Source organism: Mycobacterium canetti CIPT 140010059, from assembly GCF_000253375.1.
GTDB lineage: Bacteria > Actinomycetota > Actinomycetes > Mycobacteriales > Mycobacteriaceae > Mycobacterium > Mycobacterium tuberculosis.
Window position 1 is genome coordinate 3,741,067 of record NC_015848.1, and the last position, 230,686, is coordinate 3,971,752.

Below are 230,686 nucleotides of genomic sequence, written 5' to 3' on the forward strand. Positions count from 1 at the left end.
GCTCGCTGGCCGCACTGAGGGCGCAGGCAGAGCCGGTCAGCACCGCCGCCTACGGGCGCTTCCTGCCGGCCTGGCAGCACGTTTCCGCGGGCAACTCGGGCATCGACGGGCTGGCCGCGGTCATCGATCAGCTCGCCGGCGTCCGGATACCGGCCTCGGCGATCGAACCGCTGGTGCTTGCCCCACGGATCCGCGATTACTCGCCGGCGATGCTCGACGAGCTGCTCGCGAGCGGGGACGTCACCTGGTCGGGCGCCGGGTCGATCTCAGGCAGTGACGGCTGGATCGCCCTGCACCCCGCCGACTCGGCGCCCATGACGCTGGCGGAGCCGGCCGAGATCGACTTCACCGACGCCCACCGGGCGATCTTAGCCAGCCTGGGCACTGGCGGCGCGTACTTCTTCCGCCAGTTGACCCACGACGGCCTGACCGAGGCGGAACTCAAAGCCGCTCTGTGGGAATTGATTTGGGCCGGACGAGTGACCGGCGACACGTTCGCACCGGTACGCGCGGTACTCGGCGGGGCGGGCACCCGGAAGCGTGCTGCTCCCGCACACGGCGGGCATCGACCGCCGCGCCTGAGCCGATACCGCCTCACGCACGCCCAGGCCCGCAACGCTGACCCGACCGTCGCCGGGCGGTGGTCCGCGCTGCCGCTTCCCGAACCGGACTCCACGCTGCGCGCCCATTACCAAGCCGAGCTGCTGTTGAACCGCCACGGCGTGTTGACCAAAGACGCAGTTGCTGCCGAGGGTGTGGCGGGCGGGTTCGCGACGCTCTACAAGGTGCTCAGTGCGTTCGAGGATGCCGGCAGGTGCCAGCGTGGCTACTTCATCGAGTCGTTGGGGGGCGCTCAGTTCGCCGTCGCCTCGACCGTAGACCGGCTGCGTAGCTACCTCGACGGTGTCGACCCCGAACAGCCGGACTACCACGCGGTGGTGCTGGCCGCTGCCGACCCGGCCAACCCGTATGGGGCGGCGTTGCCCTGGCCAGCGTCGAGCGCTGACGGTACCGCCCGGCCGGGCCGCAAAGCCGGAGCACTGGTCGTTCTGGTGGACGGCGAGTTGGCCTGGTTCCTCGAGCGCGGCGGGCGGTCGTTGCTGACGTTCACCGATGATCCCGAGGCCAACCACGCGGCGGCCATCGGGCTGGCCGACCTGGTCACCGCCGGGCGCGTCGCGTCGATTCTGGTCGAGCGGGCCGACGGCATGCCGGTGCTGCAGCCCGGCGGGCGGGCGTCGGCGGCACTGACGGCGCTGCTGGCAGCCGGCTTCGTCCGCACACCTCGCGGTCTGCGGCGGCGGTAAGCCATGCCCGAGGGCGACACCGTCTGGCACACCGCGGCCACATTGCGGCGGCATCTGGCCGGTCGCACGTTGACACGTTGCGACATCCGAGTGCCACGGTTTGCCGCCGTCGACCTCACCGGCGAGGTAGTGGACGAGGTGATCAGTCGGGGCAAGCACCTGTTCATCCGAACCGGGACAGCCAGCATTCATTCGCATCTGCAGATGAACGGCAGCTGGCGGGTCGGCAACCGGCCGGTGCGGGTGGATCATCGGGCGCGAATCATTTTGGAAGCCAACCAGCAAGAACAGGCCATCCGGGTGGTCGGCGTCGACCTAGGCCTGTTGGAGGTCATCGACCGGCACAACGACGGCGCCGTCGTCGCACACCTAGGACCTGATCTGCTGGCCGACGATTGGGACCCGCAGCGTGCAGCCGCCAACCTGATCGTTGCCCCGGACCGGCCCATCGCCGAGGCACTGCTCGACCAGCGGGTGCTCGCCGGGATCGGCAACGTGTATTGCAACGAACTGTGCTTCGTCAGCGGAGTATTGCCGACGGCCCCGGTGAGCGCGGTCGCCGACCCGCGCCGCCTGGTCACCCGCGCCCGAGACATGCTGTGGGTCAACCGCTTCCGCTGGAATCGGTGCACCACTGGCGATACCCGGGCCGGCCGGCGACTGTGGGTCTACGGGCGGGCCGGGCAGGGTTGCCGCCGCTGCGGCACGCTCATCGCCTACGACACCACCGACGAGCGGGTGCGGTATTGGTGCCCGGCCTGCCAGCGCTGAACCGGGCGATCAAAGCCAGCACCTAGTCGCGGCCGTGGGTAGCGAAGAACTGGGCAATGACTTGCGACCCGTCGAACGCGCGCGTGGTCGCCCCGATGACCGCCTTGGGCAGATATTGCCTGCCACCCGGCCAGGTATGTCCGCCATTGTCGATCTGGTAGGAGATCACCTCGGTGCCGGCCGCACATGAGCTGGAATCGAAAAGGTGCACCATTGTTCCGTCCCCGACGTCAGGCAGCTCCGCCGCCGACGGATCGCCCTGACACCCATCGACCGCCCGCCAGCGATCCACCAAGCTCGCAACCGAGATGGAATGGCTGAGCCCGCCGCGACCACGCACCGCCCCGCCGTTGAACGGCACCAGCGGGTCGGCGGTGCCGTGTGCTTCGAGCACCGACACCGGCCGTGACGGATTACATGTCACACCCACACCCAGCGTGCCCGCCACCGGCGCGACCGCGGCGAAGATATCGGCACGGTCACACGCCAGCCGGTTGGACATGAAGCCACCGTTGGACATGCCGGTGGCGAAGACGTGCCCGGGAGCGATGTCGAAGTCGTGCACCAGCTTTGCGGCCAGCGCGACCAAGAACCCAACGTCGTCGAGATGACGGCGATCCGCCGGCGACGCCCCCCTCCCGTCGGCCCAGCTTTTGTCGTAGCCGTCAGGATAGACAACCAACAAGTCGGCGGCGTCGGCAACAGCGTCGAAATCGGTGAGAGCCTCCTGTCCGGCTCCGGTGCCGCCACCACCGTGCAGGCTGATCACCAACCCGGAGGGCTCAGCGGGCGGCACGTGCAAGCGATAACTGCGGGTCAAGCCCCCGAACTGGAACGTCGCTACCGAACTGGCATGCCTGGCCAGTAGCTGATCACCGCCGCACCCGGCCAGGCAAACCATGAGAACGATAAGCGACAGCATTCGCGCCCACGGCATCTCGTCAAGGTACCGATCGCGAGCGCTCAGCCCGCGGCGCCCTGTCCCACCGCTTGGACCGATGCGTGCTCGTGCAACGCCCTGGCGGCTTCGGGATGTACGGGCTTGAGGTCGAAGATGACCTCGGTGACGGTCCCGGTGAACGCATAGGGCGCCTTGTCCTCATAGCCGCGGTCAACGACCAGGCCGTTGTCGCGGCCGATGTCCATGCCGGCATAGGAGGTAAAGGCCAGCGGCACCGTCTGGGGCAGCTCACCCTCTCCGATCAACCGATCGTCGGCCCAGAGCGTCACCCGACCACCGGAGGCGGCGACGGGTTGATGGGAATCGAACAGCATCCGCACCGTGACATCCCCGGTGGGGAGCGGCTCGCTGGACACCTGCCGGTAGGTTTCGACGCCCAGGAAGGAGTAGGTGTGGTGCAGGTGCCGCTGTTCGTCGACCCATAGCGCGAACCCGCCCATGAAGTCGGCGTTGGCGACGATCACACCCTGCGCGCCGCCGTCGGGGATGTGCAGCCGTGCCTCGATCGCGTAAGAACGACCGGAGATACGGGGGACCATGCCGCGCTGAATGTTCTGCACGTCACCTTTGAAACTGAACCGTGCGGTGGTGGGCAGGGGCGGCAGGTCGCCGAACATTACCGCGAGCCCGCCCAGCAGCGGCAGCACCCGGTTTCGTTCGGCCTCCTGCCACCACAGCTGGGTGAGCTCGGCGACCTTGTCGGGATGCTCGGCTGCCAGGTTTTTCGCCTGGGAGAAGTCATCTGGTAGGTAGTACAGCTCCCAGACGTCCTGGTCCGGGTCGTAGGTCCCCGGCGCGAACCGTCGCATCGTCTCCGGTGACAGATCCCAGGGCGCCTTGTCCAAGCGAGCGCACGCCCACCAGCCGTCTTTGTAGATGGCACGGCTGCCGAAGTTTTCGAAGTACTGCACGGTGTGGCGGTCTTCGGCTTCAGCGTCGTCGAAGGTCCGCACGAAACTGGTTCCGTCCATCGGTTCCTGCTCGAAGCCGTCGACATGGGTCGGCTCCGGTAAACCGATGGCCGCCAACACGGTCGGCGCGATGTCGATGCAGTGGGTGAACTGGCTACGAACACGGCCGTCTGGCCGGATCCGGGCCGGCCAGGCGACCACCAATGGATCGCGCGTGCCGCCCAGGTGGCTGGCCATCTGCTTGCCCCACTGCAACGGGGTGTTGCTCGCATGCGCCCACGCGCTGGCGAAATGCGGTGCGGTGAACTCGTCGCCGAGTGCGGCGATGCCGCCGTATTGTTCGATCAGCTCCAATTGCCGCTCGGCATCCAGATCCAGGCCGTTGAGGAACGTCATCTCATTGAACGAACCGGTGTTGGTGCCCTCCATGCTGGCGCCATTGTCGCCCCAGATGTAGAACACCAACGTGTTGTCGGACTCGCCGAGATCCTCGATCGCGTCCAGCAGCCGGCCAACATTCCAGTCCGCATTTTCCGAGAACCCGGCGAACACCTCCATCTGGCGGGCAAAGAGCCGTTTTCGCGCCTCCGACATACTGTCCCACGCGGGGAATAGGTCGGGCCGCTCGGTGAGTTCGGCGTCGGGTGGAATGATCCCGAGTCGCTTTTGCCGTTCGAATGTCTTCTGCCGGTACACATCCCAGCCATCATCGAACTCACCTCGGTACTTGTCGGCCCATTCCTTGAATACGTGGTGTGGCGCGTGGGTGGCGCCGGTCGCGTAGTACAGCATCCACGGCTTGGTGGCATTCTGGGCCCGCACGGTGTGCAGCCACTCGATAGCCTTGTCGGTGAGGTCGTCGGGGAAATAGTAGGGACGGCCGTCTTCCCCAGAACCCTCGGGTATGCCTATGACGGAGTTGTCCTGACTGATGATCGGGTCGTACTGACCCGCGGCGCCGCTCGGGAAGCCCCAGAAATGGTCGAATCCCCAACCCAGCGGCCAGTTGTCGAACGGCCCCGCGGCTCCCTGGACATTGTCCGGGGTCAGATGCCATTTGCCGAAAGCGCCAGTCACATAACCGTTGTCGCGCAGAATACGCGGCAGCGCTGCGCAACTGCGTGGCCTGACCGCCGAATACCCCGGGTACGGGCCGGGGAACTCGCAGACCGACCCGAAGCCCACCCGGTGATGGTTACGCCCGGTCAACAGCGCCGCACGGGTCGGCGAGCACACCGCGGTCACATGAAAACGGTTGTAGATCAACCCATTCTGGGCTAGCCGGGACAGCGTCGGGGTTCGGATCGCGCCGCCGAATGTATCCGGTCCGCCGAACCCAGCGTCATCGATCAACACGATCAGCACATTCGGTGCGTCGTCGGGCGGAAAGGGACCGGGGACAATCGACCAGTCGCCGACCGACTCTGCCATGGTGCGGCCAACCACGCCACCAAAGCGGCGCTGCGGTAGCGGCAGCCGGGTGCGGTCTGGGTTGAACTTGCCCATCGCCTCTCGCAACGCCGCGCCCAGGCTTCGCAACGTCGAACGACTCAGCTCCGCAACCGATTTCATTGGAGAGCTAGCCAACGCCTGCCCCGCTTCCAGTCGGCCTTGTGCCTCCGTCACGGCGATGACCACTGCTCGGCCCGCCGCCAGCGCTTGGCCGATCTTGTCGGCCAGCCCGGTCTTGATCCGATGGTGGGCGAAGGTGCCGGCCAATGCTCCGGTCGCGGCGCCGAGCGCCGCCGAGGCCAACAGTGCCGGCGAGAACAGGCCGATCGCCAGGCCCACCCCGGCGCCCCACGCGGCGCCGCGCCGGCCGAGCCGATTTCCGGTATCGACCAAAACCGGATTGCCCTCGGCGTCCTTGCCGATCAGCACCGCACCCTGCAGCGGAATGCTTTTGTCCTTGGCGGCATCGACGAGGGTTTGAAAATCGTGACGAGCCGAATCGAGGTCCTGATAGCCGGCGACGAGCACCAGCGCGTTGTCTTCACTCATCACGAAACTCCCGATATGTGTGTCACGGCCGGCAATCGGCCGCGGCTGACCATGTTGGCAACGTAGCACCGGTCAACGTGCGCGTGCTGGCGAACTCGCGGTGCGACCCGGTCAGCGGATCGTCGAACTCGATGCGCTGCGCGAGCAACTGCAGCGGTGTGCTGAAGTCGTGGGCGGCCACGGATATCACGTTGGGGTACAACGGGTCACCTATGATCGGTATCCCCAGCGCCGCCATGTGCACTCGCAGCTGGTGGGTGCGCCCGGTGGTCGGTGTCAGCCGATACAGACCGTCGCGCGCTATCCGCTCCACCAACGTCTCGGCGTTGGGAACGCCGGGCTCACAGACCGCCTGCAGATGGCCCCGGCGCTTGACGATGCGACTGCGGACCAGGCGCGGCAGGGCCAGACCCGGGGCAACGGGTGCGCGAGCCAGATAGGTCTTGCGCACCAAACCGCGGGCGAACATCGTCTGGTAGCTGCCGCGCACCTCGCGTCGGGTGGTGAACAACAACACCCCGGCGGTCAGCCGGTCCAGCCGGTGGGCCGGGCTCAGCTCGGGCAATCCCAGTTCGCGACGCAGCCGCACCAGCGCGGTCTGCGCGACGTGTCGCCCCCGAGGCATGGTCGCCAAGAAATGTGGCTTGTCGACGACGACGATGTCGGCGTCTTGATGCAGCACTGGGACATCGAAGGGCACCGGCACCTCGTCGGGCAGGTCGCGATACAGGTGCACAACCGAACCGGGCGGCAGCACCGTGCCACTGTCGACCACCGCACCGTCGTCGTCGACCACCTCCCCGGCCAGCACCTTCGCACGGGCCGCCACGCCAAACCGTGCGGTCAGCTCGGCTAACACCGACCCGCCAAGCAGTCGCACCCGCACCGGCCCCAGCACGTCGTGCACGCTAAGCAAACGATCCTCTGGCCGCAACGCCACACGAGACCCTCTCAGTAAGTGGAAATCTCGTCCTCGGTCGGTAGCACCCCGGTGACCATGAAGATGACGCGGCGGCCCACTTCCACAGCGTGGTCGGCGAAGCGCTCAAAGAAACGACCCAGCAACGCCGTTTCCACACCGACGCGAACGCCGTGCCGCCATTCTCGATCTATCAGCACGCTCAGCAAATGCCTATGCAGGTCATCCATCGCGTCGTCACGATCGTGCAGTTGCGCGGCTTCCTGCGGGTCACGGTTCACCAGCACTTGTCTTGCACTGTCACCCAACGCGATTGCCACCTTCGCCATGTCGGCGAAGCAGTTGCGAACTTCCTCAGGAAGCACCTGGTTCGGATACTCGCGTCGGGTGATCTTGGCAATATGCACAGCCAACGCACCCATGCGCTCGGTGTCGGCGATGATCTGCACCGCACTGAAGATTTCCCGCAGCTCGCCGGCCACCGGATGTTGCAACGCCAGCAGCGCGAACGCTTCCTTTTCGACTTGGGCTCGCATCGCCACGATCCGCTCATGGTCACGGATTACTTGTTCAGCGGCGCCAATGTCGGCCTCGAGCAGAGCCTGCGTTGCGCGTTTCATCGCTATCCCGGCCAGGCTGCACATCTCTCCCAATCGTCCGGCCAACTCGGTTAGCCGCTGGTGATAGACCGTCCGCATGGTGTCACGCCTCTCTGACCCTGAGTCGTCGTGTGGTGCTGCCGCGGATCCACACCGCCATCATCGACCATGGCGGCACCGCGCGACATACCCGCTTGGCGCAGCCTTCAATCCAAAGGCACCGGCTCGAGGATCTCGGCACGCGCCTCGGGTGCGCTGGCCCGCAACATGTCCGCCGAAACGTCGTCGGGCTGGGCCTGGGAGAGCACCTCGGCCTCCACGCGCGCCATATAGTTCGCGACCTCGCGGTCGATGTCTGCGGCGGTCCACCCGAGCACGGGCGCGACCACCTCGGCCACCTCCCGGGCGCAGTCGACGCCCCGGTGCGGGTATTCGATGGAAATCCGCATCCGACGGGCCAGGATGTCCTCGAGATGAAGGGCGCCCTCGGCGGCGGCGGCGTAAGCGGCTTCCACCTTCAAATAGCCCGGTGCCTCCGTTATCGGGCTCAACAGGCTGGGATCGGAGGCCGCCATCGCTAGAACGTCGCTGATCAGCGAACCATAGCGGTCCAGCAGATGGCGCACCCGGTACGGGTGCAGGCCCTGCAGCGCGCCGACGTGTTCGGCCTGATTGACCAGTGCAAAGTAACCGTCGGCGCCCAGCAGGCTGACCTTCTCGGTGATCGACGGCGCAACGCGGGCGGGGATGAACTGCACAGCAGCGTCGATCGCGTCGGCCGCCATTACTCGGTAGGTGGTGTACTTGCCACCGGCGATGGCCACCAGGCCCGCCGCCGGCACAGCCACGGCGTGTTCCCGGGACAGCTTGGAGGTGTCGTCGCTTTCCCCGGCAAGCAGCGGCCGCAGCCCGGCGTACACTCCGTCAATGTCGGCGTGCGTCAACGGGGTCGCCAACACGGCGTTGACAGTGCCCAGGATGTAGTCGATGTCGGCCTTGGTGGCCGCGGGGTGCGCCAGGTCGAGGTTCCAGTCGGTATCGGTGGTTCCGATGATCCAGTGACTTCCCCACGGAATGACAAACATCACCGACTTCTCCGTGCGCAGGATCATCGCGACGTCACTGACAATCCGGTCCCGCGGCACCACCACATGCACGCCCTTGGATGCGCGCACCTGGAAGCGCCCGCGCTGTTTGGACAACGCTTGAATCTCATCGGTCCAGACCCCGGTCGCGTTGACCACGACGTGGCCGCGAACCTCGGCAACCGCGCCGTTCTCGGAGTCGCGGACGCCCACGCCGATCACCCGGTCACCCTCTCGCAACAAGGCCACTACCTGGGTGGAGCAGCGGACAACCGCGCCGTAATGCGCCGCGGTGCGCGCGACCGTCATGGTGTGCCGGGCGTCGTCGACGACGGTGTCGTAGTAACGGATACCACCGATCAGCGAGCTGCGCTTCAAGCCGGGGCTCAGTCGCAGCGCACCGGCGCGAGTAAAATGCCGTTGCGCCGGAACCGATTTCGCGCCACCCAGCCGGTCGTAAAGAAAGATACCCGCGGCGATGTAGGGACGCTCCCACCAGCGTTTGGTCAGCGGGAACAAAAACGGCAGCGGCTTGACCAAATGCGGTGCCAGCGTGGTCAGCGACAGTTCACGTTCATAGAGCGCCTCACGCACCAGCCCGAACTCCAGTTGCTCGAGGTAGCGCAGCCCGCCGTGGAACATCTTCGAGGAGCGGCTCGACGTGCCGGAGGCCAAGTCCCGCGCCTCGACCAACGCCACCTTGAGCCCACGGGTGGCAGCATCCAAAGCGCATCCGGAGCCCACTACTCCGCCGCCGATCACCACGACGTCGAATTGCTCGGTTCCGAGTCGCTTCCAGGCGACCGCGCGCTGTGCAGGTCCCAGCGACGCGGCGGGCCACCCCTGCCCGCCGTCCGGTGCCTGGATTGGGTTGCTCACGAAACCGGCTCCTGTCAGTTACTCGTCGGTAGGTGGTGTGGCACCAAGGCTAGTTGTTCAGCCGCGTCTTGAGCTGCCGTTCAGTCCAGATCGTCGTGCGCCATCAGCCGGCGGGCCGCCTCGGTTATCGAACCCGACAACGATGGGTAAACGGCCAGTGTCTGGGCCAGCTCGTTGACGGTGATGCGGTTCTGAACGGCTACGGCGATGGGCAGGATCAGCTCCGATGCGATCGGCGCCACCACCACGCCGCCGATCACAACGCCGGTGGACCGCCGGCAGAAGATCTTGACGAACCCGTGACGCATCTCCGACATCTTGGCGCGCGCGTTGGTTCGTAACGGCAGCATGATGGTCCGGGCGGCCACCGAACCGGCGTCGATGACCGATTGCGGCACCCCGACCGCGGCGATCTCGGGCCTGGTGAAAACCGTCGCGGCCACCGTGCGTAACCGGATCGGGCTGACGCCCTCCCCCAGCGCGTGGTACATCGCGATGCGGCCCTGCATTGCGGCGACCGACGCCAGGGGCAGCAAACCCGTGCAGTCGCCCGCGGCGTAGATGCCGGTCGCCGACGTCCGCGACACCCGGTCCACGGTCAGGTAATTGCCCCGGTCAAGCTGGATGCCGACCCGTTCCAGGCCCAGGCCGCTGGTGTTGGGCACCGACCCGATGGTCATCAGGGCGTGGCTGCCCTCGACGGTGCGACCGTCGGTCATCGTGACGAGCACCCCGGCCCCGGTGCGGGTGACCGATGCTGCCCGGGCATTTTTGAACAGCCGGACTCCCCGTTCGGCGAACGACTCTTCCAGGACCAGCGCAGCGTCAGCGTCCTCATACGGCAGCACGTGGTCCTGGCTGGCCACCACCGTGACCGGCACCCCCAATTCGGTATAGGCGTCCACGAACTCAGCACCGGTAACCCCGGAGCCCACCACGATGAGGTGGTCGGGCAACGCGTCCAAGTCGTAGAGCTGCCGCCAGGTCAGAATGCGCTCACCGTCCGGCTGGGCCGACGGCAGGATCCGCGGGCTGGCGCCGGTGGCGACCAGCACGACGTCGGCCTCATGCTCACTGGTGGAGCCGTCGGCGGCGGTCGCCTTAATGCGATGGCGCGCCAGACCCGGTGTGGAGTCGATCAACTCGCCCCGGCCGGCGATCACCTGAACCCCCATGCTGAGCAGCTGGGCGGTGATGTCGGCCGACTGTGCGGCGGCCAGCGTCTTGACCCGGGCATGGATTTGCGGCAACGAGATCTTGGCGTCGTCGAAGTCGATATGAAAGCCCAGGTGCGGCGCTCGGCGCAGTTCGGTACGCAGCCCGGTGGAGGCGATGAACGTCTTCGACGGCACACAGTCGTCCAGTACGGCAGCCCCGCCGATGCCGTCGCAGTCAATCACGGTAACTTGGGTTGTTTCCGGGTGTGAGGTGGCGGCCACCAGTGCGGCCTCGTAACCGGCCGGGCCGCCACCGAGGATCACGATGCGGGTCACCACAGCCCATAACCTAGCTCGGAGACGATGCACGCCGCGCAGCGGCGTGAGGAGGAGCCGAGCAGTCCAACACAGCTCGGAGACGATGCACGCCGCGCAGCGGCGTGAGGAGGAGCCGAGCAGTCCAACACAGCTCGGCGACGATGCACGCCGCGCAGCGGCGTGAGGAGGAGCCGAGCAGTCCAACACAGCTCGGCGACGATGCACGCCGCGCAGCGGCGTGAGGAGGAGCCGAGCAGTCAAGCACAGCTTGACGATGACCCGCACCGCAGCGCGGCGTGATGGGTACCACCCGAGCCCCCGCCGTCTAAGCTTTCCCCCGTGCCGCTCTACGCCGCCTACGGGTCGAACATGCATCCCGAGCAGATGCTCGAGCGCGCACCCCACTCGCCGATGGCCGGAACCGGCTGGTTACCCGGGTGGCGGCTGACGTTCGGCGGCGAGGACATCGGCTGGGAAGGGGCGCTTGCCACCGTCGTCGAAGACCCAGATTCGAAGGTGTTCGTCGTGCTCTACGACATGACCCCGGCGGACGAGAAGAACCTTGACCGGTGGGAAGGCTCCGAGTTCGGCATCCACCAGAAGATCCGATGCCGCGTGGAGCGCATTTCCTCGGACACCACAACGGATCCCGTCCTCGCGTGGTTGTACGTTTTGGACGCCTGGGAGGGTGGCCTGCCGTCGGCCCGCTATCTGGGTGTGATGGCCGATGCCGCTGAGATCGCGGGCGCGCCAAGTGATTACGTACATGACTTGCGTACTCGCCCGGCCCGCAACATCGGCCCGGGAACTATTGCCTAATTATCGCGAGCGCCCAGGCTAATGCGCGGCGGCCTGCTCGATGATGTTGACCATCACCCGCAGCCCGATCGCCAGGGCTCGCTCGTCGATGTCGAACGTCGGCTGATGCAGGTCCAACTGCAGTCCGTCACCGGACCACACGCCCAGTCGAGCCATCGCGCCGGGAACCTCCTCCAAATACCAGGAGAAGTCCTCACCACCGCCGGACTGCCGGGTATCGGCCAGCACACCTGGGCCAATAGCCTCAATAGCGTGGGCGAGAATGCGTGTCGAGATTTCCTCGTTGACCACCGGCGGCACCCCCCGACGGTATTGCAGCGTGTGCTCGATCGCCAACGGTAATAGCAACGCCGAAATGGCTTGGCGGACAAGCTCCTCAAGGTCAACCCAGGTCTGCCGGCTGGCCGTGCGAACAGTGCCGGACAGAACTCCGGTTTGCGGAATGGCGTTGGCGGCCATACCCGCGTTGACCGCGCCCCACACCAGCACGGTGCTGTTACGTGGGTCGATGCGACGCGACAGCACCCCGGGCAGCCCGGTGACCAGCGTGCCGAGCCCGTAGACGAGGTCGGCGGTCAAGTGTGGACGCGACGTGTGCCCGCCCGGCGAATACAGCGTGATTTCTATCGAGTCGGCCGCCGACGTGATGGGGCCTTGCCGAACGGCGACCTTGCCGACTTCAAGCCGGGGATCGCAGTGCAGGGCGAAGATCCGCGACACCCCGGCCAACGCGCCGGCCGCGATCGCGTCGATGGCACCACCGGGCATCAGTTCCTCGGCCGCCTGGAAGATCAACCGCACCCCCACCGGCAGCTCCGGTACCGAAGCCAATGCCGATGCGGCACCCAGCAGGATCGCGGTGTGCGCATCATGGCCACAAGCATGCGCGACGTTGGGCATGGTCGAGGCGTAGGGCGCGCCGGTCCGCTCGGCCATCGGCAGCGCATCCATATCGGCGCGCAGCGCGATCCGCGGCTGATGCTCAGGACCGAAGTCGCAGGTGAGTCCCGTTCCACCGGGCAGCACCTTGGGGTTCAGCCCCGCGTCGGCTAACCGCTCGGCGACGAACTGGGTAGTGGCGTATTCCTGACGGCCCAACTCCGGATAGCGGTGGATGTGCCGGCGCCAGCCGACCAGGTCGTCGTGGTGGGCGGCTAGCCATGATTCGGCGGCGTCGGCGAGGCTCATCGCGCCGCCCTGCGCTGCTGCGCGGCCAGCACCCGGTCACGCTCATCAGGAGTCTGCGCGAGACGGACAACCGTGCGTGCCAACATGATCGCGCCGTCAACCACCGCGCGGTCGGCGCTGGCACCAGCGGAAGCGACGGTGAAGGCCCGTTGGTGCACCGTCGCCGCGCCGGCGTCTAGGCCGATCACCGGATGGATCCCGGGCAGCACCTGCGTCACGTTGCCCATGTCGGTGCTACCCAGCGGCAGCTCTGCCTCCAAGGCTGGCAGCAACGGCTCGCGCCCCAGCCGCTGCATCTCCTCCCGGCACACGTCAGCCAGCCACGGGTCGGGTTTGAGCTCCGCGTATGCCGGTGCAGCCTCGTCGATTTCGTATTCGCACCCGGCGGCCAGCGCGCCGGCCGCAAAGCAGGCGAACATTCTGGTCTGCAGCTCGCGCAGCGAATCCGATTCGACCGCACGCATCGCATACTGCAGCCTCGCCTGCCCGGGGATGACATTGACCGCCTGCCCGCCGTCGGTCACAATGCCGTGCACCATTTGCCCGGGCGCCAATTGCTGTCGAAGTACCCCAATAGCGACCTGCGCCACGGTCACGGCGTCGGCGGCGTTAACCCCTAGGTGCGGCGCGACGGCCGCGTGCGATTCCTTACCCCGATAGCGCACGGTGACCTCGGACAGGGCCAGTGATCGTGCGCCGGCGATATCGGTCGGCCCGGGATGGACCATCACGGCCACCGCAACGTCATCGAACGTCCCGGCCTGCAGCATCAGCGCCTTACCGCCGCCGGACTCCTCGGCAGGGGTCCCCAGCAGAGCCACGGTCAAGCCCAGGTCGTCCGCCACCTCAGCCAGTGCCAGCGCGGTGCCCACCGCGGAGGCCGCAATAATGTTGTGCCCGCAGGCGTGTCCGATCCCGGGAAGCGCGTCGTACTCGGCGCACACTCCGACAACCAACGGTCCGCTGCCGTAGTCGGCGCGAAACGCCGTGTCCAACCCACCGGCGGCCGTGGTGATCTCGAAACCGCGTTCGGCGACCAGCGCCTGAGCCTTGGCGCAGCTGCGATGCTCGGCGAACGCCAGCTCGGGCTCGGCGTGGATGGCATGGGACAGCTCGACCAGCTCGCCACCACGGCGCCGCACCAATTCCTCGACGCGGTCGGATGCGCTGGCTGCTGGCATGCTCGCAGTATCTCATCGACGAGCACCCGCTCCCCGGCGAGCGGCTCAGTTAAGCTCGCCCAGTGTGGCTGACCCGCGCCCCGATCCCGACGAACTGGCCCGGCGGGCGGCGCAGGTCATCGCTGACCGCACCGGGATCGGCGAACATGACGTCGCGGTCGTGCTCGGGTCGGGATGGTTACCGGCCGTTGCGGCGTTGGGCTCCCCGACCACCGTGCTGCCGCAGGCCGAACTGCCCGGGTTTGTGCCGCCAACCGCAGCCGGGCATGCGGGCGAGCTACTGTCCGTGCCCATCGGTGCGCACCGGGTGCTGGTGCTGGCCGGTCGCATCCACGCCTACGAGGGACACGACCTGCGCTACGTCGTGCATCCGGTTCGGGCGGCCCGTGCGGCAGGGGCGCAGATTATGGTGCTCACCAACGCCGCCGGTGGGCTGCGGGCGGACCTTCAGGTCGGCCAGCCGGTGCTGATCAGCGATCACCTGAACCTGACCGCACGTTCGCCACTGGTTGGCGGGGAGTTCGTCGACCTGACCGACGCCTACTCACCGCGACTGCGGGAACTCGCCCGCCAATCCGACCCGCAGCTGGCCGAAGGCGTCTACGCCGGCCTGCCGGGGCCGCACTACGAGACACCGGCGGAGATCCGGATGTTGCAGACACTGGGCGCCGACCTGGTCGGCATGTCCACGGTGCACGAGACCATCGCGGCCCGGGCGGCGGGCGCTGAGGTACTGGGCGTATCCCTGGTGACAAATCTGGCGGCCGGGATCACCGGCGAGCCGCTGAGCCACGCCGAGGTGCTCGCCGCCGGAGCCGCATCGGCGACCCGGATGGGCGCGCTGCTAGCCGACGTGATCGCCCGGTTCTAAGCCGTGACGCCAGAGAATTGGATCGCCCACGACCCGGACCCGCAGACGGCCGCCGAGCTCGCCGCCTGCGGCCCCGACGAGCTGAAAGCGCGGTTCAGCCGCCCACTGGCGTTCGGCACCGCGGGGTTGCGCGGGCACCTGCGGGGCGGGCCGGACGCGATGAACCTGGCGGTGGTGTTGCGCGCCACCTGGGCGGTGGCACGGGTGCTCACGGATCGAGGTCTGGCTGGTTCGCCGGTGATCGTGGGGCGCGACGCTCGGCACGGCTCACCGGCGTTTGCCGCTGCGGCCGCCGAAGTGCTTGCCGCCGCAGGTTTTTCCGTGCTGCTTCTGCCCGATCCCGCACCCACCCCGGTGGTGGCGTTCGCGGTGCGGCACACCGGCGCCGCCGCTGGGATACAGATCACGGCGTCACACAACCCGGCGACCGACAACGGCTACAAGGTCTATGTCGACGGCGGCCTTCAGCTCCTCGCCCCTACCGACCGGCAGATCGAAGCCGCGATGGCCACCGCGCCCCCGGCCGATCAGATCGCCAGGAAGACCGTCAACCCCAGTGAAAACCGCGCCTCCGATCTGATCGACCGTTATATCCAGCGTGCGGCCGGGGTCCGAAGGTGCGCCGGTTCGGTCCGGGTGGCCCTGACGCCGCTGCACGGGGTTGGCGGGGCGATGGCCGTCGAGACCCTTCGGCGAGCCGGTTTCACCGAGGTGCATACCGTGGCGACGCAATTCGCGCCGAATCCCGACTTCCCCACCGTGACATTGCCGAACCCCGAGGAGCCCGGAGCCACCGACGCACTGCTCACCCTGGCTACCGACGTGGACGCCGACGTCGCGATCGCGCTGGATCCCGATGCGGATCGCTGCGCGGTCGGGATACCCACGGTGTCGGGATGGCGGATGCTGTCCGGTGACGAAACCGGTTGGCTACTAGGTGATTACATCTTGTCGCAAACCGACGACCGGGCGTCGCCGCCGGAAACCAGGGTGGTGGCCAGCACCGTGGTGTCGTCGCGGATGCTGGCGGCGATCGCCGCGCATCACGCTGCCGTGCACGTGGAGACCCTCACCGGCTTTAAGTGGCTGGCGCGCGCCGATGCGAACCTGCCCGGCACCCTGGTGTACGCCTACGAGGAAGCGATCGGGCACTGCGTCGACCCCACCGCGGTGCGTGACAAAGACGGCATCAGCGCCGCGGTGTTGGTGTGCGATCTGGTGGCCGCGCTCAAAGGCCAGGGTCGTTCGGTGACCGACGCGCTCGACGAGCTCGCCCGATGCTACGGCGTGCATGAGGTTGCCGCCCTGTCACGCCCCGTGGGCGGCGCCGTCGAGACCACCGACCTGATGCGACGGCTCCGCGAGGACCCGCCGCGTCGGCTGGCCGGTTTCCCCGCCACGGTCACCGATATCGGCGACACGCTGATCCTCACCGGCGGCGACGACAACATGTTGGTCAGGGTGGCGGTGCGGCCTTCTGGAACAGAACCGAAGCTGAAGTGCTACTTGGAGATTCGCTGCGCGGTGACCGGTGACCTACCAGCTGCCCGACAGCTGGTGCGGGCGAGGATCGATGAGCTGTCGGCTAGCGTGCGGCGGTGGTGGTGACTCAGCGCGGGCCGAACTGGCGATCGCCGGCATCGCCGAGACCGGGCACAATGTAGGCGACCTCGTTGAGCCCTTCGTCGATGGCCGCAGTGAACAACCGCACGTTTGGCGCAGCCTTCTGCAGCGCCGCGATTCCTTCTGGCGCCGCAACCACACACAGCACCGTGATATCCGCTGCACCGCGCGAGATCAGCAGACCGAGGGTGTGCGTCATCGACCCGCCGGTGGCCACCATCGGGTCAAGCACCATGACCGGTACATCCGTCAGGTCGTCGGGCAGCGAGTCCAGATACGGCACCGGCTGGTGGGTTTGCTCGTCGCGGGCGACACCGACAAAGCCAACGTGCGCCTCCGGCAAGGCGGCATGCGCCTCGTCGACCATCCCCAACCCCGCCCGCAACACAGGAACCAGCAGGGGTGGCTTGGTTAGCCGCGACCCGACCGTCTCGGCCAGCGGCGTACGGATCGGGACTGGCTCGCAGGGCGCATCGCGGGTGGCCTCATAGATCAACAGCAGCGTGAGCTCGCGCAGCGCTGCCCGGAAGCCGGCGTTGTCGGTGCGTTCGTCACGCAGCGTGGTCAGTCGGGCCGCGGCCAGTGGGTGGTCAACGACATGGACCTGCACGGCGTTTGACCCTATATAACAATCGTGGCTCGGTCCCCTAAAAGGGGGCTGATACGGGTGCGTCCATCCGCGCGACCGGTCAACCCCGTCCATATACTCCCGGCATGCTCCGCGGAATCCAGGCTCTCAGCCGGCCCCTGACCAGGGTATACCGTGCCTTGGCGGTGATCGGTGTCCTGGCAGCATCGTTGCTGGCCTCATGGGTCGGCGCTGTCCCACAAGTGGGTCTGGCAGCAAGTGCCCTGCCGACCTTCGCGCACGTGGTCATCGTGGTGGAGGAGAACCGCTCGCAGGCCGCCATCATCGGTAACAAGTCGGCTCCCTTCATCAATTCGCTGGCCGCCAACGGCGCGATGATGGCCCAGGCGTTCGCCGAAACACACCCGAGCGAACCGAACTACCTGGCACTGTTCGCTGGCAACACATTCGGGTTGACGAAGAACACCTGCCCGGTCAACGGCGGCGCGCTGCCCAACCTGGGTTCTGAGTTGCTCAGCGCCGGTTACACATTCATGGGGTTCGCCGAAGACTTGCCTGCGGTCGGCTCCACGGTGTGCAGTGCGGGCAAATACGCACGCAAACACGTGCCGTGGGTCAACTTCAGTAACGTGCCGGCGACACTGTCGGTGCCGTTTTCGGCATTTCCGCAGCCGCAGAATTACCCCGGCCTGCCGACGGTGTCGTTTGTCATCCCTAACGCCGACAACGACATGCACGACGGCTCGATCGCCCAAGGCGACGCCTGGCTGAACCGCCACCTGTCGGCATATGCCAACTGGGCCAAGACAAACAACAGCCTGCTCGTTGTGACCTGGGACGAAGACGACGGCAGCAGCCGCAATCAGATCCCGACGGTGTTCTACGGCGCGCACGTGCGGCCCGGAACTTACAACGAGACCATCAGCCACTACAACGTGCTGTCCACATTGGAGCAGATCTACGGAGTGCCCAAGACGGGTTATGCGACCAATGCTCCGCCAATAACCGATATTTGGGGCGACTAGCCGCCGTCGCTATTCTGTGCCGCATGGTTGCTGACCTCGTACCCATCCGCTTGAGCCTGTCCGCTGGTGACCGCTACACGCTGTGGGCTCCTCGCTGGCGGGATGCCGGCGACGAGTGGGAGGCGTTCCTGGGCAAAGACGACGACCTGTATGGCTTCGAGAGCGTCTCTGACCTGGTCGCGTTCGTGCGCACCGACACCGAGAACGACCTGGTCGACCACCCGGCATGGCAAGACCTGACCGGAGCCCACGCGCACAACCTCAATCCGGCCGAAGACAATCAGTTCGACCTGGTCGTCGTCGAGGAACTGCTGGCTGAGAAGCCGACGGCGGAGTCAGTGGCCGCGCTGGCCGCCTCATTGGCGATCGTATCCGCCATCGGATCGGTGTGCGAACTGGCGGCAGTGTCGAAGTTCTTCAACGGCAATCCCATCCTGGGCACGGTTTCCGGCGGGCTCGAACACTTCACCGGAAAAGCCGGCCATAAACGCTGGAATTCGATTGCCGAGGTCATCGGACGCAGCTGGGACGACGTGCTCGCGGCCATCGACGAGATCATCAGCACCCCCGAGGTCGACGCTGAGCTGTCGGAAAAGGTCGCCGAGGAGTTGGCGGAGGAGCCCGAGGGCGCCGAGGAAGTGGCGGCGGAGGTGGAGGCCACGCAGGACACGCAGGAGGCGGCCGAGTCCGACGACGAGGAAGCCGACGCACCCGGTGACAGTGTCGTACTGGGCGGCGATCGGGACTTCTGGTTGCAGGTGGGCATCGACCCGATCCAGATCATGACGGGCACCGCCACCTTCTACACGCTTCGCTGTTACCTGGATGATCGACCGATCTTCCTGGGCCGCAATGGTCGGATCAGTGTGTTTGGCTCCGAGCGGGCATTGGCCCGCTATCTTGCCGATGAGCACGACCACGACTTGTCGGACCTGAGCACCTACGACGACATCCGCACGGCCGCCACCGACGGCTCGCTGGCGGTTGCCGTTACCGACGACAACGTCTACGTGCTCAGTGGGCTGGCCGACGATTTTGCCGACGGGCCGGACGCGGTGGACCGTGAGCAGCTCGACCTGGCCGTCGAGCTGCTCCGCGATATCGGCGACTACTCCGAGGACAGCGCAGTCGACAAGGCACTCGAGACAACCCGCCCGCTGGGCCAGCTGGTGGCCTATGTGTTGGACCCCGACTCGGTCGGCAAACCCACGACCCCGTATGCGGCGGCTGTCCGTGAATGGGAGAAATTGGAAAGGTTCGTGGAGTCGCGGCTCAGGCGCGAATAGGCACCGTCAGCCGGCGAAGGCTAGCCGCCGCGGCGCTTGCCGATGTCCAGGGCACACGCGGCGAGGATCGCATCCCAGTCTTCGATGTTGAAATGGCCCTTGCCGTGCGCCCAGTGCAAATCAACGTGCGGAATCGCGCGCTGCAGGTACTCGCCCATGGCGCGTGGCACGAAGGAGTCACGATCACCCAGCCAGATATGGGTAGGCACGGCCACCTCGGCGAGGTCGAAACCCCACGGCCGAAATTGCAGAAATGATTCATAGGCTGCGCCGCGGCTGCCCTGTCGGAACGCTTCGAGCTGGATGGCGCGCAGGTGGCGGCCGAAGCGTTCGTCGCTCAGCAGGTGCTTGTCGGCCGCGGGGACCGCAGCCGCCAACAACGTAGAAAACAGCCCGGGCGTGTATTTCCCGCACCAGCCGAGCGGGGCAAACAACGCACCGAATAGCCGCGGCCCGCTTCGCGCCAACCGCGCGTAGCACCGATCGGCCGCGTTGAGGCTGCGCATGATATCCGGCGTCGCCAGTGGACCCCATGGTCCGAGCGCGCCGACGAACGCTAGTCGGGTCCGCGGGATGACGGCACCGCAGGCGAATAGGTGCGGTCCCGCGCCCGAGTGCCCGACCACCCCGAACTCCTCCAGCTCGAACGCGTCAGCCAGGGCACACACGTCCGCGGGTGTCGGCGGCCACGTCAGACTGCCCAGTGATGGCCATATAAGTGCCCGCTGGCGGTCATGAAAACTGCCCGCTGGCGGTCACGAGATCTGCCCAGTTGATTTGTTCGTCCCGCGTGCCTGCGAGGTGCGGGGGCCCCTCCTCGGGTGCGCTGAACGGTGCCAACCGTTGTTCAGCTCCCGAGGAGGGGTGAAGTGAAGTCTGCCGAGGAGATCATGGAAATTCTGGAAGCCTACGATTTGACCGGTTCGTTGCGTGATGCGGCGGAACTGGCGGGGTGCTCGCATCACACGGTCGCCGAGTATGTGGCCGCGCGGGAGCGGGGCGAGTTGACGCCCGGGCGCGCGGCGCGGCGGGAGATGCTGGTGGATCCGTATCTGGACAAGCTCGAGGAGTGGGTCGACCGCTCGCGGGGCAAGGTCCGCGGCGATGTCGCCCACGAGAAGCTGGTCGCGTTGGGGTATGCGGGTTCGCAGCGTACGACACGGCGGGCGGTCGCCGAGGTCAAGGCAGCGTATCGGGCGGGGCGACGGCGGGTGCACCGTCCGTGGATCACCGAGCCGGGGATGTGGTTTCAGTACGACTTCGGGGATGGCCCGCGCGTGAGAGGTGTTGGCACGCAATTGTTTTGCGCGTGGCTGGCGTGGTGCCGGTTTAGGGTGGTGCTGGCGCTTTTGGATAAGACACTGCCATCGGTGATGGCCGCGATCGATACAACGCTACGCGTCTTCGGTGGGGTGCCCACCTACGCGTTGACCGATAACGAGAAGACCGTGACCAGCGAGCATGTCGCGGGGATACCGGTGCGCAACGCCAAGATGCTGGACTTCGCCCGCCATTACGGGCTCACGATCGCCACCTGCGTGCCGGCCGATCCGGCCAGCAAGGGCGGCTCGGAAAACGCGGTCAAGATCGCCAAGGCCGATCTGGTGCCCTGTGAGGCCAACCTGCTACCGGAATACCACAGTTTCGCCGAGCTGCAAGCGGCGTGCGCGACGTTTTGCCAGCAGGTCAACAATCGCCCGCATCGGGTCACGCGGCGCATCCCGGCGGAGATGCTGGCCGAGGAACGCGCCCGGTTACACCCGTTACCCGCCCATCCCTACACCGCGGCGTTCGGGGTGACCCGCACGGTGCCGCCCAACACCGCGATGATCACCTTTGAGCACGGGTCGTATTCGGTGCCGCACACCTTGTGCGGGCAGACGGTGTGGGTGCGGGCCCACGACCAGCAGGTAGTGGTCGTGCACCTCGGCCATGCCGGCCCAGTCGAAGTCGCCCGCCACCAGCGCACCACGCCGGGTAACCCGCGGGTGGATGACGCGCATTTCCCACCCCGGCCCAAGGGGCCGCTGGGCCGAACACCACGCGCGAAAACTGTTGCTGAGGCGCAGTTTTTGGCTCTCGGTGACGGGGCAGCATTGTGGTTGACCGAGGCCGCCGCCGCGGGATGCTCGCGGATTCGGGCCAAGATGGCCGGGGCGGTCGATTTGGCCGCACTGCACGATCGGGGCAGCGTGGACCGCGCCTTGGGCCAAGCCGCGACCGCGGGCCGGTTCGGCCACGGCGATCTGGCCGCCATCGTGGCCCATCAGGCCGGCGACCCCGACCACCACAGCGCCTCGCAGCCCGCCCACGCGGGCGAGTACAACAGCCTGGCCCAAGGCACCGGTGGCTGGGCGAAGCTCGGTGAGCAGGAGGCCAACTAACGATGGCCTACCTCGACATCTCCTTTAAGACCACATCGATCCTGCTCAACACCTGCGGCGCCGACGATCCCGACCAACTGGTCGGCGTGGCCGCCGCAGAACTGTTCCAGTGGGCGTGGCTGATCGGCGAGCTCGCCAGCTGGCTCGCCGACGCTGACGAGCACACCCACGCCGACTTCGACCGGTTCTTCAGCAGCTACCGCGGCGTCGACAAGACCGCAGGGTTGGCCACCCACATCGCGCAGCGCATCGCCGCGCTGCTCGACGGGGACCGGAGCCAGCCATGAGCACAACAACACCGCCACCACCACCGCTAGACGACGAGCTGATGCGGCTGCTCAAGCGGATGCGGCTGCCTTACATCCGCAACGCCGCACCCGAGCTGCTGGCCACCGCCAAGGCGCAACGCTGGGACCCTGCCGAGGTGCTCAAAGCGCTTCTGACCGAAGAGGTCAACGGGCGAGACCGCTCCGCGCTGGCCATCCGCCGCACGCGGGCCGGTTTTCCCACCGGTAAGACCTTCGCCGCGTGGGACCCCGCACTGTCGTCCATCCCCGCACCCACCCAGGCCGCGTTGCGCACCCTGGAATGGATCCACCGACGCGAAAACCTGGTGGTCTGCGGGCCGTCGGGCACCGGCAAGACGTTCCTGCTCGAAGCCCTCGGCCAACAAGCCGTCGAAACCGGGCTCCACGTCGCGTGGTTTAGCCTCGAACAACTCGGCGCCCTGGTGCGCCGGCACCGCGCCGACGACACCGTCACCAAAGCCATCAGCCGTATCCTGCGTGCCGATCTGGTCGCGGTTGATGACATCGGCCTGCTGCCGGTCGGCACCGACGCCGCCGAAGGGCTCTACCGGCTTGTCGACGCCGCTTACGAGAAACGCTCCATCGCACTATCAAGCAATCTTCACCCGGCAGGATTCGACGAGTTGATGCCCAAGACACTGGCCACCGCCACCGTCGACCGGCTCCTGCACCACGCCCACGTCTGCCAGACCAGTGGCGACAGCATCCGACTTACCCAAGCCATGGCCGGCAAGGGGGTGAACGCCTTGACCTAACCCCCAGCCACGTCTGGTGGCCGCCAGCAGGCAGATCTCGTGGCCGCCAGCGGGCAGTTCTCATGACCGCCACTGGGCAGTTCCCCATGTCCCTTGACACGCGGGCCAATCGCGAAAATTGCGTCCCGCTTGAAAGGTGGAGCGCCCGTACCCGGGCCGATCAATCGCTATCAGTCGGAAGCCGGTGCGCCGCGCGGCACCATCGGCGAAGGCCCCCTCGAGCCGCGAACTTGGCGTGCCGTGGAAGTAGAACGCTGGGTAGCCGGTGCTATCACCCCATTCCAGGTAGGCAAGCGCCCGCCTGTCGGGCAGCATGAGCACATCCGCCTCGTCGGTGCGAATGCGCTCGGGCAGCGATGGCGGTGGCCCGGTCAAGAGCACACCAGCGATGGTATGCCGATCAGAGTCGATTCAGTGCGCGTGCCATGCACGAGTCCTCGAGGAACCGATAGCGCCTAGGCTGGGACTGCCGCAACCACAGCCGATCCAGCGCTGAACGCACGATCCGGCGAACGGGTGTGCGGGTAACAGCCTTGTCGATGTCGATGGTGGAGGCGCTGTCGCCGTTCATGACAGGTTCCCTTCAAGCGTCCTGCAAGCGGTTGCCAAAGCCGTCGCCTATTTTCTGTCATCGGACGGCGCGATCCATCGGCACGGGAGCGTAAATCTGCCCCGCCGGGGGTCGTAGCTTGCCGGGGGCACGCCCGGGTTTATACGCGTATTCGCTGATGCGGCCCGGTCAACGAGCGCTATGCGCCGCCACCGGCAGCCGGGGGCGGCGGCGCAGCACCGGGATCGTCAAGCACGGGACCTTCGAGGATGGGTCCGGGGTAGTCGCGGCTGTGGTCGGGGCCGTCGCTGTCGCGGTGGAAGTCGTCATGGCAGGTGTAGGGATCCCAGTTGGGCCCCCATGCGGGGTCGAAAGGCTGCCCCGGGCACCAGTAGTAGTCGGGCACCGGCGCGGTTTGGGCTGCGGACTGCGCGCCGACCCCGAGACCCGCCACACCCGTGGCCAGGATGCACGCCGCCAGCATGAGCGTGCGGCACGCGAACCGGTACATGCGATGACGGTACGAAAGCGATCTGGCAAGCAACTGGACGCTAGGTGCGATATACCAGAGAACTTGCTGATTACTCGCTGTGACCCATGAGCGCCGCGAACCGCGGCTTGATCACTTCGTCGATTATCGCCAGCCGCTGGTCGAACGGAATGAACGCGGATTTCATCGCATTGACGGTGAAGCGCGCCAGGTCGCTCCAGCCATAACCGAAAGCCTCTACCAAACGATGCATTTCGAGGCTCATCGAGGTGTCGCTCATCAGCCGGTTGTCGGTATTGACGGTCACCCGGAACCGGGCCCGAGCCAGTAGGTCGAACGGATGCTCGGCGATGCTTGAGACCGCGCCGGTCTGCACGTTGGAGCTGGGGCACAGCTCCAGCGGAATTCGCTTGTCCCGCAGGATAGCTGCCAGCCGACCCAACTGGAAACCGCCGTCGGCATCCACGTCGATGTCGTCGACGATCCGCACCCCGTGACCCAGCCGGTCGGCACCGCAGAAGGCGATCGCCTCGTGGATGGACGGCAACCCGAACGCCTCACCGGCATGAATCGTGAAGCGCGCGTTGTGATCACGCATGTACTCGAATGCATCCAAGTGCCGGGTTGGCGGGTGGCCGGCCTCCGCGCCGGCGATGTCGAATCCGACAACTCCCTTGTCCCGGAACCGGATCGCCAACTCTGCGATCTCCCGGGACATTGCGGCGTGCCGCATCGCGGTGACCAGACAGCGGACGGTGATGGGTTGACCATCGGCGGCACACGCCTTCTCGCCGGCGGCGAAGCCCGTCAGAACGGTGTCGACGACGTCGTCGAACGACAGCCCGCAGCTGATGTGCAGCTCCGGCGCGAACCGCACCTCGGCATAGACCACCGAATCGGCGGCCAGGTCTTGCGCGCATTCGAAGGCGACCCGATACAAGGCCTCGGGAGTCTGCATCACCGCCACCGTGTGCGAAAACGGTTCCAGGTAGCGCTCCAGCGAGCCGCTGTGCGACTGGGTGCGAAACCAACTTGCCAGCGCGTCGACGTCAGTTGCCGGCAGGTCGTCGTATCCGACCTGCCCGGCAATGTCCAGCACGGTGGCCGGCCGCAGCCCGCCGTCGAGGTGATCGTGCAGCAACGCCTTGGGGGCTAGCCTGATCGTCTGCAGGGTCGGCGCAGCGGTCATCAGACGATCCGATCGACGATTAGCGGCCGCACGCGCGGCGGACTGTCCCGGATACTCCAACCGCCGGCCAGCTCGGCTCGCGCCGCACCAAAGCGCTCGGGAGCATTCGTGTAGAGGGTGAACAACGGCTCACCGACCACAACCGGCTCCCCCGGGCGGCGATGAATCCGCACCCCCGCACCGTGCTGTACGCGTGCGCCCGGGCGGGACCTGCCCGCACCGAGTCGCCATGCCGCTAACCCCACTGCCATCGCATCGATGTCGCCCATTGTGCCGCTCGCGCCCGCCGTGACGGTTTCCGAATGCGAACCGATCGGCAACGGTTTCGACAAGTCACCTCCCTGCGCGGCAACCAACCGGCGAAACCGGTCCATTGCGGTGCCGTCCCGCAGCGTCTGGGCCGGGTCCCGGCCGTGGATCCCGGCAAGCTCGAGCATCTCGCCGGCCAGCCGCAACGTCAGCTCCACCACGTCGGGCGGTCCGCCGCCGGCCAGCACCTCCAGCGCCTCGGCCACCTCGAGCGCATTGCCGACGGTTCGACCCAGCGGGCAGTTCATCTCCGTCAGCAGGGCACGGGTGGGCACGCCATGCGCCGCGCCCAGTTCGACCATGGTGTGCGCAAGTTCGCGCGCCTGCACTGGCGACCTCATGAAGGCCCCGGAACCAACCTTGACGTCGAGCACCAGTGCACCCGCACCCTCAGCCAGCTTCTTGCTCATAATCGAACTGGCGATCAACGGCAGCGATTCGACGGTGCCGGTAATGTCGCGCAGCGCATACAGCTTGGCATCGGCTGGCGCCAGCTGGCCGGCGGCGAAGATCGCGGCGCCGACGTCGCAAAGCTGCTCGCGCACCCGCTGGTTGGACAGATTCGCGGTGAACCCGGTGATGGATTCCAGCTTGTCCAGGGTGCCGCCGGTGTGGCCGAGTCCGCGGCCCGACGCCTGGGGCACTGCGCCACCGCAGGCGGCGACGACGGGCACCAATGGCAGCGTGATTTTGTCACCTACCCCGCCGGTGGAATGCTTGTCCACGGTCGCTAGTGGCAGATCGGTGAAATCCAGCCGGGCACCCGAGGCCAGCATGGCCGCCGTCCATCTGGCGATCTCGCCGCGGTCCATGCCCCGCCAAACGATCGCCATCAGCAGCGCCGACATCTGTTCGTCGGCGACCCGGCCGTCGGTATAGGCCTTGACGACCCAGTCGATGGCGGCGTCGGACAACCGGCCGCCGTCACGTTTGGTGCGGATGACGGTCGGGGCGTCGAATGCGAAGTCGGTCACCGGCGTTCCCGGGGGAGGTCGTCGAGGCCGAAGGCGTCGGGCAGCAGGTCGCCGAGCCGGCGGGGTCGCACCGGATGGTCGATCAGTAGCTCGGAACCCCCGTGTTCGAGCAGCACCTGACGGCATCGCCCGCACGGCATCAGCACGGATCCATGGCCGTCGACGCAGGCCAGCGCGAGCAGCCGGCCGCCGCCGGTCGAATGCAGGGCGCACACCACCGCACATTCGGCGCACAAAGTCAAGCCATACGAGACGTTTTCCACGTTGCATCCGGTCACCACGCGACCATCGTCGACCAGTGCGGCCGCACCCACCGCAAACCGCGAATACGGCACATAGGCTCCGGCTGCTGCCTGGGTTGCATTGCCCCGCAGCATATTCCAATCGACATCAGGCATTCGGCAACCCCGCTCGTCGATGGGCCGACTAAGAAAAGCCAGCCTAACCCCGGATCCACACACGATCCCGATCGGACTGTTCGACACCGCGGGCAACCTGGCCAAGTTAAGCTCGATTGCCCGGCTCTAGCTGTTCGATAGTGCTTTTAAGGGGTTTGCCAGCGGTGAATACAACGGCGACAACCGTCTCGCGCGGGCGGCGGCCACCTCGGACCCTGTATCGGGGAGATCCCGGTATGTGGTCGTGGGTATGCCATCGCATCAGCGGCGCGACGATTTTCTTCTTCCTGTTTGTCCATGTCCTGGACGCCGCCATGCTGCGGGTGAGCCCGCAGACCTACAACGCGGTGCTGGCGACCTACAAGACCCCGATCGTCGGCCTGATGGAGTACGGCCTAGTCGCCGCGGTCCTTTTTCACGCACTGAACGGGATTCGGGTCATCTTGATCGATTTCTGGTCGGAAGGCCCGCGCTATCAGCGGCTGATGTTGTGGATCATCGGCAGCGTCTTCCTCTTGCTGATGGTTCCGGCAGGCGTGGTGGTGGGCATCCACATGTGGGAGCACTTCCGATGAGCGCCCCGGTCAGACAGCGCAGCCATGACCGTCCAGCCAGCCTGGACAACCCACGATCACCACGGCGGCGTGCCGGCATGCCCAACTTCGAGAAATTCGCCTGGCTGTTCATGCGGTTTTCCGGTGTTGTGTTGGTGTTCCTGGCGATCGGGCACCTGTTCATCATGCTGATGTGGGACAACGGCGTGTATCGCCTGGACTTCAACTTCGTTGCCCAACGCTGGGCGTCGCCGTTCTGGCAGACCTGGGATCTGCTGTTGTTGTGGCTGGCGCAGCTGCACGGCGGCAACGGTCTGCGCACCATCATTGACGACTACAGCCGCAAAGGCACCACCCGATTCTGGCTGAACTCGTTGCTGGTGTTGTCCATGCTGTTCACCCTGATGCTGGGAACCTACGTGATAGTGACATTCGACCCGAACATCTCCTGAAAGGCCCGGAAGGAGCACATGATCACGCCACCTCTCCCCCGCAAGCGGGCGGTACCCCCACCTCATCGCTGCGGCCCCCTCGTCGCTTCGCGGCTGGGGGTGCCCCCACTGCATCGTCGGCGGCGGCGTTGATCTGCCAACACCGATACGACGTGGTGATCGTCGGCGCGGGCGGTGCCGGGATGCGCGCCGCGGTCGAGGCGGGTCCGCGGGTGCGTACCGTGGTGCTGACCAAGCTGTATCCCACCCGCAGCCACACCGGCGCGGCCCAGGGCGGCATGTGCGCCGCGCTGGCCAACGTCGAGGACGACAACTGGGAGTGGCACACGTTCGACACCGTCAAGGGCGGCGACTATCTCGCCGACCAGGACGCCGTGGAGATCATGTGCAAGGAAGCCATCGACGCGGTGCTCGACCTGGAGAAGATGGGGATGCCGTTCAACCGCACCCCCGAGGGCCGCATCGACCAGCGCCGCTTCGGCGGGCACACCCGCGACCACGGCAAGGCCCCGGTGCGCCGGGCCTGCTACGCGGCCGATCGCACCGGCCACATGATTCTGCAGACGCTGTATCAGAACTGCGTCAAGCACGACGTCGAGTTCTTCAACGAGTTTTACGCGCTGGATTTGGCTTTGACTCAAACGCCGTCGGGCCCGGTGGCCACCGGGGTGATCGCCTACGAGCTAGCGACCGGTGACATCCATGTCTTTCACGCCAAGGCCGTCGTGATCGCGACCGGCGGCTCGGGCCGCATGTATAAGACCACGTCCAACGCACACACCCTGACCGGCGACGGCATCGGCATCGTGTTCCGCAAGGGACTTCCCTTGGAGGACATGGAGTTTCACCAGTTTCACCCTACCGGCCTGGCCGGTCTGGGCATCTTAATCTCCGAAGCGGTGCGCGGCGAAGGCGGCCGGCTGCTCAACGGGGAAGGTGAGCGTTTCATGGAGCGCTACGCCCCGACGATCGTCGACCTAGCGCCCCGCGACATCGTCGCCCGTTCGATGGTGCTGGAAGTGCTGGAGGGACGCGGCGCCGGACCGCTAAAGGACTACGTCTACATCGACGTCCGCCACCTGGGCGAGGAAGTGCTCGAGGCCAAGCTGCCCGACATCACCGAGTTCGCCCGCACCTACCTGGGCGTGGATCCGGTCACCGAGCTGGTGCCGGTCTACCCGACGTGCCACTACCTGATGGGCGGCATCCCGACCACAGTCACCGGGCAGGTGCTGCGGGACAACACCAGCGTTGTCCCGGGCCTGTATGCGGCCGGCGAGTGCGCGTGCGTGTCGGTGCATGGCGCCAACCGGCTGGGCACCAACTCGCTGTTGGATATCAACGTCTTCGGTCGTCGGGCCGGCATCGCCGCCGCCAGTTATGCGCAGGGTCACGACTTTGTCGACATGCCGCCCAACCCGGAGGCCATGGTGGTGGGCTGGGTCAGCGACATCCTGTCCGAACACGGAAACGAGCGGGTCGCCGACATTCGCGGGGCGCTGCAGCAGTCGATGGACAACAACGCCGCGGTGTTCCGCACCGAGGAGACCCTGAAGCAGGCGCTCACCGACATCCACGCGCTCAAGGACCGCTACTCCCGAATCACGGTGCACGACAAGGGGAAACGCTTCAACACCGACCTGCTGGAAGCCATCGAGCTGGGATTTTTACTGGAGCTGGCCGAGGTCACGGTGGTCGGCGCTTTGAATCGCAAGGAGTCCCGCGGCGGTCACGCCCGCGAGGACTATCCCAACCGCGACGACGTCAACTACATGCGACACACCATGGCCTACAAGGAAATTGGGGCCGATAAGGAGGGCCCCGAGCTGCGCAGCGATGTCCGCCTTGATTTCAAACCCGTCGTGCAGACCCGTTACGAACCCAAGGAACGGAAGTACTAATGAGCGTCGAGCCGGACGTCGAAACTTTGGATCCGCCCCTACCGCCGGTACCGGACGGCGCGGTGATGGTGACCGTCAAGATCGCCCGGTTCAACCCCGACGACCCCGACGCGTTCGCGGCCACCGGCGGCTGGCAGAGCTTCCGGGTGCCCTGTTTGCCCAGCGATCGGCTGCTCAACCTGCTCATCTACATCAAGGGCTACCTCGACGGCACGCTCACCTTCCGGCGATCCTGCGCCCATGGGGTGTGCGGCTCTGATGCCATGCGCATCAACGGGGTGAACCGGCTGGCCTGCAAGGTGCTGATGCGTGACCTGCTGCCGAAGAAGAAGGGCAAATCGTTGACCGTCACGGTCGAGCCGATCCGCGGGCTACCGGTGGAAAAGGACCTGGTGGTCGACATGGAGCCGTTCTTCGACGCCTACCGGGCGATCAAACCGTACCTGATCACCAGCGGCAACCCGCCCACCCGCGAACGGATCCAGAGCCCGACCGACCGCGCCCGCTACGACGACACCACCAAGTGCATCCTGTGCGCGTGCTGCACCACCAGCTGCCCGGTGTTCTGGCACGAGGGCAGCTACTTCGGCCCGGCGGCGATCGTCAACGCGCACCGCTTCATCTTCGACAGCCGCGACGAGGCCGCCGCCGAGCGCCTCGACATCCTCAACGAGGTCGACGGGGTGTGGCGCTGCCGCACCACGTTCAACTGCACCGAATCCTGCCCACGGGGCATTGAGGTGACCAAGGCGATCCAGGAGGTCAAGCGCGCGCTGATGTTCACCCGCTGAGGGCTTGCGCGAGCAGACGCAAAATCGCCCGAAAACCAGTGGTTTTGGGCGATTTTGCGTCTGCTCGCGCAGCCGGGTCTACAGCGTTGCCAGGTGCTGTTTGGTTGCGCCAGGAACCGCAGTCAACGCAATAGCCTGATCGAAGGTGACAAACCGGCCATCATGAGCGACCGCGAGGGCCAGCAAGTACGCGTCGGTGACCTGTTTGGGGCTGTGCAGGCGGGAACGATCGATGACCTTCGAGTCGAGAATGCTGACGGTGCAGGACCAGAACTCGTGATAGCGCGTGTGCGTCGCACGAGCCAACAAGTCGATGGCATGGGCTACCGAGATCGGGCTGGGATAGCGCGGTTGGCTGATGACGCGGACGAACCCGTTTTGGGTGATCGCACAGGAAGCCCATCCCCGCTCGATCTGCCCGGTGATCCACGCTCGGGCGCGCTCGTGGTCGACGTGATCGCGGTCCAGCAGCGCCAGTAGCACGTTGACGTCCAACAGCGCTCGCATCGATCACACGGCCTCCTCGTCACGAAGCCGATCGATCAGCGCGTTCGATACCGCTCCACCGCGATGAGGCAGGGGTTCGAAGCCATGAAAGGCGTCCTCCTGGCTCGCCGCAGGCTGGGGATTCTGGTTGGTTAACGCTTGCCGGGCCAGATCCGACAGGATTTCACCCGCGGTGCGCTTCTCCCTGCGTGCCCGTTCCTTCACGGCCAGCAATACATCGTCGTCGATGGATAACGTGGTGCGCATGCATCAGATGCTACCGCACCAATCTGGGCGCAACGCGTCTACAGGATGGCCAGCGCTTGCGGCATTGAGAATCTCCTTCGTGGGGTGCACTCCCGCGCGAGGTAGGGGCCGACGACCACCGTCTATGCCCCTGGCAACGGTGAGCGCCGCGCGATCATGATCCGCGACGGCGCCGAGTCGCAGCTACCCTGCCCCTCGTGTACAACGGTGAAATCGGCAGGAAGCAGACACGCCGGCTCTCCCGGCTTGACACGTCGCTTCGCGCTGGCTGTGCCCGCCTCGGCGCCACTGAGAGCCAGCGACTCCCATGCCAATACGCCGCCTGGCATCACCGCCTCACAGGCGCGGTGAAATATCGCCGCATCCCAAAAGAGCCTGCTGAGCACCAGCGCGAAACGCGTCTCGCCGGGTTCCCAGCAGCCCAGGTCGGCCTGCACGAGGTTGAGCCGATCGGCCACGCCTCGACGCACGGCCTCGCTTTCCAGCTGCAGCAGCGCGACATCGGACACATCGATTGCGGTGACCTGGCGGCCGTGGGCGGCCAACGCCAGTGCGGTACCCGATCGACCGCTGGCTAACTCCAGAACGGGACCGTCCGGAACGCCTGCTCTGAGGACATCGGCGAGCCAAGGCACCGGGGCAAACGGCGCGTGCGCCGAACCCGCGCGTTCGTATCGCGCGTTCCAGTCGACGCGGTTCGGGTGCTCCCGCAGCGCCGGATCCGTCTGCACGCTCATGGCCGATTGGCCACCCACTCAACACCGTCGAGTGCGAACTCCTTCTTCCATATCGGCACATCCTGTTTGAGCCGCTCGATGCACATGCGAGCGGCGTCGAACGCGGCCGCGCGGTGAGGAGCCGAAGCACCGATGACAACCGCCGCATCACCGATGCGCAATTCACCGGTCCGGTGTGCCACGGCAACTCGCACACCGTCGGCCTGTCGTTCACACTCTTCGATGATGTCCATCAGCGTGCGGTGCACCATGGCCGGATAGGCCTCGTAGTACAACTTGGTCACTTCGTGGCCGTTGTTGTTGTTACGCACGGTTCCCACGAAGATGACGGCGCCGCCCTGGGAAGGTCCAGATATCGCGTTGAGCACTTCATCGACGCTCAGCGGCTCATCGGTGAGCCGGCAGTAGACATCGGAGCCCCCGGCAACCTGCGGTATGAACGCCACCGTGTCGCCATCGTCGAGAATCGTTGATGTCGGCGCTATGGATTCGTTAACGGCCATCCGCACTCGCTTGCGAAAATCAGCAAGGGGCGGATAGTCGATTTGCAATTGGTCGACTAAGCCGTCGACTGTGGTGCCGCTTTCGAGTGAGATCTTCTCGTGAGCGACCTTGCACGCTTCGCGAACCGCGCCAAAGTAGAGCACATTGACAGTAATCATTCAACATCCATCCTCGGTGGAGCCACCATCGCTGGGTTTGACGTCCGCGTCGTGCCGCCGGTAATGACCCGATCGGCCACCGCTTTTTTCGTCCAATCTGATATCCGTGATCGTCATGGCACGGTCGACTGCTTTGCACATGTCGTAAACCGTGAGCGCTGTCACCGTAACGGCGGTCAACGCCTCCATCTCCACACCCGTACGTGCCACCGTGGTCACCGTCGCCGCAATCGAGAGCCGGTCCGCACCCTGCGGCTCGAGCGTGACGGTGACCGCCTCGATCCCCAGCGGGTGACACAGCGGGATAAGCTCACCGGTCCGTTTGGCCGCCATAATGCCGGCTATCCGTGCGGTCGCTATGACATCGCCCTTTGCCGCGGTGCCGTGACAGATCATGTCCAGGGTCGACGGTTTCATCAGGACGGCCCCGGATGCCCGCGCTCGCCGCAAGGTCACCGCCTTCGCCGACACATCGACCATTCGGGCGGCGCCTTGTTCATCAAGGTGGGTAAGCACCCCATCGTGGTCGTTCACCGTGCCACCTGCTGGCTGCATTGCTCATCGTGCACTGCGCTGAAAGCCTCGGCGAGGTCGAAGTCGACGCGAGTCAAACAGTGCATCTGGCGCGTCCAACAAGTCAACCGCACCGACCGCTTGTTATGGACACAGATATCGGGGTGATGATTGAATTTGTCGGCGATGGCGGCGATCTTCGCCACAAATTTCATGGATTGATCGAAGCTCCCAAACCCAAATGTGTGGCGGAGCTTTCCATCGACGAGCTCCCACCCGGGCAGTGCCGTCAACCTCTCGGACAGCTCCCTGTCGGTGAGAGCCGACAGCCTGCCGCAGCACACGTCGTGAAGGCTTGACTCCTCACATCGACTGACGTTGCCGTGTGCCATGGTTCCCTCCTGGACTTGGTTGGGTTGATGGTGGATGTCGCACCTGGTCGCCCAGCGAGTGCGCGCATGCGGGCATGGGCACCAGACCGGCCGGAATTATCCGCCTCTGGTGTGCATCTCCAGATGTGGGTCGCGTTTCAAGCGGGACACCGGAAGAAAGACCTGTCGCGTTCGTTGGGCCAAGCGTTGTTCTGCCCCACGGTTCGCGCGGTCCCGCCAGCCACGCTGCAGAATCTGCACAACGTCATTGGCGGACGCTCCCGCACGCACGGATTCCCGCAAATTGATGCCGGACAGGGCGTAAAGGCAATGTAGCCAGATGCCATCGGCGGTCAGTCGCGACCTGTCACAGGTTGCACAGAATGGCTCGGTGGTCGAAGCAATGATGCCGAATGTTGTTCCGTCCGGCAATCTGTAGCGGTTCGCGGGCGCGGAATCGTACTTCGGCAAGGCCGCGATGGGACCGTATTTCTTCTCGAGAGTTGACAGCATCTGCGCTTTCGTGAAGACCTTGTCCATCGACCATTGCGTCGCACCGCCGACGTCCATGTATTCAATGAATCTCACCTCGGCATTGACGTTGCGAGCGAATTCGATCAGATCGGACAACTCATCATCGTTGAAGCCACGTATCACCACGGAATCAAGCTTCGTATCGGTGAAGCCCGCCGCCGCAACCGCCTCAATGCCTTCGATAACTTTATAGTGGGTCCCGCGCTGGCTGATTGCTTTGAACCGGTCCGGCCGCAACGTATCAAGACTAATGGTGATGCGCCGCATGCCCGCCGATTTTAACTTTCTGGCCTGGTCCGCGAGCAGCACGCCATTAGTTGTGATCGCCAAATCCTGTAAACCGCTGCCATCGCCAACTTTCGCGCTTATAACCTCAATGATTGCCGCCAGATCCGAGCGGATCAGCGGTTCTCCACCGGTGAGCCGAATTTTATCGACACCGACAGCGATAAATGCATCGACGATCAGGCTGATTTCGTCCACAGACAGCAGATCCGCCCGCGGCAACCAGGCGTACTCGGCCTCGGGCATGCAGTAGCGGCAGCGGAGGTTGCACTGATCGATCACAGAAAGCCGCAGATCACCCATGGTGCGACCACAGCGGTCCCTGATGGGGGATTCATTGATGCACAAGCCGGACCGGCTCACCGAGGCGACATCCGTGATCTGATAGCGCGACTGTTCCGGTCCGGACAATGCTGGATGAAAAACCCGAGTCATTGGATAGCTCCGCCGACAAGGCCACCGACGGCGATGGGCGACGCCAGGCATCCCCGCAGGGATCTAGGACATCGGGCGTTATCGGGGGCTGGCCGCGGCGATGGCGCCCGCGAAGACCATCGCAACACGTTTCGCGTGCACACTGGCACCACATGCCTCCTTCTCATTCGGGCGCTTTCCGGGGTTCACGTTCATTACTGTTCAACACCGGCCTCAATGGAATCTCAATGCGCACGGCGCACGACCGGATTCGGCGGCGCATGTGGGTCCGGCAAGGCAACGGCCACCCGTTGGCCGTTCATCCACGACGGTGACCCGAATTCCCGACAGTGATGTCGAGAAGCCAGGTAGCTCCGGTTCGGTGTCGAGCACCGGGCCGGAGGTCGCCGCACGGCGTCATGGTAGGCGTTGCGGGTGCGACCGCAATCGGTCACCGCCACGTTCCAAATCGGTCACACTTGACACCCGTCATGTCGGCGGAGCCGGTATTCTTCGAATTCGAGCTTTCCCCATCAGGCCCTGGCGCCCGGTGAATCGCTCATCAAACGGACCCGCGACCGACGAGGATTGTGATGGCCCGAAACGAACTCCGGTTCGGTATTCTCGGACCGCTAGAGATAAGCGCAGGTTTCCGCAGTCTACCGTTGGGCACACCGAAGCAACGTGCGGTCTTGGCGACGCTGATCATTCATCGTAATCGCCCGGTTGGGATCGACTCGTTGATCGACGCGGCTTGGGAGCAGGACCGGCCGGAGGGATCACGAGCGACCGTGTATACGTATGTCTCGAATTTGCGTCGGTTGGTAAGCACCACGGGGGCGGATTCGCACAGCATCTTGGCTAGCGCACCGCCAGGGTATCGACTCGCCGTTGCCGATAACCAATATGATGTGGCACGTTTTATCAGCCAAAGGTCGGCCGGGCTGCGCGCCGCCGCTGCCGGTTCTTTCGAACAGGCCAGTGACCATTTGTCGGCCGCGCTGGCCGAGTGGCGCGGCCCGGTCCTGGACGATCTGCGTGAATTCAGCTTTGTCACCCGCTTGGCCAACTCATTGGTTGAAGACAAAATCATCGCCCACACAGCTCTCGCGGAGGCTGAAATCGCCTGCGGGCGTGCCGATTCAGTGATCAGCGAGCTCGAGGAGCTGATCCTGGAGCATCCTTATCACGAGGCCCTGTGGCGGCAACTCATCGCCGCATACTATGTCTCGGAACGTCAATCCGATGCCCTGGACGCCTACCGGCGATTAAAGACCAGCCTGGCCGAAGACCTCGGCGTCGACCCGGGACCCAAGGTACGCACGCTATACGAGCAAGTGCTGCGCCAACAAGCACTGGACACGCGAGTCGTCGTCCAGGCTGCCGCAGGAGATATCATCAGGGCCCTCGAACACTCTCCCGGCATGACCGACCGTTCGCCGCGCGCCGCAATACGCGACGCCGCGGGGCACCGGTCTCCACTTGGCCGGTTGCCCCTTCGTATCGGGCGTAGCAAAAGTAACGACATGGTGCTGCCGGACGGCAAAGTCAGTCCCTACCATGCCGTTATCGTCAACACCGGTGAAAGCTTCATGATCACCGACCTGCGATCGGTCAACGGCGTCTACGTGCGTGGGCGGCGCATCGCGACCACAGCCACCCTCAACGACGGCGACCACATTCGCATCGGCGACCATGAACTCACGTTCGAGGTCATACCGCACGAATCGGGCCGTTAGCCGGCGGGTTTGCCCATCCCCGGTTCTGCGCCCACCCGCGCCTACCCTTCGGTGGGCAGGCCGGCTCGCCGACCCGCCGCGGACACCAGGATGCCTACCGTGCTGGCACCAGCACATTCTCGTCGTATTGCCTCACCAGGTCTTCGACCACGGTCTGCCACGAGGCATCGTCCACGCAGAGGCGGCTGGCGGTAAGTACTAGCCGGTCGGGACTTCCGGGGAGCAGAGAAACCGCGAACAACCTGCCGGTGTACATATCGAAGCTCGCGCTGTGCCGTGCGATCACCTCCGCGACGGCGGCTCCCGGGGGTTCCACTCCCCAGCCCCACCCGCCGCCGCCCGGGCGAGAAGTCAAGGTGTCAACGCGCGGCTCGAATACGGTGCCAAGGGCCGGATGGGCGTCGAAGACCGCCTCCACCGCTGTGCGGATACGCCCCTGGTCCACCCGTGAGTTCGCAATCAGAACGTCGGTGTGCGCGCCAGGCTCGATGTCCTCGAGCCTGGGAAGCTCAACGAAATACGAATACGACATGACCACAGACTCCGGCACACCCCTCAGCGAATTCTTGGCAACTTCTTGGACCGGGGCCGAGCAGACGCAAAAGCACCCCATTTCGGCACGAAATGGGGGCCCTTTGCGTCTGGACCGCCAGGGCTTGCCGGGTTTGATCAGCTCGGTCTTGTATAGGCCGTTGATCGTCTCGGCTAGTGCATTGTCATAGGAGCTTCCGACCGCTCCGACCGACGGTTGGATGCCTGCCTCGGCGAGCCGCTCGCTGAACCGGATCGATGTGTACTGAGATCCCCTATCCGTATGGTGGATAACGTCTTTCAGGTCGAGTACGCCTTCTTGTTGGCGGGTCCAGATGGCTTGCTCGATCGCGTCGAGGACCATGGAGGTGGCCATCGTGGAAGCGACCCGCCAGCCCAGGATCCTGCGAGCGTAGGCGTCGGTGACAAAGGCCACGTAGGCGAACCCTGCCCAGGTCGACACATAGGTGAGGTCTGCTACCCACAGCCGGTTAGGTGCTGGTGGTCCGAAGCGGCGCTGGACGAGATCGGCGGGACGGGCTGTGGCCGGATCAGCGATCGTGGTCCTGCGGGCTTTGCCGCGGGTGGTCCCGGACAGGCCGAGTTTGGTCATCAGCCGTTCGACGGTGCATCTGGCCACCTCGATGCCCTCACGGTTCAGGGTTAGCCACACTTTGCGGGCACCGTAAACACCGTAGTTGGCGGCGTGGACGCGGCTGATGTGCTCCTTGAGTTCGCCATCGCGCAGCTCGCGGCGGCTGGGCTCCCGGTTGATGTGGTCGTAGTAGGTCGATGGGGCGATCGGCACACCCAGCTCGGTCAGCTGTGTGCAGATCGACTCGACACCCCACCGCAAACCATCGGGGCCCTCGCGGTGGCCCTGATGATCGGCGATGAACCGGGTAATTAGCGTGCTGGCCGGTCGAGCTCGGCCGCGAAGAAAGCCGACGCGGTCTTTAAAATCGCGTTCGCCCTTCGCAATTCGGCGTTGTCCCGCCGCAAGCGCTTCAGCTCAGCGGATTCTTCGGTCGTGGTCCCGGGCCGTGCGCCGGCATCGACCTGCGCCTGGCGCACCCACTTACGCACCGTCTCCGCGCAGCCAACACCAAGTAGACGGGCGACCTCACTGATCGCTGCCCACTCCGAATCGTGCTGACCGCGGATCTCTGCGACCATCCGCACCGCCCGCTCACGCAGCTCCGGCGGGTACCTCCTCGATGAACCACCTGACATGACCCCATCCTTTCCAAGAACTGGAGTCTCCGGACATGCCGGGGCGGTTCAAGAGGCAACCACCATGGTTGTTGTTGGAACCGATGCGCACAAGTACAGCCACACCTTTGTGGCCACCGACGAAGTGGGTCGCCAACTCGGTGAGAAGACCGTCAAGGCCACCACGGCCGGGCACGCCACAGCCATCATGTGGGCCCGTGAACAGTTCGGCCTCGAGCTGATCTGGGGCATCGAGGACTGCCGCAACATGTCGGCGCGTCTGGAGCGTGACCTACTGGCGGCCGGCCAGCAGGTGGTGCGGGTACCCACCAAGCTGATGGCCCAGACCCGCAAGTCGGCGCGCAGTCGGGGCAAGTCGGATCCGATCGATGCGCTGGCGGTGGCGCGGGCGGTGATGCGTGAAACCGACCTACCCCTGGCCACCCACGACGAGACGTCGCGGGAGTTGAAGTTGTTGACTGACCGTCGAGATGTCCTTGTGGCCCAACGCACGTCGGCGATCAACCGGTTGCGCTGGCTCGTCCATGAACTCGATCCCGAGCGGGCACCGGCAGCACGCTCGCTCGATGCCGCCAAGCACCAGCAGGCCCTGCGGACCTGGCTGGACACCCAGCCAGGATTGGTCGCCGAACTCGCGCGCGCCGAGCTGACCGACATCATCCGGCTCACCGGCGAGATCAACACCCTGGCCCAGCGCATCAGCGCCCGAGTCCACCAGGTCGCCCCCGCACTGCTGGAAATCCCTGGCTGCGCGGAGCTGACTGCAACCAAAATCGTCGGCGAAGCCGCCGGAGTGACCCGGTTCAAAAGCGAAGCCGCCTTCGCCTGCCATGCCGCAGTGGCTCCCATCCCGGTGTGGTCGGGCAACACCGCCGGCCAGATGCGGCTCAGCCGCTCGGGCAACCGCCAGCTCAACGCCGCCCTACACCGCATCGCACTGACCCAAATCCGGATGACCGACAGCCGGGGCCAGGCCTACTACCAAAGGCTGCAAGACGCCGGGAAAACCAAACGCGCAGCACTACGCTGCCTCAAACGCCGCCTAGCCCGCACCGTCTTCCAGGCCCTGCGCACCGTCCACCAGCCCAGCTCCGAACACACCCAACCCGCGGCCGCTTGACATAGGAGCTATTGCTCGTCACACCTCGGCGAGCCACCTCGTCTAACGGATATGACACAGAAAACCCGCATCCAGCCCCTACCTCCCAAGCGAGCCGGCCTGTTGATCCGCGCAATGTATCGGATCGCCAAGCGGCGCTTCGGCGAAGTTCCCGAGCCGTTCACGGTCACCGCACATCATCGGCGGCTGCTGATCGCCAATGTGGTGCACGAAGCCCTGCTGCAGCGAGCGTCGCGGAAGCTACCGCCCAGCGTCCGTGAGCTGGCGGTGTTTTGGACCGCCCGCAGCATCGGCTGCTCGTGGTGCGTGGACTTCGGAGCCATGCTGCAGCGCCTGGACGGGCTGGACGTGGACAGGCTCACGGACATCGACAATTACGCCACCTCATCGAAATTCAGCGACGACGAACGCGCCGCCATCGCCTACGCCGAGGCGATGACCGCAGACCCGCATTCGGTGACCGACGAGCAGGTGGCCGACCTGCGGGCCCGCTTCGGCGAGGCCGGCGTGATCGAGCTGACTTACCAGATCGGCGTGGAGAACATGCGAGCCCGGATGAATTCGGCGCTGGGCATCACCGAGCAAGGCTTCAATTCCGGTGATGCCTGCCGCGTCCCGTGGGCTGCGCCCGACGTTCCTTCAGCGGAGAGCCGGTGAACTTGTCGGGATTGGCGATATCCCACAGCGCGCACACCTTTCCGTCGCGCACGGTTATCGCGGTGATCCGCGGCGCCATCGCCCGATACCCGTCGACCCCGGGTAAGCCCGCCGTGTAGGCGCCGAGCTCTCCGTTGACCAGCGCCAGCTGATTCGCGCCGAAGAGCCCCGGGCCGTAACGCTGGACCAGCCCGAGTATGAACCGGACCACCTTGTCGGATCCGCGGACGGCCCGTACCGCGGTGGGCGCCTTGCCATTCGAATCGCCGGTAAACGTCACGTCGGGATGCAGCAGCGACACCACCGTGTCCAGGTCACCAGCGGCCATGGCGGCCATCAGCCGGCCGACCACCTCGTTGTGGGCCGGATCCGGATCCCCCGATATCAGGGCGGGCTGCGCCGTGACGGCCTTGCGGGCCCGCGACGCCAGCTGGCGCGCGGCGGCCTCGCTGGTTCCCAGCACCTCGGCCACTTCGGCAAACGGCACGGCGAACCCGTCGTGCAGCACGAACGCGACCCGCTGATCAGGGCGCAGCCGCTCCAGCACCACCATGGCCGCGAACCTGGCGTCCTCGGCGGCCACCACGGCGGCCAACGGATCGGTCGCGTCCAAGCCGGTGACCACCGGTTCGGGCAGCCAGGTGCCGGTGTAGGTCTCCCGCCGGTGCGCCGCCGACCGCAACTTGTCCAGACCCAGCCGGCTCACCACGGTGGTCAGCCAGGCCCGCGGGTCGGCGATCACGGTGTCCTGTGAGTCCCAGCGCAGCCAGGCCTCCTGCACGATGTCCTCAGCATCGGCGACCGTGCCGGTCAGCCTGTAGGCGACCGACATGAGATGCTGTCGCAGTGCCTCGAATTCGGAAACCTCCATCGAGGTCATTGCCCGAGCCTAGCGCTGCGCTCGCCAACACGACGACACGAAACCTTTGGTTGCACTTCGCCCGGCACGGTGCCGGCATCCAACACCCGGTCATCGTCCGCGGCGACGGCGTCACCATCTTCGACGACCGCGGCAAGAGCTATCTGGACGCCTTGTCCGGGCTGTTCGTGGTGCAGGTCGGTCACGGCCGGGCCGAACTCGCCGAGGCGGCCGCGCGGCAAGCCGGCACGCTGGGGTATTTCCCGCTCTGGGGGTATGCCACCCCGCCGGCGATCGAGCTCGCCGAGCGCCTGGCCCGCTACGCGCCCGGGGACCTAAACCGGGTGTTTTTCACCAGCGGCGGCACCGAGGCCGTCGAAACCGCCTGGAAGGTAGCCAAGCAGTACTTCAAGCTCACCGGCAAACCGGGCAAACACAAGGTCATTTCACGCTCGATCGCCTACCACGGCACCACCCAGGGCGCGCTGGCGATCACCGGCCTGCCATTGTTCAAGGCGCCATTCGAACCGCTGACGCCGGGCGGCTTCCGGGTGCCCAACACCAATTTCTACCGAGCACCGTTGCACACCGACCTCAAAGAGTTCGGGCGATGGGCTGCTGACCGGATCGCCGAGGCCATCGAGTTCGAAGGCCCCGACACCGTGGCCGCGGTGTTTTTGGAGCCGGTGCAGAACGCGGGCGGCTGCATCCCGGCGCCGCCGGGTTATTTCGAACGGGTCCGCGAGATCTGTGACCGCTACGACGTGCTGCTGGTCTCCGACGAGGTGATCTGTGCGTTCGGCCGGATCGGGTCGATGTTCGCCTGTGAAGACCTCGGCTACGTGCCCGACATGATCACCTGCGCCAAGGGCCTGACGTCGGGCTACTCGCCGCTGGGCGCGATGATCGCCAGCGACCGGTTGTTCGAACCGTTCAACGACGGCGAGACGATGTTCGCACACGGCTACACGTTTGGCGGTCATCCGGTGTCGGCGGCCGTCGGCCTGGCCAACCTCGACATCTTCGAGCGCGAGGGTCTCAGCGATCACGTCAAGCGGAATTCCCCCGCGCTGCGGGCCACCCTGGAGAAACTGTACGACCTGCCCATCGTCGGCGACATCCGCGGCGACGGGTATTTCTTCGGCATCGAACTGGTCAAAGACCAGGCGACCAAGCAAACCTTCACCGATGACGAACGCGCACGACTGCTAGGCCAGGTATCCGCGGCGCTCTTTGAGGCCGGGCTGTACTGCCGCACCGACGACCGCGGGGACCCCGTCGTCCAGGTGGCTCCCCCGCTGATTAGCGGACAGCCCGAGTTCGACACCATCGAAACCATCCTGCGCAGCGTGCTCACCGACACCGGACGCAAATATCTTCATCTGTAACTTTCGTCCCGCCAGTCACAGCGCGGCTCCTCGCGGTCGGGCCGCCGATCACCTACTCTGCACAGACGATGGCCTTCTTACGTTCGGTATCGTGCCTGGCAGCAGCCGTGTTTGCGGTAGGCACCGGAATTGGTCTACCTACCGCGGCCGGCGAACCCAATGCCGCACCGGCGGCGTGCCCGTACAAGGTGTCCACCCCACCCGCCGTGGACTCGTCGGAGGTTCCCGCGGCCGGTGAACCCCCACTGCCGCTGGTGGTACCCCCCACCCCGGTCGGCGGGAACGCGCTGGGCGGCTGCGGCATCATCACCGCCCCTGGCAGCGCGCCAGCGCCCGGCGACGTCTCGGCCGAGGCCTGGCTGGTGGCGGACCTGGACAGCGGCGCGGTGATCGCCGCCCGGGATCCGCACGGCCGGCACCGCCCGGCCAGCGTCATCAAGGTGCTGGTGGCGATGGCGTCCATCAACACGCTCACCCTCAACAAGTCGGTCGCCGGAACCGCCGACGACGCGGCGGTCGAGGGCACCAAAGTCGGGGTGAACACCGGTGGCACCTACACCGTCAACCAGCTGCTGCACGGGCTGCTGATGCACTCCGGCAACGACGCCGCGTACGCGCTGGCCAGGCAGCTCGGCGGCATGCCGGCCGCGCTGGAGAAAATCAATCTGCTGGCCGCCAAGCTGGGCGGCCGGGACACCCGAGTGGCCACGCCGTCCGGACTGGACGGGCCCGGCATGAGCACGTCGGCCTATGACATCGGCCTGTTCTACCGGTACGCGTGGCAGAACCCGGTCTTCGCCGACATCGTCGCGACCCGCACCTTCGACTTCCCGGGGCACGGCGACCATCCAGGCTACGAGTTGGAGAACGACAACCAGCTGCTCTACAACTATCCGGGCGCGCTCGGCGGCAAGACCGGCTATACCGACGACGCGGGGCAGACCTTCGTGGGCGCGGCCAACCGCGACGGCCGGCGGCTGATGGCGGTGCTGCTGCACGGGACCCGGCAGCCGATCCCGCCGTGGGAGCAGGCGGCGCACCTGCTCGACTACGGGTTCAACACCCCGGCAGGCACCCAGATCGGGACACTGATCGAACCCGACCCGTCGCTGATGTCCACCGACCGCAATCCCGCCGACCGGCAACGAGTCGACCCCCAGGCCGCGGCGCGGATATCGGCCGCCGACGCCCTTCCGGTGCGGGTTGGCGTGGCCGTCATCGGCACCCTGATCGTGTTCGGGTTGATCATGGTCGCGCGGGCGATGAACCGCCGGCCGCAGCACTAGCTGCTTACCCCGATACCTTCGGCGTCGTTTGCGGGCGGGGATCCTAGCCGGCCTTGGTCGGCACCGAAATCGGGGCTTGACCAGCGGTTGACCGCGTGACGACGCTGTGGCAGCCTCATCGAAATGACTACAGCCCTATACCAGGACGCGGGGTTCACGCCCGCCGGGGCGCCCGACGACCCCGACCGCGTGGTGGACGTGCTGAGCGCCCCGGTACCGGTCAACTGACCAGATCGGGGCGCCGGGCGCTCCTGGTCGGGCTCACCGCCGCCAGCGTCGGCGTCCTCTACGGGTACGACCTTTCCGCCATCGCGGGTGCGTTGCTGTCTCTCAGCGAGGAATTCGAACTCACCACTCGAGAACAGGAGTTGCTGACCACCACGGCGGTGCTCGGCCAGATCGCCGGGGCGCTTGGCGGCGGCATCCTCGCCAACGCGATCGGACGCAAGAAATCGGTGGTGCTCATCGTCGCCGGCTACGCAGTGTTCGCCCTGCTCGGCGCGACCTCGGTGTCCGTGCCGATGCTGGTGGTGGCGCGTCTGCTGCTGGGTGTGACAATCGGCCTGTCGGTGGTGGTGGTGCCGGTGTATGTGGCCGAGTCGGCGCCGGCGGCGGTGCGTGGGTCGTTGGTGACCGCGTATCAGCTGGCGACGCTTAGCGGCATCGTCGTCGGTTACCTGGTCGGCTACCTGTTGGCCGGATCGCACGGCTGGCGCGCGATGTTCGGGCTGGCCGCCGCGCCGGCCACGCTGCTGTTGCCGTTGTTGTGGCGCATGCCCGATACCGCCCGCTGGTATCTGCTCAAGGGCCGGATCGCCGACGCGCGTAGCGCGCTGCGGCGGATCCAGCCGGAGGCCGACATCGATGCCGAGCTGGCCGATATGGCGGCCGCGGTCGACGAACGCGGCGGCGGTATCGGCGAAATGGTGCGGCGGCCGTATCTGCGGGCCACGCTGTTCGTCATCGCGCTCGGCTTCCTCGTCCAGATCACCGGGATCAACGCGATCATCTACTACAGTCCGCGACTTTTCGCCGCCATGGGCTTCGCGGGCTATTTCGCGATGCTTGCCCTGCCCGCGATGGTGCAAGTCGCCGGCTTGGCGGCGGTGTGTGCCTCGCTGTTTCTGGTCGATCGGCTGGGCCGTCGCCCGATCCTGTTGTCCGGCATCGCGACGATGATCACCGCAGATGCCGTGCTGATCACCGTATTCGCCAACGACTCCGATGGTGGCACGGGGCTGGTGTTGGGGTTCGCCGGCGTGCTGCTGTTCATCATCGGGTTCAACTTCGGATTCGGCTCGCTGGTCTGGGTGTACGCCGCGGAGAGCTTCCCGTCCCGGCTGCGGTCGATGGGATCGAGCCTGATGCTCACCTCGACACTGACGGCCAACGCGATCGTTGCCGCCTTCTCGCTCACCATGCTGCGTGTGCTCGGCGGCGCAGGCGTTTTCGCGGTCTTCGGCACGTTCGCCGTCGTCGCGTTCGTGGTCGTGTACCGCTTTGCGCCGGAGACCAAGGGCCGCAAACTCGAGGAGATCCGGCACTTCTGGGAGAACGGCGGCCGCTGGCCCGCCGAGCGGTCACCGGCGGCGGACGAACCGTGACCGTGCTCGGCGCCGACGCCGTCGTCATCGACGGCCGGATATGCCGGCCAGGGTGGGTGCACACCGCCGATGGTCGGATTCTCTCCGGTGGCGCTGGGGCACCGCCCATGCCGGCCGACGCGGAATTCCCCGATGCGATCGTGGTGCCCGGCTTTGTCGATATGCATGTGCACGGCGGGGGCGGCGCGTCGTTCGCCGACGGCAACGCCGCAGACATCGCCCGTGCGGCCGAGTTTCACCTGCGGCACGGCACCACTACCACGCTGGCCAGTCTGGTCACCGCGGGCCCCGCCGAGTTGCTCTCCGCCGTGGGCGCTTTGGCCGAGGCAACTCGGGACGGCGTCGTCGCGGGCATCCATCTGGAGGGGCCGTGGCTGAGCCCAGCGCGGTGCGGAGCGCACGACCACACCCGGATGCGTGCCCCGGATCCCGCCGAGATCGAGTCGGTGCTCGCCGCCGCCGACGGCGCCGTCCGGATGGTCACGTTGGCACCCGAGTTGCCCGGAAGCGATGCGGCGATCCGGCGCTTCCGTGACGCCGAAGTGGTTGTCGCCGTGGGGCATACGGATGCGACCTACACACAGACCCGACACGCCATTGACCTGGGCGCGACAGTCGGCACCCACCTGTTCAACGCGATGCCGCCGCTGGACCATCGGGCGCCCGGACCCGTGCTGGCGTTGCTGTGCGACCCGCGGGTGACCGTCGAAATCATCGCCGACGGCGTGCACGTGCACCCCGCGGTGGTGCACGCGGTGATCGAAGCCGTCGGTCCCGATCGGGTCGCCGTGGTCACCGACGCGATCGCCGCGGCCGGATGCGGCGATGGCGCGTTCCGGCTCGGCACAATGCCGATCGAGGTCGAGTCGAGCGTGGCACGGGTGGCTGGTGCGTCGACGCTGGCGGGCAGCACCACCACCATGGATCAGCTCTTCCGGACGGTGGCTGGGCTCGGCTCGAAGTCGGACTCAGCCGGCGATGTGGCGCTGGCCGCCGCGGTGCAGGTGACCTCGGCGACGCCGGCCCGCGCTCTCGGGCTCACCGGGGTGGGCCGGCTGGCGGCGGGCTATGCCGCCAATCTTGTTGTGCTGGACCGTGATCTGCGGGTGACGGCCGTCATGGTCAACGATGACTGGCGGGTGGGCTGAGCGTCCGTGGAGGCCCGTCACAATGCCCAGGCTCGCACCGTGAGTACTCGGTCAACGTTGACGGTTGCCCCGGCGACCCGGTCACTCTGGCGAGGGCTACCGGCGCCGCGCGGCTTGTACCGCAATCATCCGATCGCCGCGAAGCGCTCGGCAGCCGGCTTGGGCGGTAGCCGACGACACGGGTACGGTCTCACGGCGCGAGCCTGATAAAGCCCGGCGGCATGGGTCGTGCAGGCGACGGCTCTACCGGTCCGTCACCACCGCCGCCACCACCGCTGCCGGCGCCGCCACTGCCGGCAGCGCCCCCGGACTGCGGAACACCAGCAGGCGGCTCAACCTCTGGCGGCGGAGGCGGCGGCTGTTGCGGCGGCGCTGGTCGCGGTGGCGGCGGTGCCACGATCGGCGGGGGTGGAATCAGGGTCTGCGCCGCCGGCGGCGGTACCGGAATCGGCGGCGGATTCGGTATCAGGGGATCCCCCGCGCGAACCGCTCCGAGCACCGAGGCAAGCATCGCACCCGTCGGTTCCCGCCATCCCGGCGACATGGTGGTCATGTCCGACACCGACGCCCGCAGGTCGCTTCCCGAGTTGACCGCGCTGCGCGTGGACGCCGCAACGCGATGCGTCGGTTCATTCGATCCCGGCTCGAAATTGGCCATGGCGAACGCCATCTTGCTGTGATGGTTCGGGCAGTAGATCTCCACTGCCGCACTGATAAATCGGGTCATGGTCGTCGTGAGGCGGACAGGGTAGAGGCGCATGACCGGGTCTATGTTGTAGGCATCGTTGCGTAACCCGTCCACAATGTCGTTCACCGGCATGCCGCCATCGAGTTTGCGACACACTTTGTGGGCCGCGTCGATGACGCGAGGCACATTCGCGACGGCGGGGATTTCCTTTTTCTCGAGCAGCGCCAGAAACCGATCGTCTTGGTTTGGGTCGGCCGCTGCTGGGCCGTCGTGCAGAATTGCGGCGCCGATCAGCACCACTAAGGCGGCACCCAGGGCGCCGGCATGGCTAGCGATGCCGGTGAACATGATGGGGTTTCCGTTCTGCTAAAAGCCGTTACCTGGCGGGCTTTGGATCGCGATCCACGCCATAGGTGTGGCTGTCTGGTCAGGTTTGACCGGCGCCATGATGTCGTTTCACAGCGCCGATGCAGTCTGGGAGGGGACCAGGGCATGGGTGCATTGAGGAGCCAGATCCAGAGAACCACACCGGAGCCGCTGGCCGAGGCTCATCCACAAGCCTTCGATCCCGCTCCCGTTGTCGGCATGGGCGCCTGCCGACGGAATCAGCGGATGGTCATAGTGGCGTCGGGCGCCAGGCCTGCGCGGGCACACGCGGTGCGGTGTCGATGGTTGTTCTCATCTGGTAACCCCTTTCCGCAGGCCGCAATTCAGCGGTATGGGCTCACCTAGATCAGGCTCGTCACGATCGCCCGCACTGCTGGCGGCTCACATGTACCCAGTGTTAACCTTCTAGTGCACTAGAAGGTCAAGGGGAGTCGCATGAAGATCAGCGAGGTAGCCGCGCTCACCAACACCAGCACCAAGACCCTCCGCTTCTACGAGAACTCGGGGCTGCTGCCGCCGCCTGCACGCACAGCATCGGGGTATCGCAACTATGGACCCGAGATCGTGGATCGGCTGCGGTTTATCCATCGGGGCCAAGCGGCCGGGCTGACATTACAGGAAGTACGCCAAATCCTGGCCATCCACGACCGCGGCGAGGCGCCGTGCGCACACGTCCGCCAACTACTGAGCACCCGCATCGACGAAGTCCGCGCGCAGATCGCCGAACTGATTGCCCTCGAAGGCCACTTGCAGACCCTGCTTGACCACGCGTCATATGGCCCGCCCACCGAACACGACCACTCCACGGTGTGTTGGATCCTGGAAAGCGACCTCGATGAGCCCACCGCCATCGAGGTCAGCGACATTCACGCCTAGAGGTCGCTGGGTACGCGGGCTGGCCCACGGGTTTTACGCCGAAGCCGTCGCCGCCCACGCGGTGGCGAACAGGATCAGCCACGCGGTGACGAACGCGAACACCATCAACCCCAGCACCGGCCCGAACACCGCGCCCGCCGGGCTGCGCAACACTATCTGCAGGTAGATCGCCCCCACCTGCTTGAACAGCTCGAAGCCGACCGCCGCCATCAGCCCGGCCCGCGCCGCGGTGACCAAACCGACCGGCTCCCGCGGCAGCCGGCCAATCATCCAGGTGAACAGCAGCCACGACACCAGCACCGATACCAGCACCGAGATGCCCCGAAAGATCTCGTCGAACACTGAAAACTGGGGTATTTCAAGCCATCTCAGTACCGCAGCCATCGGCCTGGCATGGCCGAGCACGGTGAGCGCGATGGTGGCCACGATCACCACGAACGTCCCCACCATGGCCGCTAGATCCGACAGTTTGGTGCGCAGGTAGCCCGCCGGAGCGACTGGATGTGCCCACATCTGGCTCAACGCTTCCCGCAGGTGCCACATCCAGCCCAGGCCCACCCAGGCCGCGGTCGCCAGACCGATCACCCCGACCGACGCGCGTGCATCGATCGCCGAATTCATCAGGTCGACCAGCTGCTGTCCCACGTCACCGGAGACCGAGGTGCGGATGCGCTCCTCGAGCGTGGTCAGCAGCTCCGGACGACGCGACAACGCGAATCCACCCACCCCGAAACCGACCATCAGCAAAGGAAATATCGCAAAGATCGTGTAGTAGGTGAGTCCGGCCGCAAAAAGACTGCCGTTGCGATCGTTGAAGCGCGTGAACGCGCGCATGACATGGTCCAACCACCCGAACCGGGCCCGCAGCCGGTCAAGCACCCCTGGCTCGGCGAGCTCGCCCATGATCGACTGCCCTACCCCCGTTATGGAAGGAACCCGAGCCGATCGTAGACCCGCTGAACCGTTTTGCTGGCCACATCGTGGGCGCGCTGCGCTCCGGCGGCGAGCACGGCCTCCAGCTCCGCGGGATCTGCGGTCAATTCGTCAACTCTGGCTTGGATCGGGTTGACGAATTCGACGACGGCCTCGGCGGTGTCTTTCTTCAAATCGCCGTAGCCGTGTCCGGCATAGCCGTCGACGAGAACGTCGATGTCGGTCCCGGTGACCGCCGACTGGATGTTCAACAGGTTCGACACCCCTGGCTTGACGTCCGGGTCATAGCGGATGTCACGTTCGCTGTCGGTCACGGCGGAGCGAATCTTTTTGGCGGACAACGCCGGATCGTCGAGCAGGTTGATCAAACCGGCATCGGTGCCCGCCGATTTGCTCATTTTCGATGTCGGGTCTTGCAGGTCGTAGATCTTGGCAGTCATCTTGGGGATGAGCACGTCGGGAACCACCAGGGTGCCGGGGAATCGGCTGTTGAACCGTTGCGCGACGTCGCGGGCCAGCTCGAGGTGCTGCCGCTGGTCCTCCCCGACGGGCACCAGCTCGGTGTCGTAGGCCAACACGTCTGCGGCCTGCAGTACCGGATAGGTGAACAGGCCGACGGTGGTGGCCTCGCTGCCCTGACGCGCAGACTTGTCTTTGAACTGGGTCATCCGCGACGCTTGGCCAAAGCCGGTGAAACAACCCAGCACCCACGCCAGCTGGGTGTGAGCCGGCACCTGGCTTTGCACGAAGATGGTGGCGCGGCCGGGATCGATTCCCAACGCCAGGTATTGCGCGGCGGTAATCAGGGTCCGGCGCCGCAGTGCCTCGGGATCCTGAGGGATGGTGATCGCATGCAGGTCGACCACGCAGAAGAACGCATCGTGGTCATCCTGCAAGCCAACCCATTGGGCGACGGCGCCCAAGGCATTACCGAGGTGAAGCGAGTCAGACGTGGGCTGCACGCCGGAGAAGATCCGGCGGGACCCGGTAGGGGTGCTCATGATGCCCCGATCCTTTCACGCGGGGTGCACTCCCCGTCGACCACCGGTCACCACGCTGCTTGCGGTACCGGCGGTACCGGCTTTAGTGTCGGCTCTATGCGCAGTCCGATACGCCTGGGTTCGGGAGAGCCGGTCCTACTGCTACACCCGTTCCTGATGTCCCAGACGGTGTGGGAGAAGGTCGCCCAGCAGCTGGCCGACACCGGCCGCTTCGAGGTATTTGCCCCCACGATGGCCGGCCACAACGGCGGACCGGCCTCGGGCACCCGGTTTTTGTCCTCGGCGGTGCTGGCCGACCACGTCGAACGCCAGCTCGACGAACTGGGCTGGGAAACCAGCCATATCGTCGGCAACTCGTTGGGCGGCTGGGTCGCGTTCGAACTCGAACGACGTGGCCGGGCACGCAGCGTGACCGGTATCGCCCCGGCGGGCGGTTGGACCCGCTGGAGTCCAGTCAAGTTCGAAGTGATCGCTAAGTTCATCGCAGGGGCGCCGATCTTGGCCGTCGCCCACATTCTTGGCCAACGGGCGCTTCGGCTGCCGTTCAGCCGCCTGCTGGCCACCCTGCCGATCAGCGCCACACCGGACGGCGTGAGCGAGCGCGAGCTGTCCGGCATCATCGACGACGCCGCGCACTGCCCGGCCTATTTTCAGCTGCTGGTCAAGGCGCTGGTGCTGCCCGGGCTGCAGGAGTTGGAACATACCGCCGTGCCCTCCCACGTGGTGCTGTGCGAGCAGGACCGGGTGGTCCCTCCCAGCAGGTTCAGCCGTCATTTCACCGACTCGCTACCGGCGGGCCACCGGCTCACCGTGCTCGACGGCGTCGGTCACGTTCCGATGTTCGAGGCTCCGGGGCGCATCACTGAGCTGATCACCAGCTTCATCGAAGAGTGCTGCCCGCATGTCCGGGCCAGTTAGCGGGCGCGAGCAGACGCAAAATCGCCCATTTCGGCACGAAATTGGGCGATTTTGCGTCTGCTCGCCCTAATTGGCCAGCTCCTTTTCCAGGTTGTCGGCGATCGCATCGAGGAATTCCTCGCTGTTCAGCCAGTCCTGCTCCGGACCGATGAGGATCGCGAGGTCCTTGGTCATCTTCCCGCTCTCCACCGTGGCGATGACGACGGACTCCAGCTTGTGGGCGAAGTCGATGACTTCGGGAGTGCCATCCAGCTTGCCGCGATGCTGTAATCCGCGGGTCCAGGCAAAGATCGACGCGATCGGGTTTGTTGAGGTCGGTTTACCGGCCTGATACTGCCGGTAATGCCGGGTGACGGTGCCGTGGGCGGCTTCGGCCTCGACTGTCTTGCCGTCGGCCGTCATCAGCACCGACGTCATCAGGCCCAGCGAGCCGTAGCCCTGTGCGACGGTATCGGACTGCACGTCGCCGTCGTAGTTCTTGCACGCCCACACGTAACCGCCTTCCCATTTCAGGCAGGCAGCGACCATGTCGTCGATCAGCCGATGCTCGTAGGTCAGCCCCGCCGCTTCGAACTGCGCCTTGAATTCGGTTTCGTAGACGCGCTCGAACTCGTCTTTAAACATGCCGTCGTAGGCCTTGAGGATGGTGTTCTTGGTGGACAGATATACCGGCCATTTCGCGTTGAGGCCGTAGGAGAACGACGCGCGCGCGAAATCCCGGATGGATTCCTTGAAGTTGTACATCCCCAGCACGACGCCGCCGTCCTCGGGGATGGACACCATTTCGTGCACGATCGGCGCGCTGCCGTCGGCGGGCGTGAAAGTCAGTGTGACGGTGCCCGGTTGGTCGACCTTGAAGTTCGTCGCCCGATATTGGTCACCAAAAGCGTGCCGGCCGATGACGATCGGCTTGGTCCACCCCGGAACCAGTCGCGGCACATTAGAAATCACGATAGGTTCGCGAAAGATTGTGCCGCCCAAGATGTTCCGGATTGTCCCATTGGGCGACAGCCACATCTTCTTCAGGTTGAATTCCTCGACACGGGCCTCGTCGGGGGTGATCGTCGCGCACTTTACGCCCACACCGTGTTTCTTGATCGCATACGCCGCGTCGATCGTCACCTGGTCGTCGGTGGCGTCGCGGTGCTCGATGCCCAAGTCGTAATAGTCCAAGCGGATGTCGAGATAGGGAAGGATAAGCATGTCCTTGATGAGCTTCCAGATGACACGGGTCATCTCGTCACCGTCGAGCTCTACGACCGGACCGCTGACTTTTATCTTGGGTGCGTTGGACATGGGAGTCCACATCAGATTACTAGCAGCCCGCGCGGGCCCCTAGCAGCCGGTAAAGGGCCAGTTGAGACCGCCGGAGTTGTGCTTTGAGTTGGCACTGAGTAGCTGCCATGCGCTAGGCTTCGAGTCGGTCATGAGCGCCAGCGTCAAGCCCCGGCTTGCTGGCCGGCAACCCTCCAACCGCGGTGGGGTGCCCCGGGTGATGACCAGGTTGAGTAGCCATCGCCGGCTGCGCGGCAAGCGCGGGTCCGCCATGACGGGCCCCTGACCAGACGGGGAAAGCTCATGAGCGCCGACAGCAATAGCACCGACGCCGATCCGACCGCGCATTGGTCGTTCGAAACCAAACAGATACACGCTGGTCAGCACCCTGATCCGACCACCAACGCCCGGGCTCTGCCGATCTATGCGACCACGTCGTACACCTTCGACGACACCGCGCACGCCGCCGCCCTGTTCGGACTGGAAATTCCGGGCAATATCTACACCCGGATCGGCAACCCCACCACCGACGTCGTCGAGCAGCGCATCGCCGCGCTCGAGGGCGGTGTGGCCGCGCTGTTCCTGTCGTCGGGGCAGGCCGCGGAGACGTTCGCCATCTTGAACCTGGCCGGCGCGGGCGATCACATCGTGTCCAGCCCGCGCCTGTACGGCGGCACCTACAACCTGTTCCACTATTCGCTGGCCAAGCTCGGCATCGAGGTCAGCTTCGTCGACGATCCGGACGATCTGGACACCTGGCAGGCGGCGGTACGGCCCAACACCAAGGCGTTCTTCGCCGAGACCATCTCCAACCCGCAGATCGACCTGCTGGACACCCCGGCGGTTTCCGAGGTCGCCCATCGCAACGGGGTGCCGTTGATCGTCGACAACACCATCGCCACGCCATACCTGATCCAACCGTTGGCCCAGGGCGCCGACATCGTCGTGCATTCGGCCACCAAGTACCTGGGCGGGCACGGTGCCGCCATCGCGGGTGTGATCGTCGACGGCGGCAACTTCGATTGGACCCAGGGCCGCTTCCCCGGCTTCACCACCCCCGACCCCAGCTACCACGGCGTGGTGTTCGCCGAGCTGGGTCCACCGGCGTTTGCGCTCAAAGCTCGAGTGCAGCTGCTCCGTGACTACGGCTCGGCGGCTTCGCCGTTCAACGCGTTCTTGGTGGCGCAGGGTCTGGAAACGCTGAGCCTGCGGATCGAGCGGCACGTCGCCAACGCGCAGCGCGTCGCCGAGTTCCTGGCCGCCCGCGACGACGTGCTTTCGGTCAACTATGCGGGGCTGCCCTCCTCGCCCTGGCATGAGCGGGCCAAGAGGCTGGCGCCCAAGGGAACCGGGGCCGTGCTGTCCTTCGAGTTGGCCGGCGGCATCGAGGCCGGCAAGGCATTCGTGAACGCGTTGAAGCTGCACAGCCACGTCGCCAACATCGGTGACGTGCGCTCGCTGGTGATCCACCCGGCATCGACCACTCATGCCCAGCTGAGCCCGGCCGAGCAGCTGGCGACCGGGGTCAGCCCGGGCCTGGTGCGTTTGGCTGTGGGCATCGAAGGTATCGACGATATCCTGGCCGACCTGGAGCTTGGCTTTGCCGCGGCCCGCAGATTCAGCGCCGACCCGCAGTCCGTGGCGGCGTTCTGAGGAATTCTGACATGACGATCTCCGATGTACCCACCCAGACGCTGCCCGCCGAAGGCGAAATCGGCCTGATAGACGTCGGCTCGCTGCAACTGGAAAGCGGGGCGGTGATCGACGATGTCTGTATCGCCGTGCAACGCTGGGGCAAATTGTCGCCCGCACGGGACAACGTGGTGGTGGTCTTGCACGCGCTCACCGGCGACTCGCACATCACTGGGCCCGCCGGACCCGGCCACCCCACCCCCGGCTGGTGGGACGGGGTGGCCGGGCCGGGTGCCCCGATTGACACCACCCGCTGGTGCGCGGTAGCTACCAATGTGCTCGGCGGCTGCCGCGGCTCCACCGGGCCCAGCTCGCTTGCCCGCGACGGAAAACCTTGGGGCTCAAGATTTCCGCTGATCTCGATACGTGACCAGGTGCAGGCGGACGTCGCGGCGCTGGCCGCGCTGGGCATCACCGAGGTCGCCGCCGTCGTCGGCGGCTCCATGGGCGGCGCCCGGGCCCTGGAATGGGTGGTCGGCTACCCGGATCGGGTCCGAGCCGGATTGCTGCTGGCGGTCGGTGCGCGCGCCACCGCAGATCAGATCGGCACGCAGACAACGCAAATCGCGGCCATCAAGGCCGACCCGGACTGGCAGGGCGGCGACTACCACGAGACGGGGAGGGCACCAGACGCCGGGCTGCGACTCGCCCGCCGCTTCGCGCACCTCACCTACCGCGGCGAGATCGAGCTCGACACCCGGTTCGCCAACCACAACCAGGGCAACGAGGACCCGGCGATCGGCGGGCGCTACGCGGTGCAAAGTTATCTGGAACACCAAGGAGACAAGCTGTTATCCCGGTTCGACGCCGGCAGCTACGTGATTCTCACCGAGGCGCTCAACAGCCACGATGTTGGCCGCGGCCGCGGCGGTGTCGCCGCGGCGCTGCGCGGCTGCCCGGTGCCGGTGGTGGTGGGCGGCATCACCTCCGACCGGCTCTACCCGCTGCGCCTGCAGCAGGAGCTGGCCGAGCTGCTGCCGGGCTGCGCCGGGCTGCGAGTCGTCGAGTCGGTCTACGGACACGACGGCTTCCTGGTGGAAACCGAGGCCGTGGGCGAATTGATCCGCCAGACACTGGGATTGGCTGATCGCGAAGGCGCGTGTCGGCGGTGACGTGCTCCCGACGCGACATGTCCCTGTCGTTTGGCTCCGCGGTCGGCGCCTACGAGCGGGGGCGTCCGTCGTATCCACCGGAAGCGATCGACTGGCTGCTGCCGGCCGCGGCGCGCCGCGTGCTCGACCTGGGAGCGGGCACCGGCAAGCTGACCACCCGGCTGGTCGAACGCGGCCTGGACGTGGTTGCGGTCGATCCGATCCCGGAAATGCTGGACGTGCTGCGTGCTGCGCTGCCGCAGACCGTCGCGCTGCTGGGCACCGCCGAAGAGATTCCGTTGGACGACAACAGCGTTGACGCGGTGTTGGTGGCTCAGGCGTGGCACTGGGTGGATCCCGCCCGGGCGATTCCGGAGGTCGCCCGGGTGTTGCGTCCGGGTGGGCGGCTCGGCCTGGTGTGGAACACCCGCGACGAACGGCTGGGCTGGGTGCGCGAGCTGGGTGAGATCATCGGTCGCGACGGCGATCCGGTGCGCGACAGGGTGACGCTGCCCGAGCCGTTCACTGCGGTGCAACGCCATCAGGTCGAGTGGACGAATTACCTGACGCCACAAGCCCTTATCGACCTGGTGGCTTCGCGCAGCTATTGCATCACCTCACCGGCGCAGGTCCGCACCAAAACGCTCGACCGGGTGCGGCAGTTGCTGGCCACCCATCCGGCGCTGGCGAATAGCAACGGCCTTGCGCTGCCCTACGTCACGGTGTGCGTGCGGGCGACTCTGGCCTGACGCCGCCTTTAGGGCCCGGTGCCGGTGTAAATCAGGCCCGCCAGTTGCTGGCCGACGTTGCCGAACCCGGAGACCAGGGCCGAGGTGATCAGGCCCAGCGCGCCGGTGTTGTACACACCCGAAATGTCCGCACCGCGGTTGAGGATGCCGGAGAGCTGGGTGCCGAAGTTGGCGAAGCCCGACGCCGATCCGAGCAGCGGATCCGAGATCGCGTTGAGCACGCCCGACATGCCGGTGCCGAGGTTCAAAATGCCCGACAACCCGCCACCACTGCCAATGTTGAAGAACCCCGATGACGGGACCGCGGTGGTGTTGCCGAATCCCGGGACCGGCGGGATGACCAACCCAGCGTTGATGGGGCCAAGCAGCGCATTGACGTCGAGAACCACCGGGATTCGATCGATGGTGATCTCCGGCGGGAAGGCGAAGGCGGGGGTGGCGCCGGACAACGCGAGGCCCAGCGGGAGTTGGGGAACCGTGATTTCCGGGCTCACGAAGGGCCCGATGGTGACGGACAGGGGCAGCTCGACATGGATTGGATCGACGGGTATGTGGAATCCCGGGATGGTGATTTCCGGTGTTAGATGGGTCACGCCCAGCGAACTCAACAGCACGGTGAACGGCAGAATCTCGCTGGGCGCCGTTTGGATGGCGGGGACATTAACGTTGATGAACCCCAGCAGCGTAAGGCTGAATGGATCAATGATGGAGCCTGAGCTGAATATCGGGCCCACGGTGACACCGGTTGCGGGGTCGAGGCCCAGGGCGGGAATCGTGATGTCCTGGACGGTGATGGGGCCGAGGTCGAACACTGGGTCGATGCGAACCGTGATCGGGGAGATGGACACCGGCGGGATGGTGAAGCCGCCGATGTGGCCGGTTGCGCTGAGGTCCAAGGGAATTGCCGGAAATTGGATCGACGGAACGATGATGGGTCCGGCGCCACCGGACGCGTGGATGTTCGCGACAGTGAATTCGGGAATGATGGTGCCGGTGTAGGAGAAGCCGAGCAGGCCCTGGTAGTCGCCCCGCCACAAGGCGCCGTTGCTGTAGTTACCGGAGATGAAGGCACCGGTGTTGACATCGCCGGAGTTGGCCACACCGGTGTTGGTGTCACCGGTGTTCAACCAACCCGTGTTGACACTGCCCGGGTTGAAACCGCCGGTATTGGCCTGCCCCGCGTTGAAACTGCCGGTGTTGTAGCTACCCGCATTGACCACACCCGTGTTGAACCCACCCGCGTTGAACAACCCCGTGCTGGCAATCCCCGAATTACCGATCCCGGTGTTATAACTCCCCGAATTGAACACCCCCCAGTTCCCGGTGCCGGAGTTAAAGAACCCCACATTACCCGTCCCCGAATTAAACAACCCCACATTCCCGCTACCGGTATTGAAACCACCGAACCCGGTCAGATTATCACCGGTCAACCCGATACCGATATTCCCACTGCCGGTGTTGGCGAACCCGATATTGCCCACACCCATATTCGCCAAACCGACATTGTAGCTCCCGGCATTACCAAACCCGATATTACCCAAACCCATCAGACCCGGCGTTAACCCCGAATTCGCCAACCCGACATTGCCAAACCCGACATTGCCCAACCCGACATTGTTGCCGCCGATATTGCCGCCACCCACATTGAAGTCGCCGACGTTGCCCGCACCCAGGTTAAAGTCCCCGACATTGCCCAACCCGACATTGCCCAACCCCACATCGGCCAACCCGAAATTGAGGACCAGACCCTGATGCAGCGCCGTCCCGCTCGCCAACAATCCCGATAACTGCTGACCGACACTACCCAAACCCGACACCAACGCCGGCGCACCCAACCCCAACACGCTGGTGTTGAACAGCCCCGACATGCCCGAGCCGAAATTCAGCACACCCGAATGCAGCGTGCCGGCGTTGAAAACACCCGAACCCCCACCCAGCAACGCCGACGGAGCCTGATTCCAGCCACCCGACACCATCGCGCCGACATTCCCAAACCCCGACACCCCACCCGCACCGGAGTTAAAGAAACCCGACGACGGAGCACCGGTCGTATTCCCGAACCCCGGCACGGCGGGATTGTGGATGGGATTGAGGTTGATGGGGCCGAGGGTGAGGTCGAGGTTGAGCTGCAGCGGGATTGGGTCGATCGTGTAGCCGTTCGGGAAGATGGTGAAGTCCGGGATGCCGGCGAAGGCATCGACATGCACCGGGATTTTCGGGAAGGTGAGGCCGTCCGGGAAGAGGGTGAAACCCGGGATGCCGCCGTCCACGTCGATGCGCAGGGGCACCGATGGAATGGTCAGCCCCGGAATGTGGATGGGCGGGATGCTCAGGTTGAGCACCGAAAATGATGGGCCAGAGGCGCCCAGCTGGATGGTGGTCGGGGCGAGCGCGCCCGAAAATGGGCCGATTACGTTGTTACCGGTCGCGAAGTCGACGGTGGAGATAAACACATTGGACGTTGCCGGAATGACGAAGGGCGGTGGTGCGGGGCCGCCGGGGGCTGTGGAGAACGACTCGATGACCGTGGCGGGAATGTTCATGGGCGGGAAGATGACGAGGGGGCCCAGGTCGAAGGTTTCGTGGTAATCCAAGGCGATCGGCGCAACGGTAATCGGTGCCACGGTAAATGAGCCCAGGTCGATGGTTTGGTCAATGTCCAGCAGCGGGGGGATGTGAACGTGGATCGGATCGATGTGGATGGGGCCCAGGTTCACGGTTTCGCGGAGATGCACGAGGTGGGTTTGCGGAATCAGCGGGCCGACCGGGAAGCTGAAGTCGAGCAGGCCCTGGTAGTCGCCCGTCCAGAAGGCGCCGTTGCTGTAGTTACCGGAGATGAAGGCACCGGTGTTGACATCGCCGGAGTTGGCCACCCCGGTGTTGGTGTCACCGGTGTTCAACCAACCCGTGTTGACACTGCCCGGGTTAAAACCGCCGGTATTGGCCTGCCCCGCGTTGAAACTGCCGGTGTTGTAGCTACCCGCATTGACCACACCCGTGTTGAACCCACCCGCGTTGAACAACCCCGTGCTGGCAATCCCCGAATTACCGATACCACTGTTATAGCTCCCCGAATTGAACACCCCCCAGTTCCCGGTGCCGGAGTTAAAGAACCCCACATTACCCGTCCCCGAATTAAACAACCCCACATTCCCGCTACCGGTATTGAAACCACCGAACCCGGTCAGATTGTCACCGGTCAACCCGATACCGATATTCCCACTGCCGGTGTTGGCGAACCCGATATTGCCCACACCCATATTCGCCAAACCGACATTGTAGCTGCCGACATTACCAAACCCGATATTACCCAAACCCATCAGACCCGGCGTTAACCCCGAATTCGCCAACCCGACATTGCCAAACCCGACATTGCCCAACCCGACATTGTTGCCGCCGATATTGCCGCCACCCACATTGAAGCCACCCACGTTGCCCGCACCCAGGTTAAAGTCCCCGACATTGCCCAACCCGACATTGCCGCCACCGAGGTTGCTCAACCCCACGTTCGGGCCGACAATCCCGACCGCGGAATTGAAGCCCGAGATCAGGTTGTTGGCGATGCTCCCGTCGAACAGGCCCAACAGTCCCACACCCAGGCCCGGGACAGCCAAACCGCTGAAGGGATCCGACGTGGTGGTGGTGGAGTTCCCTGAGCCCGGCTCGGTGATGATCGGGATGTTGATGGGGCCCACCGGGATTGTGACGTCCACGTTCAGCGGAATTGCGGGCAGCACGGTGGCCGGGATGAAGACGGCGTCCTCGAGGTTGATGGACACGTCGATAGGCAGGATTTCGTGCAGAATCATTGACTTTACGGTGGATGCCGGGGAACCGAAAGAGAAGTTGAGCGGTATGGATTCACTGACAGTGGGCAACGGGATACTGAGTCCCGCCATGGTGATGGGAATAGAACTTCCCGGAATTACAATCGGATTCAGTTCGATGCCGTCTCTGAAGTCAAACAAGAAAAGAGTCTGACCGACCGACATGAACAGCTGGCCGGGCTGGGTCTGTATATTCGTGATTTGGATTCCGGCGATATCGATGCTTCCCGTGATGCCCAGGCCGGACAGCAGGGTAGTGGCCGGGGCGTTAAAACTCACATTGACGTTTCCGTCGAGGCCAAAATTGATGGCGGGGATGGGGATCTCCGGGACGGTAAAGGGGCCGACCTCGAGGTTTCCCGTGACGGTCAGGAGGGGATTTAGCGCATCCACAACGGTGGTGGTCGGGATGCTGATGGCGCCGATGCCGCCGTTGAGGGTGAAGTGAAATGGAAACAGCCCGCTGGTGAGGCCAAAGCCGCCTGGGACCGCCGGAATGGGGCCGTTGGCCGGGGTTGGCGGGATGTAGTCCCACCGGAACGGGAAGGGGCCAATAGAAAGGGTGGTGTGCAGGTCCACCGGGATGCGGTCAACCGTGAAGCCCTGCGGGAACACGGTGAATCCACCGGTGCCGACGGAGAAGTTGGTGAGGCTGACCACGGGGTTTTCCGGGAACGCCAGGCCGCCCGGGAATAGCGTGATGCTGTCCAGGCCGCCGGTCAGGTTGACGGTCACCGGTGTTTGGTCGGGAACGGTGAGGCCGGCCGGGAACAAGGCCAAGGACGATGTGGACAGATTGAAAGTCGCGCCGAACGGGCCGGGGATCGTGCCCGGGCCGCCGTAGCTGCCGATGATGGGGCCATTGATTATGAGGTCGCTGATGCTGAGGTAGAACGCCCCGGAGGGGAATTTCGCGCCGGGTGGGCCTAACGGCGGGCCGTAGTGATCGATCGTGATGAACGGGTCCGGCAAGACGACCGGATTCGCGGTGATTTCTGCCATGGCGGTTTGCCCGAAAAGAACAAACGCGGGATTCACGTGGAAACCCTCGAGGCCGACGGTTCCGGTCACGTGGATCGGGATCGCGGGAATGGTGATCTCCGGGAGGGTGAATTCGCGGATCCCGATGAATCCCCCGGTGATTTGTAGGTCGAATGCCGGAATATCGATGGGCTGGACGTGGATGGGACCGATCCCGCCAATCACCTGAAGGTCAATGGGGATTTCGGAAATGGTGAAAAGGGTGCCGGGGGTGAAGGGGGCAAGGACGTTGATGTTGTTGCCCGTTAAGAAGAAACCGGTGTCGTGACTTCCCGAATTGAATACGCCCAAATTCCCGGTGCCGGAGTTGAAGAACCCGACATTGCCGGTACCCGAATTGAACAATCCCACATTCTCGCTGCCCGAATTGAAACCACCGAACCCAGTCAGATTGTCCCCGCTGAGCCCGATACCGATATTCCCGTTGCCGGTATTGGCGAACCCGATGTTGCCGATGCCCATGTTCGCCAGGCCGAAATTGCTGCTGCCGGCATTGCCGAACCCGACGTTGTCGAACCCGATATTGCCCAATCCGAAGTTGTTGCCGCCCAGCGCGCCGCCCGACAACATCCCCGACAACTGAGTACCTACATTGCCGATACCCGACATCAACGTGCCGGCGTTGAAATAGCCCGAAACCGTTCCCGGCAACGCCTGCATGGCCTGGGTGGACTGGTTAAACCAGCCCGAGGTGTGCGCGCCGACGTTCCCGAATCCCGACACCCCACCGGCGCCGGTGTTAAAGAAGCCCGAGGACGGGGCGGTGGTCGAATTCCCGAACCCCGGCGACGCCGGAACGTTGCCGCCCACGATGTCGACGGGCCCGACGCCGCCGATGGCGTGCAGGTTCAGGGGGATGTTGTCGATGGTGATTGCCGGGGTGCTCAGGGCGTTGATGTGGCCAATCACGTTGATCGCCAGCGGAAGTGGTTGCTCGGGAATCGAGAATCCCGGAATGGTGAAGGCCTCGGTGCCGGCCGTTACGCCAAGAGTCAGGGTGAGCGGCCCCCCGGTGGGAATGCTGAGGCCAACCGGGAAAAGGGTGAGGGCTGGGGTGGAATAGCTGAAGGTTACTGGGATGGAAAACCCGGTATTGATATGTATTGGGCCGATCAAGGTTGTGGGAATGGGGGAAGGGCTGAGGGCGACCTGTTGGATTTGGGGAATTGTTATGGACGAGACGGGCCAGGCCAGCGTGATGGTTTGGTTGAAGTTTTGTGCCGGCCACAGGGTGATGGGATTGATTTTGATGGGGCCGATCGAAATATTGGGTATGCCGACGCCGAGCGAGATTGCCGGGACGTTGATGGGCGGGACGACCAAGGGTCCGAGGTAGAGGGTTTCGTTGATGTTGATCGGGATGTCGGGAAGTATGTGGATGGGCTCGATAGTGATGGCGCCGACACCACCGTTTATGTCCAGGCTGAGGGGAATTATAGGAAGAACGTTCACTCCGGAGGAGAAGCCGAGCAGGCCCTGGTAGTCGCCCCGCCACAAGACGCCGTTGCTGTAGTTACCGGAGATGAAGGCGCCGGTGTTGACGTCGCCGGAGTTGGCCACCCCGGTGTTGGTGTCACCGGTGTTCAACCAACCCGTGTTGACACTGCCCGGGTTGAAACCACCGGTATTGGCCTGCCCCGCGTTGAAACTGCCGGTGTTGTAGCTACCCGCATTGACCAGCCCAGTGTTGAAATCACCGGCGTTGAATAACCCCGTGCTGGCAATCCCCGAATTACCGATACCACTGTTATGGCTCCCCGAGTTGAACACGCCCCAGTTCCCGGTGCCGGAGTTAAAGAACCCCACATTACCGGTCCCCGAATTAAACAACCCCACATTCCCGCTGCCGGTATTGAAACCACCGAACCCGGTCAGATTATCACCGCTGAGCCCGATACCGATATTCCCACTGCCGGTGTTAGCGAACCCGATATTGCCCACACCCATATTCGCCAAACCGACATTGTAGCTACCGGCATTACCAAACCCGATATTACCCAAACCCATCAGACCAGCCGCCACACCCGAGTTCGCCAACCCGACATTGCCAAACCCGACATTGCCCAACCCGACGTTATTGCCACCGATATTGCCGCCACCCGCGTTGTAGCTGCCGACGTTGCCGGCCCCCACGTTGTAGCTGCCGATGTTGCCGTTGCCCGCGTTGAAGAGGCCGACGTTGGCCATACCCAGATTGACGGCGAGCGACTTGGCCGGCTCGGCGGCGGCCGCAAGGCTTCCCAGCGGCGAGGCAAACGGCGCCAACGCCGCGGCCGCCGCCGAGGCGCCGGTGTGATACCCGAGCATCGCGGCCACGTCCTGGGCCCACATCAGCTCGTAGTCGAACTCCGCGGCCGCGATCGCCGGCGTGTTCTGCCCGAACAGATTCGATAACGCCAGCGACACTAACCTCGACCGATTGGCCGCGATGACGAAAGGGTCCACCGTCGCGGCCAACGCCGCCTCGAACACACCCACCACCGCCCGGGCCTGCCCGGCCGCCGACTCGGCGGAGGCCGCCGCCGCGCTCAACCACCCCGCATACGGGGCGGCCGCCGCCGCCATCGCGACCGAGGACGGTCCCTGCCAGATACCACCGACCAGCCCCGAGGTCACCGACCCGAAAGCCGCCGCCGCCGAGCCCAGCTCGGCGGCCAGCTCATCCCAGGCCGCGGCCGCCACCAACAAGGGGCCCGGACCCGCCCCGCCATATATCAGCAGGGAGTTGATCTCTGGCGGCATTACGACAAAACTCATGCCGCCAGCCCTTTCCCGTGCGTTCCCAACATCGCTGTCAACCGGTGATCAGGGTGTTGCGCCGGCGCCGCCGAGGCCGCCGTCGCCGCCGAACCCTGGCTCCGTGCCTGAGTTGGGCTGGCCGGCCTGCCCTTTGCCGCCGGCGCCGCCGGCCTTGGCGCCGCTGTTGCCGCCGTTGCCGCCGTCACCGCCGTCACCGCCGTCACCGCCGAGGCCGGTAGCGCTCTGGGTGCCGCCGCCAATGCCGCCCTGGCCACCCTTACCGCCGTTGCCACCGAAGCCGCCGTCCGGGGCGTTGCCTCCGCCACCGCCCGCGCCGCCACGGCCGCCGTTGCCGCCGGTGGAGCCGCCGCCATTGCCGCCCTGGCCACCAAGGCCGCCCTGACCGCCGGCACCGGCAAAGACGCCGTCGCCGCCCCGGCCGCCGACACCGCCGTTGCCGCCGCCACCGGCCACGGTGCCGACGGTGCCGCCGCCGTTGGGGCCGCCCTGACCGCCGTCGCCGCCGAAGCCGCCCTTGCCGCCGAAAAAGCCGCTGCCGCCGGCGCCGCCGGCGCCGCCGCCACCGCCGCTGCCGCCTTGGGTGACGGAGCTGTTGCCGCCGACGCCGGCGCCGCCGTGGCCGCCGTCGCCGCCCTTGCCGCCCTCGCCGGAGCTAAGGCTGCCGTTACCGCCGGCGCCGCCAGCGCCACCGGCCCCACCTGAACCGCCGACGATGCCGCTGTTGGCGCCGATCGAGCCCCCGTTGCCGCCGGCACCTCCGTTGCCGCCCTTGCCGCCGTCGCCACCTGAGCCGTTGGGGTTGCTGCCGCCGGCGCCGCCCTTGCCGCCGTTGCCGCCGGGGGCGCCCGTGACCCCGATGGAGGCGGGGCCGCTGGTAGCGCCGAAGCTCCCATCACCGCCATTGCCACCGGCGCCGCCCTTGCCGCCTGAGCCGGTGGCGTTACCCCCGGCGCCACCGTTGCCGCCGGAGCCGCCGGCGCCGCCGCGGCTGCCGCTGCCCGGGTTGGTGGCAGCCCCACCGTGGTCACCGTTGCCCCCGTCGCCGCCCTTGCCGCCAAGCACGACGCCGGTGCCGCCGGCGCCGCCGTTGCCGCCGTTGCCGCCGGCGCCGCCGCCAATGCCGCTGCCGCTGCCCCCGGTGCCACCGAACCCACCCTGGCCACCTGCGCCGCCGGCGCCGCCCGTGTCGCCGCTGCCGCCGGCGCCGCCGTGGCCGCCGTTACCGGCGTTGCCACCGCGAGCGTTGCCGTTGCTGGAACCGCCGTTGGCGCCAGCGCCGCCCTTGCCGCCCGCGCCGCCGGTGGAGCCAGGGCCGACACCGTCGCCGCCCTTGCCGCCATTGCCGCCTGAGCCGGCGTTGCCGGCATCGCCACCGCCACCGTTGCCGCCGGCACCGCCGTTGCCACCGGCACCACCGGCGCCGCCGTTGCCGGCCGAGCCAGCGCCGCCGTTGCCACCGGCACCACCGCTGCCGCCGTGGCCGCCGGACTGGCCTGTGCTCAGGCTGCCCCCGCCAGCACCGGCGCCGCCGTTGCCGCCGGCCGCGCCGGCGCCGCCCGTGGTGCCGCTGCCACCGCTGCCGCCGCTGCCGCCGTTGCCGCCGCTGCCGCCGTGGCCGGCGGCGCTGGAAGTGCCGCCGCCGTTGCCGCCGGCGCCGGCGGCACCACCGGCCAAGCCCGCGACGCCGGTGCTGTTGCCGGAGTTGCCGCCGTTGCCGCCGTTGCCGCCGGCGCCGCCGGTGGCACCGCCGCCGTGGCCGCCGTTGCCGGCGCTGCCGCCGGCACCGCCCTGGCCGCCGGCGCCCGCGGAGCCGTTGCCGCCGTTGCCGCCGTGGCCGCCGTTGCCGCCGTGGCCGGCGGTGACGTTGACGACGCCTGAGCCGCTGCCGGCACCGCTGCTGCCGTTGCCGCCCTTGCCGCCGGCGCCGCCCGTCGTGCCGTCGCCGCCGTGGCCGCCGTTGCCGCCGTTGCCGCCGTCGCCGCCCACGGCGTTGCCGAAGGACACGCCGGCGACACCCGCGTTGCCGCCGGCCCCGCCGGCACCGCCCGCGCCGTTGAGGCCAGTGCCCCCGTTACCGCCGGCACCACCGGAGCCGGCGTTACCGGTGGTCGTGCTTTTGCTGCTACCGCCGTTACCGCCGGCGCCACCGGCCCCTCCGGCACCGCCCGCGTCGGTGCCGATACCGCCATTGCCGCCCGCGCCGCCGGAGCCGGCGTCACCGCCCAAACCGACGTTCCCGCCGTCGCCGCCGTTGCCGCCCTTGCCGCCGGCGCCGCCGCCACCGCCCGTGGTGCTGACGCCGCCGTCGCCGCCGGAGCCGCCGTTGCCGCCGTTGCCGCCATTGCCTTCGGGGCCTCCCGGACCGCCGTAGCCGCCGTTGCCGCCGGCGCCGCCGAACCCAACCTCGGAGACGCCGCCGTTGCCGCCGAGGCCGCCGTTGCCGCCGGGGCCGCCGAATTTGCCGGCGCCGCCGAAGCCGCCGCCGCCGCCCTGGCCGCCTAAGGAAATGCCGCCACCGCCGTCGCCGCCGCTACCGCCGTTGCCGCCTGTGCGCCCTTCCCCGCCGATGCCTCCCTGGCCGCCGAAGCCACCGACCCCGCCGGCCCCGCCGTCCCCGCCGGCGCCGCCGACACCGCCGACACCGCTAGCAAAGTCGCCCGCGCCGCCGGGACCGCCGGCGCCGCCTGGGCCACCCAACCCGGTGCTGGCGAAGCCGCCGGCACCGCCATTGCCGCCAGCGCCGCCGGTTGTCGCGGCGACGTCAACGGCGCCGCCACCGCCGGCTCCGCCGAAACCGCCGAGGCCGCCGTTGATCATGCCGGTGCCGCCGTTGCCGCCGTTACCGCCCTTGCCGCCCGTGCCGAAGAAGCCGGCCTGGTTCAGCGCCCCACCGCCGTTGCCGCCGTTGCCGGCGTCACCGCCGTTGAGGCCGGAGCCGCCGTTGCCGCCGTTGCCGCCGGCCGCGCCGCTCCCGTTGCCGGCGGTGCCGCCCTTGCCGCCGGCGCCGCCGTTGCCGCCCGTGCCGCCGTTGGGGGTGATGCCGTCGGTGCCGTCCAAGCCCGTCAAGGAGCCGGTGCCGGCCTTGCCTCCGGTGCCGCCGACGCCGGCGTTGCCGCCGTTGCCGCCGTGGCCGCCGGTACCGGGGTTTCCTACGGTGCCGCCGCCCGGCAGCATGACCCCACTGTTTAGGCCGTTTTCGCCGGCGCCGCCGTCACCGGCTTTGCCGCCATCGCCGCCGTTGCCGCCGTTGCCGCCGGTGCCCGTGGCGCCGTCGGTGTACCCGGCCGCCTGCGCCTTGCCGCCCGCGCCGCCATTGCCGCCGGCGCCGCCGTCGCCACCGTTACCACCGCTACCGCCGTTCTCGCCGTTTGCGCCGTTGGCATTGGGGCCGGCGCCGTCGGCGCCTCTCTCGCCGGCGCCGCCGATGCCGCCCTGGCCGCCGTTACCACCCTTACCGCCGTTGCCGCCGTGGCCGGCCAATGTTCCCCCGGCACCGCCGGCCCCGCCGTTGCCGCCAGCCCCACCGTCGGTGCCCGAGGTGCCGGAATCACCGCTGGTAGGGCCCGGCGTACCGGCTTGGCCGGCTGCGCCGTTGCCGCCGGCACCGCCTTTGCCGCCATTGCCGACATTCCCGCCGTTGCCGCCCTTGCCGCCGGCACCGCCATTGCCGCCCGCGACGGTGGGGCTGGCGCCGTTGCCGCCGTTGCCGCCGTCACCGCCGCTGGTGGGTGCGGTGCCATCGGCCCCGTCCGCACCCTTCATGGCCGGAATGGCGCCCTTGCCGCCGGCCCCACCCTGGCCGGCAACGCCCACATTGCCGCCGTTGCCGCCGGCACCGCCGGCGCCCTGGTTGATGGCCAAGGTCACGTCACCGGCGGCGCCGCCGCCGCCATTACCGGCGGCGCCGGCGTTGCCGCCGGCACCGCCGTTGCCGGCCTTAGCGAGCGTGGCGAAGGCGTCACCACCCTTACCGCCGATGCCGCCGTTGCCGCCGTTGCCGCCCTGTCCGCCATTCGCGCCATTGGCGGACGCGGAGAAATCTTGGCCGTTGGCTCCGGCGCCCCCGTTGCCGCCCTTGCCGCCGTCCCCGCCCGTGCCGGCCGCCGATCCGCCGTTGCCGCCGATGCCGCCGTTGCCGCCGTTGCCGCCGTTGACGGCAAGGCCGGTGCCGGCGACGCCATTTCCGCCGGCACCACCCGCACCGCCGTTACCGACCGACCCGCCATGGCCGCCGTTACCGCCGGCGCCGCCGCTTTCTCCCGCGACGGTGGGGGTGGCGCCGGCACCTCCGTTGCCACCGTTGCCGCCGCTGGTGGGCGCGGTGCCGTTCGCCCCGGCCGAACCGTTCAGGGCCGGGTTCGCGCTAACACCGCCGGCCCCACCCTTGCCGCCAACGCCCACTTCACCGCCGTTGCCGCCGTCACCGCCGGCACCCTGGTTGACGGCCAAGGTCACATCACCGGCGGCACCGGCTCCGCCATCACCGGCCTTGCCGCCGGCACCGCCGGCGCCGCCGTCCCCGGCCTTGCCGTCAGTGCCGGCGACCGCGGTGCCGCCGGCGCCGCCACTACCACCGTCACCGCCCTTGCCGCCGTTACCGCCCATTCCGCCATCAGCACCGGGCGAACCCAAGGTGGCGGCGTCGAATCCGTTTCCGCCGGCGCCGCCGCTGCCGCCGCCTCCGCCCTTGCCGCCGGCGCCGCCGTCGCCGTGCTGGGCGCCGCCATTTCCGCCATTACCGCCGTTGCCCCCGGCGGCGCCATTGGTGCCGTTACCGCCCGTCGGTTGTAAGGCGGTACCGGTAGCGCCGGTGGAACCCGCATGACCGGCGCCGCCGGCACCGCCGGCCCCGCCGTTGCCGACCAACCCGCCATGACCGCCATGACCGCCGGCACCGCCGACTTGTAGGGGTGAGTTGGCGGTGGCTCCGATGCCGCCATCGCCGCCGTTGCCACCGCTGGTGGGGGTGGCGCCGGCGGCACCGTGCGCACCCGCCAATATGCCGCCGGCCCCACCGACCCCGCCCACGCCGGGGTTGCCGCCGTTACCGCCGTTACCGCCGGCACCATTGTTGAAGGCGAAACTCGGATCGCCAGCGCCGCCCTTGCCGCCGTCGCCGCCAACGCCGCCGGCCCCGCCGGCCCCGCCGTCGCCGACCAATAACCCGCCGCGCCCGCCGTTGCCGCCGGTTCCGCCGTTGCCGCCGTCGCCGCCGTCGAGTCCGTTGAGGCCGGCGGCACCCGGCAGGCCGGCAGCCCCGGCTCCGCCGGCGCCGCCGTTCCCGAACAGCCCGGCGTCGCCACCGTTGCCGCCTATACCTCCGATGCCGCCGACCCCGCCGGCGCCGCCGTTGCCGTAGACAAATCCGCCGGACCCGCCGACGCCACCATTTGTGCCGGCGCCGCCGGCACCGCCGGCTCCGAACAACCACGCGTTGCCGCCAGCACCACCGTTAGCACCGGTCCCGCCGAGCCCGCCGGCCCCGCCGTTGCCGTTCAGCCACCCGCCGGATCCGCCGACACCACCGGCTGCGCCGGCGCCGCCGGCCCCGCCGGCCCCGCCGTTGCCGAACAACCCGGCCGCACCGCCGGGCCCACCAACTTGACCGGCCGCCCCCGAGCCGCCGTTACCGCCATTACCCCACAACAGCCCCCCGGCCCCACCGGGCTGCCCGGTCCCCGGCGCCCCGTGAACGCCATCACCGATCAGCGGGCGCCCCAACCACAGCTGTGTGGGCGCGTTGATCGCGCCCAACACTTGCTGCTCCAGCGCCTGCAGCGGCGACGCATTCGCCGCCTCGGCAGTCGCATACGCGCTGCCAGCCGCGGTCAGCGAGCGCACAAACTGCTCATGAAACGTCGCCACCCGAGCGCTCAACGCCTGGTACTCCTGCGCGTGGGTACCAAACAACGCCGCGATTGCCGCCGACACCTCATCACCGGCGGCCGCCAACACCTGCGTCGTCGGGCCCGCTGCCGCCGCATTCGCCGCGCTGATGGCCTGCCCAATCCCGGTCAAGTCCGCCGCGGCCGCCGCCACCAGCTCCGGCGCCACCATCAGCGACATGACCATTCCTCCAACACCAACGGCGCGTACAGCCGGCTCGCGCGAGCCTTGACCGCCGGCGGCAACCCGAGCGATCCCATGGCCCTAGGCGGTTCTCGGGCGAACGCCACGTTTAGCGGATCGATTCCACCCGGTCGTTGCGTTGCGGCGCAGCAATAGACATCTCGAAGCACTCCGGCTGCCAATCTCGTCGCGTTTATTCTGCTCGTGACCAGCGCAGGAAAGGGCGGGATTACGAAAGTCTTCGGGATCTCAGTGCACAGTGCACACATGTTTAACCAATCACCATGGCATAACGCACACCAAAGGCCGGGAGCGCCGAAAACGGAGCAAAACAATTGGATCGGGTGCTAGCTTTGCCGCACCGTGGTCAGCCGCGCCAGGATCGGTCGGCAATGGCACCACCGGAGCAGGCGAAAGGTACCCGGTTCTAGCCCGTCCCCAACGGGTCAATGGTGGATGCTATATAGACCATGGCCGCCGCGACCGTCACGGTCGTCACGAAATCGATCCCCTTGCTGCGCACCACCAACAGGCCGGCCCGTTCCTCGGACAACACCAACCGCAGCACCGCCGCCACCCCAACGCCGATACCGATCAGCAGCGCACCACGGCGCCAGAAGTTGACCCCCGCCAGGATCGGCCACTGGGCGCCAACAGTGCGCCGCAAAACGGCCCTCACGGTCATCGCCGCTCAGCCAGCTCCACGACACTTGTCAGCAAGGACGCCCGGGGCGAAGGGCGTTCGCCAAGTCTGTAGATGAGCTGCGGTAGATGGCCGGCGGCGAGGGTTGAGAAGCGTCAACTTCGATTGTGACGCCTGGGAGGACTTCTTATTTCATACGCGATCGGTGATGCCGCCCTGAAGCCGAGATCGACGGCGCGGAGACGTTCGAGAAGACGTCGCGGTGAGGTCAATCCCGGTGTGACCAACGGCCGGTTACGGCCCGGTGCCCGCGAACAGCAGGCCCGACAGCTGCTGGCCGACGTTCATAAAGCCCGAGACGAAGGCCGATGTGACCAGGCCAAGCGTGCCCGTGTTGTACACGCCCGAGATGCCCGCGCCACGGTTGAGGATGCCGGAGAGCTGGGTGCCGAAATTGGCGAAGCCCGACGCCGACCCGAGCAGCGGATCCGAGATCGCGTTGAGCACCCCCGACATGCCCGACCCGGAGTTGGAGAAGCCGGACCCGCCACCACCGCCGGTGTTGAAGAAGCCCGACGACGGCGCGGTGGTGTCGTTGCCAAAGCCCGGTGCTCCGCCGAACCCGAAAATCGGGAGGCTGACGGGGCCGATGGTGGTGCTGGCGTGTAACTCCACCGGGATCCGGTCGATAACGACCGTCGGGAGATCAAAGGGTGGGGTGCCGCCGGACAAACCGAGGCCCAGCGGGAGTTGGGGAATCAGGGTGCCGCCCGGGATGGTGAAGCCCGGAATGGTCAGCGACAGCGGCAGGCCGATGTGGATGGGTCCGGTGGGAATGGTGAATCCGGGGAAGTGCAGTGTCGTCGGGTTCAAGTTGATGGGTGCCACGGTGAATGGTTGAAGTATGGAGACCTCGCCCCCGGGCGTGCCGTCGGGTCCGACCGCGGCCGGTGAAAAGCTGGGTCTGACCTTGAACCCCGAGCTGCTTCCAGCCGTCATCCTGATCTCCGAGATGGCAGCATCCACCGAAAAGCCAGGGATGGTGAGCGTGATGGGGTCCACGGTGATCGGGCCGACGTCGAAGGTGGGGGCGATGCCCAGGTGGATTGAGGGGATGGGGATGTCGGGGATGGTGATCGGCCCGATGTCGCCGATCGCGGCGAAGCCCAACGGGATGGACGGGATGTGGATGGGCGGAACGATGGTGGCGGGGCCGATGCCGCCGGTGACGTCGGCGCCCACCGCGGGGAACAGCGGAATGGCGTACCCGACGGAGAAGCCGGCCAGGCCCTCGTAATTGCCCCGCCACAAGATGCCGTTGCTGAAGTTGCCGGCGATGAGGGCGCCGGTGTTCACATTGCCCGCGTTCGCCACGCCGGTGTTGGCGTTGCCGGTGTTGAACCAGCCGGTGTTGATGCTGCCCGGGTTGCCGTCACCGGTGTTGGTGTTGCCCGCGTTGAAGCTGCCGGTGTTGTGATGGCCGGCATTCGCGATGCCGGTGTTGAAGCCGCCGGCGTTGACTAACCCGGTGCTGGCCACCCCGGAGTTGCCGATACCGGTGTTGTAGCTGCCCGAGTTGAACAACCCGAAGTTGCCGGTCCCGGTGTTGAAGAACCCGACGTTGCCGGTGCCGGAGTTGAACAACCCGACATTGCCGGTGCCGGAGTTCAACCCGCCGATCCCGGTCTGGTTGTCGCCGGTCAGCCCGATCCCGAGGTTGTTGGTGCCGGTGTTGGCCAAACCGACATTGCCGATACCCATGTTGGCCAAACCGAAATTGTTGCTGCCGGCGTTGGCGAACCCGATGTTGCCCAGGCCCGCCAGGCCGGCCGCCAGACCCGAATTCCCGAACCCGAAGTTGGCATTGCCGATATTGCCGAACCCGAGGTTGCCGCCGCCGATGTTGCCGAAGCCCAGGTTGAGTTCGCCAATGTTGGCCGCGCCCAGGTTGAACTCCCCGACGTTGCCGAAGCCGGCGTTGTGGTTGCCGACGTTGGCCAACCCGATGTTGACGATGCTGCTGCCCTGGTTCAGCACAGTGCCTGCCGAGAATAAGCCCGACAGTTGCTGGCCGACGTTGCCCACACCCGACACCAACGCCGGCGTCCCAAGCGGCAGCGTGCTGGTGTTGTAGATCCCCGACAGCCCCGAGCCGAGGTTGAGCACGCCGGAGCTCAGCGTGCCGGCGTTGGCAATACCCGAACCCGCCCCCGCCAACGCGGTGTGCGCCTGGTTCCACCAGCCCGACATGTTCGCGCCGAAGTTGCCGAAGCCCGATCCCCCGCCCGCGCCGGTGTTGAAGAAGCCCGACGACGGGGTGGTGGTGGTGTTTCCAAAACCCGGGGTGGGCGGGATGTTGATCAGCGGGATGTTGCTGGCGATGACGTAGAGTTCGCCGTCGGCGTTCGCCGGGATCTCCGGGAACGTGATCGCCGGAATGGTCGCGCCCGGGGTGCCGACGAACACATCGAGGTTCAGCAGCGAGTTCGCCGGGAACGTCAACCCACCGGGGAAGAGGGTGATCGCGTCGATGCTGCCCGGCACCTGGAAACCCACCGGGATCTGGTGAAGAGTGAGCGCCGGGGTGTTGAACGCCTGGGTGGCCGCATTGAAGACGGCGTGCACCGGGCCGGTCGTGCTGAGCGTCGGGATTCCCGAGGTGATATTTCCGCTGGGGAAGAGGTCGCCGAAGCTGTAGCTTCTGCCGACCGCGTACCACGTTGGGCCGATCAGACCGGATGAAGTCCACACTATGAAGGGTTCTGTCTCGCTGCTCGCCCCGACCGACGCGGCCATATCAAGGACCGCCCGTGCGGCGTTCAGGGCGGGAATGGCGACGGAGGGAACCGCGATGGGGCCGAAGCCGACGCTTCCGGTGACGTTCGGCTGGAGTGCGGGAATGTCGATTTGCGGGATGGTGAAGGCGCCCATCGCGACGTTGCCGGTCAGGTGCGCGTTGATCGCCGGGACCGGGATGGGCGGGACGATTACCGGGCCGAAGGCCCCGGTGAAATGCGCGTCCAGAATGGTGATCCGGGGAACGTCGAGGCCGTAGGTGTAGCTGACCAGGCCTTCGTAGTTGCCCCGCCACAGGATGCCGTTGCTGAAGTTGCCCGACATGAGCGCGCCGGTGTCGACGTTGCCCGCGTTCGCGATGCCGGTATTGGAGTTACCGGTGTTGAACCAGCCGGTATTGATGCTGCCCGGGTTGAAGTCGCCGGTATTGGTGTCACCGGCGTTGAAGCTGCCCGTGTTGTAACTGCCGGCATTCGCCAGACCCGTGTTGAAACCACCGGCATTGAAAAGCCCAGTGCTGCCCGTTCCGCTATTGCCGACGCCGGTGTTGAAGCTACCGGAGTTGAACAACCCCCAGTTGCCGGTCCCGGAGTTGAAGAACCCGACGTTGCCGGTGCCGGAGTTGAACAACCCCAAGTTGCCCGCACCGGAGTTCAGGCCACCGAACCCGGTCTGGTTGTCCCCGGTCAGCCCGATCCCGAGGTTGTTGGTGCCGGTGTTGCCGAACCCGATGTTGCCCACACCCATGTTGGCCAGGCCGACGTTGTTGCTGCCCGCGTTGCCCAACCCGATATTGCCGATCCCCGGCAGCGCCCCCAGGCCCGAGTTGGCGAACCCGACGTTCCCGTGGCCGATATTGCCGAACCCGACGTTGCCGTTCCCGACATTGCCTAACCCCAGGTTGAGGTCGCCGATGTTGGCCGCGCCCAGGTTGAGGTCCCCGACGTTGCCCAACCCGAGGTTGTAGTTGCCGACATCGGCCAACCCGACATTGAGGATGAGGCTCTGATTCAGCACCGTCCCGCTCGCCAACACCCCCGACAGCTGCTGGCCGACGTTGCCCAGGCCCGACACCAACGCCGGCGTGCCCAAGCCCACGATGCTGGTGTTGTACAGCCCCGATATGCCCGAGCCGACGTTCAGCACACCCGAGTGCAGCGTGCCGGCGTTGAGGACGCCCGAGCCTGCCCCCAGCACCGCGCTGTGCGCCTGGTTCCACCAGCCTGAGCTGCCCGCACCGAAGTTGCCGAAACCCGACACCCCGCCCGCGCCGGAGTTGAAGAAACCCGACGACGGGGTGGCGGTCGCGTTCCCGAAGCCGGGCGTCGGCGGAACGATGATGATCGGAACGCTGCTGTCGGGCACGCTGATGTTGAGGGCCAGGCTCAGTGGCAGCGGATCGATCGTGAAACCACCCGGGAATATCGTGATCGGATCCAGCACACCGGACGCATCGATGGTCAACGGAATCGCATTTTGCGGGATGTTGAGGCCGCCGGGGAACAGGGTGAAGGCCGGAAGACCGCCCGACACATCGATCTTGAGCGGGATAGGCGAAGTCATGATCGTTGGGATGGTGACGGCCGCGAAAGTTATTGCGAGGCTACCGGTGCTTCCGCTGCTGGGACCGGTATGGATCAAGATGCCCTGAGTGGGTGCGGTGACAAAGCCACCACTCATTCCGGTTGAGTTGGACGCCCCAATTATCCAGTTGTCGCCGAGCGCATTCACGAAGAGCAACGGAAGTCTGAAGGGCGGCGGGGCGGGGGCCGGGGGCGTGTTGAGCGGAATCGTGTAGGTCTGGCCGCCGATCGTCATGCCCGGCAGGAAGACGATGGGCGGGATGACCGTCGATTCGTGGATGTCCAGCGGTATTGCGGGAACGTCGATTTGCGGGATGGTGAAGGGGCCGATGTTGACGAGTTCGTGGATGTCGAACAGCGACATGCCGGGGATATCGATCTGATCGATGTGGATGGGACCGAGGTTGACGGTTTCGTTGATGTCCACCAGGGTGCTGCCGGTGATTTCGATGCTGTAGGAGAAGCCGAACAGCCCGTGGTGATCACCGGTCCACAGCGCGCCGTTGTTGAAGCTGCCGGAATTGAACGCGCCGGTGTTGACATTGCCCGTGTTGAACAGGCCGGTGTTGGTGTGGCCGGCGTTGAACCAGCCGGTGTTGACATTGCCCGGGTTGAAGCCGCCGGTGTTGGTGTTGCCCGCGTTGACGCTGCCGGTGTTGTAGCTTCCGGCATTGGCCAGACCCGTGTTGAAACTCCCGGCATTGAAAAGCCCGGTACTGCCCGTTCCGCTGTTACCGATGCCGGTGTTGTAGCTGCCCGAGTTGAACAACCCCCAGTTTCCGGTCCCGGTGTTGAAGAACCCGATGTTGCCGGTGCCGGAGTTGAACAACCCCAGGTTGCCGGCACCGGAGTTCAGGCCGCCGAACCCGGTCTGGTTGTCGCCGGTCAGCCCGATCCCGAGGTTGTTGGTGCCGGTATTGCCGAACCCGATGTTGCCCAGGCCCATGTTGCCGAAGCCGACGTTGTTGCTGCCGGCGTTGCCCAACCCGATGTTCCCGATCCCCGGCAGCGCCCCCAGGCCCGAGTTGCCGAACCCGACATTGCCGTGGCCGAGGTTGCCGAACCCGACGTTGCCGTCCCCGAGGTTGCCCAACCCCAGGTTCTGCCCGCCGAGGTTGCCACCGCCGAGGTTGAGGTTGCCGACGTTGCCCGCGCCCAGGTTGACGTCGCCGACGTTGGCGAAGCCGAGGTTGTAGCTGCCGACGTTGCCCAGGTTGACGATGTTCAGCGGATTCAGGTGCCGCAGCTCGGCGATCGCCGCGTCGATGATGCTCGGCTGCCCGGAGCCGCCCGACCCGCCGCTGGTCAGCATCGCCAGCAGGCCATCGATGGACACCCCCGACACGTGGTTGCCCAGGTTGCCGAAACCCGAGATCACCGCCGGCGCGGAGCCCAGCGTGCTCACGTTGAACATGCCCGAGATGTCGACGCCGGAGTTCAGCACACCGGATGCCAGGCTGCCGGCATTGCCCAGGCCGGAGAGCGTCCCCACCATCGGACTCGAGGCCTGGTTCAGCAAGCCGGACACCCCCGCGCCGAAGTTGGCGATGCCCGAGCCGCCACCGCCGCCGGTGTTGAAGAAGCCCGACGACGGCAGCTCGGTCGAGTTGCCAAAGCCCGGCAGCGCCGGAATGTCGATGATCGAGATGTTGATGGGTCCGGCGCTGCTGAGAACGTCGAAGTTCAGCGGAATCGGGTCGATCCTGGTGCCGGTGATGGTGACCGCCGGAATGTCGACGGACACATCGATCGGCACGACCTCCGACATCGAAATTCCGTTGATAGTGGAGGCCGGGATGTCGATCGGCGGAATGTCGATGGGTATGGATTGGCTGAACGCGATTCCCGGCAATTCGATGGCGTCGATGGTCTGCTGCAGCGGCAGGGCCAATCCGCCCAGCGTTGCCGAAGTAAGGGGTATGGCGACCTGTATCTGAACCGAGATTGTGGGATCGGGAAATTCATTTGGGAACGCGTCGTGGAGGAACTGAAGCTTGAGGTTGACGTTGAACGGATTGAGCTGGACGTTGGAGACGGTGATCGGGCCGAACCTGAATTGTCCGGTAATGCCCAGCGCGGAAAGCAGGGTGGTGGCCGGGGCGGTGAAGCCGACGTCAGCGGCACCGTCGAAGTCGATGTGGATTGCCGGAATGGGGATGTCCGGCACGGCGAAGCCGTAGTTCGCTTGTCCCGTGATGCCCAGGTGGATGGGGGGAAGGATCGTGGTGTCCGGGATGATAATGGGGCCGATGCCGCCGGTTGAAGTCCAGTGGATCGGGAATTCGGGAATCGTGATGCCGACGTTCAGGCCGAACAGGCCCTCGAAGTTGCCTCGCCACAAGATGCCGTTGCTGTCGTTGCCGGCGATGAAGGCGCCGGTGTTGACGGTGCCCGAATTGGCGATGCCGGTGTTGGCGTTGCCGGTGTTGAACCAGCCGGTGTTGATGCTGCCCGGGTTGAAACCACCGGTGTTGGTGTCACCCACATTGAAGCTGCCCGTGTTGTACGACCCAGGGTTGGCCACACCGGTATTGAAATTACCGGCATTGAAAAGCCCAGTACTGCCCGTTCCGCCATTGCCGATCCCGGTGTTGTAGCCGCCCGAGTTGAACAACCCGAAGTTCCCGGTCCCGGAGTTGAACAACCCGACGTTGCCGGTGCCGGAGTTGAACAACCCGATGTTGCCGGCACCGGAGTTCAAGCCGCCGATCCCAGTCTGGTTGTCCCCGGTCAGCCCGAAGCCGAGGTTGTTGGTGCCGGTGTTACCGAACCCGATGTTGCCCACACCCATGTTGCCGAAGCCGACGTTGCCGCTGCCGGCATTGCCCAACCCGATGTTGCCCACCCCGGCCAGGCCCGCCGCCAGACCCGCATTGCCCAACCCGAAGTTGGCATCGCCGATATTGCCGAACCCGACGTTGCCGCCGCCGATATTGCCCAACCCCAGGTTCTGCCCGCCGACGTTGGCCGCGCCCAGGTTGAAGTCCCCGACGTTGCCGAAACCGACGTTTACGCTGCCCACATCGGCCAACCCGAGATTGATGATGAGGCTCTGGTTGAGTGCCGTCCCCGCCGAGAACAACCCCGACAGCTGCTCACCAACATTGCCGATGCCCGAGACCACCGCCGGGGTCCCCGGCGGCAACCCGCCGGTGTTGTACAGCCCCGACACACCCGAGCCGAAGTTCAGCACACCCGATCCCAGCGAACCGAAATTGGCGAAACCCGAACCCGCCCCAGCCACCTCGGTCTGCGCCTGGTTCCACCAACCCGAGCTGCCCGCACCGAAATTCCCGAAGCCCGACACCCCACCGTCGCCGGAGTTGAAGAAACCCGACGACGGAGCGGTGGTCGTGTTGCCAAAGCCCGGGGTCGCCGGGACGTTGATGATCGGGATTTGGATGGATCCGAACAGGACGGTGCCATCCCAGAGCACCGGGACCGTGGTGATCTGGAAACCGTTGGGCAGCAGGGTGAACGGGTCGGTGCCGCCGGACAGGTTGATCACGCCCGCGGAAGCCTTAGGAAATGTGAGGCCACCCGGGAAGAAGGTGAAGGGGTCGTTGCCGCCGGACAAGCCGAGGGTCACCGGAGTTTGGGCGGGAATGGTCCAGCCATTCGGGAAGAGGGTCCAGGTGGTGGTGCCCAGCGCAAGGCTCAGGGGAATTGGGGACCCAATACTGAGGCCGCTGATCTGGGGGCCGGTGATTGACAGGTTCGATATAAAGAAGCCTATAGCGGGAGGGTTGGGATTGCCGAAATTAGCGATGCTGATAAACGGGTCGTTGAATTTGAAGGATCCGATGCTGAGCCCTATGCCACCGTTGAGGGCGTTAAGAGCGGTGACATCCGAGATGGTGGTTTGTCCTAAGCCCACGGATCCCAGGACGTCGATGGGGATCTTGGGAATATGGATTTCTGGAATAGTGAAGGGACCCAGGCCGATGCTTGCATTGGTGATGTTGAAATGGGCGGCGGAAATTGGGACGGGCGCCACGTGCAAGGGACCGATTCCACCGACCGCATGATAGGTGAGGGGGAATTGCTCAATAGTGAATCCGAGGTAGGCGCTGAACAGGCCCTCGAAGTTGCCTCGCCACAAGATGCCGTTGCTGTCGTTGCCGGTGATGAAGGCGCCGGTGTTGACGGTGCCCGAATTGGCGACGCCGGTGTTGGCGTTGCCGGTGTTGAACCAGCCGGTGTTGATGCTGCCCGGGTTGAAACCACCGGTGTTGGTGTCACCCACATTGAAGCTGCCCGTGTTGTACGACCCAGGGTTGGCCACACCGGTATTGAAATTACCGGCATTGAAAAGCCCAGTACTGCCCGTTCCGCCATTGCCGATCCCGGTGTTGTAGCCGCCCGAGTTGAACAACCCGAAGTTCCCGGTCCCGGAGTTGAACAACCCGACGTTGCCGGTGCCGGAGTTGAACAACCCGATATTGCCGGCACCGGAGTTCAAGCCGCCAATCCCAGTCTGGTTGTCCCCGGTCAGCCCGAAGCCGAGGTTGTTGGTGCCGGTGTTACCGAACCCGATATTGCCCACACCCATGTTGCCGAAGCCGACGTTGCCGCTGCCGGCATTGCCCAACCCGATGTTGCCCACCCCGGCCAGGCCCGCCGCCAGACCCGCATTGCCCAACCCGAAGTTGGCATCGCCGATATTGCCGAACCCGACGTTGCCGCTGCCGACATTGCCCAAACCCACGTTCAAGTCGCCGATATTGGCCGCACCCAGGTTGACGTTCCCCACGTTGCCGAAACCGACGTTTACGCTGCCCACATCGGCCAGCCCGAGGTTGATGATGAGGCTCTGGTTGAGTGCCGTCCCCGCCGAGGACAACCCCGACAGCTGCTCACCAACATTGCCGATGCCCGAGACCACCGCCGGGGTCCCCGGCGGCAACCCGCCGGTGTTGTACAGCCCCGACACACCCGAGCCGAAGTTCAGCACACCCGATCCCAGCGAACCGAAATTGGCGAAACCCGAACCCGCCCCAGCCACCTCGGTCTGCGCCTGGTTCCACCAACCCGAGCTGCCCGCACCGAAATTCCCGAAGCCCGACACCCCACCGTCGCCGGAGTTGAAGAAACCCGACGACGGAGCGGTGGTCGTGTTGCCAAAGCCCGGGGTCGCCGGGATATTAACGCCGTTGATCAGGATAGGGCCGACAGTGACGCTGGCGCCGAGGTTCAGCGGGATGCGGTCGATCGTGATCGGCGGGGTGCTGAAGCCGTCAATCTGGCCGTCTATGTCGATCGTCAGCGGCAGCGGCGCAGCGGGAATGGTGAAGCCCGGGATCGTGAATCCCGGCGTGCCGATCGACGCGCTGGCCAGCAGCGCCAGTGGATTGTTGGGAATACTGATGCCATTCGGGAAGATCGTTACTGCCGGGGTATTCCAGTTGACGGTTACCGGGAATTGCTGGTTAATTCTGGTGTCGATAGTAAGGTTACCTAATTGGAGGGTGACGTTGCCGGCAAGATCTTTGATTTCGATTCCTGAAATGTTGACGACCCCCAAGCCAAAGAAGGGGCCGACGTTGAAGGTCGTGTTGAAGTTCTGGGCCGGGAACAGGGTGATGGGCGAGACGGTGATGGGGCCGACGCTGATGGGTATGGCCGTACCGCCACCAAAAGCGGGGATCACGATGTCCGGAACGACCAGCGGGCCCAAGTTGACGGTTTGGTGAATGTTGAGCGGGATGGTGGGCAAAATCTGGATCGGCAACACGGTGATGGGGCCGACGCCGCCGTTGAGCTCGAGACCAATGGGGATCGCCGGAATGGTCGATCCACCGGAGAGCCCCCACAGGCCCTCGTAGTCACCCCGCCACAGCACACCGTTGCTGAAGTTGCCCGAGATGAACGCGCCGGTGTTGACGTTGCCCGAGTTGGCGACGCCGGTGTTGGTGTTGCCGGTGTTCAGCCAGCCGGTGTTGACGTTGCCCGGGTTGAAGTCACCCGTATTGGTGTTGCCCGCGTTGAAGCTGCCCGTGTTATAGCTACCCACGTTGGCCACACCCGTGTTGAACCCACCAACGTTGAACAACCCGGTACTGGCCGTCCCCGCATTACCGACACCGGTGTTGTAGCTGCCCGAGTTGAATACCCCGAAGTTGCCGGTCCCCGAATTGAAGAACCCCACATTCCCGGTGCCGGAGTTGAACAACCCCAGATTACCGGTTCCTGAATTCAGGCCCCCAATGCCAGTCAGGTTGTCCCCGGTCAACCCGATCCCGATGTTGTTGCTACCCGTGTTGGCAAAACCGATGTTGCCCACACCCAGGTTTGCGAGGCCGTAGTTGCTGCTGCCCGCATTGCCCAACCCAATATTTCCCATGCCCGGCGGCAACCCAAGACCCGAGTTGGCGAACCCGAAGTTGGCGTTGCCGATATTGCCGAAGCCGAAATTCCCGCTACCGGCGTTGGCAGCACCCAAATTCTGCGCACCGACATTGGCCGCGCCCAGGTTGAATATCCCGACATTGCCCAACCCGACGTTGTAATTACCGACATTGCCCAAACCCGCGTTAAGGCTCAGCATCTTCGCGGGTCCGGCGAATAGAGCATTGAGGAACGCGCCGACACCACCCCCCAACGCCTGCGCCGGTGGGCTGAACGCCGGCAACGCCGCGGCAGCAGCCGACGCGCCGGAATGGTAGCCGGCCATCGCCGCCACATCGGCGGCCCACATCAACTCGTACTCGGCCTCGACGGCCGCGATCGCTGCGGCGTTCTGCCCCAGCAGGTTCGACATCGCCAACGCCCGCATCGCCATCCGGTTGACCGCCACCGCCGCCGGATCCACCGTCGCCGCCAACGCCGCCTCAAACGCCGCCACCGCGGCCCGCGCCTGCCCGGCCACCGCCACGGCCTGCGCCGCCACCGAACCCAACCACCCCGCATACGGGGCCGCCGCGGCCGCCATCGCCGCCGCCGCCGCACCCTGCCACACCCCCGCCGTCAGGCCCGACGTCACCTGCCCAAACGACACCGCCGCCGACCCCAACTCCTCAGCCAGCCCATCCCACGCCGCGGCCGCCGCCAGCAACGGGCTCGACCCCGCACCCGAATACATCAGCACGGAGTTGATTTCCGGGGGCAGAACTGGAAAATTCAACCGCCCCTACCTCTGCCGCTCACGATGCGTTCACACCTCATCGTCTCACCACGACGTGGTGAGCGCGGGCACTTCGACAAACTAATCTGCAATATCCCGATCGCGTACAAACGTGCCGACATTTGCGGCGCATTAATGCCCATATCGGCTTGTATCTCTTGTAGTGCCGCTTTGACGGGGTGGTGGTCAGGTACGGTGGCCTCGGGAGAGGTTGGAGGGCTCGACGTTTGGGCTGAGTGTCTGGGCTCGTGAAAGAGATCGTCTGCTCCAGCTTTGTCTCCTGAACTGACCCGGTTTAGGGAATTGGTGGCCAGGTTGCGGAAGTGCGCAGCATCGACGTGTACCTGGGTGAGGCATCGAATCATCGACAAGCACCGGAGCCGCGCGTGAACTCCCGCCGCGTTGTGGTCGGGGATGATGTGGGAGACCGGCCGGCAGTGCTGTGTACGAAGGTTCTCCCACCGCAACGAGTTCACGCACGACGGTCGGCTGGGTGGGCCCTGGAATACGTGAACTCTTCATCAACACAACATGATTGACGATGAAGGGGAGAACCTCCATGCACATCAACGCTAACCCGTGACTGCCGAGAATCCAGGACGGAGCAGGCGGACGCTGGTCGGAATCGACGCGGCGATCACGGCCTGTCACCACATCGCGATCCGCGATGATGTCGGTGCGAGGTCGACTCGATTCAGTGTCGAACCCACGCTGGCCGGACTGCGCACCCTCACCGACAAGCTCAGCGGTTACGACGATATCGACGCCACCGTGGAACCGACCTCGATGACGTGGCTGCCGCTCACGATCGCTGTCGAGAATGCCGGTGACACCATGCACATGGCCGGCGCGCGGCATTGCGCCCGGCTGCGGGGTGCGATCGTGGGCAAGAGCAAGTCCGACGTCATCGACGCCGAGGTTCTCACCCGCGCCAGCGAGGTGTTCGACCTGACGCCGCTGACACTGCCGACGCCCGCGCAGTTGGCGTTACGTCGATCGATGATCCGACGTGCCGGCGCAGTGATTGACGCGAACCGGTCCTGGCGTCGGTTGATGTCGTTGGCGCGGTAGGCGTTCCCCGATGTGTGGACCGCGTTCGCCGGGTCGTTACCGACCGCGACAGCGGTGCTGGGGCGTTGGCCCGACATCCGCTTGCTGGCCGGCGCCCGACGCGCCACGTTGACCGCCATCATCGCCGCGCACACCCGCGGTGTCGCCGACACCCCGGCCCGGCCGAGGCCATCAAGACCGCCGCAACCGGCTGGGCCGCGTTCTGGGACGGGCACCTCGACCTGGACGCACTGGCCGTCGATGTCACCGAGCATCTCAGCGACCTCACCGACGACCGATGCGCACGTTGGTGATGCCGGTGACCAAGAAGGTGTTGATCTCGGGTGACTAGTCAATGGTGGTGGCCAGGGTGAGCAGTTCGGGGATCTGCGAGTCGATGCGCCAGGCAGGAAGCGGTGTAGGTGATGGCGCGCCAGGTGGGGGTCCCCGCCGGTGCGCGCGGTCGACAGCAGGGTGCGCAGCTCCTCTTTGGCGATCCAGGCCGAGAGAATCTGCGCGCGGGGGTCGACGGCGTTGATCCGATTCCGCATTTTGGCGAAGCTTTTGTCCGACAAGCGTTCCCGGGCGGTCAGCAAGCGACGTCGGTTGGCCCACTGCGGGTCGATCTTGCGGCCGCGCCGGTCGTGGAGCTCCCAGGTCACCCGGCGGCGCACCGCGGTCAGCGCGTCGTTGGCCAGCATGGTCACATGGAAGTGGTCGACGACGAGCTTGGCGTTGGGCAGCAGCCCGGGCGTGCGGATCGCCGAGGCGTAGGCAGCGGCGGGGTCGATGGCCACCGTACTGGATGCTCTCCCGGAACTGCGGTGTGCGCGCTTGGAGCCATGCCAGCACCGCCGCGCCGCCGCGGCCTTCATGCTGCCCCATAAACCCCTGATCACCGGCCAGGTCGACGAACCCGGTATCCCACGGGTCGACCCGTACCCACCGGCCAGTCTTGGCGCAGCGCTCCCATCTGGGTTTTCCTCGCCGTGTCTGGTCAACGCCCAGCACCGGGGTGGGCAACGGCTCGGTCAATACCCGTCTCGGCGTAGGCAACAAACGCCCGATGTGCCGTCGGCCACGACACGGCGTCAGCCTGGGCGACCTCGGCCCACCGAGCGGGCCGCATCCCCGATCGCCTTGGCCATCTGCCGACGCAGCCGCAGCGTGCTGCGGACGCGGGCAGGTACCTGGGTGATGGCCTCGGTGAACGGCCCCAGCTTGCAGTAGTCTTCTCGGCATCGCCAGCGAATTTTGTTCCAGCGCACCATGATGCGGTCTTCGCCATAAGGTAGATCTTTCGGTGAGGTAACCGCGTATTCCTTCACTGATATCGAGACCACCCCCGCACGACGGGCACGCCGCCGCCGTCGGCTCATCGGTGATCACATCGACCACCCGGGTCCCGTCACTGCGGCGCTCGACACGCTCAACCCGTGCTCCTGGCAGCCCGAACAACACTGTCGTAGCGTCAGACACAGCCCTTGGCTCCTTCCTCGGCCTGAATGCTTCGCAACACTTAGACTTCAGAAGGCCAAGGGCCCTCAGCCGCTAAACACGCCGACCAAGATCAACGAGCTACCTGCCCGGTCAAGGTTGAAGAGCCCCCATATCAGCAAGGGCCCGGTGTCGGCGCAAAATTTAGCGTCGTTGCGCCCACACCAGAGTTACCGCCGCACACACGGCGTGACCACCGGCGTGCATTTAAGAATCCGTTAGGGCCCGACGCCGGTGAAGAGCAAGCCCGACAGTTGCTGGCCGACGTTGCCGAAACCCGAGACGACGGCCGCGGTGACAACACCCAGCGCGCCGGTGTTGTACACGCCCGAGATGCCGGCGCCGCGGTTGAGGATGCCGGAGAGCTGGGTGCCGAAGTTGGCGAAGCCCGACGCCGACCCGAGCAGCGGATCCGACATCGCGTTGAGCAATCCCGACATGCCCGCGCCGGTGTTGCTAAAGCCCGAACCGCCGCCAGCTCCGGTGTTGAAGAAGCCCGACGACGGCAGCGTGGTCGAGTTCCCGAAACCCGGCGCCCCGCCGAACCCGGCGATCGGGACGTTGATCGGGCCGATAGTGGTGTCGGCGTGCAGGTCCAGCAAGATCCGGTCGAGAACGATGGCCGGGATGTCGACGGGCGGGATGCCATTGGACAACGCGAGGCCCAGCGGAAGGGTGGGGATCAGGGTGCCGCCCGGGATGGTGAACCCCGGGATGGTCAGCGACACCGGCAGGCCGATGTCGATCGGGTCGAGGGGGATGGTGAATCCCGGGAAGTTCAACGTCGCGGCGGGAATGTCGATGGGCCCCACCACGAATCCCAGCTGCGTGGAAGTTCCTCCCCCGTTGCTCTCGGGGGAGATCTGGATGTTCGGTATAAGGGTGGAGCTGAGCCAGATTGCTGAGCTTGGTCCCGACGTGCTGATGACGTCAGATTGGCTGATCCTGACCTGGACGGCCGGGGTGGTGACGGTGATCGGGTCCACGGTGATGGTGCCCACGTTGACGGTGGGGGCGATGCCCAGGTGGATGGCCGGAACGGTGATGTCCGGGATGGTGATCGGCCCGATGCCGCCGGTCGCGGCGAAGCCCACCGGAATGGACGGGATGTGGATGGGCGGCAGCACGGTAATCGGGCCGATCCCGCCGCTGACGTCGGCGCCCACCGCGGGGAACGGCGGGAGGGTGTAGCCCACGGCGAAGCCGGCCAGGCCCTGGTAGTCGCCGCGCCACAGGATGCCGTTGCTGAAGTTGCCGGTGACGAAGGCGCCGGTGTTGACATTGCCCGCGTTGGCCACCCCGGTGTTGGCGTGCCCGGTGTTGAGCCAGCCGGTGTTGATGCTGCCCGGGTTGAAGCCCCCGGTGTTGGTGTCGCCGGCGTTGAAGCTGCCCGTGTTGTAGCTGCCGGCGTTGGCCAGGCCGGTGTTGAAACTGCCGGCATTGAAGAGCCCAGTGCTGCCCGTTCCGCCATTGCCGATCCCGGTGTTGTAACTCCCCGAGTTGAACAACCCGAAGTTGCCGGTCCCGGTGTTGAAGAACCCGACGTTGCCGGTGCCGGAGTTGAACAGGCCGATGTTGCCCGCACCGGAATTTAGGCCGCCGATGCCGGTCTGGTGGTCGCCGGTCAGCCCGATCCCAATGTTGCCGGTGCCGGTGTTGGCCAACCCGATGTTGCCCACGCCCACGTTGGCCAAACCCCAGTTGTTGCCGCCGGCATTGCCCAACCCCACATTGCCCAGGCCCGGCACGCCCGCGGTCAGACCCGAGTTGCCGAATCCGACGTTGCCGTGGCCGATGTTGCCGAACCCCAGGTTGCCGGCGCCGATGTTGCCCAACCCGAGGTTGTTCCCACCGAGGTTGCCCGCCCCCAGGTTGACCTCCCCGACATTGCCGAACCCGAGATTGTGGGTGCCCACGTTGGCCAACCCGATGTTGAGGGTGCTGATGGGGTTGACCGCGGACCCGCCGGAAAGCAGCCCCGACAGTTGCTGGCCGACGTTGCCCAGGCCTGAGACCAGCGCCGGGGTCCCCACCCCCAGCGTGCTGGTGTTGTAGATGCCCGAGACACCCGAGCCCAGGTTGAGCACACCGGAATGCAGCGTGCCAACGTTGGCAAGACCCGAGCCCGCCCCGGCCAGCGCGGTGTGCGCCTGGTTCCACCAGCCCGAGGTGCCCGCGCCGAAGTTGCCGAAACCCGATCCCCCACCCGCGCCGGCGTTGAAGAAGCCCGACGACGGGGTGGTGGTGCTGTTCCCGATGCCCGGGGTGGGCGGGATGTTGATCAGCGGAATCTGGCTGGCGAGGACATACACCGAGCCGTCGGCGCTCGCCGCGATCTCGGGCCAGGTGATGGCCGGGATGTCCACGCCGCCGCCGCCGGCGGTCACGTCCAGGTTCAGCAGCGAGTTCGCCGGGACCGTCAGACCACCGGGGAAGAGGGTGATCGCGTCGACGCTGCCAGGCACCTGGAAACCGAGCGGGATCTGATGAATGTTCAATGCCGGGGTGTTAAACGCCAGGCTGGAGACAAGAATAGCGAGAGAACTTCCGGTGTTCGAGCCGGCGCCGAAAACGATTTGGCCGGTTGCCGGAACGGTGTCCATCGACCCGAATGCAAACCAATTTACCCCAAAATCAGGATCGTCAGTCCATATTATGAGAGGGTCTATCCTCATTTCCGCCCCGACCGCGGCGTCGAGTATTTGGTCTATTGAGATGAAAGGCACGCCGGGCACGGTCACGGATTGCACCCTGATGGGGCCGACGGTGACACTTCCGGTGACGTTTGGGGTGAGCGCGGGAATATCGATCTGCGGAATGGTGAAGGAGCCCATAGCGACGTTTCCGGTCAGCTGCGCATTGATGGCCGGCACCGGGATGGGCGGGATGACCACGGGTCCGAAGCCGCCGTCGAAGTGGGCGTCCACGATGGTGATTCTCGGAACTTCGAGGTTGTAGGACAGGCCGAACAGGCCCTGGTAGTCGCCCCGCCACAGGATGCCGTTAGCGGAGTTGCCCGACATGAACGCGCCGGTGCCGACGGTGCCGGAGTTGGCGATGCCTGTGTTGGTGTGCCCGGTGTTGAACCAGCCGGTGTTGACGTTGCCCGGGTTGAACCCCCCGGTGTTGGTGTCGCCGGCGTTGAAGCTGCCCGTGTTGTAGCTGCCGGGGTTGGCCACACCGGTGTTGAAACTGCCGGCATTGAACAGCCCAGTACTGCCCGTTCCGCTATTACCGATACCGGTGTTGTAGCTGCCCGAGTTACCGATGCCGAAGTTGCCGGTGCCGGAGTTGAAGAAGCCGATGTTGGCGGTGCCGGAGTTGAACAAGCCGATATTGCCGGCACCGGAGTTCAGGCCCCCGATACCGGTTAAGTTGTCCCCCACCAAGCCGATCCCGATATTGCCGCTGCCGGTGTTGGCCACACCGATATTCCGCACACCCACGTTGGCGAAACCATAGTTGGCGCTGCCGGCATTGCCGAACCCCATGTTGCCGATCCCGGCCGCGCCCGCGGTCAGACCCGAATTGCCGAACCCGATGTTGCCGTGGCCGATATTGGCGAAGCCGAGGTTGCCGGCGCCGATGTTGCCCAACCCCAGGTTGACGTCGCCGATATTGGCCGCACCCCAGTTGCCGTCGCCGACGTTGCCCAATCCCAGGTTGAAGTTGCCCGCATCGGCCGGCCCCAGGTTGATGATCGGGCTTTGGCTGAGCGCGGTCCCGGCCGCCGACAACCCCGACAGCTGCTGGCCAACATTGCCCAGGCCCGACAGCAACGCCGGCGCGCCGAGCGGCAACACGCTGGTGTTGTAGATCCCCGACACCCCCGAGCCGACATTGAGCACGCCCGATGACAGCGTGCCGACATTGAGCACGCCCGATCCCGACCCCGCCGCCGCGGCGTGCGCCTGGTTCCACCAGCCCGACAGGTTCGACCCGACGTTTCCGAACCCCGACACCCCGCCGGCGCCGGAGTTGAAGAAACCCGACGACGGGGTCGCCGTGGTGTTCCCGAACCCTGGGGTCGGCGGGACGTCGATGATCGGGATGCTGCTGTCGGGCACGGTGAGATTCAACGCGATGTTCAGCGGCAGCGGGTCGATGGTGTACCCGCCGGGGAAAATCGTGATCGGATCCAGCGCGCCGGACGCGTCGATCGTTAACGGGATCGCGTCCGTGGGGATCGTCAGGCCACCCGGGAATAGGGTGAAGGCCGGCAGACCACCACTGATGTCCACATTCACCAGGAACCGCGTGGTAGCGATCAACGGGATATCGATGCCTGGGATGCTGATCTGTAATCTGCCGGTGCTTGCCGGGCTTGGGCCGGTGTGAATGGTGATGCCGGTGGTGGGCGCCGGGATGGGGTCGAAGGGGTTCTGGGGCTTCGGCGGGGTCGACCCGACGGTCCAAATCTCCCTGAAGCCGTCGACTCTCAGCTCGAAGAGCGGCAGCGTCGTGGTTGACCCGGATCCGCCGGGGATGTCGAGCGGGATGGTGATGGTCTGGGCGGGAATGGTAGTGGCGGGCAGCAAGACGATGGGCGGGATCTGCATCGCTTCGTGGATGTCCAGCGGTATCGCGGGAACGTCGACCTGCGGGATGGTGAAGGGTCCGATGTTGACGATTTCGTGGACGTCGAACAGCGACATGCCCGGGATGTCGATCTGCTCGATGGTGACCGGTCCCAGGTTGAGGGTTTCGTTGAGGTCCAGCAGGGTGCTGCCGGTGATGTCGATGCTGAAGGAGAAGCCGACCAGCCCGTGGCGATCACCGGTCCATAGCGCCCCGTTGTTGAAGCTGCCGGAGTTGAACGCGCCGGTGTTGACGTTGCCGGTGTTGAACAGGCCGGTGTTGGTGTGGCCGGTGTTGAACCAGCCGGTGTTGATGGTGCCCGGGTTGACGCCGCCGGTGTTGAAGCTGCCCACGTTGAGGCTGCCGGTGTTGTAGGAGCCGGCATTGGCCAGGCCGGTGTTGAAGTTCCCCGCGTTGAACAACCCGGTGCTGGCCGTGCCCGCATTCCCGACACCGGTGCTGTAGCTGCCGGAGTTGAACAACCCGAAGTTCCCGGTCCCGGTGTTGAAGAACCCGATGTTGCCGGTGCCCGAGTTGAACAACCCGAGGTTCCCGGTGCCCGAGTTCAGGCCGCCGATCCCGGTCCGGTAGTCCCCGGTCAGCCCGATCCCGATGTTGCCGGTGCCGGTGTTGGCCAACCCGATATTGCCCACACCCACGTTGGCCAACCCCCAGTTGCCGCTGCCGGCGTTGGCCAACCCCACATTGCCCAGGCCCGCCGCGCCGGTGGTCAGGCCCGCGTTGCCGAATCCGAGATTGCCGGCGCCGATATTGCCGAACCCGAGGTTGCCGGTCCCGACGTTGCCGAGGCCCAGGTTGCTGCCGCCGAGGTTGCCGGCGCCGACGTTGATGTTGCCGACGTTGCCCGCACCCAGGTTGAACTCGCCGACGTTGGCAAAACCGAGGTTGACCCCGCCGACGTTGCCCAGGGCCAACGCGTTGCCGATGTCGAGGTGCTGCAGCTCGGCGATGGCCGCGTCGATGATCTGATCGAATACGGATTCCGGAGGTGGGAAGGTGAGGATCGCGATCAGGCCATCGATGGACACCCCCGACACCTGGTTGCCGAGGTTGCTGAACCCCGAGATCACCGCCGGGGTGGTGGCGTCCAGCGTGCTCACGTTGAACAGCCCGGAGATGGCGGTGCCGGAGTTCAGCACACCCGAGGTCAGGGTGCCGGCATTGCCCAGCCCCGAGAGTGTCCCCACCACTGACCCCGCGGCGGCCTGGTTGAGCAGGCCCGACACGCCCGCACCCAAGTTGCCGATGCCCGATCCGCCGCCGGCGCCGGTGTTGAAGAACCCCGACGACGGCATCTGGGTCGAGTTCCCGAAGCCCGGCGCCGCCGGGATGTCGATGATCGGGACGTTGAGGGGTCCGGCACTGGTGCGAATGTCGAAGCCCAGCGGGATCGCGGAAATGGTGGTGCCCGTGATCGTGACCGCCGGGATGTCCACGGACACATCGATCGGCAACACCTCCGACATCGCAATCCCGTCGATGACCGAGGCCGGAATATCAACGGGTATGCGGATAGGAATCGACTCACTCAACGAAATCGCATCCAGTGGGATGGGCTCGATTTCCGGGAGCGGCGAACTAATCCCGAACACGATTGGAGCGAAATTAATCGGGCCGATTGTGCCCGACTCCAATAATGGAATGGGGGTCTGGAAAGCTATCGGCGGAATATTGATATTCGAGATGGTGATGTCGGGGCCAATCTCGAAAGTTCCCGTATTGCGCAGCGCGGACAGCAGGGTGGTGGCCGGGGCGGTGAAGCCGATGGTGGCGACGCCGTTGATGCCGATGTGGATGGCGGGGAGGGGGATGTCGGGCACGGTGAAGCCGTAGTCCGCGTCGCCGGTGATCTCCAGGTGCAGCGGCGGAAGGATCGTGGTGTCCGGGATGACGATGGGGCCGATTCCGCCGGTCGTGGTGATGCGGATCGGGAATTGCGGGATCGTGATGCCATAGGACAGGCCGAACAGGCCCTCGTGGTCGCCGCGCCACAGCACGCCGTTGCTGTGGGTCCCCGACATGAGGACGCCGGTGTTGAGGGTGCCCGTATTCATAACCCCGGTGTTGGCGTGGCCGGTGTTGAACCAGCCGGTGTTGATGTTGCCCGGGTTGAAACCACCGGTGTTGGTGTCACCCACATTGAAGCTGCCCGTGTTGTACGACCCGGGGTTGGCGATACCGGTGTTGAAGTTGCCGGCATTGAAGAGCCCAGTACTGCTGGTTCCGCTATTACCGATGCCGGTGTTGAAACTACCGGAGTTGAACAATCCGAAGTTTCCGGTGCCGGTGTTGAAGAACCCGACATTGCCGGTGCCGGAATTGAACAATCCGATATTGCCACTGCCCGAGTTCAGGCCCCCGATGCCGGTCTGGTGGTCGCCGACCAGCCCGATCCCGATGTTGCCGGTGCCGGTGTTGGCCAACCCGATGTTGCCCACACCCAGGTTGGCCAGCCCCCAGTTGTTGCTGCCGGCATTGCCCAACCCCACGTTGCCCAGGCCGGCCAGGCCCACCGCCGGACCCGAGTTGGCGAACCCGACGTTGCCGGCGCCGATGTTGCCGAACCCGACGTTGCCGCTGCCGAGATTGCCCAGGCCCAGGTTTTGCGCGCCGATGTTGGCCGCACCCCAGTTGAGGTCCCCCACATTGCCCAACCCGATGTTGAACGCGCCCACATCGGCCCACCCGATATTGACAATGGGGCTCCGGTTGAGCACGGTCCCGTTTGCCAAGAACCCCGACAGCTGCTGGCCGAGGTTGCCGATACCCGAGACCACCGCCGGGTTGCCCGCTCCCAGGGTGCTGGTGTTGTACCACCCGGAGATCCCCGAGCCGACGTTCAGCACACCCGAGCTCAGCGTGCCGGCGTTGGCAATGCCCGAGCCCGCCCCCGCCAACACGTCGTGCGCCTGGTTCCACCAGCCCGACGTGCCCGCGCCGACGTTGGCGAACCCCGATCCACCGCCGCCGCCGGTGTTGAAGAACCCCGACGATGGGGCCGTGGTGGTGTTGCCGAACCCCGGCACCGCCGGCACATCGATGATCGGGATCGGGATATCGCCGATAAGGATGGTGCCGTCGAAGGTCGCCGGCACGGTGTCGAGGGTAAACCCGTCGGGCAACAGCGTGAACGCGTCCAGCCCCACGGACAGTCCGGTGACCCCGGCCGACGCCCGCGGAAAGGTCAGCCCACCCGGGAAGAAGGTGAACCCGTCGTTGGCGACCTCCATACCCACGGTCACCGGGGTTTGCGCGGGAATGGTGAAACCATTCGGGAAAAGAATCCAGGGGTCGTTGGTATCGAAGTCCAGGGTAACCGGAATTGGCCGATTGGTGAGCAAGATCGAGACCTCGAGGCCGGGGACCGTAATGTTCCTTAGTGCCAGGAAGCCTAGTTGGACTTTTTCAATGACGATTAGCGGGTCGCTGAGGCGGAACCGATCGAGCTGGAGTTCTATCCTGCCGGCGAGCGGGTCAAGAGCGCGAATCGGCAAGATGGTGTTTGCGGCCAGGTCCACGCTTCCGGTGATGCTGGCGATGGGAAGTGAGGGAATGCTGATCGGTGGGACGGTGAACGGACCCAGGCCGACGGTGGCGTCGGTGATCTCGACGTGCACGGCGGGTACCGGGACGGGCGCCACATGCAGCGGGCCCACCCCGCCGATCGCGTGCACGGTGACCGGGAATTGGGAGATCGTGGGCCCGACGCGGACGCCGACCAGGCCCTCGTAGCCGCCCCGCCACAACAGGCCGTTGCTGTAGTCGCCCGTCATGAAGGCGCCGGTGCCGAAGGTGCCCGCGTTGGCCAACCCGGTGTTGGCATGCCCGGTGTTGAACCAGCCGGTGTTGATGCCGCCGGGGTTGAAGCCACCGGTGTTGGTGTCGCCGGCGTTGAAGCTGCCCGTGTTGTAGTCACCGGTGTTGGCGATGCCGGTGCTGAAGCTGCCGGCGTTGAACACCCCGGTGCTGGCCACCCCGGAGTTACCGATCCCCGTGTTGAAGCTGCCGGAGTTCCCGATGCCGAAGTTGCCGGTCCCGGAATTGAAGAACCCGACGTTGCCGGTGCCGGAGTTGAACAACCCGATATTGCCGATGCCGGAGTTCAAGCCCCCGATCCCGGTCCGATGGTCCCCGACCAGCCCGATCCCGATGTTGCCCGTGCCGGTGTTGGCAAACCCAATATTGCCCACACCCATGTTCGCCAAGCCATAGTTGTTGATGCCGGCATTGCCGAAACCAACATTGCCCACCCCCGCCGCGCCGGCGGTCAGGCCCAAGTTGGCAAACCCCAGGTTGCCATGGCCGATGTTGCCCAACCCCAGGTTGCCGTCCCCCACATTGCCCAGGCCCAGGTTGTGCCCACCGATGTTGGCCGCACCCAGGTTGACGTCCCCGACATTTCCGAACCCGGTGTTGAAGTTGCCCACATTGGCCAACCCGAGGTTGCCGGCGAGCATCGAGCGCAGCGTGGTTCCCGCCGCCGACACCCCCGACAGCTGCTGGCCCAGGTTGCCGATGCCCGACACCGCCGCCGGTGTCCCGAAAGGTAACACGCTGGTGTTGTAGAACCCCGAGATCCCTGAGCCCAGGTTGAGCACACCCGAGCCCAGGGTGCCCACGTTGCCAACACCCGAACCGGCCCCCAACAGCGCGCTCGGCGCCTGGTTCCACCAGCCCGAGCTGCCCGCACCGACGTTGCCGAAACCCGACACCCCACCCGCACCGGAGTTGAAGAATCCCGACGACGGGGCCGTGGTGGTGTTCCCCACTCCCGGCGCCGCCGGGATATGAAGGCCCTGGATCGTGATGGGGCCGATCGTGACCCCGCCCCCCACGGTCAGGGGGATGCGATCGATCGTGATCGGCGGGGTGCTGAACCCGTCGATCTGGCCCTCGATATCGATCGTCAACGGCAACGGCTGCGCCGGAACACTGAACCCGGGAATGGTAAAGCCCGGGTTACTGATCGACACGGTCGCCAGCAACCCCAAGGGATTATCGGGAACACTGATGCCATTCGGGAACAGCGTGACCTTGGGGGTATCCCAGATGACCCTTAAGTTAAGTTGGGGAGTGTTGGCGGCGGGAATGGTGGTGTCGATAACGATGGGGCCGATCAAGCTCGCGGTGTTGCCGCCAGAATCAACGGATTTGATTTCAGGAATGGTGATTTTCCCTAAGCTGAGGCGGGGGAAGGGCAGTCTGATGTCGAAATCTTGGGCGGCAAACAGGGTGATGGGTGTGATGGTCAGCGGGCTGATGTTGATGGGTATGCCGATACCGCCGCCGAAGGCGGGGATCACGATGTCGGGAACCACCAGCGGGCCCAAGTTGACGGTTTGGTGAATGCTGAGCGGGATGGTGGGCAGGATCGGGATCGGCTGGATGGTGATCGGGCCGATGTCGCCGTTGAGCACCAGGCCGATCGGGATTGCGGGGATCGCGGGCCCTCCGGCGAAGCCGAACAGGCCCTGGTAGTCACCCACCAAGAACATGCCGTTGCTGAAGTTGCCCGAGATGAACGCGCCGGTGTTGACGTTGCCCGAGTTGGCGATGCCGGTGTTGGTGTTGCCGGTGTTCAGCCAGCCGGTGTTCACACCGCCGGGGTTGAAGCCACCGGTGTTGGTGTCACCGGCGTTGAAACTACCGGTGTTGTAACTGCCCACGTTCGCCACGCCGGTGTTGAAATTGCCGGCATTGAACAACCCCGTGCTGGCCGTCCCCGCATTACCGACACCCGTGTTGTAATTACCCGAGTTGAACACCCCGAAATTCCCGGTCCCCGAATTGAAGAACCCCACATTCCCGGTGCCGGAGTTGAACAACCCGATATTCCCGGTGCCCGAATTCAGGCCCCCGATACCCGTCAGGTGGTTGCCGGTGAGCCCGACGCCGACGTTGTTGGTGCCGGTGTTGCCGAAACCGATGTTGCCCACACCCAGGTTTGCGAAACCATAGTTGCTGCTGCCCGCATTGCCCAACCCGATATTGCCCAAGCCGGCCAGGCCCGCCCCCAGACCGGAGTTGCCGAACCCGACATTCCCGTTACCGAGGTTGCCGAACCCGACATTGGTGCCACCGGCATTCCCGAAACCCAGATTCTGCCCACCCACATTGCCCGCGCCCAGGTTGAACACCCCGACATTGCCCAACCCGACGTTGTAATTGCCGACATTGCCCAAACCCGCATTCAGGCTCAGCGCCTTCGCAGGGCTGGCGAACAGGGCGGTAAGGAACGCGCCGACACCTCCCCCCAGCGCCTGCGCCGGTGGGCTGAACGCCGGCAACGCCGCGGCAGCAGCCGACGCGCCGGAATGGTAGCCGGCCATCGCCGCCACATCGGCGGCCCACATCAGCTCGTACTCGGCCTCGGCGGCCGCGATCGCCGGCGTGTTCTGCCCCAACAGATTCGACACCGCCAACGCCACCAGCCGCGCCCGGTTGGCCGCCACCAGCGCCGGATCCACCGTCGCCGCCAACGCCGCCTCAAAGACCCCCACCACCACCCGCGCCTGCCCGGCCACCGCCTCGGCCGCGGCCGCCACCGAACCCAACCACCCCGCATACGGCGCCGCGGCGGCCGCCATCGCCGCCGCCGCCGCGCCCTGCCACCCCCCCGCGGCCAACCCCGACGTCACCGACTCAAACGACGCCGCCGCCGACCCCAACTCCTCAGCCAGCCCATCCCACGCCGCGGCCGCCGCCAGCAACGGGCTCGACCCCACACCCGAATACATCAGCACGGAGTTGATTTCCGGGGGCAACACCGGAAACTCCATCACCCATTCCCCTTCCCAGCCCGACACCAATCCCCACCGACACCCCCCACATGACGTGTCGACGCCCCGATAATTTTGCTCGCATTGCCAACGGCCCAAGAACGATTCCCCGATAATCGCGGGTACTGGGTGCACTTTGCACAGACGCCGCAGCAAAATGCACATATGCCCTGTCCAGACCGGCGAGCGGCAGGGCGTCATCTGCCCTGACACTTCGACTGCTGGCGGAGTCCGCGAGCATGCTCACCGCCGCGGCGTGCGCCGAACCGGCAGCGCCGGCAAATCCATGACCCCAGCCTGTTCTTGGGTCACTGCGACGTTCACTTTTAAGCGCGACCACGTAAGGTTGGGCAAAGTTCCCAAGCGTTTCACAGTGTCAGTGCACAGTGCGCACCTGATTACCAAAACCCCGAACCTCACTCGGAAGCCGAGAGCGGGTAAAAGTCGCTCAGCGACCTGTCTGGTAGAGAAATCCAGACCCGAGTACATGATCCGGTCGGGATCGTACTTGCGCCGCACTGTGGTCAGCCGCGACAAGTTCGCGCCGAAGTATTGTGACGCCGCGGCGTTGGCCTCCAGGTAGTTGACATAGCCGCCGACCGAAAAGTGTTGCACCGCGTGGTGTGCGTCGCTCAGCCATTTGTTGGCCGTTGCCACCTGGCCGTCGCTGGGGGTGTTGACATACCACTGCACCACAGCGGACTGGCGGCACCAGGGAAATGCCGAGCCCTCCGGGTCCATGTCGCCCACCGCGCCGCCCAGCGAATCGATCAGAGCCGACGCGCGGCCCGCAGCGGGTGGCCATGTTCCGATGGCGGCGACGATGGCTTGGGCCGCGGCCGGATTCGTCGTCCCGATGACATCGGATCCAGCCACGAAGCCCTCCGGCGGATAGGTCGTATGGCCGCCGGCCAGATACCTCACCAGGTCCATACGGCGCAGCGTCTTGTGCTCAACTCCACTGGGTTGCACTCCAACCGCGGCCTTGATCGCATCCGCGACAGCCGCGCCGGACCGCGCCGGGCAGCTCGCCAGCACATGACAATTGCCTCCGGATGAGCTGACCGCGGGGTCAACCAGACCCCACGTGGTGCGGTCGGCCCCGGCCAGCCACGTCTGTCAGCCGACCAGCACCTGCGCGGCCGCAGACGGCGCGAAATCGACACGGACGACATCGCAGTCCGCGGTGGGGAACCTCGCGAACGTCATCGATGTCGTCACCCCGAAGCTGCCGCCCCCGCCGCCACGAAGCGCCCAGAACAGCTCCGCGTCGTCGGCAGACGCGCTCACCGCATCACCGCCGGGCAACACCACCGTCGCCGACTTGAGCGCATCGCAGGTCAACCCCGCATGGCGAGAATCGGCGCCTAACCCGCCGCCCAGGGTCAAACCCGCCACACCCACGGTCGGGCAGCTGCCGGTCGGAATCGCCCGGCTCTCACCGGCCAACGCTTGATGGACCGCATAGAGATCGGTCGCGGCCGACACCGTACGTTTCTCGTGGCGCTGTCGAAATGCACCGGTAGGCCCAGCAGATCGAGCACCATGGCGCCATTGGCCGACGAGGCGCCGATGCAGGAATGTCCGCCGCCGCGCACAGCGATCTTAAGCTTGCTGGCCGCCGCTACGAAACCGCCTTCTGGACGTCTGCCTGCGAGGCGACCGTCACCACCGCGGCCGGATTCAAGCCGCTGTAGTTCGAATTGAAGATCTGCTTTCCGCTCGTGAACGCCCTGCCGTTGGCCGGCAGCAGCACCTGCCCGCCTATCGATGAGGCCAGACTGGCCCACCCATCACCCGGTGTTGCGCGCGCCAATATCGTCGGGAAGACCGCCGACGTCGCCGGCGCTCCGACGGCGCCGCGAAGAAACGTCTGGCGAGACATCACGACCGCGATCGTGTCGTATCGAGAACCCCGGCCGGTATCAGAACGCGCCAGAGCGCAAACCTTTATAACTTCGTGTCCCAAATGTGACGACCATGGACCAAGGTTCCTGAGATGAACCTACGGCGCCATCAGACCCTGACGCTGCGACTGCTGGCGGCATCCGCGGGCATTCTCACCGCCGCGGCCTTCGCCGCGCCAGCACAGGCAAACCCCGTCGACGACGCGTTCATCGCCGCGCTGAACAATGCCGGCGTCAACTACGGCGATCCGGTCGACGCCAAAGCGCTGGGTCAGTCCGTCTGCCCGATCCTGGCCGAGCCCGGCGGGTCGTTTAACACCGCGGTAGCCAGCGTTGTGGCGCGCGCCCAAGGCATGTCCCAGGACATGGCGCAAACCTTCACCAGTATCGCGATTTCGATGTACTGCCCCTCGGTGATGGCAGACGTCGCCAGCGGCAACCTGCCGGCCCTGCCAGACATGCCGGGGCTGCCCGGGTCCTAGGCGTGCGCGGCTCCTAGCCGGTCCCTAACGGATCGATCGTGGATGCGATGTAGACCATGGCCGCCGCGACCGTCACGGTCGTCACGAAATCGATCCCCTTGCTGCGCACCACCAACAGGCCGGCCCGTTCCTCGGACAACACCAACCGCAGCACCGCCGCCACCCCAACGCCGATACCGATCAGCAGCGCACCACGGCGCCAGAAGTTAGCCCCCGCCAGCACGAACCCCACCGCGAAGATCGACCCAACCAGCAGGATCGGCCACTGGGCGCCAACAGTGCGCCGGAAAACGGCCCTCACGGTCATCGCCGCTCAGCCAGCTCCACGACATTGGTCAACAAGAACGCCCGGGTCAACGGGCCCACGCCGCCCGGATTGGGTGACACGTGGCCGGCGAGCTCCCACACATCGGGATGCACGTCGCCGACCAGTCCGTCATCAGTGCGGCTGACGCCGACGTCGATTACCGCGGCACCCGGGCGCACCATGTCAGCCGTCAACAGGTGCGCCACCCCGACCGCGGCCACGACGATGTCGGCCTGCCGGGTCAACGCGGGCAGGTCGCGGGTACCGGTGTGGCACAACGTCACGGTGGCATTCTCCGAGCGCCGGGTCAGCAACAGCCCCAGCGGCCGGCCCACCGTCACACCACGACCGATAACGACCACATGCGCGCCGGCGATCGAGATGTCGTAGCGCCGCAGCAGGTGCACAATGCCGCGCGGAGTACACGGCAGCGGCGCCGGGGTGCCCAGCACCAGCCGGCCCAGGTTGGTCGGGTGCAACCCATCGGCGTCCTTGGCCGGGTCGACGCGCTCCAACGCCGCGTTCTCGTCGAGATGCTTGGGCAACGGCAACTGCACGATGTAGCCGGTGCAGTCGGGGTTGGCGTTCAGTTCGTCGATGGTCTCATTCAGCGTGGCGGTGCTGATGTCGGCGGGCAGGTCGCGGCGAATCGACGTGATGCCCACCTTGGCGCAATCAGCGTGCTTACCGCGCACGTAGGCCTGCGACCCCGGATCGTCACCGACCAGGATGGTGCCCAAGCCGGGCGTGCGGCCCGCCGCGTCCAATGCGGCCACCCGCTGCTTGAGGTCACCGAAGATCTCGTCGCGGGTAGCCTTGCCGTCCAGCATGATCGCGCCCACGCCAGCCAGTCTGGCATGCGTGTCCGCGGTGCCGATGGCGACGACCCGCTCACGCGCTCACCGTACGGACAACTTGTACCATTGTGGTACAGATTATCCGTACATCTTTCTAAGAGAGGACGCATGAGCATCAGTGCGAGCGAGGCGAGGCAGCGCCTGTTTCCACTCATCGAACAGGTCAATACCGATCACCAGCCGGTGCGGATCACCTCCCGGGCCGGCGATGCGGTGCTGATGTCCGCCGACGACTACGACGCGTGGCAGGAAACGGTCTATCTGCTGCGCTCACCGGAGAACGCCAGGCGGTTGATGGAAGCGGTTGCCCGGGATAAGGCTGGGCACTCGGCTTTCACCAAGTCTGTAGATGAGCTGCGGGAGATGGCCGGCGGCGAGGAGTGAGAAGCGTCAACTTCGATCCCGATGCCTGGGAGGACTTCTTGTTCTGGCTGGCCGCTGATCGCAAAACGGCCCGTCGGATCACCCGGTTGATCGGAGAAATTCAGCGTGATCCGTTCAGCGGGATCGGCAAACCCGAGCCGCTCCAAGGTGAGTTGTCGGGATACTGGTCGCGCCGGATCGACGACGAACACCGGCTGGTGTATCGAGCGGGCGACGACGAAGTCACGATGCTGAAGGCCCGATACCACTACTGATTTGGGGGCTGGTGGTATTCCGGCGGGCTTAAGCTCCCCATGTGGCTCCCGGCAGCTGCGAAGCCCCGGACGTGTTCAACCCGGCCAAACTCGGTCCGCTCACGCTGCGTAACCGGGTCATCAAGGCCGCCACCTTCGAGGCCCGCACACCTGACGCGTTGGTGACCGATGACCTGATCGAGTACCACCGGCTGCCGGCCGCGGGCGGGGTCGCCATGACCACCGTCGCCTATTGCGCGGTCTCCCCCGGCGGACGCACCGGCGGCAACCAGATCTGGATGCGCCCGCATGCGGTGCCGGGACTGCGCCGGCTCACCGAGGCGATCCACGCCGAGGGGGCGGCGATCAGCGCCCAGATCGGCCACGCCGGCCCGGTGGCCGACGCCCGCTCCAACCAGGCGACCGCGCTGGCTCCGGTGCGGTTCTTCAATCCGATCGCTATGCGGTTCGCCCAGAAGGCGACCCGCGAGGACATCGACGATGTGCTGGCCGCGCACGCCCATGCCGCCCGGCTGGCCGTCGACGCCGGCTTCGACGCCGTCGAAATCCATTTGGGGCATAACTATCTGGCGAGCGCGTTTCTGTCTCCGCTGCTCAACCGGCGTGATGACGAGTTCGGCGGTTCGTTGCAGAACCGGGCGAAGGTAGCTCGCGGATTGGTGATGGCCGTGCGCCGCGCCGTCCGGCAGCAGGTCGCGGTGACCGCCAAGCTCAACATGACCGATGGCATCCGCGGCGGCATCACAGTCGACGAGGCACTGACCACCGCCAGGTGGCTGCAGGACGACGGCGGGCTAGACGCGATCGAGCTCACCGCGGGCAGCTCGCTGGTCAACCCGATGTATTTGTTCCGCGGCGACGCGCCGGTTAAGGAGTTCGCCGCCGCGTTCAAACCACCGCTGCGCTGGGGCATCCGGATGACCGGCCATAGGTTTTTCCGCGAATACCCCTACCGCGATGCCTATCTGTTACGCGAGGCTCGGTTGTTTCGCGCCGAGCTGACAATCCCGCTGATTCTGCTGGGCGGCATCACCAACCGAACGACCATGGACCTGGCGATGGCCGAAGGGTTCGAGTTCGTCGCGATGGCTCGGGCGCTGCTCGCCGAGCCCGACCTGGTCAATCGGATCGCGGCCGAAGGCAGCCAGGTGCGGTCGGCGTGCACACACTGTAATCAGTGCATGGCCACGATTTATCGCCGCACTCACTGTGTGGTCACCGGGGCTCCATAGCGTCCAGATTGACGCCACCGTGAAGAAGTGCAACCCATTGTGCCGGAAATCCGGTTGACTTCCCCGCGCGAATCCGGCTCAAGCACTATTGACCGCGCGCAGCATAATTTGAACCGATGAGTCGACCCCATCCACCGGTGCTGACAGTTCGGTCCGATCGGTCGCAGCAATGCTTCGCCGCGGGCCGCGACGTGGTTGTCGGGAGTGATCTTCGTGCCGACATGCGCGTGGCGCACCCGCTGATCGCCCGTGCACACCTGTTGCTGCGCTTCGATCGGGGCAATTGGATCGCGATCGACAACGATTCGCAGAGCGGGATGTTCGTCGACGGCCAGCGGGTGTCGGAAGTCGACATTTATGACGGCCTGACTATCAACATCGGGAAGCCCACCGGGCCGTGGATCACCTTCGAGGTCGGCCATCACCAGGGCATCATCGGACGGCTGTCACGCACCCCGTCGTCGCGTCCCGGCTCACCGATCTAGCCCCCTGCCAAGCACAGCCCGTGCGCCGCCGCAAAGGCCACGGCTTGGTCGACGTCGACACGCGCACCCACCAACGACGCGGTCCGCCACAATACCGGGTCCACGGTCGCGCCCCGCAAGTCGGCGTCATCCAGCCGGGCGCCCGTGGTACGGGCACCACTGAGGTCGGCGCCGCGCAGCACGCACTTGCGCAAGTCGGTATCCACCAGGCTGGTCTCTCGCAACCGGCAGCCGGTCAAGTTGAGACCACGCAGATCATTTCCGCCGAGCACGGCGAGCGTGAAATCCACGTCGTCCAACGTCAGCGGCCGCAGCCGGCAAGCCACGAAGACCGAGCCCAACATGCTGCACTGGGCAAATGTGCTGTGCCACAGTGTCGTCCGTTCGAAGGTGCAATTACGAAACGCCGACCCTCGGTGTTGTGACTCGGCCAGATTCACGCCGCTGAAATCGCATTCGCTGAACATCGCCCGTTCGGTGTGCAGGCGGCTAAGGTCCTCGTCGCGGAAGTCTCGACCGGTGAATTCGCAATCAACCCACTGCTGCAACGCTTTTCAACCGCCCGCAGGAGACAGGGTGGCCAGCGCGTATTCGCTCACCGCGATCAGTGCATCGGTCGCCGACCTGCGATTGCGGGCGTCAACATTGATCACCGGAATGTGTGCGGGCAGCGTCAACGCGTCGCGCACCGCGCTAACCGGATACCTTGGCGCGCTGTCGAACTCGTTGATGGCGATCAAGAACGGCAGGTTGCGGTGTTCGAAGAAGTCGACCGCCGCAAAGCTGTCCTGCAGACGCCGGCAGTCGACCAAGACGATCGCCCCGATGGCACCACGCACCAGGTCGTCCCACATGAACCAGAACCGGCGCTGGCCCGGGGTACCGAATAGATAAAGCACCAGATCCTCGCCCAAGGTGATGCGGCCGAAGTCCATCGCCACCGTGGTGCTCCGCTTGTCGGGAGTGGCCTCCAGCATGTCGACGCCGGCGGAGGCATCGGTGACCATCGCTTCGGTGCGCAACGGCATGATCTCCGAAACAGCGCCGACGAATGTGGTCTTGCCGGACCCGAATCCGCCCGCGATGACGATCTTCGTCGACGCGGTGCCGGATGCCTCAGAGTGCTTTAAGGCCACGCAGGGTCCTTCCTATGAGTTCGTGGCGTTCGTCGCGGGTCGATCGGTCGGTCAAGGTCGCGTGCACCCGAAGGTAACCGGACGTGACCAGATCACCGACCAGCACACGCGCCACACCCACCGGCAAATCCAGCCGAGCCGAGATTTCCGCGACCGACGGACTGCCAATGCACAATTGCAAGATCCTGCGTCGCATGTCGTAGGCCGGCCAGCGGCCAGCCGGTCCCGCCGGCAGGGTCTGCACCGGCGCCTGAAGCGGAAGGTCGACGTCGGTACCGGTACGTCCGGCGGTCAGCGTGTAGGGGCGGACCAGGCCCGCCTTCGGTCTATCGCCGGCAGGATTGAACAACGCCGCCCACCCGCTCGACAAGGATGGCCATCTCATAACCGATCTGGCCGATATCGCATCCGGTCGCGGCCAGCGCCGCCAGCGCCGACCCGTCTCCCACCTGCATCAACAGCAGGTAGCCGTTCTGCATCTCAACCACCGACTGCAGCACCTGCCCGCCGTCGAACAGTTGCGCGGCGCCGCCGGCCAGGCTGGCCAGCCCGGACGTCACCGCGGCCAACTGATCGGCGCGTTCGCGTGGTAGATGTTCGCTGGCCGCCACGGGAAGCCCGTCGACCGACACCAGCAATGCATGGGCCACCCCGGGAACCTCGCGGGCGAACTTCGACACCAGCCAGTCAAGCGGGCTGTCCGGCAAGCGGGCTTTCATTGCTGATTGGGTCCCTGACTGCTCTCGCGGGCATGCGACCGCCCGGTGCGCACGCCGCCGAAATGGCTGCTGATGGAGGCACGAACCGCGTCGGGGTCGCGTACCGCAGCCGCGTGCCGCGGCGCTCGGCCGGGATGAAGTCCGCCGTTGGATGCTAGCGCTGCACCCGGATGCTCCCGATCGGGTCCCTCAGGCACCGCCGCCCCCGGCACTAACCGGGCCCCGGGTTCGCGCACCGGCAGGCCGTAGTCCGTGCGGGACTGCACGGGCTTGTCCGCGGCCTCGGCGGCCGCCGACCAGCCGTGGTCCCACACCGACTTCCAGTCCAGATCGGGGCTGTGGGCCAGCTCGTGCGGGTCACCCACCATCTCGGAGAGCATCCGCCGGTAGATGACGTCGTCATCAACCGGGCCCGCCGGTGGCGCGGGTTTGGCGGGCGGCGGCGCCGGTCGCGGTTCTGGTGCGGGCGGTTGTTTGGGCTCCTGTTGAAACCTATCCTCCCACCAGGGTGTTTTCAGCTCGCGCCGCCGCTGCTGCATCGGCTGGGCCGGGACGTCGGCGATGCCACTGGACCCCGGGGTACGGCGCGGGAGCAACGTGACCGGTGGTAGCGGCCCGATGGCGGCGGGAACGTCCGTCGGATCGGCCGCCGCGGGTTCAGGACACGGCGGCTTGATCGCAAATACCCGCGGCTTTGGCGGCTGCGCTGGGGCCGTCCCCTCGAGCACGGCTAGCGGCAGGTAGACCTCGGCGGTGGTGCCGGTGCCCTGTTCACCGGTCACCGGACCGCGCAGCCCGACTCGGATGCCGTGCCGACCGGCCAGCCGGCCGACTACGAACAGACCCATGTGCCGGGCACTATCCGGGGTGACCTCACCGCCGGCCCGCAGCCGCATATTGGCCATCCGCCGATCGGCATCGGTCATGCCCAGGCCGGAATCCGAGATTCGCAGCAGAACACTGCCTTCGCTGCCGATTGCGGCGGCAACCCGAACGGGTGTGGTCGGTGACGAGTAGCGCAACGCGTTGTCGATCAGCTCGGCAAGCAGATGAATGACGCCACCAGCCGCTGCGCCGACTACCGCACAGTCGGGTACCCTCGCGATGTCGACGCGGCGATAGTCCTCGACCTCTGACACGGCGGCGCTGATCACGGTTGACAGCGGCACCGGCTCGCGGTGGTCACGGGTAATCTGCGCACCGGCCAGCACCAGCAGGTTGGCGCTGTTGCGGCGCAGCCGGGCGGCCAGGTGATCGAGCCGGAAAAGGCTGTCGAGTCGGGCGGGATCCTCCTCGTTGCGCTCCAGTTGGTCGATGACCGACAGCTGCTGGTCGACCAGGGAACGGCTACGCCGCGACATGGTCTCAAACATCTCGTTGACCAGCAGTCGCAACCGCGTTTCCTCGCCGGCCAGCAACAGGGCCCGGGTGTGCAGCTCGTCGACCGCATGCGCGACCTGACCGATTTCCTCGGTGGTGTACACCGCCAGTGGCTCGGGGATCGGCTCGTCGCCGGCGCGGACCGCCGCGATCTCGCCGTCGAGATCGGTATGAGCAACCTTGAGCGCCCCATCACGCAGTACCCGCATCGGCCCGACCAGCGTGCGCGCCACCACCAACACGACGACGATCGCGGTCGCGATGGCGGCCAACACCAGCACGGCGTCGCGAATCGCGGCATCCCGCCGGTCGGTGGCCTGGCTTTGCACCGACTTCGTCACCGCCTCGGTGGTGTCGGTGATCACCTGCTCGGCAATGTCGCGGGTGATCTGTATCGAGTGCAGCAGCTCTGGGTTGTTGACCAGTGCAACGGCCGGATCGGACATGATCGCCATCCTGGTCACCATTTGCTGCTGCAGATTCTTGGTGTCCGGCGAGCCTGCACCGAGCGCCGCGCTCATCCCGAACAGCGTCGAGGGTTCGGTGCCGGCCAGGGTAACCATCGCGCTGCGCAGTTGCGGCTCGGCAAGGTCGGCGCCGCGAGTCACCAGGATCTCCTGCATCGTCATCTGCCCGCGGGCGCCAACGGCTCGGCTCAAACCCTGCACCTGGGTTCGGATTTGCTCGCTGTCAACCCGCACCGACGCGTCAATCACGTTCTGGGCCGTCAACAGCAGCGGCGCGTAGGCGGTGACCCGATCCCGCAAGCCGATGCTGTCGGCCAGCACCTTATCCAGCAGCGCCTGACCGCCGTTGAGCAGCGTGTTCACTCCCGACCGCACGTCTGCGATGACGTCGGTGTCGGCCAGTCGCGTCTGCAGCTCGTACTTGCGGGCGGTGAAGTTTTTCTGCGCCCCCTCCACATCGTGTCCGGTCGAGCTGGCCAGCACGGCGACGTCCAGCGCCGACATGTATTTCGTGATCGCGGGTATCATTTCGGCGCGCGCGGCGACCAGCCGCAGGCCGCTGGTGCTGGCCATCGCAGCCTCGACCCGCAATCCTGCTAACACCATCGCCACTACCAGCGGCAGAAGCGCGATCGTGAACACTTTCCATCGGACCGGCCAGTTGCGCGGCGACCAGGACGGCGGGCGTTGCTGAGGTTTGCCGCGGGCCGGTTGAGCCGGGGCGGAAATATCAGAAGCGGCCGCCGCGACCGGGATGGTCGGGCGGGCGAACATGGTCACGTGGCCGCGGCCGTGCCACCGGCCGCACCCTTATGCAGCGCTCGAAAAACGGAGAGACTCATAGACTTCCTGCTCATGCCTTGATGCCGTCCGCCCCAGCCGGCCGGGCGCGGACGTAAACAACTGGCAATCCGACGAGTATGACAGCCCACGGCCGAGGTCTCCACCGCTGTCACCGAGCATGTCACCGGACAGGCCGGCAAACGGGCACCGGGCGCTTTGCCATGATCGGCGGATGTTCCGGCTGCTGTTCGTATCTCCGCGTATCGCCCCCAACACCGGCAACGCCATCCGGACGTGCGCCGCAACCGGCTGTGAACTGCATCTGGTCGAGCCGCTCGGCTTCGACCTGTCCGAACCCAAGCTGCGACGGGCCGGGCTGGACTACCACGACCTGGCCTCGGTCACCGTTCATGCCTCGCTCGCGCACGCCTGGGAGGCGCTGTCGCCAGCGCGGGTGTTCGCCTTCACGGCGCAGGCGACGACGTTGTTCACCAACGTCGGCTACCGGGCCGGTGACGTGTTGATGTTCGGGCCCGAACCCACCGGCCTGGACGAGGCCACCCTGGCTGATACGCACATCACCGGGCAGGTGCGCATTCCGATGCTGGCGGGCCGGCGCTCGTTGAACCTGTCCAACGCCGCAGCCGTCGCGGTCTACGAGGCCTGGCGTCAGCACGGCTTTGCCGGGGCGGTCTAGTCGCGACCAAGGTGACACCGAACCAGCCGGTATGCGCACAACGAAGCTCATCGGCGTCGGGCGCCGGACAGGAGCACCCAACCGGTGACAGCACACCGAACGCAACCCGGTCGATCACATCGGACCACGACATCCCGGGAAAATCGATGCCGGTGAGCTTGCGCGTCCAGCTACCACCACCGTCAGCGGTGACACCTTCACCGGCAACAACGGCAGCGCAGGCGCAGCTGTCAGCGGCGGCGCGCAGCGAAGGCGTTGCGGTCAATGAATCTGCCGCAAACCCCACGCCCGTTGGCCCATATTGCGCTAGCATCCGGGTGTTGTGATCTCGCAGGTTGCGTGTTGGCAGCCTGGGGGTGGGTTGTGATGTCGTTTGTCGTAGCAGTCCCGGAGGCATTGGCGGCGGCCGCGTCGGATGTGGCGAACATCGGTTCTGCGCTAAGTGCCGCGAATGCAGCGGCAGCCGCCGGCACAACGGGGCTACTGGCAGCCGGTGCCGACGAGGTCTCGGCCGCCCTGGCGTCGCTGTTTTCCGGGCACGCTGTGAGCTACCAACAGGTCGCGGCCCAGGCGACGGCGTTACACGATCAGTTTGTCCAGGCCTTGACCGGTGCCGGCGGATCGTACGCCCTCACCGAGGCCGCCAACGTCCAGCAGAATCTGCTGAACGCAATTAACGCGCCCACTCAGGCGCTGTTGGGGCGCCCGTTAATTGGCGACGGGGCTGTCGGCACCGCCAGCAGCCCCGACGGGCAAGATGGCGGTCTGCTGTTCGGCAACGGGGGCGCCGGCTACAACAGCGCCGCCACGCCCGGAATGGCCGGCGGCAACGGCGGCAACGCCGGATTGATCGGCAACGGCGGTACTGGCGGGTCGGGCGGTGCCGGCGCGGCCGGTGGCGCCGGCGGCAGCGGCGGCTGGTTGTACGGCAACGGCGGAAACGGCGGCATCGGCGGGAATGCGATCGTCGCGGGCGGTGCCGGCGGCAATGGGGGCGCTGGCGGCGCCGCCGGATTGTGGGGCAGTGGCGGCAGCGGCGGCCAAGGCGGCAACGGTCTGACCGGCAACGACGGCGTGAATCCGGCCCCCGTCACAAACCCCGCGCTAAATGGCGCCGCCGGCGACAGCAATATCGAGCCGCAAACCAGCGTCCTGATCGGCACCCAAGGCGGTGACGGCACGCCCGGGGGTGCTGGCGTCAACGGCGGCAACGGTGGCGCGGGCGGAGACGCCAATGGCAACCCCGCAAACACCTCGATCGCCAACGCAGGCGCCGGCGGGAACGGCGCCGCCGGCGGTGACGGCGGTGCCAATGGCGGTGCGGGCGGCGCCGGCGGGCAGGCCGCGTCCGCCGGTAGTTCCGTCGGCGGTGACGGCGGCAACGGCGGTGCCGGCGGTACGGGCACGAACGGGCACGCCGGCGGTGCGGGCGGCGCCGGCGGTGCCGGTGGTCGCGGCGGGTGGCTGGTCGGCAACGGTGGCAACGGTGGCAACGGTGGCAACGGTGCCGCCGGCGGCAACGGCGCCATCGGCGGTACCGGTGGTGCCGGCGGCGTCCCCGCCAACCAGGGCGGTAACAGCGCCCTAGGCACCCAGCCGGTCGGCGGCGACGGCGGCGACGGCGGCGACGGCGGCAACGGGGGCACCGGAGGCACCGGCGGGCGTGGCGGCGACGGCGGATCCGGCGGCGCGGGCGGCGCGAGCGGTTGGTTGATGGGCAACGGCGGCAACGGCGGCAACGGCGGCACCGGCGGCTCAGGCGGTGTCGGCGGCAATGGCGGCATCGGCGGTGACGGCGCCGGCGGCGGAAACGCCACGAGCACGTCGAGCATCCCCTTCGACGCCCACGGGGGTAACGGCGGCGCTGGTGGCGACGCTGGTCACGGCGGAACGGGCGGCGACGGCGGTGACGGGGGGCATGCCGGCACCGGTGGACGTGGCGGGTTACTGGCCGGCCAGCACGCCAACTCCGGCAATGGCGGTGGCGGCGGTACCGGCGGTGCCGGGGGCACCCATGGCACCCCCGGCAGCGGCAACGCAGGCGGCACCGGCACCGGTAACGCTGACAGCACAAACGGCGGGCCAGGCAGCGACGGCCTCGGCGGGGACGCGTTTAACGGCAGTCGCGGCACCGACGGCAACCCCGGCTAATTACCAGCCGTTCCAGTGCGTCACGCTCTCGGCCGGCAGCCGCTTGGCCGGCCGGAAGTCGATGCCTTGTGTGTAGGCGATCGGAAGCAGCCCGCCTTGGCTGTATTCGTCGTAGGGAATGCCGAGCACGTCGGCCACCTTGTGCTCGCCGTTGTCGAGCAGGTGCAGCGTCGTCCAGCACGAACCCAGCCCGCGGGAGCGCAGCGCCAGGCAGAAGCTCCACACCGCCGGGAACAGTGAGGCCCAAAACGACACTCCACCCACCGCCGACCCGTCTTCCCGGCCCTTCAGACAGGGGATCAGCAGCACCGGCGCCTGGTGCATATGCTCGGCGAGATAGGTCGCCGAATCGCGGACCCGCCCCATCCGCTCGCCGCGGGTGTCGCCGTCGGGGTACTCGGGCGCCGGCCCGCTGAGGTAGCCCCGGGCGTTGGCCAGGTAGACGTCGGCGATCGCCTTCTTCTTGGCGGCGTCCTCGACGAACACCCACTGCCAGCCCTGGGAATTGGAACCGGTGGGCGCCTGCAGCGCCAGCTCGAGGCATTCCATCAGCACGTCGCGTGGCACCGGCTTGTCGAAATCGAGACGCTTGCGCACCGAGCGGGTAGTGGTCAGGACCTCGTCGACGGACAGGTTGAGGGTCATGTGGGCAGGCTACCGTTGGGCCATGAGCGTCGAACTGACACAAGAGGTTTCTGCCAGGCTCACGTCCGACCTTTACGGGTGGTTGACCACCGTCGCCCGATCGGGGCAGCCGGTTCCGCGGCTGGTGTGGTTCTACTTCGACGGGACCGACCTGACGGTGTACTCCATGCCTCAGGCGGCCAAGGTCGCCCACATCACCGCCCATCCGCAGGTCAGCCTGAACCTGGACTCCGACGGCAACGGCGCCGGGATCATCGTGGTGGGCGGGACGGCGGCGGTGGTGGCCACCGATGTCGACTGCCGCGACGACGCGCCGTATTGGGCCAAGTACCGCGAGGATGCCGCGAAGTTCGGGCTGACCGAGGCGATCGCCGCCTACAGCACCCGGCTGAAGATCACCCCGACCCGGGTGTGGACGACGCCCACGGGCTGAGCGGGCTGGCCCCCGCTCGCCGCCAGAGTGAAATCCACGACGCGTTTGCGGCGTGTCGCGTCGCCCGTTTCACTGTCGGCGCAGAGGTTCACCGGAAGTCGCGCGAGCGCGCGCCGACCGCCAGGGTGAGGCGGCCCATCCGTTCGGCGACGACGGTGATTGCGCCGCTGGCGTTTTGGACCTGGCCGCGGATCAGCAGCGCCGGCGCCGTGTGCGCGAGCTTGCGGTGTCGCGCCCACACCCCGGGCGTGCAGAGCACGTTGACCATCCCGGTCTCGTCTTCGAGGTTGATGAACGTCACCCCCTGGGCCGTGGCGGGTCGCTGCCGATGAGTCACCGCGCCGGCGATCAGCACGCGGTCGCCGTCGGACACCGATCCCAGCCTCTCGGCGGGCAGCACCCCCATCGCGTCCAGGTCCGCCCGCAGGAACTGGGTCGGATAGCTGTCCGGGGAGACGCCGGTGGCCCACACGTCGGCGGCGGCCAGCTCCAGCTCGCTCATCCCCGGCAGCGCCGGGATGTGCGACGACGAGCCCACCCCGGGTAACCGGTCCGGCCGGCCCGTGGCCGCGGCCCCGGCCGCCCACAGCGCCTCCCGCCGAGACATGCCGAAGCAGCCCAGCGCCCCGGCCGTCGCCAGCGCTTCGACCTGCGGCACGGAAAGCTGCACCCGCGACGTCAAGTCCGGCAGGGAGGTGAACGGGCCGTTGGCTGTTCGCTCCGCGACCAGCTTCTCGGCCAGCTCGGCGCCGAGGTAGCGGACGGCGCCCAAGCCCAAACGCACCTCCGTTCCGGCGTTCTCACACGTGGCGTGCGCCAGGCTGGCATTGACACACGGGCCGTGCACCGCCACGCCGTGCCGGCGGGCGTCGGCCACCAGCGACTGCGGCGAATAGAAACCCATCGGCTGGGCGCGCAGCAGCGCCGCACAGAACGCCGCCGGGTGGTGCAGCTTGAACCACGCCGAGTAGAACACCAGCGACGCGAAACTCAGTGCGTGGCTCTCGGGGAAGCCGAAATTGGCAAACGCCTCCAGCTTTTCGTAGATCCGGTCGATCACCTCGTCGGGGGCGCCGTGCAGCGCGCGCATGCCGTCGTAGAACCGGCCGCGCAGCCGGCGCATGCGTTCGGTGGAGCGTTTGGACCCCATGGCGCGGCGCAGCTGGTCGGCCTCGGCGGCGGAAAAGCCGGCGCAGTCGACCGCCAACTGCATCAGCTGCTCCTGAAACAGCGGCACTCCCAGCGTCTTTCGCAATGCCGGCGCCATCGACGGGTGCTCGTAGATGACCGGGTCGACGCCGTTGCGCCGCCGGATGTAGGGGTGCACCGATCCGCCCTGGATGGGCCCGGGGCGGATCAGCGCCACCTCCACCACCAGGTCGTAGAACACTCGCGGCTTAAGGCGCGGCAGGGTGGCCATCTGCGCACGTGACTCCACCTGGAACACGCCGACGGAATCGGCGCGGGCCAGCATCTCATACACCGCCGGCTCGGAGAGGTCGAGGCGGGCCAGGTCCACCTCGATGCCCTTGTGCTCGGCCACCAGGTCTTTCGCATAGTGCAGCGCCGAGAGCATGCCCAGCCCGAGTAGGTCGAATTTCACCAAGCCGATTGCCGCGCAGTCGTCTTTGTCCCATTGCAGGACGCTGCGGTTGGCCATGCGCGCCCATTCCACCGGGCACACGTCGGCGATCGGGCGGTCGCAGATGACCATGCCGCCGGAGTGGATGCCTAGGTGCCGCGGCAGGTTGCGGATCTGGGTGGCCAGGTCGATCACCTGCTCGGGGATGCCGTCAACGTCGTCGGCCTGCCCGGTCCAGTGACCGATCTGCTTGCTCCACGCGTCCTGCTGGCCCGGCGAGAAGCCCAGGGCGCGGGCCATGTCACGCACCGCGCTGCGCCCCCGGTAGGTGATGACGTTGGCGACCTGGGCGGCGTAGTCGCGGCCGTATTTGTGGTAGACGTACTGGATGACCTTTTCGCGCTGATCCGACTCGATGTCGATGTCGATGTCGGGTGGCCCGTCGCGGGCGGGCGATAAGAAGCGCTCGAACAACAGCTCGTTGGCCACCGGGTCGACGGCGGTGACGCCCAGGGCATAGCAGACCGCGGAGTTGGCCGCCGATCCCCTGCCCTGACACAGGATGTCGTTGTCCCGGCAAAACCGGGTGATGTCGTGCACCACCAGGAAGTAGCCCGGAAATCTCAGTTGGGCAATGACTTTCAGCTCATGCTCGATCTGGGAGTACGCCCGGGGCGTGCTCTTGGGCGGCCCGTAACGCTCGCGGGCGCCCGCCAGGACCAACGACCGCAGCCAGCTGTCCTCGGTGTGCCCGTCGGGAACATCGAACGGCGGCAGCCGCGGCGCGATGAGCTGTAGGCCAAAGGCGCACCGCTCGCCGAGCTCGGCGGCCGCGGTCACCGCCTCGGGGCACCACGCGAACAGCCGGGCCATCTCCTCGCCGGACCGCAGGTGCGCCCCACCCAGCGGAGCCAGCCACCCGGCCGCGGAGTCCAGCGACCGCCGGGCCCGGATGGCCGCCATCGCCATCGCCAGCCGCCCACGTGACGGATCCGCGAAGTGCGCCCCGGTGGTGGCGACGATGCCGACACCGAAGCGCGGCGCCAGTCCGGCCAGCGCGGCGTTGCGTTCGTCGTCGAGCGGGTGACCATGATGGGTCAGCTCGATGCTGACCCGGCTGGGGGTGAACCGGTCCACCAGATCGGCCAGCGCCCGCTGCGCCGCGGCCGGGCCACCCTGGGAAAGCGCTTGGCGCACATGGCCTTTGCGGCAGCCAGTCAGGATGTGCCAGTGCCCGCCGGCGGCCTCGGTTAGCGCGTCGAAGTCGTAGCGCGGCTTACCCTTTTCGCCGCCGGCCAGATGCGCCGCCGCCAGTTGCTGCGACAACCGCCGGTAGCCTTCCGGGCCGCGGGCCAACACCAGCAGGTGCGGGCCGAGCGGATCCGGCCGCTCGGTGCGAGCCGTGGCCCCAGTGACAGCTCGGCGCCGAAGACCGTGCGCACGTCGAGTTCCGCGGCCGCTTCGGCGAACCGCACCGCCCCGTACAGGCCGTCGTGGTCGGTCAGCGCCAGGGCACACAGATCCAGCCGGGCGGCCTCCTCGACCAACTCCTCGGGCGTGCTGGCCCCGTCGAGGAAGCTGTACGCCGAATGCGCATGCAGCTCGGCATACGCGACGGACGATCCGACCCGTTCCCGGCCCGGCGGCTGGTACGCCCCGCGCTTGCGGGACCGTGGGACGTCCCCATCCGCGTCGAACGCCGGCACCCCGGCATGGCGCGGCTTGCCGTCTAGCACCCGTTCCATTTCCGCCCAGCTCGGCGGCCCGTTGCTCCACCCCACATTCCACAGTGTATCGAACAATTGTTCGATACAGCGCAGTTGTTCAGCACATCTTCACCTGCGAAACATGTTCTTAACCGTTTGGGCCTTCTGCTTCCGGTGCGGTCCGGCGGACACTTATACCTGGGGTCGCAAAACGACGGTGGGGACTTGTCATGGCACAACTGACGGCACTGGATGCGGGTTTTCTCAAGTCCCGCGATCCGGAGCGGCACCCGGGCCTGGCGATCGGCGCAGTTGCCGTCGTCAACGGTGCCGCCCCCAGCTACGACCAGCTCAAAACGGTTCTCACAGAACGGATTAAGTCGATACCTCGATGTACCCAGGTGTTGGCGACCGAGTGGATCGACTATCCGGGATTCGACCTCACCCAGCACGTGCGACGGGTGGCGCTTCCCCGGCCCGGCGACGAAGCCGAGCTGTTCCGGGCCATCGCGCTGGCACTGGAGCGTCCCCTCGACCCGGACCGCCCGCTGTGGGAATGCTGGATCATCGAAGGCCTCAACGGCAACCGCTGGGCGATCTTGATAAAAATCCACCATTGCATGGCCGGCGCCATGTCGGCGGCCCACCTGCTGGCCAGGCTCTGCGACGATGCCGACGGCAGTGCCTTCGCTAACAATGTTGATATCAAACAGATTCCGCCGTATGGCGATGCGCGGAGCTGGGCCGAAACGCTGTGGCGAATGTCCGTCAGCATCGCTGGCGCCGTCTGCACGGCCGCGGCACGCGCCGTCAGCTGGCCGGCAGTGACGTCACCGGCCGGCCCGGTTACCACCAGGCGGCGGTACCAAGCGGTGCGCGTTCCCCGCGACGCCGTCGACGCCGTGTGCCACAAGTTCGGGGTGACCGCCAACGACGTCGCGCTCGCGGCCATCACCGAGGGCTTCCGAACGGTTCTGCTGCACCGCGGCCAGCAACCGCGCGCCGACTCACTGCGTACCCTGGAGAAAACCGATGGCAGCTCGGCCATGCTGCCCTATCTCCCCGTCGAGTACGACGACCCGGTGCGGCGATTGCGCACCGTGCACAACCGGTCACAGCAGAGCGGCCGTCGTCAACCCGACAGTCTGTCGGACTATACGCCTCTCATGTTGTGCGCCAAGATGATTCACGCGCTAGCTCGGTTACCGCAACAAGGCATCGTCACCCTGGCGACCAGTGCACCCGGGCCACGCCACCAGTTACGGCTGATGGGCCAGAAGATGGACCAGGTGCTGCCCATCCCGCCCACCGCACTGCAGCTGAGCACCGGGGTCGCGGTCCTCAGCTACGGCGATGAGCTGGTGTTCGGCATCACCGCTGACTATGACGCCGCGTCCGAAATGCAGCAGCTGGTCAACGGTATCGAACTGGGTGTGGCGCGTCTGGTGGCGCTCAGCGACGATTCCGTGCTGCTGTTTACCAAGGATCGGCGTAAGCGTTCATCCCGCGCACTCCCCAGCGCCGCGCGGCGGGGGCGGCCCTCTGTGCCGACCGCCCGAGCGCGTCACTGACGCCATCTCCGTCGGCGTTGACCCCCGTGAGAGGGTGGGTCGTGCGCAAGTTGGGCCCGGTCACCATCGATCCGCGCCGCCATGACGCGGTGCTGTTCGACACCACGTTGGACGCCACCCAGGAACTGGTCCGGCAACTCCAGGAAGTCGGTGTGGGCACCGGCGTCTTCGGTAGTGGCCTAGACGTTCCGATCGTAGCGGCCGGCCGTCTGGCGGTGCGGCCGGGCCGGTGCGTGGTCGTCTCGGCCCACTCGGCGGGCGTCACGGCCGCACGCGAAAGCGGATTTGCGCTGATCATCGGTGTCGACCGCACCGGGTGTCGGGACGCATTGCGTCGCGACGGCGCCGACACGGTGGTCACCGACCTAAGCGAGGTCAGCGTGCGCACCGGGGACCGACGCATGTCGCAGCTGCCCGACGCGTTACAGGCACTCGGCCTGGCCGACGGCCTGGTCGCCCGGCAGCCCGCGGTGTTCTTCGACTTCGACGGCACGCTGTCCGACATTGTCGAGGATCCCGACGCGGCCTGGCTCGCCCCCGGTGCCTTGGAGGCACTGCAGGAGTTGGCCGCGCGCTGTCCGATCGCGGTGCTCAGTGGCCGCGACCTGGCCGACGTGACACAGCGGGTGGGTCTGCCCGGCATCTGGTATGCCGGCAGCCATGGTTTCGAATTGACCGCACCCGACGGAACGCACCACCAGAACGACGCCGCGGCGGCAGCCATACCGGTGCTGAAACAGGCGGCTGCCGAGCTGCGCCAGCAACTTGGACCCTTCCCGGGTGTTGTGGTGGAGCACAAGCGGTTTGGCGTCGCCGTGCACTACCGCAACGCGGCCCGGGACCGGGTCGGCGAAGTCGCCGCGGCGGTGCGCACGGCCGGGCAGCGTCATGCGCTGCGGGTGACGACGGGCCGCGAAGTCATCGAATTGCGTCCCGATGTTGACTGGGACAAGGGGAAAACGCTGCTGTGGGTTCTTGACCATCTGCCGCATTCGGGCTCGGCTCCCCTGGTGCCGATCTACCTCGGCGACGACATCACCGACGAGGACGCTTTCGATGTGGTCGGCCCCCATGGTGTTCCAATTGTGGTGCGCCACACCGACGACGGTGACCGCGCCACCGCCGCACTGTTTGCGCTGGACAGTCCCGCACGGGTCGCGGAGTTCACCGATCGGCTGGCGCGTCAGCTCCGTGAGGCTCCCCTGCGGGCAACGTGAGACGCGGTGCCGCCGCGGGCGATACGCTCCGACCGTCAACGAGGAGGACGGCCATGTGGTTTGCATTGGTGAACCCGGAGATGCTGGCCGCGGCGGCGACAGACTTGGGCGGCATCAGGTCAGGGATCAGCGCCGCCTATGCGCGTCCTCTGCGGTGACCTGGCTGGTAGCTTAGGCACGTCTTTATCGACACCGGGTGCTGCCAGAGAACTCGAGACGCGGCACAGGTCGGCACCATGAGGCGGCGTGCAATGACGAAGATGGACGAGGCTAGCAATCCGTGCGGCGGGGACATCGAAGCTGAGATGTGCCAGTTGATGCGCGAGCAACCACCCGCCGAAGGCGTCGTCGATCGTGTCGCGCTGCAACGCCATCGAAACGTTGCGTTGATCACGCTGAGCCATCCGCAGGCGCAGAACGCACTCAACCTGGCGAGCTGGCGTCGGCTGAAGCGGCTGCTGGACGATCTCGCCGGCGAATCGGGGCTGCGGGCGGTGGTGCTGCGGGGCGCCGGTGACAAGGCGTTCGCCGCGGGTGCCGACATCAAGGAGTTTCCGAACACCCGCATGAGCGCCGCGGACGCCGCGGAGTACAACGAGAGCCTGGCCGTCTGCCTGAGGGCGTTGACCACGATGCCGATCCCAGTCATCGCGGCGGTCCGGGGGCTCGCCGTCGGTGGCGGCTGTGAGCTGGCGACGGCCTGCGATGTGTGCATCGCGGCCGACGACGCGCGCTTCGGCATCCCGCTGGGCAAGCTCGGCGTCACGACGGGCTTCACCGAGGCGGACACCGTCGCGCGCCTCATCGGTCCGGCGGCGCTGAAGTATCTGTTGTTCAGCGGAGAACTGATCGGCATTGAGGAAGCCGCCCGCTGGGGATTGGTGCAAAAGGTCGTCGCACCACAGGATTTGGCGGCCGCGACGGCTACACTGGTCGGCCAGATCTGTCGGCAGTCCGCGGTGACCATGCGTGCGGCGAAGGTGGTCGCCAACATGCACGGCCGAGCGCTGACCGGCGCCGACACCGATGCGCTGATCCGGTTCGGTGTCGAAGCCTACGAGGGGGCGGACCTACGCGAAGGGGTGGCGGCCTTCAGCCAGGGACGCCCACCCAAATTTGATGATTAGCGCCATGACCGATGCTGACAGTGCGGTCCCTCCCCGACTCGACGAGGCCGCGATCTCGAAACTCGAGCTGACCGAGGTCGCCAACCTAATCCGCACCCGGCAGCTGACGTCGGCAGAAGTGACCGAGTCGACGCTGCGGCGTATCGAAAGGCTTGACCCACAGCTGAAGAGCTATGCCTTCGTCATGCCGGAAACTGCGCTAGCGGCGGCACGCGCCGCCGACGCCGACATCGCGCGCGGCCACTACAAGGGTGTCCTGCACGGTGTACCGATCGGCGTGAAGGATCTCTGCTACACGGTCGACGCCCCGACCGCGGCCGGCACCACCATCTTTCGTGACTTTCGCCCGCCATACGACGCGACGGTTGTCGCGAGGTTGCGCGCTGCCGGCGCGGTGATCATCGGCAAGCTGACCATGACGGAAGGGGCTTATCTTGGCTATCACCCCAGTCTGCCGACCCCGGTCAATCCCTGGGACCCGACAGCGTGGGCGGGAGTGTCCTCGAGTGGCTGCGGCGTGGCCACCGCGGCGGGATTGTGCTTCGGCTCGATCGGGTCGGACACCGGGGGGTCGATTCGCTTTCCGACGAGCATGTGCGGCGTCACCGGGATCAAACCGACGTGGGGCCGGGTCAGCCGTCACGGCGTCGTCGAACTCGCGGCAAGTTACGACCACGTCGGGCCGATCACCCGTAGCGCTCACGATGCGGCGGTATTGCTCGGTGCTATAGCGGGATCCGATATCCACGATCCCTCGTGCTCGGCGGAGCCCGTCCCGGACTATGCCGCCGACCTCGCTTTGACACGGGTTCCGCGTGTCGGGGTGGACTGGTCGCAGACGACGTCGTTTGACGAGGACACCACGGCGATGCTGGCCGATGTCGTCACAACGCTCGACGACATCGGATGGCCCGTCATCGACGTCAAGCTGCCCGCGCTTGCGCCGATGGTGGCAGCGTTCGGAAAAATGCGCGCGGTCGAAACGGCGATCGCGCATGCCGACACCTACCCGGCGCGCGCCGACGAGTACGGGCCGATCATGCGCGCAATGATCGATGCCGGACACAGGCTGGGTGCGGTGGAATATCAGACGCTGACCCAGCGGCGTCTGGAATTCACGCGATCGCTGCGTCGCGTGTTCCACGACGTGGACATCCTGCTGATGCCCAGCGCCGGAATTGCCTCGCCCACACTGGAAACCATGCGCGGGCTCGGACAAGATCCGGAGCTGACCGCCAGACTGGCGATGCCGACAGCACCGTTCAACGTCAGCGGTAATCCGGCGATATGCCTACCGGCGGGAACGACGGTGCGCGGAACGCCGCTCGGCGTCCAGTTCATCGGCCGTGAATTCGACGAGCACTTGCTCGTCCGAGCCGGCCACGCATTTCAGCAAGTCACCGGGTTTCATCGCCGACGCCCGCCGGTGTGAAAAACCCTCGGCCGCAAAAGGCTTGCGAATGTCGCACGGAAGGCCGCGGCGAATCGCTTTGCTGGTATGTTTACGAACACAATCTGTGGCCATCAAGGGAGGACGCGTTGAGCATTAGCGCGGTTGTTTTCGACCGTGACGGTGTGCTCACCAGCTTTGACTGGACACGTGCCGAGGAGGATGTGCGGCGAATCACGGGCCTACCATTGGAGGAGATCGAACGCCGCTGGGGTGGGTGGCTCAACGGATTGACTATCGACGACGCGTTCGTTGAAACCCAGCCAATTAGCGAGTTTCTCTCGAGCCTGGCGCGCGAGCTCGAGCTCGGTTCGAAGGCAAGGGACGAGCTAGTGCGCCTCGATTACATGGCATTCGCCCAGGGATATCCAGACGCGCGTCCAGCCCTTGAAGAAGCCCGGCGCCGTGGCCTCAAGGTCGGTGTTCTCACAAACAACAGCCTGTTGGTCAGCGCCCGCAGCCTCCTTCAGTGCGCCGCTCTGCACGACCTCGTCGACGTCGTGCTGAGTTCGCAGATGATCGGAGCTGCCAAGCCTGACCCGCGGGCCTATCGAGCGATTGCGGAAGCCCTCGGCGTCTCGACAACGTCATGCCTGTTCTTCGACGACATCGCCGACTGGGTTGAGGGCGCACGGTGCGCGGGCATGCGTGCGTACCTCGTGGACCGTTCCGGACAAACTCGGGACGGCGTCGTTCGCGATTTGTCCAGCCTTGGAGCGATCCTGGACGGCGCGGGACCATGACTGAACGTGACCGAGCTGGATATCGCCGACAGGGACGCCTCATTGGTTACTCTCTTCGACCAGCCGCAGTGCACTTAGGATGGCAGCCTTAACTACCGTCGCCGAGCAGTAAAGTGTCTTGGCAATCCACAACGGCGCGTATGGCGGTTCGCAGTGTTGCGATAGCCACCCACCCGCGCGACTGATCTGCGCCGACAAGGATGTGCCGCTGTGCCTCTGCCAATGTGCCAGAGCTTGAATGCAATATGCTGTCTCTTCCGCAGTCGCTTGGCCGTCGAAAAATCCCCACGAGCCATCGGGCCTCTGCGTATTAAGAATCCACCCAATCGCATCTGAGCATAGGGCGTCATCATAGTTACTGGCAGCACATATCAGATGCGCAGTCGTATAATATGCCGATCGGTGCCACTTATCCCGCCAGCAGAACCGTCCAGGCTCCTTGCTTGATCGGATGAATTCCAGAATCTTTCGTACTTGTGGATGACATTTGTCGTAGCCCGCCTGCTTCAACGCGCCGAGCACGTGGATGTTTGTCGATATCGAGGGGCCGACTTCGTGAAAGTAGGTACGGAACCAATCGGCGTCTTCGAATTGTAATACGGCTCCGATATCCGGTGACCGTCCAAACTTCGACAAAACATCGTAGGCCACACTTGTGGTGTCACAATCTTCCAAGGTGGAATTTCCTGTCCACCCCACACCTCGACCACGGACCCAATGTTGTTCGACATGGTCAAGATAGGGTAGGTAGGTACGAACGATCTCAGGATCGGACAAATCAATATCCGCACGCGAGAGATTCCATAGAGACCAAACAATTTCAAAAATCTCGGCTTGATAGAAGGCCGGCGCACCGCCATCGCCGGCTTGAATTATCGATGAGATGTACGCCAAGGCCCGCTTGTCTCCTGGTTTAACATGTAACGCGAAGTAGGCTGACGCTGATGGCGAATACTTGACCGATCCATTTGTCTCCTGCAAGTTATCGACATCCAACATACCGACACCGTCTTGGCCGGCCAGTTCTACGGAGAAAGCTGCGGTGATATGTTTATTGATTTTGCTTCCGCCGAGTTTTCTCAACTTCTGCTCACGCACTCCGACAAGCTCGCCGAGGATGGATTCCTCGTGGCAAATGGCAAGGCCAAGTCGCGCCGCCTCAGCCATCAGCGTAGGTGCGATTAACTCAAACCCGACGGTTGCGTCTTTTATATCAAGTTGAGGGCCTTCGAAAGCACCCGAGGTAAGGTTCTTCAGGGCTAGCAAGCCTTTTTCAACTTGCGCTGCGCGCCTCCGACGATGCTTATTCGACGTGAGGCTGATCATGGCCGCCAAAGTGGAGAGCAGTCGATCTTCGTAGCAGAAAGGGAACTCGGCTCCCCATGAGCCGTCAGGAAGCTGGCGCTCGCAAAGCCAGTTGAGGGCGAGGTCGCTTAGCTCATCATCGAGCTGGCCCAGCTTCGCGACCCACGCGGTGTCATAGGCTGTGCTCGAGATGCCGTTGCCTAGTGCCGCTTTCGCTAGCAGAGTCCTGAAAGTCTCCATACCATCAGCCCTCCGCGAACCAGATTCCATCATGAACACAACCCACACCGAAAACTCTGTCAGGCTGGGCTCGATATCTGTTGCGCAGTACATTGAGCTGATCGGCCGACATCGCTGAATAGTCAGGTTTGGGCCGGAAATGACGGAGATAGATATGATCGTACAAGATCCTCCGGAGCGTTGTTTCGGTCATATAGTATGAGGGAGCAACGGTGAAGTATAGACTCGTTTTTCCTGAGCTGAGCAGCGGAAAATCGAAAGTGCTGAAACGCCCAAATCCGATGAACATGTCAGCCTTGTCAACATACTCGCCGTAATAACCTTCGATAATCTCTCTCCGCGTGGGAGGTTTACCATGCGTTTCGTTCCACGAGATAGAAAACTGCGCAACAGACTCAGCCGCATCGTTGCCAAAAACACCGAAGCATAGTCTGTGTTCAGTGTTGGATGACGTAGAGATTGTTAGGTCATCGAATGACTTGACAACGGCTGCCCCTTGCGCGGTCGAAGGCAATCTTTTCTTATAATCACCATAAAAAAGAACGTGGACCTCGTGTTCTTTATAGAACGACAGAATTTCCTCGTCGTTGGCAAGCAAGGCCATCCCTTCGAGCGCCTGTACGATATATCGATCACCACGATCCAGAAGATCGTCGCTAAAGATTGGCGAGATTACTGTTTCGATGCCGTGATCGAAGAGCATCTTCAGAATACGAATTGATTGACGCAAGGCGGCCTGCTGATAATCGTCGTACTGCGGATTACATTCGAGGTGAAACCAGCGGCGTGTGCCATCGAAGGGAAAGACGGATACCTTCGGTCCACGGCAACGTACAATCTCTGCTACGGATACTAGAGGAAGATCCAAGAATTCTTTTTCGCTAACCAAGTTCATGCTTCCTCTTAATAACTATCGCCGGAATCAGGATGGTCTTCGGGTCCAGGGACTTCATGTAGTGCGTTAAGTAGTGATTTGCATCTTATGCGGATTGCGGGGCCGGTGAGTCCGTGGCTGGAAAGGATGTGGTCGCGGCTGGCGTGGGGAATGTAGGCCGGTGGCAGTCCCAGTGTGTAGGTGCGCGTCCGCGGGTGTGTCCGCCCGATGTGGTGGCTAAGGTGCGCGCCGATTCCCACGTCGGCAATCGCATCTTCGACACACACGGTGATCCGATGGCGGCCAGCCAGCTCGGTCAGTGCCGGGCTGATTGGCCAGACCCATTGTGGATCAACGACTGTCACCCCGATCTGCTCCTCGCTGAGGCACCGGGCGGCGTCCATGCATGGTCGACTCATGGCACCCACTGCGACCAAGAGCACGTCGGGTCGCCAATGCGGTGGTGGTGTATGCAAGACGTCGAGGCCACCGATGGTGTGTTCGGCCGTGATCGGTTCGCCCGGCGCCCCTTTGGGGAAACGCACGGCGGTGGGAGCCGCGGTCGCGATCGCGGTACGCAACTGTTGTCGTAGCCGAGGCGCGTCGCGCGGACAGGCGATCTGAAACCCGGGCACGCAGGCCAGCAGCGCCAGATCCCACAAACCGTGATGGCTGGGTCCGTCGGGCCCAGTTACCCCAGCCCGGTCCAGCACCAGCGTCACGGGTAACCGGTGCAGCCCGATGTCGAACAGAAGTTGGTCAAAGGCGCGGTGCAGAAACGTCGAGTACACCGCGACAACGGGATGGGTTCCCGCGGCAGCTAGCCCGGCCGCGCTGGCCAACAGGTGTTGTTCGGCGATGCCCGAATCGAACACCCGATGCGGGTATCGCCTCGACAGCGCGCCTAGACCAGTGGGCAGACGCATCGCCGCGGTCAGCCCGACGACGTCGGATCGGTCGTCAGCAATGCGCGCGATTTCGTCCTCGAACACGTCGGTCCAGCTCCGCTGACTGGGTGTGCTAGCGAGGCCGGTGGCAATGTCGACCACCCCGCAGGCGTGCATATGGTCCCTCTCGTCAGCTTCGGCTGGAGGATAACCCCGGCCCTTACTAGTCACTGCGTGAACAACAACGGGCCTAGCTGCCGCGGCCGCTTTTCGTAGAACCGCGCACGTGTCGGGGATGTTGTGCCCATCGACCGGACCGATGTAGGTAAATCCCATGTTCTCAAAGAGGTTCGGCCCTCGGGGTGTGCCGACGCGAAGTTCTTCTAGGTGTGCCGCAAGAGCCCCAGCGGTGGGGTCGTAGGAGCGGCCATTGTCATTGAGCACGACGATCACGGGCCGGGTAGCGGCACCGAGGTTGTTCAGGCCCTCCCATGCCACGCCCCCGGTGAGGGCGCCATCACCGATCACCGCGATGACACGTCGGTCGCATTGCCCCTGCAGGGCCAATGCTTTGGCGATGCCGTCCACCCAGGCGAGGCTGACCGAGGCATGGGAGTTCTCGACCCAGTCATGTGGCGATTCATGGCGGTTGGGATACCCCGATATACCATCGGCCTGGCGCAGCGTGGCGAAGTCTTTACCGCGGCCGGTGAGCAGCTTGTGCGGATAGGTTTGGTGCCCGGTGTCGAACACCACGATGTCGTGTGGCGAGGTGAACACCCGATGCAATGCGATGGTCAGCTCTACCATGCCAAGTCCCGCGCCGAGATGGCCACCGGTAGCCGTCACTGTTTCTATGAGCCGCCGACGCATCTGCACGGCCAGCTCTGGCAGCTGGCTTTCGGGCAATGCCTGCACATCGCAAGGTCCGCCGATCGCGGTAATCAAGTCCCCGCGTCCGTTGCGAATCGTGGTTGTCATTGCGCGCGAACCTGTTTGGGAAGGCCGAATCGCACCGTCTCGGTCGCTATCGAGCGTTCCACCACGGTGATCGAGGCGTATCCGCGAAGTGCATCAATCACCTGCCCCACCAGTCGTGGCGGCGCGGAGGCTCCCGCGGTGACACCGATCGTCGAGACCGACGACAGCCATTCGGGCTCAATGTCATCAGGCCCATCAATCAAGTAGGCCGGCGTCCCACTTCGCTGCGCCAACTCGACCAGACGCCGCGAATTCGACGAATTGCACGAGCCAATCACCAACACAACGTCGCATTCACCGACCATCGATTGCAGCGCACGCTGTCTGTTCGTGGTGGCATAGCAGATGTCTTCAGAGGGTGGTTGGCCCAACGTCGGAAACCTCGCGCGCAGCGCATCAATGACATCGGCAGTTTCATCAAGTGCCAGGGTTGTCTGGGTCAGATACGATAGCTGGGTACCCTCAGGCAGGTTCAACGCTGCCACATCAGCGGGTGTCTGCACCAATAATGTTGACCGCGGAGCGACGCCAAGCGTGCCTTCGGTCTCCTCATGTCCGGCGTGCCCGATGAAGACCACCGTGTCACCGCGCGCGGCAAACCGTGCGGCTTCAGCGTGGACTTTCGCCACCAGTGGGCAGGTCGCGTCGACGACCTGCAGTCCCCGCTCATCAGCGCCCGCGCGCACCGCCGGGGAAACCCCATGCGCGGAGAACACCACGACCGCCCCCGGCGGCGGCGGATCGGGAATCTCGTCGAGATCCTCGACGAACACTGCTCCCCGGTCCCGCAACTCGGCAACCACAACAGTGTTGTGCACGATTTGCTTGCGCACATACACCGGGCCTTCGGCCACGTCAAGCACTCGCTTGACCGTCTCGATAGCACGCTCTACACCGGCGCAAAACGACCTCGGCGACGCCAACAGCACCGTGACTTCACCCGAAGCGCATCCCTGCGCGACCGATCCCACGAACACCTCAGCCATCAGCACTCCCGGCGACATATCAGTTGCGACAACGCGATCAGGTCTGGGGATCGCACCGCATCGGGCAGTGCCGCAATAGCAGCCTGGATGCGTTCATCGGCGCATCGCTGCGCCACATGCCCACCCCCGGCCACCGTGACAAGCGCGGTAGCCCGCTCGACATCGCTTGCTGTCATTGCGGCAGGTGCTTGATAGAGGGCCGCCAATTCGGTCGCCGCTTCGGATCGCGAGTTCAGGGCGGCAACAACTGGCAGTGTCGCCTTACGTCGGGCAAGGTCGTTGCCGACCGGCTTTCCCGTCACACCAGGGTCACCCCAGATGCCGATCAGATCGTCGACGCATTGAAACGCAAGACCCAACTCATGGCCAAAACGCTCCAACGCAGCAATCGTCGCGTCGTCTGCATTGGCCACTAAAGCTCCCAGAGCGCAACAACAACCGGTCAGGGCGGCCGTCTTGCCCGCGGCCATCCGCAGATAGTCATCGACTGTAACTTCGGGGTGTCCCTCCAATAAACAATCCTCAAACTGGCCGATACACAAGTCCAGGCACGACATCTGCAATCGCCTTATCGCCCTGACCGCCACACACTCGTCGGTCAGGCCGGTCAGTATCCGAACGGCCGTGGCGTGCAACGCATCTCCCAACAGGATCGCGCCGCCCACACCCCACACACTCCATACCGTCGGCCGTCCCCTGCGAGTCGCATCCCCATCCATCACATCGTCATGCAACAACGTGAAGTTGTGCACCAACTCCACAGCCGCCGACACCGGAGTAGCATCACCGACATCACCACCGCAAGCCGCGGCCGCCGCGTAGACAAGGGCGGCGCGAAAATACTTGCCCGACGATCCTGCCGCTGTGGATCGATCGGCGTTCCACCAGCCAAGGTGATATCCCGCCATCGTCGCCAACGGCTCGCGCATCGACTCAATGGCCCGATGCAGCACAGGGCCACAATCCGCTCGAGCCCGTTCTAACAATGCTTTCCCAAGGTCAGCAGGGACACTCCCCAGAAAAGCCGCATCCAGAGTCAATACGCCTCCCATTCTTAACCTCACCGGAGCAACAGTGAGTCGCTATTCTCAGCGAACGAGCAATCGGCGATATTGCTTCACTTCGGAGATACCCAAATATTTCAAATATCAACGCAACATGTACCTATGCCTGTCGACCAACACGACCATCAGGGTTGTTAGCAATGATCTCGGAATTCGAGTTGTCCAGACGCCCCGGGTCATCCACTACAGAAAGACACGCATACCCTGCGGCGACCTATGCTTCCCATCACGGCGGGTAGGTTGCCTTCGACAATACTGCAACATTCAATTGCCTGGCCTTTCTCGGAGTATCTTGCGGACTTGAAGCTCACATATCGGCCGGCGTCGAACGCCTCACGCTGCAGAGCAGTTTAGTGGATTTCATCAGCATCGGATATGCATAATTGAAACCACAGCAGTAAGCGTCCCGCAGCGTGGTGGGTTTAGGGGTTGTTGCGGAGTGGCTCCGATGAGGTAGGGGCCGTCGGCGAGATCGTCGGTGTGTACCGCCAAGCACGCACCGAAGGAGATCCCGCCGATGGCCTTGCCACAGTCTGCCCTGTCCGAGTTGCTCGACGCGTTCCGCACTGGTGATGGCGTCGACTTGATCCGTGATGCCGTCCGTCTGGTGTTGCAGGAACTCATCGAGCTCGAAGCCACTGAACGGATCGGCGCTGCCCGTTATGAACGCAGCGACACTCGGGTGACCGATCGCAACGGTGCCCGATCGCGGGTGCTGTCCACGCAGGCCGGTGACGTGGAACTGCGAATCCCTAAGCTGCGCAAGGGCTCTTTCTTCCCGGCGATCCTCGAGCCGCGCCGGCGGATCGATCAGGCCTTGTACGCGGTGGTGATGGAGGCCTACGTGCACGGTATCTCTACCCGTGCGGTCGACGACCTGGTCGAGGCGATGGGTGTGGAGACCGGCATCTCCAAATCCGAGGTGTCGCGGATCTGTGCCGGACTCGACGAGATCGTCGGCGCGTTCCGCACCCGCACGCTCGGGCACATCGAGTTCCCCTACGTCTACCTCGACGCCACCTATCTCAACGTGCGCAACGGTACTGGCCAGGTGGTGTCGATGGCCGTCATCGTTGCCAGCGGCATCGCCGCCGACGGGTCACGCGAGATCCTCGGCCTCGACGTCGGCGACAGCGAGGATGAGACCTTCTGGCGCGGGTTCCTGACCTCGCTCAAGGGGCGCGGCCTCGGTGGTGTCCGGCTGGTGATCAGTGACCAGCACGCCGGGCTGGTGAAGGCGTTGAAGCGCTGTTTCCAGGGCGCTGGGCATCAGCGCTGTCGGGTGCACTTCGCGCGCAATCTGCTCGCCCACGTGCCCAAGGACAAGGCCGACATGGTCGCCAGCATGTTTCGAATGATTTTCTCGGCACCCGACGCCGAGGCGGTGCACGCGACCTGGGAGGAGGTCCGTGATCGCCTCGCCGCGTCGTTTCCCAAGATCGGCCCGCTGATGGACGACGCCAGGGCAGAAGTATTGGCGTTCACCGCATTTCCCAAGGCGCACTGGCAAAAGATCTGGTCGACCAATCCATTGGAGCGCATCAATAAGGAGATCAAGCGACGCTCCCGCGTCGTGGGGATCTTCCCGAATCCTGCAGCCGTGATCCGCCTTGTGGGCGCCGTCCTGGCCGACATGCACGACGAATGGCAGGCCAGCGAGCGCCGCTACCTCTCCGAGGCCTCTATGGCGCTGCTCTACCCCGATAGCGATAATGCTGTGGTCGCCGCAATCAGCGGCGGCCAGTAGGCACCGACGAACTCAACGTCGAAGCCCACCACTCCGCGGGACTCTGCCCCACAGCACTTTCATAAACAGTGTCCAGATAATTTACACCTAATTTGGGCGGCGAATGCTACGCAATGGTGGTGCGCTTCCCAAGGGAGCACAACGCGAAGCTAAAGCAGTTGCACGCCGAGACCGATCCGAAAGGACGCCCTGCGGGGAAGGCGGCCACGGGAGAATTGTGAGCTCGGCGGTCGACCACGACGTACCCGCCACGCCGTAGTAATGGGCATTTGTACATGTACATTCGCACACAAGGAGAGGTCTTGACGTATCTATTCCCTCTCTGCGCGATCGCGGCGGAGGCGGCGGCAACCAGCCTGTTCAAGGGCAGTTTCGGGGACTTTTGCGTCTGCTCGCCGGGTTACGACGGGGCGATCACGGCCATGCCGAGCGCGTCTGCGGCGTCGCGCATACGGTCGTCGTAGGTGCACAACCGGCCCAGATCGACGCCGAGCCGCTGAGCCGTCGCCAGGTGGATGGCGTCGAGCGTGCGCAACTCGAATGGCAGCAGTGCGCCGGCGAGATCGAGGACGCGGGTGTCGATGCGAAGCAGATCCAGACTGGCCAGCACCCGGCGGCCGGCCTTCCGCGCTGACTCACCCTGCCGCAGCAAAGCCCGCATGACCTCCGCGCGCGCCAGCGCACTCGACACCCGCGGACGGCGGGTGCGAAGGTAACGGCGCAGCGCGTCCGACTCTGGCTCGCGAACCGCCAGCTTGACGATCGCGGACGAGTCAAGGTACATGGCCGCCGTCAACGCTCGTGCTCGCGCAGGCGCGCAAGCGTCACCGACGGCAGCTCGACGCCCGCCTCGACTTCGATCGGTTCGGGTAGATCATCGAAGCCCACGGTCGCACGCTCGATCTCACCACTCGCCAACATCCGCCGGTAGGGACCGCCCTCCGGCATCGGCGAAAGCAGTGCCACGGGCCGACCACGATCGGTGATCTCGATCGTCTCGCCGGCCTCGACGCGGCGGAGAAGTTCGCTGGCCCGCTGCCGCAGCGCACGCACCCCCACCGACGACGCCATGTGCTAACTGTAGCACATGGCGTGTGGCCCGCGAGCAGACGCAAAATCGCCCAATTTCGGGCTCTTCTGACACTTCCGTGGGTGAGTTTGTGTCCTGAGTAGGCGCACGTCGTTGTGGCTTAAGGTTTCTGGCTTGTCAAGGATCAGAAACACAAGGAGCCGACAACGACGTGCGCAATGTGAGGCTATTTCGTGCGCTGCTGGGTGTCGACAAGCGCACCGTGATTGAGGACATCGAATTCGAGGAGGATGACGCCGGAGACGGTGCGCGGGTGATCGCCCGGGTGCGGCCACGAAGTGCAGTGTTGCGCCGCTGTGGTCGCTGCGGTCGCAAGGCGTCCTGGTATGACCGCGGTGCGGGCCTGCGCCAATGGCGCAGTCTGGATTGGGGCACCGTCGAGGTGTTCTTGGAGGCCGAGGCGCCGCGGGTGAACTGCCCCACCCATGGGCCGACGGTGGTGGCGGTGCCGTGGGCGCGTCATCATGCCGGGCACACGTATGCTTTCGATGACACGGTGGCCTGGCTGGCGGTGGCGTGTTCGAAGACCGCGGTGTGCGAGTTGATGCGGATCGCCTGGCGCACCGTCGGGGCGATCGTGGCCCGGGTCTGGGCCGACACCGAAAAGCGCATTGACCGGTTCGCGAACTTGCGCCGCATCGGTATCGATGAGATCTCCTACAAGCGCCACCACCGGTACCTGACGGTGGTCGTCGATCACGACAGCGGCCGGTTGGTGTGGGCCGCCCCGGGCCACGACAAGGCCACCCTGGGCTTGTTCTTCGATGCCCTGGGCGCTGAGCGGGCCGCCCAGATTACTCACGTTTCGGCCGATGCCGCGGACTGGATCGCTGACGTGGTCACCGAGCGCTGCCCGGATGCGATTCAATGCGCCGATCCGTTTCATGTGGTGGCCTGGGCCACCGAGGCGCTCGACGTCGAGCGGCGCCGAGCCTGGAACGACGCACGGGCGATCGCGCGCACCGAACCCAAGTGGGGCCGGGGCCGGCCCGGTAAGAACGCCGCACCACGTCCGGGCCGCGAGCGGGCACGGCGGCTCAAGGGCGCCCGCTACGCGCTGTGGAAGAACCCCGAGGACCTCACCGAACGCCAAAGCGCCAAACTGGCCTGGATCGCCAAGACCGATCCCCGTCTGTATCGCGCCTACCTGCTCAAAGAGGGCCTGCGGCATGTGTTTTCGGTCAAGGGCGAGGAAGGTAAACAGGCCCTGGACCGGTGGATCTCCTGGGCCCAGCGTTGTCGCATCCCGGTATTCGTCGAGCTTGCCGCCCGCATCAAACGCCACCGGGTGGCCATCGACGCCGCCCTCGACCACGGCCTATCCCAAGGCCTGATCGAATCCACCAACACCAAGATCCGCCTACTGACCCGGATCGCGTTCGGATTCCGCTCACCACAAGCCCTCATCGCCCTAGCCATGCTCGCCCTCGCCGGCCACCGCCCCACCCTGCCAGGCCGACACAACCACCCACAGATCAGTCAGTAGAGCCCAATTATTTCGTGCCGAATTGGGCGATTTTGCGTCTGCTCGGCGCAGCTAACCCGCCACGTACTCCACCGCGCCGTCGTCAAGCACCACGCGGGCGTCGGCGCCGTCGGAGCCGGCCACCTCGGTGCGGAACACCGCCCGACCCGGCTCGGTTCGCCAAATCACCGTCGACAACGTCTCCCCGGGAAACACCGGCTTGGTGAACCGCGCGGCGATCGAGGTGATGTTGGCCGCCACACCACCGCCAAGCTCGGCCACCAGCGCCCGGCCCGCCACCCCGTAGGTGCACAACCCGTGCAGGATCGGCTTGGGAAACCCGGCCAGCTGCGTGGCGAACCAGGGATCGCTGTGCAGCGGGTTGCGGTCACCGGAGAGCCGGTAGATCAGCGCCTGGTCCTCACGGGTCGGCAGATCGATTCGGGCGTCGGGGTGGCGGTCCGGAAATTCCGGCGCGGCCGGCCGCTCACCCCGCGCTCCTCCGAAACCCCCCTGACCCCGAAGCACCAACGTGGTAAGCGTTTCGGCAACCAACGAACCCGATTCCGGGTCGGAACCGCGGCCGCGCAGCACAACGATGGCGTTCTTGCCCTCCCCCTTGTCCTGGATGTCGGCGACCTCGGTGACCACCGACAGTTTTCCGGCCGCCGGCAGCGGCGCATGCAGCCGGATGCCCTGGGAGCCGTGTAGCAGCGTCGCCGGGTTGAATGTTCCCACCTTTGCGGCCGCACCAAACGCCGGACAGCAAATCACCGCATACGTCGGCAACACTTGCTGGTCGATGCCGTGGCTGTTCTCCGTGGTGAACGCCGGATCTCCGGTCCCGGCGCCCACCCCGATCGCGTAAAGCAGCGTGTCCCGGTCGGTCCACTCGAACAACATCGGCTCGGTCACTGCACCTATGGAGTTCGGATCAATCGCCATGCAGGTCTCCTCCCGATTGGAAAATCATCGCAAGCCCTTCCCCCGGACGGTATCGACAGGGCAGGCTATCGCCATGGCGAAGCGCACCCCGGTCTGGAAGGCCTGCACAGTTCTAGCCGTGCTCGCCGCGACGCTACTCCTCGGCGCCTGCGGCGGTCCCACGCAGCCACGCAGCATCACCTTGACCTTTATCCGCAACGCGCAATCCCAGGCCAACGCCGACGGGATCATCGACACCGACATGCCCGGTTCCGGCCTCAGCGCCGACGGCAAAGCAGAGGCGCAGCAGGTCGCGCACCAGGTTTCCCGCAGAGATGTCGACAGCATCTATTCCTCCCCCATGGCGGCCGACCAGCAGACCGCCGGGCCGTTGGCCGGCGAACTTGGCAAGCAAGTCGAGATTCTTCCGGGCCTGCAAGCGATCAACGCCGGCTGGTTCAACGGCAAACCCGAATCAATGGCCAACTCGACATATATGCTGGCACCGGCAGACTGGCTGGCCGGCGATGTTCACAACACCATTCCGGGGTCGATCAGCGGTACCGAATTCAATTCCCAGTTCAGCGCCGCCGTCCGCAAGATCTACGACAGCGGCCACAATACGCCGGTCGTGTTCTCGCAGGGGGTAGCGATCATGATCTGGACGCTGATGAACGCACGAAACTCCAGGGACAGCCTGCTGACCACCCATCCACTGCCCAACATCGGCCGCGTGGTGATCACCGGCAACCCAGTGACCGGCTGGAGGCTGGTGGAATGGGACGGCATCCGTAACTTCACCTGACCGCGCGGTTGACGCTTACCGCCGCTGACCGCCACGATTGACCGCATGCGGTACGTCGTTACCGGCGGTACCGGGTTTATCGGGCGCCGCGTGGTATCCCGTCTCCTGGACGGCCGACCCGAGGCACGGCTATGGGTGCTGGTTCGCCGCCAGTCGTTGAGCCGCTTCGAGCGCCTCGCCGGCCAGTGGGGTGACCGGGTAAGACCGCTGGTCGGTGATCTCACGGAGCTCGAACTGTCCGAGCGGACCATCGCCGAGCTGGGTCATGTCGACCATGTGGTGCACTGCGCGGCGGTCCACGACACCACCTGGGCCGACGCCACCCGCGCCGTCATCGAGCTGGCGGCACGCCTTGACGCCACGTTTCATCACGTGTCGTCGATCGCGGTGGCCGGCGACTTCGCCGGCCACTACACCGAGGCCGACTTCAACGTCGGCCAGCGGCTACCGACCCCGTATCATCGGATGACATTCGAGGCCGAACGGCTGGTGCGCTCGACGCCCGGCCTGCGCTATCGCATCTACCGCCCGGCGGTGGTGGTGGGTGATTCGCGCACCGGCGAGATGGACACGATCGACGGACCCTACTACTTGTTCGAGGTGCTGGCCAAGCTGGCGGTGTTGCCGTCGTTCACCCCGATGCTGCTGCCCGACATTGGGCGCACCAACATCGTCCCGGTCGACTATGTGGCCGACGCGCTGGTGGCGCTCATGCACGTCGACGGCCGGGATGGGCAGACGTTTCATTTGACCGCGCCGACAGCAATCGGACTGCGCGGCATTTACCGCGGGATCGCCGGCGCGGCCGGACTGCCCCCGCTACTCGGGACGCTGCCCGGCTTTGTGGCCACACCGGTGCTCACCGCGCGCGGGCGCGCCAGGGTGCTGCGCAACATGGCGGCCACCCAACTGGGAATTCCCGCCGAGATTTTCGACGTCGTCGGCTGCGCGCCCACGTTCACGTCCGACACAACCCGGGAAGCGTTGAGCGGCACCGGCATTCACGTCCCCGAATTCGCCACCTACGCGCCGAAGCTGTGGCGGTATTGGGCCGAGCACCTCGACCCCGACCGTGCGCGTCGCAACGATCCGCTGCTGGGCCGCCACGTCATCATCACCGGCGCGTCCAGCGGCATCGGGAGGGCATCGGCGATCGCCGTGGCCAAACGGGGCGCGACGGTGTTCGCGCTGGCCCGCAACGGCGACGCGCTAGATGAGCTGGTCACCGAGATCCGGACCCATGGCGGTCAGGCGCACGCATTCACCTGCGACGTCACCGACTCCGCGTCGGTGGAGCACACCGTCAAGGACATCCTGGGCCGGTTCGACCATGTCGACTACCTGGTGAACAACGCCGGCCGGTCGATACGCCGCTCGGTGGTCAACGCCACCGACCGGCTGCACGACTACGAGCGGGTGATGGCGGTCAACTACTTCGGCGCGGTGCGCATGGTGCTGGCGCTGCTGCCGCATTGGCGTGAGCGCAGGTTCGGCCACGTCGTCAACGTCTCCAGCGCCGGGGTGCAGGCCCGCAATCCCAAGTACAGCTCGTATCTGCCCACCAAGGCCGCGCTGGACGCGTTCGCCGACGTGGTCGCCTCCGAGACGCTGTCCGACCACATCACGTTCACCAACATCCATATGCCGCTGGTGGCCACCCCGATGATCGCGCCGTCACGGCGGCTCAACCCGGTGCGCGCGATCAGCGCCGAACGCGCGGCGGCGATGGTGATCCGCGGACTCGTGGAAAAGCCGGCGCGCATCGACACTCCGTTGGGTACGCTCGCCGAAGCCGGCAACTACGTCGCGCCACGGCTGTCGCGCCGAATCCTGCACCAGCTCTATCTGGGCTATCCCGATTCGGCTGCAGCGCAGGGGATTTCGCGTCCAGACGCGGACCGCCCACCGGCGCCGTGGCGTCCCCGGCGATCCGCCCGCGTCGGAGTCCCGAGGCCGCTCAGGCGCTTGGGGCGACTGGTGCCCGGCGTGCATTGGTAGTCACTTCTGGCAGGTGAACTGGTTGACGTCGATGTATCCGATGCGAAACATCTCGGCGCAGCCGGTGAGGTACTTCATATACCGCTCGTAGACTTCCTCGGATTGCAGCGCGATGGCCTGACCCTTGTTGGCCTGCAACGCCGCGGACCAGAGGTCGAGGGTTTTCGCATAGTGCGGCTGCAACGATTGAACTCTGGTGACGGTGAAGCCGTTTGCGCTGGCACACTCCTGCACCATCGGTATCGAGGGCAGCCGCCCGCCCGGAAAGATCTCGGTCACAATGAATTTCAGGAAACGAGCGAAGGTGAACGACATGGGCAGGCCGCGTTCGTGGATCTCTTTCGGATGCAACCCGGTGATGGTGTGCAGCAGCATGACCCCGTCAGCGGGCAGCAGGCGATGCGCCAGGGTGAAGAACGCGTCGTAGCGCTCGTGACCGAAATGTTCGAAGGCGCCGATGCTGACGATGCGGTCGACGGGCTCGTCAAACTGTTCCCAGCCGGCCAGCAGAACGCGTTTGGAGCGTGGACTTTCGGAGTTGGCGATCAGCTGCTGAACGTGGTTGGCTTGGTTTTTGCTCAGGGTCAGACCGACGACGTTGACGTCGTATTTTTCCACCGCGCGCATCATGGTGGCGCCCCAGCCGCAGCCGACGTCCAGCAGTGTCATGCCCGGCTGCAATCCGAGTTTGCCCAGCGCGAGATCGATCTTGGCGATCTGCGCCTCTAGCAGCGTCATGTCGTCGCGCTCGAAGTAGGCGCAGCTGTAGGTCTGAGTGGGATCAAGGAACAGCCGGAAGAAGTCGTCGGACAGGTCGTAGTGCGCCTGCACGTCGGCGAAGTGCGGCTTCAGGTCGTCGGGCATTGGGATAGCGTATCGTCGTCGCGGTGAGCGTCGTATTCGCCGACGTCGACACCGGCATCGACGACGCGCTGGCCGTGATCTATCTGCTGGCCAGTCCCGACGCCGATCTGGTCGGCATCGCCTCGACCGGCGGAAACATCGCGGTAGGTCAAGTGTGCGCGAATAACCTGAGCTTGCTCGAATTGTGCGGCGCCGCAGACATCCCCGTGTCCAAAGGCGCCGATGAGCCGCTCAGCGGCCGGTGGCCTGATCACCTAAAGTTTCACGGCCCCAAGGGGATAGGCTATGCCGAGCTGCCGGCCAGCAATCGCCGGCTCACCGATTATGACGCCACGACGGCCTGGATCGCGGCGGCGCACTCCCACGCCGGCGACCTGATCGGTCTGGCCACCGGCCCGCTGACCAACCTGGCGCTGGCGCTGCGCGCCGAACCCGCGCTGCCGAGGCTGCTGCGCCGGCTGGTGATCATGGGCGGCGTGTTCGACGGCCAGCCGATCACCGAATGGAACATCCGGGTGGATCCCGAGGCGGCCAGCGAGGTGTTCACCGCGTGGACCGGGCAACGACAACTGCCGATCGTGTGCGGCTTGGATCTCACCCACCAGGTCGCGATGACACCGGACATCCTCGCCCGGCTGGCGTCCGTCTGCGGCCCGTCTCCGGTATTGCGGGTGATCGAGGACGCGCTGCGGTTCTACTTCGAGTCCCACGAGGCGCGCGGACATGGGTACCTGGCATATATGCACGACCCGCTGGCCGCCGCGGTCGCAGTGGACCCGAAACTCCTAACGACCCGGGCCGCGACGGTGGATGTCGGGCCGGCGGGGGCGGCGGTCGCCGACTGGTCGGGGCTCCGAAAGCCCAACGCGCAGATCGGCATGAGCGTCGACCCGGCGGTGTTCTTCGACCGGTTCGTCGAACGGATCGGACACTTTGCGCGCCGAACGTGAACTGACGGCGTGATTTTCCCGAAATTCTCGCCCTGACGTCACGTTCGGCGCAAGTCATTCGTAGCTTCCCTCCAGATACCACCGCCGCTGCCGGTAGCACAGCAGCAACGCGCGCTCGCTCTCCAGCAATACCTGCACCCGAGCGGTGCGGCCCCCTGCCCGATCAGGGTCCCACCACCGCTCGTCGACCGGCCACGGTCCGGCCCACCAGCGCAGCCGATCGTCTCGGCCGCGAACGGTCAACCGCGCCGGATCCGCGGTGAACATCCCTCGGCTGGTCACTCGTATCGGATTTCCCTGGGCATCAAGCAATTCCACCGGTTCGTCGAGCAGCACCGCCGGCGACGGATCGGGCAGTTGGCCGGGCCACGGCTGACCGGGGTCGGCTTGCGGTACCGGCTCGTCTCCCAGCGGGGTCAACGTGATGCGTTCGGCCGGCCCGCGACCGCCGGATAGCACCGGCACCCGCACCGCCTCCGGTCCGAGCAAGCCCTGGACTCGCACCAGCGCCCGACGGGCCCGAAGCCTGTCCTGTTCACCCAGGCCGCCCCACAACGGCAACTGCAAGCCTTCTGATGCGGACACCGTCTCCACCGCCTGCAGCCGCAGCAGAGTCACCGCCGCGGTGGGCCGGTCACGAGCATTCCGGTTGTTCAACCACCCGTCCAGTTGCCAGCGCACCCGGTCGGCGGTGGCGTCCTCGGTCAGCGGCTCGGCGCACCGCCACACCCGGCTGCGCTCTTCGCCGTTGGCGGTGACGGCGTGAATGGCCAGCCGGGTGCAGCCCACTCCGGCGGCCATCAGCGCCTGATGCAGCTCGGCGGCCAGCGAGCGCCCGGCGAACGCCGCGGCATCGACCCGGTCGACCGGCGGATCGCATGCCAGCTCGGCGGCCAGATCCGGCGGCGGCTCCCGCCCGCAGGGCGCCCGTTCCGGTTCGCCGCGGGCGAACCGGTGCGCGGCCACCGCGTCGGCACCGAACCTGGACGCCACGTCGGTACGAGACAGCGCGGCGAACTGTCCGATGGTGCGAATCCCCATCCTCCACAACAGATCCGTCAGGTCGTCCCGGCCCGGCCCGGACAGGCTCGGCTCGGTGGCAAGTTGGCGGATCGACAGCAGCGACAGAAACCGCGCATCGCCTCCCGGCTCCACGATGCGGCCAGCACGCGCGGCGAAAACCGCGGTAGACAACCGGTCGGCGATTCCGACCTGACACTCCGCGCCGGCCGCGGCCACCGCGTCGATCAGCCGCTCGGCCGCCATCTGCTCGGACCCGAAAAAACGGGCCGGCCCGCGCACCGGCAACACCAGGAGCCCGGGCCGCAGCAGCTCGGCGCGGGGCACCAGATCGTCTACCGCCGCGATCACCCCTTCGAAGAGCCGGGCGTCGCGGTCGGCGTCGGCGGTCGCTATAAACAGTTGCGGACACCGCGCCGCCGCCTCCCGACGCCGCAACCCTCGGCGCACCCCGGCCGCCCGCGCGGTCGCCGAGCAGGCGATCACCCGGTTTGCCAACGTGACCGCGACCGGGGCCGTCGCGGATAGGCCCGCGGCCGCGGCCGCCGCGACCGCGGGCCAGTCCATACACCAGATCGCCAGCACGCGAGCGGAGGCCATCACCGTCCACGCCCGTTGATCTGCAGCCGCACCCCACTGATCCGCCCCAACCCCGGGGTGGGCACGCCCCTGAGGGCCGGGGTGATCTCATAGCCGCAGACCCGGGCCGCAAGCCGCGTCGACACGCCTTGCCAGTCGCCGTCGGTGACCAGCAGGGTGCAGCCTTTTTGACGGGCACGGGCCACCACTGCCCGCGCCCGCGCCCGCGTCACCCGGCGCCCCCCCAGACCGAGCACCACCAGATCCATGCCGTCGATCAGCACAGCGGCCACCTCAACCGGATCGGTCCCGGGATCTGGTATCACCGCGAGCCGGCTCAGATCCGCCCCCATCTCCACCGCGGCCAGCAACCCGATATCCGGCTGGCCAACGATGGCCGCGTTTCCCCCGGCCGCCGTCACCGATGCCACCATGCTCAGCAGCAGTGACCGCGCACCCGACAGCACTCCCACCGTCCCCGGGGGCAACGACACCGGTCCCGCCGGCACCAGGTCGCCCGAACGGCTGGGCCCCCCGGACACCTTCTCGGACAGCAAAGCCATCTGCCGTCGTAGTGATTCGAGCTGCTCAGCACCATTTTCAAGGCGTTGGTCGGAGGCGAAGGCCACAGTCATGACCAGCCTCCTGTTCGAAAATATGTTCGAAGCCAGTAAACACCCGTCCTTGGAGTCCGTCAAGGTCATGAGAGGCTGCCTTGTGCAATCGCGTAAAACCACCTCGGTACTGGCGGCTGCCCTGCTGTTTTGCGGCCTGTTAGGCCCAGGGACGGCCCCACCGGCCACCGGTGGCGGGCCTGCCTGCCGGCCGGCAGAGCTCTTCGCCACCGACAACACCACCGATGGGTTCGAGCTACCGGCCGTTGCGACTATCGCACTAACCGGCACGGTGGTGACCGGATCGACCCTGGTCGACGGCGTGTTCTGGTCGAATGAGCGCCAGCAGATCGGCTACGAGCGCTCCCGTGAATTTCATCTGTGCGTTGTCGACGCGCCCACATTGCACAACGCCGCCGAGGCACTGCACCGCCAGTTCAACCAAGAAGCGGTGCTGACCTTCGACTACTTGCCGCAGAATGCACCCGAGGCGGACGCGATCCTCATCACCGTGCCCGACATCGGCATCGCCCGCTTCCGCGATGCCTTCGCATCTGATTTGGCTGCACACCACCGATTACGGGGCGGATCTGTCACCACAGCCGACCACACCTTAATCCTGGTCGCCGGCAACGGCGATCTCGATGTCGCCCGCCGACTCGTCGAGGAGGCTGGCGGGGACTGGAACGCAACCACCATTGCCCATGGCAGGCGTGAATTCGTGAACTAGCTGATCAAGGGCGCTCCGCTGGCCACCCGAGCCGGGTTGGTCACATTAGTTAGTCACAGCAATCTCTGGGCCGGCGGGCACAACGCGTATTCATCCCGACAGATACCAATGTGTCGCCTGTGACAAAAGCCGGGCCTGGCTAATGCTGGCCGCCGCTACTCCCACTCGATGGTGGCGGGCGGCTTGCTGGTGATGTCCAGCACCACGCGGTTGACCTCGGCGACCTCGTTGGTGATCCGGGTCGAGATGCGCTCGAGCACCTCGTAGGGCACCCGGGTCCAGTCGGCGGTCATCGCGTCTTCACTCGACACCGGACGCAGCACAATCGGGTGGCCATAAGTGCGACCGTCACCCTGCACACCCACCGAGCGGACATCGGCCAACAGCACCACCGGACACTGCCAGATCTGGTTGTCCAGGCCCGCCGCAGTCAGCTCCTCACGCACGATCGAATCGGCGTGCCGCAGCGTATCCAACCGCTTGGCGGTGACCTCCCCGACGATCCGAATACCCAACCCCGGTCCCGGAAACGGCTGGCGCGCCACGATCTCCTCCGGCAGACCCAACTCCCGCCCGACCGCGCGCACCTCGTCTTTGAACAGCAGCCGCAGCGGCTCAACGAGGGTGAACTTCAGGTCGTCGGGCAGGCCGCCGACATTGTGGTGGCTCTTGATGTTCGCGGTGCCGCTGCCCCCGCCGGACTCCACCACATCCGGATACAGCGTGCCCTGCACCAGGAACTCAGCAGTCTTACCGTCCAGCACATCCCGCACCGCGCCCTCGAACGCGCGGATGAACTGACGGCCGATGATCTTGCGCTTGCCCTCGGGGGCGCTCACGCCCGACAGCGCCTCGAGGAAGGTCTCGGCCGCGTCGACGGTGACCAGGTTGGCGCCCGTGGCGGCCACGAAATCGCGTTGCACCTGCGCCCGCTCACCGGCGCGCAACAGCCCGTGGTCGACGAAGACACAGGTCAACCGGTCGCCGATGGCCCGCTGCACCAGGGCCGCGGCCACCGCGGAATCCACGCCGCCGGATAGCCCGCAGATGGCGTGGCCGTCGCCGATCTGGGTGCGCACCTGCTCGATCAGCGCGTTGGCGATGTTGGCGGGCGTCCACTGGGCGCCGAGCCCGGCGAAGTCGTGCAAAAACCGGCTGAGCACCTGTTGCCCGTGTGGGGTGTGCATCACCTCCGGGTGATACTGCACCCCGGCCAGGCGCCGGTCGAAGGCCTCGAAGGCGGCCACCGGGGCACCGGCGCTGCTAGCCACCACGTCGAATCCGTCCGGCGCGGCCGTGACCGCGTCACCGTGACTCATCCATACCGGCTGAACCTCGGGAAGATCCGAATGCAGTTTGCCACCAAGGACTTTCAGTTCAGTCCGACCGTATTCGCGAGTGCCGGTGTGGGCGACGATCCCCCCGAGCGCCTGCGCCATGGCCTGAAACCCGTAGCAGATGCCAAGAACCGGTACACCGAGGTCCAGTAGCGCCGGATCGAGTTTCGGAGCGCCGTCGGCGTAGACACTGGCCGGTCCACCGGAAAGCACGAGCGCCACCGGCTGACGGGCCCTGATCTCCTCGATCGAGGCGGTGTGCGGAATCACCTCGGAGAAAACCCGTGCTTCTCGAACCCGACGGGCAATCAACTGGGCATATTGGGCACCGAAGTCGACCACCAACACCGGTCGAGCCGGTGTCTCAGGCACGTCGATGTCAGCAGGCTGCACCACGGCCAGTCAGTCTAGTGGCTGGGGTGACTCCCGAGGTCGGCCGGTAGCGGTCCATGGGCCGGTCCGCAGGTTACCGAAGAGGCCAGTGCTGCCGCCGCCACTTGGGCCTTCTTCAGTCCCGACAGAGAGATTCGCCGATCGTAGACGACCGCCGGCGATGCTCTGATCAAGGCGAGCTGACGGCGGTAGATGCCAGACATGGCCGCACAGCAGGCAGCGCTGCGGCGGTCGAGGTGTGGAATCAGCCGCAGTCCCAGCGAATACCAGTCTGCGGCGCGGTCGGCACTGAACCGCAGCAGTGCCGCGAGCCGTCCGTCGGGGTCATCGAGTGCCCCGGTGTCGTCCAGGCGGAGGCGTACGCCTAATCGGTCCAGCTCGTCGCGCGGCAGGTAGATCCGTCCATTCAAAAAGTCCTCTCGAACGTCGCGCAGAATATTGGTTTGCTGCAGAGCGATTCCCAACTGCTCGGCGTATCGCGACGTCGCCGTGCTGACGGGTCCAAAGATGGAAAGACAAAGCTTTCCGATCGTGCCGGCCCCCCGGCGGCAGTAGACGATCAGCTCGTCGAAATCGCGGCAACCAGTCCAGTCGATTTCCATACGGGCGCCGTCAATCAACTCTGCGAACATCGCGATCGGCACCGGAAACCGGCGAGCCGCGTCAGCCAGCGCAACCAGCACCGGATCGGATGAATCATCAATATTATCAAGTGATTTCCTGATGGCATCGAGCTCGGTGATCTTGGTCTCGGGGGCCAGCTCGCCGTCGGCGACGTCGTCGATCCGGCGGCCGAGCGCATAGACCGCAGATAGTGCCGCTCGCTTTTCGCGCGGCAAGAGTCGGATGCCGTAGTAGAAGTTTCTGGCGGCCGTGCGCGTGATCGACTCGGTGATTCGATACGCCTGTTCGATCTCGGTCATGCCGTCCTCCAACTACGGTGTTGGTCAGTCACGCCTGACGATCGACGATGTAGTGAGCCAAATCCTGAAGCTCAGCGGCCGGGCGATCGGGAATGCCGATGCGCGCCACCATGTCGATGCCTTGCGTTACGTGTCGGCGGGCCTCCGCGCTTGCCCACCTGCGCCCCCCACCGCACTCGATCAGTTCTGCGACCGCTGCGAGCTCATCATCGGACGCTGTCTGGCTGCCCGTCTCGTCCACCAGCCACGCTGCGAGGCGGCGGCCGGCCGAACCGCCGTGCGCCACGGTCCAGGTAACGGGCAGAGTTTTCTTGCGGGAGCGAAGGTCCGAGTACACCGGCTTGCCGGTGATCTCAGGACGGCCTCAAATGCCGAGCAGGTCGTCGACCAATTGGAAGGCAAGTCCAATGTGACGACCGTAGGCAACCAACGCTTCTCGCACCGAACGCGGTGCGCCAGCGAGTAACGCGCCGACCTCTGCGCTGGCTGCCATCAGTGCTGCGGTCTTGCCTTCAGCCATCTTGAGACACTCATCGAGTGCGACGTCGGTTCGGCTTTCGAATGCGGTGTCGGCGGCCTGCCCACGGATCAACTCACGGGTGGCTTCCGAAATCGCGCGCAGCGCCGCACCGACGTGTGGTGAATCGCAATCCAGCAGGACCTCGTGCGCCAGCGACAGCATCGCATCACCGGCCAATAGCGCCATCGCATCGCCCCACAGTGCCCACACCGTCGGCCGGTGCCGACGGTGCTCGTCGCGGTCCATGAGGTCGTCATGGACGAGCGAGAAGTTGTGCACCAGTTCAACCGAGACGGCTCCGGGAATCGCCGAGTGGGGGTCGGCGCCGGCGGCTTCGGCGGCGACAAACACCAAAGCAGGACGGATTGCCTTGCCGCAGTTGTTGTTCACTGGACGGCCGCGTTCATCAGACCAGCCGAGGTGGTAGGACACGACGGGCCGCATGTGGGGATCGAGGCGGTCAGCCATCTGGCGCAGCGTCGGTGTGATGAGTTCGTGTGCGAGTCCCAAAACGGGAAGCGTACGACGGGTCATACGGTCGCTGTCGGGTTGCGGTGGCAGTCCGTACTTTTCGTCGGTACCGCGCATTGCGTGAATCTAGCATTCGCTCATGGCACGGCCCATGGGCAATTTGCCCAGCAATACGCGAAAATGTGCACAACGTGCAATGGCGGAGGCACTATTGGAGATCGCTGGTCAGACTATTAATCAAAAGGACCTTGGCAGGAGCGGACGGATGACGCGTACCGACAATGACACCTGGGATCTGGCCTCCAGCGTGGGGGCGACCGCCACAATGATCGCCACCGCCCGGGCGTTGGCTAGCAGGGCCGAAAACCCTTTGATCAATGATCCATTCGCCGAGCCGCTGGTGCGCGCCGTCGGCATCGACCTGTTTACCCGGCTGGCCAGCGGCGAGTTGAGGCTTGAGGACATCGGCGACCACGCCACCGGGGGTCGGTGGATGATCGACAACATCGCGATTCGGACCAAGTTCTACGATGACTTTTTCGGTGACGCAACCACGGCGGGTATTCGGCAGGTAGTGATTCTGGCGGCTGGGCTCGACACCCGCGCGTACCGACTGCCCTGGCCCCCGGGCACGGTGGTCTACGAGATCGACCAGCCCGCAGTCATCAAGTTCAAGACACGGGCCCTCGCCAATCTGAACGCCGAACCCAACGCAGAACGGCACGCCGTGGCCGTCGATCTGCGAAACGATTGGCCGACGGCGCTGAAGAACGCCGGCTTCGACCCGGCCAGACCGACAGCCTTCAGCGCCGAGGGGTTGCTGAGCTACCTGCCCCCACAGGGGCAGGACCGCCTGCTCGATGCGATTACCGCGCTCAGCGCCCCTGACAGCCGGTTGGCCAGCCAGAGCCCACTGGTGCTCGACCTGGCCGAGGAAGATGAGAAGAAGATGCGCATGAAAGCCGCGGCCGAGGCATGGCGGGAACGCGGCTTTGATCTGGACTTGACCGAGCTGATCTACTTCGATCAACGCAACGACGTGGCCGACTACCTCGCCGGCTCCGGCTGGCAGGTCACCACCAGCACCGGCAAGGAACTCTTTGCGGCCCAAGGGCTGCCGCCCTTCGAGGACGACCACATAACTCGGTTCGCCGACCGCCGCTACATCAGCGCGGTGCTGAAGTAGGTGGCCCCGGCACTATAGCCGGGCCTAACTCGTAGGCTTGGTACGCGGGCAGAGCCGCCAGGCATGGCGAACTGGTATCGCCCGAACTATCCGGAAGTGAGGTCCCGCGTGCTGGGTCTGCCCGAGAAGGTGCGTGCTTGCCTGTTCGACCTCGACGGTGTGCTCACCGATACCGCGAGCCTGCATACCAAGGCGTGGAAGGCCATGTTTGACGCCTACCTAGCCGAGCGAGCCGAGCGCACCGGCGAAAAATTCGTTCCCTTCGACCCTGCCGCGGACTATCACACGTATGTGGACGGCAAGAAACGCGAAGACGGCGTTCGATCGTTTCTGAGCAGCCGCGCCATCGAAATACCCGACGGTTCCCCGGATGACCCGGGCGCCGCCGAGACGGTGTATGGCCTGGGCAACCGCAAGAACGACATGTTCCACAAGCTGCTGCGCGACGATGGGGCCCAGGTGTTCGACGGGTCGCGGCGCTACCTGGAGGCGGTCACGGCCGCGGGTCTCGGTGTGGCCGTGGTGTCTTCGAGCGCCAACACCCGCGACGTGCTCGCGACCACCGGTCTGGACCGGTTCGTCCAGCAGCGGGTGGACGGCGTGACGTTGCGCGAAGAGCACATCGCCGGCAAGCCGGCCCCCGACTCCTTCCTGCGCGCGGCAGAACTGTTGGGGGTTACCCCCGACGCGGCGGCGGTGTTCGAGGACGCCCTGTCCGGGGTGGCGGCCGGCCGCGCCGGCAACTTCGCCGTAGTGGTGGGCATCAACCGAACGGGCCGGGCGGCTCAGGCCGCCCAGTTGCGCCGCCATGGCGCCGACGTGGTGGTAACCGATCTCGCCGAGCTGCTGTAGGGCATGATCGGGCGATGATCACCGAGGACGCCTTCCCCGTCGAACCGTGGCAGGTCCGCGAGACCAAGCTCAACCTGAACCTGCTGGCCCAGTCCGAATCCCTATTCGCCTTGTCCAACGGGCACATTGGATTACGCGGCAACCTCGACGAGGGCGAACCCTTCGGACTGCCGGGCACCTACCTGAACTCTTTCTACGAAATCCGGCCGCTGCCGTACGCCGAGGCCGGTTATGGATATCCGGAGGCCGGCCAGACCGTTGTCGACGTCACCAACGGCAAGATCTTTCGCCTGTTGGTCGGCGACGAGCCGTTCGACGTCCGGTATGGCGAATTGATCTCCCACGAACGGATCCTCGACCTGCGCGCCGGGACGCTGACCCGCCGCGCGCACTGGCGCTCACCGGCGGGCAAGCAAGTCAAAGTGACGTCCACCCGGCTGGTGTCGCTGGCCCACCGCAGCGTCGCGGCGATCGAGTACGTCGTCGAGGCAATCGAGGAATTCGTTCGCGTGACCGTGCAGTCCGAACTCGTCACCAACGAGGACGTACCGGAGACCTCGGCCGACCCGCGGGTGTCGGCCATCCTGGACAGGCCGCTACAGGCCGTCGAGCACGAACGCACCGAGCGGGGTGCACTTCTCATGCACCGCACCCGAGCCAGCGCGCTGATGATGGCCGCAGGGATGGAACACGAGGTCGAGGTTCCCGGGCGGGTCGAGATCACCACCGACGCCCGCCCGGACCTGGCCCGAACCACCGTGATCTGCGGGCTGCGCCCGGGACAGAAGCTGCGCATCGTCAAATACCTGGCCTATGGCTGGTCCAGCCTGCGCTCCCGCCCGGCGCTGCGCGACCAGGCCGCCGGCGCGCTGCACGGTGCCCGCTACAGCGGCTGGCAGGGGCTGCTGGACGCGCAACGCGCCTACCTCGACGACTTCTGGGACAGCGCGGACGTGGAGGTCGAGGGCGACCCGGAATGTCAGCAAGCGGTGCGTTTCGGGTTATTTCACCTGTTGCAGGCCAGCGCGCGCGCCGAACGCCGCGCGATCCCCAGCAAGGGGCTCACCGGAACCGGGTATGACGGCCACGCCTTTTGGGACACCGAAGGTTTCGTGCTACCGGTGCTCACCTACACCGCACCGCATGCGGTCGCCGACGCGCTGCGGTGGCGGGCGTCGACGTTGGACCTGGCCAAGGAGCGGGCGGCCGAGCTCGGCCTGGAAGGTGCCGCCTTTCCCTGGCGGACCATCCGCGGACAGGAGTCCTCGGCCTACTGGCCGGCCGGCACGGCGGCCTGGCACATCAACGCCGACATCGCGATGGCGTTCGAGCGGTACCGCATCGTCACCGGCGACGGTTCGCTGGAGGAGGAATGCGGCCTTGCGGTGCTGATCGAGACCGCCCGGCTGTGGCTCTCGCTCGGGCACCACGACCGCCACGGCGTCTGGCACCTCGACGGGGTCACCGGTCCCGACGAGTACACGGCGGTCGTCCGCGACAACGTGTTCACGAATCTGATGGCGGCGCACAATCTGCACACCGCCGCCGATGCTTGCTTGCGCCACCCCGAGGCGGCGGAGGCCATGGGTGTCACCACCGAGGAGATGGCCGCCTGGCGCGACGCGGCCGACGCCGCCAACATTCCCTACGACGAGGAACTCGGTGTCCACCAGCAGTGTGAAGGGTTCACCACCCTTGCGGAGTGGGATTTCGAAGCCAACACCACTTATCCGTTGCTACTGCACGAGGCCTACGTGCGCTTGTATCCCGCACAGGTGATCAAGCAGGCCGACCTGGTGCTGGCGATGCAGTGGCAGAGTCACGCGTTCACGCCCGAGCAGAAGGCGCGCAACGTCGACTACTACGAACGGCGCATGGTGCGCGACTCGTCGTTGTCGGCCTGCACTCAGGCGGTGATGTGCGCCGAGGTCGGCCATCTCGAGTTGGCCCACGACTATGCCTACGAAGCCGCCCTGATCGACCTGCGCGACCTGCACCGCAACACCCGTGACGGCCTACACATGGCTTCGCTGGCCGGAGCCTGGACGGCGCTGGTCGTAGGGTTCGGCGGCCTACGCGACGACGAGGGCATCCTGTCCATCGATCCGCAGCTGCCCGACGGCATCTCGCGGCTGCGGTTCCGGCTGCGATGGCGCGGCTTCCGGCTGATCGTCGACGCCAACCACACCGACGTCACCTTCATCCTTGGCGACGGTCCCGGCACCCAGCTGACCATGCGCCACGCCGGCCAAGATCTGACGCTGCACACGGACACACCGTCCACCATCGCCGTGCGCACCCGTAAGCCGCTGCTGCCGCCACCACCGCAGCCGCCAGGCCGCGAGCCAGTGCACCGCCGGGCTTTAGCCCGGTGACGATGCGGGCCGCGTAGCGGCCCGAGGAGGAGCCGGGCAATCCAGCCTGAGCCCGGTGACGATGCGGGCCGCGTAGCGGCCCGAGGAGGAGCCGGGCAATCGGCTTAGCCCGGTGACGATGCGGGCCGCGCTGGGGGCACCACCCGCTTGCGGGGACGCGTCTGCGTCTACCTGGGCGGCACCGGTGAACGTCTCATTCACCGCGCACCTCCGCTTCCTGCACGGCGGCGACGACCCGGGCAACGTCATCCGGGGCCATGTGGTCGTGGACTGGCAGCGACACGATTCGCGAGCAAATGTCCGCCGTGACGGCTAGATCGGTCGACTCGACTAACTCGGCATTCGTCACAAAGTACGGATGTCGGTGCTGCGGTGGGTTGTAGTAGTCGCGCGCCTCGATCGCGTGCCTACGCAGGCTACCCAGAACCGCGGCCTTGTGGTCGGCGGACGTGCAGCAAGCGCTCGCGAAACAGAGCGACGCAACATTGGCGTTGTCCTGGAAACGCACACCCGCGTCGGCCATACCGGTGCGATAGCACTCGAGGACCTTGCGGCGACTTGCCAGGCGGCGATCAAGCCCGACTAGTTGGCGTAGGCCAATAGCGGCGCTGATCTCCGACAGCTTGCCGTTCATTCCGAGCTGGATGGACTCGCGTGTTTGCACCAAGCCGAAGTTCTGGAACTTGTATGCGTGCTCGACGAGCCGTGGATCGCGAGAAACCAGAGCGCCGCCCTCACCAACCGCGAACGGCTTGGTCGCATGGAAGGAGAAGATCTCGCATGCACCGCGTCCACCGAGGCGCTCGCCGTCGGCGTACGTGGAGCCGAAGCCGGCCGCCGAGTCGAGCACAATCGGTAGCTCCCATTCGGCGGCGAGCTCCTCCCAGACGCTGATCTGGGGATTGCCGACGCCGAACACATTGGCCAGCAGGATGCCGGCGATCCGGTCGCGGAAGCGTTCGATGACGGCGCGGGCGGAGTGGACGCATGGCTGCCATGTGTTGGCGTCGATGTCGATGAACCAGGGACGGTACCCAGTCCATAGCGCAGCCTGAGCCACGCCGACGAACGTGAACGACGGCATCAGCAGGTAGCGGTCGCGCGTACCGGCGCCGAAACTGACGTGGAGCGCCGCGAGGAGTGCCAGGGTGCCGTTGGCGAGGGTAGCAACGTGCAGATGAGGTCCCAGATAGTCGCGCAGGGCGCGGGCAAACCGCCGCTCGTTCGGACCGAAGTTCGTGTACCAGTTAGCCTGGGCGATCTGTACGAAGTCCTCGGCGAGCTCGGCTGGCCCGGGAAAGCTCGGGCGGATGAAGGGGATCTTGGGGATCGTCGAGCCACCCGGCTCGAGTTTTAACATGGACGTGGCTGGGGCCGCGCGTACTGCGGACGGCGGCTCCAGCACCGAGCCGGATAACGTTCGGATCTTCATATATGCAGAGCTCAAGGTCCGTTTGCAGCGCGTCGGGACAGTTTCCGCAGCGCACTTCGTCGCACCATCGTTGGCATCGGCGCCTGAAGCAGTTACCGCGAGAACCGCATCATGTCGAACTTGAGGTTAGCCTTACCTCTTAAGAATGTCACCCCCGGGAGTGACCCCGGCTGTCCACGCGTGGGCGACCCGGCACGCACGGTGCACGTTCCCTGGTGTCTCACCCGCCTCATTCGTCCCGGCGCCACAGGGCTAGCGATATGGCCGCCTCGCGTAGTCGGTCCGGGTCGGTACGCGTGGGGCAGATGAGGAAGGTGCGGCGCATTGAAGCAGCCTGTCAAGCCCGGCTCGGTGACCGGCACGGCGCGTTCAGCATGGGGCCAGTGCGACGGGCTGGAGCGAAGCAAGCAGGCTGGCCGCCAGCGATTTCGCCAGCGACCGGACGCGCGGTGCGCTCTCGACGTGCCAAAAACGGATCTTGGGAGTGAAATTGCCGCCGACTAGGGGCCCGATGACGCAAAAACCTGGGCTGGCCTCGAAGTCGTCGTTAACCAGAAGGCCACGGTTGGTGCGGTTCGGGCGGCACAGCCCGTTCTGCATCGCGCTGACCAGGAACGGCGAGGAACACGTGTCCAGCTCCTCGAAACCGCCACAATTCACCACCGCAGCGAAGGGGACGGGGTGGGTATGCTCGGCTCCCGCGGCTCGGTAGGTCATGGTGGCGAACGGCTGGCCGGACGCGCAGGCATCCACGCGCAGTACTTCGCCGGCGAGCAGGCTCAGCGTGCCGTCCGCGGCTAGCTCCTCGGATGCCTGGCGGCAATCGCGTCCCGCACGCCGCACCAACTTGGTGAAGTTCATGCCGTGCACGCAGAAGAACTCTTCCTGCTGCACGAGATCCATCTTGTGCAGCGCCTGCCCAAACAGGGCGGCAACGGCGTCGTACAAATCGGCCAGGTTCAACGAGCGTTCTTCGGCCGTCGCGAGATCGTCGCGGATCGCGGACATGAGATCCGCCGCGGCGATCGCTTCCGTACAGAGCAGCGTGCGCAGCCGCGGGAAGTCAAACTCCGGCGGCTGATTGCAGATCATGTAGGGCAGCACGCCGGAGCGCGAGATGACGGTGATGGACCGGACGCGTGCGCGGATGCGCGCGTCGTGACGCATTAGGTAGAGCGCTTCCAGCGAGGTGGCGTTGGAACCCACGACCAGTACGTTGCGCTTCTCCCACGACTCGACGCGGTCGAGCGAATCGCGCAGTCGCGCTACGTTGCTCTCCCCGCCGGGGGAGTAGAAATCGTTGATATAGGTGAATGCGGGTTCGGAATCGCTCGCAAGGATGGCTTTGGTCGGGGGGCTGCCAATGGCCACAACCACTTTGCCTGCAGCAATTGCCGTTGGACCGTTTCCAGACGGGCGGAGGCCGATTCGGTAGTGGCCGTCTGCGGAGTGGGCGCTCATGGCCTCAGCGCGGATGGTGACGATTTCGGCCAGGTCACGCTCGCCGAGCGCGGCGATGGCGGCAATCATCTGCTCCGACAGAAATACACCGAAGAGAAACCGCGGCAGGTAGAGCTCCCCCCACTGGTTGCCGTCCAATGCGTCGCGGTTGTCGCAGATCCAGCGGGCCGCGGCCGCACCGCCCTCTGCCTGGAAGAACGCCAGCCAGCGCTGCTTGTTCTGCTCCAGCCAGATCCGGTAGGCGGCCTTTTCCGGCTCGTCGGCGAAATCGTCGAGCTTCTGAATGGCCAGCGATCCGATGCTGGAGCGTTGGCCATAGGGGATTCCGCACCAGAACTGCTCGTCTCGCTCCACCACCGCGATGCGCAACTTGGGCGATGCCGAGGGGCTGCTCAGCAGGGCATCGGCCATTTCCAGCAGAGTCATAGAGCACGCGGCCCCGCTGCCGATGAACGCAACGTCGAAGGTGGGTGGAGTGATCATAGTCATCAAATAAGGGAAGGCTAACATAACCTCGAGGCGGTGGTTAGGCTTCCGCGGGCTTCTCCGGTTCGAGCACGACGCGGACAAACACCTTGCGGCCTGACGCATCGACGAACCAAGCGTTGCGGAAATCATCATGGGTCAACGCGCGCAGGCGATTCAGGAAATGCCCAAACGTTCCGCGTTCGTTCAGGTCTAGCCGCCGGAGTTGTTCGAAATCCTTTTTCAGGTTGAGGTTGCCCTCGGTGGCCGGCGATTTAGCCGTGTAGCTGCCGTCCCGGATGGCGTCGAAATGTTCCAGCACCAACTCACGCTCGATGTCCATCAGCCGGGCGTAGACACTTCCCGAGGAATCCCACGACTCGATCGCGCATTCCCGCTGGGCGATGATCGGACCATGGTCCAACTGATCGTCGATCTCGTGGATCGTCACGCCGACTTTTTGCCCGTCGATGATCGAGAAGACCTGGGGAAACCAGCCGCGGTTGTAGGGGTTGAAACCCGGATGAACATTCACACACCTGACCCCATCGATCAAAGCGGCGGGAAACCTCTGTTTACAGTGGAAGGAAAGGACGAGGTCATACCGCTCCACGATTTCCGCGACGCGCTCTGCGACATCACATCGCGGGACACCCGGCAGCTGGCCGATGGGGGACTGATAGACGTCCATATCGCCATGCCTGGCCTGCAGATCGACCGCCAGAGCATGGGCGTGGACGTTGTCGGTCAGGATCAATATCGTCACGACTCGCCCCCGCCAGCCTGCCCAGCGCCCATCAGCGGAGCCCCCAACACCAGCTCACCCTACTTCAGGGCCGACGCATACCGGACGGCCACGCTGGGGCCAGCGCAGGGACATCAGTCAGTGCGGTTCCAGGATCCGGGCTACCGCATCGTTCACGGACAGCCGTAGTTCGTCACCGGTCAGCTCGTCGATACCCGTCGCCGAGCGCAGCATGGGCGCAAAGAGCCGCCAACCGAATTGCAGCGCAAGGGCGTGCGCGACCGCCAGCCGCGCGCCCAAGTCGCTGTCGTAGCGAGGCCGTACCGCGTCGAGCAGCTCCGCAACATTGGGAAATCGCTGTTGCAGCTGGCCCACGGGATATCCGTCCAGCAGTGCCCGGGCTAAGACCCGCCCATGTCGGTCGAGAGCCCGTTCGATGATGTCAGCGGGCGCCTCGGAGTGCAACAGTCTGGTCAGCTTCGTGCCCAGGTGATCGAGCACGGCCCCAACCAGTTGGTCCTTGGTGCCGAAGTGACGAAACACCAGCCCGTGGTTGACCTTGGATCGAGCGGCGATGTCGCGAATCGACGTCGCGGCTGGCCCACGCTCGGCGAACAGGTCGGTGGCGGCCTGCAGGATTGCGGCCGCTACCTCTTCCCGCCCAGTGGGCATCTTGCGGCGGTCGGTTGCCGGACGCGTAGTCATCCGGCTACAGTAACCGATGTAGTCATCTGACTACACTAACCATTCATTGAGGACGCCAGCAATGACAGATCTGATTACCGTGAAGAAGCTGGGCAGCCGTATCGGCGCCCAAATCGACGGGGTGCGCCTCGGAGGCGATCTGGACCCCGCCGCAGTCAACGAGATTCGCGCGGCACTACTGGCCCACAAGGTGGTCTTCTTCCGCGGTCAGCACCAACTCGATGACGCCGAGCAGCTGGCGTTTGCCGGGTTACTGGGCACCCCGATCGGCCACCCGGCCGCGATCGCCCTCGCCGACGATGCACCGATCATCACGCCGATCAACTCCGAGTTCGGCAAGGCGAACCGCTGGCACACCGACGTCACGTTCGCCGCCAACTATCCGGCCGCCTCGGTACTGCGCGCGGTCTCCCTGCCCAGCTATGGCGGGTCGACGTTGTGGGCCAACACCGCCGCGGCCTACGCGGAGCTGCCCGAGCCGCTCAAGTGCCTCACCGAAAACCTGTGGGCGCTGCACACCAACCGCTATGACTACGTCACGACCAAACCGCTGACCGCGGCGCAGCGGGCCTTCCGTCAGGTGTTCGAGAAGCCGGACTTCCGCACCGAGCATCCCGTGGTGCGGGTACACCCGGAGACCGGTGAGCGCACGCTGCTAGCGGGCGACTTCGTGCGCAGCTTCGTCGGGTTGGACAGCCACGAATCAAGGGTGTTATTCGAAGTGCTGCAACGGCGAATCACCATGCCCGAAAACACCATCCGCTGGAACTGGGCGCCGGGCGACGTAGCCATCTGGGACAACCGGGCCACCCAACACCGGGCGATCGACGACTACGACGACCAGCACCGGCTGATGCACCGGGTCACCTTGATGGGCGACGTGCCCGTCGACGTGTACGGGCAGGCTAGCCGGGTGATCAGCGGGGCGCCGATGGAGATCGCTGGCTGATCAACCAGTAAGCGCAACGCAATTATGTAGCACCATGCGTGCTACCGTTGGGCTTGTGGAGGCAATCGGAATCCGAGAACTAAGACAGCACGCATCGCGATACCTCGCCCGGGTTGAAGCCGGCGAGGAACTTGGCGTTACCAACAAAGGAAGACTTGTGGCCCGACTCATCCCGGTGCAGGCCGCGGAGCGTTCTCGCGAAGCCCTGATTGAATCAGGTGTCCTGATTCCGGCTCGTCGTCCACAAAACCTTCTCGACGTCACCGCCGAACCGGCGCGCGGCCGCAAGCGCACCCTGTCCGATGTTCTCAACGAAATGCGCGACGAGCAGTGATCTATATGGACACCTCGGCCCTGACTAAGCTGCTCATCTCCGAGCCCGAGACGACCGAACTGCGGACATGGCTGACCGCGCAAAGCGGCCAGGGCGAGGACGCGGCGACAAGCACCCTTGGCCGGGTCGAGTTGATGAGAGTCGTTGCCCGATACGGACAACCAGGCCAAACTGAGCGTGCGCGTTACCTACTCGACGGGCTCGACATCCTCCCGCTCACCGAACCGGTGATCGGTCTAGCTGAAACGATCGGACCGGCCACCCTACGTTCTCTCGACGCGATTCACCTCGCGGCCGCAGCCCAGATCAAGCGGGAACTGACAGCCTTCGTCACCTACGACCACCGATTGTTGAGCGGATGCCGTGAGGTCGGCTTCGTCACCGCCTCACCCGGCGCAGTCCGGTGACCATATCCAACGACCGCACGCTTCCTGATGCCTCAGCCCGCGTTGCTGACCGGATCGATCGGCAACCACCGTAGCGCGCCCGGGGCGTCGGCAGGCACCACCGGGTGCGCCGGTTGGATCGGCGCCAGCCGACGATAGGGCTCACCCTGCGGTGGCCGCCGGTCGGTTTCGCCCTTGTTCGGCCACAGCGAGGCGGCCCGCTCGGCTTGAGCGGCGATGGACAGCGACGGGTTGACACCCAGGTTCGCCGAGATCGCCGCACCGTCAACCACGTACAGCGTCGGATAGCCATAGACCCGGTGATAGGGGTCGATGACGCCGTGCTCGGGGTCGTCGCCGATCACCGCGCCGCCGAGAAAGTGCGCGGTGAGCGGGATGTTGAACAGCTCACCCCAGGTGCCGCCGGCCACGCCGTCGATTTTGGCGGCGATGCGACGGGTGACCTGGTTGCCGATCGGGATCCATGTAGGGTTCGGCTCGCCGTGTCCCTGCTTGCTCGAGTACCAGCGGATACCCAGCTTCCCGCGCTTGGTGAACGTGGTGATCGAGTTGTCCAGGTGCTGCATGACCAGCGCGATCACGGTGCGCTCGCTCCATTGCCGGGGATTGAGCATCCGGATGGTGCCGCGCGGATCCTGACTGGCGGTCTGCAGCAACTGCCTCCAGCGCGGCACATCGGTGCCCTGCGGACCGGAGCCGTCGGTCATCAAGGTCTGCAGCAGCCCCATCGCGTTGGAGCCTTTGCCGTAGCGCACGGGTTCGATGTGGGTGTCGGCCGTCGGGTGAATCGACGACGTGATCGCCACGCCGTGGGTCAGGTCCAGGTCCGGATTGACCTTCAAGGTGGCGGCCCCGACGATCGATTCTGAGTTGGTGCGGGTAAGGACACCCAATCGCTTCGAGAGACCAGGGAGCCGACCCCTATCCCGCATCTTGAACAGCAGATGCTGGGTCCCCCAGGTGCCCGCGGCCAGCACCAGCTGCGTTGCGGTGAAGGTGCGCCGATCCCGGCGCAGCCAACTGCCGGTTCGCACTGTGCGGACCTCCCACAACCCGTCGGACCGCCGCTCAAACCCCTTCACCGTGGTCATCGGAATCACTTGCGCGCCAGCTGATTCCGCGAGGCCAAGGTAGTTTTTCACCAGGGTGTTCTTGGCACCGTGGCGACAGCCCGTCATACAGCAGCCGCATTCCAGGCAGCCGGTGCGCGCCGGCCCGGCACCGCCGAAGTAGGGATCGGGCACGGTCTTGCCGGGCGTCTTGGTGCCGTCGGGGCCGAAGAACACTCCAACCGGGGTCGGCACCCAGGTGTCGCCAAACCCCATCTCGTCGGCGACCTCCTTGACGATGCGGTCGGCGTCGGTGAAGGTCGGGTTTTGCACCACCCCGAGCATCCGCTGCGCCTGCTGGTAGTGCGGCATCAGCTCGCCACGCCAGTCGGTGATGTGTGACCACTGCTGGTCGGCGAAGAACGGCTCCGGCGGCACGTACAACGTGTTGGCGTAGTTGAGGGAGCCCCCGCCCACCCCGGCGCCGGCCAGGATCATCACGTTGCGCAGCGGGTGGATACGTTGAATGCCATAGCAGCCCAACCTCGGCGCCCAGAGAAACTTGCGCAGGTCCCACGACGTCTTGGCGAACTCCTCGTCGGAGAACCGGCGGCCGGCCTCCAGCACGCCGACCCGGTAGCCCTTTTCCGTCAGCCGCAGCGCGGTGACGCTGCCCCCGAAACCCGATCCAATAATCAGGACGTCGTAATCCGGCTTCATCGCTGCAGTATGACCCCCTTTACATCGGGCCAGTTAATCAGTCTCTCAGGTGGCGTCAGCCCCCAACGGTCAGGCCGACCTTCTGGAACTCCTTGAGGTCGCAATACCCGGCCTTGGCCATCGATCGGCGTAGCCCACCGACCAGATTCAGGCCGCCGAACGGGTCGTCCGACGGCCCGCCCAGCACCCGCGCCAGCGGCGGCCGCTCGCCGACCGCGATCTGCAGCAACGCCCCCCGCGGCAACGACGGGTGCGCCGCCGCGGCCGGCCAGAACCATCCCTCGCCGAGCGCCTCGGCCGATTCGGCTAACGGGGTACCCAGCACCACCGCGTCGGCGCCGCAGGCGATGGCCTTGGCCAACTCGCCGGAAGTGTGGATGTCGCCGTCGGCCAACACGTGCACGTAGCGGCCGCCCGTCTCGTCGAGGTAGTCGCGCCGCGCGGCGGCAGCGTCGGCGATCGCGGTCGCCATCGGCACGCTGATGCCCAGCACCTCGTCGGTCGTCGTCACCCCCTGGGTGGAGCCGTAGCCAACGATGACGCCGGCGGCGCCGGTGCGCATCAGATGCAGCGCGGTGCGGTGGTCGAGCACCCCGCCGGCGACGACCGGTATGTCGAGCTCGGAGATGAAGGTCTTCAGGTTGAGCGGCTCGCCGTCGCTGGCGACGCGCTCGGCGGAGACGATGGTCCCCTGGATGACCAGCAAGTCAATACCGGCCGCAACCAGTACCGGTGTCAGCCACTGGGCGTTTTGCGGGCTCACCCGCACCGCGGTGGTCACCCCGGCCTCGCGGATGCGAGCCACCGCGGCACCCAACAGGTCGGGATTTAGCGGTGCCGCGTGCAGCTCCTGCAGCAACCGGATCGCCGTCGACGGTTCGGGGTCGGCCGCTGCAGCTTCCAAGAGTTGGGCGATTTTTGCCTCGACATCGAGGTGGCGGCCGATCAGCCCCTCGCCGTTGAGCACGCCCAGCCCGCCCAGCCGGCCGAGCTCGATCGCGAACTCCGGGGACACCAGGGCATCGGTGGGGTGTGCCACCACCGGGATCTCGAACCGGTAGGCGTCCAGCTGCCAGGCCGTGGAGACGTCCTTCGACGAGCGGGTGCGCCGCGACGGCACGATGCTAATCTCGCTGAGTTCATAGGTGCGGCGGGCGGTGCGGCCCATGCCGATCTCGACCATCTAGATATCCAGGTCGCCGTTAGCGCGCGTAGTAGTTGGGCGCCTCGACGGTCATCGCGACGTCGTGGGGATGACTCTCCTTGAGGCCCGCGGGTGTGATCCGGACGAATTGCGCCTGCTGTAGCACCTCGATGGTGGGCGACCCGGTGTAGCCCATCGCGGCGCGCAGGCCACCGGTCAACTGGTGGATCACCGACGACAGCGGACCACGGAACGGCACCCGCCCCTCGATCCCTTCCGGCACCAGTTTGTCTTCCGACAGCGCGTCGTCGGCGAAGTAGCGATCCTTGGAATACGACGTCGCCCCCCCACGCCCTCGCATGGCACCCAGTGATCCCATGCCGCGATAACTCTTGTACTGCTTGCCGTTCACGAAGATCAGCTCACCGGGCGCCTCGGCTGTGCCGGCCAGCAGCGAGCCCAGCATGGCCGTCGACGCACCGGCGGCCAGCGCCTTGGCGATGTCGCCGGAGTACTGCAGTCCGCCGTCGGCGATCACCGGCACGCCAGCAGGACGACAAGCCGCTACAGCTTCCAAGATCGCCGTGATCTGCGGCGCGCCCACCCCGGCCACCACCCTCGTCGTGCAGATCGACCCCGGCCCCACGCCGACTTTCACCGCGTCGGCTCCGGCGTCGACCAGGGCCGCGGCCGCGGACCTGGTGGCGACGTTGCCGCCTACCACCTCAACCCGGTCGCCGACTTCGGACTTGAGTTTGCCCACCATGTCGAGCACCAACCGGTTGTGCGCGTGCGCGGTGTCCACGACCAGCACGTCGACCCCGGCGTCGACCAACATCATGGCGCGCACCCAGGCATCGCCGCCGACGCCGACGGCCGCCCCCACCAGCAGCCGGCCGTCGCTGTCCTTGGTGGCCAGCGGGTGTTGCTCGGTCTTGACGAAGTCCTTGACGGTGATCAGCCCGGTCAGCCGGCCGCGGCCGTCGACCACGGGCAGCTTCTCGATCTTGTTGCGGCGCAACAGGCCCAGCGCCGCGGACGCACTGACACCCTCTTGAGCGGTGATCAGCGGGGCTTTGGTCATCACCTCGGCGACCTGCTTGGACTGGTCGACCTCAAACCGCATGTCACGGTTGGTGATGATGCCCACCAGCGCACCGTCGTCGTCGACCACCGGCAACCCGGAGATCCGGAACCGGGCGCACAGCGCATCGACCTGGGCCAAGGTGTTGTCCGGCCGGCAGGTGACGGGATCGGTGACCATGCCGGCCTCGGATCGCTTCACCATCTCGACCTGGCCGGCTTGCTCGGCAACGGGCAGGTTGCGGTGCAACACCCCCATGCCACCCGCCCGTGCCATCGCGATGGCCATACGCGACTCGGTGACGGTGTCCATCGCCGAGCTGACCAGTGGCACCTTGAGCCTGATCTTCTTGGTGAGCTGGCTGGAGGTATCCGCGGTGGCGGGCACCACGTCGGAAGCCGCCGGCAACAACAAGACGTCGTCGAATGTCAGCCCCAGCATCGCCACCTTGTGCGGGTCGTCGCCGCCGGTGGGCACCGGGTCAGTAGTCAGGCCGCCCATGCGAACGTACGGGCTGACCACCAGGTCGGAGCTGTCTTCCAGGCCGGACATGCCACGGGACATCGGTGGGGCCCTCCATACGCATGTTTTCAGTGAGAAGCCCATCCTATCGGCTCGTAACCGCCCGGTGACGATGCGCGCCGCAGCGCTGGCCGAGAAGAACCGGACAATCACACCGCGACGAGGCTGCGCCAGCGTGTGGTCAGCCCGACACGAAGCGAGAACTCAATTTCTGGCGTTATCACCGCGTGCTTGCGTAGTGTAGAGGGGTGCGCGACCACCTGCCGCCGGGTTTGCCGCCCGATCCGTTTGCCGACGACCCCTGTGACCCGTCGGCCGCACTGGAGGCAGTCGAGCCTGGCCAGCCCCTCGATCAACAAGAGCGGATGGCCGTCGAGGCCGACTTGGCCGATCTGGCCGTATACGAAGCTCTGTTGGCGCACAAGGGAATTCGTGGACTTGTAGTGTGCTGCGACGAGTGCCAGCAAGACCACTATCACGACTGGGACATGCTGCGTTCCAATCTGTTGCAACTGCTTATCGACGGCACCGTCCGCCCGCACGAGCCGGCCTACGATCCCGAACCGGACTCCTACGTCACCTGGGATTACTGCCGGGGATATGCCGATGCTTCGCTCAACGAGGCAGCACCAGACGCGGACAGGTTCCGCCGCCGCTGATCGCGCTCGCTAGTGCGTCGGACTCACCGGCGTTTCCGGTGCTGGCTGCCCCGCCGGATTCGTCGCCTCGTCGGCGGGTTCCAACGAGGGGTCAATTGAGCCCGGCTCGGGTTTTGATGACGGCGTGCTGGGGCTGGCTGCCACCGTGGACGTGGAGTTCGGCATGGGGCTCTCCGAGACGCCTGACGACATCGACGGTTCAGCTGCCGATGCAGGCGTCGGGGGGGTCGGCGGCTCGACGACTGGAGCCAGCGGAGTCCACGAGTTTCCCACCGAACCCGGAGCCGCAGGGTTGGACGGCGAGCCGGGCCGCAGCGTGGCGTTCGGGTCGCGCGTCTCCACCTTGGTATTCAGCAGGTTCACCTCGTTGATCAGGTCCTGCCGGCGGCTACCGTCAGTCACGGCCTGCACGGTGCTGCTGACCTCAGCCAGCTCATCCTGCGCCTCGGCCCATTGGCCTTGGGCAATCATTTGCTCGACCTTCGCCAGATTGGCCTTGGCCGACAGCACGATCTGATCGTCGCTGACCCGCGATCGGTTGAACATCATCGCGTGCAGGCCGTACAACAGGTCCCCGGGGCGAGCATCGGCCACCACGGCGCCGAACCCGCTCAGCACCAACAGCGCCGCGGCCACCGACCCGACGGCCGCCAGGCTGCGACGAGCCCGTCGCCGTTGCGCTACCCCGGCGCGCAACGCGGCGACGGCCTCGTCCTGTGAAACCAGGGCACTGGCCGGCGGCCACCTCAAGTCGTCGCGCCACTGTCCGAGCAGGGCGGCCAACGCGTCATCGCGAGGATCCGCGAAGTCAACCTCCTCCCGTTCGGCGAGTGCGTCGAGCAGCAGATCGGTGCGGGCCAGCTCATCCAATGGCGGCCGATCGCCAAGGGGATTACCAAATTCACGCATAGTCACCTGCCGCAACAATCTCGTCCTTCAGCCGCTGAAGTGCACGGTGCTGGGCCACCCGGACCGCCCCCGTGGTGCTGCCGACGGCGGCGGCGGTCTCTTCCGCGGACAGGCCGACGACAACACGCAGAATGAGGATCTCGCGTTGCTTGGCCGGCAAGATCTCAAGCAATTCGTTCATCCGGGTGACCGAATCGGCCTCGATGGCCATCTGCTCCGGGCCGGCGTCGGCTGACCAGCGCTCAGGAAGCGTTTCGGCGGGATAGGCCCGGTCACGGCCGGCTGCCCGATGGGCGTCGGCAACCTTGTGCGCCGCGATGCCGTACAGAAACGCCAGGAATGGCCGGCCGCGGTCCCGATAGCGCGGCAGCGCCGTTATGGTGGCCAAGCACACCTCCTGTGCCACGTCATCTGCTGACAGGCCGCTCCGTTCGACCGTGCCGACTCGCGCTCGGCAATATCGCACGACGATCGGGCGGATGGTCTCCAGCACCTCCCGAAGCGCGTTCCGGTCTCCTGCCACGGCCTCCGCAACCACAGCGTCGAGACGTTCCCCTTGCATTGTCATCGACGGCGATATCTCCAACGTTACGAAGCGGACACATCCCGGGCTAACTCCCGGATCGACCATAACGGCCCAACCGCGTTTTAAGCGGTACGCCAGCATCCACCGGCGCGCCGCACCTGGCCTGCGCAAATATTGCGTATTTTGGTGAGTTCGCGCAGCTGTTGTGCTGAAAACGTGACGGTGCCGATATCGATCAGCAAGCATGCCAGCGCCCACCGCAGCGGCAAGAGCCCAAACCGGGCGGTGGCATCGAGAGCCGCTTCACCGACGGCGCGTGCTCGCGCGACGGCGCCAGCACTGCACAGCGCGGCGGCCAACACCACGTCGCTTTTGACGCGGTGGCGCGCCGACGCGACGGCCATGGCCTGCGTCAGCTCGACCGCTTCCTCGGCATGGCGGACAGCAGTTGCGCCGTCGCCGGTGGCCATCGCCAACTCGGCGGCGACCCACCGCCGACGCACCGCCAGGCGGTCCGCCACGAGCGGGGACACCACCAACGGATCCGCGCGATCTAACAATGCCCCCGCGGCGGCGAAGCGGCCGACGCCAAGCGCATCGGCCGCCAGCCCGATCAGTGCATCGGCACCAGCTTCCCGATCGGCGCCGGCCAACGCCAAGGCACGACCATCCCAGCCGCGCGCCAGCGTGTGCCAACCAAGCTGCCGCAACAACGATCCCTGCGTACTATGCGCCAGCGATGCCAACGGGCCCGCCGGCACCAGGCGTCGCAGCACCGACAGGTCGCCATAGGCGTGGGCGTAACGACCCTGCCCACCAGCGGCCACGGCGCGCAACCACAGTTGGTGTGGCGTGATCGCCGTCGGTAGCGGCCAGCGGCCCGGCTGGTTTCCGAAGGCGGCAGCGACCAACACTTGCTCAACCACCGGAGCGTGAGGAGTTTCATTCACCGTGATAGCCGTGCCTTCATCAGTAAAAAGTTGGTGGTTTCTTCGTTAACGGCATATTACTCACAGCTTTCTTTGCGCTAATTTAGGCGTACTCACAGCATGCGCTGACCTGGGCAAATACCTCATCTATCCGCCCGGGATAGCATGCGGCGCAGGCGGCGAATGCGGCGCAGATGAACGCAGAGTTAATTCTCACGCAACGGTCCGATATTGCACGCCAACGGACGCCTATTGACGGAAATTCGGCAGCGCCCCTAGCGTCTATCCTTGACGGTAGTCATCGGTGACGCCACTCCACTTCAGTTGCACAACTCGCGCGTCCGCGAACCCAACCTCCACTTGGGCGTGTCGTGCAGAGAGGGAATCAGCAATGCCACAGCCGGAGCAGCTACCGGGACCCAACGCAGACATCTGGAACTGGCAATTGCAAGGCCTGTGTCGCGGCATGGACTCATCGATGTTCTTCCATCCCGACGGCGAGCGTGGCCGTGCCCGAACGCAGCGCGAACAACGCGCCAAGGAAATGTGTCGGCGCTGCCCCGTGATCGAGGCGTGCCGATCCCATGCGTTAGAGGTCGGTGAGCCCTATGGCGTTTGGGGTGGCCTGTCCGAATCCGAGCGCGACCTACTCCTCAAGGGCACCATGGGACGCACCCGCGGCATCCGCCGCACAGCTTAAGCCGCGCGAGCAGACGCTAAAGCCCCCGCACGCTCGGCGTGTCGGGGGCTTTTGCGTCTGCTGACCGGAGTTCAGTGCGCGTGCCCGTGGTGATGGTCGTGATCTTCTGCCTTGGCCGGCTTGTCGACCACGACCGTCTCGGTGGTGAGTACCATCCGGGCAACCGATGACGCGTTCAACACCGCCGACCTAGTCACCTTGACCGGGTCGATGACGCCGTCAGCGGCCAAGTCACCATAGCTCAGGGTGTTCACGTTCAGCCCATGCCCGGCGGGTAGCTCGCTGACCTTGTTGACCACTACCGAGCCGTCCAAGCCAGCGTTGGCGGCGATCCAGAACAACGGCGCGGCAAGGGCTTCGGAGAACACGTCGACACCGAGGACCTCGTCACCGGTCAGCGACGCACGCAGTTCGGTCAGCGCCTTGCGGGCCTGGTGGATGAGCGAGGCTCCCCCACCAGGGACGATGCCCTCCTCGACCGCGGCCTTGGCGGCCGCGACCGCATCCTCGACGCTTTCCTTGCGCTCCTTGAGTGCGGTCTCGGTGGCGGCACCCACCTTGATGACAGCAACCCCGCCGGCCAGTTTGGCCAGCCGCTCGCCAAGCTTTTCCCGATCCCAATCCGAATCGCTCTTGTCGATCTCGGCACGCAAGTGCTTCGCCCGGTTGGCCACCGCTTCTGCGGTGCCGCCGCCGTCGACAATGACCGTGTCGTCCTTGCTGACCACCACGCGTCGGGCCGAGCCCAGCACCTCCAAGCCCACCTCGCGCAGCACCATGCCGGCGTCGGGGTTGACCACCTGGCCACCCGTCACCACCGCCAGGTCCTCAAGGAACGCCTTACGGCGGTCACCGAAGTACGGCCCCTTGACCGCGACCGCTTTCAACGTCTTGCGAATCGCGTTGACGACCAGCGTCGCCAACGCTTCGCCCTCCACGTCTTCAGCCACGATCAGTAGTGGCTTACCCGTTCCTGCAACCTTTTCCAGCAATGGCAACAGATCGGGAAGCGAGCTGATCTTGTCTTGGTGCAGCAGGATCAACGCGTCCTCGAGCACCGCCTGCTGGTTATCGAAGTCGGTAACGAAGTATGCCGACAAGAAGCCCTTGTCGAAGCCGATACCCTCGGTGAACTCCAACTCGGTGCCCAGCGTCGAGGATTCTTCGACGCTGACCACGCCGTCGTGGCCGACCTTGCTCATCGCTTCGCCAACCAGGTCACCGATCTGCTCGTCGCGCGAGGACACCGTCGCCACCTGCGCGATGCCGGTCTTGCCGGACACCGGCGTGGCCGATGCCAGCAGCGCCTCGGATACCGCGTCGGCGGCCTTGCCGATTCCCACGCCGAGCGCGATCGGGTTGACGCCGGCGGCCACTAGCCGCAGGCCGCCCTTGATCAGTGCCTGCGCCAAGATGGTTGCGGTGGTGGTGCCGTCACCGGCCACATCGTTGGTCTTGGTGGCCACCGACTTCACCAGCTGGGCGCCCAAGTCTTCAAACGGATCTTCCAGCTCGATCTCACGTGCCACCGTGACGCCGTCGTTGGTAACCGTGGGTCCGCCAAACGCCTTGGCCAGCACCACATGCCGGCCGCGCGGCCCCAGCGTCACCCGCACGGTGTCGGCCAGCTTGTCCATGCCGACCTCCATGGCGCGACGCGCGGTTTCGTCGTATTCGATCAGCTTGCTCATCAGGCTCCTCTACGCAGGGCTAGTCCGCTAACGCATGCCGCCCCGGAAATCACCCGTGGTGAGCACGGGGATCGCCGGGGCGGAACACGCTCTACTACTTGGAAACGACGGCCAGCACGTCGCGTGCCGACAGGATCAGGTATTCCTCGCCGTTGTACTTGATCTCGGTGCCGCCGTACTTGCTGTAGATGACGGTGTCACCCTCGGCAACGTCCAGCGGGATCCGCTTCTCGCCGTCCTCGTCCCACCGGCCAGGGCCGACGGCAACGACGGTGCCCTCCTGCGGCTTCTCCTTGGCGGTGTCAGGAATGACCAGACCGGACGCGGTCGTGGTCTCGGCCTCGTTGGCCTGCACGAGAATCTTGTCCTCGAGTGGCTTGATGTTCACCTTCGCCACGATTGGAGCCCTCCACTATTTGGATCAGAGCCCGGGACGCTCGCCCGGACCGGAGTTGGCGGTCGGTCCGGGGCGTGCCCCGGAACCGTCCGAATTACCAGGTGATTCGGCATTCGTCCGCGCCCTCGCGCCGTCGTCGCGGGTGCCGACGCAGGGGTTAGCCGATTGCCATCTAGCACTCTATACATGAGAGTGCTAGCACTCAAGGGCGCCCCCTTGCTTCCTGGTTGCCAGCGTGTCCGGGTACGCCAGGTGCAATGTCCGGGTCACCGCACCTGCCCCTGCATCACGGGCAGACCCGGGTCACTGGGTACGTCCAGCGGCGACGGCGGCGCTCCCGCGGCCACCAGCTGCGCGGCGAACGCCGCGATCATCGCCCCGTTGTCGGTGCACAGCCGGGGACTGGGGATCCGCAACGTCCGGCCCGCCTCGCCGCAGCGCTGTGTGGCCAGCTCTCGCAGCCGGGAGTTCGCCGCCACTCCCCCCGCGATCAGCAGCGTTGATACGCCTAGCGCGGTGGCGGCCCGTACCGCCTTCATGGTCAACACGTCCGCGACGGCTTCCTGGAATCCGGCGGCGATGTCGGCGGTACGGAAGCCCGGGTGAGCCGCGTGGCTTTCCAGATACCGCGCGACGGCCGTCTTGAGCCCGGAGAAGCTGAACGCATAGCGGTCATCGGCCGGGCCACTCATGCCGCGCGGGAAAACGATGGCGTCCCGATCACCGGTGCGCGCCAGGTCGTCGAGCGCCTTGCCACCCGGATAGCCCAATCCCAGCAACCGGGCCACCTTGTCGTAGGCCTCGCCGGCGGCGTCGTCGACGGTGCTGCCCAGCTCGATGATCGGCTCACCGAGCGAGCGAACGTGCAACAGGTGGGTATGTCCTCCGGACACCAACAACGCCACACACTCGGGCAGCGGCCCGTGTTCGTAGACGTCGGCGGCCAAGTGCCCGCCCAGGTGATTCACCGCATAGAACGGCACCCCCCAAGCAGCCGAATATGCCTTGGCCGCAGCCACTCCCACCAACAGGGCGCCCGCGAGCCCGGGGCCGATGGTGGCCGCGACAATGTCTGGTTGTTTCAAGCCGGCGGCCGCCAGCGCGCGGCGCATCGCGGGACCCAGTGCCTCCAGGTGCGCACGGGAGGCAATCTCGGGGACCACGCCGCCGAACCGAACATGCTCGTCGACACTGGAAGCCACCTCGTCGGCCAACAATGTCACGGTGCCATCGGGATCGAGCCGCGCGATGCCGACACCGGTTTCATCGCAGGAGGTTTCGATGCCCAAGACTGTCGTCATGACGGGTCCCCCGAATCCCTACGCATCGTGTACGCGTCGGCGCCGCTGACCCGGTAATATCGCCGGCGCAAGCCGACCCGCTGGAATCCCACGCTGCGATACAGCGCAAGAGCGGCGTCATTATCGGTGCGGACCTCCAGGTAGACCACACCACCCCTGGCAAAGTCCAGCAGTTCGCGCAGCAACCGACGGCCGATGCCCCGCCCCTGGTAGGCCGGGTCCACGCCGATGGTGTGCACCTCGTACTCGAACGGCGGTGTTCGGCCCAACCGCGAGATTCCGGCGTAACCGACCAGCGTGCCACCGCTGCGCGCACCCACATAGTGGTTGTGCGGGCTGGCCAGTTCGCGGTTGAACGCCGCCGGCGGCCAGGGATCGTCACCGACGAACAGCTGGGCCTCCAGCTCGGCGCACCGCTGGGCGTCCGCGCGCGTCAGCGCGCCGATGGTGACCGGCTCGGTGTCGGCCGTCACGTGCAAACCGCCAGCGGCTTGGCATCCGGCCGGCGAAGATACAGCGGCACTAACGGCGCCGGCTTGTCGGCCCAGTTCACCGCGGCTACCAGACCCGCCGGCGACGGGCGGCTGGGCTTAACGCAGGGGAGCGCGAACAGCGCCGCGTGCTCCGGCGAACCGGCGACCGCCAATGCCGGGCCGGGATCGACGTCGGCCGCGGCATTAACGGCTGGTCCGACCGTACGAATCCCGTCGCAGTAGCGTGCCCAGTAGACCTCACGCCGGCGTGCATCGGTGACCACTAGCGTGTCACCGATGGTTTGCCCGCCGATGGCGTCCAGGCTGCACACGCCATACACCGGGATGCCCAGTGCGTGCCCGTACGCGGCGGCGGAGGCCATGCCTGCGCGCAGGCCGGTGAACGGGCCCGGACCGCAGCCCACCACGACGGCGTCCAGGTCGGCCATTATGAGCGCGGCATCGGCAAGCGCAGCCAGCACGTTGGGAGTCAGCCGTTCCGCGTGCGCTCGGGCGTCAACGGTGACCCTCTCGCCCAGCACAACCAGATCATGACGCCGCACGATACCCGCCGTGACCGCCGGTGTAGCGGTGTCGATGGCCAAGACGGTGCTTATTTGCACGCGGCTCATGACCGGCCCCACGACCAAGTCGCGATCCTGGTGTCGGAGTGGCTAACCCGCTCCAGGCGGACGTCGAGGTGGCGCTGCGAGAGCCGCTCGGCCAGGCCCTCGCCCCACTCCACCACGACGACGGCGTCTTCAAGATCGGTGTCGAGGTCCAGTGAGTCCAGCTCACTCAGCAGGTCGGCGCTGTTGTGGTCCAGCAGTCGGTAGACGTCGACGTGGACCATCGCCGGCATGCCCGGCCGCCGCGGCCGGTGCATTCGCGCCAGCACGAACGTCGGCGATGTGATCGGCCCCTCGACATCCATCGCCATGGCAATACCCTTGGCCAGCACCGTCTTTCCCGCACCGAGCGGACCGGAGAGCACCACCACGTCGCCAGCGCACAGCTGCTCACCCAGCCGGGACCCCAGCGTTAGGGTGTCCTCGACGCGCGGCAGCGTCGCCGTGCCGCCGCCCGTAAGCCCAGCCCTGGCTTTCGGTCGCCTGCGGATACCCTCACGGCTCAACGGTTTTCAGCCTCGCGATAGGTCCTGGTGATACGTCCTCGCGGGCTGGTGACCACTTCGTAGTGGATGGTGCCGACAAGATCGGCCCAGTCCTGAGCCGTGGGCTCACCCCGGATGCCCGGCCCGAACAAAATCGCCTCGTCGCCTTCGGCCACATCAAGCGGCCCGGGGCCCAGGTCGACCATGAACTGGTCCATGCAGATCCGCCCCACACCGGGGCATCGTCTGCCGTTGATCAGCACCTCCAGCCGCCCGCCCAGCGACCGGAACACGCCGTCTGCGTAACCGATCGGCAGCAGCGCCAGATTGGTGTCGCGTGGCGCGATCCAGGTGTGCCCATACGACACGCCCTCCCCCGCACGAATCGATTTCACCAGCGCAACAGCACATTTCACGGTCATCGCCGGCACCAGCCCCATGTCACCGAGGGCGGGTACCGGGCTTAGCCCATACACCGCGATGCCCGGCCGCACCAGGTCGAACGTCAGGTCGGGGCGCGCCATAGTTGCTGATGAGTTCGACAGATGCGCCACCTCGAACCGCACCCCTTGTTCGCGGGCCTGCGCCAGAAAGGCGGTAAACCGTTGGGCCTGGACATTGTTGATGGAATCGTCAGGCTTGTCGGCGTAAACCATATGCGACATCAGCCCCCGCAGCCGGACGGCGTCCTCGGCCATGGCTTGGCGTAACGCGGTCAGCATGGCCGGGAATTGTGCGGGTCCCACGCCATTGCGGTTCAGCCCGGTATCCACCTTGACGGTCACCGTCGCCGTCCGGCCGGTCCGGCGCACCGCGTCCAACAGTTCGTCGAGTTGGCGCAGCGAGGACACCGCGACCTGCACGTCGGCCAGCAGCGCGGGCCCGAAGTCGATGCCGGGCGGATGCAGCCAGGCCAGCACCGGTGCGGTAATGCCGCCACCGCGCAGCGCTAGCGCCTCGTCGACGGTGGCGACGCCGAGTTCGGCCGCACCGGCGCCCAGGGCGGTTTGGGCGACGCGCGTGGCACCGTGACCGTAGCCGTCGGCCTTGACCACCGCCATCAGCTGCGCGTGGCCGGCGTGCTCACGCAGCACCCGCACGTTGTGTTCAATAGCGCCCAGATCCACCATGGCCTCGGCGAGGAGGCCAGGTGTCTGGGATATCGGTGTCATGGCCAACGAAGTCGTGCCCCGCCCATCTGTCGTGTCGTTTGGCTTTCCGACATTCTCCCAGAACCGTTTCGCTGAGCGGAACAACCGCGAGGAGACGGGCAGGCTGATCGCGAGCAACGTGGCCGGGCAAAACGCTCTGGAAATCGCAGAACTCGAGGCACAATACCAGCAGTACCGGGCCCGCAATGCTTTCATGATGAACGACCAATGCGCAATTCACGCGGTGTGGGCTGTCGATGCTGCTCGTGTGGCACGAGCCGCCGCAGCTCCACGGGAGCGGGTAGCTCCAGGAGGCCGGCGCGGTCTTGGAGGCCAGTAACAACGCCGCGGTCGACCATACCCGTTGCTTCGGTGCTCCCAGCGCACACCGCGGTTTCAGAGGAATCGAGCGTTTCACGCTATGCTGACCCGGTTTGCACGTCAGGAGAAGCCGAGATGACGATCAGCAACCAGTTCGACGACGCCGACACCCACGGCGCCACCGATGACTTTTGGTGCGACGCCGAGTGGGCGGGCCTGAGCGGTGCGGTGGCCGCCGACTTGGGCCGGGCAGCCTTGGTCGGCTACTTGTCGGTGCCGCGGGGCTGGACCGAGGCCAACCAGGCCAACCTGGCCGCAGCGACCGAAGCCGAGCCAAACCAGGCGCTGGGCTGGCTGCCGATGGAGGACATCGACGCCGCCGCGGAGGCCCAAGCCCAACCAAGCCACGCGCTGGGCTGGCTGCCGATCGAGGACATGCACGCCACCACAAGCGATGACGGCGAGGTCAGCAGCTCACCGCAGCTCCCACCACGGCCTTTTATGATGCCCCACACCCCATCGGGCGGATAGCGGCTACCGGCCCTCAACGGCTTGACCCACAACGCGGCGGGTCTGCGCCCAGAATTCTCGGTGACACCTCACGGTGTTATCGCGTCGAGCTGGGGGGCACCACGGGCATCCCTTCCGGCAGAGGCCAATGTAATTAGTGCGCGAAATGCTGTGCGTCGAAGTGCCCGCCCGGCCTGACCTTGTCCAGGGCCGCCAACGCGGTAACGGTGTCGTCGTGCAGGGCCCGCGCCAGGTCGGCGGAGAGTCCTTCCCGAACCACGATCCGCAGCACCGCCACGTCGGTGGCGTTGTCCGGCATGGTGTAGGCGGGGACCTGCCATCCGAAGGTCCGCAGCTCGTGGGAGACGTCGAACTCGGTGTAGCCGCGGTCGCCGGCGAGCCGGAAGCTGACCACCGGGATCGCCGAACCATCCGAGATCACCTCGCAATGGTCCACCTCGCGCAGCTGGTCACCCAGCCACCGGGCGGTGTGCGACAGCGCCTGCATCACCTTGGTATAGCCGTCGCGCCCCAGCCGCAGGAAGTTGTAGTACTGGCCCACCACCTGGTTGCCGGGACGGGAGAAGTTCAGGGTGAAGGTCGGCATGTCGCCGCCGAGGTAGTTGACCCGGAAAACCAGATCCTCCGGCAGGTGCTCGGGCCCGCGCCACACGACAAACCCGACGCCGGGATAGGTCAGCCCATACTTGTGGCCGCTGACGTTGATCGACACCACGCGGGGCAGCCGAAAATCCCACACCAGGTCCGGATGCAAAAACGGCACCACAAAGCCCCCACTGGCGGCGTCGACGTGTACCGGGACGTCCACACCCCCGCCAGCCGCCAGTTTGTCCAGCGCGGCGCAGATCTCGGCGATGGGTTCGAGTTCACCGGTATAGGTGGTGCCCAAGATCGCCACCACGCCGATGGTGTTCTCGTCGACGGCGGCGAGCACCTGCTCGGGGGTAATGACGTAGGGGCCCTTTTCCATCGGCAGGTAACGGGGTTCGACGTCGAAGTAGCGGCAGAACTTCTCCCACACCACCTGGACGTTCGAACCCATCACCAGGTTTGGGGTGCGCCCTTTCCAGTCGGCACCGACCCGTTGCCGCCACCGCCATTTCAGAGCAAGGCCGCCCAGCATCACCGCCTCACTGGAGCCGATGGTGGACACCCCGGTGGCGCTGGTGGGGTCGTGGTCGCGCAGACCCTCGGCGTGAAACAGGTCGGCGACCATGGACACACAGCGCGCCTCGATGGCCGCGGTCGCCGGGTATTCGTCCTTATCGATCATGTTCTTGTCGAACGTCTCGGCCATCAGCTTTTCGGCCTCCGGGTCCATCCAGGTGGTCACGAAGGTGGCCAGGTTCAGCCGCGAGCTACCGTCGAGCATCAGCTCGTCGTGGATGAAGCGATAGGCCGCCTCGGGATCCATCGACTCATCGGGCATCCGCAGCGCCGGCACCGGGGCGGTGAACATCCGGCCGGTGTAGGCGGGAGCGATCGAGTGCGCGGGCACGGATGGGTGACTGCGAGACACGGCGGATCCTTTCCGGGCTTGTTGCGGGCTGGCAGGGCTACAGGGCAGCCAGAGCGGCCCGAATGTGGCCGCTGATGCGCGACGCCGAGGTGGGCGCGTCGCCGGGGCCGGGATCGGCGGCCGCGGCCGCCGCCGCCCGGGCGTGCACGAACGCCGCGGCCGCGGCCGCCTCCCCAGCCGGCAATCCCGACGCCAGCAGCGCACCGATCATCCCGGACAGCACGTCACCGGACCCGGCGGTGGCCGCCCAGGACTGCCCGGCCGGGTTGAGGTAGACCGGGCCGCCGGGATCGGCGATGACGGTGACATTGCCCTTGAGCAGCACGGTGGCGCCCAGCGCGTCGGCCAGCTGGCGGCAGGCCCCCACGCGGTCGTCGCCGGGCGGCGTCCCGGCTAGCCGGGCGAACTCGCCGGCGTGCGGCGTCAAGACCGTCGGCGCGTTGCGGCCCGCCACCAGATCGGGGTGATCCGCTAGCATGGTCAGCCCGTCGGCGTCGACCAACACCGGCAGGTTGGTGTCCAGCGCGAACCACAACGCGGCGGCCCCGGCTTCGTCGGTGCCCAGGCCCGGCCCGACGACCCAGGCCTGCACCCGCCCGGCCGCCGCCGGGGTGGGCGAGGCGATCACCTCCGGCCAGTGCGCGAGCACTTCCGCATGGGCGCTGCCGGCGTAGCGGACCATGCCGGAGGTGGCGGCGACGGCCGCCCCGGTACACAGCACGGCCGCGCCCGGATACGTCGAGGACCCGGCCAGCACTCCGGTCACTCCCTGGGTGTATTTGTCGTCGCGGGGACCGGGCACCGGCCAGCGCGCGGCCACGTCGGTAGCCTCGAAACCCAACACGTCGGTGTGCGCCAGGTCCAGCCCGATATCGACAAGGACGACGCGGCCGCAGTCGGCCAGCGCGTGCACCGGTTTGAGCCCGCCAAAGGTGACGGTCAGCGCGGCGTGCACGGCGGGGCCGGTGATCGCCCCGGTCGCCACATCGATGCCGCTGGGAATGTCGACGGCGACCACCGGTATGGCGGCGGCCTGAACCGCGGCGAACACCTGCGCGGCCGCCGGTCGCAGCGGCCCCGAGCCGGAGATGCCGACCACCCCGTCGATGACGAGATCGGTCGCCGCCGAGACACTCTCGACGAGGCGACCCCCGGATTTGGTGAACGCCGCCAGCGCCTTGCGATGCGTGCGGTCCGGGTTGAGCAGCACAGCGTCGGCGGCGGCGCCGCGGCGTCGCAGGAACGTCGCCGCCCACAGCGCGTCGCCACCGTTGTCGCCGGATCCGACGACCGCGCACACCCGGCGGCCGACCACCCCACCCGTGCGAGCGGTCAACTCACGGCCGATCTCGGTGGCCAGCCCAAAGGCCGCGCGTCGCATCAGCGCACCGTCGGGCAGGCTGGCCAACAGGGGCGCCTCAGCCGCGCGGATGGTGTCGACGGAGTAGTAGTGGCGCATCTCAGGCCCGCCGTCCTCGGGTGCCGCGCCTGTGCAGCAGGCTTTTGATTCTGGCCGGATTCCACGGCCGACCGTCGCGTTCCCGGGCCATCGGATAGAACAGCAGACCAATCAGGATGGACGCGAAGTGACCGACCGCGGTGAAGTCCAGCTCGGCTTTGTCCATCGCGATCAGCGGAAAACCAAAGATGACCAGCAGCACCCCGAGATAGCCCCAGCGCCACGGTTTGGCGATGTGATAGGTCAATACCGCCATCACACCGACCAGGAAGTAGCTGACCCCGATATCACGAGCGTGCACCATCCTTTCGGAGGCGTCTCGGTGCTGGATCGCCAGATAGAGCAGGCCTTCGCTCAAATAGGTGGCACCGATGTGAGCGGTCAATCCCACGGTGAGCCAACGCAAGTGGCCGAGCCAATGCTCGGCGGGCGCTAGGAACAGGGTGAACAGCAGCAGGTACGGTTCCAAATTCCGGCCGTCGATCCACAACAGGCTGGAAAACAGCACCTCGAGCGGATCGCGCCCCAACTCGGCGATGTTGGTGGACCGGTGCAGGAGCACGAAATGCAGCTGGCTCCCGGTGAGATTGTTCTGGATGATCGTGGTGATCACCAACACGACCAGCCAGGCATAGGTCAACGGGGCGTTGCTGACGAAGTGCCACACCGCGAGCGCCCACGATCGCAGCCGTGCCACCACCGATGCGTCCGCCACGGGTCAACACTTACATGGTTTCGTCGACGTCAGGCTTCAGGTGCCACCACCAGCAGAGGATATACAGCACCATCGAGGTCACCAATGCGACGACCACCCAGAGTACGACCGTGACGTCGATCCAAAATCCGATTGGGGGCGCGTCGGGAAGCGCATTGCGCAGCGGTATCACCGCAAAAAGCATTGCCGCATACCACGTTGTCATCGGTGGCTGGAATTGCCGTCGGCCACGTGCGGTTTGAACCGCAACGAACAGGCCCACCCCGGCCAGCGCGATCAACACACCGACGATGACGGTGCCGAATGCCACGGTGCTCGGCGATCGGTGCAACCCCACTCGGTACGGGGCAGGCACATTGGCGTCGCCGACACCGGAAATGTCGACGTTCCAGCCCGGAAGCCGGTCGACGAATGTCACCGACACACGTTCCGGCGCGTGCGCGGCTCCGCGGTAGAGCTGGACCGTGATCGGCCCCGAACGGTAGTGGTCGAACGGCCAATTCGCGGGATCCCCGGAGATGGTCAGCGGGACGGGAAAGACCCCGGGCAGCGAACCACTCGACCAGGTGCGCTTGGTAGGCGTTACCACGGATGTGACCGTGACGGTGAGGTCGTCCTTGAGGCCCTGGGTTTGCGAATCCAGCAGCTCAGTCCCAGGTGACACGGCGAGGTTGGCAACCAGCACGCCCTTGATCGTCTGAAGCTGCTCGACGTGCAGGGTCACCGTGGTCCCGTCGGCCGTCGACCGACCGTGGGCGACTTCATGAGGTCGGCCGAGGCCGGTGCTGTGATACAACGCGATCACGGTGACGTAGGCCGCGATCACGAGCACCAGACCGACAACGACTCTCAGGATGCGTCCCAACTCGCTACCCGCCCACTTGTGCGTTCCGGCCCGGAAATTGTAACCGCGGGACCCCTCCGTCAGCGGATGCCACCGCCAGGCCACGTGATTGTGCGACAGCCGCCATCTTCCTGTGGTAGGTGATCATCGCCGTCAAGTCCGCACCCAACGTCTCCGCGGTCGCCACGTGGATCGCGTCGAGTGTCTTGGGCCCGCCAGGTGGCACCGTGAGCCACCTCGACTATTCGACGGTGACGGACTTGGCCAAATTTCGCGGCTTGTCGACGTCGTAGCCGCGGGCGCGCGCCACCGAAGCCGCGAACACCTGAAGCGGAATGGTTGATAGCAGCGGCTGCAGAAGCGTTGACACCGCTGGGATTTCGATCAAGTGATCGGCGTAGGGACGCACGGTATCATCGCCCTCCTCGGCGATCACGATGGTCACCGCACCGCGGCTCTGGATCTCTCGGATGTTGGACAGCAGCTTTGCGTGCAACGTGGCCGACCCCTTGGGCGAGGGCATGACCACGATCACCGGCAGGTTGTCCTCGATCAGCGCGATCGGGCCGTGCTTGAGCTCGCCGGCCGCGAAACCCTCGGCGTGCATGTAGGCCAACTCCTTGAGTTTGAGTGCACCCTCAAGCGCCACCGGATAGCCGACATGGCGACCCAGGAACAGCACGGTCGACGACTGGGCGAACCGGTAGGCCAGGCTGGCCACCGGTTCCGTCGTCGCAATCACCCGGGCCACCAGGTCCGGCATCGCTTCCAGTTCGTGGTACTCGCGCTCGACCTCGTCGGGGTATTTGGTGCCGCGGGCCTGCGCCAAGGCAAGGCCGAGCAGATAGTTGGCAGCAATCTGCGCCAGAAACGTTTTTGTAGACGCCACACCGATCTCCGGGCCGGCGCGGGTGTAGAGCACCGCGTCGCACTCGCGCGGGATCTGCGAGCCGTTGGTGTTGCAGATCGCCAGCACCTTGGCTTTCTGCTCCTTGGCGTGTCGGACCGCTTCCAGCGTGTCGGCGGTTTCCCCGGACTGCGAGATCGCCACCACCAAGGTGCTACGGTCCAACACCGGATCCCGATACCGAAACTCGCTGGCGAGTTCCACTTCCACAGGCAGCCGGGTCCAGTGCTCGATCGCGTACTTGGCCAGCAGCCCGGAGTGATATGCGGTACCGCAGGCCACCACGAACACCTTGTCGATCTCGCGCAGTTCCTGGTCGCTCAATCGCTGCTCGTCGAGCACGATCCGGCCACCCACGAAGTGTCCGAGCAGGGTGTCGGCCACCGCGGTGGGCTGTTCGGCGATCTCTTTGAGCATGAAGTACTCGTAGCCGCCCTTTTCGGCGGCGGCCAGATCCCAGTCGATGTGGAAGGGGCGGAAATCGCGCCCAGCTTGTAGGCCATCGTTGCCGTCGAAATCGCTGATCCGGTAGCCGCCGGCGGTGATCACCACCGCCTGGTCCTGGCCGAGCTCGACCGCTTCCCGGGTGTGCTCGATAAACGCGGCCACGTCGGAACCGACGAACATCTCGTTGTCGCCGATGCCCAGCACCAGGGGCGTGGAACGGCGGGCCGCCACGAGGGTGCCGGGGTCGTCGGCATTGGCGAATACGAGCGTGAAATGCCCCTCAAGCCGGCGCAGCACGGCAAGTACGGAGCCGACGAAGTCATCGGCCGTCTCGCCGTGCCGATACGCCCGCGCCACCAGGTGCGCCGCGACCTCGGTATCGGTGTCGCTGGCAAACTCGACACCGGCAGTCTCCAGCTCCCGGCGCAAGACGGCGAAGTTCTCGATGATGCCGTTGTGGACGACGGCGATCTTGCCGGCAGCGTCGCGGTGCGGGTGCGCGTTGCGGTCGGTGGGACGACCGTGGGTGGCCCAGCGGGTGTGGCCCAGGCCGGTAGTACCGGACAGCGCCGTGGACGGCATTTCCGCCACGGCTTCCTCGAGGTTGGCCAGCCGGCCCGCACGCCGGCGCACGGTGAGTGTGCCACCGTCGACCAGCGCGATGCCCGACGAGTCGTAGCCGCGGTACTCCATCCGGCGCAGCGCGTCCATGACGACGACGTAGGCGGGGCGCCGCCCGACGTAACCGACAATTCCGCACACAGCAGACCAGGGTAGTGCAGCATGGTGGTCGGTAGGGCAGTCCCGTCGCCCAACCGACGCTATCGTCGAGTTTGGCCACCGCGCACGAAAGGCCAACACTTGTCCAACCCATATGCCCAGCACCAGCTGAAGCTCATCAGGCACACGGGTGCGCTGATCCTGTGGCAGCAACGCACCTACGTGGTCTCCGGGACGCGCGAGCAATGCGAAGCGGCGTACAAGTCGGCGCAGACCTACAACCTGCTCGTTGGTTGGTGGAGTTTGGTGTCGCTCCTCGCGATGAACTGGATCGCGCTGATTTCCAACTTCAATGCGATTCGGCGGGTGCGAGCCGCCGCCGACGGGGCGTCCGTTCCCCACGGCCCGCACGCCATCGCCCATCCAGCCGTTCCCCGGGGACCCATACCGGCGGGCTGGTATCCAGACCCGTCCGGGGCGGGACTGCGTTACTGGGACGGTGCGACGTGGACCCACTGGACCCATCCGCCACGTCACCGCTAACGTCGACGGGTGCCCCGGATCCGCAAGCTCGTCGCCGCCCTGCACCGCCGGGGACCACACCGTGTTTTGCGCGGTGACCTGGCTTTTGCCGGCCTACCCGGGGTGGTGTACACCCCCGAGGCGGGGCTGCACCTTCCCGGTGTCGCCTTCGGCCACGACTGGCTCACCGGCACCTCTCGCTATTCGGGTCTATTGGAGCATTTGGCGTCATGGGGCATCGTGGCCGCCGCCCCCGACAGCGAGCGCGGACTGGCCCCATCGGTCCTGAATCTGGCCTTCGATCTGGGCGTTGCCCTCGACATCGTGGCCGGTGTCCGCCTTGGGCCTGGAAAAATCAGCGTGCACCCCGCCAAGCTCGGGCTGGTGGGCCATGGTTTCGGTGGCTCGGCTGCCGTGTTCGCCGCCGCCGGCTTGACCGGCACGCACGTCAAGTCCGTGGCGGCGATATTCCCGACGGTGACCAATCCGGCCGCGGAGCAGCCAGCCGCGACCCTAGACGTTCCGGGACTGATTCTGACCGCACCTGGCGATCCGAAGACGCTGACCTCCAACGCCCTCGGGCTATCCCGGGCTTGGGATAAGGCCACCCTACGCATCGTCAGCAAAGCCCGAGCCGGTGGTCTGGTTGAGGGCAGACGACTGACGAAGGTGTTGGGGCTCCCAGGCCCACACCGCCGGACGCAGCGTTCGGTCCGGGCGCTGCTGACCGGGTACCTGTTGTACACGCTCGGCGGCGACAAGACTTATCGCAGGTTCGCCGATCCAGACCTGCAGCTGCCCAAGACGGACCCGATCGACCCTGAAGCGCCGCCGATCACCCCGGGGGAGAAGATCGTGACGCTGTTGAAGTAGCGCGGGACACCCCGGCCCGTCACGGCCCCGCCTGCGGAAGCTCGTCCGCGGCGATCTCACAGGGGGTGGCTCCCTCGGACAGCGCTTCCGGCGAAGGCCCATTCGCCGGTTCCGGCGCACCCGGCGGCGCCGGCGCAGCGACCGGAGGCGGTGGTTCGGCGACCGGAGGCGCGGCAGGCGGCGGTTCGGCGACCGGCGGCAGCGTGGCCTCCTCGGCGACATCCCGGGCACGTTCAGCGGGCACCGATTCGTCGGCGTCGTCGACCTCGTCTGCTTCGTCGGGCTCTGTTGCTTCCTTCGGCTCCGCTGCCTCGTCGGCCTCTTCCGGGTGGGCATCGTCGCCGTCATCAGCGTTGTCGGCCGCGTCTTCGGCGAACGGATCGACGGCACCCGGCGGATTGTCAGCTGCCAACGGATCCCCCAGCTGTTCGGCCACCGAACCCAGCAGGCTATCCACCGCATCGACGATCCGGTTGGCAAGCCCGGCAAGCCCGGCAAACCCGCCCAGACCGCCGGTGCCGCCGGCATCGCCGAAACCACCGGCGCTGCCAACACCCGCCGGCGTCGCGGAACCATCACCTGGCGCCGATCCAAAATCCGACGGCGTCACTGGCCGCGAGGTCACGGCCGGCACCGGATCCGGCGGGGGCAGAGCGGCCGCGGGCGTAATCGCTGCCGTCGCGCTCGGTTGAGCCGGCACCGATGCCGGAGAAGGTTGGCGACCGGGCCCGAGATCGTCCGGAATCTCGAAGTGCGCGCACGGCGCGCTGGCCAGCTGATCGGTGACCGCATCATACGACGCCGCCACATCGGCCGTTGTCGATCGCATCGTGGTCAGCCAGTCGTTGCGAACATCGTCGTCCACGTAGGGCTGTATCTGTTGGCGAACCACTTCGACGGCCGTCGGCCGATCTGCCCCCTCGGTCGTGAGCGCTTCGGCCGCGGCCAACCATGCCGGCCGCTGCGCCAGGGCACGCTCGTCGATCGCAATGGCCGTCGCGACTTTGGAGTCCACCAGCTGCCAGAGGTTGTCGCGCAGCGATTCGCAGCGTTGGGCCGCGGCACGGACTTCGGTGACCACCGAATTTCCAGTCTCACAGTGACGCTGCACAAAGTGCACCGCCGCGTCGGCCCCCGATCCCGTCCATGCCGCTGCCAAGACGGCGACCTGGCTACGCTCCATCCGCAGCGCCTCCATGAGCACACTGGCGGCAGCCCGCAGCTGCGCGCAGTCAGCGTCGAGCGCGTGCAGGTCAAGTCCGTCTTCGCTGCCGTACCAGTCGTGGATCTGGGCAGGGTAGGCGGTCAGGTCGGGATGTTGGTAGCCCACCAGGTGGCAAGCCCGCACGTAGCTTTGCGTGTGCTCGGCTGCGGGCCTGCCCTCGGCGAGACGCTCAGCGACGTTCAACCGGTCAGCCACCCTCACCCGATCCGCGCCGCCGCGCACAGGTCGGCCTCGGCGTAGCGGTTGGCGCCCGCCCGCAACGCAAACGCGATCTGCGCGGCCGCCCGGGACCACACTGACAACTCGCCGGCCAACCGGTCTAGCCTGCAGCGCAACGCATCGCCACGCGAGGCGTGCCCCCGGCCCGCGCAGGCTCCGCCAAAAGCCAGCCTCGTCAGGTGATTGCCGATGGCGTCATCGATGAGTTCGGCGGCGGCGTTGAACCGGTCGGCAACCGCGTATACCGCTGCTATGTCTATGCCGGCGCTGTTTGCGCTATCGGGTCTCATGCCTATTCGGACGCCCCGCGCCGCGTCGGGGTTCCAGCATTTCCGGTTCAGCGCGCGGTGCTCACCGCGTCGGCGACCGTGGCCGCCAGCCGCTGGGCGACGCCCTCGTCGGCTGCCTCCACCATCACCCGAATCATCGGCTCAGTTCCGGACGGGCGCAAGAGGATTCGACCCGTCTCACCCAGCTCGGCCGCGGCCTGCTCGACCGCCGTTCGGACCGAGGGCGCCGCGGCGGCGGTGGCCTTGTCGACAACCTCGACGTTGATCAGCACCTGCGGCAACGTCCGCATCGCCGACGCCAGGTCGGACAACGACGAGCCGGTCTGCACCATGCGGGTCATCAACCGCAGCCCGGTGACGATGCCGTCACCGGTGGAGCCCAGCGCCGGCATGACGATGTGGCCGGATTGTTCGCCTCCGAGGCTGTAGTCACCGGCCCGCAGCTCTTCGAGGACGTAGCGGTCACCGACGGCGGTTGTGCGCACGGTGACGCCGGCCGAGCGCATGGCCAGGTGCAGCCCGAGGTTACTCATCACGGTGGCCACCAATGTGTTGCAGGCCAACTCACCGGCCTCTTTCATTGCCAGCGCCAGCACCACCATGATGGCGTCACCGTCGACGAGGTCACCGTTGGCGTCGACGGCCAGGCACCGATCGGCGTCTCCATCATGGGCCAGGCCCAGGTCGGCCCGATGGGCGAGCACCGCTGCCCGCAGCGGGTCAAGGTGAGTCGATCCACAGCCGTCGTTGATGTTGCGTCCGTTGGGTTCGGCGTTGATCGCGATAACCCGGGCACCGGCCGCTCGGTAGGCGCGCGGAGCCGCCGACGACGCGGCCCCATGAGCGCAGTCGACCACCACGGCCAGGTCATCGAGCCGGGCGGTGGCGGCCTTGGCCACGTGGCGCAGGTAGCGTTCGGTCGCATCCTCGGCGTCGATTACGCGGCCAATCCCCGCTCCGGCCGGCCGCAACCCGGGTCCGCGGGAGACGCCGAGGACCAGATCCTCGATCTGATCCTCGGTGTCGTCATCTAATTTGTGGCCGCCGGGCCCGAAGATTTTGATGCCGTTATCGGGCATCGGGTTATGCGACGCCGAGATCATCACCCCGAAGTCGGCGTCGTAGGCGCCGGTCAGATAGGCCACCGCGGGGGTCGGCAACACCCCGACCCGCAGCGCGTCGACGCCCTCACTGGTCAGGCCGGCGATCACGGCGGCCTCCAGCATCTCGCCGCTGGCCCGCGGATCGCGGCCAAGCACCGCGACTCGCCGACCCGGTGCGCCCGACCTCGACAATCGTCGCGCCGCCGCGGCGCCCAGTGCCAGGGCCAGTTCCGCGGTCAACTCGCGATTGGCGACACCGCGCACACCATCGGTGCCAAACAGTCGACCCATACGGACAACCTTTCACAGTTGACGGCTGCGCACATATCCACTCTTGGCAGCGAATATGCCTGTTGGTTCACCGACACGCCGACGAGCGCACACAAACATGCACGCTTGTCGCCCGAAAGTGATGTCAGCGCTTGCTGTACTGGGGCGCCTTGCGGGCCTTCTTCAGGCCGTACTTCTTGCGCTCGGTGGCACGTGGATCACGGGTCAAGAAGCCGGCCTTCTTCAGCGCGGGCCGGTCCTCCGGCGATACCAGAATCAATGCCCGGGCGATACCCAGGCGCAGCGCGCCGGCCTGACCCGACGGGCCGCCGCCGCCCAGGTGGGCAAAGATGTCGAAACTTTCCACCCGATCCACGGTGACCAGGGGTGCCTTGATCAACTGCTGGTGCACCTTGTTTGGGAAGTAGTCCTCCAAGCTGCGGCCGTTGAGGTCGAACTTGCCGGTGCCGGGCACCAGCCGCACTCGTACCACGGCCTCCTTGCGGCGCCCAACGGTCTGGATGGGCCGCTCCAACACGAACGATTGTGCGGGCCCGGCCGGGGCCGCCGGGGTTTGCGGGGCTGGGGTGGTTTCGGTCATTGCGCCACCTGCTTGAGCTCGTACGGAACCGGCTGCTGAGCGCTGTGTGGATGCTCCGGGCCGGCGTAGACGCGAAGCTTGCGCTGGATCTGGCGGCTGAGCCTGTTCTTGGGCAACATGCCGAGGATCGCCTTTTCCACCACGCGGTCGGGGTGGCGTTGCATTAGCTCACCGATGGTGCGCTTGTGCAGGCCACCGGGATACCCCGAGTGCCGGTAAACCATCTTGTGCTGCAGTTTGTCGCCGCTGATGGCGACCTTGTCGGCGTTGATCACGATGACGAAGTCACCGCCATCGACATTGGGGGCGAACGTCGGCTTGTGCTTGCCGCGCAGCAGGTTGGCCGCCGCGACGGCAAGGCGGCCAAGCACCACGTCCGTGGCGTCGATGACGTACCACGATCGCGTGGTGTCACCCGCCTTGGGCGCGTACGTGGGCACAGCGCTTACCTTCTTTTCTCTCGGGTGGATCCCGGGGCGCCCCGGGCGCCGGTCAGGCGTGAACGGCGGGTTGGTCTCGGCGACCGACATTGACCCGAGGTCCCGGCGTACCGCACGCCAACCGAGCAGCTTACCGACGAGCATCCACGCAGGTCAAAATGACTGTGTGGTCGCGACGGCTCTCCCCCGTCGGGACCACACAGGGGTCTGTTGCTCGCTCCGGGGCCCGGAACTAGCGTGCCCAAGCGCCAGCCGCCCGCCGGTCGGCATGCGCCACGTCGTCGGCACCGTGGCGAACCGCGTTTCCCAAGTCGATCAGGATCTCGTTGAGCGCGCTGGCCGCCTGGTGCCACTTGAGTTGCTCCGCGTGGTAGGCGGCGGCCGCTTCCCGCGTCCAGAGCTGCTGCAACGGCGCGATCTGCGACCTCAGCTCTTGCAGCGCAGCGTTGAAACGGGCCGCGGTGGTGTGGATCTCCTGACGAACGGAGTATTCGATGGCGTCAAAGTTGTACGACAACACGGGGTCTGTGTTCATAGTCGAGGCTGATCCTCGGTCTATAGATCGCCGCCGGCGGCGGCGATGTGGCGGGCATGGATTTGGCCGGCTTCCCGCAGCGCGGCCTCGTTGTGGCGGATGGTGTCGGCGATCGCGTGCAGGACGTGGTAGAGCCGCGTCGACTCGGCGTTCCAGCGATCCACCACATCCTGGAACCGAGCGGCCGCGAGCCCACCCCACACCGACGGCGGCACACCGCTCATGCGGCCGATGAATGCCTGCAGCATCGCACGGATTTCCTCATTGCGGGCGTCCGTGATACCCGCAACCGAACGCATCAGGTCAAAGTCGGCGTTCAGCGTGTTCGGTGTGCTCACATCAAGTAGGACCGCCGCCAACCTCGTCTGGTTCCCTCCGATCCTTCCCGGTTCAACCAACGGCGTGGACGGACCGTACGGCTTGCGCACACACCTCCCTGAGGAGGTCTTCATGGCCGGGCCCGCTCTGGCAGCCGACGCTGATCCGGACCGCTCCGTCGAGCAGAATCGTCCACCGCACCTGATGCCCGGCGCGAACCTCTCGATAGGTCACCGCGGGCCGGCCGGCTCTGATATCGGAGGGGTTGAAGTCGACGAATACCCCGGCCGGTGACGCGTCGATCGCCCGCTTCAACCGCTGCGCGGTGCCAGGCAGCGTCTCACCGGGAACCGGTGATTGTGTGACGTGCAACGCCACCTCGGGATCGGCCGGTGAAGTGACCTGTACCCGCGCCGAACCGGGACCGGAGACCACCCGCTGCGTGGACCAGTCCGCCGGAATCGTCAGCGCCACCCGGCCCTCTACCAGAAGCGTAGTCGGTGGTCTTTGCAAGGTTGTCGCACCGTGGCGGACCACGGCAGCCGGCGCCAGTAACGCCAAGGCGACACCGGCGGCCGCAACCCGGGCAAGTGTCGGGACCCGAGAGCGGGTGGCAGGCCGCGCCGCCGGATCGGCGGGCTCGTCGGAAGGCGGCAGGGCGGCCCTGGCCAACCGCGCCAGCCGCACGCCGTCGATCTCGACCACGCTGCTACCGGTACCCCGCACCGCACCGGCGATTGCCGCCGCGAGCGCTGCCGCCCCGGCGACCGTACTGGGCACGTCGATCAGCACCACCGCGGTAATACCCCGCGTCATCCGCGCAATGACACTGCCTACCTGGCCGGCAACGGACTCGGCGTCCGTGCGGCGGGCCACCGCGGCGACCTCGGCGCCGGCCACCAACACCAGTCGCTCCGCGATCTCCACCACCACCGTTACGGCCGAAACCCCCGAGGACGCCTGCCTCAGCAGCCACGACCGCGGGTGCACGACGACATCGCGGGTCAGCGTGCGTGCGGCTGCGGTGACCACCTCGACCCGAGCCGCCGACCACCACGACGGGTGCACGACGACCGGGCCGTCACGGTGGTCGACGGCCACCGATCGCAGGGCGTCGAACCACAGCGAATCCACGGCGACTGGCCGTTCGTCCAGCAGCGCTACCTGGTCGTCGATCGCCGCCAGCGCGGCCGCAGACACTGCGGTGTCCGCGACTACGTCTGTGCCACAACACAATCGGCGGATGGCACCCGGACCCGCCTCGATCACCGCGCGATGTGGGCTCACGGGGGTGGGCTCCAGGCGACTTGAACCAGTTGCTCGTCACCGGCACCGGTGACCAGGATGCCCCGGCCCGGTGGCAGCGGCATCGGGCGGCTCGACCCGAACAGTGCGCCTTCATCCGGACGTCCGCTCATCAGCAGTGCCCGGCAGCCCAGGTCACGCAGGCTGGCAAGCACCGGCTCGAACAGCGCCCGAGCAGCACCCCCGCTGCGCCGCGCCACCACCAGGTGTAAACCGAGATCTCTTGCGTGCGGCAAATATTCGAGCAAGACCATCAGCGGGTTGCCCGATGAGACCGCAACCAGGTCATAGTCGTCGACCACGACATAGATATCCGGACCCGACCACCAGGACCTGGCTCGCAGCTGCGCCTGGCTCACATCCGGGGCGGGCATCCGCGCCTGGAGCAGGTCGACCAGACTCGACAGCTTGGCGCCCAGCGCCGCCGGCGAGCTGACGTAGCCGCCCATATGTTCCGACTCGATGACGTCGAGCAGGGTGCGCCGGAAGTCGACGATGAGAAGTTGGGCTCGCGCGGCGGTATGGGTCCGGACGATCTCGCGGCACAGGGTCCGCAACGCGGCCGTCTTTCCGCACTCGTTGTCGCCCAGCACCAGCAGGTGCGGGTGGCGTCCGAAATCGACGGCCACCGGCTGGCCTCGACGTTCCTCGAGGCCGAGCAAGATGTGCGCACCGAGTTCGTCGCCGGCTCGGGCCACGACGCTGTCGTAGTCCACACGCGCGGGCAGTAGCGGTATCGGGGGCGCCACCGGATCACCACTTCGGCGTCGTAGCGCAACTCCATCCAGGTCGGGCAGGGCGATCACCATGTGCATCCCGTCGCGGGAGAGGCCACGGCCCGGTCTGTCGACCGGCACCCGTTGCGCCTGCCTACGGTCCAATTCGGAATCCGCGGGATCCGCCAGCCGTAACTCGATTCGACTGCCGATCTGATCCCGCAGCGACGGCCTGATCTCCGCCCACCGTGCTGCCGATAGCGCCACATGTACGCCGAATGAAAGCCCTTGAGCTGCCAGGGCAACGATCGACTCCTCAAGGGCCGCGAACTCCTGGCGTAGGCTTGCCCAGCCGTCGATGACAAGAAATATGTCCGCAAAAGACTCAGCGGCCGACTTTGCTCGCAGCTGGCGGTACCGCGCCACCGAGTCGATGCCGTGGTCGCGGAAGAATGCCTCCCGAAATCGCACGGCCGACTCCAGTTCGGCGAGCATCCGCGATGCCAGCTGCGGCTGCGCCCTGCCGGCCACGGCACCCACATGCGGCAGTTCGCCCACCTGGGCCAGCGCCCCGCCGCCGAAGTCCAAACAATAGAACTGCACCCGGCCCGCATCGTGGGTAGCAGCCAACGCCATGATCAGCGTCCGCAGCGCGGTTGACTTGCCCGTTTGCGGTGCACCTACGACCGCGACATTGCCTGCGGCCCCGGACAAGTCGATCGTCAGCGGCACCCGTGACTGCTCGAACGGCCGATCGACAATGCCGATGGGTACGGCCAGCTCGGCCTGCGCCGGCTCAGCGTCACGCAGTAGGGCGCCCAGCATCGGTGGCTCGTCCAGCGGCGGTAGCCAGACTTGATGCGCAGCCGGTCCATGACCGGCCAGCCGGTCGAGCACCGCATGCAAGACGGTAGGCGTGGGCACCTCGGCTGTCCCGCCGACGGAACCGGCTGTGACCGGCGCCGCAGCGTGCGTGGTGAACGGTCGCACCGACGGCGCGGTTACCGGGTGGACCGCCGAGGGACTCTCCCGTCGAAGCGGCCCGGAAACGAACGCGGTCTGAAATCGGATCAGCTCTCCGGTTCCCGTTTGCAGCAAGCCCGCACCGGGGGTGTTGGGCAGTTGATATGCGTCCTGCGTCCCGAGCACGTTGCGTGATTCACTGGCGGACAACGTTTTCAAGCACATGCGATAGGACAGATGGGTTTCCAGTCCACGCAGTCGGCCCTCGTCGAGCCGCTGACTGGCCAGCAGCAAATGCATGCCCAGCGACCGGCCCACCCGACCGATCGCGAGGAACACGTCGGCGAATTCGGGATGTTGGCTCAGCAATTCGGAAAACTCGTCGACGACGATGAACAGGATCGGCAGGCAGGGAAGTTGCGCACCCGTTTGGCGTGCCCGCTGATAAGCCGTGACACTGACGAAGTTGCCTGCCGTCCTCAGCAGCTGTTGCCGGCGGCTCATCTCGCCGGCCAATGCGTCTTGCATCCGTGCGACCAGCGGTGCTTCCTCGGCAAGGTTGGTGATGACCGCGGCTACATGTGGGGCTCCCGCAAGGTCGAGAAATGTTGCACCACCCTTGAAGTCGACCAGAAGGAGATTGAGGACTTCGGGCGAATTGCGTGCCATCATCCCCAGCGCGATGGTACGCAGCAGCTCCGATTTGCCTGATCCGGTGGCGCCGACGCACAGCCCGTGTGGACCCATGCCCTGTTCCGCGGCTTCCTTGATGTCTAGCTGCACGGCGGTACCGTCGGGGGTGACTCCGATCGGGACACGGAGCCGATCATGATGGTTTACGTTGCGCCACAACGTGCTCGGATCGAAAGCGGCCACATCGCCGATGCCGACCAGTTCCGCCCAACCCGAGCCACGGCTGAACGTGCGACCCGAGTGCCCGACCCCGTGAGCGGCCAGCCGACGGGCGCATACCAGCGCGTCTTGAGGCTCCAGCTGGTCCGGGCACGCTAGCGCTGTCACTTCGCCCGCACATCTGACCACCGGCGGTGCACCGTCTCGTCTGGCGCCCACCTCGATCGTGATCACGCCGGTGGTCGCGCCGTTGCCACGTTCGTCCGTGTCGACGATCGCAACAACGTGGGCCAATACCGTTGCGGCTAGCGCATTTTGCATCTCTGCCAGGGTCGAGTACACCATCGGGGCCGGCCCCACGGCATCACAGGCATTCGGATGTTGGTTGTGCGGCAGCCATTTCAGCCAATCCCAGTGCGCGCGGTTGCGGTCACTGACCACGCCGGCGATCAGCAACTCCTCCGGTGAGTGCCATACGGCCAGCTGGCAGACCATCGCCCGCAGCAGCCCGCGGACCTTGGTCGGGTCACCGTCGATGGCGATCGGACCGCCGACCCGCAAGGGGATCGCGATGGGCGCATCCGCAATGGTCGCGTGTGCGGCAAGGAAACAGCGCAGCGCGGCGCGGGTGACCGGATCCGCACGCTGCGCCGGCGGAAGCTGCCCGACCACCAAGCGGGTGGCCAGCGGTGCAGATCCAACTCCGACACGGATGCGACAGAAGTCGGCAGCACCCGGTCGACGCTCCCACATTCGCGGACCACCGATCAATGTCCACAAGGTGGCAGGATCGGGATGCGTCCAGTTCAGTGATACGTGTTGTGCTGCAGCCGTTTGGGTGACAGATGTGCGCAAGACACTCAGGTACCCGAGGTAGTCGACACGGTCGTCGTGGATACCGGAGACATGCCGCCGGCCGCGTCCGGTTACCGCAGTCACCACCAACGAGACCAGCATCATCATCGGGAAGGCCAGAAACGTGGGGTGGCGCGTCGCCGGCGAGCCCGGGAAGAACACCGTCACCATGACACCCACGGTCGCCACCGACATGACGACCGGGAGCAGGCGAATCAGCAGGCTGGACGGTTCCGACCGCCGCAACTCGGGCGGTGGGGCAACCAGGATGTCCGCAGTCGCGCACGCCGGCCCTGAATTCATGCTGGGCGACGGTATGCAGCGCGAGAATCCGCCGCAAGTCGCTTGTGGACAACCGAATACCGGGCGATCGAGAACCGGCTACCGTTCCGGTGATCCGAGAATAAAGGGGGAGAATGCCTACGTCTGATCCGGGACTGCGCCGGGTCACCGTACATGCCGGCGCCCAGGCCGTCGACCTGACCTTGCCCGCCGCGGTGCCCGTCGCGACTCTGATCCCGTCGATCGTCGACATCCTGGGTGACCGTGGCGCCAGCCCGGCGACGGCGGCGCGCTACCAGCTGTCTGCCCTGGGGGCGCCAGCTCTGCCAAACGCAACGACATTGGCGCAATGCGGTATCCGCGACGGCGCCGTCCTGGTCTTGCATAAGTCCAGCGCCCAGCCGCCCACCCCCCGCTGTGACGATGTGGCCGAAGCGGTGGCGGCGGCGCTTGACACCACAGCCCGGCCCCAATGCCAGCGCACGACCCGGCTCAGCGGTGCGCTGGCGGCAAGCTGCATCACCGCCGGCGGCGGCCTGATGCTGGTTCGAAACGCCCTCGGCACCAACGTAACCCGCCACTCCGACACCACGGCCGGAGTCGTAGCGGCGGCCGGCTTGGCTGCCTTGCTGTTTGCGGTGATTGCATGCCGGACATATCGGGACCCGATCGCCGGCCTCACGTTGAGCGTTATCGCCACCATATTCGGTGCTGTTGCCGGCCTACTGGCGGTGCCCGGGGTCCCCGGTGTCCATAGCGTGCTAGTTGCCGCGATGGCGGCGGCCGCCACGTCGGTGCTGGCAATGCGCGTAACGGGTTGTGGGGGTATCACGTTGACCGCGGTGGCGTGCTGCGCGGTAGTCGTCGCGGCCGCCGCGCTGGTCGGCGCGATCACTGCGGCTCCGGTGCCTGCCATCGGTTCGCTGGCCACGCTGGCATCCTTTGGCCTGTTAGAGGTATCCGCGCGGATGGCAGTCCTGTTGGCGGGGTTGTCGCCACGACTGCCGCCCGCGCTGAACCCCGACGACACCGATGCCCTGCCCACCACGGATCGCCTGACCACCCGAGCGAACCGTGCAGATGCTTGGTTGACGAGCCTGCTGGCGGCCTTCGCGGCCTCGGCGACCATCGGTGCCATCGGAACCGCCGTGGCAACCCACGGCATCCACAGGTCCAGCATGGGCGGTATCGCGTTGGCCGCCGTCACCGGTGCGCTGCTGCTGCTACGAGCACGTTCAGCAGACACCAGAAGGTCACTGGTGTTTGCCATCTGTGGAATCACCACCGTTGCAACGGCATTTACCGTCGCCGCGGATCGGGCTCTGGAACACGGGCCGTGGATCGCCGCGCTGACCGCGATGCTGGCCGCCGTGGCAATGTTTTTGGGCTTCGTCGCTCCCGCGTTGTCGCTCTCGCCCGTCACGTACCGCACCATCGAATTGCTGGAGTGTCTGGCGCTGATCGCAATGGTTCCATTGACCGCTTGGCTATGCGGCGCCTACAGCGCCGTTCGCCACCTCGACCTGACATGGACATGACCACGTCCCGTACCCTGCGCCTGCTGGTGGTATCAGCGCTCGCGACGCTGTCTGGGTTGGGAACGCCGGTTGCCCACGCGGTTTCGCCGCCGCCGATCGACGAAAGATGGCTACCCGAATCTGCGCTGCCGGCACCGCCGCGGCCGACCGTACAACGCGAGGTATGCACCGAGGTCACCGCCGAATCGGGACGGGCTTTCGGCCGGGCCGAGCCACCCGCTCAACTCGCTGACCTCGACCAGGTCTGGCGACTCACCCGCGGCGCCGGCCAACGGGTCGCGGTCATCGACACCGGCGTTGCGCGCCATCGACGGTTGCCCAAGGTGGTTGCCGGCGGTGACTATGTCTTCACCGGGGACGGCACCGCGGATTGCGATGCACACGGCACGCTGGTGGCCGGAATTATCGCGGCCGCACCGGATGCGCAAAGCGACAATTTCAGCGGGGTGGCACCCGATGTCACCTTGATCAGCATTCGCCAGTCCAGCAGCAAGTTCGCACCGGTCGGCGACCCGTCTAGCACAGGTGTTGGTGACGTCGACACCATGGCGAAGGCCGTGCGGACGGCCGCCGACCTCGGCGCGTCGGTGATCAACATCTCGTCGATTGCCTGCGTTCCGGCCGCGGCTGCGCCGGACGACCGCGCGCTAGGTGCCGCTTTGGCCTATGCGGTCGATGTCAAGAACGCCGTCATCGTGGCCGCGGCCGGCAATACCGGCGGCGCCGCGCAGTGTCCGCCGCAGGCCCCTGGGGTAACCCGGGACAGCGTCACGGTTGCGGTGAGTCCGGCCTGGTACGACGACTACGTGCTGACCGTAGGTTCGGTGAACGCCCAAGGCGAACCCTCGGCATTCACTCTCGCCGGCCCCTGGGTGGATGTCGCCGCCACCGGCGAGGCGGTGACCTCGCTCGGCCCGTTCGGTGACGGGACCGTGAACAGGCTTGGCGGACAGCATGGTTCGACGCCGATATCCGGAACCAGTTATGCGGCGCCGGTCGTCAGCGGCCTGGCCGCCCTGATCCGGGCCCGCTTTCCGACGTGGACCGCACGGCAGGTGATGCAGCGCATCGAATCCACCGCGCATCACCCACCCGCCGGATGGGATCCGCTCGTCGGCAACGGCACGGTCGATGCCCTGGCTGCGGTCAGCAGCGACTCGATTCCGCAGGCCGGCAGCGCAACGAGCGACCCCGCGCCGGTGGCGGTGCCGGTCCCTAGGCGGTCAACGCCCGGCCCATCGGATCGCCGCGCCCTCCACACCGCCTTTGCTGGTGCCGCGATCTGCCTGCTCGCGCTGATGGCAACCCTGGCCACCGCCAGCCGCCGGCTACGGCCCGGGCGCAACGGTATCGCGGGCGACTGACGCGTTGGCTCTACTCAGCTCCGGTCCGGACGGCAGTGTCGCCAACACCGGCCACGGCGCCGGGATGGCAGCCGTCGGCAGACCGAGGTCGTGTGCCACGTCGTCGTCGTGGATCGCGAACCGCACCCCGGTGTCGGTGACCAGGTAGCGCGTGCCGGTGCCGCCGCCGGACAGACTGCGCGCGGCTACGTAGGCGCTGCGTCCCGGCGGCAGGTACACCGCGTCCAGTGCGGGGCCGCGACCGTCGGCTTGTGCCAGTGTCACCGGAACCCCTCCGAAGGGCACCGGCGGGCCGCTGCCCGCCAAGAACGCGACGCGAGCAACACCCGGCTGCGCGGGCGTCCAGGTCACGCACAACGTGGTGACCGCCCTTCCCGGCGAGCTGTCCACCGGTGTTGGCGGCCGGTCGGGAAAGGCCGACACCGGCAAGGTGTTCACGATCGGAGCGACGCGAATCACATCGGGGGCCACCGTCGGGACGTTGACGCTGCCCTGCGAATCGCCGAACCGCAACAAATCCGCGGCGACCTGGCCGATGCGCTGCACGCCGTCCTCCAGCACCGCGTAATACTCATCACCGCTCGCGCGAGTGATGCGCACCACACTGCCGACCAGGAACCCGGGCAGCCCGACCGAGGCCCGCCCGCCGCCACGAATCCGGGGAGCCGTGATGCGCGGTGCCTCCGGGACGGCGTTGAGCAACGATTGCGCGACCACGTGCGGGACCCGGCCCTGCAGCCGCAGCGCCCACACCACCGCCGGGTCGGCCAGATCCACCACGGCCCGCCGACCGCCGTAGAGCAGATAGGTGGGCGAACCTGATTCGGTCGCCACCAGGATCATCTGTTCGGCGGTCAGCACCTGCGCCGACGAGTCTTCGGCGGGCCCGACGACGACAGTCGTTGATCCGCCATTGTCGCTATCGCAGATCGCCCACGCCGATTCGGCGCCGGCTAGCGGCTGGTCAAGCAGCTGCGGCGCACCTGGAATACCGAGCAGTGGACCGCGTTTGGTGTGCCCCAATTCGGACTCGGACACCGGTTGCGGGTTGGCGTTCGTCGCCGCGATCAACCGCGCCGAAGCCAGGTTCAACACCGGATGCCAGACATCGTCCACTCGCACGTAGAGTGCCCCGGATTCCCGACCCATCACGATCGGCGCCTGACCGAGCGCCGACTGTGGCCGCAGCAGCGCAACGAATGTGCATCCCATCGCGGCGACGATCGCCAGCACGCACCCGAGGGCCAGCGATGTTGTGCGCGCGCGCAGTGCTCCGGTCGCTGCGCAGACATCCCCGAACAGCAACGCGCACTCGATGCGCCGCAGCAGAAATCGGTACCCGCTGACGTGCAGCCAGGTCGTCGCTGGGCTCGGCACTGGCTCTCCCACGGTGGCACGCTGATTTCTCCCCACGGTAGGCGTTGCGGCGCATGTTCTTCACCATCTATCCACAGCTACCGACATTTGCTCCGGCTGGATCGCGGGTAAAATTCCGTCGTGAACAATCGACCCATCCGCCTGCTGACATCCGGCAGGGCTGGCTTGGGTGCGGGCGCATTGATCACCGCCGTCGTCCTGCTCATCGCCTTGGGCGCTGTTCGGACGCCGGTTGCCTTCGCCGATGGATGCCCGGACGCCGAAGTCACGTTCGCCCGCGGCACCGGCGAGCCGCCCGGAATAGGGCGCGTTGGCCAGGCGTTCGTCGACTCGCTGCGCCAGCAGACTGGCATGGAGATCGGGGTATACCCGGTGAATTACGCCGCCAGCCGCCTACAGCTGCACGGGGGAGACGGCGCCAACGACGCCATATCGCACATTAAGTCCATGGCGTCGTCATGCCCGAACACCAAGCTGGTCTTGGGCGGCTATTCGCAGGGCGCAACCGTGATCGATATCGTGGCCGGGGTTCCGTTGGGCGGCATCAGCTTTGGCAGTCCGCTACCTGCGGCATACGCAGACAACGTCGCAGCGGTCGCGGTCTTCGGCAATCCGTCCAACCGCGCCGGCGGATCGCTGTCGAGCCTGAGCCCGCTATTCGGTTCCAAGGCGATTGACCTGTGCAATCCCACCGATCCGATCTGCCATGTGGGCCCCGGCAACGAATTCAGCGGACACATCGACGGCTACATACCCACCTACACCACCCAGGCGGCTAGTTTCGTCGTGCAGAGGCTCCGCGCCGGGTCGGTGCCACATCTGCCTGGATCCGTCCCGCAGCTGCCCGGGTCTGTCCTTCAGATGCCCGGCACTGCCGCACCGGCTCCCGAATCGCTGCACGGTCGCTGACGCTTTGTCAGTAAGCCCATAAAATCGCGTCATGAGGTTCATCGGGGTGATCCCACGCCCGCAGCCGCATTCGGGCCGCTGGCGAGCCGGTGCCGCACGCCGCCTCACCAGCCTGGTGGCCGCCGCCTTTGCGGCGGCCACACTGTTGCTTACCCCCGCGCTGGCACCACCGGCATCGGCGGGCTGCCCGGATGCCGAGGTGGTGTTCGCCCGCGGAACCGGCGAACCACCTGGCCTCGGTCGGGTAGGCCAAGCTTTCGTCAGTTCATTGCGCCAGCAGACCAACAAGAGCATCGGGACATACGGAGTCAACTACCCGGCCAACGGTGATTTTTTGGCCGCCGCTGACGGCGCGAACGACGCCAGCGACCACATTCAGCAGATGGCCAGCGCGTGCCGGGCCACGAGGTTGGTGCTCGGCGGCTACTCCCAGGGTGCGGCCGTGATCGACATCGTCACCGCCGCACCACTGCCCGGCCTCGGGTTCACGCAGCCGTTGCCGCCCGCAGCGGACGATCACATCGCCGCGATCGCCCTGTTCGGGAATCCCTCGGGCCGCGCTGGCGGGCTGATGAGCGCCCTGACCCCTCAATTCGGGTCCAAGACCATCAACCTCTGCAACAACGGCGACCCGATTTGTTCGGACGGCAACCGGTGGCGAGCGCACCTAGGCTACGTGCCCGGGATGACCAACCAGGCGGCGCGTTTCGTCGCGAGCAGGATCTAACGCGAGCCGCCCCATGGATTCCGGCTAAGCAACGGCTGCGCCGCCGCCCGGCCACGAGTGACCGCCGCCGACTGGCACACCGCTTACCACGGCCTTATGCTGGCGCCGGACCCCGCCCGCCAGGCGCGCCGCCCGTCAACGCAGCCGAATGCGCATTTGTCCGCCGAATGCGCCGCGATGAACCGCAATCATTTCACCGGAAGGGAAGTGTGCGGACACGCTAACCGGACGCTCGGGCTAACTTCGACCGCTATTGCGCTGAGGAGGGTTGATGCCGGGCGTCATAACAAACAGCGAAAGCCCAACCGCAGCCGACCACGACAGAGTTACGGCCACCAGAGAGACGCTGGAGGATTACACACTGCGGTTGGCTCCGCGCAGCTATCGCAGGTGGCCCCCGGCGGTGGTGGGAATCTCCGCTCTCGGCGGCATCGCCTACCTGGCGGACTTCGCGATCGGCGCCAATGTCGGCATCACGTGGGGTACCGCGAACGCGCTGTGCGGAATCGCAATCTTCGCACTGGTGGTCTTCGTCACCGGCTTGCCGCTGGCCTACTACGCGGCGCGGTACAACATCGACCTGGATCTGATTACCCGCGGTAGCGGTTTCGGCTACTACGGCTCGGTGGTCACCAACGTCATCTTTGCCACGTTCACGTTCATCTTCTTTGCCCTGGAGGGCTCGATCATGGCTCAGGGCCTTAAGCTAGGCCTGCACATTCCGCTGTGGGCGGGTTACGCGTGCTCGACCCTGATCATCTTCCCGCTGGTGGTCTACGGGATGAAAGTTTTGTCACAGCTGCAACTTTGGACCACCCCGCTCTGGCTGATCCTGATGGCGGCCCCATTTGGCTACCTGGTGGTCAGCCATCCCGATTCGATTGGACAGTTTTTCTCCTACGCCGGCAAGGATGGTCGTGGCGGCCTTAGCTTCGGTTCTGTCCTGTTGGCGGCGGGCGTGTGCCTGTCGCTCATCGCTCAAATCGCCGAGCAGATCGACTACCTGCGCTTTATGCCGCCACGGACGCCGGAGAACGCGAACAGGTGGTGGACGTGGACGCTGCTGGCCGGTCCCGGCTGGGTTGCATTTGGAGCGACCAAACAGATCATCGGCCTGTTCTTGGCGGTCTATCTGATGGCCAACATCCCCGGTTCGTCGGCAATCGCCAACCAGCCGGTGCACCAATTCATGCAGATATACCGCACCTTCGTACCGGGCTGGCTGGCGTTGACACTCGCCGTCATCCTGGTGGTCTTGAGCCAGATCAAGATCAACGTCACGAACGCGTATTCGGGCTCGCTGGCGTGGACCAATTCATTCACACGGCTCACCAAGCACTATCCCGGGCGGGTCGTGTTTCTTGGGGTTAACCTCGCGATTGCGTTGATTCTCATGGAAGCCAACATGTTTGACTTCCTGAACACGATCCTGGGTTGCTACGCCAATTGCGGTATGGCCTGGGTGGTGGCGGTGGCGTCGGACATCGGCTTCAACAAGTATCTGCTCGGCCTGTCGCCGAAGACTCCCGAATTCCGCCGCGGCATGCTATACGCCATCAACCCGGTCGGCTTCGGGTCGTTGCTGCTGGCCGCAGGGCTGTCGATCGTCACCTTCTTCGGCGGTCTGGGTGCGGCACTGCAGCCTTATTCACCATTGGTGGCAATCGTCACCGCGTTGGTAATGCCGCCCATTCTGGCAGCCGCGACCAAAGGCAAGTACTACCTTCGCCGCACGCACGACGGTATCGATCTGCCCATGTACGACGAGCACGGCAATCCCTCGGCCGCGGTGTTGACTTGCCATGTCTGCCACCAGGATTTCGAGCGGCCCGACATGCTGGCCTGCCAGACCCATGGTGCGCATGTCTGTTCGCTGTGCTTGTCCACGGACAAGCAGGCCGAGCATGTGCTTCCTGGGTTAGCCCGAGCGCACATCCCGGGTGACCAAGTTCCGTGACGCGAGCTGGTCATCGGGCGGATAGTCCACCTGGATCAACGTCAACCCGTGCGCCGGCGCGACCGCGAAGTCGCTGGATCGTCCTGTCGCGGTGAGCAGCTCACGACACCAAGTTGTCGCGCGACGGTGCTCGCCGACCGCCAGTAGCGCCCCCACCAACGACCGCACCATCGACCAACAGAACGCGTCGGCGGTGACGTGCGCGGTGACCAGGGTGCCGGCACGCGACCAGTCCAGCCGCTGCAGATCACGAATCGTGGTGGCGCCCTCGCGATGACGGCAGAACGCCGCGAAGTCGTGCAGCCCCATCAAATCTCGCGACGCGGCCGTCATCGCATCCAGATCAAGCTCGCGTGGCCAAGCGGTGATGTAGCGCGCCTGCTGCGGCTCGACACCGTAGGGTGCTGTCGACAGCCGGTACACGTAATGCCGCCGCAGCGCCGAGAATCTGGCGTCGAAACCCGCTGGTGCGCGCGTGATATCGAGGATTCGAACGTCGGCGGGCAGAAATCGACCCAGCCTCCGCAACAGCGGCAGGAATTCCGGATCACCGACGTGGCCGGCGCGCGGGTAAGCGTTCGGCAAGGCATCGGCGGGCACGTCAACGTGGGCGACCTGGCCGCTGGCGTGCACGCCCGCATCAGTGCGTCCGGCCGCCCGCAGCCGCACCGGGGTGCGGAAGATGGTAGTCAGCGCCGCATCGAGATCGCCCGCGACCGTGCGCTGCCCCACTTGTGCAGCCCAGCCCGCGAAATCGGTTCCGTCGTAGGCGATATCGAGCCGAAGACGGACAACGCCGCTAATTCTCGGGGGCCTCTGCGGGGGGCTCTTCGGGGGCCTTCGCGTCAGGCTCACTGGCGCCGACCACGTCACCCTCCTCGGCAGGCTTGGCCTCGGACTCCTCGGTCGGCATGGCCGCCGCCTTCTTGGCCTTCGCCTGCGCGGCAGCTACCCGGCGTGCTCGATTGGCCTCCGAGGTCACCGTCTTCTCCCGGACCAGTTCGATCACGGCCATCGGAGCGTTGTCGCCCTTACGTGCCTCGATTTTGATGATACGGGTGTAGCCACCATCGCGGTCGGCGAAGAACGGTCCGATCTCGGCGAACAAGGTATGCACCACATCCTTGTCACGGAGCTTCTTGAGCACCTCGCGCCGGTTGTGCAACGCGCCTTTTTTGGCATGCGTGATCAGCTTCTCCGCGTACGGACGCAGCGCCCGGGCCTTCGGCTCGGTCGTCGTGATCCGCCCATGCTCGAACAGGGACGTGGCGAGGTTGGCCAAGATCGCCTTCTGATGTGAAGACGACCCGCCGAGGCGAGGGCCCTTGGTGGGCTTGGGCATAGCTGACGCTCCTGTCTGGATTAGAGGCAGTCTAAAGCTGTTCGGTTTCGGCGTAGTCCTGCTCGTCGTACGCGCCCTCGGTCGACCAGGTGCCGGTGGCGACGTCGTAGCCCGCGACCTCCGAGGGGTCGAAGCTCGGCGGGCTGTCCTTGAGTGACAGGCCCAGCTGGTGCAGCTTGATCTTCACCTCGTCGATGGACTTCTGACCGAAGTTACGGATGTCAAGCAGGTCGGATTCGGTGCGCGCCACCAGTTCGCCCACGGTGTGCACCCCCTCGCGCTTGAGGCAGTTGTAGGACCGCACCGTCAGATCCAGGTCGTCGATCGGCAGGGCGAATGACGCAATGTGATCGGCCTCGGCCGGCGACGGCCCGATCTCGATGCCTTCGGCCTCGACGTTGAGTTCCCGTGCCAGGCCGAACAACTCGACCAGCGTCTTGCCAGCCGACGCCAGCGCGTCGCGCGGGCTGATTGAATTCTTGGTCTCCACGTCCAGGATCAGCTTGTCGAAGTCGGTGCGCTGCTCGACCCGGGTGGCGTCCACCTTGTAGGTCACTTTGAGCACCGGCGAGTAGATGGAATCGACTGGAATGCGCCCAATTTCGGCACCCGAAGCCCGGTTTTGCACCGCCGGGACATAGCCGCGGCCACGCTCGACGACGAGCTCGACTTCCAGCTTGCCCTTATCGTTCAGCGTGGCGATGTGCATGCCGGGGTTGTGCACGGTGACGCCGGCCGGCGGCACGATGTCGCCGGCGGTAACCTCACCCGGACCCTGCTTGCGTAGGTACATGGTGACCGGCTCGTCCTCCTCCGAGGACACCACCAGGCTCTTGAGATTCAGGATGATCTCGGTGACATCTTCTTTGACCCCGGGCACCGTGGTGAATTCGTGCAGTACACCATCGATGCGAATGCTGGTGACGGCCGCTCCGGGAATCGACGACAGCAGGGTGCGACGCAGCGAATTGCCCAGGGTGTAGCCGAATCCCGGCTCCAGCGGTTCGATCACGAACTGGGATCGGTTGTCGGTGAGGACGTCCTCGGACAGGGTGGGGCGCTGTGAGATCAGCATGGTGTTTCTTCTTCTCCTTCTCGGCACCCGCTATTTGATGCCGTCGGGGGTACTCGGGGGGCGCGTCTGGTTGGCCCCCCGAGGGTTGGGTTGGGGGGTACTCGGGGGGCGGCGCCCCCCGAGGGTTGGGTTTACTTTGAGTAGTACTCGACGATCAGCTGCTCGGTGAGTGGGACGTCGATCTGCGCGCGCTCGGGTAGCTGGTGGATCAGGACGCGTTGCCGCTCCCCCACCACTTGCAGCCAGCTCGGGATCGGACGCTCGCCCGCCGTCTCCCGGGCAATCTGGAACGGCACCGTGTTCAGGGACTTGTCCCGCACGTCGACGATGTCGTACTGCGACACCCGGTAACTGGGGACGTTGACGTGCACGCCGTTGACGTTGAAATGCCCGTGGCTGACCAGCTGGCGAGCCATCCGCCGGGTGCGCGCCAGCCCGGCACGGTAGATGACGTTGTCCAGCCGGCTTTCCAGGATCTTCAGCAGTTCTTCACCCGTCTTGCCGGGCTGCCGCACGGCCTCTTCGTAGTAGCGGCGGAACTGCTTTTCCATTACGCCGTATGTGAAACGGGCCTTCTGCTTCTCCTGCAGCTGAAGCAGATATTCGCTTTCCTTGATCCGCGCGCGACCGTGTTGGCCGGGCGGGTAGGGACGCTTCTCGAAGGCCTGGTCGCCACCGACGAGGTCGGTGCGCAACCGCCGTGATTTGCGGGTGACGGGTCCGGTGTAACGAGCCATCTTCTCTCCTAGACGCGCCGGCGCTTGGGGGGCCGGACACCGTTATGCGGCTGGGGGGTGACATCCGAGATCGCGCCCACCTCCAGGCCGGCGGCCTGCAGCGACCGGATCGCGGTCTCGCGGCCCGAGCCCGGGCCCTTGACGAACACGTCGACCTTGCGCACCCCGTGGTCTTGGGCCTTGCGAGCGGCGTTCTCCGCGGCCAGCTGGGCCGCAAACGGGGTCGATTTCCGGGAACCCTTGAAGCCGACGTGCCCCGACGATGCCCAGGCAATGACGTTGCCTTGCGGGTCGGTGATGGTCACGATCGTGTTGTTGAACGTGCTCTTGATGTGGGCGGCGCCGTGCGGGACGTTCTTCTTCTCCCGCCGGCGGGTCTTCTGGCCCTTCCTAGCCGACGTTGCCGGCCCTTTTTTTGCTGGGGGCATCGGTTACCTAGCCTTCTTCTTGCCTGCGATGGTGCGCTTGGGGCCTTTGCGGGTCCGCGCGTTGGTTTTTGTCCGCTGGCCGCGTACCGGCATACCGCGGCGGTGCCGCAACCCCTGATAGCAGCCAATCTCGATCTTGCGACGGATGTCGGCCTGTACCTCGCGGCGCAGGTCACCCTCCACCTTCAGGTTCGCTTCGATGTAGTCGCGCAGGTGGATCAGCTGTTCTTCGGTGAGATCCCTGGTGCGCAGATCCCGGTCAATGCCGGTGGCCGCCAGGATTTCGTTCGAGCGGGTACGGCCGATGCCAAAGATGTAGGTCAGGGCGACCTCCATCCGCTTATCGCGCGGCAGGTCGACGCCGACGAGTCGAGCCATAGGTGGCGTTTCCTCTTCCTCTGCGGAGGTATGGTCCCAGTCCGTTCCCTGCCCAAAAAAGCTCTTTGGGTGTGGGGCCCGGCCTCCGTCCGGGCGTGAATGAGCTGGCCCATCTCCATCGATGCCAGCCGCTCATTGGTGCTGGGGGTCTGCATTTAGTTGTCGGGGCGGCCGGCTCCTCCTCGGACCACTACGCGGCCCGCATCGTCGCCGACCAAATCCAACTGTCCGGCTCCTCCTCGGACCACTACGCGGCCCGCATCGTCGCCGACCAAATCCAACTGTCCGGCTCCTCCTCGGACCACTACGCGGCCCGCATCGTCGCCGAACTAGCCCTGCCTTTGTTTGTGACGCGGATCGGAACAGATCACCATAACCCGCCCGTGCCGACGGATCAGCCTGCACTTGTCACAGATCGGCTTGACGCTCGGGTTTACCTTCACGACTGTCTCGGTCCTGTTCTTTGGGTATGTCGCTACTTGTACCGGTACACGATGCGGCCCCGGGACAGGTCGTAGGGCGACAACTCCACCACCACCCGGTCCTCGGGCAGGATGCGGATGTAGTGCTGACGCATCTTGCCGCTGATGTGGGCGAGCACCTTGTGGCCGTTCTCCAGCTCAATGCGGAACATGGCATTGGGCAGGGGCTCGACCACGCGACCCTCGACCTCTATGGCACCGTCCTTCTTGGCCATTACTTTCTGGCGATCCTTCTCTTCCTTGTCGGTGCACCCGATTCCGGCGCAGTACGTGCTCGGACTACAAACGTGAGCCGGTGGTGGAAATTCCGCGAAGGGCTCCGAGAAATTTTCAAAACTGGGCACGCCAAACCGGCACGGGACACCGCACCGCCAACCCACATTACCCGCATCGCCGTGCTCTGCGCAAAACGTCGTAGGCCACGCGCTCACCGGAATAGCACCGATGAGCCGAGCGGTTAGAGCAACCATGACCAATTGTGCCGCCGGCAGACCCAGCTCAGGCCCTAACCTCGGCCGATTCGGATCGTTCGGACGCGGCGTCACCCCCCAGCAGGCCACAGAAATCGAGGCGCTGGGCTACGGGGCGGTCTGGGTGGGAGGCTCACCACCCGCCGCACTGTCCTGGGTGGAACCGATTCTGCAAGCGACCACCACATTGTGTGTGGCCACCGGCATCGTCAACATCTGGTCGGCACCGGCCCAGCGAGTCGCCGAATCGTTCCACCGCATCGAGGCGGCCTACCCGGGCCGCTTTCTGCTGGGTATCGGAGTCGGGCATGCCGAGATGATCAGTGAGTACCGCAAGCCCTACAACGCGCTGGTGGAATACCTAGACCGGCTCGACGACTATGGGGTGCCCGCCAACCGCCGGGTGGTGGCCGCACTGGGCCCCCGGGTCCTGGGCCTGTCCGCACGCCGCAGCGCCGGGGCGCACCCGTACCTGACCACACCCGAACACACGGCACGGGCCCGTGAGCTGATTGGTCCGTCGGCGTTCCTGGCGCCCGAACACAAGGTGGTGCTGACCACCGACTCGGCAAGGGCCCGTACGGTGGGACGTCAGGCGCTCGATATGTACTTCAACCTGGCTAACTACCGCAACAACTGGAAACGGCTGGGCTTCACCGGCGACGAAGTCTCCCGGCCGGGCAGCGACCGCCTGGTTGACGCCGTGGTCGCCTACGGCACTCCAGACGCGATCGCGGCACGGCTGAACGAACACCTGCTTGCAGGCGCCGACCATGTCCCTATTCAGGTCCTCACCGAAGATGACAACCTGGTGTCGGCGCTGACCGAACTCGCCAGGCCGCTCCGACTGACTTGATCCCGAAACGGAGGTCGCGAACCCAACTGGTCGCGGCTCCACTCGGTTAGGGCTCGGTTAGGGTTTGATCCATGCGGTTGCTAGTCACCGGTGGCGCGGGATTCATCGGCACGAATTTCGTGCATAGCGCCGTACGTGAGCATCCAGACGATGCGGTTACCGTACTCGACGCCCTGACCTACGCCGGCCGGCGCGAGTCGCTGGCCGACGTGGAGGATGCCATCCGGCTGGTTCAGGGCGATATCACCGACGCCGAGCTGGTTTCGCAGCTGGTGGCCGAGTCCGACGCGGTGGTGCATTTTGCCGCCGAATCCCATGTCGACAATGCACTGGACAATCCGGAGCCGTTTCTGCACACCAACGTCATCGGGACCTTCACCATCCTGGAAGCGGTGCGACGCCACGGTGTGCGGCTGCACCACATCTCCACCGACGAGGTCTACGGCGACTTGGAGCTCGACGACCCGGCGCGGTTCACCGAATCGACGCCCTATAACCCGTCCAGCCCTTACTCGGCGACCAAGGCGGGCGCAGACATGTTGGTCCGGGCCTGGGTTCGGTCCTATGGCGTACGCGCGACGATCTCCAACTGCTCCAACAACTACGGGCCGTATCAGCACGTCGAGAAGTTCATTCCGCGTCAGATCACCAATGTGCTCACCGGGCGGCGGCCCAAGCTCTACGGCGCGGGCGCCAATGTCCGTGATTGGATCCACGTCGACGACCACAACAGCGCGGTGCGGCGAATCCTGGACAGAGGCCGCATCGGCCGAACCTACCTGATCAGCTCCGAGGGCGAGCGTGACAACCTGACCGTGCTGCGCACGCTGCTGCGACTGATGGACCGCGATCCGGACGACTTCGACCACGTCACCGACCGCGTCGGTCACGACTTGCGCTACGCTATCGACCCGTCCACGCTCTACGACGAATTATGCTGGGCGCCAAAGCATACCGATTTCGAGGAGGGCCTGCGGACCACGATCGACTGGTACCGCGACAACGAATCGTGGTGGCGTCCACTTAAAGACGTCACGGAGGCCCGCTATCAAGAACGTGGTCAGTGAGATGAAAGCACGCGAACTCGACGTCCCCGGCGCCTGGGAGATTACCCCGACCATCCATGTCGATTCCCGCGGACTGTTCTTCGAATGGCTTACCGATCATGGGTTCCGCGCATTCGCAGGTCACAGTTTGGACGTCCGGCAAGTAAACTGCTCGGTGTCGTCGGCCGGTGTGTTGCGCGGCCTGCACTTTGCCCAGTTGCCACCTGGCCAGGCCAAGTATGTGACCTGCGTTTCCGGCTCGGTGTTCGATGTCGTCGTCGACATCCGGGAGGGCTCACCGACATTCGGCCGATGGGACTCGGTGCTGCTCGACGACCAAGACCGTAGGACGATCTACGTCTCCGAAGGCCTAGCGCACGGCTTCCTTGCACTGCAAGACAATTCGACGGTGATGTACTTATGCTCGGCGGAATACAATCCGCAGCGCGAGCACACCATCTGCGCCACAGATCCGACGTTGGCGGTCGATTGGCCGCTGGTCGATGGCGCTGCCCCCAGCCTGTCCGACCGTGATGCCGCTGCGCCCAGCTTCGAGGATGTGCGCGCGTCTGGCCTGCTGCCCAGGTGGGAACAGACGCAGCGGTTCATTGGGGAGATGCGCGGCACCTAGCCCGGTAATCCCTTGTGTCGCTTTAGCTTCAGGGGTCACAGCGCGGCGATTGTTGTCGGTGGCCCTTCGTAGAATTTGGGGTATGGGTTCGGATAGCCGCGAACGGATTGTCGAGGTCTTTGATGCGCTGGATGCCGAGCTGGACCGCTTGGGCGAGGTGTCCTTTGACGTGTTGAGCACCCCGGAACGGTTAGCGATGTTGGAACGCCTGGAAGGGCTGGTGCGCCGGCTACCGGCAGTCGGGCACGCGTTGATCAACCAACTCGACGCCCAAGCCAGCGAGGAAGAACTGGGCGGCACGCTGTGCTGCGCGCTGGCCAACCGGCTGCGCATCACCAAGCCCGACGCCGCCCGGCGCATCGCCGACGCCGCCGATCTCGGGCCTCGTCGGGCACTCACCGGTGAACCGCTAGCCCCACAGTTGACCGCCACCGCCACCGCCCAACGCCAGGGCCTGATCGGTGAGGGTCACATCAAAGTGATCCGTAGCTTTTTTGCGCACCTGCCCGCCGAGGTGGATGTGTCCACCCGAGAGGCCGCCGACGCCGACCTGGCCGGCAAGGCCGCTCAGTATCGTCCCGACGAGCTGGCCCGCTACGCCCGCCGGGTCATGGACTGGCTACACCCCGACGGCGACTTCACCGACACCGAACGCGCCCGCAAACGCGGCATCACCCTGGGCAACCAGCAATACGACGGCATGTCACGGCTAAGTGGCTACCTGACCCCCGAAGCGCGGGCCACCTTTGAAGCCGTGCTGGCCAAACTGGCCGCCCCCGGGGCGTGCAACCCCGAGGATGACATCCCGGTCATCGACGCCGAACCCGACCAAGACGCGGTCGGCCGCGATACCCGCAGCCAAGCCCAACGCAACCACGACGGGCTGCTGGCCGGGCTGCGCGCGCTGATCGCCTCCGGGAAACTGGGCCAACACAACGGGCTTCCCGTCTCGATCGTGGTCACCACCACCCTGACCGACCTGCAAAACGCCGCGGGCAAGGGTTTCACCGGCGGCGGCTCGCTATTGCCGATGGCCGATGTGATTCGTATGGCTAGTCACGCGCATCACTACCTCGCGATCTTCGACCACGGCAAACCCCTGGCGCTGTATCACACCAAACGCCTGGCCTCCCCCGCGCAGCGGATCATGCTGTTCGCCAGGGACCGGGGCTGCACCAAACCCGGTTGCGATGCACCGGCCTACCACAGCCAGGCCCACCACGTGCAAGGTTGGGCCAGCACTCGTCGCACCGACATCACCGACCTGACCCTGGCCTGCGGCCCCGACAACCGACTCGCCGAAAAAGGCTGGATCACCCGCAAAAACACCCACGGCGACACCGAATGGCTACCACCGGCGCACCTCGACCACGGCCAACCCCGAATAAACACCTTTCATCACCCTGAGAAGCTGCTACGCGACGACGACGACGAACCCGATTGACCCCCAGCAGTCAAAGCCACACGCGACAACGCCGCACAACCATAAACACCGAGTCCGTCAGGGCCTGGCCGGAGCAAACACGCCACGGTGGTAGGAGCTGTGGGCATATGCCTTGGAGCCCACCAGTTGTGACAACGGCGTGTGCACCGACTCTCCCCTTGCGAGTCTGGCGGCGATCGCGTTTAGGTCGAACCGCGGACGCCAATTCAGGTCACGGCGAGCGCGGGCGTTGACATACACGCGATCTAGGCGGTCGGGGAAGCGCCACCCACGCCGGGTCCACACGGCCGCGGCCAGTGGTACCCGCCGCGCGAACACCGATGCCGCGTCGGTTCGCAGCTGCGCCATGTCCTCGGGGGTGAACGGTGTGGTCGCCGACACTAGATAGCGCCCGAACCCCAGCTGCGGCGCTCGCTGCGCGGCATTGATGTGCGCGTCTACCGCGTCTTCGATCGCGACCCGCCGACAGGCGTATTCATTGGCTTTGATGTTGTCCTCGCTGCGCCCGTCGTGCAGGTGCGCCATGTCATCGCCCTCCACGAAGAATCGGGCAACACGCAGCACGACGCAGGCCAAACCGTCGTTGCGATGTGCCAACTGGCAGAGGTCCTCGGAGCTAGCTTTGGTCACGCCGTAGATGTTCTTGGGAATGGGCGTGACGGATTCGTCGATCCACGCCGCGGGCTGGTCTGCCGGCGGTGTCAGGGCGTCGCCGAAAACGGTCGTCGATGATGTCATGACGAAGGCGCGGACGTTGGCGGCAACCGCAGCATCCAGCACGGTCTGGGTACCGATGATGTTCGTGTCCAGAAACGCCTGACGCGGCAGGAAGGCCAGTTGCGGCTTGTGGTGGGCGGCCGCGTGGAACACCACCTCAACGCCGGCCATCACGTCGCGCAGCAGTGCTCGATCACTCACGCAACCAACGACATTCGTGTACCGCGACGGTCTGCTGTCGAAGCTGACGACGTCGGCGCCCCGTGCACGCAGAGTGCGCACCAGCGCCTCGCCCAGGTGACCGGAGCTGCCGGTAACCAGGGTACGCATCCCGCTCTCGGCGGCGGCAGCCGTCGGAGGCGTGCCCGCGTGCAACAACAGCGGACCGGACCGCACGCCGGCGCGGACTCTCATGGTGGCTGCATGTGTTCCCACGACTCACGCCCTCATTCCCACGACCACCCGATCGATGTCTTGCGGCGACAACCATGTCGCCGCCAGACTTTCCGCGGTCTGCCGGATAACGCGGGGCACCGAAAGCCGCGCCCGTTGCGCCGCCGCGCGCAGGTATTCAACCTGCAACGAATCGAGTCCATGGAATCCGAACGAGATCTCCCACGGATCGATGCCGTAACTCTGCGGGCTCCGGCCCAACATATCCGATCGCGCTGCGTCGAAAAGCCGATCCAGGTCTACCCCGACCAGGTATCCACGGCGCTGCAACGCGGCGATGAGGCACTCGGTCTGGCAATTCCCGGCCCCGCGACCAAAGCCCATCAGCGTTCCGTCCAGGAAATCGGCCCCGGCGTCGAATGCCTCCAAGGTGTTGGCGACGGCCATGGCGAGGTTGTTGTGCCCGTGGAAGCCGACGGTGACATCGCTGGCGCCGCGGAGAGCCTCGACGTAGCGGCGCGCGTCCTCGGGCAGGAAGGTTCCCGTCGTATCCACCACGTAAACGATCCGGACGCCCACATCGCGGGCCCGCTTCCCGGCAGCGGCAAGCACATCGGGCTCGAAGAGATGCGACTTCACCAGCTGGATCGAAACCTCGAGGCCTTTTGACTGCGCGCGCTCGACGAACGGCATCACCAACTCAAATTCGGTGGCGATGACACATATGCGCAGAAAGTCCAGATAGTCTCCGGCCAAATCAACCGTCTCGATGCGGGCCAGGGCCGGGACGATCACGGCACCCAGTTTCGCGTTTCGAACCACCGATCGGGCGGCGCGGAAATATTCTTCGTCGGTGTGAGCGGCCGGGCCCTGCGCCGCGGTGGCTCCGATGGTGACGCCGTGACCGATTTCAATGTAGGGAATTCCCGCTGCGTCGAGATCCCCGACAATCCTGCCGACATCGTCGTCGGTGTACTGGAAGTTCACCGCATAGCTGCCGTCACGGACGGTCGTGTCCAGGACAATCGGCTCTCTGTGGGTCGCAGTCATGAGCATCAGTGTCAGCCCGCACCCTTGCCGGATCCTTGATGAATTCTTGGGATACGCGCGGCTGGTGTCCTATCGACCCAGTCCAATATCGGGTTTGTTGATCTCTGGATCGATCGCGATATCGAGGACGCAGGGACCGGTGGCGGCCAACGCTTTTTGCACACCGGCGCGCAGCTCGCAGCGCGTATCGACCCGAATCCCTTCCGCTCCAAGGGCGCGGGCCATCGCCGCCAGATCGTTCGCGCCGATGCGAGCGACCGGCGACGGATCCATTCGCCCGCTGACCGGGCCGGCGCTGGCACTCATTTGTCCGTCGTTGAGGACAGCCCAGGTCACCCTGATCCCGTGCGCAACCGCAGTGGAAATCTCCGTGCCATGCATCAAGAAAGCCCCGTCCCCGGCGATGCATATGACGTGTTCTTCCGGTCGAGCCAGGGCCACGCCAATGGCTCCGGCGATGCCGCATCCCATGGGCGAAAAGTCAACGGTGGCAAAGAATCTGCCGGGCCGCCGCACCGGTATCCCACGAAACGTCCAAGAAATGCAGGTACCCACGTCGGCGCATATCGTGGCGTTGGGTGCAAGCTCGCGGTCCAGTTCGTGCATCAGCTCAAGCGGGTGAATCGATTCCCCCCGCGCTTGCGGGGTCCCCGGCAACGCCGCTGGCGCCGGCGGCCGCACGCCCACCCTCCGACAAAAGCGTGGCGGCCGCCCGCAGTTCAGGGCATTGACGAACGCGCGGCCGGACGTGGTGATCCCGAGCGACGTAGCGACGAACCGGCCAACTGCCGATGGATCGGGATCGACATGGACGACGTCGGCTTTCAGCCCGCGCCAGCGGGGCGAAAAGGAGCGGGTAACCAACCCGCCGAAGGAAACACCGACCGCGATCAACAGGTCGCACGGTGTGTCGAAGAGGTACTCGTCGGCCCTGCCGTCACCAAACATGCCGAGCACACCCAGAGACAGCGGATGGGTTTCCGCGACGATCCCCCGCCCGTTCGGTGTGGTCGCAAAAGGAAGTTCCGCCTTCTCGCAAAACGCGACGATCCGCTCGCCGATGCCGTCCAGCCGGCAGCCATTCCCCAGCACGAGCATGGGGGCACGCGACCGATCCAGCCTACCGATCACCTCGTCAGCGACATCAGGACCGCACGGCGCCAGGGTTCTTAGGCCCCCAAGACCGGCCGCGGCAGTTCCAAGTTGGTGAGCCGGCAGCCCCTCGTCCACCAGATCGCGCGGCAGAGCAATGTGCACCGGTCCGCGAGGGATGCTCGCCAAGGCCCGAAACGCCGAATCGATCTTGCTGCGCGCATTGGCGATCGATTCGATGGACACCGAACAGCGGCAGAACCGGCGGAAGGTTGGGCCCAGGCCCAGCCCGTCGTCGCTCGTATCCTGCTGCGAGTGCAGGCCGAATTCTCCGACCGCCACCTCCCCGGTCAGGATAAGCATCGGAACCTGATTCACCGACGCATTGGCCACGGCGCTAATGACGTTGGTCGCCCCAGGTCCCGCCGCAAACACCGCAGCGGACTTGCCGGACGCGCGGGCGAACCCGTCGGCCAGGTAGCCGGCGCCGCCCTCGTGCCGGGCCAACACGATCCGAAAGCCGGCATCGCGGGACAGACGCACCAGCAACGAATCGAGCCGGGAAGTCGGTAGCCCGCATACGACCGAAATGCCGGCTGCGCGCATCCTGGCGACGAGATGATCCCCGACGGTCACGGGAGTCACGGCCATGCCCCGATCACGGCGGCCTCGCCCATGCGCTGATCGCGTTCCGGTAGGTAGGCCGGGCCGCAGGCGCACAAGAATGTCAACGGAACTGAACCTAGGGCCCGGATTTTCTGCGGGACACCAGCCGGTATCCAGACCGCATCGCCGGGCCCGACCTCGCCAGATTCGTCTCCGACCGAAACCAGCCCGCGCCCCGAGAGAACAAAATAGATCTCATCGGTGGCTTGCAATCGGTGCCATACGGTCTCGGCTCCCGCCGCCACGGTCGCATGGGCCAGACTGACCGAGGCGACGCCCACAGTGGCCCGATCCACCAGGACCCGAATCTCGGACAAGTCCGGCGCCACGAACGGCTCTGCCTCCCTGGCGTTGCTGACGAACATGGCAGCAGCGTGTGCCCGCGCTCTTGGCGGATCCTTGACGAATCCTCGGAACGCGGGTTTGTGACCGGCGGAGAGCGCGACGGTTGCCTGCAGCACAGCGTCTGTCGATGTTGACGCTCGCTCCCGTTCGGGCCGGGTTGACATCCCCCACCACCGGCCACACAATGCGCCCGGTGGATGAGCAGTGGATCGAGATACTCAGGATCCAGGCACTGTGTGCTCGGTACTGTTTGACGATCGACACCCAGGATGGCGAAGGCTGGGCGGGATGCTTTACCGAGGACGGTGCCTTCGAGTTCGACGGCTGGGTGATCCGGGGGCGGCCCGCATTACGCGAATACGCAGATGCGCATGCCCGCGTCGTGCGGGGCCGCCACTTGACCACGGATCTTCTCTACGAGGTCGACGGGGACGTCGCCACCGGGCGCAGCGCCAGCGTGGTCACTCTGGCCACTGCCGCCGGCTACAAGATCCTCGGCTCGGGCGAGTACCAGGATCGCCTCATCAAGCAGGACGGCCAGTGGCGTATCGCGTACCGGCGATTGCGCAACGATCGGCTGGTGTCGGATCCCAGCGTGGCGGTAAACGTCGCCGATGCCGACGTCGCCGTGGTCGTCGGTCACCTTCTCGCGGCCGCGCGCCGGCTCGGAACCCAGATGAGCGACACGTAGGGGCGACAAGCTAGGGCCGACGTCGGTGTACGGACACACGCGCTCGCGGGTTGGCTGTGCAGGACCTTCCCTAACCCCATCATCGGACGCCGAGATGCCGAGCGAGAAAATCTAGGACCGCCCCTGCGAAAGCGTCGTTGCGATCGCCGGCGACCATATGTCCGGCGCCGCGCACATCGGTGAACTCGACTTGCGGAAACCGCGAGAGAAATTGGTCGGCGCTTTCTTGGCGGACGATGTCGCTGACTTGGCCGCGCACGAGAAGCACCGGCACTTCGTCGCGCAGGATCGTCGCAACGGCTGCATTCATGCGGTCGACGTCGGTGACCTCTACGGGAGGAAACGCCGCGATACCACCGATGAACTGCGGATCCCAGTGCCAATACCAGCGATCACCGCGGCGGCGCAGGTTGGCCACCAAGCCATCCGGATCCGAAGGCCGCGGCCGATGCGGGTTGTAGTTGGCAATGACGTCAGCCACCTCGTCCAACGAGCCGAACCCCGATTCCACCCGTTCGGCCATGAACGCGTGGATCCTGCTCGCCCCGGCCAGGTCCATATTCGGCACGATGTCCACCAGCACCACTGCGCTGGCAATGCCCGGGGAGAGCTCCCCCGCCAGCAGCATCGCGGCAAACCCACCCAAGGAGGCGCCCACCAGCGCCGGCTGCCCAGGCAGGTTGCGCAGCACTTCCTGGATATCGCCGGCGAAGCTGACCAACCGATAGTCGCCTTCGCTCGACCAGTCGGATTCGCCATGCCCGCGCAGATCGATCGTGACCGCTTGCCAGCCACGTTCGGCGACAGCGGCTGCGGCCCGACCCCATGAGCGTCGCGTCTGTCCACCGCCATGCAAGAACACCACGGCACGCGCTCGCGGGTCTCCCAAGCGGTCGGCGACGATACGGACACCGCCCGGCCCGTGGACCGAGAACGATTCAGCTGCCATTGATATCGGGTCCATCAGGGGATCCAGAACCATCCGTTTGCATGCCCTACCACGATCCTGTCCTACCGAGCGGCCCGCAGTCACCCCAGATTCGGCGTCAATCCGGCACCCGGTTCGTGGTCCATCCACGGAACCCAAGGCGCCATTTTCGCAGTGATTGCACGCTCGGCGAAAGGTGTTACCCAGACGCTACAGCTATGCGTGCCCGTAGAATGCAAATCCCTGCTCGCGGTCGAGGTAGGTATCGGCCTTGTTCTTGATGAAAAACACATAGACAATCAGCGAGACCGCTATGCACGCGGTCACGTAGGCGATGAACATCGGCACCTGATCGCGTTCCTTAAGAGCCTGGTAGATCAGCGGCGCGGTGCCGCCGAAGACCGAGTTCGCCAGTGCATAGCCGACTCCGACACCAAGGGCGCGCACGTGCGCGGGGAACAGTTCGGACTTGACCAGTGCATTGATCGAGCAGTATCCGGTCAGAATCACATAGCCGACGGCCACCAATAGAAACGACATTGTCGGCGAACGTGTTTCGGGAAGATAAGTAACAAGGACGTAGGTATAGATGAGTCCGCCGACGCCGAACCACAGCAGCAGTGGCTTGCGGCCGATCTTGTCGCTGATCATGCCCCCGATGGGCTGCAGCATCATCAACAGAATCAGACCAACCAGGTTGATCCAAGTAGCGGTCATCGCCTGCGAACCGTAGACACTCTTGACGATCGCAGGTGCATTGACGCTGTAGGTATAAAACGCGACCGTGCCGCCCAACGTGACGAGGAAACAGAGCAGCAATGGCTTCCAATAGTGGGTGGCCAGTTCACGGAGCGACCCGGAGTCGTGGTCCCGCCCGGCCTTGATCGCAGTCAGGCGTTCCTGACTGAGCGATTCATCCATCGTGCGCCGCAACCAGAACACCACGATCGCGGCGCCACCGCCTACGGCGAAGCCGATGCGCCAGCCGAATTCGTGAACCTGCTCGCGGGTGAAGACCGCCAGGATGACTAGCAGGGTGAACTGGGCAAGCACGTGCCCACCCACCAGCGTCACATACTGAAACGACGAGAAGTAGCCGCGCCGCTCCCGCGTCGCGGCCTCAGACATGTACGTCGCCGACGTGCCGTACTCTCCGCCGGTCGCAAATCCCTGGACGAGCCGACACAAAATAAGCAGGATCGGCGCAGCGACGCCAATGCTCGAGCGAGACGGCACCAACGCCACGATCAGCGAACAGGCGGCCATCAGCGACACACTGAACGTCAGCGCGGCCCGGCGGCCGCGGCGGTCGGCAAACCGACCAAAGAACCACGATCCGACGGGCCGGGTCACGAAGGTAACAGCGAAGATCGCGTAGACATAGACCGTCGAGTTGCGATCGGCCCGATCAAAGAATTGGTCCTCGAAATACGTAGCGAACACGGTGTAGACGTAGACGTCATACCACTCGACCAGATTGCCCGACGATCCCCGGATCGTGTTCCAAATGGCCCGACGGGTCTCGGCCTGACTCGGGCGCGATGGAGGTGCAATGGAAACGGTCATGGTGTCCTCCATGCGATTCGCATTGTCGCGCCGTCTGACGGTCACCATAGTGACCGACGTCAGCACCCGCCGTGCAGGGCTGGAGCGTGGTCGGTTTTGACTCAGCGGTCAAGGTGACGTCCCTCGGCGTGTCGCCGGCGTGGATGCAGACTCGATGCCGCTCTTTAGTGCAACTAATTTCGTTGAAGTGCCTGCGAGGTATAGGACTTCACGATTGGTTAATGTAGCGTTCACCCCGTGTTGGGGTCGATTTGGCCGGACCAGTCGTCACCAACGCTTGGCGTGCGCGCCAGGCGGGCGATCAGATCGCTTGACTACCAATCAATCTTGAGCTCCCGGGCCGATGCTCGGGCTAAATGAGGAGGAGCACGCGTGTCTTTCACTGCGCAACCGGAGATGTTGGCGGCCGCGGCTGGCGAACTTCGTTCCCTGGGGGCAACGCTGAAGGCTAGCAATGCCGCCGCAGCCGTGCCGACGACTGGGGTGGTGCCCCCGGCTGCCGACGAGGTGTCGCTGCTGCTTGCCACACAATTCCGTACGCATGCGGCGACGTATCAGACGGCCAGCGCCAAGGCCGCGGTGATCCATGAGCAGTTTGTGACCACGCTGGCCACCAGCGCTAGTTCATATGCGGACACCGAGGCCGCCAACGCTGTGGTCACCGGCTAGCTGACCTGACGGTATTCGAGCGGAAGGATTATCGAAGTGGTGGATTTCGGGGCGTTACCACCGGAGATCAACTCCGCGAGGATGTACGCCGGCCCGGGTTCGGCCTCGCTGGTGGCCGCCGCGAAGATGTGGGACAGCGTGGCGAGTGACCTGTTTTCGGCCGCGTCGGCGTTTCAGTCGGTGGTCTGGGGTCTGACGACGGGATCGTGGATAGGTTCGTCGGCGGGTCTGATGGCGGCGGCGGCCTCGCCGTATGTGGCGTGGATGAGCGTCACCGCGGGGCAGGCCCAGCTGACCGCCGCCCAGGTCCGGGTTGCTGCGGCGGCCTACGAGACAGCGTATAGGCTGACGGTGCCCCCGCCGGTGATCGCCGAGAACCGTACCGAACTGATGACGCTGACCGCGACCAACCTCTTGGGGCAAAACACGCCGGCGATCGAGGCCAATCAGGCCGCATACAGCCAGATGTGGGGCCAAGACGCGGAGGCGATGTATGGCTACGCCGCCACGGCGGCGACGGCGACCGAGGCGTTGCTGCCGTTCGAGGACGCCCCACTGATCACCAACCCCGGCGGGCTCCTTGAGCAGGCCGTCGCGGTCGAGGAGGCCATCGACACCGCCGCGGCGAACCAGTTGATGAACAATGTGCCCCAAGCGCTGCAACAACTGGCCCAGCCAGCGCAGGGCGTCGTACCTTCTTCCAAGCTGGGTGGGCTCTGGACGGCGGTCTCGCCGCATCTGTCGCCGCTCAGCAACGTCAGTTCGATAGCCAACAACCACATGTCGATGATGGGCACGGGTGTGTCGATGACCAACACCTTGCACTCGATGTTGAAGGGCTTAGCTCCGGCGGCGGCTCAGGCCGTGGAAACCGCGGCGGAAAACGGGGTCTGGGCGATGAGCTCGCTGGGCAGCCAGCTGGGTTCGTCGCTGGGCTCTTCGGGTCTGGGCGCTGGGGTGGCCGCCAACTTGGGTCGGGCGGCCTCGGTCGGTTCGTTGTCGGTGCCGCCAGCATGGGCCGCGGCCAACCAGGCGGTCACCCCGGCGGCGCGGGCGCTGCCGCTGACCAGCCTGACCAGCGCCGCCCAAACCGCCCCCGGACACATGCTGGGCGGGCTACCGCTGGGGCACTCGGTCAACGCCGGCAGCGGTATCAACAATGCGCTGCGGGTGCCGGCACGGGCCTACGCGATACCCCGCACACCGGCCGCCGGATAGCACGACCGGTTTGCGCGGATGCGTCGGCGTTGTTCCCCGCCGCGGTTGGCGTGCTCTGGCAATCTGGTCTAAGGGACCCGACCCCACCGGGCGGACCCCACGGCATCGAGGGGCTGTCGATGGCATTCGAAAAGCCGTCACCGGTAACGGCATTGACGCAGGAACTACGATTCGCGACGACCATGACGGGCGGCGTCAGCCTCGCGATCTGGATGGCCGGTGTTACGCGGGAGATCAACCTGCTCGCGCAGGCCTCACAATGGCGCAGGCTGGGGGGAACCTTCCCGACCAACAGCCAACTCACCAACGAGTCAGCCGCTTCCCTGCGGCTCTACGCTCAACTAATCGACCTCCTCGACATGGTCGTCGACGTCGACATCTTGTCGGGAACAAGTGCGGGCGGCATCAACGCGGCTTTGCTTGCGTCATCCCGAGTCACCGGGTCTGACCTGGGCGGGATCCGCGACCTCTGGCTCGATCTTGGGGCCTTGACCGAGCTTCTCCGAGATCCGCGGGACAAGAAAACACCGTCCCTCTTGTACGGCGACGAACGCATATTCGCCGCTCTGGCCAAGCGGCTTCCCAAGCTGGCGACCGGGCCGTTCCCGCCCACGACCTTTCCGGAGGCCGCGCGCACCCCGTCCACCACCCTGTACATCACGACGACGCTGCTAGCCGGGGAAACAAGCAGATTCACCGACTCATTCGGCACTCTCGTCCAGGATGTCGACCGCCGCGGTCTGTTCACCTTCACCGAAACCGACCTGGCGCGGCCAGACACGGCGCCGGCGCTGGCACTAGCAGCGCGCAGTTCCGCCTCATTCCCACTTGCGTTCGAACCCTCCTTTCTGCCGTTCACGAAGGGAACCGCCAAGAAGGGAGAGGTGCCGGCTCGACCGGCGATGGCGCCGTTCACCAGCCTTACCCGTCCGCACTGGGTTAGCGATGGTGGCTTGCTGGACAACCGGCCAATTGGCGTCTTGTTCAAGCGCATCTTCGACCGTCCAGCCCGACGGCCGGTTCGCCGGGTGCTCCTGTTCGTCGTACCATCGTCCGGACCCGCACCCGACCCGATGCATGAGCCACCACCGGACAACGTCGACGAGCCACTCGGGCTCATCGACGGGCTGCTGAAGGGCCTGGCCGCGGTCACCACCCAGTCGATCGCGGCCGACCTACGCGCGATCCGCGCCCATCAGGACTGCATGGAAGCGCGCACAGATGCCAAACTGCGGCTCGCAGAGCTGGCGGCAACGCTGCGGAACGGCACACGGTTGCTCACCCCGTCCCTGCTCACGGATTACCGGACCCGCGAGGCAACCAAGCAGGCCCAGACCCTCACCAGCGCTCTGCTGCGCCGGCTTTCCACCTGTCCGCCGGAGTCGGGCCCGGCAACCGAAAGCCTTCCCAAGAGCTGGTCAGCCGAACTCACCGTCGGTGGTGACGCCGACAAGGTGTGCCGGCAGCAGATCACCGCGACGATCCTGCTTTCTTGGTCGCAGCCGACCGCCCAGCCGCTCCCACAGAGTCCAGCCGAGCTGGCTCGGTTCGGTCAGCCGGCCTACGACCTTGCAAAAGGATGCGCGCTCACCGTCATCCGGGCGGCATTCCAGCTGGCACGTTCGGATGCTGACATCGCCGCGTTGGCGGAAGTCACCGAAGCAATCCACCGGGCGTGGCGACCGACCGCGTCATCCGATCTCAGTGTGCTAGTGCGGACGATGTGTAGCAGACCAGCGATCCGACAAGGGTCGCTCGAGAACGCCGCTGACCAGCTCGCTGCCGACTATCTCCAACAATCCACGGTGCCCGGCGACGCTTGGGAGCGGCTCGGTGCCGCCTTGGTGAACGCCTACCCGACCTTGACGCAACTTGCCGCCAGCGCTTCAGCCGACTCGGGTGCCCCGACAGACTCTCTGCTCGCCCGGGACCATGTTGCAGCCGGTCAGTTGGAAACGTACCTCAGCTATCTGGGGGCCTATCCAGGGCGTGCCGACGACTCGCGCGACGCACCGACCATGGCATGGAAGCTATTCGATCTCGCCACGACGCAGCGCGCGATGCTCCCGGCCGACGCAGAGATCGAGCAAGGCCTCGAACTCGTGCAGGTTAGCGCCGACACCCGCAGCCTGCTCGCACCTGACTGGCAGACAGCCCAGCAGAAGCTCACCGGCATGCGCTTGCATCATTTCGGTGCGTTCTACAAGAGGTCATGGCGAGCCAATGACTGGATGTGGGGCCGACTCGACGGAGCGGGATGGCTCGTCCACGTGCTGCTAGACCCGCGCCGGGTGCGCTGGATCGTCGGGGAGCGCGCCGATACCAACGGGCCGCAGAGCGGTGCACAATGGTTCCTAGGCAAACTCAAAGAACTTGGGGCACCTGACTTTCCGAGTCCGGGCTACCCGCTGCCGGCGGTCGGCGGCGGGCCGGCCCAACATCTGACCGAGGACATGCTGCTCGATGAGCTTGGCTTCCTGGACGACCCAGCAAAGCCGCTGCCGGCCAGCATTCCGTGGACCGCGCTGTGGTTGTCGCAGGCGTGGCAACAACGAGTCCTCGAAGAGGAATTGGACGGACTGGCCAACACGGTGCTCGACCCACAGCCCGGAAAATTGCCGGACTGGAGCCCGACGAGTTCACGAACATGGGCGACCAAGGTATTGGCCGCTCACCCTGGCGACGCCAAATATGCTCTGCTGAACGAAAATCCAATCGCAGGCGAAACATTCGCCAGCGACAAGGGCTCACCACTGATGGCGCACACGGTCGCCAAAGCCGCCGCGACTGCGGCCGGAGCGGCCGGCTCGGTCCGGCAGCTGCCCAGTGTATTGAAGCCACCACTGATCACGTTGCGGACACTCACCCTCAGTGGATACCGAGTGGTGTCGTTGACCAAAGGCATTGCCAGATCGACCATTATCGCCGGCGCGCTGCTACTTGTGCTCGGCGTCGCGGCGGCGATCCAGTCGGTAACCGTGTTCGGAGTCACTGGCCTGATCGCGGCCGGGACTGGGGGCTTGCTGGTCGTCCTAGGCACTTGGCAGGTCTCCGGCAGGCTCCTTTTTGCACTGCTGTCTTTCTCGGTTGTCGGCGCGGTACTCGCGTTGGCGACGCCCGTCGTACGCGAATGGCTGTTCGGCACCCAGCAGCAGCCCGGCTGGGTCGGCACTCACGCGTATTGGCTTGGCGCCCAATGGTGGCACCCCCTGGTCGTCGTCGGGCTCATCGCACTGGTGGTCATCATGATCGCAGCGGCCAACCCAGGACGACGGTGACGATGCGTGCGGTGATCCGGAATTCAGGAACCGAGGCCCGCGGCGCCGTCAGCCGCCGCCAACTGATCGAGCGCTTCGCCGGTGTAGACGGCGAGCCGCTGCAGGTGTGGCAGTGTGTCACGGCAGCCGATGAATCCAAAGTTCAGCGTGCCGGCGTAACTCTGCAAAGTAACGTTGAGAGCCTGGCTGTGCGCCACCAGGGAGACCGGATAGGACGCCTCCATCCGGCTGCCCCGCAGGTAGAGCACGTCCTCGGGCCCCGGCACATTGCTGACACACAGGTTGAACGTGTACGGCCAGGGTGGCTTCACCCCACTGAGCGTGCTGGCCAACTGCACCCCGTACGGCGCCATCAACGCGGCGCTATAGGCCAGGATCGCGTCCTTGTCCATGGACCTCAGCTGAGCCTTGGCCGCGCGGGTTGACGCCGTGACCGCCGCCAGCCGCTGCACCGGATCGGCAACGTCGGTACCCAACGTCGCCAGGATGGTCGCGACCGCGTTGCCGCCGCCCTCGTCGTCCTTGGGTCGCACGTTGACCGGCAAGACCACGATCAGCGACTTGTTGGGCAGCTCACCCAGCTCGTCCAGAAAACGTCGTAAGCCGCCTCCGATGATCGCCAACGCGACGTCGTTGATTGTGGCATCATATTGAGCCCCAATGGCTTTCAGTCGATCCAGCGGATATTGCTGGGTGGCGAAGCGGCGGTTGCGGCTGATGCGGGTGTTGAGTATGCAGTGCGGCGCTTGCACCGAGCCGACGAGGTTGCGGTACTCGTGATCACTGCGCAGCTGGGCGTTGACCAGCGCCTTGGTGAGCTCGAACGTCGATCGTCCCGCACCGGCCACCGAACCTAAGACGCTACCGACCCCGCTGACCAGCCCGCCCAACCCCCGCACCACGTCGCCCAGGCCATCGAGCACGTTACCGGCCCCAGCTATCAAACCGCCGCCGACGGAGTCTTGAGTGTCGGCGGGTGATCGGCCAGGTGTGGGAATGTTGAAGAACAACGGGTGGGTGGTGTCGTGCGGGTCGGTGGACAGGCTGCGGGCCAGCATTTTCTGGCCGGTATAGCCGTCTATCAACGAGTGGTGCATCTTGATGTAGATCGCGAACCGGCCACCTTCGAGGCCTTCGATGAAATGCACTTCCCACGGCGGACGGCGTAGGTCCAGGGCGTGACTATGCAAGCGGGACACCAGGATCCCGAGTTCACGCTCGTCGCCGGGGCTGGCCAGCGCCGACCGGCGCACGTGGTAGTCCAGGTCGAAGTTGTCATCAACGACCCAGGACTGCGTGGGATCGTATAGCAGCTCCGGATGGCTCAGTCTTAGGCTCCAGGGTTCGACGACCTCGCTGGCCTTGCTTTCGTCGACGAGTTGGCGCAGCAAGTCCGGCGGCGCACCCGAGGGCGGCGTGAACGGCATCAACGCACCAACGTGCATCATCGTGGTCGACGATTCGGAGTACAGGAAAAACATGTCCTGCGGACCCAACCGCCGGGCCGTCTGGCTCACGGGCCACTCCTTCGTTGGAGGCATTCTCAGGCCGTCTAGCGCCGCCAGATAACTACCGTAGATGATCGCGGCCGTGCGTTGTACGCCGCATCACATCGCGTGAACTCCGTTGTAGAGCAGCAGTAAACCGATCACGACCAGAATGGCCGCGACCATCCCGGCATGGTTCTTCTCCATCCAGTCTTTAAGTCGTTCCAGCGAATCGTCGAGTCGGTCACCGGCAGCCACGTAGGCCAATATCGGGATCGCGACCGTGGATGCAGCCAACATGGCAAAGAATGCCGTGTAAATCCAGGAACCCGCGGCGCCGTGGCCGCCGCTGCCGATGGCCAATCCGGCCGCCGCGCAAATGATCAGCACCTCGGGTCTCACCACCACCAGCACGGCCCCTACCAATCCGGCGCGTGCCGGGGTGAAGCTGGCGAATGCGCGCATCCAGCCCGGCATTTCGGTGTGGCGATGCCGGGTCAGCCACCGAAGCACGCCGAACACGATCAGTGCCGACCCGAGGACCACCCGTAGCCAGGATGCCCAGGCCGGCGATGTTGTGCTCAAACCGCCAAGTGCGCCGGAGGCCGCAACAAAGACGGCGGTCACCACGGCCAAGCCCAACAGCCAGCCGCCCAGGAAGGCCAGGCTGCTCGGCCGCGGCTGCGGCGAGTGTACGACCAGTACCGCTGGGATCACCGACAACGGCGAGAGCGCAATGACCAACGCCAGCGGCACGAGCCCGGTGAGCACGGAGACCCAATGACCTGCCACGGGCAGCAATCCTCGCATTGACACCGCCTCGGTGACCACCGAGCGCCCCAATTCGACGAAATTGCGCGCACCCAACCGCCGTTCGGGCTGTTGATAGCCATCGCGAGACGTCGATCGCCGAAACGTACGTGCAAAGACGGCGGCTTGGTGAGCCGACGATTAACGACGCTGCCCGGCCAAACGCTCGCCCTGACAGAATTGCGACCCGAAGTCCACCGTCACGGTCGACGGCGTGCGGAACTGAGCGGCGAAGGTGAGCTGGGGATCCACCGGCGCCTGATCGAGCCCCAGTCGCTTTGTCTCGAGGTTGATCTCCACGGTATCGGGGGCAGTTCTGCGCGCATTGGTGTTCCGGTCCGGCCGCATGTTCGGCTCGGTGCCTCTGCTTTCGCCGGGCTTTCTGATGGCAAGTTCATCGGTGTCCTGCTGCGGGCCCAGCTCGGCGAACTCCTTGCCATTGTTGGCGATGGTGTAGGTCAGCAGGTAACCGGCAAAGCCCGACGCAAACGAGCCCGATGGCGACGGTGGCAGCGGCTCGGCGAATCGAACTACCAGCCGAAGGACCGCGCCTCGGGGATGCGAGACGTCCACGGAGGCCACGGTAATGGTCGCGGGCGGTGTCGGCCCGGGCCGCAACTGGCAACTGAGTCGCTTCGGCAGCTGCGACCAGTCGTCTGGCAGCGGCCTGATCCAGGCGTAGACCGCGACACCTACCATCGTCAGCACTGCCGCGACCGGAACTGTCAACCGCAGGCCGGCCGGCATGCCCAGCCAGCGGCTCCGGAGACCGTCGACACGCAGGGCCAGCGGTGATCGTGGTGCAGAGGGGTTGGGTCGACGATGTCTGGTCCAGCGGTCACCGTCCCAATATCGTTGCCCCGCTGAACCGTCAGGATCGGTATACCATCCTGCCGGCGGCGAAGTCGCCACGTCGTGCTCCATTCAACAGTCGGTAAGGATCAGCTGCGGTGCCGCTCCTCGCGGACTACGGCGGCGCATCGAACAACTCCGGTAGCGAATCGAGGATCTGCACGTGGTCGCCGCGCCACGCAAACCCCACAATCGTCAAGATGCCATCTTGGCAGCCGTCACAGCTTTGACGTGTCCGATAGCTCAGCACCACGATGTCGTTTGTGGATGCCGGACCGATCAAATTGGTGAACGGGTAGGCCCTCGGCGTTGCGGTTCCGACGAACGTTCCCCGATGAAACATCAGCGCCTGGTCCGGGGAGCTGTTGGTGGCGTCTTGCACCGTCACCAGCACCGCGGACAGGTCCGCGCACGGGTCGTAGTTGCTGTCCTCCGGCGTACTATTCCACGGCCTGCCGGTTTTGGAATCGGGGGCAAGCTGGGCCAGCGCGGCGCGCACGGCCGTTGCCTCGTCCGGCCCACACGGGCCAACCTGGGATGCCGGGGAAGTGGGGCGCGCCGGTGCGGACGTCGTTGCCGGCGCCGCCTGGTTGGCACCTGGTCGGACCCGATGCATACCGGCGTACGCAACGACCGCGGCAGCCACACAGGCCAGGACCACGAGCGCCACCAGCCAGGCGGTGGGCCAAGACCGGCCTGGGGCGGGCGGAGTGGTATCGACGTCATCGGACGGCTGGTATGCCGGCGCAGGCCAGTCGGGGTCAATCTCGTCAGACACCTAACCCGCTAACCCTCCCGGTACCCGCCCGCTGGCTGTGCGATACTTGCCGAGCTTGCCGAATTGTAGCCAGAACGTGCAGGTAGCGGAAACAAGCGGGCCGTCTCGAGGGGCCCCGCCGGCCGGTGAGGCTGACCACATCCAGCATTCTGATAGCTGGCTTCACAGCAATCTGGCCCCATACTAGACGTCATGCAGCAAGCGACGGCACCGCAACCGCTGGCAGCGCGCCAGTTGGTTCGACGGCGCCTGGCCGAGGCATATGATGGCGCGTTCTGAGGGCAATCGCCCACGCCATCGCGCTGTGCCTCAGCCGTCGCGGATCCGCAAGCGGCTGTCGCGGGGCGTTATGACGCTCGTGTCGGTGGTTGCCCTGCTGATGACCGGCGCAGGGTATTGGGTAGCCCACGGCGCGCTGGACGGCATCACCATTTCGCAGGCCCTAACCCCCGAGGATCCCCGTTCCAGCGGCAACAACATGAACATCTTGCTCATCGGGCTGGACTCGCGCAAAGACCAGGAAGGCAACGACCTGCCCTGGTCGGTCTTGAAGCAGCTACACGCGGGCGATTCCGACGACGGCGGCTACAACACGAACACGCTGATACTTGTGCACGTCGGTGCCGATGGCAAAGTGGTGGCCTTCTCGATCCCCCGCGACGACTGGGTGCCCTTCACCGGCGTTCCGGGATACAACCACATCAAGATCAAAGAGGCGTACGGGCTGACCAAGCAATACGTGGCAGAACAGCTGGCCAACCAAGGTGTGAGCGACCGGAAAGAGCTCGAGACCCGGGGCCGTGAAGCTGCCCGGGCCGCGACCCTGCGGGCGGTGCGAAGCCTGACCGGCGTCCCGATCGACTACTTCGCCGAGATCAATTTGGCCGGTTTCTACGATTTGGCCCAGACCCTCGGCGGCGTTGATGTGTGCCTGAACCATGCCGTCTACGACTCGTACTCCGGAGCCGACTTCCCCGCCGGGCGTCAACGGTTGAATGCCGCGCAGGCGCTGGCGTTTGTCCGGCAGCGTCATGGCCTAGACAACGGGGACCTGGACCGCACCCACCGCCAGCAAGCATTCCTGTCGTCGGTCATGCGCGAACTTCAGGATTCGGGCACCTTCACCAACCTGGACAGGCTCGACAACCTGATGGCCGTGGCACGCAAAGATGTGGTGCTGTCGGCCGGCTGGGACGAGGACCTGTTCCGCCGGATGGGCGACCTGGCGGGCGGTAACGTCGAATTCCGGACGCTGCCCGTGGTGCGCTACGACAACATCGACGGCCAGGATGTCAACATTATCGACCCGACCGCGATCCGGGCCGAGGTAGCGGCGGCATTTGGCAGCGCGCCGCCAACGTCGCAGACCGCCGCGGCCGCCAAACCTAACCCATCCACCGTCGTCGATGTGGTCAATGCCGGCAGCATCAGCGGACTGGCCAGCCAGGTCTCCGGTGCGCTGCTGAAGCGCGGCTACACCGCGGGTCAGGTGCGTGACCGCGAATCCGGCGATCCGTTCACCACCGCCATCGAGTACGGTGCCGGCGCGGAAACGGACGCCCAGAACGTGGCAGACCTGCTCGGTATCGACGCCCCCAACCATCCCGATCCCGCCGTCGCGCCCGGACACATCCGTGTGACGGTGGATACCAACTTCTCCCTACCGGCACCCGACGAGGCCACCGCCGCCGCGACGTCCACCGAAACCAGCACATATCCGCTGTACGGCGGCGGCACCACCACCGACCCGACACCGGACCAAGGGGCGCCCATCGATGGCGGCGGCGTGCCCTGCGTGAACTAGGTAAGTTATCCGACCACTCCACGCAGCCCGTCGGCGCCGAACACCGGCTCCAGCATGGGCGAGAAGTCCGGGCCCCTTCGCAGCATGTGGCCGCCGTCGACGTTGATGACCTGTCCGGTGATCCAACTGGCCGCGTCGCTGAGCAAAAACATTGCTAGGTTCGCGACGTCTTCGACCTCACCCACCCGCGGTAATGGCGTGCAGACCCGGTAGTCCGCGCTCAGCTCCGGCGACTCTGTGACGGGCACAACCAGATCTGTACGGATCAGGCCCGGGCGGATGCTGTTGACCCGTACCCACGACGGGCCGAGTTCGTCAGCGGCCAGTTTCATCATGTGGTCAACGGCCGACTTGGTGACCCCGTAGGCGCCGAACCAGCGATGGGTGTTGCTGGCCGCGATCGAGGAGATGCCGACGAACGAACCGCCGCCGCCGCGTACCAATTCCCGCGCGGCGTGCTTGAGCACGTACATGGTGCCATTGACATTGAGGTCCACGGTGCGCCGCCAGGCCTGCGAGTCGATCTGGGTGATTGGCCCAATGGTCTGAGACCCGCCCGCGCAATGCACCACACCGTGCAGCCGGCCATGCCACGCGGTTGCCGCGTCCACCACACGCAGGGTCTGCTCCTCGTCGGTGATGTCGGCCGGCTCATAGCCGATCGCTCCGGTCTTGAGCGCCTCGATGTCTTTGACAGCCGCCGCCAGCTTGTCTGGATTTCGTCCCACGATCATGACGGCGGCTCCAGCCGCGACCAACCCGGCGGCCACCCCCTTGCCGATTCCGCTGCCACCTCCGGTGACCAGGTAGGTCCGGTCTTGGAAAGAAAGCTGCACTTGAGGCCCCTCACGCCGAAACTGAAACAGGTTCTCGCCATTTTGGACCATGCGGCCCGTCACTTGCGCCGAAGGTGAACTCACGGCGAGGTTTCGCGGCGCTCGCGGATTCATGCCCTCAGTTCACGTTCGACGTTCGTGATCAACGGTGCCGCGATCGTGGAGGGATTCCATAGGTTGCGGCTTGTTGCCACATTGCGGCCAGTGTGCGCCGCCGGGTGCGCGTCCACGGTAGGCTTCAACCACGAATTATCGGGCAACGATATCGGAGTCGGAGTTGGCAATAACTGGTTCGGCCGCACCGTCATGGCCGCGACTATTGCACGCCGAGGGCCCCCCTTCCGTCATTTGTATACGGCTGTTGGTGGGGTTGGTGTTTCTCAGTGAGGGAATCCAGAAATTCATGTATCCAGATCAGCTGGGTCCGGGCCGCTTCGAGCGGATCGGCATCCCCGCCGCCACGTTCTTCGCCGATCTGGACGGGGTGGTCGAGATTGTCTGCGGCACACTGGTCCTCCTCGGCCTGCTGACCCGGGTCGCGGCGGTGCCGTTGCTCATCGACATGGTGGGAGCGATCGTGCTGACCAAACTCCGAGCACTGCAGCCGGGCGGGTTTCTCGGGGTAGAGGGCTTCTGGGGCATGGCCCATGCTGCCCGGACCGACCTGTCGATGCTGCTCGGATTGATCTTCCTGCTGTGGTCCGGCCCCGGCCGGTGGTCACTAGATGCGCGACTGTCCAAACGCGCCACGGCTTGCGGCGCGAGGTGAACCCGCGACGTAGCGCGACCGATGCACCGGACTCAACGACGAGTCAGCGGTGGCGTCGCGAATGAACTGCCCGATCTGACGCAACGAACGGGTCGCTTCGGGCACCAGCGGTGTGGCGAGTTGGAAAAGATGAGCCTGACCGGGCCAAACCCGTACCTCGGCACAGACGCCTGCCGCCGCCAGCTTGCCGGCGCCCAGCTGCGCGTCGTGCAGCAGCACTTCGGAGCCGGAAACGTGAATAAGTGTCGGCGGCAAGCTGGATTCGATATGGTCGAGCGGCTCATAGAGGTCTTCGGGCCTGCCGTCGACCATGTTCTTGGCAGCGGCCGCCCTGACCCATGCCGCCAAGGCATCGAATGCCCGCGCCGGAAACATCGCGTCGGTCCCGATGTTGGGATGGTCCTGCTTGGGCCCCTTGGCCAGCTGCAGCAACGGAGAGATGGCCACTATTGCCGCCGGTTTCTCGTCGTCGCACTGCAGCCGCTGCGCAAGCGCGAGCGCAAGGTAACCACCCGCGGAATCACCGGCCAACACGATCTGTTCCGGCCGGTATCCGCGCGCCCGCAACCATTGGTATGCATCGTGGCAGTCGTCGAGCGCCATCCCCAGCGAATGCTTAGGGATCAGCCGATAGTCGACTATCAACACGGGTGATTCGGCAAATCCTGACAGCGCGTTGACGATCCTGCTGTGCGAATTCGGCCCGCACATGACAAACGCGCCGCCGTGCAAATAGAGCACCACCCGCCCAGCGCCGTCGGCCGCCCGCACCCCAGGCGCACGCACCAACTGGGCGGTAGCATTCGGCAAATTTATCGTTGTTCGGACCGTGCCCTGCCCGGGGCGCCAAACCCTGCATGCGAAGTCGACGAACCCCAACGGCAGAGGCAGGGGCGATAGGTAACTGCCCACAGTCATAAGTGGCTTGATCGTCGTGCGCGATGCCAGTGCCGCCAACCGACCTGCAACACTAGGGCCGCTTTCGGTGATCTCGATGGGAGCCCCGTCCCAGCACGAATCGGAATTCGAGCATCCCGACGATTGCAGGGGCCGGCGTGCGTAATACGAGGACATTTTCAGCACGTTTCGCCGGAATGTGGCCGGTGGTTGGCGTTAGCTGCACGGAAGCGCCTGAGCTGGCCCACCGTCACCACCCGATTTATCAATCGCAAATCTCGCACTTCCCGTTTACGTAGTTGCTCCAACCAGACGCAGCCCAATTCGGGCTCCTCCCCCCATCAATCATTCGGTGGCGCGAAGTTCACCAGAGTCGCGGACACGCTCACGCGAACTACGTGCATTTAGGGGATCACAGGCACCTTGAAATGCATCGGTGTATGACTGGGAGTTTGCTGTACGTCTATTGGTAAGTGCGAATTCGCCGCCGGCTACCCGCACCCCGTAGAATCGCAAGCCGATATCGGCTTGGTCACCTGAGGTGTTCTATGCGGGAGTTTCAGCGGGCCGCGGTGCGCCTGCACATCCTGCACCACGCTGCCGACAACGAGGTGCACGGCGCGTGGCTGACCCAAGAACTGAGCCGGCACGGCTACCGGGTCAGCCCCGGCACGTTGTACCCGACCCTGCACCGGCTCGAAGCCGACGGCCTGCTGGTGTCCGAGCAACGGGTCGTCGACGGCCGCGCGCGCCGCGTCTACCGGGCTACCCCGGCTGGCCGGGCAGCACTGACCGAGGATCGCCGGGCACTGGAAGAGCTGGCCCGCGAAGTCCTCGGCGGGCAATCGCACACCGCTGGTAACGGGACCTGAACCGCGTCGACGGTACCCATCGCCGGGGCCAAACCGTGACGACGTCTGCAGCGCAATGCGGGCTTGGCTTACAGTTATGTAATGTCTACCAAATCTGACCACGGCGAAATCGGTGACGTCGAACCGCTGGCAGACAGCACCGCGAGCCAGGCCAGGCGAGTCGTCGCCGCATATGCGAACGACGCCGACGAGTGTCGGATCTTCCTGTCCATGCTCGGTATTGGACCGGCCAAACTCGAGAGCTAATGGCTCCCTCGGGAGGCCAGGAGGCGCAGATTTGCGATTCGGAGACCTTCGGGGACTCTGACTTCGTGGTGGTAGCCAATCGACTGCCCGTCGATCTGGAGCGTCTTCCCGACGGCAGCACAACCTGGAAACGCAGCCCCGGAGGCTTGGTCACCGCCTTGGAGCCGGTGCTGCGGCGTCGGCGCGGGGCCTGGGTCGGCTGGCCCGGCGTTAACGACGACGGGGCCGAACCCGACCTCCACGTGCTGGACGGCCCCATCATCCAAGACGAGCTGGAACTTCATCCGGTACGGCTGAGCACCACGGACATAGCTCAGTACTACGAGGGATTCTCCAACGCCACACTGTGGCCGCTGTACCACGACGTCATCGTCAAGCCGCTCTACCACCGCGAATGGTGGGATCGCTACGTCGACGTCAACCAGCGCTTTGCCGAGGCCGCGTCGCGCGCCGCCGCCCACGGCGCAACCGTGTGGGTACAGGACTACCAGCTGCAGCTGGTACCGAAGATGCTGCGCATGCTGCGGCCCGATCTGACCATCGGTTTCTTTTTGCACATCCCGTTCCCGCCGGTAGAGCTGTTTATGCAGATGCCGTGGCGCACCGAGATCATCCAGGGCCTACTGGGTGCCGACCTGGTGGGCTTCCATCTTCCGGGCGGTGCCCAGAATTTCCTGATCCTGTCCCGGCGTCTGGTCGGCACCGACACTTCCCGCGGAACCGTCGGTGTGCGGTCGCGGTTCGGTGCGGCGGTGCTCGGGTCCCGCACCATACGAGTTGGCGCCTTTCCTATCTCGGTTGACTCCGGCGCGCTCGACCACGCTGCCCGCGACCGCAACATCAGGCGCCGGGCCCGCGAGATTCGCACCGAACTGGGAAATCCGCGCAAGATCCTGCTCGGTGTTGACCGGCTCGACTACACCAAGGGCATCGACGTACGGCTGAAGGCCTTTTCCGAGCTGCTGGCCGAGGGCCGCGTCAAACGCGACGACACCGTCCTGGTCCAGCTGGCTACCCCGAGCCGCGAGCGGGTGGAGAGCTACCAGACGCTGCGCAACGACATCGAACGCCAGGTCGGCCACATTAACGGCGAGTACGGTGAGGTTGGCCATCCGGTAGTGCATTACCTGCATCGACCGGCTCCGCGCGACGAGCTTATCGCTTTCTTCGTGGCCAGCGACGTCATGCTGGTCACCCCACTACGCGACGGGATGAACCTGGTGGCCAAGGAGTACGTCGCTTGCCGCAGCGATCTTGGCGGTGCCCTGGTGCTCAGCGAATTCACCGGGGCCGCAGCCGAACTCCGGCACGCATACCTGGTCAACCCGCACGACCTGGAAGGCGTCAAGGACGGGATAGAGGAAGCGCTCAACCAGACGGAGGAGGCGGGCCGGCGGCGAATGCGGTCGCTGCGACGCCAAGTGCTCGCCCACGACGTGGACCGCTGGGCACAGTCGTTTCTCGACGCTCTCGCCGGGGCACACCCGAGGGGCCAAGGCTAACGGTCAAGCCGCTCCCGCTCGCGAGCAGACGCAGAATCGCCCATTTCGGCACGAAATTGGGCGATTCTGCGTCTGCTCGCGCCCTGGAAGCTGGTGCGGCTGCCCAAAGGCTGTGATACTCGATGGAGCGCGAAGGCCCGAAGGAGGGCATGTGAACATCCGTTGCGGACTGGCCGCTGGGGCCGTCATCTGCTCGGCCGTCGCACTGGGAATTGCGCTGCACTCCGGTGACCCGGCGCGTGCGCTCGGACCGCCGCCGGATGGCAGTTACTCCTTCAACCAGGCCGGAGTGTCCGGGGTGACGTGGACGATTACCGCGCTGTGCGATCAGCCGTCGGGAACCCGTAACATGAACGACTATTCTGACCCCATCGTTTGGGCGTTCAACTGCGCTCTCAACGTGGTGAGTACGACGCCCCAACAGATCACCCGTACGGACCGGCTGCAGAACTTCAGCGGCAGGGCTCGGATGAGTAGCATGCTGTGGACCTTCCAGGTGAATCAGGCAGACGGCGTGGCGTGTCCGGACGGCAGCACGGCACCGTCCAGCGAAACCTATGCGTTCAGCGACGAGACGCTGACCGGGACGCACACCACCGTGCATGGCGCCGTGTGTGGCCTGCAGCCAAAGTTGAGCAAACAACCGTTTTCACTGCAGCTCATCGGCCCGCCACCCAGCCCGGTCCAGCGTTATCCGTTGTACTGCAACAACATTGCGATGTGCTATTAAATCGGCGTGATGTAGGCGATCAGCCATTTGCCGTCAATCCGCTGGAAATCCACCCGCAGTCGGCTGCCGTCGTAGAGCGGCTGTCGCGTCTTGTCGGTCACGGTGCGGTTCAAATAGACCATCACCGATGCGCAATCGCGTTTGGCATCCATGACTCCCACACCGACGACATTGGCCTGGACCACCACTTCACGCTTCTTCGCCTCCGGGATGATCTGCGCATTGGCGCTCTTCTGGAACTCCTGGCGATAGTCCGGCGTCAGCAGCGGGTACACCGCGGTGAGGCTGCGCTCGACAGTTTGGTAGTCGTAACCGAAGACTTGTGGGATTTCCTGCATGGCCAGCTTCGGTAACAGTGCCCGCGCCGACGCTTCGCCCCCGGTCTGCACCCGGTCCCAGTAGAACCAGCCACCGGCCGCGGACAAACCCACGATGGTGGCGACCATCAGCGCGTAGGCGACGGAAATCAACCGTCTCATCAGTTGCCCCCGTCCGGGTACTTCAGGTCGTAGCCGGTCATCCGGCCGTTCTCGTCCTCATGCACGATGACCCGAAGACGATAGGGCATGGACGGCTTGTTGACGCCGTCGATATCGGCGACCGTCACCCGCACCGACACCAATACCGATGCGTTGTCGCTGATTTCGTCAATGCCCTCCAACGCGGCGCCGTTGACGACGGCCTCCGATGTCGCGTTGGTGGCCCGGAATAGACCCTTGAGGTTGTCCACGTTGTTGTTGGCGTTCAGCATGCCGCGTAGCGGCCCACTGGTGCCGTTGACGAACCGGTTCACGCTCTCGTCGATGGTGTCCGGCGTGTAGCTGAACATGTTGACCACGGTCTGGGTGGCGGCATCGACAAAACGCTGGTTGCGGGCTTGCCGGGCGTCCGCATCCCGGTTCTGCATAACCAGTGCGGTCACACCCCATGCCAGCGCGGCAATCGCCAATAGGCCTGCCGCCAGCGAAAGCCAGCCGACCAGGACGCGGTGTGCCGGCCGGCGTGGCGGCGGTTTGACCGGCCTCAGGGCGGGCTTGGCGGCTTTCGCCGGCTTCGATTCGGTCCGCGCCGCGGCCCTCACCGTCGCCGCACCCTGGGCGGGACGGCTCGACTCGCCTTCCGCCGGACCCGCGGGGCGGGACGCCTTACGACGAGCGCGCCGCGTCGTCGACTGCTGTCCGCCGGCTACACCGGTATCTGCGGCCACTACAGCTGCCTCGGATCGCGCATGAGATCCACCCAATTCTCGGCGCTGGATGCGCCCGTCATCCCGGGCGCGAAGATACCAGTGCCGCCGGCCGGGTCCGCGAAGGCTCCGCTGAGTTGGTCATAGATGGTGTAGGCCGGACCGCTGGCCTGCGGTTGGGGGCCAGGCGCCGGCCCGGGCGGAGGCCCGGTGCCTTCCGGTGGTGGCGGCGGCGGAATGGTCGCCGGGTATGGCACCTGGGGTGGCTCCGGCGGGTACCCGGGCGGCATCCATGACGTGAACGGTGGAGGCGGACCGTTGTCGTTGGGCGGCGGCGCAGGCTGCGCCGGCTGGTGCGGCGCCGGCCCGGGGCCGGCCACCTGGCCGGGTGGCGGCGGTCCGACGATGGGCACGCCCGGGTCGGGATCCGCGCCCGGCGGGATGTAAGGGAACTTGTTGGGCGGCAGAATGTTTCGCCCATCCGTCACCTCGGTGCCGTACGGGATCGGCGGACCGCGCCACGGGTTGGTTCCAACTGGCACATAGCCACGCGGATCCCGACATAACTGCACCGTCGGTGCCCGCTTACCGGGGAATTCCTGGCACGGGTAGTTGCGAGCGCCGCGCACCGTGCTCGGGTCGTTCTGCGCGGTCTTGCAGTACATGTCCCGGGGAATCTCGCGTACCGACTCGTCGGCCGGCGACCGGACCAGCGGCGGGGGCAAGAACCCGGTCATGCAGGGCGGCGGGTCGTGCAGGTCGATCTTGAAGTCCAGCTTGGCGCCCTCGTCCTGGGGTACGCCGCCCGCCGAGGTGATGATCGCGGCGAACAGCGCCGGGAAAACCACCAGGAGCTGTTCGATCGACTTGTGATAGATCACGCCCACCCGGCCCAGGTTGGCCAGACTGGCCGCCAGCGCGGGAAACGAAGGACGAATCCCGGAGAACGCGGTGTTGGCCTCGTCGATCGCATCCGGGGCGTCGGCCAACGTGTCGCGCAGCCGCGGGTCTGCCGCACGGAGCTGCCAGGTGAACCGCGCCAGCCCATCGGCGAGTGACTTGATGTCCCCGCCGGCGCGGATCTGGGCTTGCAGGAACGGGCCGGCCTGATCGATCAACTGCGAAACCTGTGGATAGTTGGCGTTGGCCTCATCCACCAGCAACCGGGCCGACTCGATCAGCCGGGCCAGTTCCGGACCGGCGCCATTGGTCGCGATGAACGCCTCGTGCAGCAGCTCCCGCAGCCGGGTGTCGCCAAGGCTGCCGAGCAGCGTCTCGGCCTGACGCAACAGGTCGGCGACGTCTTGCCCGATTCGGGTGTTCTGCCGCTGGATCCGGAAGCCGTTGCGCAACTTGGTCGACGACGGGTTCTCCGGCGGCACTAGGTCGATGTACTGCTCACCGATGGCCGAAACGCTGCGTACGGTGGCGGTGACGTTCGACGGAATGGCGGTGCCACTGTTCAGTCGCATGTGCGCGGTAACGCCATTGGGATTTAGCCCCACCGACTCCACCCGCCCGACCGCGACACCGCGGTAGGTGACGTTGGCGTTCTTGTACAGGCCACCGCCCGCGACGAAGTCGGCACTCACGCCGTAGGTTCCGATGCCGAACGTGGCGGGCAGACGCAGATAAAAGATCGCCATCACGCTCAGGGTGATGACGGTGATCACCGCAAAAATGGACAACTGGATCTTGGCGAGTCGGTCGATCATGTCCGGGCCCCTACTGTCCCGACGCCGTACCGGGTGGAATCTTAAATGGGTCGGCCGCTTGCCCGGACAGGTTGGCCAGTTCGCCAATCAGGAAGTCGGGCGGGTTGAGGATCTCGTCCATGTGCGCCATGTTCGGGTCGAAGTACGCCGTGGTGAAGAACGTCTCACCAATCCGGCGCAGGGTGAGGTCGAAGGTGGTGAACACGTTAAGATAGTCGCCGCGCACCGCCTGCTTGATACCGAAGTTGGGAAATGGGAACGTCAGCAACAGCTGCAGCGAGGTGACGAAATCCTTTCGGTCGTCGTTGAGGGCCTTGACGATCGAGTAGAGGTCTTTGAGGTCTTCACCGAAATCCACCTTGGTCTCGGCCAGCACGTGCGACGTGACCATCGTCAACCTTTTGAGCGCGGCGAACGCGTCGACGATGTGGTCCCGGTTCTGGTTGAGCACGCGAACCGCGTCGGGCAGCGTGTCCAG

The 230,686-nt window shown here is 65.9% G+C and carries 188 protein-coding genes, 11 pseudogenes and 1 riboswitch (2 of these 200 running past the window's edge); of the genes and pseudogenes, 78 read left to right on the forward strand and 121 right to left on the reverse strand.

Translation table 11 applies throughout. The annotated features are described in order from the left end of the window. Together MCAN_RS17450 and nei2 are read left to right on the forward strand one after the other, a co-directional pair. Positions 1-1,307 carry the 3' end of an ATP-dependent helicase gene (locus tag MCAN_RS17450; RefSeq protein WP_014001670.1) on the forward strand. The gene continues 3,235 nt to the left of window position 1, outside the view, so 1,307 of the gene's 4,542 nt are visible here — the last part of the coding sequence; its start codon lies beyond the left edge, outside the window; it ends in the stop codon at positions 1,305-1,307. A 3-nt stretch (positions 1,308-1,310) separates the two neighbouring features. Further along, the gene (nei2, locus tag MCAN_RS17455; protein WP_014001671.1) at positions 1,311-2,078 is read left to right on the forward strand and encodes an endonuclease VIII Nei2; all 768 of its coding nucleotides are present in this window, start codon (positions 1,311-1,313) and stop codon (positions 2,076-2,078) included. A 22-nt stretch (positions 2,079-2,100) separates the two neighbouring features. Here the strand turns inward: nei2 and MCAN_RS17460 are convergent, their stop codons facing one another. From MCAN_RS17460 to MCAN_RS17485, 6 genes and pseudogenes are all read right to left on the reverse strand, one after another. Next, positions 2,101-3,015, reverse strand: coding sequence for an extracellular catalytic domain type 1 short-chain-length polyhydroxyalkanoate depolymerase (locus MCAN_RS17460; RefSeq protein WP_003417210.1), 915 nt, complete (start codon positions 3,013-3,015; stop codon positions 2,101-2,103). A 26-nt stretch (positions 3,016-3,041) separates the two neighbouring features. Further along, complete coding sequence (atsB, locus tag MCAN_RS17465) at positions 3,042-5,954, reverse strand: arylsulfatase AtsB (RefSeq protein ID WP_014001672.1); 2,913 nt, start codon at positions 5,952-5,954, stop codon at positions 3,042-3,044. A gap of 19 nt (positions 5,955-5,973) precedes the next feature. After that, a complete protein-coding gene (locus MCAN_RS17470; RefSeq protein WP_014001673.1) occupies positions 5,974-6,891 on the reverse strand; it encodes a pseudouridine synthase in 918 nt (305 codons plus the stop codon). A gap of 11 nt (positions 6,892-6,902) precedes the next feature. Further along, entirely contained in the window at positions 6,903-7,568 is a 666-nt protein-coding gene (phoU, locus tag MCAN_RS17475; RefSeq protein ID WP_003417216.1) for a phosphate signaling complex protein PhoU, read from the reverse strand. 107 nt (positions 7,569-7,675) lie between these two features. Beyond that, a complete protein-coding gene (locus MCAN_RS17480; RefSeq protein WP_014001674.1) occupies positions 7,676-9,433 on the reverse strand; it encodes a glycerol-3-phosphate dehydrogenase/oxidase in 1,758 nt (585 codons plus the stop codon). A gap of 14 nt (positions 9,434-9,447) precedes the next feature. After that, positions 9,448-10,929 (reverse strand): annotated as a pseudogene (locus tag MCAN_RS17485) (NAD(P)H-quinone dehydrogenase). Between the two features lie 318 nt (positions 10,930-11,247). Here MCAN_RS17485 and MCAN_RS17490 point away from each other — a divergent pair. Continuing rightward, positions 11,248-11,727, forward strand: a complete 480-nt coding sequence (locus tag MCAN_RS17490) for a gamma-glutamylcyclotransferase (RefSeq protein ID WP_003417219.1) — start codon at positions 11,248-11,250, stop codon at positions 11,725-11,727. A gap of 18 nt (positions 11,728-11,745) precedes the next feature. Here the strand turns inward: MCAN_RS17490 and MCAN_RS17495 are convergent, their stop codons facing one another. Continuing rightward, complete coding sequence (locus MCAN_RS17495) at positions 11,746-12,915, reverse strand: M20 family metallopeptidase (protein WP_014001676.1); 1,170 nt, start codon at positions 12,913-12,915, stop codon at positions 11,746-11,748. Continuing rightward, on the reverse strand, positions 12,912-14,096 hold the full coding sequence (locus tag MCAN_RS17500) for a M20 family metallopeptidase (protein WP_003900009.1): 1,185 nt from the start codon (positions 14,094-14,096) through the stop codon (positions 12,912-12,914). Before MCAN_RS17500 ends, MCAN_RS17495 begins: the two co-directional genes overlap by 4 nt. Before the next feature lie 64 nt (positions 14,097-14,160). Between MCAN_RS17500 and MCAN_RS17505 the strand changes: the two genes are divergently transcribed. Continuing rightward, entirely contained in the window at positions 14,161-14,967 is an 807-nt protein-coding gene (locus tag MCAN_RS17505; RefSeq protein ID WP_003417233.1) for a purine-nucleoside phosphorylase, read from the forward strand. A 3-nt stretch (positions 14,968-14,970) separates the two neighbouring features. Next, positions 14,971-16,575 carry a phospho-sugar mutase gene (locus tag MCAN_RS17510; RefSeq protein WP_003417238.1) on the forward strand — a complete coding sequence of 535 codons (1,605 nt, stop codon included), beginning with the start codon at positions 14,971-14,973 and terminating at the stop codon, positions 16,573-16,575. 1 nt (position 16,576) lies between these two features. Here MCAN_RS17510 and upp read toward each other — a convergent pair whose 3' ends face one another. Continuing rightward, positions 16,577-17,200, reverse strand: a complete 624-nt coding sequence (gene upp, locus MCAN_RS17515; protein ID WP_003417245.1) for a uracil phosphoribosyltransferase — start codon at positions 17,198-17,200, stop codon at positions 16,577-16,579. Between the two features lie 104 nt (positions 17,201-17,304). Between upp and sapM the strand changes: the two genes are divergently transcribed. Next, positions 17,305-18,204, forward strand: coding sequence for a phosphatidylinositol-3-phosphatase SapM (gene sapM, locus MCAN_RS17520; protein ID WP_014001677.1), 900 nt, complete (start codon positions 17,305-17,307; stop codon positions 18,202-18,204). 23 nt (positions 18,205-18,227) lie between these two features. Then, positions 18,228-19,490, forward strand: coding sequence for a protein export chaperone SatS (gene satS / locus MCAN_RS17525; protein WP_014001678.1), 1,263 nt, complete (start codon positions 18,228-18,230; stop codon positions 19,488-19,490). A gap of 20 nt (positions 19,491-19,510) precedes the next feature. On the opposite strand, the pseudogene MCAN_RS17530 reads toward satS, so the two are convergent. After that, positions 19,511-20,167, reverse strand: a pseudogene (locus tag MCAN_RS17530) (alpha/beta fold hydrolase); the annotation flags it as partial. A 192-nt stretch (positions 20,168-20,359) separates the two neighbouring features. Between MCAN_RS17530 and istA the strand changes: the two are divergent. The 3 genes from istA to istB are packed head-to-tail and all read left to right on the forward strand — an operon-like array spanning position 20,360 to position 22,937. Continuing rightward, complete coding sequence (istA, locus tag MCAN_RS17535; protein WP_014000067.1) at positions 20,360-21,874, forward strand: IS21 family transposase; 1,515 nt, start codon at positions 20,360-20,362, stop codon at positions 21,872-21,874. A gap of 2 nt (positions 21,875-21,876) precedes the next feature. Continuing rightward, positions 21,877-22,161 carry a hypothetical protein gene (locus tag MCAN_RS17540; protein WP_014001192.1) on the forward strand — a complete coding sequence of 95 codons (285 nt, stop codon included), beginning with the start codon at positions 21,877-21,879 and terminating at the stop codon, positions 22,159-22,161. Beyond that, a complete protein-coding gene (gene istB, locus MCAN_RS17545) occupies positions 22,158-22,937 on the forward strand; it encodes an IS21-like element helper ATPase IstB (RefSeq protein WP_014000068.1) in 780 nt (259 codons plus the stop codon). The genes MCAN_RS17540 and istB overlap by 4 nt, the downstream gene beginning before the upstream one ends. A gap of 99 nt (positions 22,938-23,036) precedes the next feature. On the opposite strand, the pseudogene MCAN_RS17550 reads toward istB, so the two are convergent. The 6 genes and pseudogenes from MCAN_RS17550 to MCAN_RS17570 form a co-directional block, all read right to left on the reverse strand. Next, positions 23,037-23,312 (reverse strand): annotated as a pseudogene (locus MCAN_RS17550) (alpha/beta fold hydrolase); the annotation flags it as partial. A 25-nt stretch (positions 23,313-23,337) separates the two neighbouring features. Continuing rightward, positions 23,338-23,508: a hypothetical protein gene (locus MCAN_RS21920; protein ID WP_003900015.1), complete on the reverse strand. Its 171-nt coding sequence runs from the start codon at positions 23,506-23,508 to the stop codon at positions 23,338-23,340. 178 nt (positions 23,509-23,686) lie between these two features. Then, complete coding sequence (gene mtp, locus MCAN_RS17555) at positions 23,687-23,998, reverse strand: pilin structural subunit Mtp (protein ID WP_003417257.1); 312 nt, start codon at positions 23,996-23,998, stop codon at positions 23,687-23,689. Positions 23,999-24,068: 70 nt separating this feature from the next. Next, positions 24,069-25,166: an adenosine deaminase gene (locus MCAN_RS17560; protein WP_014001679.1), complete on the reverse strand. Its 1,098-nt coding sequence runs from the start codon at positions 25,164-25,166 to the stop codon at positions 24,069-24,071. Beyond that, a complete protein-coding gene (locus MCAN_RS17565; RefSeq protein WP_014001680.1) occupies positions 25,166-26,449 on the reverse strand; it encodes a thymidine phosphorylase in 1,284 nt (427 codons plus the stop codon). Before MCAN_RS17565 ends, MCAN_RS17560 begins: the two co-directional genes overlap by 1 nt. Beyond that, positions 26,446-26,847: a cytidine deaminase gene (locus MCAN_RS17570; RefSeq protein WP_003417264.1), complete on the reverse strand. Its 402-nt coding sequence runs from the start codon at positions 26,845-26,847 to the stop codon at positions 26,446-26,448. The genes MCAN_RS17565 and MCAN_RS17570 overlap by 4 nt, the downstream gene beginning before the upstream one ends. A gap of 236 nt (positions 26,848-27,083) precedes the next feature. On the opposite strand from MCAN_RS17570, the gene sdhC reads away from it, so the two are divergent. The 4 genes from sdhC to MCAN_RS17590 all read left to right on the forward strand — a co-directional run bounded on the left by sdhC (position 27,084) and on the right by MCAN_RS17590 (position 30,545). Then, the gene (gene sdhC, locus MCAN_RS17575) at positions 27,084-27,422 is read left to right on the forward strand and encodes a succinate dehydrogenase, cytochrome b556 subunit (protein WP_003417267.1); all 339 of its coding nucleotides are present in this window, start codon (positions 27,084-27,086) and stop codon (positions 27,420-27,422) included. Continuing rightward, positions 27,419-27,853, forward strand: a complete 435-nt coding sequence (locus MCAN_RS17580; RefSeq protein WP_014001681.1) for a succinate dehydrogenase hydrophobic membrane anchor subunit — start codon at positions 27,419-27,421, stop codon at positions 27,851-27,853. The genes sdhC and MCAN_RS17580 overlap by 4 nt, the downstream gene beginning before the upstream one ends. Before the next feature lie 128 nt (positions 27,854-27,981). Further along, the gene (sdhA, locus tag MCAN_RS17585) at positions 27,982-29,754 is read left to right on the forward strand and encodes a succinate dehydrogenase flavoprotein subunit (RefSeq protein ID WP_014001682.1); all 1,773 of its coding nucleotides are present in this window, start codon (positions 27,982-27,984) and stop codon (positions 29,752-29,754) included. Beyond that, complete coding sequence (locus MCAN_RS17590) at positions 29,754-30,545, forward strand: succinate dehydrogenase iron-sulfur subunit (protein WP_003417279.1); 792 nt, start codon at positions 29,754-29,756, stop codon at positions 30,543-30,545. The genes sdhA and MCAN_RS17590 overlap by 1 nt, the downstream gene beginning before the upstream one ends. Positions 30,546-30,623: 78 nt before the next feature. Here MCAN_RS17590 and MCAN_RS17595 read toward each other — a convergent pair whose 3' ends face one another. From MCAN_RS17595 to moaA, 7 genes are all read right to left on the reverse strand, one after another. Then, a complete protein-coding gene (locus MCAN_RS17595) occupies positions 30,624-31,052 on the reverse strand; it encodes a type II toxin-antitoxin system VapC family toxin (protein ID WP_014001683.1) in 429 nt (142 codons plus the stop codon). Positions 31,053-31,055: 3 nt separating this feature from the next. Then, positions 31,056-31,298: a ribbon-helix-helix domain-containing protein gene (locus MCAN_RS17600; protein WP_003417286.1), complete on the reverse strand. Its 243-nt coding sequence runs from the start codon at positions 31,296-31,298 to the stop codon at positions 31,056-31,058. A gap of 122 nt (positions 31,299-31,420) precedes the next feature. After that, the gene (locus tag MCAN_RS17605) at positions 31,421-32,035 is read right to left on the reverse strand and encodes a methyltransferase domain-containing protein (RefSeq protein WP_014001684.1); all 615 of its coding nucleotides are present in this window, start codon (positions 32,033-32,035) and stop codon (positions 31,421-31,423) included. Then, the gene (moaD, locus tag MCAN_RS17610) at positions 32,032-32,697 is read right to left on the reverse strand and encodes a molybdopterin converting factor subunit 1 (RefSeq protein WP_014001685.1); all 666 of its coding nucleotides are present in this window, start codon (positions 32,695-32,697) and stop codon (positions 32,032-32,034) included. The genes MCAN_RS17605 and moaD overlap by 4 nt, the downstream gene beginning before the upstream one ends. Beyond that, positions 32,698-33,231 carry a cyclic pyranopterin monophosphate synthase MoaC gene (gene moaC, locus MCAN_RS17615; protein ID WP_003417293.1) on the reverse strand — a complete coding sequence of 178 codons (534 nt, stop codon included), beginning with the start codon at positions 33,229-33,231 and terminating at the stop codon, positions 32,698-32,700. Then, a complete protein-coding gene (locus MCAN_RS17620; protein WP_003417295.1) occupies positions 33,228-33,602 on the reverse strand; it encodes a 4a-hydroxytetrahydrobiopterin dehydratase in 375 nt (124 codons plus the stop codon). The genes moaC and MCAN_RS17620 overlap by 4 nt, the downstream gene beginning before the upstream one ends. Before the next feature lie 96 nt (positions 33,603-33,698). Next, a complete protein-coding gene (moaA, locus tag MCAN_RS17625; RefSeq protein WP_041180153.1) occupies positions 33,699-34,835 on the reverse strand; it encodes a GTP 3',8-cyclase MoaA in 1,137 nt (378 codons plus the stop codon). A gap of 572 nt (positions 34,836-35,407) precedes the next feature. On the opposite strand from moaA, the gene MCAN_RS17635 reads away from it, so the two are divergent. Then, positions 35,408-36,553 carry a BTAD domain-containing putative transcriptional regulator gene (locus MCAN_RS17635; RefSeq protein ID WP_003417299.1) on the forward strand — a complete coding sequence of 382 codons (1,146 nt, stop codon included), beginning with the start codon at positions 35,408-35,410 and terminating at the stop codon, positions 36,551-36,553. Between the two features lie 94 nt (positions 36,554-36,647). On the opposite strand, the gene MCAN_RS23995 is transcribed toward MCAN_RS17635, so the two are convergent. Continuing rightward, complete coding sequence (locus MCAN_RS23995) at positions 36,648-37,085, reverse strand: condensation domain-containing protein (protein ID WP_015288514.1); 438 nt, start codon at positions 37,083-37,085, stop codon at positions 36,648-36,650. 111 nt (positions 37,086-37,196) lie between these two features. Continuing rightward, positions 37,197-38,317 (reverse strand): annotated as a pseudogene (locus MCAN_RS22220) (IS3-like element IS6110/IS987 family transposase); the annotation flags it as partial. Positions 38,318-38,381: 64 nt separating this feature from the next. On the opposite strand from MCAN_RS22220, the pseudogene MCAN_RS23725 reads away from it, so the two are divergent. Next, a pseudogene (locus tag MCAN_RS23725) lies at positions 38,382-40,094 on the forward strand (IS110 family RNA-guided transposase). Here MCAN_RS23725 and sigJ read toward each other — a convergent pair. Continuing rightward, entirely contained in the window at positions 40,027-40,965 is a 939-nt protein-coding gene (gene sigJ, locus MCAN_RS17665) for a sigma-70 family RNA polymerase sigma factor SigJ (RefSeq protein ID WP_003417413.1), read from the reverse strand. The pseudogene MCAN_RS23725 and the gene sigJ sit on opposite strands and share 68 nt — an antisense overlap. An 8-nt stretch (positions 40,966-40,973) precedes the next feature. Here sigJ and MCAN_RS17670 point away from each other — a divergent pair, with 8 nt between their 5' ends. The 4 genes from MCAN_RS17670 (at position 40,974) to nagA (ending at position 46,379) form a co-directional block, all read left to right on the forward strand. Then, positions 40,974-42,341: an aspartate aminotransferase family protein gene (locus tag MCAN_RS17670; RefSeq protein ID WP_080603738.1), complete on the forward strand. Its 1,368-nt coding sequence runs from the start codon at positions 40,974-40,976 to the stop codon at positions 42,339-42,341. A 68-nt stretch (positions 42,342-42,409) separates the two neighbouring features. After that, on the forward strand, positions 42,410-43,627 hold the full coding sequence (gene dacB1, locus MCAN_RS17675; protein WP_014001690.1) for a D-alanyl-D-alanine carboxypeptidase DacB1: 1,218 nt from the start codon (positions 42,410-42,412) through the stop codon (positions 43,625-43,627). A gap of 224 nt (positions 43,628-43,851) precedes the next feature. Continuing rightward, a complete protein-coding gene (locus tag MCAN_RS17680) occupies positions 43,852-45,231 on the forward strand; it encodes a sugar porter family MFS transporter (protein ID WP_003912183.1) in 1,380 nt (459 codons plus the stop codon). Beyond that, the gene (nagA, locus tag MCAN_RS17685; protein WP_003417418.1) at positions 45,228-46,379 is read left to right on the forward strand and encodes an N-acetylglucosamine-6-phosphate deacetylase; all 1,152 of its coding nucleotides are present in this window, start codon (positions 45,228-45,230) and stop codon (positions 46,377-46,379) included. The genes MCAN_RS17680 and nagA overlap by 4 nt, the downstream gene beginning before the upstream one ends. Positions 46,380-46,569: 190 nt before the next feature. Here nagA and prp1 read toward each other — a convergent pair whose 3' ends face one another. Continuing rightward, complete coding sequence (prp1, locus tag MCAN_RS17690) at positions 46,570-47,415, reverse strand: PDZ-interacting protease regulator Ppr1 (RefSeq protein WP_014001691.1); 846 nt, start codon at positions 47,413-47,415, stop codon at positions 46,570-46,572. Positions 47,416-47,889: 474 nt separating this feature from the next. Between prp1 and MCAN_RS17695 the strand changes: the two genes are divergently transcribed. Continuing rightward, positions 47,890-48,330, forward strand: a complete 441-nt coding sequence (locus tag MCAN_RS17695) for a hypoxia response transcriptional regulator (protein WP_014001692.1) — start codon at positions 47,890-47,892, stop codon at positions 48,328-48,330. 33 nt (positions 48,331-48,363) lie between these two features. Here the strand turns inward: MCAN_RS17695 and yhjD are convergent, their stop codons facing one another. Beyond that, entirely contained in the window at positions 48,364-49,233 is an 870-nt protein-coding gene (yhjD, locus tag MCAN_RS17700) for an inner membrane protein YhjD (protein ID WP_014001693.1), read from the reverse strand. Positions 49,234-49,253: 20 nt separating this feature from the next. Further along, a complete protein-coding gene (trpS, locus tag MCAN_RS17705; protein ID WP_014001694.1) occupies positions 49,254-50,264 on the reverse strand; it encodes a tryptophan--tRNA ligase in 1,011 nt (336 codons plus the stop codon). Between the two features lie 96 nt (positions 50,265-50,360). Between trpS and MCAN_RS17710 the strand changes: the two genes are divergently transcribed. Then, positions 50,361-51,182, forward strand: a complete 822-nt coding sequence (locus MCAN_RS17710; RefSeq protein ID WP_044081650.1) for an alpha/beta fold hydrolase — start codon at positions 50,361-50,363, stop codon at positions 51,180-51,182. A gap of 66 nt (positions 51,183-51,248) precedes the next feature. Here the strand turns inward: MCAN_RS17710 and MCAN_RS17715 are convergent, their stop codons facing one another. After that, positions 51,249-52,478, reverse strand: a complete 1,230-nt coding sequence (locus MCAN_RS17715; RefSeq protein ID WP_014001696.1) for an NADP-dependent isocitrate dehydrogenase — start codon at positions 52,476-52,478, stop codon at positions 51,249-51,251. A gap of 126 nt (positions 52,479-52,604) precedes the next feature. After that, positions 52,605-52,724: riboswitch (SAM riboswitch) on the forward strand. Between the two features lie 36 nt (positions 52,725-52,760). On the opposite strand from MCAN_RS17715, the gene MCAN_RS17720 reads away from it, so the two are divergent. From MCAN_RS17720 to MCAN_RS17730, 3 genes are read left to right on the forward strand one after another with little or no spacing between them, the layout of a single operon-like run. After that, the gene (locus tag MCAN_RS17720; RefSeq protein ID WP_003900028.1) at positions 52,761-54,110 is read left to right on the forward strand and encodes a bifunctional o-acetylhomoserine/o-acetylserine sulfhydrylase; all 1,350 of its coding nucleotides are present in this window, start codon (positions 52,761-52,763) and stop codon (positions 54,108-54,110) included. A gap of 11 nt (positions 54,111-54,121) precedes the next feature. Beyond that, positions 54,122-55,261, forward strand: coding sequence for a homoserine O-acetyltransferase MetX (gene metX, locus MCAN_RS17725; protein ID WP_014001697.1), 1,140 nt, complete (start codon positions 54,122-54,124; stop codon positions 55,259-55,261). Next, positions 55,258-55,989, forward strand: coding sequence for a class I SAM-dependent methyltransferase (locus MCAN_RS17730; RefSeq protein ID WP_014001698.1), 732 nt, complete (start codon positions 55,258-55,260; stop codon positions 55,987-55,989). Before metX ends, MCAN_RS17730 begins: the two co-directional genes overlap by 4 nt. Positions 55,990-55,997: 8 nt before the next feature. Here MCAN_RS17730 and MCAN_RS17735 read toward each other — a convergent pair whose 3' ends face one another. From MCAN_RS17735 to MCAN_RS17750, 5 genes and pseudogenes are all read right to left on the reverse strand, one after another. Further along, positions 55,998-63,614, reverse strand: coding sequence for a PPE family protein (locus MCAN_RS17735; protein ID WP_014001699.1), 7,617 nt, complete (start codon positions 63,612-63,614; stop codon positions 55,998-56,000). A 48-nt stretch (positions 63,615-63,662) separates the two neighbouring features. Further along, positions 63,663-64,679 carry a hypothetical protein gene (locus MCAN_RS24225; protein ID WP_015288518.1) on the reverse strand — a complete coding sequence of 339 codons (1,017 nt, stop codon included), beginning with the start codon at positions 64,677-64,679 and terminating at the stop codon, positions 63,663-63,665. A 157-nt stretch (positions 64,680-64,836) separates the two neighbouring features. Beyond that, a pseudogene (locus tag MCAN_RS23875) lies at positions 64,837-69,689 on the reverse strand (PE family protein). Between the two features lie 424 nt (positions 69,690-70,113). After that, positions 70,114-70,371 carry a DUF3017 domain-containing protein gene (locus tag MCAN_RS17745; RefSeq protein ID WP_003417619.1) on the reverse strand — a complete coding sequence of 86 codons (258 nt, stop codon included), beginning with the start codon at positions 70,369-70,371 and terminating at the stop codon, positions 70,114-70,116. 252 nt (positions 70,372-70,623) lie between these two features. Then, positions 70,624-81,831 carry a PPE family protein gene (locus tag MCAN_RS17750; RefSeq protein ID WP_014001701.1) on the reverse strand — a complete coding sequence of 3,736 codons (11,208 nt, stop codon included), beginning with the start codon at positions 81,829-81,831 and terminating at the stop codon, positions 70,624-70,626. Positions 81,832-82,410: 579 nt separating this feature from the next. Here MCAN_RS17750 and MCAN_RS24230 point away from each other — a divergent pair. Together MCAN_RS24230 and MCAN_RS23730 are read left to right on the forward strand one after the other, a co-directional pair. Further along, complete coding sequence (locus MCAN_RS24230; protein WP_014001998.1) at positions 82,411-82,902, forward strand: IS110 family transposase; 492 nt, start codon at positions 82,411-82,413, stop codon at positions 82,900-82,902. Positions 82,903-82,916: 14 nt separating this feature from the next. Next, positions 82,917-82,997: pseudogene (locus MCAN_RS23730) on the forward strand (IS110 family transposase); the annotation flags it as partial. Positions 82,998-83,369: 372 nt separating this feature from the next. Here the strand turns inward: MCAN_RS23730 and MCAN_RS23735 are convergent. The 6 genes and pseudogenes from MCAN_RS23735 to MCAN_RS23750 form a co-directional block, all read right to left on the reverse strand. Next, positions 83,370-83,756 (reverse strand): annotated as a pseudogene (locus MCAN_RS23735) (transposase); the annotation flags it as partial. Between the two features lie 216 nt (positions 83,757-83,972). Then, positions 83,973-84,260, reverse strand: coding sequence for a hypothetical protein (locus MCAN_RS17765; RefSeq protein WP_009938650.1), 288 nt, complete (start codon positions 84,258-84,260; stop codon positions 83,973-83,975). Positions 84,261-84,596: 336 nt separating this feature from the next. Further along, entirely contained in the window at positions 84,597-95,756 is an 11,160-nt protein-coding gene (locus tag MCAN_RS22860) for a PPE family protein (RefSeq protein ID WP_014001703.1), read from the reverse strand. Positions 95,757-95,999: 243 nt separating this feature from the next. Further along, positions 96,000-96,689, reverse strand: a complete 690-nt coding sequence (locus tag MCAN_RS23740) for a BBE domain-containing protein (protein WP_003917774.1) — start codon at positions 96,687-96,689, stop codon at positions 96,000-96,002. A gap of 186 nt (positions 96,690-96,875) precedes the next feature. Beyond that, complete coding sequence (locus tag MCAN_RS23745; RefSeq protein WP_014001705.1) at positions 96,876-97,244, reverse strand: FAD-binding protein; 369 nt, start codon at positions 97,242-97,244, stop codon at positions 96,876-96,878. Between the two features lie 136 nt (positions 97,245-97,380). Continuing rightward, positions 97,381-97,641, reverse strand: coding sequence for a hypothetical protein (locus MCAN_RS23750; protein ID WP_014001706.1), 261 nt, complete (start codon positions 97,639-97,641; stop codon positions 97,381-97,383). A gap of 114 nt (positions 97,642-97,755) precedes the next feature. Here MCAN_RS23750 and MCAN_RS17790 point away from each other — a divergent pair, with 114 nt between their 5' ends. Beyond that, positions 97,756-98,145 (forward strand): DUF732 domain-containing protein, encoded by a 390-nt coding sequence (locus MCAN_RS17790; protein WP_014001707.1) that lies wholly within the window; start codon positions 97,756-97,758, stop codon positions 98,143-98,145. A 13-nt stretch (positions 98,146-98,158) separates the two neighbouring features. Here the strand turns inward: MCAN_RS17790 and MCAN_RS17795 are convergent, their stop codons facing one another. Further along, positions 98,159-98,452, reverse strand: coding sequence for a DUF3017 domain-containing protein (locus MCAN_RS17795; protein WP_003417749.1), 294 nt, complete (start codon positions 98,450-98,452; stop codon positions 98,159-98,161). Then, the gene (locus MCAN_RS17800) at positions 98,449-99,294 is read right to left on the reverse strand and encodes a bifunctional methylenetetrahydrofolate dehydrogenase/methenyltetrahydrofolate cyclohydrolase (RefSeq protein WP_003417751.1); all 846 of its coding nucleotides are present in this window, start codon (positions 99,292-99,294) and stop codon (positions 98,449-98,451) included. The genes MCAN_RS17795 and MCAN_RS17800 overlap by 4 nt, the downstream gene beginning before the upstream one ends. Positions 99,295-99,417: 123 nt before the next feature. On the opposite strand from MCAN_RS17800, the gene relJ reads away from it, so the two are divergent. From relJ to MCAN_RS17820, 4 genes are all read left to right on the forward strand, one after another. After that, positions 99,418-99,693: a type II toxin-antitoxin system antitoxin RelJ gene (gene relJ / locus MCAN_RS17805; protein WP_003417757.1), complete on the forward strand. Its 276-nt coding sequence runs from the start codon at positions 99,418-99,420 to the stop codon at positions 99,691-99,693. After that, the gene (locus MCAN_RS17810) at positions 99,690-99,947 is read left to right on the forward strand and encodes a Txe/YoeB family addiction module toxin (RefSeq protein ID WP_003417760.1); all 258 of its coding nucleotides are present in this window, start codon (positions 99,690-99,692) and stop codon (positions 99,945-99,947) included. The genes relJ and MCAN_RS17810 overlap by 4 nt, the downstream gene beginning before the upstream one ends. A gap of 41 nt (positions 99,948-99,988) precedes the next feature. After that, on the forward strand, positions 99,989-101,179 hold the full coding sequence (locus MCAN_RS17815; protein ID WP_003900033.1) for an NADH:flavin oxidoreductase: 1,191 nt from the start codon (positions 99,989-99,991) through the stop codon (positions 101,177-101,179). 116 nt (positions 101,180-101,295) lie between these two features. Beyond that, a complete protein-coding gene (locus MCAN_RS17820) occupies positions 101,296-101,664 on the forward strand; it encodes an FHA domain-containing protein (RefSeq protein WP_003417765.1) in 369 nt (122 codons plus the stop codon). Here the strand turns inward: MCAN_RS17820 and mfpA are convergent. Genes mfpA through MCAN_RS17845 form a run of 5 tightly spaced genes read right to left on the reverse strand, consistent with a single transcriptional unit; the run spans position 101,661 to position 106,146 of the window. After that, positions 101,661-102,212, reverse strand: coding sequence for a pentapeptide repeat protein MfpA (gene mfpA, locus MCAN_RS17825; protein WP_003417767.1), 552 nt, complete (start codon positions 102,210-102,212; stop codon positions 101,661-101,663). The genes MCAN_RS17820 and mfpA overlap by 4 nt on opposite strands. A gap of 6 nt (positions 102,213-102,218) precedes the next feature. Next, positions 102,219-102,800 carry a GTP-binding protein gene (locus MCAN_RS17830; protein ID WP_003417769.1) on the reverse strand — a complete coding sequence of 194 codons (582 nt, stop codon included), beginning with the start codon at positions 102,798-102,800 and terminating at the stop codon, positions 102,219-102,221. Continuing rightward, complete coding sequence (locus MCAN_RS17835) at positions 102,781-103,149, reverse strand: DUF742 domain-containing protein (RefSeq protein ID WP_003417772.1); 369 nt, start codon at positions 103,147-103,149, stop codon at positions 102,781-102,783. The genes MCAN_RS17830 and MCAN_RS17835 overlap by 20 nt, the downstream gene beginning before the upstream one ends. Continuing rightward, on the reverse strand, positions 103,127-103,519 hold the full coding sequence (locus MCAN_RS17840; protein ID WP_003417776.1) for a serine protease inhibitor: 393 nt from the start codon (positions 103,517-103,519) through the stop codon (positions 103,127-103,129). The genes MCAN_RS17835 and MCAN_RS17840 overlap by 23 nt, the downstream gene beginning before the upstream one ends. Next, a complete protein-coding gene (locus MCAN_RS17845; RefSeq protein ID WP_003900676.1) occupies positions 103,516-106,146 on the reverse strand; it encodes a sensor histidine kinase in 2,631 nt (876 codons plus the stop codon). The genes MCAN_RS17840 and MCAN_RS17845 overlap by 4 nt, the downstream gene beginning before the upstream one ends. A gap of 235 nt (positions 106,147-106,381) precedes the next feature. On the opposite strand from MCAN_RS17845, the gene MCAN_RS17850 reads away from it, so the two are divergent. Continuing rightward, entirely contained in the window at positions 106,382-106,846 is a 465-nt protein-coding gene (locus MCAN_RS17850; RefSeq protein WP_003417878.1) for a tRNA (cytidine(34)-2'-O)-methyltransferase, read from the forward strand. Positions 106,847-107,212: 366 nt separating this feature from the next. Next, a complete protein-coding gene (locus tag MCAN_RS17855) occupies positions 107,213-108,997 on the forward strand; it encodes a PE family protein (RefSeq protein WP_014001708.1) in 1,785 nt (594 codons plus the stop codon). Here the strand turns inward: MCAN_RS17855 and MCAN_RS17860 are convergent, their stop codons facing one another. After that, a complete protein-coding gene (locus tag MCAN_RS17860) occupies positions 108,998-109,642 on the reverse strand; it encodes a nitroreductase family protein (RefSeq protein WP_014001709.1) in 645 nt (214 codons plus the stop codon). It abuts the gene before it with no gap. A 22-nt stretch (positions 109,643-109,664) separates the two neighbouring features. On the opposite strand from MCAN_RS17860, the gene MCAN_RS17865 reads away from it, so the two are divergent. Next, positions 109,665-110,075, forward strand: coding sequence for a TIGR03667 family PPOX class F420-dependent oxidoreductase (locus MCAN_RS17865; protein ID WP_003912209.1), 411 nt, complete (start codon positions 109,665-109,667; stop codon positions 110,073-110,075). An 88-nt stretch (positions 110,076-110,163) separates the two neighbouring features. Here the strand turns inward: MCAN_RS17865 and dnaE2 are convergent. Beyond that, positions 110,164-113,438 (reverse strand): annotated as a pseudogene (gene dnaE2 / locus MCAN_RS17870) (error-prone DNA polymerase DnaE2). Positions 113,439-113,593: 155 nt separating this feature from the next. On the opposite strand from dnaE2, the gene MCAN_RS17875 reads away from it, so the two are divergent. From MCAN_RS17875 to MCAN_RS17895, 6 genes and pseudogenes are all read left to right on the forward strand, one after another. Continuing rightward, positions 113,594-114,934: a diacyglycerol O-acyltransferase gene (locus tag MCAN_RS17875; RefSeq protein ID WP_003417889.1), complete on the forward strand. Its 1,341-nt coding sequence runs from the start codon at positions 113,594-113,596 to the stop codon at positions 114,932-114,934. Between the two features lie 41 nt (positions 114,935-114,975). Continuing rightward, positions 114,976-116,151 (forward strand): trehalose-phosphatase, encoded by a 1,176-nt coding sequence (otsB, locus tag MCAN_RS17880; protein ID WP_014001710.1) that lies wholly within the window; start codon positions 114,976-114,978, stop codon positions 116,149-116,151. Positions 116,152-116,204: 53 nt separating this feature from the next. Further along, positions 116,205-116,294, forward strand: a pseudogene (locus tag MCAN_RS21940) (PE domain-containing protein); the annotation flags it as partial. A gap of 174 nt (positions 116,295-116,468) precedes the next feature. After that, complete coding sequence (locus tag MCAN_RS17885; RefSeq protein WP_198408425.1) at positions 116,469-117,278, forward strand: enoyl-CoA hydratase/isomerase family protein; 810 nt, start codon at positions 116,469-116,471, stop codon at positions 117,276-117,278. Positions 117,279-117,282: 4 nt separating this feature from the next. Then, positions 117,283-118,710 carry an amidase gene (locus MCAN_RS17890; protein ID WP_014001713.1) on the forward strand — a complete coding sequence of 476 codons (1,428 nt, stop codon included), beginning with the start codon at positions 117,283-117,285 and terminating at the stop codon, positions 118,708-118,710. 107 nt (positions 118,711-118,817) lie between these two features. Continuing rightward, a complete protein-coding gene (locus MCAN_RS17895) occupies positions 118,818-119,471 on the forward strand; it encodes an HAD family hydrolase (protein ID WP_014001714.1) in 654 nt (217 codons plus the stop codon). Between the two features lie 39 nt (positions 119,472-119,510). Here MCAN_RS17895 and MCAN_RS17900 read toward each other — a convergent pair whose 3' ends face one another. Genes MCAN_RS17900 through idsB form a run of 5 tightly spaced genes read right to left on the reverse strand, consistent with a single transcriptional unit; the run spans position 119,511 to position 125,796 of the window. Then, positions 119,511-121,016: a type B diterpene cyclase gene (locus tag MCAN_RS17900; protein WP_014001715.1), complete on the reverse strand. Its 1,506-nt coding sequence runs from the start codon at positions 121,014-121,016 to the stop codon at positions 119,511-119,513. A gap of 4 nt (positions 121,017-121,020) precedes the next feature. Further along, a complete protein-coding gene (locus MCAN_RS17905; protein ID WP_014001716.1) occupies positions 121,021-121,911 on the reverse strand; it encodes a diterpene synthase in 891 nt (296 codons plus the stop codon). Positions 121,912-121,919: 8 nt separating this feature from the next. Further along, complete coding sequence (locus MCAN_RS17910; RefSeq protein ID WP_080624407.1) at positions 121,920-123,725, reverse strand: 1-deoxy-D-xylulose-5-phosphate synthase; 1,806 nt, start codon at positions 123,723-123,725, stop codon at positions 121,920-121,922. A 29-nt stretch (positions 123,726-123,754) separates the two neighbouring features. After that, a complete protein-coding gene (ispH, locus tag MCAN_RS17915) occupies positions 123,755-124,744 on the reverse strand; it encodes a 4-hydroxy-3-methylbut-2-enyl diphosphate reductase (RefSeq protein ID WP_014001718.1) in 990 nt (329 codons plus the stop codon). Continuing rightward, a complete protein-coding gene (gene idsB, locus MCAN_RS17920) occupies positions 124,744-125,796 on the reverse strand; it encodes a geranylgeranyl diphosphate synthase IdsB (RefSeq protein WP_014001719.1) in 1,053 nt (350 codons plus the stop codon). The genes ispH and idsB overlap by 1 nt, the downstream gene beginning before the upstream one ends. Positions 125,797-126,325: 529 nt before the next feature. Between idsB and MCAN_RS17925 the strand changes: the two genes are divergently transcribed. Continuing rightward, positions 126,326-127,555 carry an IS256-like element IS1553 family transposase gene (locus MCAN_RS17925; RefSeq protein WP_014000877.1) on the forward strand — a complete coding sequence of 410 codons (1,230 nt, stop codon included), beginning with the start codon at positions 126,326-126,328 and terminating at the stop codon, positions 127,553-127,555. 400 nt (positions 127,556-127,955) lie between these two features. Here MCAN_RS17925 and MCAN_RS17930 read toward each other — a convergent pair whose 3' ends face one another. Together MCAN_RS17930 and MCAN_RS17935 are read right to left on the reverse strand one after the other, a co-directional pair. Beyond that, complete coding sequence (locus MCAN_RS17930; RefSeq protein WP_014001720.1) at positions 127,956-128,339, reverse strand: type II toxin-antitoxin system VapC family toxin; 384 nt, start codon at positions 128,337-128,339, stop codon at positions 127,956-127,958. An 8-nt stretch (positions 128,340-128,347) separates the two neighbouring features. Beyond that, positions 128,348-128,626, reverse strand: coding sequence for a type II toxin-antitoxin system Phd/YefM family antitoxin (locus MCAN_RS17935; RefSeq protein WP_014001721.1), 279 nt, complete (start codon positions 128,624-128,626; stop codon positions 128,348-128,350). 170 nt (positions 128,627-128,796) lie between these two features. On the opposite strand from MCAN_RS17935, the gene MCAN_RS17940 reads away from it, so the two are divergent. Beyond that, positions 128,797-130,131 (forward strand): ISL3-like element IS1557 family transposase, encoded by a 1,335-nt coding sequence (locus MCAN_RS17940; protein ID WP_014000151.1) that lies wholly within the window; start codon positions 128,797-128,799, stop codon positions 130,129-130,131. A gap of 51 nt (positions 130,132-130,182) precedes the next feature. Here MCAN_RS17940 and htdY read toward each other — a convergent pair whose 3' ends face one another. Continuing rightward, positions 130,183-131,055 carry a 3-hydroxyacyl-thioester dehydratase HtdY gene (gene htdY / locus MCAN_RS17945; protein ID WP_014001722.1) on the reverse strand — a complete coding sequence of 291 codons (873 nt, stop codon included), beginning with the start codon at positions 131,053-131,055 and terminating at the stop codon, positions 130,183-130,185. Between the two features lie 73 nt (positions 131,056-131,128). Here htdY and MCAN_RS17950 point away from each other — a divergent pair, with 73 nt between their 5' ends. Both MCAN_RS17950 and MCAN_RS17955 read left to right on the forward strand, forming a co-directional pair. Beyond that, entirely contained in the window at positions 131,129-131,839 is a 711-nt protein-coding gene (locus tag MCAN_RS17950; RefSeq protein WP_014001723.1) for a histidine phosphatase family protein, read from the forward strand. 45 nt (positions 131,840-131,884) lie between these two features. Then, a complete protein-coding gene (locus MCAN_RS17955) occupies positions 131,885-133,837 on the forward strand; it encodes an SDR family oxidoreductase (protein ID WP_014001724.1) in 1,953 nt (650 codons plus the stop codon). On the opposite strand, the gene cmaA1 is transcribed toward MCAN_RS17955, so the two are convergent. Further along, the gene (cmaA1, locus tag MCAN_RS17960; protein WP_014001725.1) at positions 133,838-134,701 is read right to left on the reverse strand and encodes a cyclopropane mycolic acid synthase CmaA1; all 864 of its coding nucleotides are present in this window, start codon (positions 134,699-134,701) and stop codon (positions 133,838-133,840) included. Positions 134,702-134,724: 23 nt separating this feature from the next. Between cmaA1 and MCAN_RS17965 the strand changes: the two genes are divergently transcribed. Next, entirely contained in the window at positions 134,725-135,651 is a 927-nt protein-coding gene (locus MCAN_RS17965) for a nucleoside hydrolase (protein ID WP_014001726.1), read from the forward strand. A 54-nt stretch (positions 135,652-135,705) separates the two neighbouring features. Here the strand turns inward: MCAN_RS17965 and MCAN_RS17970 are convergent, their stop codons facing one another. Together MCAN_RS17970 and MCAN_RS17975 are read right to left on the reverse strand one after the other, a co-directional pair. Beyond that, positions 135,706-137,274 (reverse strand): DNA polymerase Y family protein, encoded by a 1,569-nt coding sequence (locus MCAN_RS17970; RefSeq protein WP_014001727.1) that lies wholly within the window; start codon positions 137,272-137,274, stop codon positions 135,706-135,708. Further along, positions 137,271-137,885, reverse strand: coding sequence for a hypothetical protein (locus MCAN_RS17975; protein ID WP_003904303.1), 615 nt, complete (start codon positions 137,883-137,885; stop codon positions 137,271-137,273). The genes MCAN_RS17970 and MCAN_RS17975 overlap by 4 nt, the downstream gene beginning before the upstream one ends. Here MCAN_RS17975 and MCAN_RS17980 point away from each other — a divergent pair. Next, positions 137,884-138,594: a hypothetical protein gene (locus tag MCAN_RS17980; protein WP_148272142.1), complete on the forward strand. Its 711-nt coding sequence runs from the start codon at positions 137,884-137,886 to the stop codon at positions 138,592-138,594. The genes MCAN_RS17975 and MCAN_RS17980 overlap by 2 nt on opposite strands. 155 nt (positions 138,595-138,749) lie before the next feature. On the opposite strand, the gene guaA is transcribed toward MCAN_RS17980, so the two are convergent. From guaA to idsA1, 3 genes and pseudogenes are all read right to left on the reverse strand, one after another. Then, positions 138,750-140,327 carry a glutamine-hydrolyzing GMP synthase gene (gene guaA, locus MCAN_RS17985; RefSeq protein WP_003417952.1) on the reverse strand — a complete coding sequence of 526 codons (1,578 nt, stop codon included), beginning with the start codon at positions 140,325-140,327 and terminating at the stop codon, positions 138,750-138,752. Positions 140,328-140,338: 11 nt separating this feature from the next. After that, positions 140,339-141,247: a presqualene diphosphate synthase HpnD gene (gene hpnD / locus MCAN_RS17990; RefSeq protein WP_003417954.1), complete on the reverse strand. Its 909-nt coding sequence runs from the start codon at positions 141,245-141,247 to the stop codon at positions 140,339-140,341. 28 nt (positions 141,248-141,275) lie between these two features. Beyond that, a pseudogene (idsA1, locus tag MCAN_RS17995) lies at positions 141,276-142,355 on the reverse strand ((2E,6E)-farnesyl diphosphate synthase). Positions 142,356-142,503: 148 nt separating this feature from the next. Between idsA1 and MCAN_RS18000 the strand changes: the two are divergent. The 3 genes from MCAN_RS18000 to MCAN_RS18010 all read left to right on the forward strand — a co-directional run bounded on the left by MCAN_RS18000 (position 142,504) and on the right by MCAN_RS18010 (position 146,651). Then, on the forward strand, positions 142,504-143,424 hold the full coding sequence (locus MCAN_RS18000) for a class I SAM-dependent methyltransferase (protein ID WP_041179756.1): 921 nt from the start codon (positions 142,504-142,506) through the stop codon (positions 143,422-143,424). Positions 143,425-143,487: 63 nt separating this feature from the next. After that, positions 143,488-144,276 carry a beta-phosphoglucomutase family hydrolase gene (locus MCAN_RS18005; RefSeq protein WP_014001729.1) on the forward strand — a complete coding sequence of 263 codons (789 nt, stop codon included), beginning with the start codon at positions 143,488-143,490 and terminating at the stop codon, positions 144,274-144,276. Positions 144,277-144,290: 14 nt separating this feature from the next. Beyond that, positions 144,291-146,651, forward strand: a complete 2,361-nt coding sequence (locus tag MCAN_RS18010) for a glycoside hydrolase family 65 protein (protein ID WP_003900047.1) — start codon at positions 144,291-144,293, stop codon at positions 146,649-146,651. On the opposite strand, the gene MCAN_RS22750 is transcribed toward MCAN_RS18010, so the two are convergent. The 5 genes from MCAN_RS22750 to MCAN_RS18030 form a co-directional block, all read right to left on the reverse strand. Further along, positions 146,640-146,852 (reverse strand): hypothetical protein, encoded by a 213-nt coding sequence (locus MCAN_RS22750; RefSeq protein WP_082226966.1) that lies wholly within the window; start codon positions 146,850-146,852, stop codon positions 146,640-146,642. The genes MCAN_RS18010 and MCAN_RS22750 overlap by 12 nt on opposite strands. Further along, positions 146,845-148,083, reverse strand: coding sequence for a DegT/DnrJ/EryC1/StrS family aminotransferase (locus MCAN_RS18015; RefSeq protein ID WP_014001730.1), 1,239 nt, complete (start codon positions 148,081-148,083; stop codon positions 146,845-146,847). Before MCAN_RS18015 ends, MCAN_RS22750 begins: the two co-directional genes overlap by 8 nt. Before the next feature lie 369 nt (positions 148,084-148,452). Continuing rightward, positions 148,453-150,054, reverse strand: coding sequence for an FAD/NAD(P)-binding protein (locus MCAN_RS18020; protein ID WP_003417969.1), 1,602 nt, complete (start codon positions 150,052-150,054; stop codon positions 148,453-148,455). A 16-nt stretch (positions 150,055-150,070) separates the two neighbouring features. Then, positions 150,071-150,775, reverse strand: coding sequence for a dTDP-4-amino-4,6-dideoxyglucose formyltransferase (locus MCAN_RS18025; protein ID WP_003417980.1), 705 nt, complete (start codon positions 150,773-150,775; stop codon positions 150,071-150,073). A 117-nt stretch (positions 150,776-150,892) separates the two neighbouring features. Further along, entirely contained in the window at positions 150,893-151,459 is a 567-nt protein-coding gene (locus tag MCAN_RS18030) for a TetR/AcrR family transcriptional regulator (protein ID WP_003417984.1), read from the reverse strand. 61 nt (positions 151,460-151,520) lie between these two features. Here MCAN_RS18030 and MCAN_RS18035 point away from each other — a divergent pair, with 61 nt between their 5' ends. From MCAN_RS18035 to MCAN_RS18045, 3 genes are read left to right on the forward strand one after another with little or no spacing between them, the layout of a single operon-like run. Beyond that, complete coding sequence (locus MCAN_RS18035) at positions 151,521-152,408, forward strand: alpha-ketoglutarate-dependent sulfate ester dioxygenase (RefSeq protein ID WP_003900050.1); 888 nt, start codon at positions 151,521-151,523, stop codon at positions 152,406-152,408. Between the two features lie 55 nt (positions 152,409-152,463). After that, positions 152,464-152,742: a type II toxin-antitoxin system Phd/YefM family antitoxin gene (locus MCAN_RS18040; RefSeq protein ID WP_003912220.1), complete on the forward strand. Its 279-nt coding sequence runs from the start codon at positions 152,464-152,466 to the stop codon at positions 152,740-152,742. Further along, complete coding sequence (locus MCAN_RS18045) at positions 152,739-153,149, forward strand: type II toxin-antitoxin system VapC family toxin (protein WP_003417998.1); 411 nt, start codon at positions 152,739-152,741, stop codon at positions 153,147-153,149. The genes MCAN_RS18040 and MCAN_RS18045 overlap by 4 nt, the downstream gene beginning before the upstream one ends. 32 nt (positions 153,150-153,181) lie before the next feature. On the opposite strand, the gene choD is transcribed toward MCAN_RS18045, so the two are convergent. Genes choD through guaB form a run of 3 tightly spaced genes read right to left on the reverse strand, consistent with a single transcriptional unit; the run spans position 153,182 to position 157,710 of the window. After that, positions 153,182-154,918: a cholesterol oxidase gene (gene choD, locus MCAN_RS18050; RefSeq protein ID WP_003418002.1), complete on the reverse strand. Its 1,737-nt coding sequence runs from the start codon at positions 154,916-154,918 to the stop codon at positions 153,182-153,184. 55 nt (positions 154,919-154,973) lie between these two features. Next, a complete protein-coding gene (locus MCAN_RS18055) occupies positions 154,974-156,101 on the reverse strand; it encodes a GuaB3 family IMP dehydrogenase-related protein (protein WP_003418005.1) in 1,128 nt (375 codons plus the stop codon). Between the two features lie 19 nt (positions 156,102-156,120). Continuing rightward, entirely contained in the window at positions 156,121-157,710 is a 1,590-nt protein-coding gene (guaB, locus tag MCAN_RS18060; protein WP_003900682.1) for an IMP dehydrogenase, read from the reverse strand. A gap of 206 nt (positions 157,711-157,916) precedes the next feature. Between guaB and MCAN_RS18065 the strand changes: the two genes are divergently transcribed. Then, positions 157,917-158,327 (forward strand): DUF5319 domain-containing protein, encoded by a 411-nt coding sequence (locus MCAN_RS18065; protein WP_003418008.1) that lies wholly within the window; start codon positions 157,917-157,919, stop codon positions 158,325-158,327. A 9-nt stretch (positions 158,328-158,336) separates the two neighbouring features. On the opposite strand, the gene rsdA is transcribed toward MCAN_RS18065, so the two are convergent. From rsdA to MCAN_RS18080, 3 genes are all read right to left on the reverse strand, one after another. Beyond that, positions 158,337-159,236: an anti-sigma D factor RsdA gene (gene rsdA / locus MCAN_RS18070; protein ID WP_014001731.1), complete on the reverse strand. Its 900-nt coding sequence runs from the start codon at positions 159,234-159,236 to the stop codon at positions 158,337-158,339. Further along, positions 159,229-159,804, reverse strand: a complete 576-nt coding sequence (gene sigD / locus MCAN_RS18075; RefSeq protein ID WP_003917787.1) for an ECF RNA polymerase sigma factor SigD — start codon at positions 159,802-159,804, stop codon at positions 159,229-159,231. Before sigD ends, rsdA begins: the two co-directional genes overlap by 8 nt. Before the next feature lie 80 nt (positions 159,805-159,884). Further along, positions 159,885-160,712 carry a hypothetical protein gene (locus tag MCAN_RS18080; protein WP_014001732.1) on the reverse strand — a complete coding sequence of 276 codons (828 nt, stop codon included), beginning with the start codon at positions 160,710-160,712 and terminating at the stop codon, positions 159,885-159,887. Between the two features lie 370 nt (positions 160,713-161,082). Between MCAN_RS18080 and whiB3 the strand changes: the two genes are divergently transcribed. Beyond that, a complete protein-coding gene (gene whiB3 / locus MCAN_RS18085; protein ID WP_003418017.1) occupies positions 161,083-161,391 on the forward strand; it encodes a redox-responsive transcriptional regulator WhiB3 in 309 nt (102 codons plus the stop codon). A 71-nt stretch (positions 161,392-161,462) separates the two neighbouring features. On the opposite strand, the gene groL is transcribed toward whiB3, so the two are convergent. From groL to alr, 7 genes are all read right to left on the reverse strand, one after another. Beyond that, positions 161,463-163,082 carry a chaperonin GroEL gene (groL, locus tag MCAN_RS18090; protein ID WP_003418021.1) on the reverse strand — a complete coding sequence of 540 codons (1,620 nt, stop codon included), beginning with the start codon at positions 163,080-163,082 and terminating at the stop codon, positions 161,463-161,465. Positions 163,083-163,176: 94 nt separating this feature from the next. Beyond that, a complete protein-coding gene (gene groES / locus MCAN_RS18095) occupies positions 163,177-163,479 on the reverse strand; it encodes a co-chaperone GroES (RefSeq protein WP_003418028.1) in 303 nt (100 codons plus the stop codon). A 266-nt stretch (positions 163,480-163,745) separates the two neighbouring features. After that, a complete protein-coding gene (gene tsaD / locus MCAN_RS18100; protein WP_014001733.1) occupies positions 163,746-164,780 on the reverse strand; it encodes a tRNA (adenosine(37)-N6)-threonylcarbamoyltransferase complex transferase subunit TsaD in 1,035 nt (344 codons plus the stop codon). Then, positions 164,777-165,253 carry a ribosomal protein S18-alanine N-acetyltransferase gene (rimI, locus tag MCAN_RS18105; RefSeq protein WP_003418034.1) on the reverse strand — a complete coding sequence of 159 codons (477 nt, stop codon included), beginning with the start codon at positions 165,251-165,253 and terminating at the stop codon, positions 164,777-164,779. Before rimI ends, tsaD begins: the two co-directional genes overlap by 4 nt. Further along, a complete protein-coding gene (gene tsaB / locus MCAN_RS18110) occupies positions 165,250-165,885 on the reverse strand; it encodes a tRNA (adenosine(37)-N6)-threonylcarbamoyltransferase complex dimerization subunit type 1 TsaB (RefSeq protein WP_014001734.1) in 636 nt (211 codons plus the stop codon). The genes rimI and tsaB overlap by 4 nt, the downstream gene beginning before the upstream one ends. Further along, complete coding sequence (tsaE, locus tag MCAN_RS18115; RefSeq protein WP_014001735.1) at positions 165,882-166,388, reverse strand: tRNA (adenosine(37)-N6)-threonylcarbamoyltransferase complex ATPase subunit type 1 TsaE; 507 nt, start codon at positions 166,386-166,388, stop codon at positions 165,882-165,884. The genes tsaB and tsaE overlap by 4 nt, the downstream gene beginning before the upstream one ends. Further along, positions 166,385-167,545 carry an alanine racemase gene (gene alr / locus MCAN_RS18120; RefSeq protein ID WP_014001736.1) on the reverse strand — a complete coding sequence of 387 codons (1,161 nt, stop codon included), beginning with the start codon at positions 167,543-167,545 and terminating at the stop codon, positions 166,385-166,387. Before alr ends, tsaE begins: the two co-directional genes overlap by 4 nt. Here alr and MCAN_RS18125 point away from each other — a divergent pair. Together MCAN_RS18125 and MCAN_RS18130 are read left to right on the forward strand one after the other, a co-directional pair. Beyond that, positions 167,538-167,858, forward strand: coding sequence for a PPE domain-containing protein (locus tag MCAN_RS18125; protein ID WP_230865177.1), 321 nt, complete (start codon positions 167,538-167,540; stop codon positions 167,856-167,858). The two genes, alr and MCAN_RS18125, sit on opposite strands and share 8 nt — an antisense overlap. Before the next feature lie 116 nt (positions 167,859-167,974). Beyond that, the gene (locus MCAN_RS18130; RefSeq protein WP_014001737.1) at positions 167,975-168,370 is read left to right on the forward strand and encodes a PE/PPE C-terminal domain-containing protein; all 396 of its coding nucleotides are present in this window, start codon (positions 167,975-167,977) and stop codon (positions 168,368-168,370) included. 133 nt (positions 168,371-168,503) lie between these two features. Here the strand turns inward: MCAN_RS18130 and MCAN_RS18135 are convergent, their stop codons facing one another. The 5 genes from MCAN_RS18135 to glmS form a co-directional block, all read right to left on the reverse strand. Then, positions 168,504-169,889 carry a glutamate decarboxylase gene (locus MCAN_RS18135; protein ID WP_014001738.1) on the reverse strand — a complete coding sequence of 462 codons (1,386 nt, stop codon included), beginning with the start codon at positions 169,887-169,889 and terminating at the stop codon, positions 168,504-168,506. 37 nt (positions 169,890-169,926) lie between these two features. Then, positions 169,927-171,348 carry an NAD(P)H-hydrate dehydratase gene (locus MCAN_RS18140; protein WP_014001739.1) on the reverse strand — a complete coding sequence of 474 codons (1,422 nt, stop codon included), beginning with the start codon at positions 171,346-171,348 and terminating at the stop codon, positions 169,927-169,929. Position 171,349: 1 nt separating this feature from the next. Continuing rightward, on the reverse strand, positions 171,350-172,063 hold the full coding sequence (locus MCAN_RS18145; protein WP_014001740.1) for a rhomboid-like protein: 714 nt from the start codon (positions 172,061-172,063) through the stop codon (positions 171,350-171,352). A 10-nt stretch (positions 172,064-172,073) separates the two neighbouring features. After that, on the reverse strand, positions 172,074-172,928 hold the full coding sequence (locus MCAN_RS18150) for a DUF4436 domain-containing protein (RefSeq protein WP_014001741.1): 855 nt from the start codon (positions 172,926-172,928) through the stop codon (positions 172,074-172,076). A gap of 220 nt (positions 172,929-173,148) precedes the next feature. Continuing rightward, the gene (gene glmS, locus MCAN_RS18155; RefSeq protein WP_014001742.1) at positions 173,149-175,023 is read right to left on the reverse strand and encodes a glutamine--fructose-6-phosphate transaminase (isomerizing); all 1,875 of its coding nucleotides are present in this window, start codon (positions 175,021-175,023) and stop codon (positions 173,149-173,151) included. Between the two features lie 24 nt (positions 175,024-175,047). Between glmS and MCAN_RS18160 the strand changes: the two genes are divergently transcribed. Beyond that, positions 175,048-175,524, forward strand: a complete 477-nt coding sequence (locus MCAN_RS18160; RefSeq protein ID WP_003900057.1) for a DUF2510 domain-containing protein — start codon at positions 175,048-175,050, stop codon at positions 175,522-175,524. A 9-nt stretch (positions 175,525-175,533) separates the two neighbouring features. Further along, positions 175,534-176,376, forward strand: coding sequence for a dienelactone hydrolase family protein (locus MCAN_RS18165; protein WP_003418298.1), 843 nt, complete (start codon positions 175,534-175,536; stop codon positions 176,374-176,376). Between the two features lie 19 nt (positions 176,377-176,395). On the opposite strand, the gene MCAN_RS18170 is transcribed toward MCAN_RS18165, so the two are convergent. The 9 genes from MCAN_RS18170 to eccC4 form a co-directional block, all read right to left on the reverse strand. After that, complete coding sequence (locus MCAN_RS18170) at positions 176,396-177,796, reverse strand: hypothetical protein (protein WP_014001743.1); 1,401 nt, start codon at positions 177,794-177,796, stop codon at positions 176,396-176,398. 2 nt (positions 177,797-177,798) lie between these two features. Continuing rightward, the gene (locus MCAN_RS18175) at positions 177,799-178,110 is read right to left on the reverse strand and encodes a hypothetical protein (protein WP_014001744.1); all 312 of its coding nucleotides are present in this window, start codon (positions 178,108-178,110) and stop codon (positions 177,799-177,801) included. A 47-nt stretch (positions 178,111-178,157) separates the two neighbouring features. Then, positions 178,158-179,504 (reverse strand): phosphoglucosamine mutase, encoded by a 1,347-nt coding sequence (glmM, locus tag MCAN_RS18180; RefSeq protein ID WP_014001745.1) that lies wholly within the window; start codon positions 179,502-179,504, stop codon positions 178,158-178,160. A 124-nt stretch (positions 179,505-179,628) separates the two neighbouring features. After that, positions 179,629-180,084 carry a 30S ribosomal protein S9 gene (gene rpsI, locus MCAN_RS18185; RefSeq protein ID WP_003418308.1) on the reverse strand — a complete coding sequence of 152 codons (456 nt, stop codon included), beginning with the start codon at positions 180,082-180,084 and terminating at the stop codon, positions 179,629-179,631. Then, on the reverse strand, positions 180,081-180,524 hold the full coding sequence (gene rplM / locus MCAN_RS18190) for a 50S ribosomal protein L13 (RefSeq protein WP_003418312.1): 444 nt from the start codon (positions 180,522-180,524) through the stop codon (positions 180,081-180,083). Before rplM ends, rpsI begins: the two co-directional genes overlap by 4 nt. A gap of 232 nt (positions 180,525-180,756) precedes the next feature. Next, positions 180,757-181,059, reverse strand: coding sequence for a WXG100 family type VII secretion target (locus MCAN_RS18195; RefSeq protein WP_014001746.1), 303 nt, complete (start codon positions 181,057-181,059; stop codon positions 180,757-180,759). Between the two features lie 20 nt (positions 181,060-181,079). After that, the gene (gene esxU, locus MCAN_RS18200) at positions 181,080-181,397 is read right to left on the reverse strand and encodes a type VII secretion system ESX-4 protein EsxU (RefSeq protein WP_003900060.1); all 318 of its coding nucleotides are present in this window, start codon (positions 181,395-181,397) and stop codon (positions 181,080-181,082) included. 52 nt (positions 181,398-181,449) lie between these two features. Continuing rightward, the gene (locus MCAN_RS18205) at positions 181,450-182,664 is read right to left on the reverse strand and encodes a type VII secretion-associated protein (protein ID WP_014001747.1); all 1,215 of its coding nucleotides are present in this window, start codon (positions 182,662-182,664) and stop codon (positions 181,450-181,452) included. Next, positions 182,661-186,371, reverse strand: coding sequence for a type VII secretion system ESX-4 FtsK/SpoIIIE family ATPase EccC4 (eccC4, locus tag MCAN_RS18210; protein ID WP_014001748.1), 3,711 nt, complete (start codon positions 186,369-186,371; stop codon positions 182,661-182,663). Before eccC4 ends, MCAN_RS18205 begins: the two co-directional genes overlap by 4 nt. Positions 186,372-186,484: 113 nt before the next feature. Between eccC4 and eccD4 the strand changes: the two genes are divergently transcribed. After that, positions 186,485-187,888, forward strand: coding sequence for a type VII secretion system ESX-4 subunit EccD4 (eccD4, locus tag MCAN_RS18215; RefSeq protein WP_014001749.1), 1,404 nt, complete (start codon positions 186,485-186,487; stop codon positions 187,886-187,888). Continuing rightward, complete coding sequence (gene mycP4 / locus MCAN_RS18220) at positions 187,885-189,252, forward strand: type VII secretion system ESX-4 serine protease mycosin MycP4 (RefSeq protein WP_014001750.1); 1,368 nt, start codon at positions 187,885-187,887, stop codon at positions 189,250-189,252. The genes eccD4 and mycP4 overlap by 4 nt, the downstream gene beginning before the upstream one ends. On the opposite strand, the gene eccB4 is transcribed toward mycP4, so the two are convergent. Then, on the reverse strand, positions 189,217-190,629 hold the full coding sequence (eccB4, locus tag MCAN_RS18225) for a type VII secretion system ESX-4 subunit EccB4 (protein ID WP_014001751.1): 1,413 nt from the start codon (positions 190,627-190,629) through the stop codon (positions 189,217-189,219). The two genes, mycP4 and eccB4, sit on opposite strands and share 36 nt — an antisense overlap. Before the next feature lie 120 nt (positions 190,630-190,749). Here eccB4 and MCAN_RS18230 point away from each other — a divergent pair, with 120 nt between their 5' ends. From MCAN_RS18230 to MCAN_RS18240, 3 genes are all read left to right on the forward strand, one after another. Further along, on the forward strand, positions 190,750-191,538 hold the full coding sequence (locus MCAN_RS18230; protein WP_014001752.1) for a cutinase family protein: 789 nt from the start codon (positions 190,750-190,752) through the stop codon (positions 191,536-191,538). A 46-nt stretch (positions 191,539-191,584) separates the two neighbouring features. Then, positions 191,585-192,265, forward strand: coding sequence for a cutinase Cut4 (gene cut4 / locus MCAN_RS18235; RefSeq protein ID WP_003418339.1), 681 nt, complete (start codon positions 191,585-191,587; stop codon positions 192,263-192,265). A 271-nt stretch (positions 192,266-192,536) separates the two neighbouring features. Then, on the forward strand, positions 192,537-194,222 hold the full coding sequence (locus MCAN_RS18240) for a purine-cytosine permease family protein (RefSeq protein WP_041180158.1): 1,686 nt from the start codon (positions 192,537-192,539) through the stop codon (positions 194,220-194,222). Here the strand turns inward: MCAN_RS18240 and truA are convergent. The 8 genes from truA to infA all read right to left on the reverse strand — a co-directional run bounded on the left by truA (position 194,184) and on the right by infA (position 198,879). Then, entirely contained in the window at positions 194,184-195,077 is an 894-nt protein-coding gene (truA, locus tag MCAN_RS18245; protein WP_003418344.1) for a tRNA pseudouridine(38-40) synthase TruA, read from the reverse strand. The genes MCAN_RS18240 and truA overlap by 39 nt on opposite strands. Then, positions 195,022-195,564, reverse strand: coding sequence for a 50S ribosomal protein L17 (gene rplQ / locus MCAN_RS18250; protein ID WP_003418346.1), 543 nt, complete (start codon positions 195,562-195,564; stop codon positions 195,022-195,024). The genes truA and rplQ overlap by 56 nt, the downstream gene beginning before the upstream one ends. A 31-nt stretch (positions 195,565-195,595) precedes the next feature. After that, positions 195,596-196,639, reverse strand: a complete 1,044-nt coding sequence (locus tag MCAN_RS18255; protein WP_003418351.1) for a DNA-directed RNA polymerase subunit alpha — start codon at positions 196,637-196,639, stop codon at positions 195,596-195,598. A gap of 131 nt (positions 196,640-196,770) precedes the next feature. Further along, positions 196,771-197,376, reverse strand: a complete 606-nt coding sequence (rpsD, locus tag MCAN_RS18260; RefSeq protein ID WP_003418354.1) for a 30S ribosomal protein S4 — start codon at positions 197,374-197,376, stop codon at positions 196,771-196,773. Positions 197,377-197,384: 8 nt separating this feature from the next. Next, on the reverse strand, positions 197,385-197,804 hold the full coding sequence (gene rpsK / locus MCAN_RS18265; RefSeq protein WP_003900064.1) for a 30S ribosomal protein S11: 420 nt from the start codon (positions 197,802-197,804) through the stop codon (positions 197,385-197,387). Between the two features lie 3 nt (positions 197,805-197,807). Next, a complete protein-coding gene (gene rpsM / locus MCAN_RS18270; protein WP_003418360.1) occupies positions 197,808-198,182 on the reverse strand; it encodes a 30S ribosomal protein S13 in 375 nt (124 codons plus the stop codon). A gap of 329 nt (positions 198,183-198,511) precedes the next feature. Next, a complete protein-coding gene (gene rpmJ / locus MCAN_RS18275; RefSeq protein WP_003418367.1) occupies positions 198,512-198,625 on the reverse strand; it encodes a 50S ribosomal protein L36 in 114 nt (37 codons plus the stop codon). Between the two features lie 32 nt (positions 198,626-198,657). Beyond that, complete coding sequence (gene infA, locus MCAN_RS18280) at positions 198,658-198,879, reverse strand: translation initiation factor IF-1 (RefSeq protein ID WP_003418601.1); 222 nt, start codon at positions 198,877-198,879, stop codon at positions 198,658-198,660. Positions 198,880-199,132: 253 nt separating this feature from the next. On the opposite strand from infA, the gene MCAN_RS18285 reads away from it, so the two are divergent. The 4 genes from MCAN_RS18285 to MCAN_RS18300 all read left to right on the forward strand — a co-directional run bounded on the left by MCAN_RS18285 (position 199,133) and on the right by MCAN_RS18300 (position 203,111). Then, positions 199,133-199,990, forward strand: a complete 858-nt coding sequence (locus MCAN_RS18285) for an LLM class F420-dependent oxidoreductase (RefSeq protein WP_014001755.1) — start codon at positions 199,133-199,135, stop codon at positions 199,988-199,990. A gap of 71 nt (positions 199,991-200,061) precedes the next feature. Next, positions 200,062-201,057, forward strand: a complete 996-nt coding sequence (rfbB, locus tag MCAN_RS18290) for a dTDP-glucose 4,6-dehydratase (protein ID WP_014001756.1) — start codon at positions 200,062-200,064, stop codon at positions 201,055-201,057. Between the two features lies 1 nt (position 201,058). Continuing rightward, positions 201,059-201,667 (forward strand): dTDP-4-dehydrorhamnose 3,5-epimerase, encoded by a 609-nt coding sequence (gene rfbC / locus MCAN_RS18295; protein ID WP_014001757.1) that lies wholly within the window; start codon positions 201,059-201,061, stop codon positions 201,665-201,667. An 82-nt stretch (positions 201,668-201,749) separates the two neighbouring features. Beyond that, positions 201,750-203,111, forward strand: coding sequence for an HNH endonuclease signature motif containing protein (locus tag MCAN_RS18300; RefSeq protein WP_014001758.1), 1,362 nt, complete (start codon positions 201,750-201,752; stop codon positions 203,109-203,111). Positions 203,112-203,168: 57 nt separating this feature from the next. Here the strand turns inward: MCAN_RS18300 and MCAN_RS18305 are convergent, their stop codons facing one another. The 4 genes from MCAN_RS18305 to MCAN_RS18320 all read right to left on the reverse strand — a co-directional run bounded on the left by MCAN_RS18305 (position 203,169) and on the right by MCAN_RS18320 (position 207,394). After that, positions 203,169-204,242: an NAD-dependent epimerase/dehydratase family protein gene (locus MCAN_RS18305; protein ID WP_230864703.1), complete on the reverse strand. Its 1,074-nt coding sequence runs from the start codon at positions 204,240-204,242 to the stop codon at positions 203,169-203,171. A gap of 24 nt (positions 204,243-204,266) precedes the next feature. Next, positions 204,267-205,277, reverse strand: coding sequence for a 4-hydroxy-2-oxovalerate aldolase (locus MCAN_RS18310; RefSeq protein WP_014001760.1), 1,011 nt, complete (start codon positions 205,275-205,277; stop codon positions 204,267-204,269). A 63-nt stretch (positions 205,278-205,340) separates the two neighbouring features. Then, positions 205,341-206,999 carry a thiamine pyrophosphate-binding protein gene (locus MCAN_RS18315; protein ID WP_014001761.1) on the reverse strand — a complete coding sequence of 553 codons (1,659 nt, stop codon included), beginning with the start codon at positions 206,997-206,999 and terminating at the stop codon, positions 205,341-205,343. A gap of 5 nt (positions 207,000-207,004) precedes the next feature. Then, entirely contained in the window at positions 207,005-207,394 is a 390-nt protein-coding gene (locus MCAN_RS18320) for a cupin domain-containing protein (protein WP_003900069.1), read from the reverse strand. 164 nt (positions 207,395-207,558) lie between these two features. Between MCAN_RS18320 and MCAN_RS18325 the strand changes: the two genes are divergently transcribed. Beyond that, positions 207,559-208,065: a nuclear transport factor 2 family protein gene (locus MCAN_RS18325; RefSeq protein ID WP_014001762.1), complete on the forward strand. Its 507-nt coding sequence runs from the start codon at positions 207,559-207,561 to the stop codon at positions 208,063-208,065. Positions 208,066-208,144: 79 nt separating this feature from the next. Here the strand turns inward: MCAN_RS18325 and MCAN_RS18330 are convergent, their stop codons facing one another. Beyond that, positions 208,145-209,047, reverse strand: coding sequence for an alpha/beta fold hydrolase (locus MCAN_RS18330; protein ID WP_174887876.1), 903 nt, complete (start codon positions 209,045-209,047; stop codon positions 208,145-208,147). A 162-nt stretch (positions 209,048-209,209) separates the two neighbouring features. Continuing rightward, positions 209,210-210,559, reverse strand: a complete 1,350-nt coding sequence (locus MCAN_RS18335; RefSeq protein ID WP_003901651.1) for an MFS transporter — start codon at positions 210,557-210,559, stop codon at positions 209,210-209,212. 372 nt (positions 210,560-210,931) lie between these two features. On the opposite strand from MCAN_RS18335, the gene MCAN_RS18340 reads away from it, so the two are divergent. The 3 genes from MCAN_RS18340 to MCAN_RS18350 are packed head-to-tail and all read left to right on the forward strand — an operon-like array spanning position 210,932 to position 215,724. Next, entirely contained in the window at positions 210,932-211,228 is a 297-nt protein-coding gene (locus MCAN_RS18340) for a PE family protein (RefSeq protein ID WP_003418781.1), read from the forward strand. A 36-nt stretch (positions 211,229-211,264) separates the two neighbouring features. Beyond that, a complete protein-coding gene (locus MCAN_RS18345) occupies positions 211,265-212,446 on the forward strand; it encodes a PPE family protein (protein ID WP_003909901.1) in 1,182 nt (393 codons plus the stop codon). A gap of 29 nt (positions 212,447-212,475) precedes the next feature. Beyond that, a complete protein-coding gene (locus tag MCAN_RS18350) occupies positions 212,476-215,724 on the forward strand; it encodes a patatin-like protein (protein ID WP_145974190.1) in 3,249 nt (1,082 codons plus the stop codon). Between the two features lie 23 nt (positions 215,725-215,747). On the opposite strand, the gene MCAN_RS18355 is transcribed toward MCAN_RS18350, so the two are convergent. The 4 genes from MCAN_RS18355 to MCAN_RS18370 form a co-directional block, all read right to left on the reverse strand. Further along, the gene (locus MCAN_RS18355; protein ID WP_014001765.1) at positions 215,748-217,241 is read right to left on the reverse strand and encodes a WS/DGAT/MGAT family O-acyltransferase; all 1,494 of its coding nucleotides are present in this window, start codon (positions 217,239-217,241) and stop codon (positions 215,748-215,750) included. Between the two features lie 90 nt (positions 217,242-217,331). Further along, positions 217,332-218,021 (reverse strand): GAP family protein, encoded by a 690-nt coding sequence (locus MCAN_RS18360; protein ID WP_003418922.1) that lies wholly within the window; start codon positions 218,019-218,021, stop codon positions 217,332-217,334. Between the two features lie 141 nt (positions 218,022-218,162). Beyond that, positions 218,163-218,945 (reverse strand): DUF2510 domain-containing protein, encoded by a 783-nt coding sequence (locus MCAN_RS18365; protein WP_003418925.1) that lies wholly within the window; start codon positions 218,943-218,945, stop codon positions 218,163-218,165. Between the two features lie 43 nt (positions 218,946-218,988). Continuing rightward, a complete protein-coding gene (locus tag MCAN_RS18370; RefSeq protein WP_014001766.1) occupies positions 218,989-219,651 on the reverse strand; it encodes an LppP/LprE family lipoprotein in 663 nt (220 codons plus the stop codon). A 265-nt stretch (positions 219,652-219,916) separates the two neighbouring features. On the opposite strand from MCAN_RS18370, the gene MCAN_RS18375 reads away from it, so the two are divergent. Beyond that, complete coding sequence (locus tag MCAN_RS18375; protein WP_014001767.1) at positions 219,917-221,455, forward strand: LCP family protein; 1,539 nt, start codon at positions 219,917-219,919, stop codon at positions 221,453-221,455. Between the two features lie 5 nt (positions 221,456-221,460). On the opposite strand, the gene MCAN_RS18380 is transcribed toward MCAN_RS18375, so the two are convergent. After that, on the reverse strand, positions 221,461-222,291 hold the full coding sequence (locus MCAN_RS18380; RefSeq protein ID WP_003912250.1) for an SDR family oxidoreductase: 831 nt from the start codon (positions 222,289-222,291) through the stop codon (positions 221,461-221,463). 319 nt (positions 222,292-222,610) lie between these two features. Between MCAN_RS18380 and MCAN_RS18385 the strand changes: the two genes are divergently transcribed. Continuing rightward, entirely contained in the window at positions 222,611-223,060 is a 450-nt protein-coding gene (locus MCAN_RS18385; protein WP_014001769.1) for a DoxX family protein, read from the forward strand. Here MCAN_RS18385 and lipF read toward each other — a convergent pair. Continuing rightward, the gene (lipF, locus tag MCAN_RS18390; RefSeq protein ID WP_220130413.1) at positions 223,013-224,134 is read right to left on the reverse strand and encodes a carboxylesterase/phospholipase LipF; all 1,122 of its coding nucleotides are present in this window, start codon (positions 224,132-224,134) and stop codon (positions 223,013-223,015) included. The two genes, MCAN_RS18385 and lipF, sit on opposite strands and share 48 nt — an antisense overlap. A 371-nt stretch (positions 224,135-224,505) precedes the next feature. On the opposite strand from lipF, the gene MCAN_RS18395 reads away from it, so the two are divergent. From MCAN_RS18395 to MCAN_RS18410, 4 genes are all read left to right on the forward strand, one after another. After that, positions 224,506-224,829: a PadR family transcriptional regulator gene (locus tag MCAN_RS18395; protein ID WP_003418948.1), complete on the forward strand. Its 324-nt coding sequence runs from the start codon at positions 224,506-224,508 to the stop codon at positions 224,827-224,829. An 81-nt stretch (positions 224,830-224,910) separates the two neighbouring features. Further along, positions 224,911-225,075, forward strand: coding sequence for a hypothetical protein (locus MCAN_RS18400; RefSeq protein WP_003418950.1), 165 nt, complete (start codon positions 224,911-224,913; stop codon positions 225,073-225,075). Further along, on the forward strand, positions 225,075-226,577 hold the full coding sequence (otsA, locus tag MCAN_RS18405) for a trehalose-6-phosphate synthase (RefSeq protein WP_003418951.1): 1,503 nt from the start codon (positions 225,075-225,077) through the stop codon (positions 226,575-226,577). The genes MCAN_RS18400 and otsA overlap by 1 nt, the downstream gene beginning before the upstream one ends. A 151-nt stretch (positions 226,578-226,728) precedes the next feature. After that, a complete protein-coding gene (locus MCAN_RS18410) occupies positions 226,729-227,307 on the forward strand; it encodes a hypothetical protein (RefSeq protein ID WP_003418954.1) in 579 nt (192 codons plus the stop codon). Here MCAN_RS18410 and MCAN_RS18415 read toward each other — a convergent pair. The 4 genes in view from MCAN_RS18415 to lprN are tightly spaced (at most 10 nt apart) and all read right to left on the reverse strand, a layout consistent with a single transcriptional unit that may run on beyond the window. After that, positions 227,304-227,786, reverse strand: a complete 483-nt coding sequence (locus MCAN_RS18415; RefSeq protein ID WP_003418958.1) for an Mce associated protein — start codon at positions 227,784-227,786, stop codon at positions 227,304-227,306. The two genes, MCAN_RS18410 and MCAN_RS18415, sit on opposite strands and share 4 nt — an antisense overlap. Beyond that, positions 227,786-228,514, reverse strand: coding sequence for a mammalian cell entry protein (locus MCAN_RS18420; RefSeq protein ID WP_003418960.1), 729 nt, complete (start codon positions 228,512-228,514; stop codon positions 227,786-227,788). The genes MCAN_RS18415 and MCAN_RS18420 overlap by 1 nt, the downstream gene beginning before the upstream one ends. Beyond that, positions 228,514-230,208: a virulence factor Mce family protein gene (locus MCAN_RS18425; protein ID WP_003418963.1), complete on the reverse strand. Its 1,695-nt coding sequence runs from the start codon at positions 230,206-230,208 to the stop codon at positions 228,514-228,516. The genes MCAN_RS18420 and MCAN_RS18425 overlap by 1 nt, the downstream gene beginning before the upstream one ends. A 10-nt stretch (positions 230,209-230,218) precedes the next feature. Further along, positions 230,219-230,686: the 3' end of an Mce family lipoprotein LprN gene (gene lprN / locus MCAN_RS18430; protein ID WP_014001771.1), read on the reverse strand. Its footprint extends 687 nt past the window's final position; only the last 468 of its 1,155 coding nucleotides appear in the window; its start codon lies off the right edge, out of view; it ends in the stop codon at positions 230,219-230,221.

Coding starts and splice junctions, on each gene's coding strand:
- MCAN_RS17570 (WP_003417264.1), bottom strand. CDS start 26,847: ATGCCTGATGTCGATTGGAATATGCTGCGGGGCAATGCAACCCAGGCA.
- MCAN_RS17500 (WP_003900009.1), bottom strand. CDS start 14,096: ATGCCAGCAGCCAGCGCATCCGACCGCGTCGAGGAATTGGTGCGGCGC.
- infA (WP_003418601.1), bottom strand. CDS start 198,879: ATGGCCAAGAAGGACGGTGCCATAGAGGTCGAGGGTCGCGTGGTCGAG.
- rfbB (WP_014001756.1), top strand. CDS start 200,062: ATGCGGTTGCTAGTCACCGGTGGCGCGGGATTCATCGGCACGAATTTC.
- MCAN_RS18320 (WP_003900069.1), bottom strand. CDS start 207,394: ATGTTCGTCAGCAACGCCAGGGAGGCAGAGCCGTTCGTGGCGCCGGAC.
- MCAN_RS18425 (WP_003418963.1), bottom strand. CDS start 230,208: ATGATCGACCGACTCGCCAAGATCCAGTTGTCCATTTTTGCGGTGATC.
- MCAN_RS17620 (WP_003417295.1), bottom strand. CDS start 33,602: ATGGCACACGGCAACGTCAGTCGATGTGAGGAGTCAAGCCTTCACGAC.
- MCAN_RS17980 (WP_148272142.1), top strand. CDS start 137,884: ATGACCAGCCTCCTGTTCGAAAATATGTTCGAAGCCAGTAAACACCCG.
- MCAN_RS17900 (WP_014001715.1), bottom strand. CDS start 121,016: ATGGAGACTTTCAGGACTCTGCTAGCGAAAGCGGCACTAGGCAACGGC.
- MCAN_RS18285 (WP_014001755.1), top strand. CDS start 199,133: ATGACCAATTGTGCCGCCGGCAGACCCAGCTCAGGCCCTAACCTCGGC.
- relJ (WP_003417757.1), top strand. CDS start 99,418: ATGAGCATCAGTGCGAGCGAGGCGAGGCAGCGCCTGTTTCCACTCATC.
- istB (WP_014000068.1), top strand. CDS start 22,158: ATGAGCACAACAACACCGCCACCACCACCGCTAGACGACGAGCTGATG.
- MCAN_RS23750 (WP_014001706.1), bottom strand. CDS start 97,641: ATGTCTCGCCAGACGTTTCTTCGCGGCGCCGTCGGAGCGCCGGCGACG.
- trpS (WP_014001694.1), bottom strand. CDS start 50,264: ATGAGCACCCCTACCGGGTCCCGCCGGATCTTCTCCGGCGTGCAGCCC.
- MCAN_RS18055 (WP_003418005.1), bottom strand. CDS start 156,101: ATGGTCGAGATCGGCATGGGCCGCACCGCCCGCCGCACCTATGAACTC.
- mtp (WP_003417257.1), bottom strand. CDS start 23,998: ATGTACCGGTTCGCGTGCCGCACGCTCATGCTGGCGGCGTGCATCCTG.
- MCAN_RS17975 (WP_003904303.1), bottom strand. CDS start 137,885: ATGACTGTGGCCTTCGCCTCCGACCAACGCCTTGAAAATGGTGCTGAG.
- MCAN_RS18325 (WP_014001762.1), top strand. CDS start 207,559: ATGCGCCCGGTGGATGAGCAGTGGATCGAGATACTCAGGATCCAGGCA.
- MCAN_RS18035 (WP_003900050.1), top strand. CDS start 151,521: ATGACAGATCTGATTACCGTGAAGAAGCTGGGCAGCCGTATCGGCGCC.
- MCAN_RS18365 (WP_003418925.1), bottom strand. CDS start 218,945: ATGGAGCACGACGTGGCGACTTCGCCGCCGGCAGGATGGTATACCGAT.
- MCAN_RS21920 (WP_003900015.1), bottom strand. CDS start 23,508: ATGAACGGCGACAGCGCCTCCACCATCGACATCGACAAGGCTGTTACC.
- MCAN_RS18305 (WP_230864703.1), bottom strand. CDS start 204,242: ATGAGAGTCCGCGCCGGCGTGCGGTCCGGTCCGCTGTTGTTGCACGCG.
- MCAN_RS17600 (WP_003417286.1), bottom strand. CDS start 31,298: ATGCGCACCACGTTATCCATCGACGACGATGTATTGCTGGCCGTGAAG.
- MCAN_RS17720 (WP_003900028.1), top strand. CDS start 52,761: ATGAGCGCCGACAGCAATAGCACCGACGCCGATCCGACCGCGCATTGG.
- eccC4 (WP_014001748.1), bottom strand. CDS start 186,371: ATGAATTCAGGGCCGGCGTGCGCGACTGCGGACATCCTGGTTGCCCCA.
- groL (WP_003418021.1), bottom strand. CDS start 163,082: ATGAGCAAGCTGATCGAATACGACGAAACCGCGCGTCGCGCCATGGAG.
- MCAN_RS17795 (WP_003417749.1), bottom strand. CDS start 98,452: ATGACCGTGAGGGCCGTTTTCCGGCGCACTGTTGGCGCCCAGTGGCCG.
- tsaD (WP_014001733.1), bottom strand. CDS start 164,780: ATGACGACAGTCTTGGGCATCGAAACCTCCTGCGATGAAACCGGTGTC.
- MCAN_RS17710 (WP_044081650.1), top strand. CDS start 50,361: ATGCGCAGTCCGATACGCCTGGGTTCGGGAGAGCCGGTCCTACTGCTA.
- metX (WP_014001697.1), top strand. CDS start 54,122: ATGACGATCTCCGATGTACCCACCCAGACGCTGCCCGCCGAAGGCGAA.
- MCAN_RS18375 (WP_014001767.1), top strand. CDS start 219,917: ATGGCGCGTTCTGAGGGCAATCGCCCACGCCATCGCGCTGTGCCTCAG.
- MCAN_RS17765 (WP_009938650.1), bottom strand. CDS start 84,260: ATGAGCCGACGGCGGCGGCGTGCCCGTCGTGCGGGGGTGGTCTCGATA.
- prp1 (WP_014001691.1), bottom strand. CDS start 47,415: ATGTTCACCGGCATCGCTAGCCATGCCGGCGCCCTGGGTGCCGCCTTA.
- mycP4 (WP_014001750.1), top strand. CDS start 187,885: ATGACCACGTCCCGTACCCTGCGCCTGCTGGTGGTATCAGCGCTCGCG.
- choD (WP_003418002.1), bottom strand. CDS start 154,918: ATGAAGCCGGATTACGACGTCCTGATTATTGGATCGGGTTTCGGGGGC.
- rsdA (WP_014001731.1), bottom strand. CDS start 159,236: ATGCGTGAATTTGGTAATCCCCTTGGCGATCGGCCGCCATTGGATGAG.
- MCAN_RS17885 (WP_198408425.1), top strand. CDS start 116,469: ATGCGCGAGCAACCACCCGCCGAAGGCGTCGTCGATCGTGTCGCGCTG.
- MCAN_RS18335 (WP_003901651.1), bottom strand. CDS start 210,559: ATGACCGTTTCCATTGCACCTCCATCGCGCCCGAGTCAGGCCGAGACC.
- MCAN_RS17460 (WP_003417210.1), bottom strand. CDS start 3,015: ATGCCGTGGGCGCGAATGCTGTCGCTTATCGTTCTCATGGTTTGCCTG.
- MCAN_RS18310 (WP_014001760.1), bottom strand. CDS start 205,277: ATGCTCATGACTGCGACCCACAGAGAGCCGATTGTCCTGGACACGACC.
- MCAN_RS17850 (WP_003417878.1), top strand. CDS start 106,382: ATGTTCCGGCTGCTGTTCGTATCTCCGCGTATCGCCCCCAACACCGGC.
- lipF (WP_220130413.1), bottom strand. CDS start 224,134: ATGTCCTCGTATTACGCACGCCGGCCCCTGCAATCGTCGGGATGCTCG.
- idsB (WP_014001719.1), bottom strand. CDS start 125,796: ATGGGAGGCGTATTGACTCTGGATGCGGCTTTTCTGGGGAGTGTCCCT.
- MCAN_RS18140 (WP_014001739.1), bottom strand. CDS start 171,348: ATGCGCCACTACTACTCCGTCGACACCATCCGCGCGGCTGAGGCGCCC.
- MCAN_RS17875 (WP_003417889.1), top strand. CDS start 113,594: ATGGCACAACTGACGGCACTGGATGCGGGTTTTCTCAAGTCCCGCGAT.
- rpsM (WP_003418360.1), bottom strand. CDS start 198,182: ATGGCTCGACTCGTCGGCGTCGACCTGCCGCGCGATAAGCGGATGGAG.
- MCAN_RS17930 (WP_014001720.1), bottom strand. CDS start 128,339: ATGTACCTTGACTCGTCCGCGATCGTCAAGCTGGCGGTTCGCGAGCCA.
- MCAN_RS22860 (WP_014001703.1), bottom strand. CDS start 95,756: ATGGAGTTTCCGGTGTTGCCCCCGGAAATCAACTCCGTGCTGATGTAT.
- ispH (WP_014001718.1), bottom strand. CDS start 124,744: ATGGCTGAGGTGTTCGTGGGATCGGTCGCGCAGGGATGCGCTTCGGGT.
- MCAN_RS17695 (WP_014001692.1), top strand. CDS start 47,890: ATGAAGATCAGCGAGGTAGCCGCGCTCACCAACACCAGCACCAAGACC.
- MCAN_RS17865 (WP_003912209.1), top strand. CDS start 109,665: ATGAGCGTCGAACTGACACAAGAGGTTTCTGCCAGGCTCACGTCCGAC.
- MCAN_RS17855 (WP_014001708.1), top strand. CDS start 107,213: ATGTCGTTTGTCGTAGCAGTCCCGGAGGCATTGGCGGCGGCCGCGTCG.
- rplQ (WP_003418346.1), bottom strand. CDS start 195,564: ATGCCCAAGCCCACCAAGGGCCCTCGCCTCGGCGGGTCGTCTTCACAT.
- MCAN_RS18130 (WP_014001737.1), top strand. CDS start 167,975: ATGACGATCAGCAACCAGTTCGACGACGCCGACACCCACGGCGCCACC.
- MCAN_RS17950 (WP_014001723.1), top strand. CDS start 131,129: ATGGCGAAGCGCACCCCGGTCTGGAAGGCCTGCACAGTTCTAGCCGTG.
- yhjD (WP_014001693.1), bottom strand. CDS start 49,233: ATGGGCGAGCTCGCCGAGCCAGGGGTGCTTGACCGGCTGCGGGCCCGG.
- glmM (WP_014001745.1), bottom strand. CDS start 179,504: ATGGGTCGACTGTTTGGCACCGATGGTGTGCGCGGTGTCGCCAATCGC.
- MCAN_RS23995 (WP_015288514.1), bottom strand. CDS start 37,085: ATGTCGTATTCGTATTTCGTTGAGCTTCCCAGGCTCGAGGACATCGAG.
- MCAN_RS18360 (WP_003418922.1), bottom strand. CDS start 218,021: ATGCGAGGATTGCTGCCCGTGGCAGGTCATTGGGTCTCCGTGCTCACC.
- otsA (WP_003418951.1), top strand. CDS start 225,075: ATGGCTCCCTCGGGAGGCCAGGAGGCGCAGATTTGCGATTCGGAGACC.
- MCAN_RS17820 (WP_003417765.1), top strand. CDS start 101,296: ATGAGTCGACCCCATCCACCGGTGCTGACAGTTCGGTCCGATCGGTCG.
- MCAN_RS18010 (WP_003900047.1), top strand. CDS start 144,291: ATGATCACCGAGGACGCCTTCCCCGTCGAACCGTGGCAGGTCCGCGAG.
- MCAN_RS18015 (WP_014001730.1), bottom strand. CDS start 148,083: ATGAAGATCCGAACGTTATCCGGCTCGGTGCTGGAGCCGCCGTCCGCA.
- rpsK (WP_003900064.1), bottom strand. CDS start 197,804: ATGCCCCCAGCAAAAAAAGGGCCGGCAACGTCGGCTAGGAAGGGCCAG.
- MCAN_RS17840 (WP_003417776.1), bottom strand. CDS start 103,519: ATGAAAGCCCGCTTGCCGGACAGCCCGCTTGACTGGCTGGTGTCGAAG.
- MCAN_RS18125 (WP_230865177.1), top strand. CDS start 167,538: ATGGCCAACGAAGTCGTGCCCCGCCCATCTGTCGTGTCGTTTGGCTTT.
- MCAN_RS18330 (WP_174887876.1), bottom strand. CDS start 209,047: ATGGTTCTGGATCCCCTGATGGACCCGATATCAATGGCAGCTGAATCG.
- MCAN_RS18020 (WP_003417969.1), bottom strand. CDS start 150,054: ATGTTAGCCTTCCCTTATTTGATGACTATGATCACTCCACCCACCTTC.
- MCAN_RS18000 (WP_041179756.1), top strand. CDS start 142,504: ATGACGCGTACCGACAATGACACCTGGGATCTGGCCTCCAGCGTGGGG.
- nei2 (WP_014001671.1), top strand. CDS start 1,311: ATGCCCGAGGGCGACACCGTCTGGCACACCGCGGCCACATTGCGGCGG.
- MCAN_RS18300 (WP_014001758.1), top strand. CDS start 201,750: ATGGGTTCGGATAGCCGCGAACGGATTGTCGAGGTCTTTGATGCGCTG.
- MCAN_RS17955 (WP_014001724.1), top strand. CDS start 131,885: ATGCGGTACGTCGTTACCGGCGGTACCGGGTTTATCGGGCGCCGCGTG.
- cmaA1 (WP_014001725.1), bottom strand. CDS start 134,701: ATGCCCGACGACCTGAAGCCGCACTTCGCCGACGTGCAGGCGCACTAC.
- MCAN_RS17890 (WP_014001713.1), top strand. CDS start 117,283: ATGACCGATGCTGACAGTGCGGTCCCTCCCCGACTCGACGAGGCCGCG.
- MCAN_RS17735 (WP_014001699.1), bottom strand. CDS start 63,614: ATGAGTTTTGTCGTAATGCCGCCAGAGATCAACTCCCTGCTGATATAT.
- MCAN_RS17860 (WP_014001709.1), bottom strand. CDS start 109,642: ATGACCCTCAACCTGTCCGTCGACGAGGTCCTGACCACTACCCGCTCG.
- MCAN_RS17580 (WP_014001681.1), top strand. CDS start 27,419: ATGAGCGCCCCGGTCAGACAGCGCAGCCATGACCGTCCAGCCAGCCTG.
- sigJ (WP_003417413.1), bottom strand. CDS start 40,965: ATGGAGGTTTCCGAATTCGAGGCACTGCGACAGCATCTCATGTCGGTC.
- rfbC (WP_014001757.1), top strand. CDS start 201,059: ATGAAAGCACGCGAACTCGACGTCCCCGGCGCCTGGGAGATTACCCCG.
- MCAN_RS17925 (WP_014000877.1), top strand. CDS start 126,326: ATGGCCTTGCCACAGTCTGCCCTGTCCGAGTTGCTCGACGCGTTCCGC.
- MCAN_RS17935 (WP_014001721.1), bottom strand. CDS start 128,626: ATGGCGTCGTCGGTGGGGGTGCGTGCGCTGCGGCAGCGGGCCAGCGAA.
- MCAN_RS17560 (WP_014001679.1), bottom strand. CDS start 25,166: ATGACCGCTGCGCCGACCCTGCAGACGATCAGGCTAGCCCCCAAGGCG.
- moaA (WP_041180153.1), bottom strand. CDS start 34,835: ATGACTCGGGTTTTTCATCCAGCATTGTCCGGACCGGAACAGTCGCGC.
- rpsI (WP_003418308.1), bottom strand. CDS start 180,084: ATGACCGAAACCACCCCAGCCCCGCAAACCCCGGCGGCCCCGGCCGGG.
- MCAN_RS17605 (WP_014001684.1), bottom strand. CDS start 32,035: ATGAGCGTGCAGACGGATCCGGCGCTGCGGGAGCACCCGAACCGCGTC.
- MCAN_RS18175 (WP_014001744.1), bottom strand. CDS start 178,110: ATGAGACCCGATAGCGCAAACAGCGCCGGCATAGACATAGCAGCGGTA.
- phoU (WP_003417216.1), bottom strand. CDS start 7,568: ATGCGGACGGTCTATCACCAGCGGCTAACCGAGTTGGCCGGACGATTG.
- tsaB (WP_014001734.1), bottom strand. CDS start 165,885: ATGAGCCGCGTGCAAATAAGCACCGTCTTGGCCATCGACACCGCTACA.
- MCAN_RS18005 (WP_014001729.1), top strand. CDS start 143,488: ATGGCGAACTGGTATCGCCCGAACTATCCGGAAGTGAGGTCCCGCGTG.
- MCAN_RS18030 (WP_003417984.1), bottom strand. CDS start 151,459: ATGACTACGCGTCCGGCAACCGACCGCCGCAAGATGCCCACTGGGCGG.
- dacB1 (WP_014001690.1), top strand. CDS start 42,410: ATGGCCTTCTTACGTTCGGTATCGTGCCTGGCAGCAGCCGTGTTTGCG.
- eccD4 (WP_014001749.1), top strand. CDS start 186,485: ATGCCTACGTCTGATCCGGGACTGCGCCGGGTCACCGTACATGCCGGC.
- MCAN_RS18395 (WP_003418948.1), top strand. CDS start 224,506: ATGCGGGAGTTTCAGCGGGCCGCGGTGCGCCTGCACATCCTGCACCAC.
- rpsD (WP_003418354.1), bottom strand. CDS start 197,376: ATGGCTCGTTACACCGGACCCGTCACCCGCAAATCACGGCGGTTGCGC.
- MCAN_RS17540 (WP_014001192.1), top strand. CDS start 21,877: ATGGCCTACCTCGACATCTCCTTTAAGACCACATCGATCCTGCTCAAC.
- MCAN_RS17635 (WP_003417299.1), top strand. CDS start 35,408: ATGGCCCGAAACGAACTCCGGTTCGGTATTCTCGGACCGCTAGAGATA.
- MCAN_RS23740 (WP_003917774.1), bottom strand. CDS start 96,689: ATGGACCTGGTGAGGTATCTGGCCGGCGGCCATACGACCTATCCGCCG.
- MCAN_RS18195 (WP_014001746.1), bottom strand. CDS start 181,059: ATGAACACAGACCCCGTGTTGTCGTACAACTTTGACGCCATCGAATAC.
- htdY (WP_014001722.1), bottom strand. CDS start 131,055: ATGGCGATTGATCCGAACTCCATAGGTGCAGTGACCGAGCCGATGTTG.
- MCAN_RS17905 (WP_014001716.1), bottom strand. CDS start 121,911: ATGAACTTGGTTAGCGAAAAAGAATTCTTGGATCTTCCTCTAGTATCC.
- MCAN_RS17715 (WP_014001696.1), bottom strand. CDS start 52,478: ATGTCCAACGCACCCAAGATAAAAGTCAGCGGTCCGGTCGTAGAGCTC.
- MCAN_RS17745 (WP_003417619.1), bottom strand. CDS start 70,371: ATGACCGTGAGGGCCGTTTTGCGGCGCACTGTTGGCGCCCAGTGGCCG.
- MCAN_RS17790 (WP_014001707.1), top strand. CDS start 97,756: ATGAACCTACGGCGCCATCAGACCCTGACGCTGCGACTGCTGGCGGCA.
- sdhC (WP_003417267.1), top strand. CDS start 27,084: ATGTGGTCGTGGGTATGCCATCGCATCAGCGGCGCGACGATTTTCTTC.
- MCAN_RS18415 (WP_003418958.1), bottom strand. CDS start 227,786: ATGAGACGGTTGATTTCCGTCGCCTACGCGCTGATGGTCGCCACCATC.
- MCAN_RS18255 (WP_003418351.1), bottom strand. CDS start 196,639: ATGCTGATCTCACAGCGCCCCACCCTGTCCGAGGACGTCCTCACCGAC.
- moaD (WP_014001685.1), bottom strand. CDS start 32,697: ATGATTACTGTCAATGTGCTCTACTTTGGCGCGGTTCGCGAAGCGTGC.
- MCAN_RS17495 (WP_014001676.1), bottom strand. CDS start 12,915: ATGAGCCTCGCCGACGCCGCCGAATCATGGCTAGCCGCCCACCACGAC.
- sapM (WP_014001677.1), top strand. CDS start 17,305: ATGCTCCGCGGAATCCAGGCTCTCAGCCGGCCCCTGACCAGGGTATAC.
- guaB (WP_003900682.1), bottom strand. CDS start 157,710: ATGTCCCGTGGCATGTCCGGCCTGGAAGACAGCTCCGACCTGGTGGTC.
- hpnD (WP_003417954.1), bottom strand. CDS start 141,247: ATGACCGAGATCGAACAGGCGTATCGAATCACCGAGTCGATCACGCGC.
- MCAN_RS18240 (WP_041180158.1), top strand. CDS start 192,537: ATGCCGGGCGTCATAACAAACAGCGAAAGCCCAACCGCAGCCGACCAC.
- MCAN_RS17595 (WP_014001683.1), bottom strand. CDS start 31,052: ATGCGAGCGCTGTTGGACGTCAACGTGCTACTGGCGCTGCTGGACCGC.
- sigD (WP_003917787.1), bottom strand. CDS start 159,804: ATGACAATGCAAGGGGAACGTCTCGACGCTGTGGTTGCGGAGGCCGTG.
- whiB3 (WP_003418017.1), top strand. CDS start 161,083: ATGCCACAGCCGGAGCAGCTACCGGGACCCAACGCAGACATCTGGAAC.
- MCAN_RS17590 (WP_003417279.1), top strand. CDS start 29,754: ATGAGCGTCGAGCCGGACGTCGAAACTTTGGATCCGCCCCTACCGCCG.
- satS (WP_014001678.1), top strand. CDS start 18,228: ATGGTTGCTGACCTCGTACCCATCCGCTTGAGCCTGTCCGCTGGTGAC.
- MCAN_RS18400 (WP_003418950.1), top strand. CDS start 224,911: ATGTCTACCAAATCTGACCACGGCGAAATCGGTGACGTCGAACCGCTG.